We start from the raw sequence: 223,775 nt of genomic DNA, 5'->3' as shown, positions 1-223,775 counted from the left end.
GACGAGTACCGCGACATCGGGGAGTTTTCAATCTCGTTTCTCGACAGTGGGCGAGAGGTCCTGATTCGACGATTCGGCCTCGACCACCCGGTCTACCGGATGGTTCAGTACCTCTACCGGTACGCAAGCGACCCGATTCGCAGATTCTGGAGCGGCACGTCGGAGGTGGATGTGGCGCTCGAAGCGCTCGATTCGGCTGTGAGTGACCAGTTCACCTGGGTGCACATACTGACGCCGCACGCTCCTTACACCCCGCCAGCGCGTCACCGGGCCGCCGTTTCGATGCCCGCATTCTCCGGGTCGGCGACGACGCTCGTCACGCGCGCTCAGCACGACCCAGAGCGCCTCACCGAACGCGAACGAGCAGTCGTCCGTGGACTCTACGCCGCTTCGGTTCGCCACGCGGACGAGCAGGTGGGCCGCCTGCTCGAACGCGTCCCTGACGACACGCTCGTCATCGTGACTGCAGACCACGGCGAGGCGCTGTTCGACCATGGTCAACTCGGGCACGAACCGGCGTTGTACGACGAACTCATCCGCGTTCCATTGCTCGTTCGACCACCTGGTGGCCGCGCGGGGAGCGTCGACACACAGGTCAGACACATCGATATCGCCCCCACGATACTCGACTACGCCGGTATCGAGTCGCCCGCGTCGTTCATCGGTCGGTCGTTGCGTCCGGCAATCGAGGGCGCGGTGGACGTCGACCAGATCTCAATCGCCGAGGTGGCATCGACGGCGCAAACGCCCGGTCGAATCGACGCTGACGCGCTCCAAGTGTCTGTGCGGCTACCCCACCGAAAATTGCTGTACAGAAACGGGACGACGGTCGGGTTTGATCTCACGACCGACGCGACAGAACAGCACCCCATCTCGGACCGTACGGGCGTCGAGTGGGACCCGCTCAAAACGGCGCTCGCAGATCGGTTGGCTTCGCTCGACGTTCGGAGCGGCGCACGGATCGACTACGACCCGCGAACAGAGGAACGACTGCGAGACCTCGGCTATCTCGACTGACTATTCGACTGGCGGGTCTTTTTTGAGGACGGTTCACCTTGTGGACAGTGGACCAGTTTCACCGGATGAATGTAGTGTCCACAGGGCCTGAACACGCCGTTGTCGGGCCCACTGATGATTGTTCCAGTGACTGGCCTGTCGCAAACGGGACAGGAGCGAAGGTACGTGAGTTTGGGTGTGTTTCTCTCCCGCATACACTCTCAATCAACGTGATAATATACTAATATATCGGATTGCTAGAGATTGTCACCCACTATTCCAGAATCGCTCGATTTGCGAGTCGAGGAACATCGGCGTCATACGAACCTGCTCGGTGCGTTCTTCGGCGGAGAGACACGCCCTGACGCCGTCTCTGCGTGCGGTGTCGCAGTATCGCTGGTCGAGCAACGCGCGAACGCCCCGCTCCTCTGGGCCACGGATGACGCGCCCGAGTGCCTGCCGCGTTCGGCGCACGGCGGGCACGGTGAGCGCGTATTCGAACGCATTCTCGGGGCCGAACGCGTCCGCGTAGGCGTTGCGGACGGCTCGCACGCGGGGTGAGCGCGTGTTCACGAGGGGGACGCCGACGACGGCGCAGGTGCCGAGTTTGTCGCCGTCGTAATCGACGCCCTCGGTGAGCGTGCCGCGGGTGCTGGTCACGAGCACTTTCTCCTCGCCGTCGAAGAATGCCTGTTTGAGCGCCTCCGTCTCCTCGTTCGACGAACTCTCGTCTACGAGCACTGGTTTGTCGATTTCTGCGCGGAGTCGTTCCGCGGCCCACGTCGCTTCCCGATAGTTCGGCATACAGATGAGCACGTTTCCGGGACTGCGGGCAAGTTCCCGCAGGGCGTAAGCGTACTCCTCGCGAACGGCATTGTCGTCCCCTGCGGTCGGTGACCCTCTGTTCCGCGCGGTAAACGGAGTGAGGTCCACGCCCCACGTCGCCCGGTTCTCGCGAGGGAAGCGCAGGTCGAACGTGTGGGTATCCACAGGACGGTCTGCGTCGAACTCGTCGAGGCCGACCACCTCCTGAAACACCGAGAGCGGTTCGAGCGTCGCACTCATCAGGACGCCGCCACCGACGGTTTCGAACACGTCACGACACTCGGCCGCGGGCAGGCAGTTGTACATCACGAGCGCCGGGGTGAACGCACGCTCCCAGACGTTTGCCGTCTCGCCGAGGTCTTTCGGCGAGTATTCGAGGACGAGTTCTCGGAAGTAGGTCGCCCGGCTCTGTGTCCACCAGCGAGTCAGAAGCGTGCCGACGGCCCCACAGAAGGTGCTTCGATTCGGGTCGATTTCTTCGAGCACGGCCCCTGCCGCCACGCCGAGCGGACCCATCGATTGCCAGAGATTCTCGCTGTATCCCTCTCCCTCCGCCCACGCGGAGAGGGCGTCTACCTCCTCGGTTTCGGGCGGTCTGAGGGGGATTTCGATGTCCTCCTCGGGCAGGTCGCCGTACTGGATGGCTCGTTGCCAGTCGTCAAACTCCGCGTCCAGGTGGGCGGTGATGCGTTCGTCTAGCCAGTCGGCGATGGCGTCGTAGAACTCGATGGCCCGCCGGACGTGGTCGAGCGAGACTTCGTACGTCGCGAGGGCTTCTTCGACCTCCGTTTTGTGTTCGCGGGTCTTGTTCGCGTGCTGGACGAGCATGCGAAGGTCACCACGCGCCCGCCGCAGCGAGTGGAGACCGATGCGGTCTGAGAGGATGTCTCGGACGCGCTCTTCGACGCGGTGGGCCTCGTCGACGATGACGAACGTGTTCTCGTCCAGAATTGCGTCGGTGAGCACGCGCGTCTGGCGGTCGAACAGGTGCATGTAGTTTCCAATGACAACCTCCGCGTTCTGGAGGAGCACCTGCATCACGCGGTGGGGACAGGTGCCGTGCTCGACCGACTGCGGGAGGAGTTCGTCGATGGTCACGACGCCGCTTTCTGCGTCAGCAAAGCCCACGGGCGACCCCTTGTCGCGGGCGTACCAGTCGGCCTCGAACGGGCAGTAGAGCGGGTTGTTGCCGTTCGAGGAGTCGAGTGCGTCGTCGGGCGCGGTGGGCTGATGAGTCGGATACGGTGACTTCGCGCCGGCGGTTTCGAGCGTGGCGGTGTTCAGCGACTGCCAGGATTCTGCGTCCTGTCTGGCCGCGGCAGCGATTTTTTCGGCGCGTGCCGGGTCCCACCACTTCTCTGCGTCCTCGCGTATGCCGGGGACCGCGCTCTCCTTTGGCAGGCCCCCTTTCTCGCCGTCGTCGAGTTTGACGAGCGAACTCGTCTGGTCGCGGAGGTCCTCACATCGGTCGTGGACGCTCGCGTCCTCGGGAAAGATGCCTTCTCGTTCGTAGGGACAGAGGTCGCCCTTGCTGTCGAGGGCGACGGTGGAGAGTGGCTCTTCGCGTCCGGCGTTGAGCGCGCGCATGTCGGCGACGAACTGGGCGAGTTGCTGTTTGACCGGCGTCACGACGACGACGCGGTCGTACAGGTCGGTCTCGCGGACGAGGTAGGAGGCGGCGGTGAGCGCGGCCATCGTCTTGCCCGTCCCGCAGGGGCCTTCGAAGAGGAAGTAGCCCTTGCCCCTCGCGGTGCGGATGGTGCGCTCGATGACCTTCGCTTGCTGGTCGTAGGGGGCGTCGAATCCGAAGTAGTCGCGCCAGTCTGCGTCTGTGGACGCGGTCGCCCCCGGCTGGTCACTCATTCGAATACGGACTAGTTCGCCATCGCCTAAGAGTGATTGGGTTCGTACGGTTCCCACCCGGTGCGGTAGCCGTCCAGCCCGATGACGCGAACTTCGATGCCGTCGTCGCGCTCGCGGAGTTCGACCATGCCGTCGAACACCTGCTTTATCGTGTTGACCGCCTGCTCGTCGTGGACGCCCGTATCGAGGGTGAACACGCCGAGGTAGCCGACCGATTCGAGGCGGGCGGTGAGGACGTGACAGAACTTGAACACCGTCCTGACATCGACGTACGAGAGCAGCGTCGAGACGGAGTCGAGGGCGAACCGCGTCTGGCGGATGCCGTTCTTGTTGAACCGCTGCATGAACTCGGATACCCCGATGCCGATGCCCGTGAGGTCGGCGGGAGACGTGACGGAGTGGACGAACGACTCCTGCATCGTCGGTCCCGATTCCGTCGTTTCGACGATGCCGAGGGCAGCTTGATTCGGCGCGGCCACCAGCGTTTGATAGTCAGCGAGCGTCGCCTCCGCGCCGTGGTCGGTGGAGACGAAGATGTTGCCTTCTTCTGCGTTCGCTCCCTGTGCGAGAATCGAGAGGGCAAGCTCGCGCTTTCCGCTCATTGGCGGTCCGGCGACGAGCAGGTTCGTGCCCGGTGAAACGTGAATCGTTTCCGTGGGAAGCACCGCGTCGAGTTCGTATCGCATTTGTGGGTCGTCGTTGTTGTCAGTTCGATTGCGCTCCATCCATCCCCCCGATGTCCCGGAGTGCGCTGATGAAATCAGCCTCGTCTGTGAACCCTCCGAGCGTTTCGTTCAACTGCGTCCGGACGGCATCGAGTTCGGCTTCGAGTGCCTGGTACTCCTCGTTGCCTTCGAGTTCCTCCCGGCGCTTGCCGGTCGTGAGCGCCGCCTTGGTCTCTGCGAGCGAGTAGTACTCCTGTAGCAAGGTGGAGTACTCCGCCCGTTCGAGGAGCAACTCGACCGTCTCGTGTAACTGTGCCTTGCTCACCGGTTTGCTGAGATAAGCGTCGAACCCCATCCGGATGATGTCGAAGTCGGGTTCGACGGCGGTCACCATGGCGACCCGACAGTCCAGTTCGCGTTCTCGGATCGTCTCCAGCACCTGGTCGCCCGTGAGCCCCGGCATCATGCGGTCCAGGAGCACGACGGCCACGTCGTCGGTGATGGCGTCGAGTGCATCGCGCCCGTTCGGTGCGACGATGACCTCGTAGTCATCACTGAGCCAGATTTCGTACGTTTCTGCCACGTCAGCTTCGTCCTCGACAACGAGAATGACTGGCCTGTCTCCGTCACCCATCAGTTCTACTCCACGTTTCAGTTCAATCGTGAAAGCATTACTGTTTTTTTCACTGTCATTTGCGCGCGCCTGAACTCGAATCGAGGCCGAAGCGGTCAGGTCAGCGACGGTTCGACCTGTTCGAGCGCCCGGGCGAAGTGGGCCGCCGTAATCACGAGTTCGTCCGCGCGGGCGTTCGCCTCCGCTGGGCCGATGTCCGCCGCCAGGTCACGGATGGCGAACATCGCGGCCTGGCGGACGAGCGACCGCAAGTCGGCCCCTGAGTACCCGCGGGTGTCGGTTGCCAACTGCGCCTGGTCTACGTCGTCTGCGAGCGGTTTCCCCGCCAAGTGGACCGCGAGAATCGCCTTCCGGGCCGGTTCGTCGGGCGCTGGCACCTCGATGTGGGTTTCGAGGCGGCCCGCCCGCACCAGCGCGGGGTCAAGCACCTCCCGGCGGTTCGTCGCGGCGAGCACCATCAGGTTCGGGTTGTCCACGACGCCGTCCATCTCGGTGAGCAACTGGGAGACGACGCGCTCTGTGACCTCGTGGCTGTCGTCGCGACGCGCCGCGATGGCGTCGATTTCGTCGAAGAAGACGATTGCGGGGGCGGCCTGTCGCGCCCGGTCGAACACCTTCCGGACGGCCTTCTCCGACTCGCCGACGTAGCGGTCGAGCAACTCTGGCCCCGCGACGTGGATGAAGTTCACTTCGCTCTCCCCGGCGAGAGCGCGCGCGAGGAGGGTCTTACCCGTCCCAGGAGGCCCGTAGAGCAGCACACCGGAAGGCGGGTCCGTGTCTGCGGCGTCGAACAGCGCCCCGTATTCGAGCGGCCAGATGACCGCCTCTTCGAGGGTCTGTTTCGCCTCGTCGAGGCCGCCGACGGCGCTGAAGTTCACGCTCGGCGTCTCCGCGACGTACTCGCGCATGGCGGAGGGGTCGACCGCCGCCATCGCCGCGTCGAAATCCGCCCGGGTCACGGTGAGCGGTTTTCCTTCTTCCCGGCCGCGAAGCGCGTGCATCGCCGCCTCCGTGACGAGCGTCTTCAGGTCCGCGCCGACGAACCCGTGGGTTCGCTTCGCGATGCGTTCTACGTCCACGTCGTCGGCGAGGGGCATCCCGCGGGTGTGAACGTCGAGAATTTCTCGACGCCCCTCGATTCCGGGGACGCCGATTTCGATTTCGCGGTCGAACCGGCCGCCGCGGCGGAGGGCGGGGTCGATGGCATCCACGCGGTTGGTCGCGCCGATGACGACGACCTGTCCGCGTTCGTTCAGGCCGTCGAGCAGGGTCAGCAACTGGGCGACGACGCGTGTTTCCATGTCTGCGTCGTCGTCGCGGGTGCCGGCGATGGAGTCGATCTCGTCGATGAAGATGATGGCCGGCGCGTTCGCCGTCGCCGTCTCGAAGGCTTCACGCAGCTTTTCCTCTGACTCGCCTTTGTACTTCGAGACGATTTCGGGGCCGGAAATCACCGAGAAGTGGGCGTTCACCTCGTTGGCGACGGCTTTGGCGATGAGCGTCTTGCCCGTCCCGGGCGGCCCGTAGAGCAGGACGCCCTTCGGCGGGTCGATGCCCAACTGGGTGAACAGGTCGGGTTCCGAGAGCGGGAGTTCTATCATCTCCCGAACCTGCTCTAGCTCGTCGTCCAGGCCGCCGATGTCCTCGTAGTTCACCCCAGAGGGGCGAGTCGGCGCGGTGCTACTCACGGCCGGTTTCTGTGGGGAGTCAGGTTCGAGTAACGTGATACGCGTCGTCTGGGTCACCCGGACGATGCCGTCTGGCCGGGTCCGCGATACCGTGAGCGGGCCGTTGCCGAGTCGCTGGACGTGAATCTGTTCGCCAGCGGTGAGCGGGCGGTCCATGAGTGCCTCGCGGATGGCCCGCGTCGCCTCATCGTCGTCCGCGAAGTCGCTTTCCGGCTTGACCTCGATGCTCGTCGCGTCTGCCACCTCGACCGGTCTGACGGTGACTTCGTCACCGATGTTGACCCCGGCGTTGGCGCGGGTGTCAGCGTCGATGCGGACGGCCTTCTTCGACAGTCCGGCCCCGGCGGGCCACACTTTCGCGACGGTCGCGGCCGCCCCCTCGATGATGACGGTGTCGCCGCTCAACACGCCGAGTTGTCTGCGGGCGGCCTCCGGCAGACGTGCGACACCCCGCCCGGCATCGCGTTTCTCTGCACTCTGGACGGTGAGTGTAAGTCCCTCGTCTCTGACACCCGAACTCATAGCAGACCGTTGACGCCCCGCACTCTTTACGGTTCGCTCGGAGAAACGAATTTACCGCCCCACGCCAGTTGTTACCTATGGTCTCTACGACTGAACGCGATGGCATGACCTGGTATCAGTGTGATAGCTGCGGGCTCATGTTCGACGTCGAAGAAGACGCGCGTCAGCACGAGAAAAACTGCGAGGGTGAGGACGCAGACTACATCATGTAGCTACGCGTCGGCGGGTGGAGAGACGATTTCGAACGAGCGTTCGCCCATATCGTCCTCTTCGAAGACGAACACGCGGCCACGGACCGTCTCCGGGTCCGCCTCGACTTCGACGCGATAGCCACCCGCATCGCGAATCGTCACGCCGGGGAAGATAGACGTTTCCTCGTTTTCGTCGAGCAGGACGCGGCCGACGCCCGTCGATTCGAGAATTTCGTCCGCCGTGTTGCGGTCGTTGACGTAGACGATGACGCCCTCCGTCTCGGTGGGGTCGGTGACGAGAATGTGGACGTCTTTCGCGGGAGCGGTCTTGACCGTCCCTTCGACCTTCGCGGGAACCCCGTTGTAGAACACCTCTCTGCCGTCCGTGTAGTGGACCACGACGCCGCCCTCGGTGAGTTCGATGCCGAGCGTCTCGGGCGAGATGTCGTTTCGCAGGCTCATACCCAGTGTTCGCCCGTCGCCGGGAAAAACCCGGCGTTGTCCGTCGGCTAAATCCGCACCAACCGCCACGTGTAAGTAGGCCCGTCGGGGAGGAGAACCTGTACCATGGAGGGCACGGCACAGGCACCCGCCGCAGGAACCATCCTCAACGCGCTCGCCACCGGCACGGGCGCGGCGTTCGCCATCGACCGCTACACCACCGCGCACGTTACGCTGAGCGACGACCCCGGCGTGACCGGCGAGATCGCGAACGCGCCGGACGCGGACACTCGCCTCGTCGAACGTTGCGTCGAACTCGTCACCGAACGCTTCGGCGACGGGCAGGGCGGGCATGTCCGCACCGAAAGCGATGTGCCGATGGCCTCCGGCCTGAAGAGTTCGAGCGCCGCGGCCAACGCCACGGTGCTCGCAACCCTCTCCGCCCTCGACGCAGAACTCGACCGTGAGGACGCCGCACGTATCGGCGTCACCGCCGCCCGCGAGACCGGCGTCGCCGTCACCGGCGCGTTCGACGACGCGAGCGCGAGCATGCTCGGCGGCGCGACGGTCACGGACAACACGGCTGACGAACTCCTCCACCGCGAGGAAGTCGACTGGGACGTGCTGGTCTGGACGCCCGACGAGCAATCGTTCAGCGCGGACGCGGACGTGGCTCGCTGCAAGCAAGTCGCCCCGATGGCCGACCTCGTCGCCGACCTCGCGCTCGCTGGGGATTACGAACGGGCGATGACGGTAAACGGCCTCGCCTTCTGTGCGGCCCTCGACTTTCCCACCGACCCGCTCGTCGAGGCGATGCCCCTCTCGAAGGGCGTCTCACTCTCGGGAACGGGGCCGAGTTTTACGGCGGTCGGCGACCGAGACGCACTGGAACAACTCGAAGACATCTGGAGCACTAACGACGGACACACATGGCTAACGACGACACAGAATCACGGCGCGCGACTGAAGTGACGCTCGACGAACACCGCGAGGAGATACAGGAAATCGACCGCGAACTGGTCGAACTCATCGCCCGGCGGACCTACGTCGCGGACACGATTGCGCAGGTCAAGGAGGAACTCGACCTGCCGACGACCGACGAGGAACAGGAGGACAAGGTGATGGAACGCGCCGGGAAGAACGCAGAGCGATTCGAGGTGGACGCGAACCTCGTGAAGGCCATCTTCCGGTTGCTCATCGAGTTGAACAAGGTCCACCAGCGCGAGAATCGGTAGCCGAAACGGCGTCGCCAGTGTCATTTTGCCGTAGTACGAGAAAAAAGAAGCATGGGTGTAACAGTCCTGGCGGCGGAACGACGACACGTCGATGGTATCTGCCGCGTCTGCGCCGACGGCTGGCGTGCGACGTACACTGGTATCCTTCCCGAGAGGGAAATCGAGGCGACTATCGAGGAGTTCTACACTCCCGAGCGCGTCGCACGAGAGGTCCGCTCGCCAGAGGACTGGGACGGATGGCTCGTCGCACTCGAAGATGGGGGCGGTCGTCGGCGCGGGTGGCGGTGGTCTCACTGCCCCGACCGTCGGTGAAGTGTTCGTATTGTACGTTGACCCGGCGAAGAAGCGGCAGGGAATCGGTTCTCGATTGCTGGAAACGATGACGAGACAGCAACGCGAACGAGGTGCGACTGAGCAATGGGTGTCTACGGTCCCCGACAACGAGATTGGGATTTCGTTCTATCAGAAACACGGCTTCGAGGTCGTGGGTGCGCGAAATTCCTACGGCGAGGCGAGTGACCGCACGTCGCTTCGACTCAAACGACCTCTCTGAACGACGTTGTGGTTTGAGATGACGACGTGAATACCATCTGCAATGCCAGTGGGAGCGCGAACACGGTACCTCGGCGCGAGACGCGGGAACGCGCATTTGCTCGCACGGAACGTTATCATCACTCCACGCGAAGGCTTCGACGATGCCCGACTGGTCCCACGTAGAGCGTGACCTGGCTGCCGTCGACTACGAGGACTTTGAATTCGATTCCGGCAAAACCGCTGTTCCTGGGCTTTCAGGGGAGTGGTTGGTTGGTAAAATCGACCGGCAGGGGCCTCTCAAGCGAGAGAACTTGTCACTCCGATTGCGACTCTGGGATGCCCTTCCCGGCGTCGCATCGATTCCAACCGAACCCGAATACGCGCCAGCAAACATCCGCGAGATTGCAGCGCGACACGAGCTTGATGTCGTTCTGATTAGCGCCGGGCGCGATTGGGTGCGGGTGGCGCTCGTCGCGCCGGAGTCAGCTTCGACTTCGTAGCGAACCACCCAGTCATACTTCGATCCACGACGAGACGGTCGCGGTCGCGTTCTTAGTCCCGGCCGGGCACACGACGTAGCCAAGCCGCCTGTCGTCGGCGGGGACGTTCTCGAAGGTGAGTTCCGGCGGCGGGGTGTCACACTCGACGGCGACCGTCACCGACGAGAGGCCGACGTTCTGCTGATTTTCGAGTATTACGGCCACCCGGAGGTCGCCGTTCGGGAGGGGCGTCACGTTGCCTACCGCGGCGGTCGGTGCGGCGAACGTCGGCGTCGCCACTCCCTGCCAGACGACGAAGACGAACAGCGCGATGGTGAACGCCGTACTCACCACGATGAGCACCCGTTCGGGCAGGGAATCGAGGTCGCCCTCACGCTCGCTCATCCGAGTACCACCCGCGCCCCGCTCGCGCCAATCGTCGCCGGGAAGCCGAGTACGATGGCCAACTGAACCCAGACCGCGAGCGGGGCCGCCCTGAACTGTCCGAAGGCAGCGAGTAGCGCGACGGCGACGACGACACCGACTGTGTAGGAGACGAACGCGTGACCCACCTGGTCTGCGAGCGTCTTTTCGAACGACCGGGTGCGCTGGCCGCGGAATTCGAGTTCGTAGAGAACGAGGTAGGCGACGACGAGGCTCAGGACGAGGACGAGTGCCAGTCGCGTCCAGTTCGCGTGGGCGGCCATGAGCGCCATTTCGTCGGTCGGCGCGAGGGTCAGCCCAACGAACAGTGCGCCGACGGCGAACACGCCGAGGTGTCGGTAGAACGGGCGGTCGGGGGATGGCTCGGTTTCTGCTTCGTACAGCAACTCGTCTGCGAGTGCCGCGCCGAAGCCGAGGGGGACGACGAAAAAGAGCCCGAGCCGGGCGATGAGAACCGGCGGGTCGCTCAGTTCGATGATGCCGAACAACAACAGGACCGCGTAGGCAGTGAGAAAGCTCTGGAGCAACAGTTCGGTGAAGTCGGTCACGACGGTGGCGACGGTCAGCGGGGTCTCGTCTCCCTTCCGCGACCCGATGGACTCCCGGATGGCGATGACGACGGCGAGCCCGACGACGGCGTACACGAGCAACCACGCGGTCGGGAGGTGCGACCCCTGGACCCACATCTCCGTCGTGAACAGCAACTCCACGCTGACGATGAGGGCACCAACGACGCCGCGAATCTGTCTTCTGAGAACTGTGCCGACACCCTGTGCCATGGGATATCAATCGATGGGTTGACAGATAAAGTGGCAGGAGAGACCACCCGTCGCTTTCGAGTCGTTCAGTACTCCCAGACGCGGGCGACCCACTCGCCGAGTTCTGGATGTTCCTCACGAAGGCCTTCTGCGCTGCGGTTCCCGTTCACGTTGACGACGTACACCTTGCCTCGCGGCCCTCCGTACACGTCCATGAAGTCGTAGACGACGCCGATAACGTCTACGTCGTCGGGAATGTCGCCGCTCTCTTTTAAGAACTCGACCTGCCAATCGACGTTGTACTCGACGAGCCGATTGATGGCTCCGTTTCGGTCTACGTCGTCCGGGAGCAGGTCCAGGGCCGGTTCGAGGTGCGGTTTCAGGAGGTCGATACAGTGTTCGATTCCCGGCGGCTCAGAGAGGCCGTCGGTGAGTTCGTCGTAGGTGGCTGTAACTGCTCCACAGCCAGAGTGACCAATGACGACGATTGTCTTCGTCCCGGTGTGTTCGACGGGGTAGAGCACGTCGCCGGAGACTTCCTCGCCCACGGCGGTTTGCTGAACCACTCGGTTGCCGATGTTCCCGACGGTGAAGATTTGGCCTGGCTCGTCGTTCCCCCAGATGTGGTCTTGCAGGACGCGGGAGTCCGAACAGCAGACGGTGACGACGCCCGGGTGTTGGCTGTCCTGAACGTCGTCGAACCGGGATTTGAAGGTCTCTACGTGCTTTTCGTTGCTCTCCAGTAGTTCCACGACCGTCTCGCACATATGTGACCAGATTCGCGACTGGGTAGTTAGGTTTCGTGGTTCAGGTTCGATTCGCCTCAGCGGTCCCATCACGCTGCGCTCTCGTCACCGGAACAATCCGATTACGGCCGCAATCTCAAATCCTCGTCTTCGAGCGTAAAGCCGGTCGATTCGAGCGAGTGCTTCGAGACGGTGACGATGCGGAGCATGTAGGAACTGAGCAGGACGTACGGCGACAGCGCGACGACGAAGGCGATGGCGATGTAGAGAAAACGACGCTCGATGCTGAGGACGGTAAATCGCGGGAATAGGCCCGCATCGATGGCGAGGAGCACGTAGGCAGTGAAGACGATGACTGGTAGCGCGAGGATGAGGAGGTCGTTCGACAGGTTTCGCAGTTCGCGCTTGAAATAGAGCGTCGTGAAGTATTCGCGCCCGGAGGCGAACAGCACGAGCACCTCAGAGAGGTTGTTGAGCGATTTGAGCTTTCGCTCGGGGAGGGCGCTGCTCAACTCGGCCTGGAGGCGTCGCGCGGCGTTGATGTGGCTCGCGTAGTCGTAATCGAGTCCCGCGAGCAGGACGGTGGACAGGCGTCGATTGTCAGCCCGGAGGCGATTTTCGATTTTCGAGAGCTCTGCCTCCACGTTTTCGACGAGCGAGAGCAACGAGTCGCGCTGGTCTGCGTCCGAAACGTCGGTCGCGCCGCGTTTGAGTTGGTCGGTTTCGCGCCGAAGCGCCCGCAGGATGAATGCGAAAAACGGGCCGATACCGGCCGGACTGACCCCCAGTTGGGCGATTTCTTCGAGTTCCATCTGAAACTCGATTGAATCGACGATTTGGGCCTGCTTGACCTGGAGTGTGCCGAACTCCTGTGAGAGCGCGGCCGTGTTGATGGAGAGCACCACCGAGACGAACAGAATCACGCCGCCGAGCAGCGTGTTGAACAGCGCCTGGACGGCTCTGGTTTCTGTGACCAGTCGCTCCATTTCAAATTCAAAAATCGTTCCGATGACGAGGAGCAAGAGGAGAATCATCGCGGAGATGAAAAACGCAATCCACCGCCGATTTCCATACAGCAACACCCACTGTCGGAACGTCGGGTCTACCGCGTTCGACGACGATGTCTGGGACGTGGCTGGCGCAGACTGCGTGGAGAACAACTGTCGAAACGGGCGCATCGGGGTCTCCGTACTGTTGGAGAGCTAACAGCATAACCCTTCGCGGAGGCGACGTGCTGTCCGACTACCGATTCGTCTCGAACCACTCGACGGCGAAGTCAACGAGCGCCGGCTGGTCGACGAGTTTTACTGTCGCTGCGCCGACCGTGCCTTCTGTGATTCCGTGTTCGCGCTCGAATGCTGCGCCGACCTCCTCGAAGTCGTCGGTGTCGGTTTCGATGTCCTCGAATTCGACGAACACGCGCTCGCCGTCGCGTTCCACAGGGACGCGCTCGGTGAGCACCTCCTGGTCAAGGTCGGCGCGGTACTCGGCGAGGTGTATCGACGTGTTGTTCGCGTGACCGACGCCGAGCAGCAGTACCTTCGCGTCCCTGTCGTAGAGTTTGGCGAGCGGCGACCCTTCGCCGAGGCCGTAGGCGAGTTCGTGGTCCGCGACGAGGTCCGCAGCGCCAGTACCCCACGCAGCGAATGAAGTTATCGGGTGCTGGCTTCGGACGACCCCCGCGTAGTTCCGGAAGCACTCCCCTATCGCGCCCATGCCCCGAGTCGGGGTACTCTCCGGTCTGTAGGCCGGTCGCAGGTCTTTGATAACCTCGACCCAGTCGTCGGGAACCGGCGGTTGCGACCAGAACTCGGGATTCGAGTATTGGGAGGTGAAACTCGGCATCACGAGCGTTCCCGTCTCCGTGAGAACGTCCATCAGGGCGTCGACGACGGCGGGGGCGTCACCACAGACCCAGCCGAGCGAGCTTAGCGACGAGTGGACGATGACGGTGTCGCCGGCGGAGAGACCGAGGTCGCGAAAATCGGCAGCGAGAGACGAGACGGTGGCAGGAGCATCCACCTGCTCGATTGCATCCTGTTCGGTCATGTTTGTCGCATCACGACAGGCTGGTATCAGCTTTCTCCTCTCGGTTCGCTCGCCGGGCCGTCCACGTTGATTGCAGGGGGGCCGGACCCGACGAAGCAGATGACAGCGACCCAGTCTTCTCGCGTCCCGTTTACCACCCGTCGAATCGTCTGCGGGGGAACGTAGACGAAGTCACCGGCCGCCATTTCGACCGATTCGTGTCCGCCTGGGCCGTATTCGAGCGTCGCCGTCCCCGAGACGACGTAAGCGTAGACGTGTCTATCGCCGTTGTGGTGCCACCCGGTTGCCGCGCCGGCGGCGACCCGTGACTGCACCATGAGCGTGTCCGCAGCGTCGAACGTGCTGGCTCTGAAGACACCTGGTGTGCTCTCTGTTTCTGCGATGTCCTCCTGTCTTCTGACGGTAATCCGGTCCATCTACATGCACCATCCGTAGAGACGACGCGCCAGTGCAAAGCCTCTCGTGGCCCAGTGCGCCCCGCTAACCGGTGTCCCGGGCGACTGCATAGCTCAAGTCGAATTTTGTCCTTACGACTCGTTTATGGTTTCTTCCAACCCTTCTTGACTATGAACATTCGTATCGGTCGTGAACTGCTGCTGTGCGCTAGTGGCGGCCTCCTGCTCCTCGTCGGCGCGAACCTGCCGTGGGCGCAGGTGAACCCGCACCTCCCCGCATCGGCCGAACTGCCCTTCCTCGTTAGCAACGGGCTGGCGATCGGGTTCGACGCGGTGGACCTCTACATCCTGCTCCCGGCCGGCGTGGTGCTCTGCTTGCTCTTGTTCGATGCCCACCCCACTGTCCGGTCCATACTCGCGATTCACTCGGGGGTACTGACGCTGTTTCTCGCGCTCAGGTACCTCCTCGGCAACTCCCTGTTGGCTGCTAATGCCACGCTCGTCCCCGCGGTCGGACTGTATCTCACGCTACTCGGCGGGGCGGTGCTGTTGATTGCGGGCTGGACAGGCTCCGAATCTGCCGCCCCTGTCCCGAGTCCCACCGCCCGATAGCCGGGCCTGCTGGGGGAAGGGGCCACGTAGATTTATCAATCTTCACGACTGATTTTCTGTATGAACAGACGGCGAGTACTCACGCTCTCCTCCAGTCTGTTGTTCCTCGCCGGGTGTGTCGGAACCACGGACGCCGCGAAACTCGCCCGCATCGAACTCGCAAACGAGAGGTCCTCTCGCGTCTCGATTTCCCTCTCGGTCGTCGATGCGGGTTCGTCGGTGTACTCGAACGAGTTCGCCGTCCCGGCGAAAACGGGCGACGAACAGCCGCCGCAGGTCGTCGTGAGCGACGCGCTCCCCGCCTCGCCCGGAGAGTACGTCGTTCGCTACACGGTCAACGAGTTCCCGACGGAGACGTTCGACGTGGCTTCGAACGTGCTGACCGACTGCACCAAGCTTCGACTCACGATTCGAGAGGAGTTCACCGAACTCACCTACTCGAACGGGTGTTAACCGGCTGCCGGAGCGAACAGTCCTGAATCACGGTGTGTTGCTCAACGATAATCTAAGCTGCCGTCGAAGTAGTCGCTACCACTCGCGCTCAGTGAGTAGCGGGGGGTAGGTGGCAAAATGGCGACGACAGACGTTCATGCGGCGAACAAACGGTTGGTCCAGCGCGAGGTGCGCGAAGTGTGGGCGGAGGTAAACGACGAGAGCATCGCGGCGTTGTTCGCACCTGACGTCGTCATCGGAACTCGTCGGATGGGTGACGAAGAAACACTCGCCTCGCGTGACGACATTAGGGAACACCACCGTGAGTGGATGGATGGATTCCCCGATGCAACGTTCGAGATACACGAACTTCTCGCCGAGGGAGACGCCGTCATGTTTTACTGGACGATGGAGGCAACGCATACGGGGCAGTTTCGTGGCTATGCACCCACCGGAAACGCCGTCTCGATAGATGGCTTTGGCTTCCGTCGTATTCAGGACGGGAAAATCACCGTATCAACTGACTCAGCAAGCATGGTCACGCTCCTCGACCAGATTGGTGTGACGATTCCGTCGAGTTAGGTGAGCGGTCCGAGTGGAGAGTGGAAATGCTCGTCCGGGTGACAGTCACCACACCGAGCGTGTTGCTCAACAGTCTTCTTCCGTCCCAACGAAGGAAGTGGTGACGGTCGCTCGTACGACGGGCGGTGGTGAAACCATGGCAACAGCAGACGTATCCAACGCGAACAAGGACCTCGTGAACCGCGAGGTCAGGGAGGTGTGGACTGAAGACAACCTGGAGGTCATCGACGACCTCTACGCGCCAGACGTGAAAATCGGCACGCGCCGGATGGGCGAGCCACAGAAGCTCGCGACCCGAGAGGACATTAAAGCGATACACCGCGAGTGGGACGAGGGGTTCCCCAACGCAACGTTCACGACGAACGCGATGGCAGCCGAGGACGACGTGGTGTTCCTCTGGTGGACGATGCGGGCGACGCACACCGGGCAGTTCCGGGGATTCAAACCGACTGAAAATCCGGTCGAGGTAGATGGCTTTTCATTCCGTAGAATCGAGGACGGGAAAGTCGTCGAGGCCAAAGACAGCGCGAGCATGACCACGCTCCTCCGCCAAATTGGCGTCGAACTGCCGACCGAGTAGCCGGCTCCCTTTTTTGGACAGTCCTGCCAGTTAGTTTATCCGCCGTGGGTGAGCCATGCAGAACGATATGTTGCCCAACCGAGACCCACACCAAGACGACGAGCGCCGGGCCGTGACACGGCGCACGCTCCTTCGCGGCCTCGCGGCGAGCGCCGCAATTGGGGCGAGTGCGACGAGCGTCACGGCGACCGAGACGACCGAGAGCGACGCCTTCACCCGCACCCAGCGCGTCGACATCGAATCGTTCGACGGTACGACCATCGCGGCGAGCCTGTACGAACCAACAGCCGAGGGACCACACCCGGCCATCCTCATCACTCACGGCTGGGGCGCGGATAGAAACGCCGCCTACGTCCGTCGCTGGGCGGAGAACTACGCGAGCAATGGCTACGTGGTCCTGACCTACGACTCGCGGGGCTTCGGCGAATCGGGCGGCGAAGTGGGCGTCGACGGCCCGAAGGAGGTCGAGGACGCATCGACGCTCGTCTCGTGGCTGGCCGCCCACGACGCGGTCCAGACTGTCGAAGGTGAGCCGGACAACCCGCGAGTCGGCATGGACGGCCTCTCCTACGGTGGCGGCATCCAGCTCAACGTCGCGGCCGCGGACGACCGTCTCGACGCCATCGTTCCGCGATGGGCGTGGCACGACCTGCGCTACGCGCTCGAACCCAACGAGGTCGTCAAAGTCGGCTGGGCAGCACTGCTCTACGCTGCTGGCGTGGGTGGGTCGCGCGGTCTCACCTCCGGCGATGGCCTTCCCGACGAGGACGACGCGGAGTACGGCCTCCCGCCGAAACTCCACGAAATCAACACGAAAGCGGCGGCGACCAACGAAATCGACGAATCCGGAGAGGCCTACCTCGGTGTTCGCTCGCCCGCAGTTAAACTCGACCAACTCGACACACCGGCGCTATTCCTCCAGGGATGGCCCGACACGCTGTTCGTCCCGAACGCAGCCCTCTGGACGGCCCAGGCGCTCGAATCGAACGATGTGCCGACGCGACTCGTCTTCTTCGAGGGTGGCCACACCGCCACGGACGCCGCCGGGGAGGACCAACAGCAGCGACTCGACGCGATGGCGCTGTCGTGGCTCGACGCCTTCCTGAAAGCCCCGGCACAGGCCGACCAGACGGCACGCGCGGCGGACGCGAAGCTCGCTCCCGTGACGTACTACGAGGTCCAGACAGGCGAGTGGCGCGAGGCCGAAGACGTGCCGAAACCCGACGCAGAAACCCAGACGCGCCGATTCCGAGACACGAGCGACGGCGATTCGACGGTCGTTCTGAACAGCGTCATTCCGACCGCGACGAGCCACTTCGTCCCCGAGAACGAGGACACGGCTGGCACGGCGGTCGATTTCGATTTCCCTATCGAGCAGGCACAGGAGATTTTCGGCGCGCCGACAGCACGGCTCACCATCGAGCCACTTGGCCCCGAGACACGCCTCTTCGTTCGAGTGAAACACGTCCGCGACGGCGAAGAAACGCTCATTAACAATCAGGTGACGCCGGTTCGCGTCGAGGGACTGGAACCGACAGAAATCGACCTCGAACTCGTCGCCTTCCAGCGGACCTTCGAACCCGGCGACACCCTGCGGATGACGATTGCCACGACGGACGCAGGTTTCTTCGCGTCTCGTGAATCGGCGGGGGCGCGAATTCACCACACGGCGGAGCGCCCATCCACTGTCGAGTTCCCGACGGTCTACTGGTAAGTTTCGGCGAGTGCCGTCAGCGCCTCGTGGTGTTCTGTCGTATGCGGGGCGGTGAGCGGCGAGACGCTGATGCGCCCCTCGACGACGGCACGGCGGTCGCTTCCCCGCGGGTCGGGGATGTCGCCTGCGGCCATCTTGTCCCAGATGCGGTCGTGGAGGGTGACGGTTTTGCCGTTCTGTTCTGCGTCCATCTGGTAGACGTGAGAGGGCCGGGTGATTTCCATTTCGGCGGGGTCGTCACCGGGCATCGGCGCGTTCACGTTGAGATAATCGGCTTGCTCGAACACGCCGGCGTTGATGGCGTGGTCTGCGAGGTATTCGGTCGCGCGGACGGCCTCGCGGTAGGCGTCGGCCGACTCGCGGTGTTTCTTGAACTCCTCCCAGCCACCGGGAATGTACAGCGAGACGGCGATGGCGGGAATGCCGAAGAAGGCGGCTTCGACGGCGGCACTCACGGTTCCAGAACGTCCGAGAACGTACTCCCCGAGGTTCGCTCCGCGATTGATGCCCGCGACGACGAGGTCGGGGTCAGGGCCGAGCGACTGGACGCCCGCCACGACGCAGTCGGCCGGCGTTCCCTCGATGGCGTACCCCAGTTCGTGTTCGTGGACGCGGACCTCTCGGGACATCTTTCGCCCGACCGCACTCTGGTCTTCCTTCGGAGCGACGGCCGTCACGTTCCCGACCGTCGAGAGCGCATCGTACAGCACGCGAAACCCCGTGCTGTCGATGCCGTCGTCGTTCGTCAGCAGAATCTCCATGCTCATATCTCTCATGCGGACGCCGGGGCAAAAACACCTCGCCTACGCTGGCATCGAATCGACCGTCGTCTTGCCGTCCACGACGAGATTGTACGCCTCTTCGTCGTCGTTCCAGAGGACGAGCACATTCTCGAAGATGAGCAGATCGCCGTAGTCGGCGTCGGCGAGCGGCGCGTTTAGCGACGTTTCTTTCGTCCGAACGGCGTAGTGGTCGATTCGCTCCGACCCGTCGCCGATTCTGAACAGTTGGTGGGAGTCACCGTCGGAGAGCGAGTGACTCAACTTCACCGCGAGCAGGTCGATGCGCTTCGTGACGTGCTTTTCCATCTCGTTCATCCGGGCGTACAGGTTGATGTTCGGGTCGATGTCGAGGCGCTGTTTGTCGTCCGTCCGGAGAACGGTCCAGGAGTACTGGACATCGACGTTTTCGAACTCACCGTAACCGCCGCCAGCCCGGTCGAGTTGCGCCTGAAACGGCGGCACTTCGAGGTCGGGTTTGACGTCGAACGACCAGCCCTCGTCTTCGGGTTTGAATCCTGGCCAGATACGCACCGCTGGTCCCCAGACCGAGAGGCCGTCTTCGACGGTTCGCTCGACCTGCCGAAGACCGATGCTCGTGTTCCGGTCTGCGGGGGCGATGGCGACGATAGAGCCGTCGTCTGCGAGGTGCTTTTCGTATTTCCTGACGACGGAAACGGGGTCTTCGAGTTCGCTCAGGACGTTCGAGAACAGCACGACGTCGTAGGTTTCGCTCGGCTGGAAGTCCTCTGCTGTCTCGCGATGGACAGTCGTCCGGAAGGTGTCGCGCGTCTCCGCGAGCATGTGCTCGAAGATGTCTGCGCTCTCGCTCGGTTCGAGCGCGTGGTAATCGACGAGCGCGTCCTCGGGGAACAGGTCGTGAATGCCGAGCGCCGGGCCACCCGTTCCTGCGCCCACGTCGAGGATTCTGGTGTGTTCACTCACGAGGCCGTGGCGAAGCATGTCCGCGAACACGTACTGGGTGCTCGCGTAGTAGTCGGGCAGGTGGTAGACGGCGTAGGCGAGCGCGGCCACCTCGTCGTACTCGACCGGGTTCTGGGCGAAGTAGTCCTCTTTCAGCTTGCGGATGGTGTGGCGGAGAACGTCGCCGCCCTCACCGTTGGGCCACCCCGGTCCGTACTGACCCACGATGCGGTCTTCGAGGCGTTCTGCGTACGCGGCGGGAAACGCCTTCACCCCGTGGAATGTGGTCGATATCGGGTCGTCAGAGGCCGGAACGAAAGTTCCGTCGCCCGCCTCGACGATACCGAGTTCGACGGCGTGTTCACGGAGCACCTGTCTGACGACGGCCGGGTGGGGTTGCCCGTCTACGTATTCGAAAATCTCGTCCGGGTCGATGGGTCTCACCGAGCGGAGGTACTTGGCGTTCGAAACGACCTGCGTGCGTTGTTTCTGTTTCATCGTCGTGATTCGCGATAGAGGGCTTCTACGCCCGCTGCATCTGATTCGGCGATTCTGCGTGCGGCTTCGGCGACGTCGGCTGCGCCCTCGAACGTCTCTTGAATCTCGGCATAGACACGCGGCGTCCCAGCGGTGACCTGTGAAACCAAGTCGAACAGTCCCGCCGAGATGGGCGTGTGAAACTCCGCTGGCACCTCTTCTGCGGCGAGTGCAAAGGCGAGAATGGCGGCGTGGGCCTTCGCCTGGACCGTCTCCATCGCCTCGTCGTGTTCGCGGGCCGTCGTCTCGAAAATCGTGTTCCCGGCGGCTTCGAGCAGTTGGATGAGGGTTTCGGTGACCGGCCCGCCGGTCTGGGAGACGGCCGCAATCGTCCCGGGTGCGTTGTCCGGGCCGAAGAGGGGGTGGAGGCTCACTCGCTCTGCATCGGGGGCGTGTTCTGCCATCACCGCAAGTGGCGTCTCCATGACGCCGCTCAAATCGAGGAGCGCGGCGGTCGCCTTCTGGGCGTGGGCTTCAATGGCCCGTCCGACGACGGACATGGGGACGGCCACGCAAACGACGTCGAACTGGTCGTCTGCCGCGAGTGAGACGGTGTCGCCGCCGACGGATTCTGCGGCGGCGGTTGCGGCCGCTGGGTCGGTGTCGGCAAACGTAATCTCCCATTCGTCTGCGACGCTCTGGGCGAACCAGCGGCCCATCGCGCCCGCGCCGACGACCAGCAGTTCCATGTCTGCGACCTACCGGGGCGGAAGCAAAAAGGGGTTCGTTTCCCTGAATGCGGAGTAAGCTATATCCCACATGTCTGAATAGTTGAATTATGTATTCTCGAATGATTTTTTCGTCTCTATGCTGTCTCTCCCTCGTCCTCGCTGGATGCTCTGGCGGCCCGTTCTCGTCGCTTACCGACGGGAATGACGTTCCGTTTGGTGGCTCACCGACACTTGATACGGTCGAGTATCCTCCCGGGGCGTCGAAAGCTGGGTTCACCGACCCCTCACGCATCGTGAATAATTCGAGTGTGGCACTCGCCGAGCGCAGTTACACCATGAGGGCTGTGATCAGTTCCACCGACGGCCAGCGGACGTGGAACCGAATCCAGTACTTCGAGAGCAACCCGACTGAACCCGCCGCGTACACGCTGCAAAAATTTCCAGGGGATACGCACGAAGAGTACGTCAATCGGTCGGGTCGGTACTTCAGGTGCTGTGACGAGGACCCGTCGTACGGTTACGACACACCGGAACAGTGGTCGCCACACGACGTTCATCAAGCCGGTATCGATACCAGCACGCGCTATCTGGAAGTCGCCCTCGAGATTGGCGAGTACACGGCCACGGACGTGATTCAACGGGAGGGAACGACACTCATCGTGTACAATTTGACCGAGCCCGCAGAGACGTACGACAATCGCTCAATCACGGCGGCGAAAGGGCACCTTCTCGTCGACCAACAGGGGGTCGTTCACGGAATCAATTTGTACGTCGCAGGAAGTCGACTCGACGAGCCACGAAGCTATACCCGCACGAAACTCACATACCGCGTGACGCTTACAGAGTCCGTAACCGTCGAAAAGCCGGCGTGGGTCGAGAACGTAACCACGAAGACTGCCTAGGGGAGGACGAATTCTTTGGGGTAATCGGTCAGATTCTCGTAGCCGTCCTCGGTGACGACGACGATGTCCTCGATGCGGACGCCACCCACTTCGGGGTCGTAGAGCCCCGGTTCGACCGTGATGATGTGGCCCTCTTCCAGTTCGTAGCCTTGCGGGGCGAGCGCCGGCCACTCGTGGATGTCGAGACCGACGCCGTGGCCCGTCGAGTGGATGAACCCGACTTCGGTCGTCTCGTCGGACCGGAGCGTCGGGTAGCCTGCCTCTTCGTAGATGTCACAGACGACGTTGTGAATTTCCTCGCCGGTCACGCCGGGTTTCACTGCGTCGAGTGCGGCTTCGAGCGCCTCGTCGGTGATGTCGTACCACGCCTGGAGTTCGTCGCTCGGCGTCCCCTTGACGAAGGTGCGGGTCATGTCGGCGAAGTACTTGCTCTCCTTGTCGCGGGGGAAGATGTCCACGATGATGGACTCGTTTGCGAGCAGTGGGCCACTGCCCCGGTCGTGGGGGTCTGCGGCGTCAGCGCCACAGGCGACGATGGTCTCGTCGAGGGCACACCCGTGGCGCAGCAGCGTCAGTTCGATTTCCTGGCGCACGCGCTCTGAAGTGAGCGGCTCGCCCTCGTAGTGGAGGACGCCGTCTTCGACCGTCGCCTCGCGGATGAGCATCTCGGCGGTGTGCATCGCCTGCTCGTTTGCCTTCTGTGCCGCCCGGACGTGGGCGATCTCCTGGGGCAATTTGACCGCGCGGATGTCTTTGAGGATGTCGTCTTCGTCTGCGGTCACCGCGATGCCCTGCTCGCGGAGGCCGTCTGCCTTTCCGACGGGGAAGTCCATCGGGACGAGGACGGATTCGACGTCGTGGGATTCGAGGAACCGTGCGTGGACGCGGTGGGAAGCCCCGATTCGCCCGTGCTCTTCGACGAGTTCGCGGTAGCCGAAGTCGCTCGGCCGCGAGAGCGAGGCCGCGCCGCTCTCTTTTTTCGCTCGTCCATATTCGAGCGGCGAGACGTGGAGGTGAACCGCGCCGTCGTAGAGGGCCATGAAGGGGTCGGGAGCGTCGAACCCGGAGAGGTAGCGCTGGTTCGAATCGTCGCTCGACGCGTAGATGAGAAAGCCGTCTGCACCTGCGTCGTCGAGGGCGTCGTCGAGTTTAGAGAAGTCCGGTTGCATATTCAGGGATGTGTGAGGGAGGGCTAAAACCCTACCGGGGCGACGCATTTTGACGTGGCAGACCTGTCCGTGTCCGGTATCCTGATACCGGGTCGTCCCATTGGTAGCGCCATGGACGTTGACATCTCTCACTCGACCGTGTCGGGGAGCGCGAAGGCCCCACCGTCGAAAAGCTACTCTCACCGGGCGATTCTCGCCGCCGGCTACGCCGACGGCGCACTCGTCTACGACCCCCTCATCAGTGCTGACACGAAGGCGACTATCCGGGCCGTGGAAGCCTTCGGCGGCAACGTCGAGGAAGTCGACGAGGGCCTCGATATCTCCGGCTTTGGCGGAAAACCAGGGACGCCCGCCGACATCATCGACTGTGCGAACAGCGGGACGACGATGCGCCTCGTGACGGCCACCGCCGCGCTCGCAGACGGCATCACCGTACTCACCGGCGACCGCTCGCTTCGCTCTCGGCCACAGGGACCACTGCTCACCGCGCTCACCGAACTCGGCGTCAGAGCCGAGAGCACCCGCGACAATGGGCAGGCCCCGCTCGTGATTCGCGGCGCGCTCTCCGGCGGCGAAGTCTCGATTCCGGGCGACGTGTCCTCCCAGTACATCACTGCCCTGCTCATGGCTGGGGCGACCACAGCGGACGGCATCGGCATCCACCTCGAAACCGAACTCAAATCGGCCCCCTACGTCGATATCACGCTCGAAGTGCTCGCCGACTTCGGCATCAAAGCTGAACCCACCCAGGACGGCTTTGCGGTCGCCGGCGGCCAGACCTACGAACCCGAAGACGGCGAGTACCACGTCCCCGGGGACTTCTCTTCGATGTCCTACCTGCTCGCGGCGGGCGCCATCGCCGCCGAGGACGAACTCACCGTCACCGGCGCGTACCCGAGCGCACAGGGCGACAGCGCCATCGTGGACGTACTCCTCGAAATGGGCGCGAATATCGACTGGGACGACGATGACGGTGTTATCACCGTCCGAAAATCCGACCTTTCTGGCATCGAGTTCGACGTGGGCGACACGCCCGACCTGCTCCCGACCATCGCCACGCTCGGTGCGGTGGCGGACGGGGAAACCAGAATTACGAACTGCGAACACGTCCGATTCAAGGAGACAGACCGCGTGAGCGCGATGGCCGAGGAACTCACGACGATGGGCGCGTCGGTCACCGAACGACAGGACGAACTCATCGTCAGGGGCGGCGAATCTGACCTGTCTGGGGCGACGGTCGATGGCTGGGCCGACCACCGCATCATCATGGCGCTGGCCGTGGCGGGACTGGTCGCAGAAGGGACGACGAAGGTGAAGGGCGCAGAACACGTAGACGTCTCGTTCCCGAACTTCTTCGACCTGCTCTACGACCTCGGCGCGCAGGTGGACCAGCGCGTGGGGTGACCTGCCAGACCGCAATCCTCTTTTTCTCGCTCCGTCCACGTCGTATCAATGCGACAAGACGACGTTGCCGCTTCCCTCCGCGACCGTCTCGTAGAAGACGGCTTTCTCTTTCCCGACTACGATGGCTTCTGCTTCGCCAACGTTCCCGACACGGTACTCTCCCTCTTCGATGCGCCGACCCGACGCACCCTCCCGGACAAGGCGTTCGCAGGCGTCGAAACCGACGCAGACCACGTCGTCGTGCTCCTGCTCGACGGCTTTGGCTACGAGCAGTGGACGCGCGACCAGCACAAGCATTCGCACCTCGAAGCGCTCGCCGAGCAGGGTACGGTGACGCCGCTCACTTCGACGTATCCCTCAGAAACGTCGGCAGCTATCACCACCATCTCGACGGGCACCCAGCCGGTCGAACACGGCCTGCTCGGCTGGTTCCAGTACTACGAGGAACTCAACGAAGTGCTCACGACGCTGCCGTTCTCGACGCTCGACGGCGACTACGCCCCGAAGAAGTTCGACGGCGTGGATGGCACGCTCCTCCTCTCGCCACCCGAGCAGACGGTATACGAACGCGCTCGCCACGCCACACGTCGTCATGCCAGAGCGAATCGCGACGTCCGAACACTCGAATCTCGCCATGGCCGGGGCGGACGTGACCGGATACGGCGACCTCGCGCACATGGGCCGACTCGTTCGCAAGACGCTCGAAGCCGCGGAAGGGCCGACCTACACCTACGCATACGTCCCGCACATCGACGCCGTCTCCCACCAGCACGGGACCGAATCGCCCCAGTACGATGAGATGGTGGCGACAGTGCTGGGGCACGTTGAGCGCGAACTCATCGGGCGACTGGACGCAAATGTGGCCGAGAACACCCTCCTCGTCGCCACAGCGGACCACGGCCACCTCAACACCGACCCAGAGACGAACGTCGACCTGAACACGATTGCGGGCCTTCACGACCACCTGCAACGCCGTCCACACGGTGAGCCAATCCCGGCAGTTGGATGCGGGCGAAACCTCCAGTTCCACGTTCGCGAGGGGCACGTCGAACCGCTCCGCGACCTGCTCTCTGCCGAGTTGGACGTTCTCACGTTCGACCGCGAGGAGTACACGTCGCGTGGATTGTTCGGTGACCGCACTCCTTCCGCGCACTTCGAGGCGCACGCGCCTGACCTCGTGGCCGTTCACCGCGACAAATTCGTCTGGTACGACGACGGCGAACTGAACCAGGTTGGCTCCCACGGCAGCCTGAGTCCCGACGAGATGTTGTGTCCATTCGCGGTCTGTCGGCTTTCCGACCTCCAGTAAGCGGCAACTTTGCGCCACGTCCTGTAAACACTAAATGTGCGGCCACCCGAGTGGCCTGCAATGAACGGTAACGAATTTGGCCGCCTCTTCCGGGTCACCACCTATGGGGAGAGCCACGGCGACGCGATGGGGGTCACCGTCTCCGGGTGTCCCGCCGGGCTGGAACTCACAGAAGACGACATCCAGGGCGACCTGGACCGACGCAAACCGGGCCAGTCGATGATAACCACGAGTCGCGGCGAACCCGACGAAGTGAAGATTCACAGCGGGGTACAAGACGGCTACACCACGGGCACGCCAATCGGGATGACCATCCAGAACAAGGACGCTCGCTCGGGGAAGTACGAACCCTTCATCACCGCCCCACGTCCGAGCCACGGCGATTTCACCTACTCTGCGAAGTTCGGCACGCGCAACTGGGGCGGAGGCGGTCGCTCCTCGGCCCGGGAGACGGTCAACTGGGTCGCCGCCGGGGCAATCGCGAAGAAGATTCTCGCCACGCAAGATATCAAAATCAAGGCCCACGTCAACCAGATTGGCGACATCGTCGCGCCCGACGTGACGTTCGAGGAGATTCTCGAACATTCTGAGGAAAACGAGGTGCGGTGTGCGCATCCCGAGACGGCAGACGAGATGCGTGAGCGCATCAACGAGTATCAGGAGCAGGGCGACTCTATCGGCGGGAGCATCTACTTCGAGGCACAGGGCGTCCCTCGCGGCCTCGGCGCACCCCGTTTCGACTCGTTCTCCGCGCGCCTCGGACAGGCGATGATGGCCGTGCCCGCCGCTTCCGCGTTCGAGTTCGGTCTCGGCCGCGAGGCGCGAACCTACACCGGCTACGAGCGAAACGAAGACTGGACCTTCGACGAGAGTGGCGACCCGACGCCCGTCGGCAACGACCACGGCGGCATTCAGGGTGGCATCACGACGGGGCAGCCAATCTACGGCGAGGTGACGCTGCACGCGCCGACCTCGATTCCGAAGACCCAGACGACGGTCGACTGGGAGACGGGCGAGGAGAAGGAGGAGAAGGTCATCGGTCGCCACGACCCAGTCCTGCCCCCGCGCGGCGTCCCAGTGGTCGAGGCGATGTTCGCGCTCACCATCTTGGACTTCATGCTGCTCGCCGGGCGTATCAACCCGGACCGTCTCGACGGCAAGGTCGGCGAGTACCGAACCGATTATCACCCACGGAACCCCGAAAACGTCGAGTGATGGCGGCGAATCCCGACAACCTCAAGAATCCGTTCAACATGGACGAGGCGTGCGAGAACTGCGAGGAACTCTGCGAGACGCGCACGAACGTCGTCCACGGCTACGGCGACGTGAGCGCCGAGTTCGTCTTCGTCGGCGGCCAGCCGAGCGCGGGTCCAGACGAGACGGGAATTCCCTTCACCGGCAACGAAGGAGGTAAACGCCTCCAGCAGTTGCTCGGACGGGTCGGTTTCAGTTCGTCAGACCCGGACGCCGCCGAACCAGACCTGGAAAACGTCTTTCTCACCTACACCACGCGGTGTCGCCACCCCGAACGCGGGCCGACCGACGCGGAACTCATGGCCTGCGACGGCTATCTGACGGCCGAACTCCGGATGATAAACCCACAGATTATCGTACCGGTCGGCCAGCAGGCGCTCTCGGCGCTCGCGTTCGAATACACCACGCGTGACCCGGACGCCCTCGACATCGACGAGTGTCACGCGACGACGCTTCGCGGACGGGGTTTCGAGTTGATTCCGCTGCTCGACCCGGCAGACATGGACGACGACGAGTACGAACAGTTCGTCAAGCACCTCTCTGCCGAGATGGGACGCGACTACCGCCAGACGAAGGGCCGACGCGGGCGGTAGCTTACCAGTACGGGTTGGCGAGCCATTCTGCCGATTTTCTCGCGGTCCAGATAGCGCCGCCGAGCGCCACGAGAATGAGCGCAATCGTCACGAGCGACGCCGGGTTCGCGAGTTCGCCGGTCACCACGAGGTTCACCAGCGCCCCGGCGAAGGTGAGACCGGTGAGAAGGAGCACGAGTCGTACGAGCCACTGTTGCCACGTCATGTGCGAGTGCGCGTGCGGGGAACACATAAATATAGTCACCCGACGCGCTGGTCGTGCCCCGATGTCTCAGATTCTGCACAATTGGCAACATGACTATAGTGGTAATTCGCAAAGGGGGTTCTATGGCGACGCAGTTACGGACGCATCTCGTCGCTCTGGGACGCGAGTTACAGGGGACGTCGGGGTATCGACACCAGCAACGCGAGGCGGTCACGCTTTCGAGTCGCCGGAGTCTGGCGCAGTCGGAGGGGCTCGACTCGCGATGACGTTCGAGGCGCCGCCGTCGTGGCACGGCGATTCGACCGACCCGAACGACGAACAGTTCGGCGACGTGATTTCTCACGTCTCGCTCGACTCCGCCGACGAGTACGACGCGGTCATCGTCGGTGAACCGTACGACGGCGCGGTCATCGGGCGTCCCGGTGCCCACGGTGGGCCCTCTGCCCTGCGGGCGGAGCTGGCGACGACGAAGACCTACCACTTCTCGGGTCGCGAAATTCAGTCGGTCGCCGACCTCGGAGACGTTGCCCTGCCGGAGGGGACGGTGAGCCAGGTCCAACACGCCGCCTACGACGCGACGAGCGCGGTGTACGATACGGGCGTAGTCCCGGTGTTTCTCGGCGGTGACAACTCGCTCACCGTGCCGAACGTGAGTCCGCTCGTCGACCGCGGGTCGGTCGGCGTCATCAGTTTTGACGCGCACCTCGACTGCCGAGAGGTTGGAGACGAACCGACGAGCGGGACGCCCTACCGCCAGTTGTTCGAATCCGGCCTCGCCGAGTTTGCGGTGGTTGGCGCGCGTCACTTCGAGACGGCGGGACCCTACGCCGAATTCGTCGAAGAGAAGGGCGGCACCATCGTCACCGCCTCCGAGGTGGGAACCGAGGGCGTGACGGTCATCGACCGCATCCTCGACGACATGGCACACGTCGATTCGGTCTACCTGAGCGTGGATCTGGACGTCCTCGACACGACTGCGGCCCCCGGCGTGAGTGCGCCGACGCCGGGCGGACTCACCACGCGCGAACTGTTCGAACTCGTCCACCGCGCGGCCGAGGACCACCGCGTGGCCGGGTTCGAGGTGGTCGAATACTCACCGCCCCTCGACATCGACAAGCGAACCGCCCACGCCGGGGCGCGCGTCGTCGCCCACTTCCTCGCGGGACTCCACGGCGAGGTTCGCTATGTGTGACGGCCCGCTCGAAACCGACTTCACGCAATCCGACAAATTTGCAGGTATGCTCGCTGCAAACGCTCTGTCGGGTGGTCACCGATGACCGAGTCGGTCGTCCTGGACGGCGAATCGCTGACGCCGGAAGCCGTGGCTCGCGTCGCCCGCGAAGACGCGCCCGTGGTCGTCGCCGAGGAGGCCAAACGTGCCGTCCGCGATGCCCGCGCTCGCGTCGAAGACGTCGTCGAGTCCGGAGAGGCGGTCTACGGGGTCAACACGGGATTCGGCCAACTCGTGAACGAACGCATCCCTCGCGAGGATATCGAACGACTCCAGACGAACCTGCTCCGCAGTCACGCGGCAGGCGCGGGACGTGAACTCGACCGCGAAGCGGTCCGGGCGATGCTCGTCACCCGGGTCAACGCGCTCGCGAAGGGCTACTCCGGGGTCCGACCTGTCGTCCTCGACCACCTCGTGACGTTCCTCAACGAAGGCGTCCACCCGGTCGTGAAATCTCGCGGGAGTCTCGGCGCAAGCGGCGACCTCGCCCCGCTCGCCCACATGGCGCTCGTACTCCTCGGTGAGGGAGAAGCGGTCGTAGACGGCGACCGCCTCTCGGGCGCTGACGCCCTCGCTCGCGTCGGTCTCGAACCGCTCACGCTCGCCTCGAAGGAGGGGCTCGCGCTCATCAACGGCACGCAGTTGACCGTCGGCCTCGCCGCGTTGCTCGTCGTGGACGCAGACTCACTCCTCCGGGCCGCCGACACGGCCGGCTCACTTACCACTGAGGTGACGATGGGGACGATAGCGTCCTGTGACCCTGCACTCTCGTCGATCCGCCCCCATCCCGGGCAGGCGGCTACCGCACGGAACGTAAAGCGACTCACCGCGGAATCAGAAGTCGTCGAATCCCACCGCAATTGTGACCGCGTGCAGGACGCCTACTCGATTCGGTGTCTGCCACAGGTCCATGGCTCGGTTCGAGAAGCCGTCTCCCACCTCCGCGATGCCGTCGAAATCGAACTCAACAGCGCGACCGACAACCCGCTCATTTTCCCCGGCGGACAGGTCGATTCGCGGGCGAGCGGCACCGACTCAGCAGCGGTGCTGTCCGGAGGCAACTTCCACGGCGAGGTGCTCGCCCTGCGCCTCGACTACGTCGCGAGCGCCCTCACCGAACTCGCCGCCATCAGCGAGCGGCGAACCGACCGCATGGTGAACCCGAACATCCAGGAAGCCCATCTGCCGCCGTTCCTGACCGAACACAGCGGCCTTCGGTCGGGACTGATGATCGCGCAGTACACGGCCGCCTCGCTGGTCAACGAGTGTCGATCCTTCGGACGAGCCTCCACGGACAACACGCCCGTCAGCGGCAATCAGGAGGACCACGTCAGCATGAGCGCACAGGCCGCCCACAACGCGCGACAGACGTTCGAAAACGCCCGTATGGTCGTCGCCGTCGAACTCCTCTGTGGCGCACAGGCCGCAGAATTCGTCGATGACGACCTCTCCCACGGCGTCGGGACGGCCGCGGCCTACGACGTGATTCGGGAGGTCGTCCCGCCACTCACCGACGACCGAGAGCTCCACATCGACATGGCCGCCGTGGACGACCTGCTCACCGCAGGCGTGCTGGACGACGCGCTCGCGGCGGCACTTCCAGAATCGCTCGAGTGAACCGCAAACGGCGGGTTCAAGGGCCCGCCGAACGGACCTGTTTTCATGACCATGGTGGCCGTACTCGCAGACCCGCCACGACCCGGACTCGTACTCCCCGAGTTGGCCGCGTCCACGCCACTCTCGGAAGACGAATGCGCTGACCTCTACGCCGCGATGCTGAAGGACGTGCTCCGCGCCGTCGAGAACAGCGGCGGCGACCTCCTCGTGAACTACCGGGCGGATGAAGACCTACCCGAAGAACACCAGTCGATTCAGGCCGTCGAGTCCGAACTGCGCGACCTGGCCGAGGACTGCCTCGACGCACCCGAGGACGCCCGCTTCGAGGTGCAGGTCGGCCAGACGTTCTCGGGCCGAGTTGGCAACACGCTCACCCATCTGCTCGACCGCGAGGAGGTCAAGACCGCCGCTGCCGTCGAACCGACCGCGATGTTCCTCACGCGCAAGGAAATCGACAACGCGGCGATGAAACTCCGCCGCCACCCGGTGATTCTCGGCCCCTCGACAGACGGGCGCGTCTACTACGCGGGGTTCGACGACCCCATCAACTTCGAGGGGGCATACACCTCCCCGGCAGTCGAGACGCTCACCGACCGCGGCCTCGACGCCGGGTTCGAGGTGGATTTCCTCCCGAACCTCCCCGTCGTCGAGACGGTGTCCGACCTCGTCACCGCCATCACCCTCATCAACGCCCGACAGGCGGCCGGTCGGATTTATCCGCGTCACTCCGCAGCGGTTATCGAAGCCCTCGGTCTCCGCGTCGAGAAGTCGGCCGACGGACTGGCCCTCATGCGCGACTGAAAAGCGACAGGCCTTAATCGGATGCCGAGGTATGTCGGGGTGTTGGTGAGATGGCAGAGTGGCCAAATGCGCCAGTCTTGAAAACTGGTAGCCGCAAGGCTTCATGGGTTCAAATCCCATTCTCACCGCTTCTTCAGGAACAACTCAGTGAGCGCCGCGGAGCGTACACTCCCCAACTCTGTTTTCAACTCGCCACCTGTTTGCAGATTAATTCAAGTGTCGGCAGGTGCTAGCAGAAGATATGACTATGCCCGGCCACCTCCGTATTGGCGTTTTGAGTCTCCACTCCTCGAAAGAGACGAAGGCGATTCTCAACGCCATCGACGCGCTGGGGCACGACCCGGAATGGCTCCGGCGAGACAACACGGAAATCCGGATTCAGGACGGGACGGCCACGCTGTCGCCCGACGTGGACATCGTGATAAATCGGCTGTTGCTCTCGAAGGCAGATTACACCATCGAGGCGCTCTGCCTCGCGGATAGCATCAAGGGGTTGAAGCCGGTGCTCAACGACCCGGCGAAGGTCCTCACGTCGATGCACAAGTACTCGACGGCGGTGCGCCTCTCGGAGGCGGGCCTGCCGGTTCCCGACCAACTACTCGCGCTCAATCCGGGTCGATTGAACGAACTGCGGTCTGCGTTCGACGACGAGGCGGTGTACAAGACCGCCATCGGAACCCACGGCGGGTGGACGTGGAAGGTCACGCCCGACGAGGTGCTCTCTCCGCAGGTTGGTAATCGGTGGGCCTTCTTACAGGAGTTCATCGAGGTGGACCCGGACCGCCATCGTGACCTTCGGGTGTACGTGGTCGGCGACGAAGTCGTCGCCGCGATGACGCGCCACGCGCCGGAGGGCGACTGGCGGACGAACGTGGCCCTCGGCGGCGAAATCGAAGATGCCACCGACGAACTCACAGCCGAGGTTCGAGACATCGCGCTCCGGGCGACGAACGTGGTTGGCGTCGATTACGCGGGTATCGACCTCGTGGAGGGAACAGACGGCTGGTACGTCCTCGAAGTCAACCCGACCGCCGGGTTCAAGGGGCTGTTTCGGGCGACCGGAATCAACCCGGCCCCGTACATCGCAGCCCTCGCCATCGAGCGGGCAGGCGGGTCGGTGGACCGAGCGCTCGTCGCCGACCTCGCGGCCGAATTTGACGACTCGACCCCCTCATTCGTCGTCGAACAGGCGGCGGATTCACGCTCGGAGGAGCGACAGATTATCGGCTACACGAACGAGGTGACGGTGTACGGCACGTCCGGCGCGAAGACGGTCACGGCGAAGTCGGACACGGGAGCGACCCGAACCAGCATCGACATCTCGCTCGCGGCGGAAATCGGGGCGGGCCCCATCACTGACCGCACGCGCATCGTCTCCGGGAGCAACAAGAAAGGGAAGACGCGACCCGTCGTGGACGTCACCATCGAAATTGGTGGGCGGACGCACACCCTCATGGCGAGCGTCGAAGACCGCAGCCACATGACCTACCCGGTCATCATCGGACGGGACATCCTGAAGGACTATCAGGTGAACGTCGGCGCGTGACGGGCGATTAGCCGAGGAGGCCGGAAACGACGTGGGATTCCGCTTTCCTGAGATGTTCGTCTACGGTGCTCGGCGCACAGTCTAGATTCTTCGCGAGGTCCTTGTGTGTGGTCCGACGCGGCACTTCGTAGTAGCCTCGCTGGACGGCGGTCTTGAACACTTCCAGTTGTCGCTCGGTGAGCGGCGAGAGGAGTTCGCCGCGACCCGGTGTGTACTCGCCCGCTTGCTCGACGGAGATGTGGAGTTCGTCTGGAATCGAACAGAGCGCCTCCCTGAGCCTGTCGTGAGTGCCGACGAGCGTGACCCGAAGGCCGTCTTCCGTGTATTCGAGTGGCGTGTCGATAATGAGGGCGTTCTCGTGGACCAGCGAGATGAGTTCGCCACCGACTTCGTCTGCGTCCACCTGAATGTAGATGTGGAAGGCGTCATCGTCCATGTCCACGAGTTCGTATGCCCGCACGTCGGGGTGGGCGGTGAGCGACCGTCCCAGTGCTCCCGGATCGCCTCGCAACCGGTACAGCAAGACGCCAGCGCCGTCCGGAAGGGAATCGACGTGTAAGAGCGCCTCGTGCGTGACTTCCGGATGGTACTCGATTGTCTCATCGATTGGGTGGAGTGCTCGCGTGGTTGGTGAGATGACGAACTTGAGGTATTTCATGGTCGTTCATGCCTGCCCCCGGCACTGGCAGAAAGTCACCCAGAATCGGGGTTTAACATTGTGACAAACCCATCCAAACGTCCGGCCACCGCCGGAACATAAACCCTTTTGAGAGTTCGGGACTGTCAAAACGCATGGACTGGCCCCACGACCCAGACGGTGAGGAAGGCAGCGAGGGCATGCGTAAATACGGCCACGCCATCCTCGCGAAGAAGATAAACGAAGAAGCGGACTTCCCGCTCGCGAAGGCGGACTACGTCGAGCAGTACGGGGACCACCCGATTCGCATCAACTACCAGCGCGTCGTGAGCGTCGCTGACATCTTCGAACACGTTCCAGAGGAGTCCTTCGCGGACTTCGTCGAGTTCCACAAGGCCGTCGGTCGCGGAATGCGCCGCGGTGGCTTCTGGGACTACGACACGAACGTCGAGAACCCAGACCGGCAAAAAGCGTAAGTTACTCAGGTCGCCCGGGACTCGACGCCTCTCGTAATTCCGTCGCGGTGCCGTTGATTTCTGCCTGTACCTTGTCCGCGAGCAGGTTTACCGCCACCCGATTCGCTCCTTCTGGGATGATGAGGTCTGCGTGTTTCTTCGTCGGTTCGACGAACTGTTCGTGCATCGGTTTGACTGTGTTCAGATACTGCTGGATGACGCCGTCCAGGTCACGACCCCGGTCGATGACGTCGCGGCGGATGCGCCGGAGGATACGCACGTCGGCGTCGGTTTCGACGTACACCCGGAGGTCCATCATGTCGTTCAGCGCATCGTCGTAGAGCGAGAAGATGCCTTCGAGGACGATGACGTCCGTTGGCGCGACGGTGATGCGTTCGTCCCGGCGGTTGTGGATAGTAAAGTCGTACTGGGGCATCTCGATGCGCTGGCCCTCCATGAGCGCGCGCATGTGCTCGCGGACGAGTTCCCACTCGAAGGCGTTCGGGTGGTCGTAGTTGACCTCGGCGCGTTCTTCCATGTCGAGGTGTGAGAGGTCCTTGTAGTAGTTGTCGAGCGGGATGCGGGTGACCGAATCGCCTGCGCCCTCGGTGAGTTCGCGGGCGACGGTCGTCTTCCCGGCACCGGTACCGCCCGCGATGCCGATGACGAACGAGGGAATCATCGTTTCCCGACTCCGTGGGCCGGCAGTTTTAATCTGCGGATTTCGATTGTTCTGGGTGCTACCGAGGGGCAGTCTTTCCTCTGGAAGTGCTCTCAGAACGGCAACATATATGCCTCCGAGATGAGATGTCAGGGTATGTTATCAGTGGGGAGTCACGCGCCGTCGTTTTCTTTGGCGGGCGTGCAAAATGGGGGACGTGAATAGTACGACCTAACAACGCACACGTCGGCCGGGAATGCAGTGTTGGTGCTGTTCTACCCGTTCGATTTTAGCCCGGCGTGTACGCAGGAACTGTGCAGTGTTCGGGACGCAGAGTGGTTTACGCTTGTTGACGACCTGCACGTGTGGGGCATCTCGACCGATTCGACGTACGCCCACGAGCAGTTCGCGGCGGCATACCAGTTTCAATTCCCCCTGCTGTCAGACACAGACGGCAGCGTGGCGTCGGCGTTCGGCGTCCTGTACGACGAGTGGGAGGAACACAAGCACGTCCCGAAGCGAGCGGTGTTTCTCGTCGATAGCGACCAGACGATTCGGTACGCCTGGGCCACCGACGACGCTTACGACGAACCGGAACTGTCCGCCATCAAACGAGCACTCGACGAATTGGGTTCGTTCCGAGCAGACTTCACGCAGTCGGACGGGGTGTTCGACTCGTAGACGAAATCACATCGAAAAGAAAGATACGCGCGGACTTCGTAGGGCCGACCAACCGTGACGAACACGCAGATAACGCTGATCCAAATCGACAACTACGGGCCCTGGACGGTCACGCCGGAACCACGCCGCGAAGTCGACCTCCAGACCCTCCAGTCGCGATTGTACGCCGACCTCTCACAACTGTTCGGGAACCGCGATGGCTACATCTTCTTCAGTCGCTTCGACAACATGATTGCCGTGAGCAATGGGCTCTCGATTGCGGACCACGCCCGGATTCAGGAGTCCGTGCGCAACCGCTACCCGGTGACTGTGAGCCTGAGCGTCGCGACGGGAACGACGCCGATTCAGGCGCTCGAAGACGCCACAAGTCAGTTACAGGAGGCGGGCAGCGCACAGGACAAGACGCGGACGGAAATCCTCCGGGGGCGCACCATCGACGAGGAGTTCCGAACGACTGAGGACGTGCAACTCGCTCACTTCGACGTAAACGACGCGACGGGCCAGTACACGGACCGACTGAACGAATTTGACACGTTCATCAACATCGAGCAGGGCTACGCCGAACTGATGCGCTACATGCGCGAGGAAAACGGGGCGCTCTCGTTTTTCGTCGGTGGGGACAACATCATCGCCGTCTGTCCTGACATGGACGAGGCAGCGTACCAGGGCGCAATCGACCACGTCCGCGAGGCCGTGAACGTCGAACTCAAGGTCGGTGTCGGCCGGGCGCGCTCTCCACAGGACGCTGGTATGGCGGCAAAACACGCCCTCGAGATGTGCCGGGCCGTCGGGACGTCCGTCGAATTCGACTTCGAAACGGCGTAATTACTCACATACGGCGGGCGTATGCTTAAACGTGATGGGGGTAGCTTTTAGCCATAGTGTGCCAACTATTCTCATATGGAAGATACCGTCACGATTCGGGATGTGATGACGCGCGAATTTATCGGGGTGAGTGAGTCCGATTCGGCCGTGAACACGGCACACCTCCTACGCGAAGAAGGGCAGGGCTGTGCCGTGGTACTCCGCGGACAAGAGGCAGTTGGGCTCGTTACCGAAGGCGACATGCTGGCGCTCTTTTTGAACGGCGCGAACCCGGAAAAGGCGACGGTCTCTGACGTGATGCATCCGGGCATCGTGACCGTCGGCGACGATATGTCCCTCGAAGAAGCAGCCGGAATGCTCACTCGTGGCGATGCCGGCCGACTGGTGGTCTTAGAAAACGAGAAACCTGTCGGAATTGTCACTGAAAAAGACCTCGTCACGGCATCAATCCTCGGGCATCTCGGACTCTCCGAAGAAACTGAGATCGAACCGAACATATCAGAGGTTGACCAGCTCGATACGGAATACTCGAATCAGAGCATCTGTGAGGTCTGTGGGTCGCTTACGCGCGATTTGGTAAACGTGAATGGCCAACTCGTTTGCACCGATTGTCGTGACATTTGAACGGCGCTTTTATTTCGACAATTAATCAAAACCACGCCAGGGAGTCACATATTCAAGGGTAGTTTTATAAACTTCACGACCAATAGAGCGAGTTGTATGGCACCAAATAACGAACGCCGTAAATTCCTCAAGGGACTCGGCGCAGCAGGGATTGCTGGATTGGCCGGCTGTATCGGCAGCCCAGGCGACGACGGAACGACGACGACGGGTGATGGCGGTGGAAACGGAACCGGTACCACAGATGGTGGCGGTGGCAACGGTGGCGGCGATGGTGGCCCCGACATCATCACGGTCATTGGCTATCCCGAATCCGGTATCCAACTGTTTCGTGACTACTACAACCTGAGCGATGGAAGTGAACAGATCCTCGTTCCCGACGGATTGCAATCGACCACGCTTCCGGACCAGGTCGGTAACGACATGGCGAACGTAACCGGGACGGCTCCCGCGGCGGGCGGTCCGAACCAGGAAGCGTTCAGCCAACTATTCCAGGACGAGTTCAACGCGGCACCGTCCGTGTTCACCTCTCAGTCGTACGACTCGGTCGCACTCCTCATTCTCGCGAACGTCGCTGCCGGCGAGAACAACGGCACGTCGATTCGCGACCAGATGCGCCGTGTTGCAAATCCGGAAGGTGAAGAGTTCGGTCCAGCGAACCTCTCGGAGGCAGTCGAGGCCGTTGCCGCAGGCGACGACATCAACTACCAGGGTGCATCCTCTGCGACGAACTTCAACGAGCTGGGTGACCCAGCGTCCGCAGCCTACTCCATCTGGGAGTTCGACCGCGCGAACCAGACCACGCCCACGCTCGAAACGCAGAGCTTCGAGGGTGACAACCCAGAAGGCTCCGGCGCGATGGCCGACTCGGCCCCCGGCGGCACGGACCGCGAAGTAAAAGTCGGAATCCTCCTGCCCGAGACCGGTGACCTCGCGGCAGTCGGGCGACCGATGATCAGCGCAGCACGCCTCCCGGCACTGCAAATCAACGACGCGAACCCGGCTGGTATCTCCGTCGATGCACAGGTCGAAGACACGCAGACGTCGCCCGACTCCGGTGTCGCAGCGGCACAGTCGCTCGTCAACGCCGGCTACCCGGCCGTCTGTGGGTCCGCCTCGTCCGGTGTGAACGTCCCTGTCTCACAGCAGGTGTTCATCCCGAACCAGGTCGTCGGTTGCTCACCGTCCTCGACGGCGCTGTCCGTCTCGAACCTGGACGACGACGACTACATCTTCCGGACGGCACCGTCCGACTTCCTGCAGGGCCGTGTCATGGCACAGGTCGCCTCCGAACGCCTCGGGGGAGCCTCCGCTGCGACGCTGTTCGTCAACAACGACTACGGCCAGCAGCTGTCCGACCGCTTCGCGGACGTCTTCGAGAGCCAGTTCGGCGGCACCATCACGAACAAGGTGGCGTTCAACATCGGCGAGTCCTCGTACACGTCGGTCATCGAGCAAGTCCTCGGTCAGTAAATCGACCACTTTTCTTTCGACGCGAGACGACGAGCCGCAGGGTTCTCGCTACGATTGATACGGCTTCACCGTCGTCGTCGCCTTCTCATCCCCGTCGCGCCAGAGCATGGTGTAGTGCATCTTCCTCCCTTCCGCAGACGACCCGAGCGACGGCGTGTACGGGTAGGACCACGTCGTTGTCGCCCCCGCTTTCACATCCAATGCCACCTTCTGCACCGGCGTGTAGGCGACTTGCGGTCCGATTCGGTTGAGTGCGCCGACGAACGTGCCGTCCGTCGTGCCCGTATTTTCGACGATGAGAGTGAGCGTCACGTTCTCACCTGCTCGTACTGACTCGGGTGTCGTAAATTCGCGGACGGCGAAGTTCGTCGGGTCGGTGGCGAGTTGTGCAGTCGTTTCTTCGGAGAGCGGATGCACCTCGTCTCGCCACCGAATCGAAATTTCTTGTGACGCTACCGGTTTCGGCACTTGGAAAACCAGATACCCACCCGTGGACTGCTCGTACCTAGTGGACCGATACTCCCAGAGGGTCCCGACGTCCGACCCATAGCTGGTATCGAGCGCGCCAAACTCGTTTTCCGCTATTCTGAGGTTGAACTTACCACGTTCCAGCGGGTCGTCGGTTTCCGTTCGCACTCGGGCGATGACGAACTGTTGGTCTCGCTCGCCGACGACGCCGATGGAGTCGGGGGAATTCAGGCTCACCACTTCGGGAGTAACGTGAACGTCGGTGACGGTTACGCTGGGCGCGTCCGGTGTTTGCTGGGTCGTCCCGCTTGTCGTAGATTCGGGGCTTTCCGACCCGCTCGGTTGCGCGCTCGTGCAACCGGCGACGAACGCGAGGCCGAGGCCGCCGATTCGCAGCAGGTCGCGTCGCGTGGGGGAGGACATCATGTAGCATTGCTATGGTAATTTGCCATAAGCTTTCGGTGGACGCACCGACTAAAAAATGAAACTCCGCGACCGAACTTAACCGCCGAGGAACTCCTGGCGCACTTCCTGGTCGCCGAGGAGCGCCTCGCCCGTGTCCATGAAGCGGTTGCGGCCGTTCGCGAGCACGTAGCCGCGGTCACACCGCCGGAGGGCTTCTTTCGCGTTCTGTTCAACCATCATGATGGCCGTGCCAGCGTCGTTGATTTCGTCGATTTTGTCGAACATCTCCATTACGAGGTCCGGGGCGAGGCCCGCGGACGGCTCGTCGAGCAAGAGGAGTTCGGGTTCGAGCATGAGCGCCCGACCCATTGCGAGCATCTGGCGCTGACCACCGGACATCGTCCCCGCCTTCTGGTTCTTTCGCTCCTTGAGGATGGGAAAGCGTTCGTACACCGCGTTGAGGGCGTCCTGTGGGACCTCCTCTAAGATGTACGCGCCCATCTCCAGGTTCTCCTGAACCGTGAGCGTCGGGAAGATGTTCTCGTTCTGTGGGACGTAGCCGATGCCCTTGTGGATAATCTCCTCCGGTCGCAGTCCCGAAATCTCCTCGTCTTTGAACTCGACGCTCCCGCCCATGTGGGTGGTGAGCCCGAACACCGACTTCATCACCGTCGATTTGCCCGCGCCGTTCGGGCCGACGATGGTCACGTATTCGCTATTGCCGACTTCCATCTCCACGTCGTGGAGAATCTGGAGGTCCTTGCCGTAGCCGGCGTCCAAGTCGCGGACTTCGAGCAGGCTCATACGGTTCCTCCGAGGTAGGCTTCGATGACGTCCTCGTTCGCCTTTACCTCCTCCGGTGGGCCTTCAGTGAGCACCTTCCCCTGGTGCATCACGATGACGTGGGAGGTGTTGTTCATGATGAGGTCGATGTCGTGTTCGACGATGAGGAAGGTGTAGCCCTGCTCACGCAGTTCGTGAATGTGCTTGAGCAGGCGCTTTTCGAGCGACGGGTTGACCCCGGCGAACGGTTCGTCGAGCAGGAGCATGTCCGGGTCGGTGAGCAGCGCCCGCGCCATTTCGAGCAGTTTTCGCTGGCCACCAGAGAGGTTTCCAGCGTACTCCTCTGCGAGGTGGTCGATTTCGAAGAATTCGAGCATGCCCCACGCGCGGTCGAGTAATTCTTCTTCCTGCTCGATGACCTCGTTTCGCGCGAACGGTAGCACAGAGCGCCAGAGCGCTTCGCCCTTCTGGTACTTTGGGGCGAGCATCATGTTCTCTAAGACGGTCATGTCCGCGAGCTCGCGGGCAATCTGGAAGGTGCGCACGAGGCCGCTGTTCGCGATTTCGTGGGCCGGATGACCCGTGATGTCGCGTCCGTTGAAATGGACGGTGCCAGCGTCCGGCTTGTGCGTCCCCATGATGAGGTTGAACGTGGTGGACTTGCCAGCCCCGTTCGGCCCGATGAGGCCGGTCATCGTGCCGCGTTCGATTTTGAACGTGGCACCGTTTACTGCCTGAATACCGCCGAAGGACTTATACAGACCTTCGACTTCGAGGGGGTATTCGGTGAGGTCTGGGCCGTCTACTACCGGTTGTGCAACTTGTTCTGTGTCGCTCATTGGTCGTCGCCTCCGTCGGTCACCGTCGGCTTCTTGGTCGTCTCAGGTCGCCCGAGGTCGATGCTCGCCGCAATCTCCTTGCGGTGGCCGAGCATTCCCTCGGGGCGGTTGTGCATCAGCCAGATGAGCACGAGGCCCATGAACACGAGCTGTAGCGTGTTGATGCTGTTCAGCGTGTAGATGATGAACGGCATCGGGTCGAAGTTCGAGAACAGCGGCCCGATGGCCTGCCCGAAGTTCGGCGGCCCGCGCTGTGGGATGTCGAGTGCCGTCTGCAGCAAGTTCTTCGCGTAGAGTGGTCCCTGGAACAGGAGCGCGGCGAACACCGCGCCGCCGAGGACGCTGCCGGTGTTCGACCCGGCACCGCCGATGATGAGCGCAATCCACACGTAGAACGTGATGCGCGGTAGGAAGAAGTTCGGCGTCACCGACCCCGACCCCATCAGCCAGAGGATGCCGCCGAGGCCGATGAGCGCACACCCGAGCATGAAGGACTTAATCTTGAACCGATTGGTGTTCTTCCCGAGTGCGTTTGCTGCGTCTTCGTCCTCGCGAATCGCCTTGAGGACACGCCCGAACGGTGACTCACCAGTCCGCTTCATGAGCCAGTAGAACATGCCCACGAACAGGAGCAACATCAGGCCGTAGGCGAAGTTGTCCACGACCGGTTTCGGATTGTCGGGGATGATCGTGCCGAACACAGAGACGATTCCGAGGTAGATGTCCCAGAGGAACACCGTCTCGAGAAACGCCTGAAGCGGGTCGGTGAAGTTGAGGATGAGGCCGCTGCCGCCACCCGTCCCCGTGGTCAGTCCAAACAGGGTGAACTTCTGGAAGGTTCCAGAGAGGTAGGCAAAGCGGATGATTTCTGAGAACGCAATCGTCACGATTGCAAAGTAGTCAGCACGGAGTTTCAGCGCCGGCAACGCGACGACGAAGCCGAAGATGGCCGCCGCCGCCATGCCTGCGAGGATGCCGACCCAGATGGGAAGCCCCAGTCCGGGGGTAAGCGACGACCCCGCCTGCACGGTCGCCGGTTTCGAGACCATCGCCATCGTGTAAATCGCGATGGCCATGAAGCCCGCGATGCCGATGTTGAACAGTCCGGTGTACCCCCAGTGGAGGTTGAGCGCGAGCGCCAGCAGCGCGAAGACGCCGATGTAGAACGTTAGGTTGGCGATGGCGTTAATCTGCCCGCGAACCGGATTTCCGAGCAATATCCCGCTGATGATGTAGGCGAGATAGATGAGCCCGAAGACTGCCGCGACCTTGACGATGTCGCGCTCCCAGAGCTCTGCGAGTGCTGCCTTCTCGTTGTCGATGATGTCTTTTCCGCTCATGCCGTTGCCCTCCCGCTGAACAGGCCGCTTGGCTTGAACAGCAAGACCAGGATCATCACGATGAACGCGGCCGCCCGGGCGAACTCGGACGGAATCCAGATGACGGAGACGGACGCCGCGAGGCCGATGACGAGGCCACCGGCGATTGCGCCGTACACCGAACCGATGCCGCCGAGGATGACTGCGGCGAAGATGAGCAGCAACAGCAGCCACCCGTCGTTGAAGCTAATAGTCCCCTTCCAGAGGATGAAGACGTAGCCAGCGACGCCGGTGAGGCCGCCGCCGATAATCCAGGTCGCCCGAATGACTTCCTCTGTCGGGATTCCCGTAATCCGTGCGAGGTCTTTATTGTCAGCCATCGCACGCATTGCCTTGCCCAGCTTCGTTCGCTGGAGCAGCAAGTGGACGCCGAGCATCAGTCCGACGCTCGCGACGACCAGTGTGACGTCGTGCGCGGTGATTTTGACCGCCCCGTCGACGAAGTACGGGGCAAATTCCGGCACGTTGCCGGCGTCAGTCGTTCCGCGCACGTCCGAGGTGAACACGAACAGTATGAGGTAGCGAATCGCGAAGGCCACCCCGATGCTCGTGATGAGCAAGGCGATGCCTTCTTCTGCTCGCATTGGCCGGTAGACGAAACGGTCGATTAATAGGGCGAGCGCTACCGAAAAGACGCCCGCGACGACCATCCCGATGATGATGGCGAGCGGTGTCGCCGTGATGCCGATGCCGAGCGCCCCGCCGAACACGGAGCCACCCGCACCGACGAGGACGAGCGAGCCAATGTCTCTCGTGCCGAATCCGGCGATGACGTACGTCGTCGCCCAGCCGGCAAACGCGCCGCTCGTGATGTAATCACCGTGTGCGAAGTTTGCGAAGTTCAAAATGCTGTACGTCATCGAGAGGCCGATACCGGCGAGCCCGATGACGAGACCCTGCATGAGGCCGTCCCATACGAGGGTCCCAACCCGTGAAAATTGGATTCGACCCGTCGCCAGTCCATCGAGGAGGTCGATGATCATGAGGACGAAAACGAATCCGACCAGTAGCGCGAACGGTTGCTCTATGACAAACCGCCGTCCACGCGTGTAAGTTTCTGCTATACCCATTGAGAACGCTCCACATGGATACCGGGTCTTGATACATCAATAAACCTTTCTTACTTCGGCCGGTTTTTCTGACAGATTTATGGTCACTTAATCAGACAGGTGACCATGAAAGGGCCGGGATTCATATACCCGCCCAGTCTTAGTTTTTTGCCCTTCCTCCATTTACTTTCGTGATAGAGGCGCGCGACCACGACACAGGGGGCGCGCGTCGGAGCAGAAAGGAATTTGTGACGGCGCAACGCAGTCGTGGCTAATGATTCAGACCCTCGACGACCTCTCCGTGGACGGAACCACGATTGGGGTGCGCGTCGACGTCAACAGTCCGCTCTCAGACGATGGCTCTCTCGCAGACGACGCGCGCATCCGGGCGCACGTGGACACTCTCTCTGAACTTCTCTCTCGCGGTGGGCGCGTCGTCATTCTCGCCCATCAGGGCAGACCGGGCGGTGAGGACTTCTCCGGGCTCGAACCACACGCAGAACGCTTGAACGAACTCCTCGACTTTCCCATCTCCTACTGTGACGGCAACTTTTCGGAGAACGCGCGCGACGCAATCCGGGCACTCGAAAACGGCGAGGGCGTCCTCCTCGAAAACACGCGCTTCTACAGCGAGGAGTACATGGAGTTCGACCCCGAGGTTGCCGGGCAGACCCACCTCGTCGACCGACTCGTCCCCGTCCTCGACGCGTTCGTGAACGACGCCTTCGCGGCCGCCCACCGCTCGCAACCCTCGCTCGTCGGATTCGCGACGCGCCTGCCCGCCTATGCGGGCCGCGTCATGGAGCGCGAAATCGACGTGCTCGGCGACATCGAGAGCGCCCCCACACCCCGAGTGTACGCCGTCGGCGGCGCGAAGGTGAACGACTCCATCGACGTCGCAGAGAGCGTCCTCGAACGCGACCTCGCCGACACGGTGCTCACCACGGGCGTCGTCGGGAACGTCTTCCTCATCGCAAACGGCATCGAACTCGGCAAGGCGAGTTCCGAGTTCATCTTAGACGAAGGGTACTGGGACGAAGTCGACCGCGCCGGCCGATTGCTCGATACCTACGGGCACAAAATCGTCCTCCCACGGGACGTGGCCGTTGAACGCGACGGCGAACGGGTCGAGATTCCACTCGCGGACCTCCCGGCAGGAGACGACGAACCAGCCCTCGACATCGGGACGCGCACGGTTGACCTCTACAGCGACATCATGGCGAACGCTGGAACGGTGATTCTGAACGGGCCGGCGGGCGTCTTCGAGATGGAGCAGTTCGCCGTTGGGACGAAGGGAATCTACAACGCGGCGACCGAAGCCGAAAACAGCATCGTCGGCGGCGGTGACACGGCAGCGGCCCTCAGACGACTCGGTATCGAGGGCTTCACCCACGTGAGCACCGGGGGCGGCGCGGCGCTCAAGATGTTGACCGGCGAACCACTGCCCGCCATCGAGGCGCTCGAACGCTGATGGAACTCGCGGTGCCGGACACGGAAGCGGTGGAGGTGCTCACCGACCTCTGGATAGCTCTCGCCACGGACCAGCGGTCGTTCGGGTCCCACCTGTTGCCAGAAGCCAACCGACCGACGATTCGGGCGGCAATCACCCGGTTCGTCGTCGCGGACACCATCGTCGTCGCCCGAGACGACGACGCGATTCTCGGATTCGTCATGTTCGACCTGGAAACCGGGATTTACCAGCAGGACGTGACCCGCGGCGTCGTCATGAACATCTTCGTCCGCCCGGAACACCGCGGGCAGGGCGTCGGGTCCGCACTCCTCGCGGAGGCGGAATCACGACTCGAAGCGGCGGGCGCGGACACGGTCACCCTCGACGTGATGGCCGCGAACGACCGAGCCATTCAGTTCTACGAACGCCACGGCTACGCCGCCCATCGAATCCAGTTGGAGAAGCACATCGAAAACGATAATCACTCAAAGGAGCAGGATTAAGCACGAAGTGCGCCAGGGGAGCATGGGTGGTTCATGCACTCGACTTGTAATCGAGACTCCTCGGGTTCGAATCCCGACCCTGGCTTCTTCTTGCGCTCACAAACCCGTGAGCGCGTTGAATACTATATACGGAATTCGAACTCCGCTGAGCAAAGCCCAGCGTGGTCACACTCGCGTTCGCTCGCGTGACCCCCGGTTCTGGCTTGATTGCGAGCGCCAATTCGGCGCGACTGCTTTGTTCGGGCCAATCGTAGGGTACTGCATGATACAGCGGGTGGCCTATCACTGCCTCAAATGTGGGCGGTTCTACCAGCAGCTGGTCTCGGACCCCCCGGTCACGGTGTGTACCTGGTGTGGGGCGGAAAATCGGATGGAACGAATCGATCACGCGCCGACGGCGACCTAAACCGCGCCGCGACCGACGGTGTCGTCTACCCGCTCTTCTTCGACCAGTTCTACCTCGATGTCCGGGGCCATGATGCGTCCCACGAGGTACCGCCCCGCGAGGAACGCGAGGCCGAGGACGACGATCGAGACGAGCATCAGGACGAATCCAGTGGTGACTACCATACTATAACTATCACGTTCTTTAATAAAGAATCTAGCTTCGCGGGCAGGTCACTTCGACCCGAACCGATGTCGCAACCAATCGGTAATCGTCGCCGAATCGAGTTGACACTCGGTACAGATGAGCGACCCCGGCGTCGGTCCAATTCCGGGGACGTGCGCGCCGTCTTCGCAGGCGGCCTCGAGTGACGGCGTCACTTCGCCCACTGGCGATTTCCACACTCGATGCACTCGTACAGCGGATACGCAGCGGTCCCCCGTCCGACGGATTCCCACGAGGTTTCGGTTCCGAGCCAATCGCCAACCGTCTCACAGTTATCGCACTTCATTTCTTGTCACCCCATTGTGCAAAGTATATTTCCATAATGTTAATTGTTACCATCCATCAAGACAATTGAATGTTTACGGGATAGCCTAATATTCTGTCTGACCAATCTCAGGTTGGTAAAACGTGGCCTCGGTCATATTAGGCACATTGTTGTCATTTTCCGGATTGTCTGACGCTACAGTTAATACTGCTTACGTGTTTGCTACAGATGCGAAGACAGAGTAGGCAACGAGCGAGTCGGCGCACAGTCCCTTCCCCCATACTCCCCTGACTGTGAACCGACTGGGAACTATTTCCCACCCCCCTAACACACTTTTCGTGTCTGGATTCGTCCGAACCGTTTTCTTTATGCACTACCTGAATACGGTATGACCTATTCGAAGCAGCGGGCCCGCCCGCTGCCGACTGTGGCGATCGCCCTGGTCGTCGCGGCCATTGGCCTCGTGGCTGGTGTCGCGCTCTCTCTCGGCGCAATCGTGGTGCTCTCTGCGCTCGGTTTCTCGCTGGCTGCGACCCAGTTGCTCGTCATCTCGCTCGTGATGACCCAGGGCCTCGCCTTCGGCGGTGTCGCCCTGCTATATCTCCGATTTCGCGGCCTTCCGAGCTCGTTCATCGGTGCCCGCATCCCAACCCTCGGCGACCTCGGCTGGGTCGTCGGTGGTTACATCGCGGCCATCCTCACCGCGCTGCTCGGCGGCGTCCTCATCGTCCTGACGGGAGTCCAGGCCGCCTCGAACCAGGCGGCCGAATTCGGTATCGAGAACCCGGAAGCCCTCCTCCTGTTGATTCCGGCGTCCTTCCTCCTCATCGGGCCGGGCGAGGAACTCCTCTTTCGGGGGGTCGTGCAGGGGACGATTCGTAAAGCACTCGGGCCGGTTCCCGGCGTCGTCCTCGCGAGTGCGGTCTTCGCCGCGATTCACTTTTTCGCCCTCACGGGTGGCGCCAGTGCCCGGTTCGTGAGCATCGGGATTCTGTTCCTCCCGGCGCTGGTGTTCGGGTTCGCCTACGAGCGCACCGGAAACATCGTCGTCCCCTCGTTGATTCACGGGACGTACAACGCCACCTTGTTCTCGTTGCTCTACCTCTCGCTTCAGTTCGGCTGACCGGAGCCGCTGGACCCTTACCCTTACGGGGGTCGCTCACGGATACTCACTCGACATGGATACCGTCGTGGTCAGTCTTGCCCTCGCAACCGGATTCGCCGCTGGTGCGCTGTTCGCCTTCCTGCAGATTCCGATTCCCGCCCCGCCGAACCTCGCGGGCCTCATGGGCATCGTCGGCATCTACCTCGGATTCAAACTCGTAGAGCGCTTCGACGTGGGGTTCGACCTCCTCTCTGCGCTCGGCCTCTGAAAGAGCAAAGCCCTCACCCGCCGTGAGGGACGTGTGAACACCGTATTCCATCTCTCTGACGGGAGTGACGACGCACACGGTCACGCACTCAGCAACGTCGAGAATCTGCTCGCAGACGACTCCATCGCCGTCGAATCGGTCGTGTTGCTCACGAACGGCGACGGCGTCTCCCTCAGTCGAACGGACGGACCGCGTGCCGAACGAATCGACCGCCTCATCAGGCAGGGGGCGTTGATTCGCGTCTGTTTGAACTCGCTTCGCACTCGTGACATGGACGCCTCGATGCTCCATCCAGGAGTGACGGTCGTTCCCTCTGGGGTGGGCGAACTCACGCGGTTGCAGTCGGCGGGCTACGCCTATATAAAAACACCATGAGTGGTTGTCACGTCATTAGCAATGTGCATAGGTCAGCTTAGACGGCCCATAATAATGGGGATACGAGGCTGATAGCCGATATGCCCATGAATGACCTGACTGGTTTTCAGCGCGACCTGCTGTACGTAATCAGCGGGCACGACAAACCACACGGCCTCGCTATCAAAGAAGAAGTTGAGGAGTACTACGAGAAGGAGATTCACCACGGGCGACTCTACCCGAACCTCGACACGCTCGTCGACAAGGGATTCGTGGAGAAAGGTGAACTGGATCGCCGAACCAACTACTACGACCTGAGCGAGAAGGGCCGAGCCGCGTTTGAAGAACGCGAAGAGTGGAAGGCCCAGTACGTCGACGCTGAATAACCCTTTTACAACCCCTCATGGACCGCCGACATTTCGTGACAGCGGCAGGACTGCTGTTCGCCGCAGGCTGTACTGGCGCAGGCGAGACGCAATCGACTGAGTCGTCTACGACGCAGTCTGCACAGACGAGCGACCAACCAGACCAAACCACGACCGGGACGGACGAACAGACCACCGAAGAACCAGCAGAACCCCCAGAAATGAGTACCGTTTTCCACCTCCAGACCTACGGCGCAGAGCACGAACGAAAGGCCCTCAACAACGTCGAGAACCTGCGAAACGACGAGACAGTCCCTGTAGAGGACGTCGTTCTCGTCGCCAATAGCAAGGCCGTCAACTCGCTCACGAGTGAGGGTGCGGAGTACCCAGACCGGATAAAACAGCTTCAGACTGAGATGGACGTTACGTTCTGTGCGTGTCAAAACTCGATGGAGGCGGTCGGTATCGCGGAAGGAGAGCTCCTCGATGACGTCAAAATCGTTCCGTCCGGTGTCGGGGAGTTTACCCGTCTCCAGACGAAGGGGTACGCCTACATCAAGGTCGCCTGATTACCGCGAAAAATCCCGAATGAAGCGTTCTGGCACCCGCTCTAGATACCGCGTCGGCACCCGCGGGATGAGGCGCTCTGCCAGATACACGATGGGTTTTCGGACGAGCGCGTAGGCGAGTGACACCGCGAGCGCGACGAGGACGACCTGTTCGAGCACCCCGTCGTAGAGCCACAACGCTGGCAGGCCCATCGCCCCTGCGAGAAGCATGTCCTCCGGTGCGCCGTCGTACCGAATCCATCGACGTGGTGGAAGCCACTCGCCGCGGAAGTGGTCGTAGACGGCCCGGTCTGAGATGCCCTGCCACGGCTTGAGTTCGAGGCCGCCACCGAAGATATCCATCACCGAGTGGGCGGCCGCCGCGAGCAGGAAGAACGCGAGCGCAATCGTCCAGACCGAGGGGTACACGAGTGCACCAATCGCCGCGCCGAACGAGGCGATAGAGAAGTACACTGGGTAGTGAAGCGTCTGCCGGTGCCCCCAGTAGAGGTCGAAATCCGGAAAGACGCCGCCAAGGAGGCCTGCTGTAACTGCAACTGGCGTGTACTCAGGGGCGAGAAACAGCGTGACAGCGGCCAACATCGCTCCCACGAGCGCGTGGGTCGTTGCCATCATTTGCACCGCTTTTAGGCGTGGGGAGTATAAATCTGTGCGCCCAGTCGTATCAGCGATCCTGTAAATGGCGAGACCTTTGCTCTCACCGCTCGTATCTACGCTTCATGGAATTGGCGCAGTTGCAGGTTTCGACCCGCCACCAGCGACAGGTCGGACAGGTGATGCAACTCGCCATCGTCGCCGTCTTCGTCGTCGGCGCACTGAACAGAAACGTTAGCATCGTCGTCAACGCGCTCATCGCCCTCTCGATTACGTTCCTCCCGGCGATTCTCGAACGCGACTACCGAATTCCGTTGAACCCGGCCCTCTCACTCTGGATTACGCTCGCGGTTCTCCTTCACGCGGTGGGGATGCTCGGTCTCTACACGACCGTCTGGTGGTGGGACCACGTCACCCACACCCTCTCTGCGACCATCGTGGCGGGGGTGGGCTACACGACGGCCCGCGTCCTCGACAAACACCGCGCCGGCCTGTCGTTCCCACAGCCGTTTCTATTCGTCTTCGTCCTCACGTTCACGCTCGCGTTCGGCGTCTTCTGGGAGGTCATCGAGTTCGCTGTCCACGGCCTCGCAGAGGCCTATGGCTTCGGACCGGTGCTCATCCAGTACAGCCTGGAGGATACCATCGAAGACCTCCTATTCGACCTCGTCGGGGCGGTTCTCGTGGCGGTTTTCGGAACCAGAACGCTCGCGGACTTCGCGGACAGGGTGGCGATGGCCCGCGCTCGCGTCCGCGACGTGCGCCGCCGATGACGCGATTCGCCACATTCTTGCGCTCGAACCGGCGAGAATAGCACATGGACCGCCTTCGGCGAGTGTCGCTCGCCGCCCTCACTCTCTGCCTCACGTCCGGCGTCGCCAGCGCCCACGAAGTCGGCGGGTCACGCTTCGAGGCACCACTCCCGCTCGGCTTGCTGTTCGCAGGTGCGGGCCTGACTGTCGCCATTACCGCCGTCTGGGTCGGCTTTTCTGCCACCCGGTCCGAACGAGCGACAACCACGCCCATCGGAACCTTCTCAGCAACCCCGGCCCGGCTCGCCTCGCGCGTCGCGAGCATCGCGTTTCTCACGCTCGTCGTGGCCGCCGTCGCGTGGGGACTGTTCGGCAAACAGGTCGGCGCGGAAAACCCCGCGACGTTCTTTACCTGGTGGGTCTGGCTCAAGGGCCTCGCCGTCGTGTCCCTTCTCGTCGGAAGTCCGTGGCGAATACTCTCTCCGTGGCGCACCATCTACCGAGGCCTCTCGGCCCTCGAAGGACGTGCCCTCCGGTATCGCGACTATCCGAGTCCCCTCGCTCACTGGCCTGCCGTCGCTGGCTTCTTGCTCGTCGTTGGTGTGTTCGAGAATCTGACTGCCGTGCCACGTGACCCGCAGGCGACGGCGACGTTCGTCGCCACCTACGCGCTCGTCATGATACTGGGTGGCATCGTCTACGGCGAGGCGTGGTTCGAGCGAGCCGACTTCTTCGCCGTCCTCTACCGCCTGTTCGGACGCGTCGCGCCGTTCACGTTCACGCGAGCCGATTCTGGCGCGGTGCGTCTCTTGGTGCGCCGCCCGTGGACCGGCTGTCTCGACCCAGCACCGAACCTGAGCCTCGTCGCGTTCATCGTCGGGACGGTGTACGTCGTCAGTTTCGACGGCTTCACGAGCACCCCCGAGTTCCAGACGCTCACGACGGGGCTTCGCTCTATTCTCGGCATTGGAGCAGTCGCTGACCTTGCGCTGATCCTCGTCGGCTTTGGGCTGTTTCTGACGAGTTACGCGCTCGTCGCCCTGCTGGTCAGTCGTGCAGGGGGCCGGACGACGTGGGCCGGGGCGACACTCGCATTCGCGCCGAGCATCCTTCCCATCGCCGTCGCCTACGACCTCGCGCACATCTATCCGTTCGTCCTCGACAACACCGGACAGTTCGTCGCACTCACCGTCGCCAGTCTCACGGCGCTGCCAGCTCCGACCGTAACGCTCACCGACTGGCTCTCGCTGCCGGTGTTCTGGGGGTCGCAGGTGCTGCTCATTATTGTTGGCCACGTCGTCGCCGTCGTCGCCGCCCACGGCGTGGCGATTCGACGCTACGCGACACCCTCGCTTGCCCGCCGGTCGCACGTCCCGCTCGTCGCCCTCATGGTCGGGTACACCGTCCTCTCGTTATGGATTATCTCCCGACCGGTCGTCACGGGCTAAGCAGAACACATTTTCCTGCGCGCCCCTAACTCAACGCCGATGGACCCACGCACCAACCGAGGTCTTTCACGCCGGGCATTCGTGAAGAGCGCGGTTGCAATCGGCGGTGCCACAGCCCTCTCCGCCTGTCTGGATCGTGAGGAGAACCCGGACGTGCCGTCCGGGCCTTCTGACCTCTCTTCGTACCCTGCGCGCCAGCACGCCTGGAACGACGCCCTCACGAGGAGCGAGGCGGGGAACGTTCTCATGCCGAAACACCACCTCCTCCTGCCGCTCAGGTACACGGGTGACGGGCCGACAGACGAGGAGCGCGAAACCGTCGAGGCCGCCCTCCAGAGCCTCGAACACGCCTACGCACGCGGCAACGACGGGTTGCTGTTCACCGTTGGCTACTCGCCCGCCTACTTCGACCGGTTCGACGACTCACTCCCGGAATCGGTATACCTCCCCATGCCGAAAGCCCTCTCCTCGTTCGAGGAACCCGAACTCGAGGATTACGACGCAATCGTCCACCTCGCGAGCGACTACGGCCACGTCGTCCTCGCCGCGGAGGAGGCGCTCACGGGCCGCCAATCCACGCTCAACGGCTACGAGATGGACGCCTCGTTCGATGGCATCTTCGAGGTCCAAGAGCGCCGCACCGGTTTCATCGGCCGTGGCTTGCCGGCAGAGAATCAGGACGTAGACGGGGTTCCAGAAGGCGACCCCGTGCCCGAAGATTCGCCGCTCTACATGGGATTCGTCTCTGGATTCGAGGAGAATCAGGCGACAGAAGACCGGGTGACGATTGCCGAGGGCCCCTTCGCCGAGGGTAGCACCCAGCACGTCTCGCGCATCCGTCTTCGCCTCGACGACTGGTACGATGAACAGAACCGCGAGGAGCGCGTCGCGGAGATGTTCTGTCCGTTCCACGCAAAAGAGGGACTCGTCGAAGGCGCAGGCCACAACCTCGGAACCAGTTCGCAGGTAGACGACAAGTGCGCAGAAACACTCGACGAAGACGCCCGAACCTACGGACGGGTCGGTCACTCACAGAAGATGGTAAGCGTCCGCGAAGACGGCCGTCCCATCATCCTTCGACGGGATTTCGACTCGACCGACGGCGGTGAGGCAGGCGTTCACTTCGTCTCTCTCCACCGAGGAATCGGTGACTTCGAGAAGACCCGCGAGGCGATGAACGGCGAAAAACAGGTTCAGGCGAGTCCCGCAATCCGCCAGCGGGTGAACAACGGCATCCTCGAATACATGTTCGTCAAACACCGCGCGAACTACTTACTTCCCCCACGCGCCCACCGCGCGCTTCCTACCCCGAACCCCTGAGTCGGCTCAGTTCTCGGGGTCCCACTGCTCGCGACAGCCTTCGTTACAGAAGTGTCGCGACTGGACGGCGTTGTCTTCGATCCACGTGAGCACGCGGTGGTTGGGATCGTTTACGATACTTGACCCGCAGGTCGCACAGCGGGGGGCGTTTTCCTCGGTCACGTCTTCGCCGAGGTCTGATGTTGGGTCAACCATGGTGAGTGAGTCAATGTAGCACGACTACTTAGAAGCACCCGTTACGGCAGTGCTGTCTGTCGATTCGGTGATTATTTTCCGTGACTATTGGCCGTAGTCGGGGTCGAAAAACTGTGCCGAGAGCGGCGGTGGCGACGCCCCCTCGACCACACTGTACGGCGAAAAGTCCGTGACCCCCGCCTCCCGAAGCACCTCCTCGTCGTAGAAGGCGTTGCCCGTACATTCGTCGGGGTCGCGGCTGAGAATCTCCTTGACCGCATCCGCGACGATTTGTGGGCTACGCCAGTCTGCCTCCGTTCCGAGGCCGAAGTGCCGGGTCGCCTGCGAGTCGATGGCCGTCACGGGCCAGATGGAGTTGACGCCGACGCCCTCACCGCGCATCTCTTCTGCGAGTGACTTCGCGATGAACGTCATGCCCACCTTCGAGAGCGCGTAGGCGGCTTTTCCGGGCGCACTGTCTGCTTTGATTGGCGGCGAGGACATGAGGATGTGGCCGTAGCCACGTTCGAGCATGTGGGGCAGGACAGCGTGCGAGCACGTGTACGCCCCGCGTGCGTTCACGTCCATGAGCAGGTCGAATCGCTCGGGCGGCGTTTCTGTGACTGGGTGCATGTCGATGGCCCCGGCGTTGTTGATGAGGAAGTCAATCTGCCCGAACTCCGCGATGACCTCGCCGACGGCCTCCTGGACGGCCGTCTCGTCGCGAATGTCGAGTTTGATGGCCATCGCGTTCGCTCCTCGTTCGCGCACCTCGTCTGCGGTCCGATAGATGGTGCCGGGGAGGTCGTCTTTTGGCGCACTCGTCTTGCCGGTCGAGATGATGGTGCAACCCTCGTCTGCGAGCGAGAGGGCGAGTTCTTTCCCGATACCGCGGGTGGTGCCGGTGATGAACGCGACCCGACCGTCGAGTGACTCCATGATGAGACCCGCTTCTCAGGTCAGGGTAATAAACGAACCTCGCTCCGCAAAATTCGCACCGGGACGGGCACTCAGCGGTCGCGCAGGACGGATTCGCCGGGTTTCGTCGTCGCGCCCGGCGAGAGCACGACACCGGCGTTCAGGCTGGTGTTGATGGCCGTCTTCGCGCCGTCGCCGACGACGATGCCGAACTTGCGCCGTCCCGTGGAGACGCGCTCGCCTTTCACCGTCATCTTCACGTCCGCGTCGTCGTGGCGGAGGTTCGCCACCTTGGTTCCCGCCCCGAGATTCACGTCCGGCGCGAGGAGACTGTCGCCGAGGTAGTTCAGGTGCGGGACGTTCGTGTCGTGCATCACGACGCTGTTTTTGATTTCGACGCTCTGGCCGACGTGGCAGTTCTCGCCGATGAGCGTCGCCCCGCGAATGTAGGCGTTCGGCCCGACGTGCGCCCCGGACTTGATGAGGACGGGACCTTCGACGACGACGCCGGGTTCGACGACGGCACCCTCTTCGACCACGACCGTACCTCGCAGTTCCGCGTCGCCGAGCACCTCGCCCTGAATATCGCGCTCTAACTCGCCGAGTTTCCACTCGTTGGCTTCGAGCAGTTCCCAAGGACGACCCACGTCCATCCAGCGGGTGACCTCGACCGGCGTCACGTCGTACTTGTCGATGACGCGGGCGACGACGTCCGTGATTTCGTACTCGCCACGCTCTGAGAGTTCGACCTCGTCCAGCCAGTCGCGAGCCTCGGCTGGGAAGGCGTACGAACCGGCGTTCGCGAGGTTCGTCGGTGGGTTCTCGGGTTTTTCGACGATTTCGGTCACCCGGCCGTCTTCTGTCGAGAGGACGCCGTAGTTCGACGGTTCTGGCACCCGGAAGGCGGCGATGGCAGGGGCTTCGGAGAAGAGTTTCTTGACGCCCTCCTTGTCGTAGAGATTGTCGCCGTTGAGGACGGTGAAGTCGCCGTCGATGTGCTCTTTGGCGGCCCGGACGGCGTCTGCGGTACCGTTCTGTTCTTCCTGAACCGCAAAACTGACTGGCACGCCGCGGTACTCGTCACCGTAGTACTCACGGACGGCTGCAGATTCGTATCCGACGACGAAGATGAGTTCGTCTGCGCCCGCCTCGACGGCGGCGTCCGCGGTGTGCGCAGAGAGCGGTCGGTCCGCGACGGGGAGCATCGGTTTCGGCGTGGAGGTGGTGAGCGGTCGCATCCGCGTGCCCTCTCCAGCGGCGAGGATGACTGCTTGCATTGACTGAGAGTTCGAATACTGCACAAAAGAACTATCGGCCACCGTGGGGCAGTTTCACAGGCCGTTGGGAGTGTTTAGCTGGTTGAGAGTTACGTGCGAGAAGGTGGTTCAGGGCCGTGGTTTGTCGGTGGTGAAATCGGATTACTGGTAGCCGCGTGGTCGCACGATTGCCGACGGCAATGGACCGCACTGCGACCGCACGTGACCGCACCGCACGTGGACTGAGTCGCGAGCGCGTCGCCACTCGCTGGTCTGTGAAAACGGAAAGGAAGAATTCGCTCAGTAGGAGCGCTCTTTCGGCTCGTAGGTCTTCTCCTCGCCTTCGAGGATGACCGGTTTGTAGTAGAGCTCCGGCTTGCCGTCGTTCCAGGCCATGAGCGTGTGCTTGATCCACTCTTCGTCCTTGCGCACCTGGTGTTCTGCACGCCAGTGTGCGCCACGGAACTCGGTGCGAGCGAGCGCACCGGCCGTGATGGTTTCTGCGATGTCGATGAGGTTCTGGGTCTCGATGGTGTGGATGAGGTCCGTGTTGAACGTCCGACTCGGATCGGCGACGTAAACGTCCTCGTAGGCCTCACGGGCCTCGCGAATATCTCGCAGGGCCTGCTTGAGGCCATCCTCCGTCCGGAAGACGTTGACGTTGCGGGTCATCGCCTTCTGGAGTTTGTGGCGGATTTCCGCGTGCTGGACGCCCTCATCTTTCGTCATGAGGCGCTCGATGCGGGTGTTCTCGGCCTCTACGGCCTTCGACAGGACCGTATCCACGTCGACGGCCGCGCCGTCTGCGGCGACGTCGCCCTCCGGTGCATCCACCGCGCCGAGTGGGACGGGACTGTCGATGTGGCCGTCCTCGGACTTCGCGGAGTAGCCGGTCTGAATCTGTGGCTCGCCGAGGTCCGTTCCGGCCGCGTGACGGCCCGCGCGGGCCCCGTAGACGATGAGTTCTGGCAGCGCGTTCCCGCCAAGGCGGTTCGCGCCGTGGACGCTCACACAGGCACATTCGCCAGCGGCGTACAGCCCGGAGATGCAGGTCTGCCCGTTCTCGTCGGTCTCGATGCCGCCCATGGCGTAGTGCTGGCCGGGTTTGACCGGCATCGGCTGGGTGAGCCCGTCGACGCCCTCGAAGTCCTCCGCGAGGTGGAGGATGTTTTCGAGGCGGTCGATGATGCGCTCTTCACCGAGGTGGCGCATGTCGAGGTGGACGTACTCGTCCTCGATACCGCGGCCCTCGTTGACTTCCGTCAACTCGGCGCGTGACACAACGTCGCGGCTGGCGAGCTCGCCAGCGTTGTTCGCGTAGCCGTACTCGAACATGAGGCGTTCACCGTTCGCGTTGTAGAGGATGCCACCTTCCCCACGGACACCCTCGGAGATGAGGACGCCCGTCGAAGGGAGGGTGGTCGGGTGGAACTGGATGAACTCCATATCTTCGAGTGGGACGCCAGCGCGGTAGGCCATCGCCGGGCCGTCACCGGTACAGGAGACGGCGTTGGTCGTGTGGTCGAAGGCCTGACCGGGGCCACCGGTCGCGATGATGACGCCCTGTCTGGCTTTGAACCCCTCGACGCGACCGGTCTGAATGTCGATTGCGACGACACCGTGGCAGGTCCGGTCTTCCGGGTTCTCGTGGTCGGTCACCGCGAGACGGGAGACGTACCACTCGTCGTAGACGGTGATGCCGCGTTTGACGACCTGCTCATACATCGTGTGGAGCAGGTGGTGGCCGGTTTCTGCACCGGCGTAGGTCGTCCGCGGGAACGAGAGGCCACCGAACGGGCGCTGGGAGACGCGGCCGTCTTCTTCGCGGGAGAACGGCATCCCCCAGTGTTCGAGCTGGATGACCTCGTCCGGGGAAGTCTTACAGAGCGTTTCGATGGCGGGGGCGTCGCCGAGGAAGTCAGACCCCTTCATCGTGTCGTAGGCGTGACTTTCCCAGGAGTCACCCTCTCGGAGGGCGGCGTTGATGCCACCTTCTGCGGCACCCGTGTGGCTTCGCACCGGGTGGAGCTTCGTGACCATTGCCACGTCCGCACCTTCTTCGTGGGCCGCCACGGCCGCGCGGAGTCCCGCGCCGCCTGCGCCGACCACAATTACGTCGTGTTCGTGCATGTTACCAGAATTTCAGGTTGTTCTTGACCGCTTCACGCTTGAGTTCCTGAATGTGCTCGGTGAGCGGGATGTCCTTCGGACAGACGTTCGTACAGGAGAACTGGGTCTGACAGCGCCAGACGCCGTGTTCCTGCTCGATAATCTGGAGGCGGTGTTGTTTCATGTCCTCGCCCTCGCGCTCGTCCATCGCGAAACGGTAGGCCTTGTTGAGCGCGGCCGGGCCGAGGTACTCGTTGTCGCCGGCGGCGATGTTACACGAGGACATACACGCCCCACACCAGATACACCGGGTGGACATCTTGACCTTCTCTCGGTTCTCGCGCGTCTGACGCTGTTCTTCGCCCTCGGGCAGGTCGTTCGTTTGGAAGTACGGTTCGACCGCTTCCATCTGGTCGTAGAAGTGCTCCATGTCCACGACGAGGTCTTTGACGACCTCCTGGTGGGGGAGCGGTTCGACGCGAACCGGTTCCGAGAGTTCGGAAATCTGGGTCTTACAGCAGAGACGCTGTCGCCCGTTTACGAACATCGCGTCGGAGCCACAGATGGCCTGTCGACACGAGTGGCGGAACGTAAGACTCGAATCGAACAGGTCACGCGCCTGCATGAGCGCGTCGAGAACCGTCATCCCCTGCTTGAATGGGACGTGGAAATCGTCGAAGCGCGGCTCCTTTTTCCCCTCGACCTCGGGGTCGTAGCGGAATACCTTGAGGTGAATCGTCTCCTCGTCGGCTGCGGCGTCGGCTTTCGCCTCCGCCTCACGTTCTGCCTGTCGCTCTCGTTTTTCCGCGAGCCGGCGCTGTTGGTGCTCCGGCTTCGAGGATTGTTCTAGCTCCTGTTCTTGCTCGGGTTCGGATTCGGTTTCGGGAACTTGCGTACTCATTTTAGAGACTCACCCCGGTCATTGCAATCGCCACGCGAATGCCCTGCGCCGTGAGCGCGAGGCCGGCGATGATGAGGACGTACTTCACGACGTTCTTCTGGGTCCCCTGGAGACCCTGGTTGACCAGCGCGTTGTAGACGCCGTTTACGCCGTGGAAGGTCGCTGTGGTGAGGAACAGGACCATCGTGACGAAGTAGCCCGGTTGTTGCATCCGCTGCAGCGTCTGGGCAAACGTGATCTCAGAGGGAAGATTCGCAAAGTGCAGAAGCATGAAGTGGAAGGCCAGAACGACGACCAAGAACGCGGCCGTCAGGCGCTGGAGCAACCAGCGCGTGCCCCCGTACTCGAACGAGGAGTAGCGCTCTGCCATCTTAGAACACCCCGTGCATGAACGTCGGCACACTCGCGACGACGATGGCACCGGTCAGGATGAGCGATGCGTAGAAACTCTTGTCCTCGGCTCCGAGACCGACGCCGAGGTCAACGAACAGCAGTCTGAGGCCGTTGAGGATGTGGAACACAGCCACAGCCAGCAAGCCGACTTCGAGGAATCGAACGAGCATCAGGCTCTCGAGCCCCTGAATGGTGTTGGTGTAGACTGCGGGGTCGCTGGCGGTTGCGGTGCTCAACACGGCGATGTGCGTGAAGAGATAGCCGATAAGAACCCAGCCGGTGAATTTGTGGAAGATCCAAGCCCACATCCCGGCGGAGAACTCCCGCCAGCGGCCGAAGTCCTCGATTAGGCCACGATTGTAAGACTGACTCATGGGTACCTACTGGAAGCGTGGCACTACGGGTGTATAGAAGTTACTAACCCGGCGGAGTGAGCAGTGTGCAAAAGTTGACGATTTATGCCTGTTCGTTCTCGTGGACGGCTTTCATCGCCGCCGTCTGCTCGCGTTCGAGCGCACGTTGGGTCGTTTCGTCGAGTTTCACGAGGTGGCAAATCGGATTGCCTGGGTAGACGAGGGGGTTTTCGAGCACCCCGACGAGCAGGCCCGTAAAGGGCGCTTCGATGGTCGAGGTGTCCGTTTTGAACGGATTCGTGATTTTACAGATACGGTCGCCCTCGTAGACGAGCGCCCCCCGTTCGTAGTGCATATCGACGAGGCCGCCGGCGTCTGCCCGGAGCCACGTCTTCTCGCTCGTGTCCTCGATGATGGTGCGCCAGCCGGGCCACATGACCGACTTCGTCGGTCGCATGCCGAACTCGGCGAAGACGCTCTCTACGCCTTCGAGCGCCCTGTCGATGAGTTCGCGCTGGAAGCGGTGGGCCTCGCCCATCTCGATAGTGATACACGGGACGCCGTAGCGCGTGGCTTCGCCGCGCAGCGACCCGTCGGGGGCCTCTCCCGAGAGGATGACGTTCGACGCGAACGCTTTCGCGAGGCGGGCGACCTTCGCATTCGCCATGTCGCCCCGAACGTGGAGCATGTTCGTCCGGCCGCGCGTCGAGGTATGAAAGTCCAGTGCGAAGTCGCAGGGTTCGATGAAGTTCTTGAAAATTCGGTTGGCCATCCGTTTCGCGCTCGTTCCGTAATCGTTGCCCGGGAACGAGCGATTGAGGTCACGGTCGTAAATCGGGAGATAGCGCTGTTGTGCGATGAACGCGGGGACGTTCATCACGGGAATACAGACGATGGTACCGTGGAGTTCCGAGTGGTCCCATTCGTGGGCGACTTCGCGGACGACTTCGATGCCGTTCAGTTCGTCGCCGTGGGCGGCCGCGCCGATGAACGCCGTCGGACCGGGGTGGTCGCCATTTACGATGGTCACTGGAATCCGAACCGGGTCACCGAGGTACGTCTCGCTCACGGTGTACCGAAAGTTCCGCGTCTCGCCGGGGTCGACCCGCCCGCCGTCGAAGGTGAACGGCGGTGCCGCGTTAGACATACCTGTTCTCTGGGCGGGTAGTATAAAAAGGGTTCACCGTGCGTCTAACACCGTCAATTCTTTTGAAGGGGCCCGAGTAGAGGTGGCCATGACCGATGACATTACTGTAGGTGTGCTGAGCACACACAACAGCAAGGAGACGAAGGCGATCCTCAATGCTGTTGACGACCTTGGTTACGAAACTGAGTGGCTGCGAGACGAGAACACGGTAGTGGACATCGAACACGGTGAAATCTCGTTCGAACCAGACGTGGACATCATCGCGAACCGCCTCCTGCTCTCGAACGTCGAGCAACCGGCGGAACGACTGGGCCTTGCGATGACCTTCGAGAAACTCCGCCCGATGCTCAACACGCCGATGGCGACGATGACGGCGATGCACAAGTTCGCCGCCGCCTCCGCACTCTCCGCAAACGGCATCTCCGTCCCCGACGCACTCCTCGCACTGTCGAGTGACAACCTGAACGCCGGTCGGAACCGCTTCGGCGAGGAAGCCGTGTACAAAACCGCAATCGGCACCCACGGTGGAGGGACCTGGCGGGTCAATCTCGACGACCCAGTCAACCCGAAAGTCGGCACCCGACAGGCGTTCTTGCAGGAACTCATCGAGCGCGACGGCGAGCGCCACCGCGACCTGCGCGTCTACGTCGTCGGTGACAAAATCGTCGGCGCGATGAACCGCTACGCCCCGGAGGACGACTGGCGGACGAACGTCGCCCTCGGCGGCGACGTCGAAGACGCGAGCCAACGGCTTCCGGACGAAGTCCGCGAGATGGCCCTCAAATCCAAGGAAATTATCGGTCTCGACTACGCTGGCGTGGACATCGTCGAAGGCGAAGACGGCTGGTACGTCCTCGAAGTTAACCCGACCGCTGGGTTCAAGGGCCTCTACGAGGCGACTGGCCGCAGTGCCGCGCCGTATATCGCGCAACTGGCTATCGAGGCGGCGGGCGGCGAGGTAGACGGAGAGCGCGTCCGCGAACTCTCTGCCACCCTCGACGACTCCGTGCCGGCGTGTAAGCCACGCCGCGCACAGAAAGCTCCCTCCGAGCCAATCATCGTCGGCTACACGGAGGAAGTTCACGTCTCAGGTACCCGCGGCAGTCGCACCATCCTCGCGAAATCCGACACGGGCGCAAAGCGCACCTCTATCGACGCGCAACTCGCCGCCGAAATCGGAACGGGCCCCATCAAGAACATCGTCCGGGTCAAATCCGGCAGCCTGAAATCCGGTCGCTCGCGCCCCGTCGTCGACCTCGTCGTCGGTATCGGCGGCACCCAGCACACGGTGACGGCGAGCATCGAGGACCGCAGCCACATGGACTACCAGCTCCTGCTCGGCCGCGACATTCTGAAGCACTACCACGTCGACGTGCGCCGCCTCGCAGAGGAGGATTTCTCCGAGGACGAGGAAGAAGAGCAGGATATCGAAGAGTAACTACCGCGTATCGCCCAGATAGACGGGCGTTTTTTCGTTTTCTTCTGCCGTCAGCAGCGACGCGAGTTTTCGCGGGTAAAACGCCTCGCGCTCTAAGTCAGTCACTCTGAGCCACTGACAGCCGACCTGATGTGGGTCGTCGGTATTGGCCGACTGGACTTCCCCCTTGATGCGCTCACAGCGAAAGAGGAAATTCGTCTGCTGGCGACCCTCGTGGCCGTGGTTCTCGGGGATGAACTCCTGGACGGCGAGCAGCGGCCCGACCGAGATATCGATACCAACCTCTTCGCTCACTTCGCGCCGAAGCGTCTCGTGGAGGGTCTCGCCGGGGTACTGGCCGCCACCGGGGGTCAGGTACCAGCGGTCGCCGTTTCGCTCGTTTTCGGTCGTGAGGAGACGGCCGTCTTCGACGATGACTGCACGGGCGGCAGTGCGGATGGACATGCACATTCTCAGAAACCGGGCGATAAAACGGTTTGCTCACGCCGACCGTCGGCGCGGAACGACGACGATTGGCGACTTCGGTCGCGTGGTAATCGACGGTTTGAGGTTGAGGTCGCGTTCAGAGATGAGGTCGAAGCGGAACCGTTGGTACATCGTGGCGAGCACCAACACCGCCTCCAGCATGGCAAATCGTTCCCCGATGCACTTGCGCGGGCCGCCGCCGAAGGGGAAGTAGGCGAACCGTGGTAATCGGGCGGCGAAAGCTTCGGTCCAACGGTCGGGGTCGAACTCGTCCGGGCTTTCGAAGTAGCGTGGATCGCGGTGGACGACCAGCTGGTTCATTGCGACGACCGCACCGGCAGGAATTCGGTAGCCACCGATTTCGTCGGGTTCGATGGCTTCACGAATGATGCCGAAGACGGGGGGATAGAGTCTGAGCGCCTCTTTCACGATATTCTCCGTGTAGGTGAGCGAGCACACGTCTGCAAACGTCGGAGTTCTCCCACCGAGAACGGTATCCAGTTCCGCTTCGAATTTCGCCGTTACTTCGGGGTGGGTTGCAATGGAGTGAACGGCAAACGTGAGCGCGACCGCCGTCGTTTCGTGCCCGGCGAACAACAGGGTGAGCAGTTCGTCTTTGAGCTGTTCGTCGGTCTTTGGCGTTCCTGAGTCCGCTTCAGCCCGCAGTAGCATCGAAATTACGTCGTCACCGGCAGCCCCCGCTGTTCTGCGCTCGACGATGAGTTCAGTGAGTATTCCGTCTAGCGTATCGAGTGCTCGTCGGTATCGTCGATTGCTCGGCGTCGGTACCCACATCGGCGGCGTGAGAGGCGAACTGGTCCGTCGCATGAGATGGGCGAGCACGACGTTGACGGCTTCGGTAATCGCTCGTTCGTCCTCGCGAATATCAACGTCGAACAGAGCGTGGGCGACGATTTCGAGCGTCAACTGACTCATCTGGGGCTGGAGGTCCTGTGGGACGTCGCCTTGCCACGTATCGAGTAGCCGCGTTGTGAACGCCGTCATGGTATCTGCGAAGCGTGCGATGCGGGTGGGATGAAACGCCGGTTGGACGAGTTGGCGTTGCTGACGCCATAGGGCACCGTCGCTCAGCAACAGTCCCTCGCCGATGAAATCGTCGAATTGCGCCGTGAGAAACGACCCCTTCTGGTAGTTCTTCTGGTTGTGAATGAGGACGTGTTCGATGTGTGCCGGGTGATTGAGCTGGTAGAACTGACGCCCGAGAACGGTAAAGTTCACCACGTCGCCGTAGCGTGCGGCGCACTCACGGAGAAACGAAAAGGCGTCGCGACCAAACTGGAGCGTGTTGCCGAGTAACGGAACCCCTGCGGGACCTGGTGCTTGGTCGTCCACCGGCATCGGGGCTGCCAACTGTTGTGACACATACTATACACGATGGGTGAGGACAAAAGCGTGAACCCTGCGAATCGAACGTGTTCGTTCAATCAATCGCCCGCCAGATGTAGCGACTCGCGTAACTGCGATACGGTCGCCAGTCTTCTGCCTTCTCGACCATCGCCGGTTCCGCCTCCAAGGCGTAGAGTTTAGCCATCCCATTGCGGATTCCCAAATCTTCGACGGGAAACACGTCTTCGCGTGCGAGGACACTCATCAGGAACATCTTCGCCGTCCAGACGCCGACGCCCGTGATTTCGGTCAGGTCGTCGATGACCTCCTCGTCGGTCATCTCGGCGAAGTAGTCGTGTGAGATGCCGTCGTCGAAGTGGTCGGCGATACTCCTGACGTAGCGAATCTTCTGTCCCGAGAGGCCCACGTCTCGCAGTCCGTCTTCGTCGGCGGCGCGGATACCGTCGGGCGTGATTTCGTAGCGGTCGAACAGGCGTCCTCGGATGGCCGCTGCGGACTGCACGGAGAGTTGCTGGTTGATAATCGCCGTCACGAGGCGGGCGAAGGGGTCCTCCGCGCGTTCGAGCGGAATCTCGCCGTGTTCGTCGATGAGTCTGGAGAGCGTCTCGTCTGTTCGGAGGTGGGCGTACACGTCAGTCACACCGAAATGGAGAACCCAGATGCAAAAAGCGGTTTGCCTACTCGACGGCTTTTGCGGGCACGCCAATCATCGTCGCGCCGGGGGCTACGTCCTCGATGACGACGGCTCCGGCCCCGATTTGTGCGTCGTCCCCAACCGTAATCGGGCCGAGCAGCGTCGCGTGTGCGCCGAGCAGTACTCCGTCGCCGAGCGTCGGGTGTCGCTTTTTCGGGTCTTCTGACGTACCGCCAAGCGTGATCCCGTGGAACATCACCACGTCGTCGCCAATGACGGCGGTTTCCCCGATGACGACGCCCATCCCGTGGTCGATGAACAGGCGGCGGCCGATTTTCGCCCCCGGGTGAATCTCGATGCCGGTGAGAAAGCGCGCGAATTGCGAGATGATTCTGGCGATGAGACGAAAGCCGCGGGTGTGGAATCGGTGGGCGAGCCGGTGAAAGAGGAGTGCGTGAACGCCCGGGTAGGTGAGGGCTTCGGCCGTGGATTTCGCGGCGGGGTCGTTTTCGATTACGGTTCGAACGTCTTCGCGGAGTCGGCTGAACATTGGATGTGAGATGGCTGAGTGGTCGTCGGACGGGACACAGACGTGAGCAGGAAAATCAGCAACAACAGCCAGCCGCGAGCGTGCGCTGGTGAGCGAGCGAATCCGCAGTCGAGTCACGGGCTGTGACGACCATCGATATGCGTGCTAAGAGAGGGTGTCCTAAGAGCGTTTCCCGTCGGCGTGGCGAAATTGCGAGAATGAAGAAACGAGGTCGGTGCGGATGCGGTGCGGAAGGGAGGATTAGCAGCCGAGCGAGCGCGGACGCGCTCGCACCGCTTTTTGATGAACCTTTTTCGCGGCGCGCTTTCATGTGCGCCGCCCAAAAAGTTGCGTTAGAAGCCTTTCCCTAACAGCTCACGGGCGATGATGTTCTTCTGAATCTCGGTGGTACCCTCGTAAATCTGGGTAATCTTCGCGTCGCGGTAGAAGCGCTCGACGTCGAAGTCGTTGACGTAACCAGCGCCACCGTGGATTTGGACGGCTTCGTCTGCAACGTCCACAGCGACGCGCGAGGAGAATTCTTTGGCCATGGAGGCGAGTTTCGTCAGCAGGCCGTCCTCGTTGTCGACAGACCACGCGGACTTGTAGGTGAGGTTGCGGGCGGCCTCGGTGCGGGTGTACATGTCTGCGAGTTTGTGCTGGATGGCCTGGAAGTCGCCGATTGGGCGGCCGAACTGCTCGCGTTCTTTGGCGTAGTCGAGGGCACGCTCAGAGGCTCCTCGGGCGATACCGACGCCCTGTGCGGCGACGCCGGTGCGGGTTTCGTCGAAGAACTGCATCTGCTGCAGGAAGCCCATGCCGCGAGTGCCGATGAGGTTCTCTTCTGGCACGCGGACGTTGTCGAAGATGAGTTCGGCCGTGTCGCTCGCTCGGATGCCGAGTTTGCCGGTGATTTTGTCGGCTTCGAAGCCGTCGCGGTCGGATTCGACGATAATCTGGGAGAAGCCGTTGTAGCGGCCGTCGGCGTCGGGGTCGGTCTGACAGAGAACGACGAAGAAGTCACCGACCGAACCGTTCGTAATCCACATCTTGTTGCCGTTTACGACCCACTCGTCGCCGTCTTTCTCGGCCTTCGTGGAGACGGAGGAGACGTCAGAACCGGTGTCGGGTTCGGAGATGGCAGCACCCATGATGGAATCGCCGCTCGCGATGCCGGGGAGGTACTCCTCTTTCTGTTCGTCGGTGCCGAATTCCATGATGGCTTCCCCGCCGAAGCCGGTGGAGGTCAGACAGAGACCGATGCCGGGGTCTGCGGCGAACAGTTCTTCGATGATGATGGCGAGTTCGAGCGTCGAGTAGCCAGCGCCCCCGTACTCGATTGGGATGTTTGCACCGAGCAGGCCCATGTCGGCGGCTTTGTCGATGATGTCGTGGGGGTACTTTTCTTCGACGTCGTACTCCGTCGCGACAGGTTTAATCTCGTTTTCTGCGAACCGGCTAATCTCTTCACGAATCTGCCGTTGTTCGTCCGTTAGGCCAAACTCCATGGCGGTGTGAATGAGGATAGCATACTTAATTCCTTGTAACCAGCTGTAAACTAAATTCGGGTTTTTCCACCCCGTAGATAAACTACTCGTGAGTTTTGAAAATCACCCAAGGAAAACGTTGAAACCCCTGTGACGTGGACATACGACCAGACGTATCATGGAACTTGATGACATCAACACTATTGCGGTTCTCGGAGCCGGGAACATGGGCCACGGTATCGCCGAAATTGCGGCCCTCGCCGGTTACAACGTAACCCTCCGCGACATCAAAGACGAGTTCGTCCAGAACGGCTACGACAACATCGAGTGGTCGCTACAGAAACTCGCAGAGAAGGACCAGATCTCAGAAGAGGAGGCAGACGCCGCCCTCGAACGGATTACTCCACTTGTGGACCTGGCAGAGGCCGTCTCGAACGCCGACTTCATCATCGAAGTCGTCCCCGAGAAGATGGACATCAAGAAGGAAGTCTACGCTGAAGTCGAGGAGCACGCTCCCGACCACGCCATCTTCGCGACCAACACCTCTTCGCTCTCCATCACGGAACTCTCCGAGGTCACCGACCGCCCAGAGCACTTCTGTGGGATGCACTTTTTCAACCCGCCCGTCCGCATGGCGCTGGTCGAGGTCATCACTGGCGCGTACACGAACGAGGACACCCTGAAACTGACCGAGGAACTCGCCGAGTCCTTCGGGAAGACGCCAGTCCGCGTGCGCAAGGATAGTCCCGGTTTCATCGTCAACCGCGTGCTCGTCCCGCTCATGAACGAGGCCTGCTGGATCGTCGAAGACGGCACGGCGACCATGGAGGAAGTCGATTCCACCGTCAAGTTCGACATCGGCCTTCCGATGGGCGCGTTCGAGCTCGGTGACCAGGTCGGCAACGACGTCACCTACCACGTCCTCGAATACATGCACGAAGTGCTCGGCGACGCCTACGAGCCTTGCCCACTGCTCGAGGAAACCGTCGAGAACGAACACTACGGCAAGAAGGTCGGCAAGGGCTTCTACGACTACGAGGACGGCGACGGCGCGAACATTCCGACCGACAAGGGCCGCGAGGACGTGAAACACCGTCTCCTCGGTATCATGGCGAACGAAGTCGGCAACCTCGTCGGGAACGATGTCGCACCCGCGAAGGACGTAGACGAGGCAGTCATGCTCGGCGCAGGCTTCCCGAAGGGGCCAGCCAAGATGGCTGACGAAGTCGGCCTCTCGGTGCTCGTCGAAGCCCTCGACGACCTCCACGAGGAGACCGATGCAGCACGCTACGAGGTCGCAGACGCCCTCCGGGAGCACGCAGAAGAAGGCGGCTTCTACGCCGGCGAGGACGAATCGGTCGAGTTCTCGACCATCGAACTCGAGTACCCTGGCGACATGATTGGCCACATCATCCTCTCGCGCGAGGCCCGCATGAACACGGTCAACGAGGAGATGCTGGACGACCTCTCGAACGCCATCGACCTGCTCGAAGCCGACGACGAGGTCCGCGCCATCCTCATCACCGGCAAGGGCGGTCGCGCATTCTCCGCCGGTGCAGACGTCTCCTCGATGGCCGGCAGCGCGGACCCACTCGACGCCATCGACCTCTCGAAGAAGGGCCAGGAGACCTTCGGCAAACTCGAATCCTGCTCGATGCCCGTGCTCGCAGCCATCGACGGCTTCGCGCTCGGTGGCGGGTTCGAACTCTCGATGTGTGCGGACCTCCGCATCGCCTCCGAACGCTCCGAGATTGGGCTCCCAGAACACAGCCTCGGCCTCCTGCCGGGCTGGGGCGGCACCCAGCGTCTCCAGCGCCTCGTCGGCATGAGCCGCGCGAAGGAGATTATCTTCACCGCAGAGCGCTTCGACGCGGAGACGATGTACGACTACGACGTCATCAACGAAGTCGTCTCGAACGACGACTTCGAGGAGCGCGCTCACGAACTGGCCGCGAAGCTGGCCGGTGGGCCGCCAATCTCCCAGAAGCTCACGAAGCGCGCGATGCTCCGTGGCTGGGAGAACGTCGACGCTGGTCTCGAACTCGAAGCAAGCGCCTTCGGTCACCTCATGGGGACCGACGACCTCATGGAGGGCGTAACCGCCTTCATGAGCAAGCGCGACCCAGAGTTTGAGGGCAAATAACACAGCGCCGACGGAACGGAACGTTTAAACTTTTCTCCGCAAAACGCAGTAATGTACCCTGACGAAGCAGGGGAATCGGTCGACAGCAGGTGGATGAGCTCCACTGTCTGACCGAGCGAAAGCAATCCGTGGTCACACGGAACGAAGTAAGCTCCGTTGGTGTAGTCCGGCCAATCATTTCGGCCTTTCGAGCCGATGACCAGGGTTCAAATCCCTGACGGAGCATTTCTCTCGAAGCAACGTACCGAGCGACAGCGAGGGATGTTTGGATTTCGTAATGCAGAGGAAGGGATTTGAGCAGACGAGTCGCAGCGCGTGAACAAAGCGAACGCAGTCGTCTCGTCGAGTTCGTATCCCTGACGGAGCACTTTTCCAAATTCAACGTTCACAAGCGACGCGTTTTATCGCGTCTTCGGTTTGATTCGACGCCATTCACCCCGAGTCGATGATTTCGACGCGTCCATCCGCAGTCGTCAATCTAACGTAGAAGTTCGCGGCGAAGTAGTTCGATTTCTCGAAGCGAACGGTGAGTGTCTCGATGACCTGTGAGCTGTCGCCGTTGCCAGATTGCTCGGTGAGTTTCGCGTGGACTGTTCCATTGGCGTTGAGGAGTTCAGTGAGCTGCAGCGAGTACCCGCCACTGGGGAGGACTGCCTGAAAGATGAACAGGCTAAAGCGGTCGAAGTCTGTCTCCTTGACGAACGTGAGCAACTTCATACTTCCCTCGAATTGGCTGAGGTAGTCGGTGTTGAACCGGGCGGTTTCTGGAGCCTCGTTCAGGAGGGTTACGAATCGCCGTTCGGGATTCGCGCCGGTCAGGCCGCCCTCGATGATGCGGCGGTTCTCGTCGTAGGTCTGTTGTCTGAGTGTGATGCGTGGGTGGGTAGGTTGTTCACTGGTCGATGAGGACGAATTCGCGGGGCCGAGTGTGGAACAGCCAGCGAGGAGACTCCCGCCTGCTGCGAGCGATTTGAGTGCCGCGCGACGGCGCATATGCTCTCAAAAGAAGATGCCTCGGAAAAAATGTGTTGTCCCCCACCCCGCGTGGTAGAATTAGTCGACGTAGTGGCTCCAGACCATCTCTTCTAGGTACTCGCGCTGGTCCTCTTCTCCCCCATCAGCCTTGATGTCCGTTGGTTTCTCGACGAGCGGGACGATTGGCGCACCGGTGTTTTCACCGTCGGTGTACTGACGTGCAGTCATCACTGCCAAAGTCTACGCATCAGTAGATAAACTTAATTATTGTTAATTAGAGATTCAGTAAAGTGGACAGAACAGTTCGGATTTAAAGTACATTATTTTCTGACGTTTCGCGTGTGTATCCGCCATCTATCACCGCTCTACACCTTCTCGTGGTGAACGACGAGCCGGCAGCAGAACTGGGGCGTATCTGAGGACTGGAGAGCGGTTCCCGCTGCCGATTATTGCTTATAAATACCCGTGTATGCGCCGGACAAAAGACATGGGACCGTGCTAGGAATCAACAGCCGAAGACAGCAATCGACGTGACAGGTCGCTTCTCGGATCGCTCCGGCAGCACGGCGACTCATTCCACAGACACTCGATGGTCGCACGCACCACTCTCGAGGCGACCACCGTGGCTCGTGTCGCATTCGCGGCCGGCCTGTCCGCTGATTGCACACGATTTCGCTTCTCGGCGGAGTCGTTTTCATCTCTCACCCACCATGTCAGAAATCGAATCACGGTCCACAGGTCACCGCACGAACGCACACCAGACCCCGACGTATCGCCGGTTATGGGCACGCCGCCCGCTCTTCGGAAGCAGTCTCCTTCTCATCGCCGGGGCCCTCATCGCAATCGCGCCGTTCGAACTCCCGCGCTACGCGAACATGCCGGGGGCGTTTACGTCCGCGGGCTTGCTGTTCGCGTTCCTCGTCGTCCTCTGTGGCGCCGCCGCGTACGTCCAGCCGAGTCTGTCCACGTTTTTCGGCGTCGGGGGCATCCTCTTCTCCATCGCCTCGCTCATGGGGGCGTTCAGCGTATACTCCATCGGGACCGTCTTCGGCGTCGTCGGAGGGGTTCTCTGTGCCGTCTGGGAGCCGGCTGTCGAATCGGAAGGGGAAGCAGTTACATCCGGTGAAGCCGTTGGAAAAAATATGACTGCGGCCGACTGTCGAACGGCGGAAACCGACTACAGCGACGAGGTCATCGCCGACGACACGATTCCACGAATGTTCGAGGCGAGCGCGAACCGCAATGCACGGCGCGACGCCCAGATGTACAAGGCCGGCATCTACGACCGGTCGCTGGTTCCAGACGTAGTGAAGGAACCGACCGACGGGCAGTTCGGGTGTATCAGCTACGCGAAGATGCAGGACATCGTCCACAACTTCGCTGCGGGCTTCCGTGAACTCGGCGTCGAAGACGGCATGCGAGTCGGGATGTTCGCGAACACTCGCATGGAGTGGGCCCAGTGTGACTTCGCACTGCTCGCCGCGGGCGGGGTCGTGACGACGGTGTACACCGAGTCCTCGCCCACGCAGGTCGAGTACCTCCTCTCTGACCCCGGCGCTCGGGGCGTGGTCGTCGAGAACGAAACCCTCCTCGAACGCGTCCTCGAAGTCGAAGATAATCTCGACCTCGAGTTCATCGTCGTGATGGACGAACTCTCAGAAGCGTACGGTGGCGACAACGCGTTCACGCTCAGCGACGACGAGAACGGCGACGTCGCCGCGTCAGATGGTATCCGCGACGACATCTACACGCTCGCGGAGGTTCACGAACTCGGCGCGTCTGCCTTCGACGAGGACGCCTACGAACAGTGGCTCGTAGACCGGTCGCTCTCCGACCTCGCGAGTCTCATCTACACTTCCGGCACGACCGGTCGCCCGAAGGGAGTGCGGCTCACCCACGCAAACTTCCGGGCGAACGTGAACCAGATTCGCCGGCGGTTCGCCCCGCGACCCGACCGCGACCCCGACGTGCCGTCGCTCGACGCGGATGCGACGACGCTCTCGTTCCTACCGCTCGCACACGTCTTCGAGCGGACCGCTGGTCACTTCGTGATGTTCGCCTCCGGGGGGACAGTGGCCTACGCAGAGAGTGCGGACACCGTGAGCGAAGACATCGTTCGCGTGCGCCCCACGACGGCGACGAGCGTCCCGCGCGTCTACGAACGCATCTTCGACTCGATGCGCGAGCAGGCGAGCGAATCCGACGTGAAAGAGCGCATCTTCAATTGGGCCGTCGGCGTCGGTCGGGAGTACTATCGCGTGGCTGACCCCGGGCCAGTCTTGAAGGCGAAATACTTCGTCGCGAACCAGCTCGTCTTCTCACAGGTCAAAGAGCAGATGGGCGGCAACATCGAGTTCTTCATCTCCGGTGGCGGGAGCCTCTCGAAGGAACTCGCGGAACTGTTCCAGGGAATGGACCTCACCATTCTCGAAGGCTACGGTCTCACCGAAACTGCACCCGTGCTGACCGTCAACCCGCCCGAGGACCCGCGTCCCGGCACGCTCGGCGTCCCGCTCGTGGACGTGGAGACGAAGTTCGACGAAACCGTCGTCTCCGACGACCAGCGCGAGAAAGCCTCGGGCCCCATCGGCGAACTGCTCGTGAAGGGGCCGAACGTGACCGAGGGCTACTGGATGAACTCGGAAGCGACTGCGAATGCGTTCACGAAAGACGGCTGGTTCCGCACCGGGGACATCGTCGAGGAGGCCGACGACGGCTACCTCGTCTACCACGACCGCCTGAAGCAACTGCTCGTCCTCTCGACCGGTAAGAACGTCGCCCCCGGCCCCATCGAGGACGCCTTCGCGACCAGCCCACGGGTCGAGCAAATCATGGTCCTCGGCGACGACGAGAAGTTCGTTTCTGCGCTCATCGTCCCGAACTTCGAGAACCTGCGCGACTGGGCCGACCGCGAGGGCATCGACCTGCCCGCAGACGAGGCGGCGATGTGTGACGACCCACGAGTCGAACAATGGATTCGCGCGGAAGTTACCGAGAAGAACAAGCAGTTCAGCAAGTCCGAGAAGATAAAGAAGTTCGAACTGGTCCCCGTCGAGTGGACCCCCGAGAACGACCTGCTCACGCCGTCGATGAAGATGAAGCGCCGCAACATCCTCTCACGGTTCGATGACGCCGTGGACAGCATCTACGGTGAGGCAGAGGCGGAAAAGGCGGCGACGTCGTCGTAATCAACGAACGAGCGACGTCAGCACACGCGATTCGGCTTTTCTCAGGTGCTCGTCGACCGTGCTCGGCGCACACCCCAGTTCTGCTGCGATGTCTTTGTGGGTTGCCCGTCGCGGAATCTCGTAGTACCCCTGTTCGACCGCCGTCTGGAACACTTCGAGTTGGCGGTCGGTGAGCGAGGAGAGCAGATTTCTACCGTCGGGACTGTAGCGGCCCACCTGCTCGACCGAGATGCGAATCGAGTTCGGAATCTCTTCGAGGGCCTGTCTGAGCATGTCGTGCGTGCCGACGACGGTGGTCCTGATGCCGCCGGTTCCCGTGAACTTGAGCGGCGTGTCGATGATGAGCGCGTACTTCTGGGCGAGTTTCATCAACGTTCCCGCCGGTTCGCCGGGAACGACGTGGAAATAGATGTGAAACACGTCGTCGTTCACGTCGAGCAGGTCGTAGTTCAACACGGCGTCCTCCGCGCAGAGTTCGTCGATGAGCGGTTCGGGGTCGCCGCTGAGTCTGTAGAGCAAGACGCCGGTGCCGTCACCGAGCGAATTTACGTGCATCAGCGATTCACGGGTGACACCGGGAAAGTCGGCGATGGCTTTGTCGACCGGGTGAATCGCGCCGTCTTCGGGTGTCAGGGTGAAATCGAAATACCTCATATCGTCACTGGGGTGGAGCGGGGGTGATTCATCACTACAAATTCTCGTTTTTGGTTTATGGCTTGTGGCTCCTCGCGGCCCGCACTGTGGATACCGTGTTCGCAACTATCCTAATTATTCGTTTGCAATCGTGCAAGCGACGGACAGGACACTGTTTCGCCACCCGACGACGTCGTCGCTGCATCGAATCTGTGGGTTACAGGCGGTCTCCAAGGGATTCGTCTCGCGTAAGCAGCTGGTAGCCGGCGGCAACGCAGATACACACGAACCAGGTGGCCGACCAGACCTCCACTGCAACCTGCGAAACGTAGGGCACGTCCGTCACGGTTGCTCCGACAGTCACGAGGCCGAGTGCGGCGACGCCGAAGTAGTACTCCGTCCAGGTCAGTCCGTACTCCGGTTCGATCGCCATGTACGCCTCCACCTCGCCGACGCGGTTCGCGAGGCGCACGACTTTGTGCTCCTCGTCGTACTCGACGATGTCGAGGTCCGCGAGTTTCGGCAGGTGGGTCTGGTGGAGCGAGACGTAGACGCTCTGGCGGATGTTCTTCGGCGGCGGTGACTGCGACGTCTCGTGTTCTGCGACGAGTTCGGACAGCGTTCGCACGCTCAGTTCTCCTCCCGCATCGCGGAGGGCGTTCAGTGCAAGTCGTCGGCGGTCGTTTCGGAGGACATCGTGAATCTCTCCCGTATCTAGTTCCCCGGTAATCATGGAAACCCCATCGGCCAGTCTCGTCAACTAGCCAAGTAGTCACGCAGGCTGAAAAATGTGAGCGACCTATATCAGAATATCGCCTGTCAGGCCAGCCACTCTTTTGGCTTCGTGTCGTAGTCTATGTCGTCTGCGGCGATGTGTTCGACCTCTTCCCAGGGGAGGTCCTCTACCGTGATGGATTCGCCGTCGTAGCGGAGGAGTTTCCCGCGCTCTTCGGGTTCCGGTTCGCGGTCGCGACGGCGAGCGACCTCGATGGCGTGGTCGTCTACCTCCTTTACGATGGTCTTGAGACACACCGGACGTCCCCAGAGGTCGAAGACGCGCTCTATCACCTGTTTTGCTTGCTGGAGGTCGAGCATGACGCCATTGTAGCGGTGGCCGAGCAACAGTTCGTTACGGTTGTTATAGTTGCCATCCAGCACTAGAACGGTCGGTCGCCCGAAGTTCGTAAACTGGAGCATGAGTTTCTTCTTTACGTCCCGGTGGTCCACGCTCGTCACGCGGAAGTCGCGGGTCGTCTGGACGTACTCGTAGGTGAAGTAGTGGTTCTCGTCGACGAACTCCTGGGTGAGGAACTCGTCTAAGAACGTCACGTCGTTGTGGCTCTCTCGAATCTCGAACATCCGGTCCCAGCCAGCGGTGAAGTCCACGTCCGCGAGCGCCTCGCCGACGTCGGCGTACTGGCTGTCGTCGAACATGTACCGGGAGAATCGTTCGAGTTCCTCCTGCGTGATGCGCTTTACGAACCCCTGGTTCTGCTGTTTGACCAGCGAGAAGTGGCGTTCTGCGAGTCCCTCAAAGGTGAGCACCTTCCACGGGTACTTCTCGACGTCGAACTCGCCCGCTTTCGCCTGTTCGAGTGCCTCCGCGTCGATTCGCGGGTCCTCGGGGTCCAGATTCGACAGCGTCTCGGGGCGAATGGCATCAACCATGCCGTCCGGCTGGAGCGATTCCATCACGGCGTCGAAGTCGATGACGTCGTGGAAGTTGCGCCAGGTAACGCCGTCGATGCGGAGCAGGCGCTCTGCGACCATCGCCCGGTTGGTCGTGTTCTCTACGTACTCCCAGAGTTCCTTGCCGAGTTTGTACGGGTTGAGCCCCGGCGACCCGAGCACCTTCGCCTGGTGGTCGGCGTAGCTGATGAACTCGTCCGCCCCGGCGAAGTGCTCCTCGCCCATCATCACGGACTCCCAGTACGCCGCCCAGCCCTCGTTCATGACCTTCGTCATCTTCTGGGGGGCGAAGTAGTAGGATTCGCGGCGAAGGATTTCGAGCACGTCGCGCTGCCACTCCTCCATGTCGCGGGCCTTCCTCGACTTCTCGTCGAACTGCTTGCCGAAACTCCAGAGGAACGCGAGCAGGTCCTTCTCGGGTTCCGGCGGGAACGTGGGCGTCTCGTCGCCCTTCCGGCGGGCTTCGAGCCACTCTTCGTCGAACACCTCGCGCAGCACCTCTTCTGAGATGTTGAGACTCTTCAGGCGCTCGTCGATGTCTTCCTCGTCGGGCAATCGAGACGCGCGGTAGGACGCAGACCGGAACGGTCGGTGCTGGTCGATGTTGTCCTCCAGACAGAGGATGGAGTCAATCCAGGCTTCGATTTCGGAGCGGTCGATGTCCGGGTCGGCCATGTACTCACCGATGGTTTCGGCGTGGCGTGCGAGCATCGCGGCGGCGTTCGGCTGGGTTTCTGCGAACAGCCGGAACCAGCGGTTGTTGCGGAAGAAGTCCGCGTGGGCTTCGACGTGCGTGATGACCGCCTTCTGGTCGGCCAGCGAGTTCGACACCTGCAGGAAGGCGTTCGAGGGGTTGTCGTTGTTGACGATTTCGAACGCTTTCCCGCCGAGGAACTGCGTCTGCTTTTTCTGCTGTTCGTACTTCATCCCCCAGCGCCAGTGGGGGTAGCGCGTCTGGAACCCGTCGTAGGCGATGAGGGCGTTCATCTCGTCGTAATCGACGATCCAGTAGTTGACCTGGTACGGCTCGAGGCCGAGTTTTCGCGCGAGCGCGTTCGCTTCGCGCACCGGCTCTTCGAGTTTCGCCGCGACTTTTCTGGTTTCGTATTGGTCTCCGGTCATGCTTCCTCCGTGCTCAGGATGGTGTATATCGCGTCGAGGACGTCCTCGGGGCTCGTGACGTAGGCCACGGCCACATTGTCACGCTCCGTGAAGTGGCGCTCGACTTCCTCTGCGTGGGTCGCGTTGATGGCGTTGCCCGAGGGCTGGGTCTCCACGTAGGCGTGGAGGTTCGCGTCGATGCTCTCCATCAACGGGATGACGCGCTCTTCGGTATCGTTCGAGGAGTTCTCGCTGTCCCCGGCGGCGAACACGTAGCGGTTCCACTCGGCCCACGGGTACTCCTCGTCTAGGATGACCTTCGCGAGTTCGTACGCCGAGGAAATCTTCGTCCCGCCACCGGAGCGGATGCCGAAGAACTCCGGTCGTTCGACCTGCCAGGCCTCCGCGTCGTGGGCGATGTAGACGAACTCAGCGTTGTCGTACTTGCCCTGCAGATACCAGTCGAGCGGCGTGAACACACGTTCGACGAGTTCGCGCTTCGTCTCGCGCATCGACCCCGACACGTCGCGGATGTTCACCACGACGACGTTCTTCTCGCGAGTCTCGATGATTTCCGGGTAGCGGTAGCGTTCGTCTTCACGGCGGAACGGCAGGTGCTTGATGCCGTCTCGGCGGATGCGCTCGATGGAAGTCGTCTTCTCTACGTTCTCCTCCATTTCCTCTATCGAGGACCAGGTGGTTCGTTCGTCGGCTGGAATCTCCTCGTAGCGCTTTTCGAGCCACGCCCGCGAGACGGGCATGTGCTGGCCTCGCGCCCACTCGAAGACGGCTTTCGGGCCCCAGCCATCGACTTTCAGCGCCTCAGTGACGTAGTCGCGGTCGAAGTCGAAGGCAAGTTTTCGTTTCAAGCCTTCCTTGAACATCCGCTCGAAGTCGAGCGTACTCGAGGGGCCGGTTCGGGTGATGTCCGTGTACTCACCCTCGATTTCCTCGACGATTTCCTTGCCTTTCGGCTCTAAGTCGAGGCCGAGGGTTTCGTCCAGTTCCTGAGCGAACTCCTCGGGGTCCATCTCGTAGTACTCGTGTTCGCCACCGTCCTTGCCGGGTTTCCCTTCGTCGCCGTCGCCGGGTTGTGGCTGTGGCTGACCGACTGGCGAGCCAACGTCGGGGGTGCCACCCTGGCCCTGGCCGACGCCGCCGCGGTCCCGGCGGTCGTACTCGAAGCCGGGTAAATCGACGATTTTGATGGGAATTTTCACCTGGTGGGGGAGGCTCCGCCCGAGGTCGCCGTACTGGATGAACTCGGCCAGGTCCTGGCGTCGTTCTTCCCCGACTTCACGGTACCGTTCGACGTCGTCTCTCAGTCCCATTTGTACATCACCTGGCTCATGACGTGGCGGCTCGTGAGCTCCGCCGAGGCCTCGGAGTAGTCGAACAGTTCGACCATGTTCTTGATTGTCCGGTCTTTGATACCGGCCGTCTCCGTCCCGCGCGCTGGGTCGTCCCACTGGCGCGGATTGAAGTCGGGATAGATGCGCATCACGTCGTCCCAGTCGTGCAGTTCGAGGACGGTCTTGATGATGGGAATCTCCTTTAAGTTCACGTCCTGGACGTGGAAGTCCTCGTCGCGGTTCTGCCACGCGTGGCGGTTGAGCGCCGTGATAATCTTCTCGCGGCGGAAGTCCTCGACCGGCGCAGTCGGGCGGTTGCCGTTGTAATCTTCGCCGTCGAATCGCCCGAGGTGCTCGGTCTCGAAGATTTTCATCTTGAGCGGGTCCGGGTCGACGGACTCACCGCGGGCGTTCACGATCTGTTCCTCGTTCGCCCACGCGTAGACGTGTTCGACGTACTCCTCGACGGTCGCCTCGTCGACGCGCTTTTCGCGCATTATCGCCTGGAGGACGTCCTGTTCTTGCTGGTGGAAGATGTGGTTTTTCACGGTCACGACGCGGTTTTCGAACTCGGCGCGTTCGCCCGAGGAGAACACCGGCGCTTCGGCCAGTCCCTTCGACATGGCGTTGAGCAGGTCCCGGGGCATGATGACGTGCTGGACCGGCAGGGTCGCGTGGTAGCGTTCCTGCTCGCGGTTCAGCAGGTCCGCGATGATGTCGCGAGTGAAGGTGACAGGAATCCCTCGTTCGCCATCGCGGCTGTCCGGGTCGAACTCGAAGTCGTCGATGTCTCTGCGTTCGTCACCCTCCTGGAGGTAGCCCTGGTCGAACAGGAGCGCCTTGTCCACGAGGTTGAGTCCTGCGGGCAGGTCCTCGTTGTCGAGGCGGGTGACGACGCTGTAGAGCGCCGCCGCCTCGACGGCGTGGGGTGCGAGTTCCTTTTCGACGACCGTGTTTCGGTCGCCGCCGCGCACCTGCAGGCGCACGGGTTGGCGAATCAGGTCGTGAACCTCGTTGTAGTCGTCTTTCTTCCACACCTGCCGTTCGTTGGTCACCTCGCGGCGGACGAGTTCGGCCTCCAGACTCAGATTGGTCAGGTAGCCGAATTCGTGTTTGTCGAGGCGACGCTTGAGCGCCTTCAGTGGGTCCTGGTCGTTGCGCTCTGCGTGCTGGTTGAGTCTGGCTTCTAAGTCCGGGTTCGAGATGATGACCAACTGGGTGTCGATGTCCATTCCGATTCCCTTGTCGAGTTTTACCTGTGACTCGTCGGGTACGTTGAGCAGGCGCTGGAGCAAGTCTGCGTGCTGGGCCGCGTCCTCGACGACGGTGAGGACGCCGTTACCCTGCGAGAGCACGCCGTCGTAACTGAACGCTTGCGGGTTCTTTCGTCCGCGCGAATCGAGTTCGCGGAGCATGCCGGCCATCCACGACCCGACGAGGCGCTCTTTGGGCGTGCCGTCGTCCTCCGAGTGAAGGACGCCGACGCCCTGACCCACGTCCACGACGAAGTTCTTCACGCGCAGGTGTTTTGGGTCCGTGATTGCGCTGAAGAGGTCGTGTTTGCCCTCGCGGCGGTACTTCTCCTCTAAGAAGTTGTACGCCTCGCGGCAGAACGGGTCGAGGCGGCCCTCGACGACCACGTCGATATGGTCGCCGGAGCGCTCGTTGAGTTCGCGGAGTAGTTCGGCGCGAACCTCGCGGGGGAAGACGGTGAGCGGGTGTACCTGCACCGGGCTCTCGTACCAGTCGTCCTCCGTCGTTTCGATTTCGTCACCGTAGGTGAAGCCACTGCCACCGCTGGCCGAGGCGATGTTCCACTCGACGGTGTAGCGACGGCCCTCTTCGGTCATTGAGTAGGCTTGCAGGCCGTTTACGAGACAGCGTTTCAACTCCGACTTGCCGGTGGCGGTCGGGCCGTGGAGCCAGATTATCTTCTCGTCTTTCCCGCGGCGGGCCGCGATAGACCGGAGGTCGTCGACGAAGGCGTTCAGCGTCTCGGTGTTGCCGAGAATCGCGTGTTCGCCGTCGTGTGACGGGTCGTCGAAGAAGCAGTAGCGCTGCTTCTCCTCGCCGTTCTCGATGACGGTGCGCGTGCCGGCCGCCTCGATGGCTTCGAGGAGGTACTTCGTCGCGTGGCTCGCCAGCCGCGGGTTGTCGAGGATGACGTCTACGTACTCCGACAGCGACATCGGCTGTTCGTACGCCTCCCGGAGGGCCTCGTTCGCCGCGGCGATGAAGTCGGTGCCTCTGCTCACGGCATCATCACTCCTCCATCTCCGCCTTCGCGACCTCCGCGCCGGCGAATTCGAGGACTTCTCTGGCCCCTTCGACCGAGTAGCCCTGGTCGACGAGTGCCTCGATCCAGGCGTTGCGCTCGTCGTCGTCGAGTTCTCCGGCCGAGACCAGCGCAGAGAAGTTGATGTTGTGCTTCTTGTCCTCCCACAGCTTGCGCTCTAAGGCGCGGCGGAGGCGTTCGTTGTCCTGCGGGCTGAAACTCGTCCCTTCGCGCGCTCTGCGCGAGACCCAGTTCGACACTTCCTGGCGGAAGTCGTCTTTGCGGTCTTCGGGGATGTCGAGTTTCTCCTCCACGGAGCGGAGGAACTTCTCGTCTGGGCCGGACTCGCGGCCCGTAATCTCGTCTTCCACGGTGTCGTCGTCGATGTACGCCATGACGTGGTCCATGTACTTCTCGCCCTGTCGCTGGATTTCGTCCAGGTCGTAGGCGAGGGCGTGGCGAACGTCTTCGATGGCGCGTTCTTTGTACTCTTCTCTGACTAGCTCGAGGTAGCGGTGGTACCGCTCTAAGTTGTCCTCTGGAATCGAGCCGTGATTCTCCAGGTTCTCCTCTAAGTGGTTGAACATCGTGAGCGGCGCGAGGAACTTCCGGCCGCGGTGCATCGAGTCCATGATGGTCTCTGCGATTTCGTCGCCGATGAACCGCGGCGAGATGCCGTCCATGCCTTCACCGATGTCGGCGGACTCTGCGGCCTCGTCCTGTAACTTTTTCACGTCGACGTCGTCGATGTCGTCGGTCTCGCCGTTGTACGCCTTGGCCTTCTGGAGCAGGTCAACCTGCTCGCTCGACGGCTGTTCGATGCGCGTGAGGACGGCGAACAGGCCAGCCATCTCGAGGGTGTGTGGCTCGACGTGGATGTCGGGCACGTCCGCGTTGCGCAGCATCTTCCCGTAGATTTTCGCCTCCTCTTCGTACTGGAGGACGTACGGGAAGTCGATGCGCTTCGTGCGGTCGTTGAACGCTTCCATCTTCTCGTCGCCTTTCTTTTCGCGGTACTCGGGCATGTTCGTCCGGCCAACGATGACCTGGTCGATGTCCATCCGCGGGTTGTTCTTCGGCTTGATCGTCTGCTCCTGCGTGGCGTGCAGGAAGTCGTAGAGGAACTCGCGCTGTAACTTGAGCAACTCCTCACCGGAGAAGATGCCGCGGTTTGCGTTACAGAACGCTCCCGAGTAGTCGAACGCACGCGGGTCAGATTCGCCGTAGATGGCGATCTTCGAGTAGTTTACGTCGCCGGTGAGCTCGGTCTCGTCCTGATTTTTCTTGTCCTTTGGTTCGAACGTCTCGATGCACTGGCGCTTGTTCTCGTTCGCGACCAGACGCACGATTTCGACGTGGTTCTCCAGGACTTTCTGGAGGTCGTCACCGTAGTTTTCGAGCAGGCGGTCCATGTAGAACTCGCTGGCTGGGTCCAGCGACTGTTCGTTGCGGATGGTGTACGGCGCGTCCAAATTCTCGTTTATCTGTTCCAGAATCTGGTCGCGCTGTGCCTGTGGCAGGAGCACGAGCGGGTCCTGGTTCATCGGCGAGCGGACGTGGTCGTCAGCAGGGTCCTGGTCGTCGATGATGTCACAGAGGTTCGTCCACTGGAAGGTGTACATTCGGCCTTCGTCGCGCATCGTGTAGTCTTCGAAGTACCGCCGGACCTGTCGGTCGAAGTCGGATTTACCCGAGCCGACGGGGCCGAGCAGCAGTTTGATGCGTTTCTCGGGGCCGAGGCCACGCGCACCACTCTTTACCTTGTTGACGAATTCGTGGATGGCTTCGTGGATGACCCGGCCGAAGAAGGTGTTCTCACCCTCGTGGAGGGGGTCTTCGGTCGCCAGTTTGTACTCGACGATACCGGCATCCTCGTTGTACTCGGTGCCGTAGAAGTCGAACATATCGGCGACTCGCTGGTGTGCATTGCGGGCGATTCGAGGGTTCGCTAACACCTCGTTTAAGTACCACGTGAACGTCCGCGTCTCGCGGAAGTCGTCCGGAATGGACGCTCGGTACTCCTCGCTCAGTATTTCTAACGTATCGATGTCACCTGTCATTGTATCACGGACCATTGTCGCCCCGACCGGTTCGGGGACGGGGACCGACCCCACTGGCACGCTGGCTCCTGCGGGCGGACGGGCTGGGCGAAGTGGCTCCATGGCGAAAGCACCACCGTGTGGCCCGGCGTGTCCGTTCCGTACGGTGAATTCGCCGCCGCGCTGAATCCACAGGAATCAGTCGTCCAGAGGGTATCGTATGCCATGTGTGAACTATTACCATCCAGCAGACGCAACGAGTTCCGTTACGGGTGGCGAATCACAACACGAATCGGCGCACGTCTGTCAGACAGCAGTCAGTACGGTGAGCGGACCCACCTATACTATTTATTCTTTGAGTGCTACATCCATATAACTATTATCTCACTACCTAGATTTGTCGGGATTCCCGCCGGTTAAATAACGCTAGAAAAGCACCGACACGACAATTATGTTGTGTCTTAACCGACTTGAATGGGTTATCACATTTAAATACTTTATATTTGACGACTCCGCGCGCAACGCCTCCAGACCGCCCGACTCTTTGCCGGGGACGGCGTAGCCGTGGCAATGAGTTCGTTCGATTCCCTCCACGACGCGTGGGAGGTCTGGTCAGACGAAGAAGACGGGCGTACCGTACTCGCGTTCAGGCCGGACGTGTTCAACACGCAGGACTTTCCTCCGGTCTGTCTCCCGACGCTCTATCTAACTCAGGGACGGCGAAATCGACGCCCCGGTATCGAACACCAGTTGCGCCCTGACGACCCCTGGTTCATCACGCTCTACCTCGAACCGGACGTGAGCCGGAAGGCAGAACCGTTCGACACGCGCGCGGCGGCCGTAGACGCCGCGCTCTCGCTGACGACGCGCTTTGCGACGGGCGATTACGACTACCGGAGCCTGTATCAGGTGCCCCGGGAGGACTACCTGGACAAACTTGACGAACTGACAGGGCGCGAGGCTTAACAACCCCGCCGGCGTAGCCAGGTTCATGCCGAAGGTCTCGCTCATCGGGTCGCGACTCGCCGAGGTGGGCACGGAGTTCGTCTATCAGGGTGAATCGAGCGCCTGCGAAGGCTGTCCCTACCGCAACCAGTGTCTCAATCTCACGGAAGGGACCCGCTACCAGGTAACTGGCATCCGCCAGAACGCCCAGACGCTCGAATGCGCCGTCCACGACGCGGGCGTGAAAGCAGTCGAGGTCGAACCCGTCTCCGTCTACGCGAACGTCGCCGCGCGAGGTGCCTACGCCGGGAGTAAGGCCACCCTACCGGGGCCGTGTCCGTACACGGAGTGCCCGAGCCACGAATACTGCGTTCCGATGGGCGCGAATTTCGACGAGGAGTATCAGATAGAAGAAGTCGTCGGTAAACCACCCCACGACTACTGCATGTTAGACCGCGACCTGACGCTCGTCAAACTCGCTCCGGACGGCGAGTGAGTCAGTCGCGCTCGAACGTTTTCTTCCCGACGAAGCGCGGGACTTCGTTCGTATACTTTCTGTAGGGCTCTCCGAACTGCTGTTCGAGCCACGGCTCTTCGACGAACGGGAGCAGGAGGAGCCAGCAGATGTGAATTGCGAGGAGGATGGTGAGAAACAGCGAGTTCACCACGAGGATGAAGCCGGCCAGTCCCACGAGCATGCCGACGTACTGCGGGTTCCGTGACCGGGCGTACGCGCCGGTCGTGTGGAGGTCGCCTTCGAGGCCCGTCGTCTCGTCTGTATCGAACTCACCCTCGCTTCGCACGTACACCCAGATACCCACGAGTGCGACCGGAACACCGACGACGAGACTCGCCGGGCGGGGCAACACCCCCGAGTTCCAGTCGAGAACGGCGACACCGATGGCGGTGACGTTGAACACCGCGATGAGTCCCCAGTGGAGGAAGTATTTCCAGGATTTCTCCCCCGGCGGCCAGAACCGCCAGCCGGGAATCACCAGCGTGGAGGCGTAGAGACCGATAATCGAGACGGCAGCAGCCAGTCCGATGCTAAACACAATGGTTAGCATATTGACGACTACTCGCAACGAGGACTAAATTGTTCGGAAAAGCGCAGTCGGTCAGTCGCTTCCCGACCCAGTTCTGACGCCGTCACCCCAGACGCCAGCGCCGAGGTCGATGGCGTCGTTCCACTTTGCAACCAGCGTCGTCACCGCGAGGTCACCGGTCACGTTGTTCATGGTCCGCAGGCGGTCGAGAATTGGGTCTACGCCGACGACCATCCCCGCGACTTCGAGCGGGAGACCGAGTTGCGTGAGGACGAGCGTGAGCATGATGACTCCACTGCCCGGGACTCCGGCGGTTCCAAAACTCGCGAGCAGCGCCACCAGCACCACGGTCCTCTGCTGGGCCAGCGTGAGGGTTTCACCGACGAGATTCGCCGCGAAGATGGCCGCGATTCCCTGATACATGGCGGTGCCGTCCATGTTGATGGTCGCGCCGAGGGGCAGCGAGAAACTGTACACCTCCTCGTCTATCTTGAGGTTCTCCTCTGCGTCGCTCATCGTCACGGGAAGCGTCCCGCTCGACGAACGAATCGAGAGTGCCGTAATCATCGCGTCCTTCGCGCCGACGAGGAACGAGGCGGGAGACCCGCGGACGAACCCGGCGATGATGACGAGCAGGTAGATGAGGACGATGTGGACGCCCACGGCGAGCGCCATCGCGCCGATGAGTTTGAGGAAGGGAAGGATGGCGTCGTAGCCAGCCTTTCCGAACACTGCGGCCATGAGCGCGAACACGCCGATGACACCGTACTCCATCACGCCCCAGACGATTTTGAACATGGCCTCTGCACCCGCTTCGACCACGTCGAAGATGGTCTCGACACCCCGACCGACCGGACTCTCGGCGTCGAACTCCTCCTGTAAGAGCGCGAGGGCGAGGCCGAAGACGACGGCGAAGAAGATGACGCCGAGGACGTTTCCGTCGGCCATCGCGCCCACAGGGTTCGTCGGCACGATGTTCAGGAACACGTCGGTGAGCGACGGGGCCTCCGCCGGTTCGACCGTCGCACTCTCCAGTTCGAGACCGATGCCGGGGTTCACGAGGTTACCCACGCCGAGACCGATGACAATGGCGATGGCCGTCGTCACCAGATAGAGGACGAGCACCTGCCCGCCAATCGCTCCGAGACTCGACGGCGTGAGCCGACGAGCCCCGAGCACGAGGGTGAAAAAGACGATGGGGATGATGAGCATCTTGAGCAACCGGACGAACAGGTCGCCAAGCGGCCGGAGCGCCGTCGCCGGTTGCCCGAGCGCGAGTCCGAGAATCGACCCGAGCAGGAACGCCGTCGCGATGCGATAGATGATGGGAATCGACCGATACTGTTGCCACAGAGACGCGTTAGGAGTTGACATACGTTGACACGACTCTGCTAACTAAATCTGCCTGTAAAAGTATTAAGATTAACAATAGAATTTTTGGAAAATAGTTTCGTCTCAGTGGTCGAGCGCCGCCGCGTAGGTGAAATCCTCCTCGCGGGCCGTCGGCAGTTCGTCGTCGAGTCGAATCTGCCAGCCGTGGATGGCCGTCGGGTCCGAAAGTGCGTTGGTGAGGACGGTGCGCACGTCGAGGACATCGACGCCGTAGAAGTCGTGGGGAACTCCCTGGAGATACTCGAGGGCGGTGGTGAACAGCGACCGCATGCCGGCGTTGTCTTCGAAGTCGAAGTGCTTGTACGCGCCAGCGGCGACCTGCACCATTCCGTGGAGGAACTTGCTCTCTGTCTTCCCCGCCCCGTAGTTGTACCACTCGTCTTCGAAGCAGTCGTGGCTCTCGTGGAACTCCCCCGAGTTGTAGAGGCGCACCCCGTGGACGACGGCCCGTCGCAGCGTCGCGTGTTCCCACTGCCCGTCCGCGCGCCACCCGGTTGGATTGCCGACAGGCGGTTCGACGGTTGGGTCGCGGGTGTGGTCGTCCATTACGATTCACACTACCTGGGTGAAACGGGTGAATCCATCGGTCCATCCTCTCGGAAACGAGAGCGTCCAAATTTCTGTCGCAGAAGGCTATTTTCTGACTCGTCGAACGTACTGTATGGTAAACGTGGAGAGCACAGCAGGGGGCGCATCGAAGGTGGACCTTTCTGACGAAGTGATTCGATTTTTCGCGACGAGGTTCGCCGGGCCGCTCATCAGGCCGGGCGACCCCGAATACGAGGACGTACGGGCGCTCTGGAACGGCGTCATCGACAAACGCCCGGCGCTCATCGCGCAGTGTACCGGCACGGCAGACGTGGTTCAGGCGGTGACGTTCGCCCGCCAGCACAACCTTCCGGTGGCGGTTCGCGGCGGCGGACACAACGTCGCGGGATACGCGAGTGTCGACGACGGACTGGTTATCGATCTCTCACTCATGACGGGGGTGTACGTCGACCCAGAGGCACAAACGGTGCGGGCACAGGGTGGCGCGACGCTCGGGCACATCGACCGCGAGACGCAGGTATTCGGCCTCGCGACGCCACTCGGCGTCGTCTCCGAGACGGGCGCGGCGGGCCTGACGCTGAACGGTGGCCTCGGCCATCTCCGCCGGAAGTACGGCCTCTCGTGTGACAATCTCGTCTCCGCGGAAGTCGTCACCGCGGACGGGGAGGTCCGGACAGCGAACGTGGACCACCACGAGGACCTGTTCTGGGCGATTCGCGGCGGTGGCGGCAACTTCGGCGTCGTCACGTCGCTCGAATACCGCCTCCACGAAGTCGGCCCGATGATGCCGACGCTCTTCGTCTGGTATCACGGTGACGACGCGAACGCCGTCCTCGAAGCCTACCGCGCCTACACGGAGACCGCTCCCATCGATTCGAGCACGCTCGCGTTCACCACGTTCGTCCCCTCGATAGAGGAGTTCCCGGAGACGACGTGGGGGTCGCCCGCCGTCGTCCTCCTCGGCTGTTTCGACGGCCCACAGGAGGCCGCAGACGAGGAGTTCGGGCCCCTGCGCAACATCTCCACGCCGATTGCCGACCTGAGCGGGCGCGAGTCGTACGTGGATTTACAGCGACTGCTCGACGAGGATTTCCCGGATGGCCTTCGCTACTACTGGAAATCGGTGTACGTAAACGAACTGACCGACCGAATCGTAGACCAGGTCGTGAAGACAGGACTGGACGCGCCCTCCGCGCTCTCGACCGTCGACATCTGGCACCTCGGTGGCGCAATCGCCGACCGTGCGTCGAACGAAACCGCCTTCGCCCACCGTACTGCGCCCTACATGATTACGTACGAGGCGAACTGGGAGGACCCGGCGGACGACGACGCGAACATCGCTTGGGGGCGGGCGGGCATCCGCGAACTGCGACAGTTCGACGTGGTTTCAGGAGCGTACGGCAATTTCCCCGGCTTCGACGAAGCCCCGGCGAAGACCGTGTTCGGCGAGAACTACGAACGACTCGTGGAGGTGAAAACGGTGTACGACCCAACGAACCTGTTCAAACTGAACCAGAACATCGCTCCGCGAATCGAACCGGGAGACGAGTGATTAGATGTCGAAACTGAGCTCGCCGAGGTAATCTGCGGTGTATCCGAACACATTTCTGTACCCCGTCGCCGAGAGTAACACGGGGTAGAACGGCTCTTCTGCCACTTCGGTTTTTCCGTCGGCCGCGGCGAACGCTTTGCCTTTCTCGACTGGCTTGAAGTTCTCGACGAACACCTCGTACTGGTCTGCCGGCCCCTTCGGAATCTTGTCCTGTAATCGGAAATGGGGGACGGGCTTCTCCGGCGCGTCACCCGGGAGGACGCCCGTCGCGGTGAGGAACGCCCGCGTGAGGCGGTCTGCGTTCTCCGCCGCGTCGCGGGTACCCTGCAGTCCACACTCCACCTCGATGGTGTCGATGCTCGTGAACAGGCGTCCCTCGACGTAGTCGCCCGTCTCGACGACGGCGGCGATGGGGAGCCGTGGCATGATGTCGCGGACGTACTCGGTCATGTCGTCGAAGATGGCGAACGGCTCTGCGTGCGATTTCGTCGAGTGAAGCGCGAGCGTAAGACAGGAATCGAGTTCTTCGATGAGTTCCGCGGCGAGTCGCGACTCGTGGGTGTCGCCATCGGGGTCGCCCGGGAAGGTGCGGTTCAGGTCCTCATCGAGAAAGCGGACGCCCTCTGCGAGGGCTTCCTCGTTCGCGACGATGAGTTTGACCGGTCTGCGAACCTGCGGGCGCTCTTCGAGCAATCGCTCGACGGCGCGGACGCCACAGGGTTCGTCGCCGTGGATGGCGGCGACGACGGCGATGGCCGGGTCGCCCTCGCCTATCTGTTCGACTCTCATTGCCGAAACAATCGGGTATCTACCTAAAAGCGATACGGTTCGAAGGCCGTGATGGACCGCGAGAACTCGTCACGAACTCACGACGTGGCGGGGACGAGCAGGACCGTAGCCAGTCCGAGTAGCGCGAGCACGGCAGCAAATCCGAACCCCATCGTCCAGGAATACTGGGTTATCATCCAGCCTCCGAGGACAGGGGAAACGAGATTTCCGACTTGCGAGAACGTGAGCAGTACGGAGAGGCTCGTCCCGTGCGTCGATGCTCCGGTAAATTGGTTCACGTAGACGAGATAGAGACCGACCGAGAGATTCACCGATGCGCCGGTCAACGCCAGCAACACTGCGAACACGCGAGGCGTTGGCGCGCTGCTCAACGCGAGCAGCAGTGGAACCGTCAGGATAAACGAGGTGGCGATGACCGGGCGCAACCGACCACCGAGCGCCTCGGAGAGCCAGCCGCCACTGGGGCGGGCCAGAATGCCCGCGAGCGGCACGAGGGCTGCCGCCGCACCGGCCGCAGCCAGATTGATGCCGAGCACGTCCGTCCCGTAACTCGGCATCCACGTCACGAGAAAGTTCCACACCGCGTAGGTACACAGACTCGCCGTCGAGACGAGTAAGACGGCCGGGTTGCTGAGCGTTTTGAGGAACTGTCGGAGCGTAACCTGCCCGCCCGTTTCCAGCGGGTCTCTGAGGAACACGAGGACGATGAGAAATCCACCGAAAGCGAGGGCGGTGTACGCAAGCATCGCGGACTGCCAGCCAAACCGGAGGGCGATCTGTGGTCCCGCGAACTGGGCGAGGGCGATGCCGAGGGGTGGACTCGCAATAAAGAGACTCAATCCGAGTGCTCGACGGGCGTCAGGGAGGGTGCGACCGAGGATGTTCACGCTTCCGACGAACATGAGGACGGCGCACGCACCACTGACCAGACGCGTCGCCAGGAAGGCAGCATACGAGGCGGTGAATACGCCGGCGGTGGCCGCGACGAGGAATAGCATAGTGGCGGCGAGCACCAATCGTCGATTGTCGTACCGGTCGAGGACGTAGCCGCCGGGAATCTGCAACAGCGCCCACGTCAGGAACACGGCGCTAATCGATACACTCGCGGCTGGGCGGTCGATACCGAACGACGCCATAAACAACGGTAGGACACTCGCTGGTGCGACGGCGTACGCGATGAAACCAGCCGAAAGCAAAAACAGCCCGCTGAGCACGCCGATTCGTTGCCGCCTCGAAACCGCCATAACTGAATTTACGATGTCAGTTCAGATAGCTTCGCCCGTCGTCTCGCCGACCCACCGTGCTCGATACGACGAGTGGTCAGAAGTCGTCCTCGTTCGGAACCGTAGAGAGACGACCGAGTTTCTCCGCCGCGAAGCCGATGAGGTGGTCGTACCCGTCGGTGGACATCAGGACGGGGTAGAACGCTTCGTCGGCCACCTTCTCGGGTTCGCCGAGTTTCGTCGCGAACACCTCGCCTGCTTTGACTTCGACGAAGTTCTCGCCGAGGAACTCGTAGCCAGCGCCCGGAACGACGGTGGTCACGCGGTACACGTCCGGGTCGCTGAGTGCGTACTCGTGGTCGATGATGCCGTTTGCGGCGAGGTAGTTGACGAGCAGTTCGGACGCGTTCTCCGTGGCCTCGTCGCTGCCTTTCAGTCCGCATTCGACGGCGATGCCATCGACGTGGTTGATGAGGCCACCGCCGACGTGGCTGATGTTCACGACTTTTTCGAGGCCCGTCGCCCGGAGCATGTGGCGCGTCGTCTCGGTCAGACGGTGGTAGAAGACGAACGGCTCTGGATACGAGACTGTCGAGTGCAAGTCGAGGACGCGAAGGCCCTCCAGTTCCGCGAGCACCTTCGCGGCGAGGGCGTCTTCGTGGGAGGTGGAATTCTCGTGGCCCGGGAACGCTCGATTAAGATCCTCGTCGATGAATCGCTCGCCTGTTTCGATGGCTTCCTCGTTCGCGATGACGAATTTCACCGGTTTCTCGACCGGAATTTCCGCGTCGAGAAACCGCTCGATTGCTCTCTTTCCGCACAGTTCGTCGCCGTGAAGGCACGCGACAACCGCGAACGCCGGGTCGCCCGAACCGAGTGTATGAACGCGCATAGTTCGTTTTCGTACCCTTCCTATCGAGGCAAAAGATATAACGCGTGCTACTTACGTTTATCTCAACCCAATTCGACTCTCGTAATAAGGTTTCATGTCGCCAACCCCGTAAAACTGTCGGAAGACTGTCAGTGTGCTTTATTAGCACCTGTATATAAACTTAGGTCTATGCCATCGAATACCGTAGATCGGCGTACGTTCCTGAAACTTTCCGGCGGTGCAGCAGCGACGATGGCGCTCGCTGGGTGTACTGGCGGTGATACTGGCGGAACGACGACCACGACCGATTCTGGTGGGACGGGAACCACGACCGATACGACGACCACTGCTGGTGGCGGCCAGCAGGATTTCGACCTCACGATTACGCAGGGATCGCTGCCCGCGGGCCTCGACCCACACGACCACCGTGAGACGCCCACCGAAGTCGTGATGCTCCACGTCTACGAGGGCGTCCTTACGCGCGATGCAGACGGGAAGATTCTCGAATCGCTCGCCACCGAGTGGGAGCGTGTCGAAGGCGAAAACGCCATCACGTTCCAGCTTCGAGACGGCGTGACGTTCCACAACGGCGACGAACTCACGCCGGAGGACGTCGCCTACAGCATCAACCGTATCGTCGACGACGAAGTCGGCTTCGCGAGCCCACAGTCTGACCAGCTCGCCGGCGTCACCGGCGCAGAGGCGATGGACGGCGCGGTCAGGGTGATGAACGATGGCCTCAATCCAATCGTCTTCTCCGAGTTCGCGACCTACTGTGACATCATGCAACAGTCGTGGGTCGAGGACCGCTCGCAGGCGGAAATCGCAGGCGACATGAACGGAACCGGCCCGTTCCAACTCGAATCTTACACGGAAGACGAAGAAGTCGTCCTCATTCGCTACGACGACTACTGGCAGGAACCCGCTGCCGCAGCGTCCGTCACGTTCCGCGGTGCCGCAGAGTCGAGTACCCGGGTGAACCAGTTACTCGCAGGCGAGACGGACATCGTCGTCAACGTTCCGCCACAGGAGGTCCAGCGCGTAAACGACAGCGACAACGCGACCATCGCGGCCGCACCGAGTACGCGCCTGCTGTTCAACGCGCTTCGCTACGACGTCGAACCGTTCTCGAGCAAGGAGTTCCGGCAGGCGCTCAACTACGCCGTCGACCTCAACAGTATCATCCAGAACGTCCTCGGTGGATTCGGTGGTCCAACGAGCCAGCCAACCCTGCCCAACTTCGTTGGCTACAACCCGGACCTGAGTCCCTACGAATACGACCCAGAACGCGCCGCAGAACTCGTCGAACAGTCCGGCCACGCGGGCGTCGAAATCGAGATGCACACGCCAGTCGGGCGGTACCTGAAAGACTTGGAAATCGCAGAAGCTGTCGCCGGGTTCATCAACGACCTGCCGAACGTCACGGCGACGGTGCGTCAACGTGACTTCGGGTCGCTCGTCGACGAACTGCTCACGGGCAACATCGAGGACAAACCGCCGTGGTACCTTATCGGCTGGGGTGAAGCGACCTTCGACGGCGGCCTCGTGATGACTGCCCTGCTCAAGAGTGACGGTGCGCTCACCACGTTCAGCAACGAGGAACTCGACCAGTTGCTCACCCGTGCCGGCAACGAGGAGGGCGACACCCGCGCCCAGACGCTCATGGATGCAAACGCGCTCTGTCACGAGGAGGCTCCGTGGATTTTCCTGAACCAGCAGTACAGTGTCTACGGCGTAAACAGCGCGCTCAACTGGGAAGCGCGGGCCGACGAACGCATCGATGCGTACGCAATCACGAAAAACTAGTCCAACATGGGCATTGGACGTTTTCTCGTAAAGCGGCTCTTGCAAGGGGTGCTGGTTATCTGGGGAGTGATTACTGTCGTGTTCGGTCTCCGCCTCATCTCCCCTGGCGACCCGGCGAACGTGTTGTTACCGCCGGACGTGGACCCCGCGACCCGGGCACGGGTCATCGCCGACCTCGGCCTCGATAAACCGCTTCACATCCAGTACCTCGAATTCCTGGCTGGCGTCCCCTTCGGCGACTTCGGCACGTCGCTCGTGTCGAACACGCCCGTGTTCGGTCGGGTGCTCGCGCGGCTGCCAGCCACGCTCGAACTCGCCATCGCGGCGACCATCGTCGCCGTCATCATCGCGATTCCCCTCGGCGTCGTCAGCGCGACGCGTCGTCACGAACCGGCGGACTATGGCGCGACGATTTTCTCACTCGTGGGCATCAGCACGCCGAACTTCTGGCTCGGCGTGATGCTCATCATCGCGTTCGCCGTCCAGATTAACTTCTTCCCGACGAGCAGGCGACCCATCGGCCTCGGGACGGTGGCGACACTGTTCGCGACCGGGCAACTCGGCGCGGCGGGTGACGCCTTCGTCAACTGGCTGAGTCACATCACGCTCCCGGCGATTACCCTCGGGACGTACTTCACGGCGCTCATCACCCGACTCGCGCGCAGCGGGATGTTAGACCAACTGGGCAAGACCTACGTTCGCGCCTCGCGAGCGAAGGGACTCCCCGAAACGCTCGTGCGCTACAAGCACGTGCTTCGCAACACGCTCATCCCCGTCATCACGGTCATCGGCCTCCAGTTGGGGACGCTCATCGGCGGCGCGGTCATCACGGAAGCCGTGTTCAACTGGCCGGGCCTCGGCACGCTCATCATCGACAGCATCAGCCGTCGTGACTGGCCCGTGATTCAGGGGTCGCTCATCGTCGTCGGTGTCGGCTTCGTCGTCGTAAACATCGTCGTCGACACACTCTACGCGTACATCAATCCGAAGGTGGGATTCGACTAACATGATCTCTCCACGCACGCTTCGAAATCTCAAACGCGAACTGAACCGTAACTTCCTCGCGAAGGTGGGCATCGCCATCGTGGTGTTCGTACTCCTCATGGCGATTTTCGCGCCGCTCATCTCGCCGTACAACCCGGGCAAACAGACGCTTTCAGACGCGCGCTTACCGCCGCTTGGCTTCTCGACGGCCGAGGAGCGCGAAGTGACCAAGACCGAAAACGGCAGCGTCGTCATCGAAAACGGGCAGGTAGTGACCGAGACGCGAATCGTCTACGAGAACGCCACGCTCGCCCACCCGTTGGGGACGGACGGCAACGGCCGTGACATCCTCTCACGAGTCATCTACGGGGCTCGAACTTCGATTCTCGTCGGCATCTTCGGGACGGCGCTCGCGACGCTCATCGGCGTCATCGTCGGCCTCTCTGCTGGCTACTACCGGGGGGTAGTGGACGACGCGCTGATGCGGAGTGCGGACATCATGCTCGCATTCCCGTCGCTCGTCCTCGCCATCGCGCTCGTCGGCGTCGCCGGGCAGGCACAGTTGATTCTGCCCGACCCACTCGTCGTGTCGGGACTCGCGGACGCCTTCCGCGGGCTCGTCGGCCTCTCGACCGAACCGATGCCGAGAAGCGTCGTCTTGCCGGGGACGATTATCGTCGTCGTCGCGCTCGTGAACTGGGTCTGGTTCGCCCGCGTATCACGGGGTGAAGCCCTCGGCCTGCGTGAGGAGTCCTACGTCAAAGCCGCCCGGTCGATGGGCGGGAAGGACTCCTACATCCTGCTTCGTCACATCCTGCCGAACGCGGCGACGCCGATTCTCGTCCTCGCGACGATTCAGGTGGCCGCCATCATCCTGCTCGAAAGCGCCCTGTCGTTCCTCGGGTTCTCGGGGGCGAACGTCTCGTGGGGCTTCGACATCGCCAACGGTCGCCAGTACCAGACGACCGCGTGGTGGATTGCAGCGATTCCAGGCGTCGCCATCGTGATAACCGTCGTCGGTCTGAACCTCGTCGGCGACTGGCTGAGAGATGCCCTTGACCCCGGCATCGAAGGGGAGGGTGGCGTATGAAAGGCGCAGACTTCATGCGACACGACGTCCTCCGCGTCGAGGACCTCTCGACCCGATTCTTCACCGAGGAGGGACAGGTGAACGCCGTCGAAAAAGTCTCGTTCGACGTGAAGGAAAACGAGATTTTCGGCATCGTCGGCGAATCCGGTTCCGGGAAGTCCGTGACCGCCCTCTCGGTCATCGACCTCGTCGATTCGCCGGGCCGCGTCACTGGGGGCCACGTCTGGTTCCGCTACCCGAAACTCGCAGACGAGTTCCGCGAGAAAAAACCGGATGCGGTCGACGGCGACTACGTGGACCTCAGGCAACTGCCGAAGGGCGTCCGTCAGTCGCTTCGCGGACCGAAGTTCAGCATGATCTTCCAGGACCCGATGAGCAGTTTCAATCCCTCGCTCACCGTTGGCGAACAGATTGCAGAAGCCGTCGAGGTCCAGCGACGAGCGCAGGCGAACCCGCGCCGGACGCGCTCGCGGACGCAGGGCTACGGCCTCGGCAACCTCCTCCTCGACAGCGTACTCCCGAGTCGGGATTACACGAGTGCGGAGAGCCACGAACGGGCCGTCGAACTGCTCAGACAGGTCGGCATTCCCGACCCCGTAGAGCGGGCAGACGAGTACCCACACGAGTTCTCGGGTGGGATGCTCCAGCGGGCGATGGTCGCCCAGGCGCTCGCCGGCGAACCGGACGTGCTCATCGCGGACGAACCGACGACGGCGCTCGACGTGACGATTCAGGCGCAGATTCTGAACCTGCTCCGGGACATCCAGGAGGAACGAGGCATGAGCATCGTTCTCATCACCCACGACCTCGGCGTCGTGGCCCGGATGTGCGACCGCGTCGGCGTGATGTACGCCGGCGAAATCGTCGAACGCGGGTCGCTCGACGACGTGTTCGACGACCCGACTCACCCCTACACACAAGGGTTGCTGGGGTCGATTCCGGACCTCGAAGACCCCGCGCCGCGACTCCAGCCAATCGACGGCAACGTGCCGAGCCTGCTCGACCAGGAGATGGCAGACCGGTGTTACTTCGCCGACCGCTGTCCCTACGCGATGCACGACTGCCTCACTCGCCAGCCGATGCGGTCGGTTCCCGGCAATGAGGCCCACGAAGCCCGCTGCGTGCTCGCAGACCAGCCGTACGACGAGGACGAAGCCCTTCCGGCAGACTACTTCGGCGACGGAGGTGACCAATGAGCGACGCAATTCTCGAAGTCACAGATTTAGAGAAGTACTACTACGAACAGGACACCATCGTCGACCGCATGCTCGGGCGCAAACCCCGCAGCGTGAAGGCGGTCGATGGCATCTCGTTCGAGGTTCGAAAGGGCGAGACGCTCGGCCTCGTCGGTGAGTCTGGCTGTGGGAAATCCACTACTAGCGAAACGCTGTTACGACTCCGCGAGGCGACCGGCGGCACAGTCACGTTCGACGGGCAGAACATCTTCGAGATGGAGGCAGACGAACTCCGCGAGTTCAGAAAACGCGCCCAAATCGTGTTCCAGGACCCGTTTTCGAGCCTCGACCCGCGGATGACCGCAGGCGAAATCATCACCGAACCGCTGGTCATCCACGACCTCGCAAACCGCGAGGAACGCCGCGAGAAGGCCCGTGATCTGCTCGAACGCGTCGGGCTCTCGGCGGACCAGATAGACCGGTATCCCCACGAGTTCTCGGGCGGGCAGCGCCAGCGCATCGGCATCGCCCGCGCGCTCGCGCTCGAACCGGAACTCATCGTCCTCGACGAACCAGTGTCGGCACTCGACGTGTCCGTGCAAGCGCAGGTGCTGAATTTGCTCGAAGACTTACAGGAGGAGTTCGGGTTGACCTACCTGTTCGTCGCCCACGACCTCTCGGTGGTCCGGCACATCTCCGACCGCGTCGCGGTGATGTATCTCGGAAAAATCGTCGAAACGGGACCGGTTGACGACATCTTCGAGAACCCACAGCACCCCTACACGGAGGCGCTGCTTCAGAGCGTTCCCCGGGCGAAGACCAGCGAGTACGGCCGCCGGGTGGACGCGCTGCCGGGCGACGTTCCCTCGCCGCGCAATCCGCCTTCCGGGTGCCGGTTCCACACCCGTTGTCCATACGCCAGAGAGGCGTGTACGAACTCGCCGCCGGCTGACTATCCCGCGGGTCCAGACCACACCGCCGCGTGCGTCAGACTCGACGACCACCACGCGTATTGGGATTCAGAACCACTCCCGCACACGGATGCATACGAGCAACAGGCAGAAGACCAGCCGGTCGAAGCAGGTGACGATTGATGGCTGAGGACGAACCGGAGACTGAGCGCCCGGACGCCAACCCTGTGATGCAAGCGGAGGCACTCGACGCCGTCGCGGCCCACTGGGAGGACCTCATCGACGACATGGAGGCGACCGCCGCGGAGTACAGAGAACGCGGCTGGGAGGTCGTTACGGTCTACCCGGCGCAGGTGTTCCCCGATATGAAACTGCCCGGTTTCGACATCCTCATCGCGGACAACGATTACGCGGCGGCCGTAGAGTTCACCGAGGAAAACGAGGTCGAGGAGTACGACGTATACCGTGCCGAGACCGACGCCATCTTCTTCCTCGCCGTCATGCGTGACGAATCGAACGGACGAGCGTTGCTCGTGCCGGGCTACTACAGCATGGAGAAGGGCTCCGAACTCAGAGGCCGCATCGACGACTCGCTCACCATCGCCCTCAACCGACTGAAACGCGACGTGGCGGTTTCGATTTCGCTCGAACAGCCTGCGGCGTTCTTCCCCGAAGCACTCTGGGGCGAGTAGACTGGACACGAGGTTTACGTCTGCTTCCCGCGTACCTCAGAGATATGGCACTCTTCGAAGCAATTTTCATCTTCGTCGTCGGTTTCGTGAGCGGGACGGTGACCCGATGGTTCGCCGGGTTCGCCGCCGTCGTCGCGCTCCTGCTCGCCATCCTCGGATTCGCCGCGCCACAGTCGTTTTTCGACCTCATCGAACCCGTTCTCCGGGTCTATTCGGGCAACGAACTCCTGTTTCTCTCCGGGTTCCTGTTCGCGATTAGTCGGCCAAAGCGCACGAACGAGTGACCGGAAGTATTCGGAACCTTTTACCTGTCCGGCAGTGGAATTCAGGGTGCGTGCGAGGGTAGCCAAGCCTGGCCAACGGCGGCGGATTCAAGCTCCGCTCTCGTAGGAGTTCACGGGTTCAAATCCTGTCCCTCGCACTCACGAGTCGTCGCAAAATGGCGACGAAAGCAGTGCGAACAGAAGGATATGAACAAAGGAGCAACTTTGTTGCGACTGGCGTTCAAATCCTGTCCCTCGCACTCGATAGGCGCTGCAAACACGCAGCGCCGTGCGAGCAGAACGGACAGGTTCAAACCCTGTCCCGTCACTGGGTCACACCAGAAACGCTCGCACACGCTCGGCATGGCCACCGAGCAACACACTGAGTGCGGCAAGATGAGAGCATCTTGCCCTCGCAACATTCTCCAGAAACCGCGTTGCTAAGTCCCTACTCGAGCGGTTCGGCCTTCGTCACCGTGCCGGCGTGTTCCCACCCGCCGTCGACTTCGCGGCCGGCGATGAGCGATTCGTTGTTCGGCCCGTCGGTGACGAGGCGGTAGGCGGTGTCGTCGGCAATCGACGTGGCCTCGCCCTGGAAGTCGTCCTGGAAGAACTCGGCGCTTCGCATGGCGAGGTCCACCGTGGTTCCGTCCTCGAAGGTGAGGCGGACGGGGTCGGGGGCGATGTTGTAGATGCGCTTTGCGATGGGGTTCATGCACCCACAGAGTCACCCCGGTGGATTAAGGGTTGACACTTCGGTCGAAAAACCGCTGGGAGTGCCCGTGGTGATTCGTGCGTCCCAATCGCACACGACCGGAACTGTAAAACCTTCGGCCCGCGGTCTATCGCCCATGGAAACGTTCACTGAGCGATTCGACCTCGTGCGTGCCTGGTGGGGCGCGGTCATCGCCATCACCGTCGCGCTCGTGGGCGGGTCGCTCGCCTTCCCGCGTCTCGTCTGGGACGGGTTCCTCTGGCACTACTTCTGGGGACCGGTCGTCGCAGACGGCAACGGCGCGTTCTGTGCGGTTCGGTCCGGTGGCGAAACGACCCTGCTCGATAGCGCCTCGGCCTGTCAAGCGGCGAGCGGATACGTCGCGTATCCCGGCTACACCGCCGTCTCGGAGGTTGGATACGCCGTCACGCTCCTGCTCATGCTGGTGGGGCTCATCTTCCTGCTTCGAACCCTCGGCATCGGGAAGGACCGCGAGTTGTTCTTCGCGCTGTTCCCGTTCATGCTGTTCGGCGGGGCGCTGCGCGTCGTCGAGGACGCCGGCATCGCCGCCATGCGAAACGGCGTAGAGCCAGCGATTCCGTTCCCGTGGAGCGCGTTAATCATCAGCCCGTTTATCTACTTCACCGTCTTCTTCATCACGCTCGCGGCGATCGTCGTGAGCGTCGGACTGGAGCGACGCGACTCGGTTTCCACTTACCGCAACCCACTGTTCGTCATCGGCGGACTGCTCCTCGTCGGGACGGTTGGCTACCTCACGGTGCTCGCGTTCACGCGGACCTACGTGGATTTCTTCCCACAGATGACCATCCTCACCATCGCGCTCGCGTCGGTCATCGCCTACGGGACGTGGAAGCTCATCGGGATGTACGCCCCCGACATCAACAAGGGGACCCGGACCATCGGCCTCGTCGTCATCTGGGGCCACGCCGTTGACGGGGTGGCGAACGTCCTCGCTGCAGACTGGGCGGTCGAAATCGGTCTGCCGTTCTACTACAGCGCGAAACACCCGGTCAATCGGTTCATCATCAACTTCACCGACGGCATCCTTCCCGAGTCGATTGCCGCCATCACGGGCACGTCGTGGCCGTTCCTCGTGGTGAAGATCATCGCCGCCGTCGCCGTGGTGTGGGTGTTCGACGAGAGCATCTTCGAGGAGAGTCCGCGCTACGCGATTCTCCTCCTCATCGCGATTCTCGCGGTGGGGCTTGGGCCGGGGACGCGCGACATGCTCCGCGCCACGTTCGGCATCTAAACGGGCGCTTTTTTACGGATACGGATGCGGTTCGCGGTCGAGTTGCGGCTCGAATCCGAGTTCTTCCGGAACCGTCTCCGCCCGCGTTCCGAAGTACGGTTCGTCCATGAACAGCGGTTGGGCCTGCGGAATCAACACGCGGGTGGCCTCGAACCCGAGTGCTTCTACGTCGCGAGTCGTGAGGCGCGTCGCGTAGACTTCCATGCCCGCCGATTCAGCGGCCTGCACTGCCGTCGGCAGTTCGTTTTCAGGAGCGACGTCAACCGAAACAGCATCCGCTGAAACTGACGCGTCTACGTCCACGAACGCCTGTGCAGCGTTCGGGAACGAGGCGTAGTGGCCAATCCACGCGCCCGCTTGCATCGCGGCGTTCTCGCCCATCGACCCGAGTTCAGTCCAGTTCTGGAGGGCTTCTGCGAGCGCAGACGTGGCCGCCGCCGTCGCGTCCGAATCCGCCCCGGACCCCATGGCGAAGCGCGGCCAGTCACCGTCTCGGTGGACGGCAACCGCAACCACCGGAATGTCCACGTCCTGCGTCACGAGCAGTGGGGTGACTTCGAGGTCTTCAGACCGGGCGCGGCGGACGAGCGTGTCGAACGTCTCGTCTTCGATGTCCAGCCGGAGAGATTCGAACGAGGAGTACCACGCGAGCATCGTCGCGTCGCGTTCGACTACCTCGTACAATCCAGAGAGCAATGCTTCCGGCAGGGAGTTCCCGAGTCCGAGGCCCGTCGTAATCGCGGGCTTGTGCTGCTGGGTCGGCGGCGGGAAGTGAACGAACTCGGCGGGCAGAAACGCTGGGTTACTGGAAACGAGGCGTTCGCCTTCGACCCACGGAAGCTGCGCGTCGTCGTCGGCCTTCCACGGCAGGACGAACTCGCTCGGTTTGACGGCGTTTGGCAGTCCCAACGGCTGGCCCTGCGTGAACTCGCTGGTTCGGTAGATGCCCGCACAATAGCGTTCGAGCGCCTCGCCTGCAGCTTTCATCAGTGCCTCGTTCCAGTCGATGGCGACGCCTGCGGCCTGCTGGGCGGCGCTCGCGTCGCTGAATCCCGAGGTGTCGCCGCCGCGGGCGATGTAGTAGGGCACCGGGAACGAGGCGGCTTCGCCGACTTCGTGGATGATGCCCACGCGCTCGTCGATGGCGCGTTCGGCGCGGGCGAGCGAGTCGTCCAGGTCGCGGGCGACGAACTCGTTCGAGACTCGCTTTTTCGCGTTCGGTTCACAGCGACAGTTCGGCACGGGGAGAAACTGGCGACTCGCGTGGGGACGTTCGAGGACGCCGCCGAGGAGCGCCGAATCCTCGCCAGAGACGAGTTTCGCGAGTTCGCGCCCAGCGAGTGCTCCGGCGACGCGCATGGTCGTCGGGTCCGGGTCCGCCGCCGTGTGTTCAGCCTCGTGATTCGCAGCCACCCGCGCCCCTAAGCATTCAAAACAGCCCGTCGACGGCGCGAATCCCGAGATGCCGACGTCAATATCGAGTTCGTGGCCGCCGAGGCCGCCGCGTTCGATTGCGAGCCAAGTCGTGTCTGCCGAGAGTGCGGCATCGTTCGCGGTTTGGAAGGCAGCGTCGCCCGCGTCACCGACGACGACGGCGAACGCGACGGTGTCGAGGTCGCTCGGTAAAATAGATTCAGCAGTGGCGTCGATGTCTGTCAGTGCGGCCCGGAGCGCTTCGACAGCAGGTCCGTCACCGACGAGTCCGATAGTCATCACTCTGGAGTTAGGAATAACGTAGATAAAAGACTGGGTCTCGCGACTCAGTTAAGGATAGACTGGGCGACGGAGGCCAGCTGGTCTGGCTTCGCACCGCGCAGGCGCTCGTCACCGAGCATGAGGCGGAGGCGTGGGCGACCCACGTCGATGGGCACCTTCTCGGTGGTGATGAGGCCCATGTCTTCGAGTTTTGTCTTGGTGCGCGAGAACGTCGCCTTCGAGGCGATGCCCACGTCTTCGCCCCACTTGCTGATGTCGTAGAGGAGCGCCTCGTTCTTCGCTGCGACGAGCAGGCTGATGGTCACTTCGTCGAGACCATCGCCGTCACCGCGAGCGGTTTCGAGCGAGGAGAGCACGCCATCGAAGTCGGCGCTGACGGTCGCCCCGAGGTCGTCGGAGAGCGACGTGCGTACTCGCGAGATGGGCGGCGTTCGGAGGGTAAAGGAGTCGGTCTCCTCCCAGAGGTCTGCGTACATCTCGTTCGCGCTCTGGATGAACTCCTCGTCGTCGGTCGAGAGGCCAGCGACACGGTCGCCAGCGGAGACGATTGCGACGACGCTGTCGTTCGTGATGAGCAGGGAGTTCTCCGGTGCGTTCGCGAGCGTGTGAAGCGCGAGCGTTTCTGCGTCGATCAAGTCGGCGGCGGTGGAGGCGACGATGAAGTCAGCCATGACGTCCTTGAGGACGCCATCGTCAGCGAGGACTCGAACCGCAGGCGCGTCTTCGAGTGTTGCGAGGACGGAGACGAGCTCCTCTACGGTCTCGTCTGCCGGATTGACGACGAGAACATCGTCCGACGTGTTCTCGAGCGTTGCCCGAAGGATACCTTCAATGTCCGGTTCCAGTAAATTTGAACTCATGACTGTACCTGTATAAAACATCCTCGTAGTATTTAATTTTACCGTTACTTTCGAATTGAAATCAGCCATTTAACATAAAACGCCGGACGGAAGGGGTGAAATATTTAAATAGAAAACCGTTATCTCAGTGGAATGCGTGACTGCCGGAAATAATTGTCAGTGTTTCTCACTTACATTTTTTCACAAATGTTCGTAGACCAGCTAAAATCTCCGTCGAAGATGACGGGCATCGCGTGGGTCGAGAGGAACGACCGTAATTCCTCGCGGGACAGGTCGTACGCTGTTTTTGCCCCGTAAAGGCCGGTTGTGGACTGGTCGCGCGGGTCTGGATACGTATCGCCGTGTCTCCAGGCGGCGTTCGCCTCGTAGGTCAGGTCGAAGCGTTCGCCACGTTTTTCGACCCAGGCGACGGCGGGCGTTCTGTCGGTGGACGCAGCGAGCGTGTAGGTTCCATCCCCGACGACGGCGTAGTCTTTCCCCATCATGATGCGCCGACGGGCTAGTTGCATCGCCCGCTCGAACTCGAAGCCGTTGATGAGCAGGCGTGCGAACGCCGCACCTACGGTGGCCGCCTGGTCGTTCAGCACTTTGGTAAGTGTCACCGCTCCCGAGACGCTTCCCTTCTCTACGAGCGAGATACCCTCGTGATAGGAGCCACAGGCATTGAGGAAGAACGTTCTTGCGTTCACCTCCCCGATGTCCGCGATTGCGAGGTTGCCGTTGGGACAGCGAAGGCCATCTACGTCGCAGTGGCCGATGTAGTGGACGAAATCCGTCTTCGCTTCGAAGACCGCCGCTAACTCCTTTCGCTTGAGCGATTTGTGGACGGTCACGTCAATGGGAAGGTCGGCAGCGCGTTCGCGATAAATGGCCGCTACCTCCTCGTGTTCAGCGTCCATCTCGCCGTCGTTCAACACGACGTCGACGCTGAGCGACTGGGTGGTCTGTCTCCCGTATTTGAGCCGGTTCACGTAGGCGGAATGGGTGACTTTGAATACGTCGATGGGGGTCCCCGCTGCGAGCCAGCCGTGCAGCGACCCCGACTGCAGTGTCGGCATCAGAACGTCGACGGAGGCTGCCTGCGGTCCGACGCGGTAGAAGTCGTCGAGCGAGCGGCGAATCAGTTCCTTCCCGTCGAACGCAGACGCCTCTGGCAGGTAGATGAGGCTCATGTTGTCGAGCAAGAAGGGGAGCGACCGGACGTGTGCCGGGTCGGGGTCTACGTACGTCGCGAGATACCACTCGGGCAGGTGGGGCATGATGTCCGTCTCGGGAATCTCACGCATCGCCGCGAATCGCTCCGCGACGCTCGCTGCGCCGAGCGTGTCCGGACAGAGACCCCACTCTGAGAGCAATGCCGTCTGTCGGGGCGGCGTCTCGTGGGCGACGTCTCTGAGGAGACAATCGGCGAAGAACTGCCGACGCAAGAGACTCGCCACCTCGTGCTGGAAGGCAGGCAGGTTGCTGAACGAATGTTCGAATCCCTGTTCGTGAGCGACGAGGAGCGGGGCGTCTAAGTCTTCGACGGTGACCGTCGCACCGAGATAGTAGGCGAGCGGCGCGGCGACGTACAGCGCCTCCGTGCTCGGTGGCAGTTTGAATTCGAGTTCCGTCTGGGGAGTTCGCTCTCGAATGGCGTCTGGAACGTCGATTTCGTCACCGAGTTCGACGAGGGGTGGATGGTGTCGCCAGGCCGGATGCGAACATTGCGCGCCCGTCGTCAGGTGCCCCGCAGACAGGTGGGAGAGTGCAGTGGCGATTCCCTCGGGCGTTTCGGTGACGGTAATCGGCGCGGCTGGAATCGTGTGCTCGTGGGGGATTCCGACGGTGAGTGCGGTTCGCTCGTCGAAGCTAATGCCCAGGTCGGACCCGAGTGGTCGTACCTGCGCCGGGCCGTCGAAGGCGATGGTCACGCCGAGTGCGGTATCCGCGGCCCGCGACACCTGTGCGGTCCCGGAGCCGTCGGTGAGGACGCGCTGTAATTGCCCGTCGGTGGAGAGTGAGAGGTAGTGCGTCCCTGTGGCGAGCGACACGCCGGTGGCGTAGGGGACGGGGGATCCGTCACTCGACCGGAGTTCGACGTTCGTGGCGGGAACCTGCAACTGAGAGACGGTCCCTGCGGCGACGGCGTTCGTCCCACGCGGCAGCCTGTGAGCGATGTTCGTCGGTTGCCAGTCGGGTGCGGTGAGTCGAATCGTGGTAGAAGCGTGGCTGAGGCGAAGTCCAGAATCTGTCAGGCCCCAGCGCAACATTGGCGATTTAGTTCACTCCTTAGAAGTATATGTGTGTTGGCCTGACGGGGAGAGAGGTACACTTATTGAGTGAGGGAAATCAGGGTTTCACACGATGGATTACGACCAGGTTCGCGAAGTCGACCCGGAGGTGGCAGCCGCCCTCGAAAACGAAGTCGAGCGCCAGCGTTCGACCCTCGAGATGATTGCCTCGGAGAATCACGTCTCGGAGGCCGTCCTCGAAGCCCAGGGAAGCGCCCTCACGAACAAGTACGCAGAGGGGTATCCCGGTGCGCGCTACTACGCCGGCTGTGAGTACGCAGACGTCGTCGAACAGCTCGCAATCGACCGTGCGAAAGAACTCTGGGGCGCAGAACACGTGAACGTCCAGCCACACAGCGGGACGCAGGCGAACATGGGCGTCTACCTCGCGATGCTCGAACCTGGCGACAAAATCCTCTCTCTCGAACTCTCCCACGGCGGCCACCTGAGTCACGGCCATCCGGCGAACTTCACGGGTAAGCTCTACGAAGTCGAACAGTACGAAGTCGACGAGGAATCCGGTTACCTCGATTACGATGGCATCGTGGAGAAAGCAAAGGAGTTCGACCCCGACATCATCGTCTCCGGCTACTCCGCCTACCCTCGCGTCGTCGAATGGGAGAAGATTCAGGAAGCCGCAGACGAGGTGGACGCCTACCACCTCGCCGACATCGCCCACATCACGGGTCTCGTCGCCGCTGGCGAACACCCTTCGCCCGTCGGCATCGCGGACTTCGTCACGGGTTCGACCCACAAGACCATCCGCGCGGGTCGCGGTGGCATCATCATGTGCGGAGAAGAGCACAAGAAAGCCATCAACTCGGCCGTCTTCCCTGGCAGTCAGGGCGGCCCACTGATGCACAACATCGCGGGCAAAGCCGTCGGCTTCAAGGAAGCCCTCCAGCCTGAATTCAACGAGTACGCAGCTCAGACGGTGAAGAACGCGAAAGTGCTCGGCGAGACGCTCAAAGACCACGGCTTCTCGCTCGTCTCCGGCGGCACGGACAACCACCTTATCCTCATCGACCTGCGCCCGTCGCACCCCGACACGACTGGCGGCGACGCAGAGGAGGCCTTAGAAGAGGTCGGCATCGTCCTGAACAAGAACACGGTGCCGGGCGAGACTCGTTCGCCGTTCAACCCGAGTGGCATCCGCGCAGGTACGCCGCTTCTCACGACCCGTGGCTTCGACGAAGAAGCGACCCGGAAAGTGGGCGACATCATCGCGAACGTTATCGACAACTACGACGACGATAGCGTGAAAGCGGAAGCCGCAGGCGAAGTCGCAGACCTCTGTGCGGAATTCCCGCTCTACGAATAACCTCGCTAGCTGGCTGATTTTCTGTTCGTGTGACCCGTACAGTGACAATCTCCGCGGCCCTACGATCCCCTGTGAACCGTCCCGATTCGAATGTCTCCCGCAGACGTGTGCTCACTGGAATTGCGGGGGCCATGGCGTTCCTCGCTGGGTGTACCAGCGACGGAACGGAGTCCGGCGCGACGACTGCCGGGAGCACCACGGCGGCGAATACGTCCGCGACGGAAGCGGAGACCACACAACGCATGATCCAAACCGACGAACTCGACCTTCGCGAGGCGAACGTGATGGCCGTCGCCTTCGAGAAGACCGGTGAGACGACGTACCGATTCGACGTGACCCTCCTCCACGACGACGACGGCGAGGACGGCTACGCGAACTGGTGGCAAGTCGAGACGCTCTCTGGCGAACAGTTGGGCCGGCGAGAACTCCTTCATGCTCACGGGACCCAGGAATTTACGCGGGCTGCGAGCGTCGAGATTCCCGCTGACGTGACCCGTGTCGTCGTCCGCGGCCACGACCAGACCCACGGGTACGGTGGCCAGGCGATGGTCGTCGATTTGGACACGGGCGAGATTGAATCGATAGACCAGGGGTCTGAGCCAAGAGACTTCAGTGACGACTGACGTATACATATGGGTGCATACATCTGGCGGAATAAATCCACTTTTGGGCACAAACCCGAGCATTAATGAGGGTCGGAACCCGCAATTTCGATAATGACCACGATCATCGACGGGAAAGCCGTCGCCGCGGAAATCCGCGCAGACCTCGCCGCGAGTATCGAGACACTCGCAGACGCCGGCGTCACGCCCGGCCTCGCCACGGTTCTCATGAGCGACGATGGCGCGAGCGAAACCTACGTCTCGATGAAACAGCGCGCCTGCGAGGAGGTCGGTATCGACGGCATCCACGTCGAAATCGACCCCGAAGCCCCCGCCGAGGAACTGTACCAGACCATCGACGACCTGAACGCAGACCCGGAGGTTCACGGCATCCTCGTCCAGTTGCCGGTTCCAGACCACGTGGACAAACGTGAGGTCATCCGCCGCATCGACCCCGCCAAGGACGTAGACGGTTTCCACCCCGAGAACGTCGGCCGACTCGTCGCTGGCGACCCGCTGTTCAAACCCTGCACGCCCCACGGCGTCCAGAAACTGCTCGAAGCCACGGACGTGGACTCGGAGGGCAAGGACGTTGTCATCGTCGGACGCTCGGACATTGTCGGCAAACCGCTCGCGAACCTCCTCATTCAGAAAGCTGCTGGCGGCAACGCCACGGTCACCGTCTGTCACTCGCGGACGAAGGACCTCGCGGCGAAGACCAAGCAGGCGGACATCGTCATCGCCGCGGTTGGCGTCCCAGAACTCATCGATGGGTCGATGCTCAAGGAGGGCGTCACCGTCATCGACGTCGGCGTGAACAGGGTGGATGCCGACACGGAGAAGGGTTACAAACTAGTCGGCGACGTCGAGTTCGAGAGCGCGAAGGAGAAGGCGGCAGCCATCACCCCCGTCCCAGGCGGCGTCGGACCGATGACGATTGCGATGTTGCTCTACAACACGGTCAAGAGTGCTGGACTCACACACGACGTGACGTTCGACCTGCCGTAGCCGTTTCAGTCGATATTTTCGAGGCGATTTTGCGCCGCGGCGAGCGCCACCTCGTCGCCGTCCGTGAGGTACGCATGCAGTTCGTTTGCGACGGCGACGAGACGCTCTGCGTCGTCGGGGTCGATGTCTCCTTCGAGCGCACGAACCCGCTTGACGTGTTCTGTGAGCGTCGAGAGAACCTGTTGAGCCGCCGGGTCGGGGTGGTCGTCCAGATAGGTACCGAGGTCTCGGCGGTAGGCCTTTACGGCCTCTGCGTAGGCGAGGCCACGAGCCTCGGTGAGCGTCTTTGGAACGTCGGACGCTGCGGGGCGCTCGCCGATGTCAGCGCCCTTGAGCAGCGACAGAAAGTAGAATTCCGCTTCGTCAGCGACGTCCATTGAGCGTCCCACGATGTCGGAGACGTGGAGGAGCTCCGTGGCAGCGAGATACGTGTCCGAGAGCGAGAGCAAGTCGCCACCGTTGATGAACCCGTGGCGATGGACGTACTTCCGACAGACCTCCTTCGCGGTGCGCGTGGCAGCGCGGAGGTCGTCTCGGGAGGCGAGGTCTCTCGCCTCCGTGAGGTCGAGGTTCGCCGTGCTCGCCGTGTGTCGCTTCGCATCTGCGACGCCGACGCTCTCGAGACTGCCACACGACGGACACTCGATGCCCCCCGTCTCGTAGTACGACCACTGGGTGCCACACCGTTTGCACTCGCGCTCGCCGCGTACTTTCATACCCGTAGATTGGCGCCATGGCCCAAAACTTCCGTGGAAGGCGTGGTTTTCTTGAACGGCAGCCGTGAGTACCCCGAGCAACAGCGCTATTCAGGCCTACAGCCGACGCCGAAGCGTCACGAGTATGGCGAGAAGAGCCGCGCCCACGCCGAGCGTTACCGCGAGTGGGTCGCCGCCGGAGTCGAAACGCCAGCCGTAGACGAGAAAACCGACGAGTGCGACGACGAACGCGAGCAAGCCGAGTACGCGAAACCTGCCGTCCCCTGGTCCCATGGCGAACCGTTCGTCCGCCGAAAGGTAAAACGTGGTGGCAGGGAGAGACGTTTTATTCTGGCGTGACGACCAGTTTTCCGACCGCATTCCGATTCTGCATCGCGGCGAACGCTGCGCCGGTTTCTGCAAGTGGATAGGTGTCGTCGATTTCCGGTTCTAGTTCGCCAGCGGCCACGAGCGAAACGAGTCGTTCGAGGTCTCCCTGCGTCCCCATCGTGCTCCCGATGACGCGCTTGTGTCCGAGAAAGAGGTCAGGGATGTCGATGTCGGAGGTGTTCCCCGCCGTTCGCCCACAAACGACCATCCGGCCGCCCCGGCGGAGCACGGAGAGGCCGAGGTCGGTGTAGGGGCCGCCGAGGTGGTTCAACACGGCATCGGGCGTGCCGATGGCCGAGACGGCCGATTCGAGTGCTTCGGGGTCGGTTCCCCGAATCGCGTGGTCGAGTCCGAGTTCGTCCAACTGGTCGAGTTTCTCCTGTGAGGAGGAGGTGCCGATAGACTGTGCGCCGAAGATTGCGGCGAGTTGCACGCCTGCGACGCCGACGCCGCCGGTCGCACCGGGGATGAACACGAGGTCTCCGGGGCCGACTTCGGCGCGTTTGAGCATGTGGAAAGCAGTCATGTAGGCGGTCGGAATCGCGGCGGCCGTCGCCGTCTCCACGTTGTCCGGCAGTTCGACGAGTCGGTCAGCCTCGACGAGCGCCTGTTCCGCCAGGCCACCGTGGTACAGCGAATACTGTTCACAGAGGTTTTCCGGTCCCTCGCGGCAGAACTGGCACGTCCCACAGGTTTCGTTCGGGCAGAGGACGACGCGGTCGCCGGGGTCGACGCTCGTTATGCCCTCGCCAACCTTACTGACGACACCGGCTACGTCGAGGCCGCTTACGAATGGGAGGTCGTCGGCGTCGACCATCGCGGAGTCACCTTCGAGAATCCATAGGTCGTGGCGGTTGATGGCGCACGCTTCGACGTCGATGAGCGCTTCGCCCGGTCCTGGGACTGGAGACGGTCGTTCGACGATGCCCACGCCGTCCGACCCGACGAGTTCATTGAATGCTGCAACGCGCATGCACTGAGCATACCGCTTCGCCCCCTTAGCCGTACGGGAGGAGACAATTTCTGGGCGTGGTCCGGTCGTGAGTTACTCGTGCATCTACCCGTGTCAGCTATCTGTATGGGCCCGTAACAGCCCCTACCGAACACCGCATCCATGTACGCACTTCAGCTCGCAGCAGACCTCGGCTCCCTCTTCCCGAGAGGCATCGTCCCCTACGCCCTCGGTGGCATCCTCATCGGTGTGGGCGTCGCCACCATCTACCTCGCGACCGGCATCCACGCCGGCGCGAGCACGTTCCTCGAATCGTCGCTGTCGTACGTCTCCGACCTGCAACCGTTCAACCGATTCGACTACGTCCAGTCGCGCGACTGGCGGGTCGTCTTCACGGTCGGAATCGTCCTCGGTGCGGCGGTCTATGCGCTGCTGTTTCAAGACGGCATCTGGGTCACGGGCGTCCAATGGTGGCGACTCCTCTTTGGCGGCGTGCTCATCGGCATCGGCACGCGCCTCGGCAAGGGCTGTACCTCCGGCCACGGCGTCTGCGGCGTCGGGTCGCGCTCACGGACCTCCATTACGAACGTCACCATCTTCCTGCTCGTGGCCATCGCCATCGCCCACCTCGTGCAGGCCGTGGGGGTGAGTCCGCCATGAGCGACGAGCGTCACCCGCTGTTCATTCCCGTCATCTTCGTCGGCGGCCTCGTCTTCGGCTTCGGCCTCGCGCTCTCGAACATGGCGAAGCCCGAAGTCGTCCTCGACTTTCTCCTGCTCGACGACTTCGGCCTCCTGTTCGTGATGGGCGGGGCCGCCATCGTCTCCGGGCTAACCGTCGTTCTCGCCGTCCAGTTCCTGGGGAATGCCCCGCTCACCGGTCGAGCGTACACTCGCCGGGTGAAGGACATGGACCGCGACGTAGTCGTCGGTGGCACCGTCTTCGGCGTCGGCTGGGGCCTTTCTGGTATCTGCCCCGGCGCTGGCTACGCGAGTCTCGGTATCGGGAACTATCCCATCCTGCTGGCGTTCATCGGGATGTTCGTCGGCGCGTATCTCCAGGGCTACTGGAAGACGATTCGGAGCAGTGAGCAACCAGCGGGCGGGTAGGCAGTCGAGAACTGTCCGACCGGCAGGATTTATACGGGGTCCTCGCCTACGGGGGAATACAATTTCGAGTGAATCACTCACCTACGACGTTCCAGAGGATACTCGAAGTCGCCGTGAGGCGGCTGGTCGAGAAATTCTCCCGCGATGAAACTGTTTCTGTGACGAGCACGCCGGAAGGCGCCGTCCTGCACGTAAATAATGAACCGACTGTTCTAGACCGAGCGACAGCCAGCCGGCTGCGCGACGCGCTCCAGGAGGCGCTCACGGAGACCCGCGAGTACGTCTACACCTCGGGGACCTACCGCGAGGATGGGTCGTACGTCGTCGCCCGGCGGGGCGCGAATTCGACCGGCCACAGTAAGGTGTTCGACACCTATCGCGAACTGGAACGACTCTACGACCGACTCCCGGCGGAGTTCACCGCCGAAGACCTGAACCGGTCGGGGCTCACCGGCGGACGACGGCACATGCTCCTGCGACACTTCGTGGAGCATCCCAACTTCGACTGCACGCTGGTCTCCCGACAGCCACTCACGGCGCGAAAACAGGGCTGACGGCGAACGCTTTTGCGCCTGCCAGCCGTGGGGTGACACCATGACACAACCACGGCCGTCCACCTTCTCTATCGTCGCGCGCGACCCGGACACGAACGCGGTCGGGGTCGCCGTCCACTCGAAGTTCATCAGCGTCGGCTCCGTCGTCCCGTTCGTCAGCGCGGATGCTGGAGCGATCGCCACGCAGAGCTTTGCGAACGTCGCCTATGGACCCGAGGGCCTCGATTTGCTGCGTGAGGGGCAGCCAGCAGAAGCCGTCGTCGAGCAACTGACCGCGACCGACGACGAGGCTGAATCCCGGCAGGTGGGCGTCGTCGGACAGGACGGTACCGTGGCGGCGTTCACGGGCGGCGAGTGCTTCGACTACGCGGGCGATTTGCAGGGGGAGAACTACTCGGTGCAGGGGAACATTCTCGTGAGCGAGGAGACGCTGACCGCGATGGCCACGGTGTTCGAGGAGACGGGGGGTGGCCTCCCGGAGAAACTGCTCGCCGCGCTGCACGCCGGGAACGACGCGGGCGGCGACAAGCGCGGCGAGCAGAGCGCCGCGCTGTACATCGCGAAGCCGGAAGGCGGCTACGACGGCAAGAACGACCGTTGGGTAGACGTGCGGGTGGACGACCACGAGACGCCAATCGACGAACTGGAGCGCATCTTCCGCCTGTACGACATCACGCTCCTCGCGCGGGAAGCGCCCGAAGAGACAGAGACACTGTCGGGCGAGACGGCCCGCGCCGTCGCCGAAACGCTTGCAGACCTCGACCTCTACGACGGAACGCCGAGCGAGACGTTCGGCGAACCCGAGCGCAAGGCACTCGAACGCTTCCGCGGCATGAACAACTTCGAGAATCACGACCTCGTCGTCATCGAAGACGCACTCGCTCGCGGCTGGGACAAGGCGGGCGGCGAAGGCGAGACGCGACTCGTGGACGCCCTCTGGCACGGGCTCTCTCGACTCGACCGCGTGTAGGCAGCAGTTTCTTTTGTGGGCCTGTGCTACGAAGCGATATGCGCTCTGAAGCGGAGATTCGCGAGCAGTACGAATTTCTCAAAGAAGAACTCGACGACGAGGATATGAACCACCAGGGGGTCAAACAGATGTTCACCTACTACAAGCGAGCACTCGGCTGGGTGCTCGAAGAGGAGTATATATAGGCTGTTCGGACCGGTTCCGGTATCTTTAAGTAATATTGCACGATTTATCCAGTTGACGCTTCGATTGGAGGGCCGAAGCGTCAGCGGGGACCAATTCAGGGCGGCAAGCATACCCGGGGGCTGCTCCCTCGGGTGTTGCTTACCTTTTGAAAAATACTACGAGATCGAGAGTGACGAGTCTTCGTCAGTCGCGCCTTCGTCCCACTCGAGTTCGAATTCGATACTGAGTTCGCCCTGCTTCGCGCCGCGAGACGTCTCACGCTCTGCTTTCACCTCGAACGTGACCCGCGCGGGCGGGTTCATCGTAACCGACTCGCCACCGGCGCTGAGCGAAAACTCTTCACCGGCATCGAGTTTGTCGGCCACCGTTCGCAGGTAGGCCGCGATTTCTTCTCGGGTCTGCTTCTGTTCTGACTTAAACAGCACTTCTTCTGGCATCGAGGGGCTATACGTGCGGCGAGTCGATAAGTCCCGCGGATAGGATGGATTTCTGTCTTGATTCGTACACGACACTGACATTCTGCTGAACTCCCCATATATCCTGTCCGAACCTTTTCACCCACGCATCAGGAATCAAATAATTTCTCGAATCGTTCCAAAACGCAAGAAGAAGAGCCGTATGTTCCGGGCATTCTCCACCCGATATGTTTATCCTGTTCGGCTCAATATGTCTGAATGAAAGTACCGATGCACGATTTGACAGGATTCCAGCGAGACCTCCTCTACGTGATTGCAGGCAGCGAAGACCCCCACGGTCTCGCCATCAAAGAAGAGTTAGAAGAGTACTACGAAAAGGAGATTCACCACGGGCGCCTCTACCCGAACCTCGACACGCTCGTCGACAAGGGCCTCGTCGAGAAAGGGCAGCGCGACCGTCGAACCAACTTCTACACGCTGACCCGGCGCGGCCGCCGCGAAATCGACGCGCGTGCCGACTGGGAACAGCGCTACGTCGAAGAATAACGCAGTTCGGTCCCCCTATATCTCGCTGTTTTTCACCCGTCGTGCTCAGTCAGTTGACTGGCCAGACGTCGTCCCGCCGTCCGTGGATGCGTCCGCTTTTGTGGTTGGTTGCTTCGACTTGCGGGCGTCGGTGAGGTAGGTCGGGTCCACCGCGTAGGGTTTGATTTCAGTCCCGGAGATGAGTTCCGGGAGGATGATTCGCGCAAAGTGGACGACGAGCACGAGCAAGATGGGGCCGAGGAAGATGCCGTACCAGCTGAACAGCAGCGGCCCGAAGATGTAGGCGAACATCACGGCTCCGACGTGGAGGTTGCGCCCGGAAACGTAGGGCCGCAGGACGAAATCTGGAAGCGTGTCCACGATGACGAACGACACTGCGGCGAACACGACGACGAACCAGAACTGCGGTTCCTCAGAGACGGCGGTCATGACCGCGAGATAGGCCGTCACCGGGAAGTAGACGAGCTTCATGCCCACGACGGGGATGAGACTCGCCACGCCCGCGAGCAGGCCGATGAGCGCGGCGTAGGGGATGGCAAGGCCCGGCGGGCTGATGAAGTCGAGGACAGAGTAGGAGAGGACGGCGATGATGGCGGTCAACACGGCGTTAAGGATGTTCCCGAAGAAGATGCTGTGGAAGTCTTGGTCCACGTTCTTGAGGTAGGAGTCGAGGACGCCACGTTCGTCCCCGAACCGAGATTGGCACCAGCGCGTGAGTTTGTGGCCGTCTCGGAGCAGGTAGAAGGCAAGCGCAATCATGACGAACAGATGGAGAAGCAGGTTCCCGATGAATCCAGTGTAGTCGAGTGCCTGGTCCATGATGCCTCGCAGCGTTTCGATGCCAGTGTCGCTCTCGATGTAGCTGACGGGGTCGTCGACCACGCTCGAAACGTCCAGGTAGGGTTCGACGGCCGTAGATAGCGGGCCGAGTTCCACCGAATCCTGAATGGCGTTCACCTCCTGAAGACCGATGGCGACAGAATACGCGAGCAACAGCAACGCCGGCAACGCGAGGGTGAACAGCGCGACGAATGCCGCGAGCGACCGGGGATAGATGCGAGTTTTGAGGCGGTCGTAGATGGGGCGGGTCGCGTAGTAGATGAAGATGCCAAAGACGAACGTCCCGATGAACGAGTAGAGGACGAACAGCAACGCGGCCCCGAGGATGGCACCGACGGCCCACCAGGCGGCCCGCGAACGAGAGACAGACGAGGCGACCATGGCTCCCCGTTTGCGGGCCTGGTGAATAAACGTTCGTGGGGCAGGCCGGAGAATTTTAGGCACGTGGGGCGAAACCTCACGCAGTGACCGATTTCGTCGCGCAGATTGGAGCTGCTCCACTCGACAGCACGGTGGTACGCATCGCGCTCGCCGGGGCGCTCGGCATGTTTCTCGGGTTGGAACGCGAGTGGTCTCAGAAGTCTGCCGGTATTCGCACGTTCTCACTGATTAGTTTGCTCGCTGCGGTGTTCACGATTCTCGACCGGGAACTCCTGCTCGTGGTCGGTGGCCTGCTCATCATCGTCCAGGGGGTCTTACTCGCGGTCCAGGGCCTACGGGACGAGGACAAGGGGCTTTCGCTCACCACCTCGACGTCGATGCTCGTCGCCTACGGCGTCGGGTCGCTCGTCGCGAGTGGCTTCATCATCGAAGGGGTGACGGTGGCCGTCCTCTCGTCGCTGTTGCTCGTGTTGAAGCGCGAACTCCACAGTTTCGCGTGGGGACTCTCCCGCGAAGAGGTTCGGTCCACTTCCGAGTTCGCCATCCTCGCGTTCGTCATCTTCCCGCTATTACCGAGCGACCCCATCGGCTTCGACCTCAACGGAACCCGCATCGCCGCGGAACCGCAAGTCGTCTGGCTGATGGTCGTCACCGTGGCCGGCATCGGCATTGCAAACTACGCCATCGTCAAGAGCTACGGCGGCCGTGGCATCGCAGTGACCGGATTTTTCGGCGGTCTCGCCTCCTCTACGGCCGTCGTCGGGACGATGATGGACCACGTACGCCAGCGCCCCGACGCCGCCTCCTACGCAGTGGCGGCCATCCTCCTCGCCGACGCCGCGATGGCGCTCAGGAATCTCGTCATTGCGATTGGCTTTACGCTCTCAGCGGACCGCGTCCTCGTGGGTGCGGCTGTGCCGCTTGGCGCGGTCATCCTCGGGAGTGTGCTCGTCGCCGCCTACACCGCAGACTGGTCGCAGAAAGTCGAAATGAAACTCGACAACCCGTTTTCCCTTCGCAACGCGCTCGGATTCGGCGCGATGTTCCTCGTCATCATCGTCGCCGGCGGCCTCGCCGAAGCACAGTTCGGCACCATCGGATTCTACGTCACGGCCATCCTCTCTGGGCTCGTCTCCAGTGCGGGTGTCACGACGTCGACGGTGGTGCTGTACCGGACCGGCGGCCTCGACTACAATACCGCGATTATCGCGATTCTGCTCGCGACGGCGTCGAGTATCGTCGTGAAGGCCGGACTCGTCGCCTTCGGGCCGAGTCGAAAGTTCGCGATGCGCGTCGGCTTCTGGAGTGGCGTCCTACTCGTCGCGGCGACGCTCATGACCGCGCTCGTGACGTTCTAAATTTCGCCGCAAACGTAACCATCTTTTTAACGGGGGATTGCGCAGTAAACTCATGGACCGAGAGACTGCTCGACCACAGGTCCGCGATTTGCCCGGGAAACGCGCCCAGCAATGGGTTAAATACCACCAGCAAACGGCGGCGCCGAGTACGTACGTCTACGATTTTGTCTGGGATATCACTGCGGAGGCAGAAGGGCCCTTCTGTACCGACGTCGACGGCAACGTTCTCATGGACTTCACGAGTCACGTCGGGGCCGCCCCGCTCGGGTACAACAACCCGAAGATTATGGACAAACTCGAGCGATTCGACCTGGTAGACCCGATGAAAATCGCCGGGCAAGACTTCTACGTCGCCGGGAGCGGAACGCCCGACGACCCACAGATTCCCGGGCCAGCGGTGCTCATGGACAAGTTGACCGAATTGACCGCCCACTACGACATGGACACCGTGTTCCTCTCGAACAGCGGGGCGGAGGCCGTCGAAAACGCCATCAAAATCTGCTACGACAACAGCGGCGGCGCGAAATACGGGCTCACCTTCCAGGGAGCGTTCCACGGGCGCACCCTCGGCGCACTCTCGCTCAACCGGTCGAAGGAGGTCTATCGCCGCCACTACCCAGAGGTTGCGGGCATCCACGACGCACCGTTCTGTTCTGACCGCAGTTGCACGGCGGACACCTGCGATTGTGGCTTCTTCACCGACGACACCTCCTCGCTGCGTCGTCGCCTCCACCCCAAGAAAGGGCACATCAACCCCGAAGAGGTTGCCTACCTGATTATGGAACCCGTCCAGGGTGAGGGTGGCTACAACATCCCGAGCGAGGCGTTCATGCAGGAAATCGCAGACGTCTGTGCGGAGTACGACATCACGCTCATCGCAGACGAAATCCAGTCAGGGATTGGCCGCACCGGGAAACTGTGGGCGTCTGACCACTATCCCATCACGCCCGACGTCATCACCTGCGCGAAGGGGCTTCGCGTCGGTGCCACCGTCTCGCGCTCCGACGTGTTCCCGGCGGAGAAAGGTCGCATTTCATCGACCTGGGGAGCGGGCGACATTCTCGGCTCGATGCAGGGCGCACTCACACTCGACGCCATCGAGCAGTACGACCTGCTCGACAACGCCACCGCGCGCGGCGAACAGTTGAAAGAACACTTCGCCGACGCGGCCAACGAGAAGGTGGTTGACGTGCGCGGACTCGGCCTGATGCTCGCCGTCGAACTCGATACCCGGGACCGCCGCGACGCCGTGATTAAGGAGGCGTTGAAACGCGGCCTGCTCATCCTCGGCTGTGGGTACAAGACCATCCGTCTGCTCCCGCCACTCGACGTGACCGAGCGCGAGATGGCGCTCGCCGCGGACCTCCTGCTCGAGGCAATCGACGCGGCCTAACGACGCGTCACAAAACGCGACTGTCACCGACCCGTGAAAATATTAATTTCCTTTATATATGTGTTTTGGAACAATAGGTGTACGTGCCATACAGAGTACCTGTCTCTCGAAACTAGGGTGTGTTAGGTTCAGACATACTGTGTCGGATTACAGAACGGAGTTTCTATTACCTCTCGCACGTATGCCTAACTCATGGTTCACACGTGCCGAAATTGCAAGCGGACGTTCACCAGCAAACTGGACCTGCAGCTCCACCAGGACAACTGCTCTGACGCGCAGTTGTTCTGTTCCCAGTGCGGTGAGCGCTTCGCCGAGCGACGTGCAACAAAAGATGGATGGTACTATCGATGCCCGACAGAGGACTGTGAGGGTGAGGAGATCGGCGAAGATCTCCACTACGTATCCGACATGATGGTCGTACGATAATCGAGAACAACTTTCGCGGTGCGGCACGTGTTTTTTGCGAGGGGTGGAACGGTTTCCTGTAGCAAAGCTACATTGTCTTCCCGTCCGTACAGTCCAGTTGAATGATACGGGTCCGTGACCTCAGGAAAGAATACGCCGGATTCGTTGCTGTCGAGGGAAGCGACTTTTCGGTCGAACCAGGAGAGGTGTTCGGCATCATCGGCCCGAACGGTGCAGGGAAGACCACGACGCTCAAGATGCTCGCCGGGCTGCTCGAACCGACCAGCGGCAGCGCCACCGTCGCGGGAATGCAGGCGAACGACCCGGCGATGCGGCGTCGACTCGGCTACCTGCCTGAGGAGTCGCCGCTCTACGAGGAGATGACGCCGAACTCCTATCTTCGATTCTTCGCGGACCTCTACGACGTGCCCCGCGACGTGGCGAACGAGCGCATCGCCGAGACGCTCGACGCCCTCGACTTGAACTACCGCGACCGCCGACTCGGCGATATGTCGAAGGGGATGCGCCGGAAGGTAGCCATCGCCCGCTCGCTCGTGAACGACCCGGACGTGCTCATCTACGACGAACCGGCGAGCGGGCTCGACCCGCTCACGACGAACTACGTCCTCGAATTCACCCGCGACCTGAGCGAACAGGGGAAGACGGTCGTCTTCAGCGCGCACAACCTCTATCACGTCGAAAGCATCTGCGACCACCTCGTCATCATGAACAAGGGGCGCATCGTGGCGCGAGGGTCTGTCGCGGAGATTCGCGAGCAACACGGCAAGACCGCGTATCACGTCTACACCTCCGTCCCGGTCCCCGACTCGGAACCAGATGGAAACCGTCACCTGACCGTCGTGGACAGCATGGCCGCAGTCGACGAGATTCGACAGGAAGCACAGGCCCAAGGCGGCGAGATACTCGACCTGCGAACCGAGGAACCGAGCCTCGAAGACATCTTCCTCACGCTGGCAAAGCGGGAGCCACCGTCGTGAACCCGCGCAAACTCCTGCGCATCGCGCGCTGGGAAGTGACAAAGGGGGCGGGCGGCATCGACCGGCGAACCGCCATCGCTGGCGTCGTCGCCATCGTCCTGCTCGTGGTCGTCTCCATGGCCGCCGTCAGCCACGGCGTGACCCTCGACCGGGGCATCTACCGCGTCGGCGTGGACGAATCGAGTCCCTACTACGGGCCGGTCGCCGCAGACCCGACGTTCGCCATCCACGACCCGGCGAGTGGCGAAGAGTTCGACCTGCTCATCCAAGACGGCCGCGTCGGCTACCGTGACACACAGAAGGGCCGGGCTGCACTCGCGGAACTCAGGCGGGCGGTCGAAGGATACAACGACCGCCTCATGGCGACCGAGGGGAACCGCTCCGCGGCCTTCCCCGTCGCCGTGAACATCACCTACGTGAATCGCGCCGGGGGCGAAGTGGTCGTGCCCGGTTCTGGCGGACAGGGCCAGCAGACGGCCGACGAACCAACCCAAAACCAGCAGTCGCCCGGCGGCGCAACGGAGACGCCAGCCGCCGGCGGTGGTGGCGGTGACGGGGGCAACACGCCACTGCCTGGCGACCAGCCACCGCTAGCAGACGGCCTGCTCGGAGGTGGGTCAGGCGACACGCCGAGCGACATCGCGCCGCCGTTCCCCTTCGAGTCGCTCGCCCTCGCGTTCCTGTTCGTCCTGCCGATGAACTTCGTCATTCAGGCCTACGGCAGTTCGATACTCAAAGAGCGCGTGAACCGTCGTGGGGTCCTGTTGCTCGTCTCGCCGGTGTCGCGCTACGACATCGTCGCAGGCAAGACGCTCCCGTACTTCCTCGCCTCGCTCGCGATAACGACGGTCATCGCGCTCGCCATCGGCGGCGGCCCGATTTCGATAACGGCGGTCATCCCGCTCGCGCTCGTGTTCCTCGCGGCGACGTTCCTCGCCGGAATGTTCGCCCGGTCGTTCAAGGAACTCACCTTCGTCACGGTGGCCATCAGCGTGTTTCTCACCACGTACGCGTTCGTTCCGGCCATCTTCACCGACCTGAACGCCATCGCGCTCATTTCGCCGCTCACGCTCGTCGTCCGGGACCTGCAATCGCAAGCAATTACGGCCGGTGAGTACGCCTTTGCGACGCTCCCGCTCTATCTCACCGCGTTCGTCTTGTTCACGCTCGGCGTGGGCATCTACCGCGAAGAAGACATGTTCACGCAGCGACCCGTCCACCTGAAGGCGCTCGACGCGATTTCGAGTCGTATCTCGGGGCGGCGCTCTATCGCCGTCCTCTCGATTCTGTTCATCCCGTTCGTGTTCGTCGCCGAGCTGTTGGCCGTCGCCACGCTGTTCGCGCTCCCGGTTTCGTTCTCGATTCCAGTGTTGCTCGTGGCCATTGCGCTCGTCGAGGAGATTGCGAAGAGCATCCACGTGTTCGCCGGGTTCGAGAGCGCGAAATTCGACCGCCGCCTGAAACTCTCGCTCATCCTCGGGACGCTCTCTGGGGTCGGTTTCTTCCTCGCCGAGAAACTCACGCTCGTCAGCCAAATCGTCGGCCTTCCCGAACTCCGACTGGGGAACGTGGCGTTCGCGGGAGGCGTGGAGACGAGCGGACTGGTCTTGCTCGGCTTCCTGCTGGCTCCCCTCGTACTCCACGTCGTCACCGCGACGATTTCCGCCATCGGGGCGGCGCGAGGGGCGCGTTCGTACGCCGTCGCGCTCGGCGTGGCCATCTTCGTCCACACGGTGTACAACCTCACGGTGGTGATGCAACTTGGCTGACCCACGCCTCGCCATCACCCGGCGCGAACTGGGTGCCATCAAGAGCGAGAAGACCATCGTCCTCGCGTTGCTCATTCAGTTGTTCATCGCCGCCTTCTCGTCGTTCCTCGTCGTGGGCCTCGTCTCGCTGTACGCCCCCGGCAGCGTCTCCGACGGGCAGGTCGTCACCTTTGGCGTGGCCGGCGACGCGAGCGACCGCGTGGAGGGTGCAATTCGAGAGGTGGACGGGAGTCGATTCCGTCACTACGACTCGCGCGAGCGGGCCGAAAGCGACTTCGAAATCGGTCGCCTCGATGGCATCCTCTTGGCACATTACGGCGACGACGGGCGAATCGTGGTCGAAACCGTCGTCCCGCGGGGGAGTTTGCGGAGCACGTTAATCGTCACACAGGTACGCGAGACGCTCGAAACGCTCGAACGAACGGAGCGGGTCGCGCGCCAGCAGAGCCTCGAAAACCGGCCGATTTCGCTTCCGCGTGAGGTGTCCGCGAGTCCGTACTTCGGGTTCACGTACACGATTCTGTTGCCCCTCCTCTGTTTCCTCCCCGTCTTCATCAGCGGGTCGCTCGTGGTCGATTCGATAACCGAGGAGAACGAGCGCGGAACCCTCGAACTGCTTCGGGTCGCGCCGCTCACCATCGTCGACATCGTGGACGGAAAACTGCTCGCTGCGGCGGTTCTCGCCCCGGCACAGGTGCTCCTGTGGCTCGCCCTGCTCACGTTCAACGGCATCGCCATCGCACACGTTCCGCTGTTGCTCGCGTTCGTGGCCGCCCTCACCTTGCTCGTCGTGAGCGGTGGGGCCGCGATATCGATTCTCATCGGTGACCGACAGCGGTCGCAACTCGCCTACTCGACGGCACTGCTGTTGTTCTTCGGGAGCCTCGTGTTCCTGCCCGAACACCCCTCGACGACGGTGGCCCGGCTCGCCATCGACAGTGCCGCGCCGATTACCTTCGCCTCCGTGGGCGGGGCCGTCATCTGCTGTGTCCTCGTCCTCGGCGGAATCCGGGCGGGCGTCGCGGCGGTTGGGACAGACCGACTGTAGTTTTTTGGTGCTCGTCTGTGAGGGTTTCACATGGAGTATACGACACTCGGTTCGACCGGGATGGAAGTCAGTCGATTGTGTCTCGGGTGCATGAGTTTCGGCACCCCGGAGTGGCGCGATTGGGTGCTCACGGAGGAGGAGAGCCTCCCGATTATCGACCGGGCAATCGACCTCGGCATCAACTTCTTCGACACGGCAAACATGTACTCGGTCGGCGAATCAGAACGAATTCTGGGCACGGCACTGGAGGGCCGACGCGAGGAGAACGTCGTCGCGACGAAGGTCTTCCACGAGATGGACGAGTCGAACCCTCACTCGTCGGGCCTGTCGCGAAAGGCCATCGAACAGGAACTGGAGGCGAGTCTCGACCGTCTCGGAATGGAGACGATAGACCTGTACCAGACCCACCGATGGGACGACGATACGCCCATCGACGTGACCCTCGCGACGCTCTCTGACGCAGTTCGCCGCGGGAAGGTGCGCTACATCGGGACGAGTTCCATGTGGGCCCACCAGTTTGCCGAAGCGCTCCACGCGAGCGACGGCCTCGGACTCGATCGGTTCGTCACGATGCAGAATCACTACAACCTGCTCTACCGTGAGGAAGAACGCGAGATGCTCCCGCTCTGTGAGAAGGAGGACATCGGCGTCATCCCGTGGAGCCCGCTCGCCCGCGGTTATCTCACCCGGCCGCACGTCGAGTTCGACGCCACCACGCGCGGGCAGTCGGACCAGCACGCCCGTCGCCACCCGTATCTCGAAGGTGGCGGCAAGGAGGTCAACGAACGGGTGGAGGAACTGGCGGCGGAGAAAGACGTGACTATGGCGCAGATTTCGCTCTCGTGGCTGCTGCACAAAGACTGGGTCGATGCGCCAATCGTCGGGACGACGAGCGTCGAACACCTGGAGCAAGCGGTCGAAGCCCTCGACATCTCACTTTCTGCCAGCGAGATGGAATACTTAGAGGAGCCGTACCAACCAGTTCGGGTGTCTGGTCACCAATAAGAACACAACGGAGAACGACGAGGAACGGCGTGGGTCTCCGAGAGAAGCCCCGAAGACCCCCGGACAGCGTCCCCTTTTCCCTAGCAGTCGGGTTCAACGCTACCCCACGCGCGGTGGCTGGTTGCCACCATCACACCCGACATGTGAGGGTTGGCGGGGATGGACTTGCTAGCGTTGCTTGTTATTTCAGGCAGTTTATTAGCTACGTTCTTCGAGCACGGATGAGAGTACGCTTTTCACCCCACGACGGACTCGTTCCGAGGCCGCCTGTTGGGAAATTCCGAGGGTGTTCGCAATCTCTGAGAGCGTCGCCGCGCGCGGCACGTCGAAATATCCGTGTTCGAGTGCGAGCAGCAGGGTCTCTCGCTGGTCTGCGGTCAGTCCGTGCGGTCGCTCCTGGCCACCGTCGGCGAGGGTGTACACCCGGGACAGGTCTATCGAAATGTCGTGTTCGAGACAGTACTCGTGGAACTGCGAGAGGTGTGCGTGGTCGCCAAACCGCAGGTGGAACAGCCACTCTCTGTTTCCGTTCGCTTTGAGAATCGTCGCTTCTGACTCGGCGATTCCGTGGACGAGGCTCTCGATTGGCTCTGTCCACTCGACGCGGTAGAGCGCTGAGCCACTCACGGCATCCAGACGAGAAAGGTTCGCGACGACCGGACTCTCCCTGACTTCGTTCTCGAACGCCTCCAGATTGCCACCCGACGCCCAGAAAAACGGCATCACCTTTTCAGACGTCGGGACGATGCGTTCTAAGTCGATGTGAATCTCCGAATCCGTGTGCAAGACCGTGCCGAGATTGAACTCGGAGTATGGGATAGTAAACTCGGCGATGACACTCATCCGTTGTATATCGGCCGGATAGAAAAAATACGTTACTCAGGCGGCGGGCTGGTCGAGACGGGGTCGTCCTCGTCCATTCGGAGCAACAGGAACACGGTGACGAACGCGACCACGATGTGCAACACCCCGAGGACGGCCACTCCGGCCATCGTCGCATCCGCTAACTGCTGTGCGAGCCACAGCGGGGCGGTAGAAAGGATGAGGACCGCGAGGGCGACGACGACGAAATTTCGCCTGGGGCGGTCGGTGTACCGGTCGAGGATGGCGTAGACGAACACGCCGCCGGCGGACCCGAGTACGGCGACGCCGATGACCTGTGACCACGCGAGCGGCGCGAACGTCGGCGGGACGAGTCCGAACGCACCGGCGATACCTCTCACGATGGTCGTCGCCACGATGACGGCGCCCACGACGAAGACACCGAGTCGAAAGAGGTAGTCTAGCCGCGCGAAATCGCTGGTGGGCGCGGCAGAATCGTCTCGCATTGCCATATGCTATCTACAGGCATCCGAAAGAATTAAGTCTACCTCTCGAATTTGCGGGATAGACGGGACGAAGAACCACAATTCACCACTTTTTTGGAGAGTCAGCAGATGGAGATTGTCTGGCGGAAGCCGACCAGACCACGGCGAGGACAGTCCGCCGTACGTTTATAAGCGATGCCGGCGCAACACCAACCAATGGACGGTGACACGACGGTCACACTGCGCAGCCTTCATCCGCGGGTGCAGGTGGTGTGGATCGCAGAGTCGGTGGTCGGCGCACTCGTGTTCGCCGCACTCGCCGGTGTCGTTTCCGCTTTCTTCGCCGGTCTCACTACCCGGACAGGCCTCGTCGCCGCGGGAGTGTTCGTGGTGCTGACTGTCGTCGGAAGCGTGCTCGCTGTCGCTCGGTATCGGCGGTGGCGGTACGCCCTCTACGACGACCACCTGTACTTAGAACGCGGTGTCTTCACCCGGGTCAAGACCGTCGTCCCGTTCGTCCGCGTCCAGCACGTAGACGCTCGTCGCGGCCCGGTCGAGCGACTCGCGGGACTCGCAACCTCGGTGGTGTACACGGCCGGGTCACGTGGCGCGGACGTGACTATTCCCGGCCTCACACCGACCGGAGCCGACGACCTGCAAGACCAGCTTAAGCGACTGGCCATCGACGCGGAACCCGAGGACGCCGTATGAAACTCAGTCCGCTTTCGATTCCCTACCGGCTTCTGCGGGTCGCGAGCGGGTTCGTCTGGGTTCTCATCTTCGCCGGATTCGGGTCCGTCTCGATGTTCGGGATGAGCGTCGGCACCGCAGTTCTGGCGGGACTGTTCGGCCTCGGCTTCCTCGTCCTCGTCGGGTATCAAGTTCGCTACTATCAGCGCTTCGAGTATCGACTCACCGCGGACTCACTCGACATCACCTCGGGGGTCCTCTCCAGGACGAACCGGGAGATTCCGCTCCGGCGCATCCAGAACGTCGATATTCACCGCAACCTGATTCAACGCGCCCTCGACATCGCCGAAGTTCGGGTCGAAACCGCAGGCGGGAGTTCGACCGAAGCGCACCTGCGCTACGTGAGCACCGACGCGGCACGACGTCTCGTTGACGAGGTCGGTCGGTTGAAACGCGGCGCTGTGGACGACACAGAAGAAGCCCCTGCCTCGACGCTCCTCTACGAAATTTCGTCGCGAGAACTCGCCCTCCTCGGTCTCGTCTCGCTCGATTTACGATTCGTGCCCATTCTCACCGTAGCCGTGCCGGTCGTCGTCCCCTCCCTTTCGCGATTCATCGTGACCGACCCTGTCACCGGGTTCATCCTCGCCGCTCCGCTCGGCATCATCGCCCTCATCGTGCTCTCGGTCGTCACCAGCGGGGCCGCGGCCATCGCGAACTACTACGGTTTCCGCCTGTCGCGGGCGAACGGCGACCTGCGGTACGAACGAGGCCTGCTCCAGCGCTACGACGGGACGATTCCCCTCGACAAGGTGCAGACGCTCACGATTCGAGAGAATCTGGTTCAGCGACTCGTCGACCACGCCACGCTCGGTGTCGAGACGGCCGGGTACGCACCGGGACAGGGAACGACTCTCGGGTCTGAGGCGGCCGTCCCGCTCGCACCGAAAGACCGCGTCGTATCGCTCGCCCAGACAATCGAACCCTTTGGTGACCCGACGTTCGAGCGACCGCCGAAACGCGCCCGACAGCGGTACGCCGTGCGGTACACGCTCGCGTTGCTGGCGTTGACCGGCGTGCTGTTTGCCGTCATTCGATTTTCTGGATTTGAAATCGGATGGTGGGTGCCGTTGCTCGGCATTCCGCTTACGCCAGTCGCAGCCCACTACCAGTGGAAGAACCGGGGTTACGCGCTCACAGACGACTACGTCCTCACGCAGGCTGGGTTCTGGGTTCGAACGACGAAAATCGTCCCCTACTATCGCGTTCAGACGGTGGCGACGAGCGCGTCCATCTTCCAGCGCTATCGCGACCTAGCCACGCTCACGGTGGACACCGCGGGCGCTCGGAGCATCATCGGCAGCAACGCCCGTGCCCTCGACATCGACGCGGCGACGGCTGCGACGCTCAGAGACGTGGTCGCAGACCGACTCCAGGCCTCGCTGCGAGCGCGACGAGTTCGCGGGTAGCGTCACCCGAGGCCGAGGATGCGCAGACCATCGAATTCGAACAGGAACAGGTAAATTTGCAGGAGGCCGGCGAGCACCAGCAGGACGCCCGCTGCGCGGGTGACTCCGCGAACGTTACGCGAGAGACGGCGAAGTAATGTCTCGCGTCCGAGAGCGGAGAGCGCGGTCACGAGAATCATGAGCACGCTCATCCCGGCGGCGTAGGCGGCGAGGGTCACGACGGCAGTGGAGGGTCCAGCAGCCAGCGCGGACAGCGAGACGGCGATGAACAGTGGGGCTGTGCATCCGGCGGCGGCCCCCGCGTACACGACGCCGAACAGGACGAACCCGGTCGAAGACCGCGTTCGCGCTGGCAGTTGTATCGTCAGGTGGAGGCGAGTTGGCGTCTTTCCGAGGGCCATCGCTCCGCCGAGAAATACGAGCAAACTCCCGACGACGAGTTCGAGGAGAGAGATGTTGGTGAACGCCTGCGTCCCGACGGCGACCACGAGGCCGACGAGCGCGGCGTAGACGAGAAAGAAGCCGGCACTCACGAGTGACCCGACGAGCACCGCTTGCTGGAGCCGTCGTCCAGTCGACTGCGGAGCGTCGTCTCCACTGCCGAGATAGTAGGCGACGTAGCCGGGGAGCAGCGGGTACGAACACGGGGCGAAGAAGGTGAGCACGCCCGCGGTGAAGGCGAAACCGAGTCGCAGGTCTTCGAGAACCATCACGCGACTCCGGCGCGGCGGACGGCGTCGTCGATAGCTTGCAGACTGGCGAGGCCGACGTGTCGCCAGACTTCTTCGCCATCGGCAGTGAACACGAGGAGCGTCGGGAGGTTACTGACCCCGTAGTGCTCACCGGTTTGCACGTCCGGGTCGAGCGCCGTCGGCCACGTGCCGCCGTACTCTTCCCAGAAGGCTCGAACGACCTCCGCGTCGCGTTCCCACGTTATCGACAGCATGTGGAGGCGGTCTGGGCCGTAGCGACTGCGTATCTCGGCTAAGTCACTCATCTGGGGCTTACACGGCGCACACCAGGTTGCGAAGAAATCGAGCAACACCGGCCGGTCCGTCGGCTGGACGCGGAGCGGGCCACCGTCGAGTGACCCGACCGCGAGCGTATCGAGCGTCAGGGCAGCCTCTCGCGACCCACCGGTACAGCCTGCGAGCGCACCCGCTGTGGCGAGCCCGGCGGTCGCGAGAAATCGTCGCCGGGTTGTGTCCATGCCTGAGTATTGGTGGGTGCTGGAAAAGGGGTATTCCGTTTGTGAGCGTGGCTCACACAACCCCGCCGGGGATTAGACGGGTGCGTGCCAATCCATGACATGAACCGACGGCGATACCTCACGGCAGTGTCCGCCGCGGCGGCATTCGGCCTCGCCGGATGCACGGGCGGCACGGGCGGCAGTCCTGACAGAACGCCCCCAGTTTCGACGCCGAATGGATTTACGCTCCCCGTTCCATCGGACCAGTTGCGACGTGGTGCGCCGAAGGACGCGATTCCTGCCATCACGGACCCAGTCTTTGGGGAAAGTTGGGAGGGCATCGAGATGCGCGTTCGGAGCAACTTCATCGGCGAGTACACCGCCCGCCCACGACTCGAACCGACGGACAGGGTCATCGGCGTCGAACGCGGTGGAGAGACGCGTGCCTACCCGCTCAAGATTCTGAACTGGCACAAAATCGTGAACGACGACTTCGACGGCCCACTGCTGGTGACGTTTTGCCCGCTCTGTGGCAGCGGTCTCACTGCGGAGCGAACCGTCGACGGCGCGGCGACGAACTTCGGGGTGTCGGGACTGCTCTGGAACTCGGACCTCGTGATGTACGATTTTAAGACCGAGAGCCTCTGGAGTCAGCTTCTCGCAACGGCGATTTCAGGCGAGCGAACCGGCGAGACGCTCACGCTGACGCCATCCACGCTGACGACGTGGGGGGAGTGGACTACCACCTACCCAGACACCGTCGTCCTCCTCCCGCCGCCGAAGTCGGGGACGATAAACGGGCCGACGACGCGCGATTACGGCATCGACCCCTACTCGTCGTACGCGAGTTCTGACCAGATTGGTATCGGCTTCAACGACTTCGACGACGACCGCCTGCACCCGAAAACGCTCGTCATCGGCATCACCGACGGCGCGATGGCGCGCGCCTATCCGTTCGAAGTCGTCGACGCGAGCGGGGTTGTAAACGACACCGTCGGGTCACGTGCCGTGGTCGTCGCCACCCTCGCGGACGGAACGCTCGTGGCCTACGACCGCACGGTTGGGGACGAAACGTTGACCTTCGAGGTGGGTGCGCCAGGCGAGATGCGCGGCGGCGGGTCGCGCTGGCGACTCGGAACCGGCGTCGCCCTCGACGGCCCCCACGAGAGCACGCGCCTCACGCGAGCGAACGACGCGTCGCCGATGTTCTGGTTCGCGTGGGCAGATTTCAACCCCGCCACGGACATCTTCGAAGGCTGACAACACTACCTTTTTTGCCGGTGGGTCGGAACCTTCTTCAATGAATACCCACCGCGCCGGAGCCCTTTCCGGCATCCTCGCACCCGGTATCACGCTCGGTGCAATCCTCCTGGCCACGCTCCTCTCGCCGACCTTCACGTGGACCGGAAGCGCGCTCTCCAACCTCGGCGGCGCGGGCGAACGGACGGCGTGGCTGTTCAACGGCGGCCTCATGGTTGGCAGCCTCGTCGCCCTGTTCTCCGTCGGTGTCTTCCCTATCGGGACGGCGTATCACTTCCCCGCCGCACTCTCGTTTTACCTGTTGCTCACCCTCGCCCTCTGGGTCCACGGAACCGGGTCTGTGATTGCCGCAGACGTTTCCTTTGGTCTCGCGAGCATCTGGCTCGGCATCGCGAACATCATGACGTGGATCTGGGTTTCGACGGGCGACCTCACGCGCAGTGGCCTCGCGATTCCAGAAATCATCGGCGCGCTCATCTTCGGCGGGTGGATGGCCTTCGCTGCACGGCGACTGTTCGCCCGGCCGCGAACTGCGGTCAGCCAGCCACTTTCGAAAACTGATTGATGTCCTCGTCGAGACCGGTCACGATGAGTTCGTCGTCGCGCTGGATGACGAAATCCGGGCCGACGTCCGTGATGACCGACCCGTTTCGCCGGACGGCGATGACCGTACAGCCGGTTCGCTGGCGGACGTCCGCCCCCGCGAGGGTCTGTCCCGCGAGATTCGGTGCGGCTATCCGCACCACCTCTATCTGCTTGTCGAAGGTGATGACTTCCTCGTCGAGAATCGTCGAGGCGAGCATTCGACCGCTCACCGTTGCGAGCGCGAGGACGTAGTCCGCACCGGCGCGGTACATCTTTCGGACGCTGTCTGTCTCCTCTGCGCGGGCGAGAATCTCGATATCTGGGTAGTGTTCGCGCAGGATGAGCAGGCAGAACACCGACACGGTGTCGTCGGGAAGCGCGAGAATCACCGCGCTCGCCTCGTCGAGTCTCGCCTCGCGCAGCGTCTCGTCGTCCGTCGCGTCCCCGACGACGTCCACGCCCGGTTTGTCCTCGATATCCACGACGGTGAAGGGGTGGCCGGACTCGTCGAGAGCGCGGGCGACTTCCGCCCCGACTTCACCGTACCCGATAATGACAACCGGGCCGGGACTGTGACGCCGGGTGGCAGAGAGGGTGAGCGATTTGACCTGCTCTAATTGCCCCTCGTCGCCGGCGACGAGCAACATCGTGTGCTCGTCGATGACGGTCTCCGGGCCCGGCGGACTCACGAATTCCCCCGAGAGCCACGCTCCGATGATGTTCGCGCCGGTTTCCTCTGTGATTCGACTGTCTTCGATAGTGACGCCGTCGAGCGGGCTGCCGTCCTGAATGGAGAACTCGACGATTTCGAAATTCTCACCGATTTCGACCGAGTCCATGAGTTCGTGACTGAGCGTCGTCGTCACCTTGTTCGCGAGACTCTCACCGACGAGGTGACGCGGCGAGAAGACGAAATCTGCACCAGCGTACCGGTGATAGCGGGCCGCGTCGTCCGTCTCGACGAAGGTGATAACCTGCGTATCGCAGATGTCCTTGGCCGTGAGAGCGATGCTCGCGTTCGTCTCGTCGTCCTCGTCCGCGACGACCGCTCGCGCGTCGGCGATGTTCGCCGATTCGAGTGTTTCGTTCGTCTCGGGGTCGCCGAAGATGACCGGCACGCCGTTTTCGTAGAGCGCGTTCGCCTGCTCCCGATTCGACGCGATGACGACGGACGGAATCTCACGGTCGTCGAGTTCGTCGATGAGCGTCTCGCCGCGGGGCGTGTAGCCACAGATGATGACGTGGTCTGTGAGGTCCTCGACCGCGTTCGGCGCGCTCATCGAGAGGCGAGTTTCGATCCACGGGACGACGAACAGCGGCAGCGCGAGGAAGACGAAGAAGATGCCCGTAAACTGCATCGTCACGACGAGAAATTTCATCGGGAGCGTCGCCCACGGCGCGTCCTCGCCGTACCCCGTCGTGGTGAACGTTTCGACGACCACGACGAGCGAATCGGAGAGCGACTGCGGGTCGTTTTCGAGGAGTCGCATCCCCGTGTTGTAGGCGAAGGTAAACGCGACGACGACGCCCACGAAGGTGAGCAGATACGTAATGAATAGATTGCGGCGGCTTTCCCTGCCGACCAGTCGCTGCAAGGAACTACCGGGCGAAGCCATACGTGTCCATTTGGCGCTGTGCGGCGTAAAACGATTCGGGTCGGGCGACTCAGCGTTCGGGTGGGCCGACAGTATAGTTATGTTCAGGGCGGTTCATGTCGGCAGTAATGCCCGCCATCGAAACAACTTCTCTCACAAAGGAGTACGACGGCTTTGCGGCACTCACAGACCTCTCGCTTTCGGTCGACCACGGCTCGCTGTACGGCCTCCTCGGGCCGAACGGGTCCGGAAAAACCACCACTCTCTCCATCCTGACCGGCCAGCTTGTCCCGACGGCCGGGTCTGCTCGCGTCCTCGACGTTGACCCCGTCGAAGACCCCGTGGAAGTCAGAAAAAAGGTCGGCATCCTCCCCGAACGCGAGGACCCGCCGAGTTTCATGACGCCACGCGAGTACCTCACCTTCGTTTCCGAGGTGCGAGACCTCGACGACCCGGAGTACCAAATCGCCCGGTGGGCCGACCGCCTCGGCTTCGAGGACCGGCTCGACACGCTCGCGACGGACCTCTCCGAGGGCGAACGCCAGCGCGTCATGCTCGCACAGGCGTTCGTCCACGACCCGCAGGTCGTATTCATCGACGAACCGCTCGTCAACTTAGACCCAATCATGCAAGAGCGGGTCAAACGATTGTTCGTCGATTACTGTGACGTGGGCAACACGCTGTTTCTCTCGACGCACTTCATCAGCGTCGCGGAGGAAATCTGTACGAACGTCGGCATCCTCTCGAACGGCCGGCTCATCGCCGAACGCGACCCGCGAACGCTCGAAGACGGCGAGGGCCTCCTCGAGTACTTCCTCTCGGAGGTGGACGCAGCGAAGACGGCCGGGGAGGCCACGGTCGTCCAATGAGCCTCTTCGTTCGGATGGTCAAAGAGGAGTGGCGACTCCACAGCCGACTGTTCGGTTCGAAACGCTTCGCCCTCTTCCCGCTGTTCATCGCCCTCGTCTGCGGCGTAAGCTACTGGTTTCTGACTCTGACGGGGACCACGCTCGACGGCATCGCGCTCGGCCTCCACGCCGTCGTGTTCTTCCTCGGCTTGCAAGTAGGAACCATCGGGTTCGTCGGGCGCGACGCGCTCAAGAATCTGCTCGGCGACCTCACGCTACTCGTCTTTTCCGCGCGAACGCTCCCGCTCTCACAGCGCCGATTGCTCGCGACGTTCCTCGTCAAAGACCTCGTCTACTACGCCTTCCTCTACCTCGCGCCGGTCGTCCTCGCCTACGCACCCTTTGCCCTCCAGGTGGGTCACTCACCCCTCCGCGTGCTCCTTCTCTGGGTCACCGTGGCCGAAGTGTTCGGCATCGGCGTGGCGCTGTCGTTCGCCGCCGCCGCAGTGGCCACCCGCGGGCGGGCCGCACTCGGGCTGTTCTTGCTCACGGTCGGTGCCCTCGTCGTCTACGCGCAGGCCCCACTCCAGACCATTTTCAGTCTCGGCCTCAGTGAACGAGCGACACTCCTCGGGGCTGGAATTGGCGTCGTCGTCCTCATCGCCCTTTCGGCGTTCGGCCTCGTGCTGTTCAAACCACGGGCGGGGTCCACCCACCGAACACCCTCGACTCGCCTCGCTGGCCTGAAAAATCGCATCCCCGGACGGGACCCACACCTCGTCGCGCGGGCCGTGACGGACGTCGGTCGCTCCAGTGGGTCGTTCTGGAAAGTGGTCATCTCCGCGGCGGTCATCTTCGGGACAACGGCGTTCCTGCTCGACAAAGTGGCCGAGGCGACGGCCATCCGACCCGGCGCGGGTATCGCCCTCGGGACGCTGCTCGGCCTTGGGTCGTTCACCACCTACGCCTGGGTGACGCAGTTCGACGACGCCCGCGAGTACCTCCACTACCCCATCACGCTCACCCGGGTGTTCCGGGCGAAGTTCTACGCGTATCTCCTGCTCACGATTCCCGTCTCGCTTTGTTTCCTGCTGATTGCGGAACTCGGGTTCAACGTGACGAGCGTCCTCTCGGGGTTCGTCATCTTCCCGCTCGTCTCCGTCTACGTCTTCGGCGTGACGGCGTGGCTCACCGGACTCGCGCCGAACGACCTCCTGTTCGACACGCCACGGTTCGTCCTGTTCGGCGTGGCTATCGCGCTCGTGGCCGTGCCGCTGCTGGTCGCATCGCTCGCTCACAGCGTCTCGCCGCTTCTCACGACGGGAATTGCAGTGGTCCTTGCCGCGCTGGCCGCGGTGCTCGGGTGGGTGTTGTTGAACCGAGCGGGCCCCCGGTGGGACGTCCGCCTGCGACAGGACGCTTAGGCCCGTGCGCGGACGAGCAGTTTCGGCGTCGTGAACGACGCCACACCGTCTTCTGCGTACCAGATGTCGAAGTACCGTCGCGCCGCATTCGGGGCTTTGTCGAACTCCGCCTGGAGTTCGTCCAGCCGGGCTTGCGGGACGCCGATTCGTTCGACCCAGCTATCGAATTCGAGGGTCCGCCGGACCCAGGCCGTCTCCTCGACGACGAAGCCGGCGTCGTCGAGCCAGTCGCGCCAGCGCTGTTCTGAATAACTCTCGACGTGCGTCGGGTCACGGAGGCGTTCGACGCGGTTCAGAAACTCCGCGAGCACCTCGTCGTCCGGCGCGACGTTGTCTTCTAAGACGAAGACGCCACCGGGGTCGAGAACGCGAGCGACTTCGGCGACGAAGGTTGCGGGGTCCGGAAAGTGGTGGGCGGCGATACGACACGAGACGGCGTCGAACGTGTCGTCAGGGAACGGCAGGCCCTCTGCATCGCCGACGACGCCGCGCAGGAGGGGGAACGACGATTGGGCGAGTGCGACCATTTCGGGGGTGAGGTCGACGACGATGACCTCGTCGACGCCGGCGCGCATGAGGGCGTTGCCGGTGTGGCCCGAGCCGGTCGCGACGTCGAGGGCGAGGGTCGCTTCGTTCGCCCACTCGCTCAACAGCTGTAAATCGCGTCCGCCGCGGTGGACGGGGCTATCGCGGTAACCCGTGCTTGCTCGACCAAACGACGTTGCCACATCCCGTTTCGAGTTTGCCCCGCGCATACGTACAGTTCGGAGGCTGTGAGTATCTAGATTTGGGCTTGCGCGAAACCGACTTTCCCCTCGAGCGACAACCATCGGTGTGAACCTCGCGACAGATACCGGGCGGGAAACGGTGATTTTCGGCCACGAAATCGACTGGACCGTCGCCGGCCCGGACGTGAAATTCGAGGGCCTCTCGCCCAGTGCAGCACGAACCTTGCTCACGGAGGGCTACATGGACCCCGACGCCCGCAGCGGTCGGTCGCCGACGATGGCGACGATGGTCGAATTCATGGAACGCTTCGCCGACGCTGACCCGGAGCGAAACGGCACGATGTCGGCCCACGGCCGGGTCATCGCGCCAAGCGAACCGGACGCGCAGGTGCTCCTCGAAGGTGTCATCTACTCGGGGCCAACTTCGTCTGCGTTCGTCAGGGCGTACGCTGACCTGTTCTACGAGGCGTCGTCGTTCATGCTCGAAAAGGACCTCCACGCGCGATGCTGGTTCGAGTAGTGCCACGACCCGCGGAGTTAATCGGTCGCCGTCCCTATCACCGGTAATGACCTACCGCGGAGCAGTCGTGGACCTGGACGGAACGGTGTATCGAGGCGAATCGCTCATTCCTGGCGCGGACGCCGGTATCGACTTTTTGCGATCGTCGGGACTCGACCTCCTGTTTTTCTCGAACAACCCGACGAAATCACCCGCGGCCTACAGCGAGCGACTGGCAAGCCACGGCCTCGACGTGCCTATCGAGGAGATCGCCTCCTCTGCGACCGTCACCGCAGCGTACCTGCAGGACCACCACGCGGACGACAACGTGTTCGTCATCGGCGACCCCGGATTGGTCGAACAACTCGAAGCCGCAGACCTGACGCTCACCGACGAACCGACAGCGACCGACGTGCTGGTCGGATCGTGGGACCGCGAGTTCAGTTACCGGAAACTCACGAGCGCGCTCTGGGCGATTCAGGCCGGCGCGGCGTTCATCGGCACCGACCCGGACCGCCGCGTCCCCATCGGCGACGGCCGACTCATCCCCGGGTCCGGTGCCATCATCCACGCCATCGAGGGGGTTGCAGACCGCCCTGCGGATCACGTTCTCGGGAAACCCTCCGAGGAAGCCGCCGAACTCGCACTGTCGCGACTCGGCGTGAGCGCGGACGAATGTCTCGTCATCGGCGACAGCCTCCAGACCGACATCTCGATGGGCGAGCGCGTCGGCATGACGACGGTTCTCGTGCGCTCTGGCATCACCACGCCAGAGAACATCGACGCCGGGCGGGTGCGCCCCGATTACGTCGTCGATTCACTCGGCGAGATTGGTGAAATTTTCTGAGGCGGGCACGTTTATTGGTACGTCACCACACACCTACACTGTGCATCGAGGGGTGCACGGTGGAACCATGAAAATTCTCGAACTCACCGGCGATTTCGTCGAAGACTACGAAGTGATGGTCCCGTTCCAGGCCCTGGAGATGGTGGGCCACGATGTCCACACCGTCTGCCCGGACAAGGAAGCAGGCGAGTCCGTAAAGACCGCCATCCACGACTTCGAAGGCGACCAGACTTACACCGAAAAGCCCGGCCACAACTTCGAACTGAACGCGACGTTTGTCGACATCGACCCGGCCGACTACGACGCGCTCGTCGTTCCCGGTGGCCGTGCACCGGAGTACTTGCGGACGAACGAGGACATCCTCGAAATCGTTCGCCACTTCACGACCGCGAACAAGCCAATCGCGGCGCTCTGTCACGGCCCGCAGATTCTCGCCGCCGCAGACGTCATCTCCGGCAAACACTGCACCGCCTACCCGGCGCTCGAACCGGAAGTCCGCTCTGCGGGGGGCGAGTGGGAAGACGGCGTGTCGACGGACGGCAACCTCGTCGCGGGGCAGGCGTGGCCGGACCACCCCGAGTGGCTCGCGTAGTTCTTAGACGTACTCGGGACGGAAGTCGAACACGCGAAACCTGCCGCGGCGGACGATTGAGCGGTCAATTTTCTCGTTTTTTACCGATGAGACGAGTCTCACGGCTCCGTTCACACCCAGGTTATCGGAGAAAAATGAGACAGCGTCGCAACAAACGCTATACACTCGGCGGTAGAATGTTAGGGGTATGACAGGGATTGAGTACGCAGACTTCCTGGATCTCGACTACGAACCCGTCGCAACCGACCTCGTCTGTACGTTCACGCTCCGTCCCGGGGAGGGGATGAGCATGGAGGACGCCGCCGGCCGCGTCGCCTCCGAGAGTTCGAACGGCACGTGGGCCGAATTACAGGTCGAAGAAGGCGTCACCGAACTCAGTGCAACTGCCTTCGACATCGACGGAAACACGATTCGCGTCGCCTACCCCGAGGCACTGTTCGAGGCGGGCAACATGGCCCAGATTCTCTCCTGTATCGCGGGGAACATCATGGGGATGAAGGCGGTCGATTCCATCCGCCTCGAAGACTGCGAGTGGCCGGAAGCCCTCGTCGACGGCTTCCCTGGTCCGCAGTTCGGGTCGTCGGTGGCGACGGAACTGCTCTCCGCCCACGGTCGCCCGGTCACCGCGACGGTGCCAAAGCCGAAAGTCGGCCTCCATACCGAATCGCACGCGCAAATCGGCTACGACGCTTGGATGGGCGGGGTCGACCTGCTCAAGGACGACGAGAACCTCACCGACCAGTCGTTCAACCCGTTCGAAGCGCGCGTCGCACGGTCGCTCGAACTGCGCGACAAGGCACAGGAGGAGACCGGCGAACGCAAGGACTACCTCGTGAACATCACCGCAGAGACCGACGAGATGCTCCGACGCGCGGAGTTCGTCGCGGACCACGGCGGCAAGTTCGTCATGGTGGACGTCGTCACCGCGGGCTGGTCGAGCGTCCAGACCGTGCGCCGGCGCTGTGAGGACCTCGGCCTCGCAATCCACGCCCACCGCGCGATGCACGCCGCCTTCGACCGCCACCCTGACCAGGGCGTCTCGATGCGCGTCATCGCGCAAATCGCCCGACTGGTCGGCGTCGACCACATCCACACCGGCACGGCAGGCCTCGGGAAACTCGAAAACGAGGACACTGCGGGTATCAACGACTGGCTCACCTCGGACCTCTACGGTATGAAGGACGTCCTTCCGGTGGCCTCTGGCGGCCTGCATCCGGGTATCATCGACGAACTCATCAACCGCCTGGGGCCGAACCTCATCATCCAGGCCGGTGGTGGCATCCACGGCCACCCAGACGGAACCGCAGCGGGTGCGAAGGCGTTCCGACAGTCAATCGACGCCTCAGTCGAGGGAATCTCTCTGCGCGAATACGCGGAGACCCACCCCGAACTGAAGGTTGCCCTCGAAAAGTGGGGCACACAGACGCCACGCTGACGCGTCTCCAGCCACTGACACACACCCCCGCCTGCCGCCAACCGCTCTTTGATTAGGCGAGCCTCCGAGGTGTGGATACGAATGGCACAGTCGGCCTCCACACGACGCTCGTCGCTGCTCCTCGCGCTCGGCAGCGTCGCCTACCTCGCGCTGATGTTCGTCTGGTTCTCCCTGCCCGCGTTCTTGCTCCCGATTACCGCAGACCTCTCCCTGACAACGGCGCAGGCTGGTTTCCTGACGGGTGCGATTCCGCTCTCGTACATTCCCCTCTCGGTGGCGAGTGGCGTCATCGTCGACCGCATCGGTCCTCGGCGGAGCGTCGGCATCGCCCTGCTCATCTTCGGCGTCGCGCAGATTGCACGGGGCTACGCGACTGATTTCTGGTCGATGTTGCTCCCGACGCTCCTGCTCGGCGTCGGCGGGACGGGCATCACGTTCGGTCTGCCGAAGCTCATCTCCGCGATATATCCGGCCGAACGGGTCGGGTCCGCCTCTTCGGTCTACATGATTGGGTCGTACCTCGGCGTGGCCACCGCCTTCTCGCTCGGGCGTGGCGTGCTCGGCCCAGTGCTCGGTGGCTGGCGACCTGTGTTTCTGTGGGGTGGCGTCGCCGCATTCGCGTTCGGCGGCTGCTGGTTCCTCGTGACTCTCCGGGTGGCTGGCGACGGCCTCGATGCGCCGCCCGAATCCGAGCGAACCGCCGCGGGAACGAACGTCCGCGCCGTGCTCACGACGCCCGGCATGGTGAGCGTCATCGTCATCGGAACGATGTACCTGCTCATCCTCCACGGGATTCAGGGGTGGCTCGCGACGGTTCTCGAAAGCCGAGGCGTCGCGCCCGCGATGGCCGCCACCATCACGAGCGGTATGGTCGGTGCGCAGATACTCGGCGCCCTCGCCATCCCGCTGGTCGTCTCGCGGACGAGTTATCGGGCAATCGTCCTCGGCTGTGGGGTGCTCGCGACGGCCGGCACGCTCGGTCTCTGGCTGCCAGGTCTCGGCGGTTCGGTTGCCGTCGTCGGGTCGGTGGTCGTCGGCATCGCCGTCGGCGCGCTCTCGCCGCTCGTTCGGGCGATTCCGGTCGAACTGGACGGCGTCGGACCGGAGCTGACTGGGACGGCCGTTGGACTGGTGTTCACCGTGGGTGAAATTGGCGGCTTCCTCGGCCCGTTCCTCATCGGGTCGCTCGAAACTGCGACCGGGTCGTTCGCGCACGGCCTCGCGCTGCTCACGGTGGGCAGCCTCGTCATCCTCGGAGCCGGGGCGACGCTCTCCACTTAGTCGTCTGCGGGCGCGGCGTCTACGAGCGCCGTCGGTTCGACGGCTCCGTACCTGACGATGGCGTCGAAGTGCTCGATGGCGAATTTGCTTCCCGAGGTGATGCCGCGGGCGGGTCGGGTGTCGAAGCGCGTCTCGACGAATCGCTCCGCGACGAGCGCCTTTCTCGCGTTGCCTTCCTCGTCGAGTTGCCACTGGGCTTCCGAGAGGAGGAGCGCGGCGGTCACCACGTCGAAGATGTAGTCGGCGAGGCGCTTTGCCTGGAGTTGGGCGTAGTCCTCGTCTTCTGTCGCGAGCGTGCCGAGCGCCGCCTGTAGGCGCTCAAATTCGGATTCGACGGTCGCTTTGAGGCCTTCGAGGTGGGTGTGGTCCACGTCGTCGAGCCACCCCTGAACCAGTTCGATGACGCCCTCGTGGGACTGCTCGCGGGCCATTCCGCGGAGCACGTCGAGCGAGAGGATGTTCGAGGTGCCCTCCCAGATGGGGAGCACCTGCGCGTCCCGGAGAAGCCGCGGGGTGACGAACTCCTCGACGTAGCCGTTGCCACCGAGCACCTCGCAGGCGTAGGAGGCGGTGTCGACCGCCATGCGCCCCGTCTTGTACTTTGCAATCGGAGTCAGCACGCGCAGGGCTTTGAACGCGGCTTCTGCTTTTTCCCCGTCGCTTCGTTCGCGAATGTCGAGTTGCCGGGCGGCCTCGAAGGCGAACGCGGCGGCCGCCTCGTGGTCTACGGCCATGTCCACGAGGTCCCGGCGCATGAGGGGGTACTCGTCGATGGTGGACCCGAACGCCTCGCGGTTCGCGGCGTGAATTTTGCTTTCGAGCAGGCACCGCCCCATCACGCCCACGGAGGCGAAGGCGTTCGAGAGGCGTTCTAAATTGAGCATCTCGGTCATGTAGCGAAAGCCCGATTCCGGCTTCCCGATGAGGTAGCCAGTCGCTCCGTGGAACTCGACTTCGCCCGTCGGCACGCTTATCGTCCCGAGTTTGTCCTTCAACCGGCGGTAGACTGCGTCGTTGAGTTCGCCGTCGTCGAGGCGGTGGGGGACGAGAAACAGCGAGAGTCCCTTCGTTCCCTCTGGTGCGTCCGGGCGGCGGGCCAGCACGAGCGTGGCCTGTGCGTCGATGTTCGAACAGAACCACTTCTCGCCCGTGAGTCGGTAGGTTCCGTCCTCCGCTTCCTCCGCGATGGTGGCGTTCGCGCCCACGTCGCTCCCACCCTGCTTTTCGGTGAGGAACATTGCACCCTCCAGCAGTTTCTCGGGGTCTTTGCTCGTCAGGCCTTCGTAGAACTGTTCTGTGTCGCCGTCGCCGAACTTCTGGAGGACGAGTGCGACCCCCGCAGTCATCGCCACGGGGCAGGTAAAGCCGGGGTCTGCGTACGACAGAAGGAGGTCCATCGTCAGGTTGTGGGTGAGGCCGAGCGCCGAGGTGCGTTCGTCTGGAGCCTCGAAGGAGTCGGCCACGATGCCTGCGCCGTAGGCGAGACGTTCGTTTTCCGCCTGTTCTGGGTGGTACTCGACGTCGTTTACGACCTCGCCGTGTTTCGAGAAGGTGTGGAGTTCCGGGCCGTGTTTGTCGATGACGTCTGCGTTGTCGGCGATCGTGTTCCCGACGACAGCGCCGAAGTCGGCGAGGCGAGGTTCGGCCCACTCGAAATCGGCGTCGGGATACGTCCGGCGGGCCTCGAACTGGACGGTTCGGTCCAGCTCCCAGTAATTCACGTGGCGACCCTCCTCGAGTTTCGAATAGTCGATGGGGGATTCGGGCATACGATATGCTACCGGGTGTGTTACCAAAAATCATGGTAAACGACTGTCGAGTTGTTGGAAATTCTGAAGATTCTCACGGGCGCTCTCGGAAGTGCGACGAGGGCTCGAAACAACTCGAATGAACGGGCAAAAGTGGGGTACTCGAATGTTTTTTCATGCGGGAGTGCCTCTGTGAAATTGCTATGGCTGACCGAGCAGAACTCAGACAGCAGATGATCGATGCGTTCGAAGGTGCAGACTACCCAATCTCCAGCCCGATGGAACTCGTCCCAGCGCTGCCAAACGGCCCAGCGACGAAGTTCGAATCCGGCGACTTCTCCATGACCGCCATGGAGCTCAACACGAAGATTAGCGGCGGGGACTTCCCGTACGAGAGTCCGGAAGCCTTCGTCGACGACGTCCTCGACAAACTCGAAGAACAGGACTACATCTGAACGCACCCGGGATTTCACGGCGTTCTCTCGATTTTACGACCACGAGCGGCCGTGCTCTCCGCCACCCGGTTACTGCAAGTAAAGCACCGAGACAGCCGTCACGAACACGCCGAGGCCCAACAGCAGGTAGTTCGCGACTGGATTCTTCGCCGTCGTCAGGTCGAGTGAGTACCTTCGCCGCGAGAACGGCCAGAACGGTTTGATTCCCATCGGCGTAATCCAGTCGGCGAGGAGGTGGGACGCGATGGAGAGGACGCCGACCCCGAAGGCGAATCCGGCGAGTATCGGCGTGGTGAGTCTGAGGGCGACCCAGCCGAGTCCCGCACCGACCAGCAGCGCGAACAGGATAGTGTGGGTCGGTCCCCGGTGGGGGATGAGCGGCGTCTTGATGTCGATGTCTGGCAGCGTCGAGAAGGCGAGCATGAGGCCGCCGCCGACCACTGCGAGTTCGAACTGACCAGAGAGCGTGAGGGCGACGCCGACGGGGGCGTACACCAACAACGCAGCACCATAGTGGCCAGTCGCGTACATACTCGCCGAGTAGTGCGTCACGAAGATAAATTTCCGGGCTGACTTTCACGCTGCAACCCAAAGCAGACGTATGGCTGGCATCATCGAAACCATTCTCTCCACGTTCGGCCCCTTCGCGATTGCCGCCGCCCTCTTCGCCGGTGGCCTCCTCGTCTACGGGCTGTTGCTCGCTGTGAACCGATTCCGGGGCAAGGGCTAAGCCGCGCGCAGTTGGCAGTACGTGTATGCCACAGGAACCCATGACTCGGTTTCCGGTCCCGGACGAAACCGACCTGCCAGAAGACCTCCGCGAACGCATCGACGAAGAAACCGAGAAGGCGGGATTCACGCCGAACGTGTTCATGGCGTACGCCTACCAGCCAGCCCAGTGGCGGGCGTTCTTCGAGTACTACGACGCGCTGACGCAGGATACGGACCTCACCCGCGAGGAGATAGAGATGATAATCGTCGCCGTGAGCGGCGCGAACGACTGCTATTACTGTATCGTAGCCCACGGCGCGCTCTTGCGGTTGTTCAGCGAACAACCGCTGCTCGCAGACCAGGTCGCCTCGAACTATCGCAACGCCGATATTTCTGCCAAACACATGGCCATGCTCGACGTCGCCGTGAAACTCACCGAACGACAGGCCGAAATCGACGAGGCCGACTTCGAGAAACTGCGCGAGGCTGGATTTTCCGAGAAGGCCATCTGGGATATCGGCAGCGTCACGGCGTTTTTCAACCTCTCGAATCGCATGGCTCACTTCGCCGACATGCGCCCGAACGACGAGTTCCACACGATGGGGCGCTAACGCGGCCCGCTTCGCTCTTCTCGGGCATTCTCTCGGTCGTTTACCGAACTGTGGGAGAATGAACCACCGACACATATATTATTTAGGTCCGTCTAATTTCTCGTATGTTGAGTGCCAAGATGGAGGATTATCTCAAGGTCATCTACCAGCTCCAGCGGGAGTCTGATGGCCCCATCTCCACCTCCGCTATCGCCGATGTGCTGGGCGTGAAACCGCCCACTGTCACGAGCATGGCGAAGAAACTCGAAAAACGTGAACTCGTCGAACGCGAAGAGTACAAGGGCGTCCGCCTGACCCCCGAGGGGGAGACGGTGGCGCTCGAAGTACTCCGCCACCATCGCCTGCTCGAAACCTACCTGACCGAACACCTCGGCTACGACTGGGCGGCGGTTCACGACGAAGCCGACCGGCTGGAACATCACATCAGTGAGGAGTTCGAGCGACGCGTCGCCGAGATGCTCGACAACCCGACGGTGGACCCTCACGGTGCGCCGATTCCGAACGCGAATCTGGACCCAATCGAGGATGCGATGGGGACCGCACTCTCGGCGTGTGAGGCTGGCGACGAGGTCGTCATCCGGCGAGTTCGGGACGGCAACGCTGCCGAACTCGAATACCTCGCGGACGCGGGGATTCTCCCCGGGACGCCGGTCACCATCGTGGAAGTCGCGCCCATCGGCCTCGTGACGGTTCGGCTTCCCGACGGCGACGAGGTCGCTCTCTCAGAGCGCATCGCGGACGTTATCCGCGTCACTGAAGTCGATTCGATGACAGAAAACGCGACGGAGATGGCCTGAGATGCCGTCCCACGACTACAGGACGGCTGGCGCGATGACGAAGACGCTCGAAGAACGCCTCGTCGCCGCGCTCAAGGGTGAATCGATAGATAGACGGTCGGTTCTCGGCGGTCTCGGCCTCGCCGGTGCGGCGGGCATCGCTGGCTTCAGCGGCGGTGCAGTAGCTGACGGAGACCACGATGAGGACAAGTCCCACCACGGCACCTTCGGTGCTGTTGGCGAGTACTCCTCTTCGCTGTTCGACCCACACGAGTATCTCTACGAGTTCAACACCGGCGAGGTCTACATGGAGGGCGACCAGCGGATTCGTCGCTTCGAGATGAACGCGGTGGATACTGAAATCGAGATTGCGCCGGGCATCACGTTCACCGCGTGGGCCTACGACGGGCAGGTGCCCGGCCCGACGCTCCGCGTGACGGAAGGCGACATCATCGAAGTCGAGTTCACGAATCGAGGTCGTCACGCCCACACCATCCACCCGCACGTGAAGAACATCGACCCGGCGATGGACGGCGTTCCGACCAACGGCCCGGGCGTTCTCGATACGGGCGAGTCCTACACGTATCGGTGGAAGGCCCAGCCGTGTGGCGTGCAGTTCTATCACTGCCACTCCCTGCCGCTCAAAGAACACATTCACCGCGGCCTCTACGGCATGATTATCGTGGACCCCGACCCGGAACGGGTTCGGGAGAACCCCCGGAAGTACATCAACTACGACGGCCCGATGACCGACGAACTGGTGGACCAGCTCGTCGCCAAGGCGGAGAGCCGGAACATCGAGTACGCCGCAAACGACGAGGTAAACGAGATGGTGATGCTGATGAACGCCTTCGACACCAACTTCGACGGCGAGAACGAGGTGTACGCCGTCAACACCCGGGCGTTCTGCTACGGCGTCGGCGACACCGACGGGAAGGGCAACTGGGAGGCCGGCGAAACCAAGCGGCCGATTCAAATCGATGGCGAACAACTCCAGCGCGTCTACCTCGTGAACGCCATCGAGTTCGACGCCATCAACTCGTTCCACACGCACTCGAACTTCTTCGACTACTACGACCACGGCACGACCCTCACGCCCACCCTCAAGACGGTGGACACGGTCATGCAATGTCAAGCACAGCGCGGGATTCTGGAAATCGACTACTCGGACCACGAACCCGGACTGTACATGTTCCACGCCCACCAGTCTGAGTTCGCCGAACTTGGCTGGATGAGCTTCTTCGAGGTGGTCTAGATGGCAAAAACTGACGGCGGAACGGGCACGGTGAACCAACCATTCGGCCTACCGCGCTGGGTCGCCGCAATTCTCCCGATTGCGCTCCTCGCGCTCGTCATCGCCGGCTTCTTCGTGATGACGCCGTTTGCGGGGCTCGAAGGCTCCGGTGCGCCGCTTCCGGACGTGACCGTCACTCACCACACGATTCCGAACGACAACACCCTCGTGCTCCACGTCGTGAACAACGGCCCTGAAACAGTCACCATCTCGCAAGTACTGGTCGGCGACGCGTACTGGAACCACCAGGTGATGCAAGGCGGGGTCGAAGACCCAACAATCGGGCCGCGAGAGTCGGCCCGCGTCGTGATTCCGTACCACTGGAATCCCGGCTGGGACCTGGAAACGGCGCTCGTCTTGAACGACGGGACGACCATCCACCACACCATCGTCGCCCCCGAACAGAGTCCAGGCGTGAGCGGTGACGTCCTCTGGACGCTCGCCATCATCGGCCTGTTCGTCGGGGTCATCCCCGTCGCGCTCGGGATGCTCTGGTTCCCGTTCATGCAGTCGATGAGCGACCGGGCACTGCACGCCATTCTCGCCTTCTCGGTGGGGATTCTCGTCTTCCTCGCGTTCGACGCCGGGTTCGAAGCGTTCGAACTCGCGGAGGCAGTTCCGGGGGCCTTCGAGGGGCAACTGCTCGTCATCATGGGCATCCTCGGCGCGCTCTTGCTCGTCCAGGCCGTCACGAAGTGGCGGTCCGCTGGTACGGGCACGCCCTCTGGCCTCTGGATTGCCTACATGGTCGCCCTCGGTATCGGGCTTCACAACCTTGCGGAGGGCCTCGCCATCGGGAGCGCGTTTGCCCTCGGCCGGGTTTCGCTCGGCGCGTTCCTCGTCATCGGATTCATGCTTCACAACGTGACCGAAGGGCCGGCCGTCGTGGCTCCCGTTACCCGCGGCGCTCGCCCGTCGCTTGGGCACTTCATGGCCATGGGCGCGCTCGCCGGTATCCCTGTCATCTTCGGCGGCTGGATCGGCAGTTTCGCCTTCTCGCCGACGCTCGGGGCGTTGTTCCTCGCCATCGGCGTGGGTGCAATCTTGCAGGTCGTCTGGGAAATCGGCGGTCTCATCTCGCGCAACGGGCAGGTGGGCAGTTCGTATAACTTGCTCGCGTTCTTAGCCGGTCTCGTCATCATGTATGCGACCGACTTGCTGGTGGTGCTCTAATCGATGCGACGGCGCGACTTCCTGTGCAGCGGTGGGGCCGCACTGGCCCTTGCGCTCGCTGGCTGTTCCGCGACTGGTGGTAACGGCGGCGACGGCGACACCGTCGGGATGCAGAACTTCAAGTTCAATCCGAAGACGCTCACCGTGGACGCGGGCACGACGGTCACCTTCGACAACGACAGCGAAACGGACCACACCGTCACCGCCTACGAGCAGAAGATTCCCGCTGACGCAGCGTACTTTGCGAGTGGCGGATTCGAGACCGAACGGGCCGCCCGCCAGAATCTCACTCAAGGGCTCATCAAACCCGGCGAGACCTACGAACACACCTTCGAGGTCGCCGGGCGACACGAGTACTTCTGCATCCCGCACGAGGGGACGGGGATGAAAGGCACCATCGTGGTCGAATAACCCGCCGAAACTGGTTTTTTCGTCGTCCGCCTCTGTTGGCACATGGCTTCACTGGACGACATCGACCGAACGATTCTGCGCCTGCTGGTCGAGGACGCTCGTCGCCCGTTCAGCGAAATCGCAGAGCAGGTAGACCGCTCGCCGCCGACGGTCGCAGACCGCGTCGAACGACTACAGGACCTCGGCCTCATCACTCGGTTCACCGTTGCACTCGACCGCTCGCGCCTGAGCGACGGCCTCCCGATGCTCGTGGACCTCGCAGTCAAACCAGGAGCCACCGAGCGAGTGCGTACCGGCGTCCTCGACCTCGACGGGGTCGAACACATCTTCACCACGGCCGAAGGCCACGTCGTCTTTCAGGGACACCTCGGCGACAGAAACGTCGAATCGCTGCTCTCCGGCGTCGTCTCGCTCGAGGACATCCACTCGTACGACGTAGACCTGCTCTCTGACGTATCGTGGCAACCTGCCGTCGGCGAGGCGGCGTTCGCCCCGGAGTGTGCGGAGTGCGGGAACACCGTCACCGCCGAGGGTACCTCTGTCGTCCTCGATGACGACCGCTACCACTTCTGCTGTTCGTCCTGTGAAGTGCGGTTCACCGAAACGTACGAAGAGCTAAAACAAGGCGCCTGAGTTACGCGGAGGCGTCGTAGCCCGCATTTTCGACCGCCGAGACGAGTGTTTCCACGTCGGCGTCGCCCTCGATTGTCGCCGTATCTGTCTCCCGGTCTGCCGTCGCGTTCGTCACGCCAGCAACACCTTTCAGTGCCTCCTCGACAGTTGCCTCACAGCCGCCACAGCTCATCCCGGAAACGGTCAATTTCGTCGTCATACTCGTATTTAGGTGGGCAGCGTTTTGTCGGTTGCCCCTTCGAATCGAAGGCGCGCTACCCCTTTCGCGCCGTGATGGTGGTCACCTCGACGTGCTGGGTGAACGTCTCGCGGTCGAAGTGTGCGAGTTGCTCGCGGATGGCCCGCTCCAACTCTGTGGCCGCGTCCCCGAGCACCGCCGGTGAGCAGTACGAGAGGGAGAACACGTAGCCGACGATGCCGTCCGGCGTCCACTCGTGATCGAATTCGAGGTGTTCGATTTCGAGGCTTTCAAAGGCCGACTCCGCGAGCACGTCCTGGTGTAACCGGGCCGGGTCGTCGGTTCCGTCGGTGGAGTCGGGTACGGCTCGGAATTCTGCGGCGAAACTGGCGACCGAGCGTTGCCACTCGGCCTCGGGCAACGCCATCCAGTCGCCGTCGGTGAGCACCGCCACGCCGCCGCCGGGATTCGTCAGATCGGAGAGCGTGGTGAGCGTCCGGTCGCGGTCCATCCAGTGAAAGGACCGCCCCATCACGGTGAGGTCGAATGTGCCGAGCGATGCGTCTATCGTCGCGTCCGACCCGACGACCCAGTGGACGTTGTCCGCGCCAGCTTCGTCTGCCAGTCGTCGCGCCTCGCAGAGCATCTCCTCGTTCGGGTCCATGCCGACCACCTCTCCGGCGTGGGCGGCGAGTGGAATCGCGAGATGACCCGGCCCGCACCCGAGGTCGAGCACCCGCGACGGCTCGTCGAGGTCGAAGTTCGTGACCAACTGCTCGATGGCCCGCTCGTCGTACCGTGGACGATGACGTGCGTAGTACCGCGCCGTGCTCTCGAACAGTTCGGACGCATCTCGCGGTGGCATACCGGCCCGTTGTGTGCACTACGTTATGTCGATGTTGCCTTGCTTTCGGTACGACACTCCTCGTCCCGCCTTGGAATATAAACTCTTGGCCTCGATAATCGTCGGATTCCGAGGGACAAACCGCTTCAATCTCTAGTGCGTACTGTAGGACAATGGCTACCCGACGGGTTCAGTTCGCGATTTCCGGGATGAGTTGTGCGAACTGTTCGAAGACGATAGACACTGCCGTCAGGAACATAGACGGCGTCACCGAGGCGAGTATCAACTACGCCACGGACGAGGGCACGGTCGAATATGACCCCGAGCGCGCGTCACTCGCCGACATCTACGACGCAATCGAGGATGCGGGTTACGAGGCGGCCCGCGAGTCGGTCACTATCGGCATCACCGACATGACGTGTGCAAATTGCGCCGCGACGAACGAGCATGCCCTCGAACGGGTCCCCGGCGTCATCCGCGCGAAGGCGAACTACGCCACCGACGAGGCGCGCGTCGAGTACAATCCGGCAGAGGTCTCCCTCGCCCAACTCTACGACGCCATCGCGGAGGCTGGGTACACGCCGGTCCGCGACGAGGACGGCGAGGGTGAGTCGGAACGTGACCGGCGCGACGCGGCCCAGCACGCGGAAATCGACCGCCAGCGACGACTCACGCTGTTCGGTGGGGCACTCTCCGCGCCGCTGTTCGGCATGATGCTCGCCCACCTGTTCGCGCCGGGTCTCTTGCCGGAAACCGTCGCGGGCGTCCCGTTCGGCTGGGTCGCGTTCGCGTTTGCGACCCCCGTCCAGTACTTCTTGGGCAAGGAGTTTTACGAGAACTCGTACACGGCGCTCGTGAAAAATCGCACGGCGAACATGGACGTCCTCATCGCGCTTGGCTCTTCGACGGCGTACTTCTACTCCGTCGCCGTGCTGCTCGGCCTCATCGGTGGGGCGCTCTACTTCGACACCGCCGCGTTCATCCTCGTGTTCATCACGCTCGGGAACTACCTCGAAGCGCGTTCGAAGGGGCAGGCGGGCGACGCCCTTCGCGAACTACTCGAACTTGAAGCCGACACCGCGACGCTCGTAGACGAGGACGGCACCGAGCGCGAGGTTCCCCTCGAAGACGTGTCCGTCGGGGACCGGATGAAGGTCCGCCCCGGCGAGAAGATTCCAACCGATGGTGTGGTCGTCTCCGGGGAGAGCGCCGTGGACGAATCGATGGTCACCGGCGAGTCCGTGCCCGTAGAAAAGGCAGAAGGGGACGAGGTTGTTGGTTCGACCATCAACCAGAACGGCGTGCTCGTCGTGGAAGCGACGAAGGTCGGCGAGGAGACGGCGATTCAACAAATCGTCGCCCTCGTCTCCGACGCCCAGAGCCGCCAGCCGGAGATTCAGAACCTCGCAGACCGCATCAGCGCCTACTTCGTGCCCGCTGTCATCACGAACGCGCTCGTCTGGGGTCTCGTCTGGTTCTTCTTCCCCGAGGCGCTCGCCGGGTTCGTCCAGGGCCTTCCGCTCTGGGGGCTGGTCGCGGGTGGCCCACAGGTAGCCGGCGGTAGCGTCTCCGTCTTCGAGTTCGCTGTCATCGTCTTCGCCTCGGCCGTGCTCATCGCCTGTCCCTGTGCGCTGGGTCTCGCGACGCCCGCGGCCACCATGGTCGGGACGACCATCGGCGCGCGAAACGGGGTGCTGTTCAAGGGTGGTGACATCCTCGAACGGGTCCGCGACGTGGACACCGTCGTCTTCGACAAGACGGGCACGCTCACGGAAGGTGAAATGCTCCTCACCGACGTGGTCGCGCTCTCGGCGACCGACGGCGGCCAGGTACAGCGGGAAGCGAGCGACGAGGAGTTCGTCCTCTCTGTCGCTGCGAGCGCCGAGTCGGGGAGCGAACACCCCCTCGCCGAGGCCATCGTCGACGGTGCAAAAGAGCGCGACCTCGACGTCTCGACTCCCGAATCGTTCGAAAACGTTCCCGGCCACGGCGTGCGGGCGACCGTAGACCGCGGCGAGGTGCTCATCGGGAACCGGAAACTCCTCGCAGACGAGGGTATCGACACCGACCCCGCAGCGGAGACGATGGAGCAACTGGAACGCGAGGGGAAAATCGCGATGCTCGTCGCCCTCGACGGCCGCTTGCTCGGGGTCATCGCTACTGCAGACACGGTGAAACCGGGCGCGAAAGATGCCGTCTCGCAACTCCACGAGCGCGGCCTCGACGTGTGGCTCATCACGGGCGACAACGAACTGACCGCGCGCGCCGTGGCCGAAGAAGTCGGCATCGACCCGAACCACGTTCGCGCCGAGGTGTTGCCCGAGGACAAAGCAGAAGCCGTCGAGTCCATCCAGGCGGATGGCCGAACGGCGATGATGGTCGGCGACGGCGTCAACGACGCGCCAGCACTGGCCGCCGCGTTCGTCGGAACCGCCCTCGGCAGCGGGACCGACGTGGCGATTCAGGCGGCGGACGTGACGCTGATGCGCGACGACCCAGTGGACGTGGTGAAGGCCATTCGCATCTCGGAGGGGACGCTTCAGAAGATAAAACAGAACCTGTTCTGGGCGCTCGGCTACAACACGGCGATGATTCCTCTCGCCTCCCTCGGCCTGTTGCAACCGGTGCTCGCCGCGGGCGCGATGGCGTTTTCGAGCGTCTCGGTGCTCGCAAACAGCCTCGCCTTCCGACGCTACACGCCCGACCACGACTACGAACTACTGGGTCGGTTCCGGTAACCGCCGAGAGTGCACATCGCTGTGCACTGGCCGACAGTTTTCCCCTGAATTCAACGAGTCCACTCGTCGCACTCCTGTCTGTTTTCGAGACGTTTTGACGATTCTGTCACAAGCTTTTGGTAACGAAGTAGTGTGGCTGGAGATAGCATGGCATATTCTAACTCCTTCGGCGAAGCGACACGACGGACGGTACTCAAGGCGACTGCGGGTGCACTCGGCGTCGCGGCGGTTTCGGGGACGGCAGCGGCGAGCGACGGCGAGTACGACCCGTATCAGCCGGAAACGATCGGCAAGTCGAGCGACAACGTCTCGAACGCCGGCTATCACAGCATGGGAGCCATCGGCTCTGAGAGCACGGCTGGCAGGCCCGAGAACCCCCACTACGGCGGCATCACGGAGGTTCGCGTCCACGGCGACTACGCCTTCGTGGGGCTGTTTTCCTCGCGCGACGAAACTGACGGCCGCGGCGTCGCCATCGTCGATATCAGCGACTACAACCGCGCAGAGACGGAGGCCGACTTGGACCAGGCCGAGATGACGGTCCTCTCGTTCTTCGGCAACCAGAATCCGGGGACGGCCATCATGGACGTGAAGGTCTCCGCGGACGGGAACTATCTGTTCCTCGGCACACAGCCGATTACGGCCCTGTTCGGCGAACTCACCACGAGTACGGACTCGGATGCAGACAGCACGTCCGGGACGAACACCGGCGGCGTCGTCGCCGTGGACGTAACCGACAAGGGCAATCCCACCATCGCGGGGACGTTCGACGCCTTCACGACGGGAATTCATAATCTGTTTCACCACCGCATTGGCGGAAACGACTACGTCTTCGCGTGCAAGGACATCGAGTACGCGGGCGATGCCGGGATGTACGTCTTCGAGTTCCACCGAGACACCGGCCTGCTCGAACTCGTGAATCGCTGGACGGTGCCGGAAGAACCAAACACGGACGCCGCGCCGTTCCCGTTCTTCTACTGTCACGACGTGGAAGTGCAAGACGACCCGAAGACGGGGACGCCAACGGCGTATCTCTCGTACTGGGACGCCGGCCTCCAAGTGCTGGACGTGAGTGACCCGACCAGCATCACGCGCATCGGCCGCTTCGAGATGCGCCAGGCACACTTCGCGACGCCAGCGCCAGACCTCGTGGACGGAAAGCGCGTCTGCATCGCCAGTCACGAGGAACCGTCGGGTGACTACGACGACGGCATGGAGGAGAAATCGAATCCAAAGTCCACTGGGACGGTATTCCTGGTGGACGCAGACGGCATCTACGAGGACCCCTCCGTCACGACGGACCTCCCGCTCCTCGACGACTGGACGTGGCAGAACGCCACGACTATCGAGGGCGTAGACGACATCGAATTTACCGACTTCGCGCTCAGTCCGCACAACTCCACCGTCGAGAAGCACGTGGACCCGAGGTCCGGCGCGGTCGAATTCTACGTCCACCAGGCTCACTACCACGGCGGCCTGCGCTACCTCAACATCGACACGGGTGACTGGTCGCTCGTCGAGACCGGGTGGTCGCGCCCACAGTACGACGTTCCAGAAGCCTCGATGATGGAAGGGTTGAACGCGACGACGCCGAACATCTGGGGGGCCGATGTGAGCAACGGCGTCACCTTCGCCGCGGACATCAACCAGGGCATTCACGCCATCTACAACACAGATCTCCCGATTAGCGGCGCGACGCCGGTCGTGGCGCTCGAACGGTCCGACGACGGCTCCGTGTTCACAGGTGGCCAGACCGACCACGTGACGCTCAAGCTGCAGTACGCAGAGAGCGACGTGCTCATCCGCGACCGCCTGCCCGAATCGTGGACGGTCGCAGACGGCGACGACCACACGACGTACCTCGAAGGCGGCGGGCGCATGGTCGAGTTCACGAACCCCGTGAGCGAGGCCGACCCAGAGCGCAACTACTTCGCCGAAGTGCCGTCCGGCGCGGAGACGACCGGCGACTACACCTTCGGCCCAGTCGAGTTCAGCCACGACGGCGGCGACACCTGGCACGAAATCGAGGCGACGACGGAGGTCAACACCGTCTCCGGCACGTCCACGAACACGAACTCGCTGACGCTCGGCACCATCGGCGGCGCGGCCGGTGTGTTCTACCACCAACGCGAAAAAGTTCTGAACACGGTTCGCGGTGTGTTCGGCGACGAGTAGGGTTCAGTACCCTTCGAGCACCGCGTTTCTGCGCTGAATCCGGTCCTGTTCTGATTCGATAACTTCGCGCGTGCGGTCGTCCACTTCGACGAGATGACAGAGCGGGTGGCCCGGCGCTGCGACCGGGTTCTGGAGCAAGCCAACGAGGAGTCCGGTGAACGGCGCTTCTACGTCGTGGACCTCGTCTTTGAAGTGGTCGGTGATGGTCACGATGACTTCACCTTCGTAGACGAGTTCTCGCCGCCCGTGGTGCATCTCCACGAGGCCGCCGACGTCCGCGCGCAGCCAGGTTTTGTCGCTGTCGCTCCCGATGACCTTCGTCCAGCCGGGCCAGTGGATGGCCGCGTCGGGAAGCATCTCGTACTCTGCGAGGATGCTTTCGACGCCTTGCAGGCCACGTTTGATGAGGCGACGCTGGAACCGGTGGGCTTGCCCCATCTCGATGGTGATGGTCGGCACGCCAGCACTCGTCGCCGCCCCGCGCAGCGACCCGCCATCGCCCCCACCGCCGAGGATGACGTTCGCACCGAACGACCGGGCGAGGCGTTCGACTTCGGGGTCGCTCATGTCGGCGCGGACGTGAAACATCGTCGTCCGATTGCGCGTCGAGGTGTGGAAATCGAGGCCGAGGTCACATTGCTTGATGAAGGTCGAAAAGAGGTTGTTCGCCATGCGCTCTGCGGTGTTCGACCGCTCTTTCCCCGGGAACGATCGGTTCAGGTCGAGGTCGTAAATCGGGATGTAGCGTTGCTGGGCGAGGTACCCCGGAATGTTGACGACGTGGATACAAACGAGCGTCCCGTGCAGGTTGCCCGGCTTGTACGTCGAGGCGGCTTCCTGGACGACTTTCACCCCGTTCAGTTCGTCGCCGTGGATGGCGGCGGTCAGGAAAACCGACGGCCCGGGCTGGCGGCCGTTGATGATGGTGACTGGAATCTCGACGGGGTCGCCGAGGTAGGTTTCGCTGATTTCGTGTCGGAGCGTCCGAACCTCCCCTGGTTCGACCGTTTCCCCGTTGTAGTGAAAGGCGTTCGAAAATTCGGCCATATCGGAGTGTCTCAGGGTGACGCAAAGTAGCTTCCCCCGGCCGTGAGAAATCGTGTAAAACCGAGAGAGGAGGCCTCTGTGGACCGTTGGCGTTTTATCGGAGAACCGTCTATCGGGGTGCGTGCAGAATATTACCGACCGGACGCGCAACCCCTTCGGCATGCGCACGCCACCGGAATACGCCGAGACGGCCGCCCAGACGGTGTTCGGCTACGGGGACGCGAACGCCGACTTCCACCTCATCGGCGACCACCCGGGCGTCCACGGCGGTCGGAAGACGGGCGTCCCCTTCACGGAGGGAGTCGCCGGCAAGCGCCTCCAGCCGATTCTCCACGAACTCGGGTTCCTCGCGGACGCCTACGACGACGAGCCACGCCCGACGAACCTCTACTGTTCGTACATCCACATGTGCACCGTCGACGACGGCGAGACACCGACGCGAGCGCAGTACGACGCACTCGAACGCTACTTCGACGCCGAGTTGCGAGCCATCAACGGACACATCTTGATGCCCGTCGGTGAGCAGGCGATCCGGCACGTCGTTCGCGAGTACACCACCCAGGAGCGCCACCTCGATTTCGACATGGCTGCGCTTCACGGAAACGACGTGCGCGGCGGTGGCTTTCTCGTGTTTCCGATTCGTGACCCGACCGAGTGGGAGGACGGCGACGCCGAGTATCTCGAAACGAAACTCCGCGCCCTGCTGAACTCCGACTACCGCCAGACGAAAGGCGTGGCGACGATGATCGGGTGACGTTGCTTCTCGCTGACTGAATTACCTTCCCGTTACCGGCGTATTATGAGGCTCTGGCGACTACGCAGTTCCATGAATGAGACGCCCGAGTACGACGTGACCGTTGTCGGCGGTGGTCCCGCCGGTCTGACTGCTGCGCTCTACACGACCCGTCTGTCGCACGACACGGCGGTCATCAACCGCGGCGGCGGCCGCGCGGCGATGATGATGGACACCCACAACGTCCTCGGCATCACCGAAGACGTATCCGGAAACGAGTTTCTCCAGACCGCAGTCGAACAGTTGGAGGGCTACGGCACAGACTACTTCCGCGATACGGTGACGGCCATTACGGCAACCGAGGACGGCCCGCGACGCTTCCTCGTCGAGGCAGGCGACGTCTCCGTCTACACCGACTACGTGGTCGTGGCAACCGGGTTCACCGACAAGCGCCCGGAGCCACCGCTTCCCCGCACCGGTCGTGGCCTCCACTACTGTCTGCACTGTGACGCCTACATGTTCGTGGACGAACCGGTGTACGTGATGGGGCACTCGAACAGCGCGGCCCACGTCGCGATGATTATGCTGAACTTCACCGACCGCGTGGACATCCTGCTCCGGGGTGCAGAGCCAACGTGGTCCGAGAAAACGGACACACTCGTTCGCGCCCACCCGGTAAACATCATCGAGGCGGACATCGAATCGAAGTTCCCGGACGAAGACGACCCCTCCTGGCTCGGCGGCTTCGAGTTCGAAGACGGCACCCGCCGCGAGTACAAGGGCGGATTCGCGATGTACGGCTCCGAGTACAACACCGCCCTCGCCGAATCGCTCGGCGTGGACCTCAACGACGACGGAACCATCGCGGTGGACGACCACGGGAAGACGAACGTCGAAGGCGTCTACGCCGTCGGCGACGTGACGCCCGGGCACAACCAGATTCCCGTCGCGCTCGGCGAAGGGGCAAAAGCCGGCATCTCCATCCACTACAGCGCTCGGACGTTCCCGATGTCGCTCGACGAAATCGAGGAGCTGGGCGGCGAAATCGACGCGGCGCACGCGCCCGCCATCTCCGAAAAACTCCGCGACGCGGCAGTCAAACACGAAGCCGGCGAAGTCGTCGCCGACGACGACTGAACATTGCCCACCGGTCGGTTCACACGCGAATTTTTCACTCCGGGTCGCCAATGTGCGAGCATGCCCGTTACCCTGGACCTCGCTTCGAACTACGCCGACGCCGTCGGTAACGACCACCTGACCGAACCGCTCGCAGAGGAGACGACGGTGTACGCCCTTCTGAACGAAATCGCCGAGGCACATCCCCCCGTCCACGCCCTCTGGTTCCGGGCGAACGGCCAGTTGCGCGGCCACGTCGAGATAAACGTCGATGGCACGGACATCCACGACCTGCAAGGTCCCGAGACGGTCGTCACCGACGGCGCGAGGATTACAGTGCAGCCGGCGATGGGGTGCTGAGAAACCAGAAACAGTGATGTGTCCGCCCACTCGACTGTGCGTGTGAAGCAGATTCAACTCGAGTGTACGGTGTTCGAGGGGGAAAACAGCGTGTACCTGCTCGGGACCGACGACCCCGAGGCTCCCGTCACGCTCGTGGACACGGGCGTCGCGGTGGACGAGGTGCGCGAGCAATTGCACGACGCCCTCGCCGCCGAGGGACTCGCGTTCGCGGACGTAGACGAAGTGCTCCTGACCCATTGGCACGAGGACCACAGCGGCCTCGCCGGGTTCGTCCAGGAGCGAAGTGGTGCGACGGTTCGCGCCCACCACGCTGACGCCGACCTCATCGAACGCGACCCGGCGGCCTGGGACGACCTGTTCGACAGTCAGCGGTCGAAACTCGACGAGTGGGGGATGCCAGAAGACAAGCAGGCAGAACTCCTGCCCATCATCGAACGCGACGAGGCGATGGCCGAGGGCGCACCCGAAGTCACGCGCTTCGAGGCGGGCGACCGCTTCGAGATTGGCGACCTCACGCTCGAAGTCGTCCATCTCCCCGGACACACCGAAGGTCAGTGCGGGTTCGTGTTCGAAGGCGAGGAGGGGGCGGAACTGTTCTCCGGCGACGCGCTGTTGCCCAAGTACACGCCGAACGTCGGCGGAGCGGACGTGCGCGTTGACGAGCCACTCGCCAAGTACCTCGACACGCTCACCAACATCGTAGACGCAGACTATTCGGTCACGTGGCCGGGCCACCGCCAGCGTATCGACGACCCGGCGGCGCGGGCGAAGTACATCGTCGACCACCACCGCGAGCGCACCGAGAAGGTCCTCGCGGTTCTGCGCGAACACGGCCCTGCGGACGCGTGGACCGTGAGTGCCCACCTGTTCGGGGAACTGCGCTCGATTCACATCCTGCATGGACCGGGCGAGGCGTCCGCTCACCTCTCGCACCTTGAAGCGGACGGCGTGGTCGAACAGACCGAAGAAGGGTACGCGATTGTGGAAGCTACGCCGGAGTTAGACGACCTGTTCCCGGCCGTCGAACTGGCGTAGATTCACTTCGTGGAGAGTTGGCTCTGATTTTCCGCGTCAACGAGGTTGCGCAGGCGGTTCCTGCACGTCGTAGAGAAGGTTCGCTGGGCCTGTTGCCAGGCTGGCCGGGTCGGTTCTGTCGTGGTTTCTGGTGTCGGTTCGGTGGGCGAAGCCCACTTGTCGCCGGGGAAGGTGTAGGTCTCCTGGTTCGTGCTCATGTCGATGGTGGATTGCAATTTGTTCGATAGCGAAACGCGGACGTGCTGGCTTTGCGTGCGAGACCTACGGGAAGGTGATGAAGTGTCATCACTCCTTCCTGCGACCCAGACTATCATAAACGTTCATGTTGAACGCAACTGTTGCCTGCGCGCTCGTATGCTACCTTATCTCGTGAGAACTCGTAGCTCTATTTGGGGTGAAACCCATGGCAGCAACAAGTGGCCTCACCACTGACCAGAACAAGGAACGGGCACGACAGTACCTGAAAGCAATTGAAGACCACACTGACGGCCGTATCGAGACGTTGACCGACCTCGTTGCGACGGACGTCGTGAACCACGCGCCGGTATCGAGTGACGAACTCAGCACGGGGGAAATGCGGGGCATCGACGCCTTCCGCGAACACGCAGAATCCGTCACGCACGCCTTCCCAGACGTGCGATTCGATATTCACGACATGCTCGCAGAGGACGACCGCGTGATGGTGCGGTTCGACCTCGTTGGTACACACGACGGTCCCTTCATGGGGGTCGACGCAACGGGCAAGAAGATAACCGTATCTGGCATCGTCGTCTACCGGTTCGAAGATGGAAAGATAGTCGAACGATGGAGCGAAGCCGACCTCGTCGGCCTGCTCCGGCAAGTCGGCGCGTTACCCGAATCGCTCGCGTAATTTCGCGCCCTCATTTTTGACAGCGTAAAACCGATGGCTCATCGGAAAGAAAGATATAAAACGTAGATTCGAGGGCGCTCAGTCGTCCTGGGTCTTGATGTCCGCAGAGAGGCCCTGAGCCATCTGGATGTCCTTCGAGTTGTTGAGCGTCCACGCGGTGCGCTCGGTGACGGCTTCGATGATTTCGCGGGCCGAAGGATAGCCGTTGCCCGACTTCTTGACGCCGCCGAACGGGAGGTGGACCTCTGCGCCGATGCACGGGAGGTTCCCGTAGGCGAGGCCGACTTCTGCGTGGTCGCGGAAGTAGTTGATTTCGCGGTAGTCCTCGGAGATGATTGCGCCGGCGAGGCCGTACTCGGTGTCGTTCTGAATCTCGACGCCTTCCTCGATGTCACCGGAGTACTTGAGGAGCGCAACGTGCGGGCCAAACACTTCCTCGTGGGTGCAGCGAAGTGGCTCGTAGGGGTCTGCTTCGTAGACGAACGGGCCGACCCAGTGACCGTCTTCGTGGCCGTCTGGAATCTCGCTTTCGTCGAGTTCGGTGCGGTCTACGAGCACGTTCACGTCCTCTTTGCGGGCGAGGTCCGCGTAGGAGAGGACCTTTTCCTTGTGGCCTTCCTCGATGAGCGGGCCCATGAAGGTGTTCTCGTCGAGTGGGTCACCGACGGAGACCTGCTCTGCGAGTTCGACGAATCGCTCTTTGAACTCGTCGTAGACTTCCTCGTGGACGACGAGACGCTCTGAGGAGACACAGCGCTGGCCGGTCGTCTTGAACGAGGACATCAGCGCGGAGTGGACGGCGATGTCTAGGTCCGCCTTCTCCGTGACGACGATGTTGTTCTTGCCGCCCATCTCTGCGGCGACGAGTTTGCCCGGTTCGCCACCGACTTTGGAGGCGATTTCGTGGCCGACTTCGGCGGAGCCGGTGAACAGGACCGTGTCGATTTCGGGGTTGTCGACGATGGCCGCACCGGCGTCGCCGAAGCCCTGAATCATGTTGAACACGCCGTCTGGAATGCCCGCGTCCTCGAACATCTCCGCGATAATCTGCGCACACCACGGGGTCTGCTCTGCCGGCTTCCACACGACGGTGTTGCCTTCGACGAGCGCGACGGCCATGTGCCAGAACGGAATCGCGACCGGGAAGTTCCACGGCGTGATGCAGCCGATGACGCCGCGGGGCTTGCGGCGCATGTAGGCGTCCTTGCTCGGAATCTCCGAGGGAATCACGTCCCCTTTCGGGTGGCGGGCGTCGCCTGCGGCCCACTCCACCATGTGGTAGGCTTCGATGACGTCTGCGCGACCTTCGGAAATCTCCTTGCCGCACTCTTTGGTGACGATTTCGGCGAGTTCCTCGGTGCGTTCTCGCATCTCGTGGTAGATGTCCCAGAGGTACTCTGCACGGTCGATGTGCGAGAGGTTGCGCCACTCCTCGAAGGAGTCTTCTGCGATGTCGATTGCCGATTCTACGTCCGCTTCGGTTCCGCGGCGGAACTCGCCGAGAACCTCTCCCGTTGCCGGGTTCTTGCTTTCGAAGGTGTCGTCACCTTCGCCGTCTGTCCACTCACCGTTGATGTAATGCTGAAAGACGCTCGTCTCCTGAGCCATATTTACAATCTATCGAAGATTACGGTATAACCCAACCCGCCCATGGAAGGGTACAAGTGGATACTCCCCTAGACACCGATAATGAGCCAGACCAGACAGCACACGGGCACGCGGCTGACGCTCACCCTCTGGCACCCCGACTGCTGGGCAATCGAATCGACGGAAAAGACCGGTGGCGGCGTCCTTGGGCACGCGGTGTACAGTTCGCCAAAAACCACGGACACCGAGATAAACGGGCTGTTCACCGCCTACGGCGAGAGTACGGCGCAGGTCGAAGCCTTACTCGAAACCATCAAGGAGTCACCGCACGCCGGGCAGGTTCACGAATTGCAGGAGCGATTCGGGAAACAGAGTTCGACCAGCGTCCCCGGAAACGTCGCCCGCGAGTTCTTCGTGGAGTACAACCCGCAGGATATGGTGTGCCCCACGCTCCTCAAGTACGGGTTCGTCCACAGTGCCCCGGTTCGCATCGAGGACGGCCGCGAATACTGGCAGGTCGTCTTCGCCGGTGAACGGAGCGAAATCGAGTCCCAGCTCGATGGCGTCCGCGACGAAGCGGGAGCCGAGGTCACCGTCTCGCGCATCTCCACCTCGCCGCCGGCAGAACCAGAACGCAAGCGTCGCGTCGAGACGCTCACGTCGAGCCAACGAGAGGTGTTCGACCTCGCGCGCAAACGCGGTTACTACCAGTGGCCACGGGGCGTTTCGACCCGTGAACTCGCCGCCGAACTCGACGTCTCGAAGACGACGCTCCTCGAACACTTGCGCAAGGCCGAGGCGAAACTCTTAGACCCCTAAACGGGCGTCAGTTCGGACGCGCGCCCTGCTATTTTGGTTTACTTTCGAACAAGTACGGGGTAAATTCGGTTCGGGCGGGAAGATAATTGGTGCCACCGAGACGGGAACTTTACCGAGTACCGACCATGGGCGGTGATAGATATAACCAATGGTAGTAGTAAGCAGAGAACAGTTCACATGATACCAAATGACGGGCGTGAACCGCTCACTCGCAGAGATCTTCTGAAAGTATCGGGGGCCGGTGGCCTCGCACTCATCGCGGCGACAGCAGGTTGCCTCGAATCGGGCAACGACGGCGGCGACGGTGGTAATGGCGGAGACGGTGGCGGCAACGACGGCGGTAACGACGGCGGCGGTAGCGGAACCGGCGGCAGCGACACGCTGACTATCGGGATGGTCGACTCCATCACCGGGTCGCTCGCACCCTACGGCGAGCGCAACGAACGCGGACGGACGCTCGCGCTCGACGCCGTAAACGCGGCGGGTATCGGCGAGAACGGTGCGAAACTCGAAATTACCGTCGAGGACGACGAGAGCAAAAGTGCGCCGGGGGTCAACGCCGCGCGCAAACTCGTCAATCAGGACGGCGTCCCGTTGCTCATCGGCTCTGTCGGGTCGGGCGTCTCCATCGCCATGCACGATTCCGTCATCTCGGGGACGGACGTGGTCCACATCAGTCAGAACTCCACGAGTCCGAAACTCACCGACAAGCCGGACCTCCTGCGGATGAGTCCGAGCGGTGCAGCGAAGGGCAAGGCGCTCGCCGAACTCATCGGCCGCGACCACGACAACGTGGCAGTCACGTGGATTAACAACGACTACGGGACGGGACTCTCTGAGGTGTTCGAAGCCGAGTTCGCGGGCACCGTTTCCTACAACTCGCCGCACGACCAGGGGCAGGCATCCTACCGCGGCGTGCTCACCGAGATGGCCGACACTGACGCCAGCGCGTGGCTGTTCATCACCTACGCGAACGAGTACACCAACATGGTCAACGAGGCGTACGACCAGGGCTACCACGAGCAAGTGGACTACTACGGTGCGGAGAGTACCATCGCCGACTCCATCATCGAAAACACGGAACCGGGTAGCCAGAACGGCATGACCGGCATCACCGAGAGCGCACCGAGCGACCAGGAGAGCTACAAGCAGTTCAAGAGCGACTTCGAGGCAGAGTTCGACACCTCACCGACCGTCTGGGCCGCCTACGCCTACGACGCAGTGACCGTCGCCGCAATCGCCATCGAGGCTGCAGACGACTTCTCGGGGGCGGCAATCTCCGAAGTCGTCCGCGACGTCACGCGTCCAGAAGGCACGAAGGTGTACTCCTTCGAGGAGGCGAAACAGGCGCTCGCAGACGGCAGCTCCGCCGCCGACATCAACTACGAAGGCGTCAGTGGCCCAGTCGACTTAGACGAGAACGGTGACCCACCTGGCTTCTACCAGATTTACCGGGTCACGGACCACGAGTACGAGTTCGGCGACTTCATCACGGGCTAATCTATGCCCGTATTCTTTCAGCGTGGAGGTGTGAGCAATGGCTAACGTCGCCCAGGTGCTCGCTGATGGCCTCGTCTTCAGTTGCATCATCATCCTCGGGGCGATTGGCCTCTCGCTCATCTACTCCATCGCCGACTTCGCGAACTTCGCCCACGGCGACCTGATGACGGTCGGCGCGTTCGGCGCACTCGTCGGCGCGACGGAACTCGCCAAAGTGCTCCCCGGCGAGAGCATCGTCTTCTTCGAGTTGCCACTCTCGCTCTACGGCGGTCTGGTCATTGGCATGGCAGTCGCCGCCGCCGTTGCGCTCATCACCGAACGCCTCATCTACCGGCCGCTCAGCGATGCCGGCTCTATCGAGTTGCTCATCACGAGTATCGGGATTGCACTCGCCTACCGGGCAATCATCCAACTGGGCTTCGGTGCCGACCAGGAGCGGTACGACTTTTCCTCGCAGGGCCCCATCGACTGGCTCCTCGAGTTGACGCAAGGAATCGGCGGCGTCGCACTCACGCAACGCGACGTCATCATCCTCGTGTTCACGATACTGCTCGTCGCCGGCCTCCACGCGCTGTTGCAGTACACGACCCTCGGCCGGAAGATGCGAGCGACCGCGGACAATCCGAATCTCGCTCGCGTGAGCGGCATCCGCACCCGTGAGGTCGTTCTCGCGATGTGGATTATCGGTGGCGCACTCGCCGCTGCGGGCGGGATCTTCCTCGGTATCGACACCCTCGTCCGCCCACGCATGGGCTTCGACCTGCTCTTGGTCGTCTTCGCCGCGGTCATCCTCGGCGGCATTGGCTCCGTCTACGGCGCGATGCTTGGCGGGCTCGTCATCGGGATGGCCCACGAGATGACGATTCTGGTTCCGTTCGTGCCAGTCGAGTACGCACCTGCCGTCGCGTTCGCGCTGATGATTATCATCCTACTCGTCCGTCCGCAGGGCATCATGGGGGAGGCCGTATGAGCGACGATTCGTCTCCGATGGACGCCGTATCGGCGCGCTTTGACCGAACAGAGATTGGCGTGATTATCGGCGTCCTCCTCGCGATGGGTGCTGCGCTTCTCATCTTCGAGTTGAGCTTCGTGCTCCCGACGCTCGCGGTAGCGGGAATGTGGATTCTCCTCGCACTCGGTCTCAACGTCCAATGGGGCTACGCGGGCCTCATCAACTTCAGCGTCGCCGCGTTTTGGGGCATCGGAATGTACTCCGTCGCGCTACTCTCGGCTCCCGGGTCGCCACTCGGCTTCGAATTCGGCCCGGGGGTGGCGCTCCTCGGGGCCATCGTCGTGAGCGCGCTGACCGCGCTCATCATCGGGATTCCGACGCTCCGCCTGCGTGCTGACTACCTCGCGATTGCGAGTATCGGGTTCGCAGAGATTATCCGAGAAGTCGTGAGCAACGAGCGGTGGCTTACAGCAGGAACGCAGGGTGTAAGCATTCCAGCCCTCCTGCCCGAACTGGCCACGACGCTCGACGCGCTGTTCGCTCCAGACGCACCGGCGTTCCCGTACCGGGGACTCGTCGACCTGCTGCTGGTGGCGATTGTAGTGTTCGCCGTCTACTTGCTCCTCCGACGGGTGCACCTCTCGCCGTGGGGGCGCGTTCTTCGGACGATTCGCTCGGACGAGGACCTCGCAAAGGCGCTCGGTAAGGACACCTACTGGCTGAAGATGCAGGCGTTCGTCCTCGGGAGCATCCTGATGGCAGTCGCTGGATTCTTCTACGCCTACCAGTTCCGCTTCGTGCTGCCGGAGACGCTCGAACCCATCAACACGTTCTACGTGTGGGTCGCCGTCATTCTCGGCGGAACGGGGAGCAATCGAGGCGCGATACTCGGTGGCCTGACCATCGTGGCGATTCGGGTACTCCCGAGTTTCTTCATCGACTTCCTCTCGCTCGATGTGAACGTCGGTGCCGTTCGCCTGCTCATCGTTGGGCTACTCATCATCGGCATCATCCGCTTCCGCTCGCAGGGCATCTTGCCCCCGCGTTCGGAACTCATCTGGCCGGCTGCGCGGGACAGAGGTGAGAAACAATGACCGAGATGATTTACGAAGGTGCGAATCTCGACAAGCAGGACCCGGTACTCCGGACGGAAGGGCTCAAAAAATCGTTCGGGGGCCTGACCGCGACCAACGACGTCACCATCCAAGTCGAGCGCGGTTCGATTACGGGGATGATTGGCCCGAACGGCGCGGGCAAGTCCACGCTGTTCAACCTCATCTCCGGATTCTACGACCTCGACGCAGGCCGCGTCTGGGTTAACAACGAGGAAGTCACGGACGCAGAGCCACACGAGACGGCTCGTACTGGCCTCATCCGGACGTTCCAGACGCCACGCCGCCTCGAAGGCATGACCGTTCGAGAGGCGATGCTGGTAGGGCCAGGCCCACAGGTGGGCGAGTCCATCATCCCGCTGTTCCTACGACCGGGGACGGTCAAGAAGCAGGAGCGGGCGAACATCGAAGAGGCCGAGCGACTGCTCGAACGGTTCGAAATCGACCACCTCATCGACCAGCCATCGACCGACCTCTCTGGTGGACAGCTCAAGCTGGTGGAACTCGCTCGGGCCATTATGACTGAGCCGGACATCCTCCTGCTGGACGAACCGGTCGCTGGCGTCAATCCGACGCTCGCAAACGATATCAAGCGGTTCATCAGGGAACTGAATGAGGAGGGACAGACCTTCCTCATCATCGAACACGATATGCCGTTCATCATGGACCTCGCAGACCCGATTATCGTCTTAGACCAGGGCCGCGTTCTCATGGAGGGGACGCCGGAGGAAGTCAGAAACGACCAGCGCGTCATCGACGCGTACCTCGGAGGTGCCGAATGAGCGACCGCGCGCTCACCGTCGACTCCGTCGATTCGGGATACGGCGAGGCGCAGGTTCTCGACGACCTCTCGCTCTACTTAGAACAGGACGAAATCGTCTGCATCATCGGACCGAACGGGGCCGGGAAGTCCACCGTCCTCAAGACGGTATTTGGTCTGCTCGAACCGTGGGAGGGGGCCATCCACTTAGACGGCGAGGACATTACGGGGACGCCGCCGGAGGACCTCGTCCGTGAGGGCGTCGGCTACGTCCCGCAGGTGGACAACGTGTTCGGGTCGATGACCATCGAGGAGAACCTCCGCATGGGCGGCGTCGCCCGTGACGGCGGCTTGGACGAGATCATCGCGGAACTCTACGACCGATTCCCCGTCCTCGACGAGAAGCGGGAGGCCAAAGCCCGGACCCTCTCGGGCGGACAGCGACAGGTGCTCGCGTTCGCCCGGGCGCTGGTGATGGAACCCCACGTCCTGCTCATCGACGAACCGTCTGCGGGTCTCGCGCCCAACATCGTCCAGGACGTGTTCAGGGACGTTCAGAAGGTGAACGACCTCGGGACGGCCATTCTCATGGTCGAACAGAACGCCCGCGAAGGCCTCGCCATCTCGGACAGGGGCTACGTGCTGGACCAGGGGGCGGTGGCCTACACCGACGAGGCAGACGCGCTGCTCGACAATCCGGAAGTGTCTCGGCTGTACCTCGGCGGATAGCACGGCACAGGTCTCATTTTTTAGTCACGACTGCGGTACGCAAGACTGATTCGCGACGACCGTCCGCGAACGAGGCTTCTCGCTGTCTGCCTGCGCCGAGTGTTCTAACTGGACGACCGACACGGTTTGCAGCGTCGTGTCGTGGTTAGCGTTCCAGCGATGGCAGAGATACGTCGCCAGATTTCCGGGGTCGCTGACCTCGCGGTTCTCTACGTGTTCGAGGTACTTTCGCCAACGCGCGCTCGGGTACGCGCCCGAGACCTCCACGGGTCGAGTCCACGAAACTGCCCCCTCCTGAAAGGCGTCCACTTGTCCACCGGATTCGAGTCTCCCGGGAGCGACGAACCAGCTATCTTCGTTCGGTGGTGTGGGCGCGAACATCCGCCATGGGGTCGAATCCGGTGCGACGGCTTCGCCGCGCTCTGTCGGGATGGCGACGACGCCTAACGCCGTTGCGTTTACCAGCAACATCACGACGATGACCAGTGTCGCGAGAATCGTCACGGCCCGAGTTCGCAGTGGGTGGGCCGTGGTTTCCGGTTCGTCGTGGCTTGAGAGGTCGGAGCGGCTCCCGCGACTGCGCGACACCATCGTCGCTGTCGTCCGTTCGACCTGGTTCCAGACGCCAGCGGGAAAGAACACCAACAGACTCGCAATCGAGACGAGCGGGAACAGGCCGATTCTGAGCGTCAGGGCCATTCCAACGTGCATGCCGACGAACAACAGTGCGAGGGCGGTTCTGGCCCGCCCGCGGAGCACAACGAGCAGCGGCGCACAAATGACCAATACGAGCCAGAGCGTGCCGAGAACCGAGAGCAGAGTGGGAAACTGTGCGAGTTCGTCGCCGAGGAAAACCGTGAGATAATCGACCTGAAACACGGACTGAATCGCCGTGCCCGCGGTCCATGCGTCCCCGCGGAGTTTCAGAACCGCGTTCACCGAATAGACGACGATGGTCTGGACCAGCAGACCAACGGTAGCCATTGAGACGACCCGACTCGCCTGCGGCGCGGTGAGTTCGCGAGAATCGACCGACCACCGCGCACCGAGCGGGAGGAACAGGCTCCAGAACAGCAGTCGGCGCAGGAGTACGTCGCCCGCACTCAAGACGAGTGGATTGCGAATGTGCAGCGAGACGAGCAGGAGCAACAAACAGAGCGTCGCCACTCGGGTTCGATACCCGACGAGCAACGCGAGCGCGGCCACTCCGGCCACAAAAAACAGGACGCCCTGCATCCAGGCGCTTCCGGAGAGAGCGTGCAGCGAGAGGTGCGAGAGACGCGGATACATCGTCTGGAGGGCGCTGCGCGGGAGGACGCCGGCGTCGGTGTAGAAGGCAACGAGATGCCGGGAGCGCAGGCTCAAATCGGCGAGCAAGAGTACCCCGAGCGAGATGCGGAGGGCGGCGAGCGCGCGCACGTCGATGCCGACGTGCTCGGCGAGGCGTCGCCACCCGACAGAACGGCGTGAAGCGCGGAAGAATGGGGGAGTCACACATCACCGCAATCATGTCAATGATAAATGTCTTGTGTAGATAGTTTTCGGTGACGGCAACAGCCGAACGCTGGCACACGCTTTTACGTTTCTACCCGGTACGAACGCGCATGAAGAAAGTCGCCATCGACGAGGTCAACGTCGTCACCAACCCGATGAACGTCCACAGCATCCGTCGCCCCGTCTCCCGCGCCCTCGGGACCGAGGAGTTCGCGATGAACTACTTCGAACTCGAAACCGGCGAGTCGTTCTCCGGCGGCCTGCACACCCACTACGACCAAGAGGAGGTGTTCTACGTCCAGTCCGGAACCGCGACGTTCGAGACGAAAATCGATGGCGAGCGCGACACCGTCACCGTGGACGCGGGCGAGGCCATTCGCTTTGCCCCCGGTGAGTTCCAGCAGGGACTCAACGGCGAGGACGAACCGGTCGTCGGCTTCGCCTTCGGCGCACCCGGCGCGACCCACGACTGGGACGAAATCGAGTCCATCACCTACTGCCGAGACTGCGAAGAAGAGACACCCCACGGCCTCGACCTGACCGAGAAGGGTGGTTTCAAGATGGATTGCAAGGAGTGTGACATGACGTTCACGATTGAACGGTCTGACTAGTCCACGAGCGCGGACGATTCTGAGAACGATAGTTTTTGAAGATGATGGGCGTGACGGGAGTGAGCAAACGCTTCGCGTTTGCGAACGCCGTCGCGCCCGCGAATGAAATGAGCGGGCGTGACGGGATTTGAACCCGCGATCGAGAGGTTAGGAACCCCTCGCCCTATCCACTAGGCCACACGCCCTCACGGGAGACACCGACGTGTCTACGTACAGGTGGAGGGCGCGAGAGAAAAACGGTTACTCTTTACTTCTCTTTCTCGGTTTCGACGTCGTCTTCGTCGTCGGCACCGATTTTGGGTTCCGATTCGGACTCCTCGGCCGCGGCCGTCGCCTCTGCCTTGTCGGCGTCGGCGTCGGTGGTGTCCGTCTCGGACTTCGTTGCGCCTTCTTTGCTCTTCTTGCGCATCTCTTCGAGTTCGCCTTCGACTTCTTCGCGGCCTTTCTGGAACTCACCCATCGCTTGCCCGGTCGAACGGGCGAGTTTTGGAATCTTGTTTGCGCCAAACAGGAGGATGGCGATGAACAGGATGACGAGCAGTTCCGGCCCGCCCGGGATTCCCGGGAACAGCGGAGTGATTGTATCGAGCATCTCTACCCCATGCTTGCCTACTGTTTAATATAGGCTTTTTGCTCAACCGATAAGACCCTCTCAAAACCGGAAGACTCGGGGATGGCGGGTCCGTTAGCCGATAGCGCAAACGTCTTTTGGGTGTCTCCGTAAGCCACAGACGCAATGGTCAACACTGGCGACGACGCACCAGACTTCAGCGCACCGGTAGCAAACGGCGATATCGAGCAGTTCGACCTCGGCGAGCGCCTCGACGATGCGCCCATCGTCCTCGCGTTCTTCCCAGGCGCGTTCACGAGCGTTTGCACGGACGAGATGTGCACGTTCCGCGACAACCTGAGCGACTTCGAAGAGGTCGGCGCAGAAGTGTACGGCGTCAGCCGCGACTCGCCGTTCACGCTCAACGAGTTCCGCGCCCAGAATGACCTCAACTTCGGCCTCATCTCCGATTTCAACAAAGAGGTCATCGACGCCTTCGACGTCGAGATGGACTTCGCGGACCTCGGCGTCTACGGCGTCGCAAAGCGCTCCGTGTTCGTCGTCGACGGCGACGGCGATGTCACCTACTCGTGGGTCAGCGACGACCCCGGCGTCGAACCCGACTACGCCGAAGTCGCGGACGCCGCAGCAGAGGCGTAAGTCGATACGGGCCCGAGGTTTTTTTCTCGCTGCGCCGCATTCACGTAGGTATGAGTGACGTTTCAGATGTCGATAGCGAGAGCCTTTCTTACGACCCCAGCGCCGACCACGCCTTTCCTGACGAAAAACTGAACCGGGTTCTCGATTTTATCGAACGAGACGAGGAGATTCAGGCACTCCTCGAAGCCCAGAACGTGAACCCCGTGGCGCGAAAGCGGTACAACGACCACGGGGCAAAACACATCGAAATCGTCCGCGACCGCGCACTCACCCTCTACGACCTCTTGAAACGTGGGGGTATCCCGTTCAACGGCGCACGCGACCAGGGCTTAGAAGAAGAAGACGAGGCCGTCATCATCGCGTTCGCGGCCACCCTCCACGACATCGGCCACATCGTCCACCGCGACGACCACGTCTACTACTCGATTCCGCTCGCCTCTGACGTTCTCGACCGCGTGCTGCCCGAGTTCTACGACACCATCGCCGAGTGCGTGCAAGTGAAGGCAGAAGTGCTTCACGCGATTCTCTGTCACCACACTGTCGAAGACCCCCTTTCGCTCGAAGCAGGCGTCATCCGCGTCGCGGACGCCCTCGACATGGAACACGGCCGTTCGCGCATCCCGTACGAGAGTGGCGGGCGCGGCATCAACACAGTCTCCAGTCAGGCGATTCGGAAGGTAACGCTCCAGGAGGGCGAGGAGGCCCCCGTCACCGTCGAAATCGAGATGACAAACGCCGCCGGTGTCTACCAGGTAGACAATCTGCTCAAGGCGAAACTCCGTGGTTCGGGCCTCGAAGACTTCGTCCGCATCGTCGCGCTCAACACCCACATCGACGGCGACCAGATCGTAGAGCGCATCGAACTTTGAACCGGCAGTTCTGTCGCAAGTAGTACCGTTTATCCGCGCCCGACCGTTTCCTGCTGGTAGATGGTTCTCGCGATAGAAACGACGGATCTCAGAAAGTCCTACGGCGACGTGGAGGCGTTGCAGGGCCTCGACCTCGCCGTCGAGGAGGGGGAGTTCTTCGGCCTCCTCGGCCCGAACGGGGCTGGCAAGACGACGTTCATCTCGATTCTCACCGGTCTCGTGCGTAAATCCGGCGGCGATGCCAGTGTGTTCGGCTACGACGTGGAGACAGACTACCAGCAAGCACGCGACGCGATAGGCGTTGCGCCCCAGGAGTTTAACGTAGACCGCTTTTTCCCCATCAAGGAAGTGCTGATGCACAAAGCCGGCTATCACGGTATCGGGAAAGAGGAAGCCTCTCGACGCGCGGATGCGGCGCTCAAGAAAGTCGGCATCTACGACAAGCGCGACACCCGCTTCGACTGGCTCTCCGGCGGGATGAAACGCCGCCTCCTGCTCGCCCGGGCCATCGTCACGGAACCGGACCTCCTCATTCTGGACGAACCCACAGCAGGCGTGGACGTGCAACTCCGTCGCGACCTCTGGAACATCATTACCGAGATGAACGAGGAGGGGACGACGATTCTGCTCACCACTCACTACATCGAGGAAGCAGAACGTCTCTGTGACCGGGTCGCCATCATGAACGAGGGGCAGAAGGTGACCGTCGCGAGTCCGGAGGACCTGATGGACGAGGGCGTGGACAACATCACGATTACGCTTCGCGACACACCGGAGACGGTCCCTGACCTCCGTATCGACGCGGTCCAATCGGCAGAGTTGAAGACGGGCAAACTCGTGATTCGCGCCCAGCGTGCCGGGAGCGTTGCGCCCGAAATCCTGCTCGCGCTCGACGACGCCGGCCACGAAGTCGTCGACCTCGACATCTCTCGGACGTCGCTCGAAGAGGTGTTCGTCTCGCTCACGAACGGGAGCGAATCGACCAACGGGGACAAACCACGAGTTGCCCCACAGGAGGGACAGTAACGATGAGTAGCTACGTCCAACTCAAATCGCTGATTCAACGAGAGATACTTCGCTACGTCAGACGCCCGTACAACACGTTCCTGCCCCCGATAATTACGAATTCCCTCTATTTCGCGGTGTTCGGGGTGATTCTCGGTAGCCGAATTGGGTCGATTGCCGGCGTGAGCTACATCCAGTTCGTCTTGCCGGGGCTGGTCGTGCTTGGCGCAATCTCAGACGCGTTCGAGAACGCCTCGTTCTCCATCTTCCACGGCCGGTGGAACGAGTACATCGACGAGGTAATCACCTCCCCGATGTCGAATCGAGATATCGTCGCCTCCTACGTGACGGCAAGCGCAATCAGAGGCATTCTCACCGCGCTTCTCATCGTCGGTGTCGGCCTCGTCTTTACGTCGGTCAGCCTGTCGCATCCGTTCTATCTGGTCAGTTTCCTGCTCGTCATCACCGCGCTGTTCGGCGGCCTCGGCATCATGGGCGGACTCTGGGCGACGGATTTCGACTATTTGACCGTCCTCAACCAGTTCATTCTGCGCCCGCTCGTGTTCTTCGGTGCGGTGTTCTACTCGCTCGACGTCCTTCCCCCACTCTGGCGGACGGTTTCGCTGTTCAACCCGATGGTCTACATGGTCAACGGTGTCAGATACGGGATGATCGGTGTCACAGAAGTCGACCCAAACCTCTCGCTCGCCATTCTGTCCGCCGCAACCGCGGTCGTCCTCACAATCGATTATCTATTGTTCAAACGCGGGTACGGTATCGCCGACTGAGGCGAACCCCTATGCGGGTGGTTCGCGTACTAGTTTCTAATGAACACTCGCTGTTACGCCTGCGACAGTGTGTACGACGCCTCGCGCGTCCGCTGTGACTGTGGCGAACCCGTCTGGTTCGACGTAGACGCCACCGCGTTCGCGTGGCCGATGGGCGACACGCGCGGGGTCTGGCGCTACGCTGACCTCCTCCCTGTGGACCCGGCGAACGGGCTTGGCTGGGCGGCCGGCGGCACGCCCCTCCTTCGGCTGGACCGACTCGACGAATACGCCGGGTGTCGCGTCTGGGTGAAAGACGAGACGGCCAACCCAACCGGGACGTTCAAAGACCGCGGCAGCGCCGTCGCCGTGGCCGCCGTCGCAGAACGTGGGGGTCGCCACATCGGGACCGTCTCGCATGGGAACATGGCGATGAGCACGGCGGCCCACGCCGCGGCCTGCGGCCTCGAGTGCGTTGTACTCGTTCCCAAGGACATCTCCGAGAAGCGACTCGCCGCCATCGGCCAGTACCGGCCAACCATCGTTCGCGTCGATGGGGACTACGGGCAACTCTACTACGACAGCCTCGACATCGGCCGGGAGTTCAGCATCGAATTCGTCAACTCTGACGTCCCGCTTCGAGTGGCCGGTCAGAAGACTGTCGCCCTCGAAATCGTCGAGCGATTCGACGGCGTCCCGGACGCTATCTGTCTCCCGGTGAGCAGCGGCGGCCAGGCGAGCGGCGTCTGGAAGGCCCTCCGCGAACTCGAAACGGCGGGTCTCATCGAGTCGGTCCCCCGCCTCTACTTCGTGCAGGCGGCCAACTGCGACCCGATTGCACAGGCGTACGAGGCGGGGCACGACGTCGAGCGAATCGAGCCAAAATCCACGGCCGCCTACTCCATCGCGAACGCGAACCCACCGAGCGGAAACCGCGTCCTTGCGGCCGCCGCAGAGACCGACGGGGCGGTCCTCTCGGTGAGTGAGGATGCGATTTCGGAGGCGACCCGTCGGTTTGCCGAGCTGGCAGGGTTGTGCGTCGAACCCTCCTCCGCCGTCGCGCTCGCGGGTTTGCACGACCTCACCGCGGCCGGTGAACTAGACGAAGACGAATCCGTCGCGCTCATCCTCACGGGAACCGGATTCAAGGAATTGAGCCGTGACTTCGCTGACTCGCCCATCGTCCCGCTCTCCGGCCTCCACGAGTATTTCGAGTCGGCCCTCGGTGCCCACTTATGACGATTATCGACCTCACCTACCCGCTCGAAGACGAAATGTCCGTGTACCCGGGCGACCCGTTGGTCTCGATTCGCGACCACGACGTGTACGAACTCGACGGCTACCGCGTGACCGGCCTGTCACTTGGCACGCACTCGGGAACCCACATCGACGCGCCGAGTCACACCGAGGCGGACGGGAAGTCCCTCGACGAATTTCCGATTACGACCTTCATCTTCGAAGCAGAGCGGGTCGATTGTCGCCACCGTGGTGCCCGTGAGCGGATTCGGCTGGAGGACTTGCCGGAGACCGTAGACGGCGACCTCCTCGTGTTTCAAACCGGGTGGGACACCCACTGGGGAACCGACGCCTACCTCGACCACCCCTACCTCGACGTCGGCGTCGCGAAGTGGTGTGCAGAGCGGGGCATCCACGTCGCCCTCGACGCCTTCGGTCCGGACCCGACGCCGAGCGACAACGCACGACCGAGGGAACCGACCGACAGCCCTGCTCACCACGCGCTGCTCAGTAACGACTGCCTCATCATCGAGAACCTCCGCGGGGTGGACCGCGTTCCCGACCGATTCGTGCTGGAGGCCTTCCCGCTCGCCATCGCTGGAGCAGATGGGGCTCCGGTTCGGGCCATCGCCCGATTCGCCTGACGGCGGCAAAGGACGACGGCGACCACCGCGTTTATGTGGGTAAATCATGATGGTACAGCCAATGGAAAACGCACTCCTCGCTTCCGACACGGCCGAGACCATCGTCACGACGTGCCGAACCGCAATGGGCGACAGTCTCCGGTCGGTTACCTACTTCACGCGCGACGACTTCGACCAGCTCTACCTCCGCGACGATTTAGAACAGGACGCAGACCTCACGGGCTTTATCGGCAACGAGTGGCGCAGTTTCAAGACGACACGGGAGGCCTATCGCGGGTCTGAACTCGGCGACTACAAGTACACCATCCGCACCTTCGAAAACGGCTTCTTGCTCCGAGTGACTACCGACCGCGAGGGTGTGTTCGCCACGACGGACGGCCTGACGATTCAGGCGTTCGACAACGTCGCGACGGCGATTCGAAAAGTCCTCGGCGAGGCTTAAACGACGTACAGCGGGTCCAGTTCCTGTTCTTCGAAGAACTCGCGCAGTTTCTTGACTCGAGGAGCGATTTCTTCGGGACGGTGTGAGTCCGACCCGACGGTGAACCGAACCTCATGTTCCAGAAGCACGTCGAGGAATCGCGGGACAGGGTGGAACTTTCCGTAATCAGTGAGCACGCGCCCGGCGTTGATTTCCGGAACCGTCCGCGACCGCTTGAACGCTCGGGCGGCGGCGTGGTAGTGGTCGTCGGTCGCCAGGTCACGGAAGGCGGGATTGCGTTCGAGCAGGTCCACGTGCGCCGCGATGTCGAACAGTTCTGACTGGGCGAGGGAGACGAGTTTCTCGAAGTATTCGTCCACGAGTTTGCGGCGTTCTGCCTCCGACTTCTTCGCGAAGTAACTCTCGATGTGGACGTTCACTTCTTCCAAGTGGTGGACGCTCCCGATGGTGTAGTCGAAGTCAGTCTGATTGAAGAAATTTCGAATCGCGCCGTGGTCGTCCGGGTCGTAGTCCATCTCGACTGCGTTGTAAATCTCGATATCGAACTGGCGAGAGAGGCTCCGTATCGCCCGCAGTCGGCGGTCGTACGTCTGGTCGAGATTGAATCCAAGGAGGTGTTTCAGGTCCTGCATTCGCTCGCGATCTGAGACGTTGCAGTGGTCTGCGAAACCGACGCCCTTCAGCCCAGCCTGCTCTGCGGATTGCAGCATCTGGAAGAGGAATCGCCCGTCCGAGTAGTTCGAGTGGACGTGGTAGTCGTGGAGCATTCGTTAGTGCAGTGTAGTGAGTCATTCGGGATAACTGTGTGGCCGCCCGCCCGCAGTGCACGAGTGATAGCCCCGTGTCACCGACGCGATTCAGAAACCGGCGAATATCCTACCTATCAAAATAGGTAACTGTCTCGTCTCCTCGTACCCAGGTGCGAGTGGAGGATGGCGGGCACGCACACGTCCGTCCCACGGATGGAGCCCAGGCTGCATCCCAGACGGGTTCCCGGGCATCTGATCAGAGGTGCCACCGTGTCCGCGTTTTTCACTCGCATTCATCCAACGCACCTGCGAGTACGCGAGAGGTCGCTACTCACCGCACAGAGGGCCAGAGGAACGTACCGCTGCATACGACACGCTCACGAAGAATTGTGAAGTGCGGGGTGCGGGAATTGAACCCGCGTCGAAAGCTTGGAAGGCTTTAGTCATACCACTAGACCAACCCCGCGTGTTACGGTTTTGGCGCTCACACGACACGAAAGCGCGTAGTCGAGCCAAAGCCCGAGTACGCGAACGATATGATCCACGCCGTGTCCGACCCGCCCAGGTCGGACGCGGTAATCGTGTGTCGCAGATAGGTCTAAACCGTGCCCCGTTAAGGGTGTTTCTTTTTTCGCACGAACGTTTTGTACGTGGCAATCGTCTACTGAGGTATGCGAATCCTGGTCGCCATCGACAGTTCCGAGTGCAGTTTCACCGCGCTTTCGTACGCACTGGACCTCTACGAGATGGGCGGGGTCGAACTCGACGTGGTCCACGTCACGGATTTCAAGACCGACGCGACCGAGGCGCTCGTCGCGAAGGCACGCGAGATGCTCGCCGACGCCGGGATCGATACTGAACCGGAGGTCGTCACCAATCTCGGACTCGATACGCCGAAGGCCTCTGTTCGCGTGGGGCAGCGAATCGTCGAACTCGCGACCGAGCGCGGCGCAGACCAGATTGTCGTCGGGCGGCACGGCGAAACCGGTATGTTAGAGAAGATAATTCTCGGCAGCACGTCAGAGACCGTCGTCAAAGGGGCGGAAATCCCGGTGACGGTCATTCCGGCGTGACGACTGTGTAGCAGTTGCCACTAGAGAGTTCGTTCGACACTACGCGAAGGTCGCTCGCCGCGAAGTCGGCATCGAATTCGGCCGGCGCGTAGATGTGGTAGAATCGCGGGACAGTCTCGCCACCGGGCAGCGTCCAATCGACCAGGGTATCGAAGCCTTCCGGGCCGTCGTGGTCGAAGGCGTCGTGGGCAGTCGACCAGACGCTCACGAGCGCCCGGGCCTCCGGTTCGAGGACGCGAGCGAGTTCGTCGAGACTCGCCCGGCGCAGCGAGCGTTCTGGGAGGTGGTGCAGGGTCGCAACGTAGAGTGCGAGGTCAATGCTATTTGCGGCGAACGGGAGGCTGGCGGCGTCGCCGGCGACGAACGCGGCGTCGAACCCGCGGTCTGTGGCCCGTGCTCGCGCCTCGCCGAGCAGGCCGATACTCGCGTCGAGACCGATGGCTCGCGTCGCCTTCTCCGCGAGCAGTTCCGTGTGTCGGCCGTTTCCACAGCCGATGTCGAGGGCCGTCTCGGCGGGTGGCTGGGCGTCGAGAAACGACGCCACCTCCGGCCAGGCGTACTCGCGAGTTTTCGAGAAATGGGCCGCGATGCGGTCGTAGGTGTCTTTGACCGCCTTGCGTGACCGGTCCATGAGCAAACCAACTTCTGGACAGCCTTCCGTGTTGCCTTCTCAGAGGACGAGAAACATCCCGTAGGCGATGAGCAGCATGATGGTGGCGTGTTTCGCACCGGCCCTGACCGTCCCCTCGCTCATTTGGCCAGCGACGAGTCCCGAGAAGAACCCCTGTAACAGCGCAGCGTGGAAGAAAATCATCTCGTACTGCAGTTTCTCTGCGTCGGTGATGCCGGCGGCCTGACCGGCCAGTCCCACCGAGTTGACGAGGTCGCCCGACGGGATGCTCGGGATGAACACGCTCACCATCACGTAGACGATGGTGAGGAAGACGAGAAACGAGATGTACGTGATGATGAGGTAAACCATCATCTCCTGTTCGCGTTTTTCTTCTAACTGCTGAATCGACCGCGCCTCGTCCGCGGCGATTCTGAGCACGGGCGCGATGTCACCGCTCGCGCGAATGGCGTTCGAGATGAGCGTCACCGCTCTGGTCACGCTCGGTGCGCGCACCCGGTATTCGAAGCGATGGAGGGCCGTCTCCACGTCCGCGCCGTAGTTGATGTCGTGCCAGATGCGCGTCATCTCTGTGTCAAGCGCACCAAGGTCGTTCTGGCGGATTTTTTCGATCCCACCGACGACCGAGATGCCCGCCTCGTTGAGGCTGGCGAGGCGTTCGAACAGTTCGGGGATGGCGTTCTCGATGGCGGCCCGCCGACGGGCGTGAACCTCCCAGACGATTGCAAACGTCGCGATTACGAACAATACGCCCTGTATCAACACGTCGTCGAGGCCGGCTACGGCCACCGTGCCGCCGAGCACTGCGGGCCAGATAATAATCATCACCCAGAGCGCTGCGAGCGGCATCGTCGCGTAGAGGAGGACGAACGGCCGCTCGAACACGGTCTGTACCGGACGTTCGAGGGTCCGGGCGACGGTCCGGAACCGTTCGTACAGTTCGAGTTGCGCGAGGAGTTCTCGGTCGCGCGGCGAGTGCGCGTAGCCACCGTCGGTCAGTGGCCGGGCCGCGTCGGGTGAGCGGGTCGTTCGAACGCCGGTGACGGCGAGCGGCTGGGTGGTCGAATCGTGGGAGATGCGTGGACCGCCCGTGGCGGTGGTAAACCGGTCGAGGTAGAGGATGAACGCTATCGTCGCCAGTGGGACGAGGACGTAGACGACCACCTGCAAAGCGAGCAGCGTGCCGCCACTCACGAGACCGATGATGAGCAACACGGTAATTAGGAACAGCGGTCCGACGACCAGCACCGACACGTACCCCTCCGCGAACGCGGCGAGCAGTTCGAGGAACGACGACTGTCGCGACTCCGCTTCCTGCTTTCGCCGTTCGTACTCTTCACGGAGGAAGTCGGGAACGTGCTGACCGCTCTGCAGGACGCTCGAAACGTTCTCCAGAAACGTCTTCAACTCCGTGCTCGGCGTCCGGCGAGACACCCGCTGAATCGCAGTGAGAATGTCCGCGCCAAGCAGGTCCATGTCGCGGGTCGCGACGGCCAGCTCCTCCGCCGATTCGCCGTACACCGAACTGTTGTCTCTGAGCGCGCGCAGAATCTTCGGAAACGCCATCCCACCCCGAGAGAGGGCGTACATGAACGCGACGGTCCGAGCGATGCTCTCGTCGATTCTGCGCTCGCGACCGTCCGCGTGGGCGGCGGGAACACCCCAGCGAAGGCGGTAGGTGACGAATCCACCGAGAAGCGCGGCGGTGGCGCTGAGGGCGAACAGGACGACGAACCGCCGAATCTCGGGAATCTGCACGCCGGGAATACGGCTGAGCATCCCCAGTGCAGGGACCTGTTCGACGATGAGGCCACTCGACACGGAGATGACGAAGAGCACGAAAACGGCGACGTAAATCCCGAGAATCGCAGACACGACGGCGATAGTGCCACTGTAGAGCAGCGTCTTCGAAGCGAACACCCGGTAGGGGATGTCGATTTGCGCCCGCTGGAGGGTTCGGCGTCGTGCCAGCCGATTGCCGACGTTCTGGACGTAGTTCCCGAAGGTAGCGAGCGCGAGCCGCGTGAACAAGCGGTCGAGCCAGTTACTGTAGGGCGTCGCCACGAGCATCGCGAGGAGGGCGACGCTGCCGACCAGCGGCGCGACGGAGAGCAGAGTCTTGAGCATCATTCTGCCGAGGGGGCGGGTGCCTTCTCGGCGTCGATTCTCGCCAGAACCGCTGCCTTGTCGGCGTAGTACTCGTTGACCTCCGCGGTGAACTGCCGGTAGTCGGACACCCCCTGTTCGCGCAGGTGTTCGAGGAAGCGCCGCCGATTCCTGAGCTCCGAGAGCAACTGCGCCTGTGACCACCCGCGCTCGTCGCGTATCTCGTCGAGCACAGTGCTCGTCCCCTCGGTGACGGTGTCGGTGCTCGGATTCCAGGTGTACGCCGTCGAGTAGTCGAGTTCGCCGGTTCGCTGGTTAATTCCCTCTATCTCTGCGATGGTCCGGTTACGTCTCGAGCGCTCGCCGTCGATTCTGACGAGCGACTGGATACAGAGGATGTCGAGCGACTGGACCATCTGCCGGGGGACGTTGATGGGTTCGTTTTCGAGACGGTTGATGACCGTCTGGACGCTGTCTGCGTGCATCGTCGAGTAGGTGGTGTGGCCGGTGTTCATCGCCTGAAACAGCGTCATCGCCTCCTCGCCGCGCACCTCGCCGACGATGATGTACTCGGGGCGGTGGCGCAGCGCAGAGCGCAACAGGTCGAACATCGTGATGTCGGCTCCCGCGTCCAGTCGGTCGCGGGTGACCGAGGAGAGCCAGTTTTCGTGGTACAGCGCGAGTTCGTGAGTGTCCTCGATGGTGAGCACCTTCGCTCGCGGCGGGATGAACATCGAGACGGCGTTCATCGAGGTGGTCTTCCCGGAGGCCGTCCCGCCAGCGAAGATGAGCGATTTGCCGCTCTCGATACCGAGCCACAGATAGGCCATCTGGCGGAGCGTGAACGTCCCGTAGTTGATGAGGTCGATGGGCGTGAGCGGGTCTTCGGCGTAGCGCCGAATCGTGAACGCAGAACCGCGCGGCGTCACCTCCTGGCCAATGACGAGTTCGGCACGACTGCCGTCGGGGAGCGTGGTACCCACCACCGGCGACCCGATAGAGATGTGCTGGCCCGAGCGCTGGGCGAGTTGGATAACGAAGTTGTCGAGTTCGTCGCGCTGGAAGCTGATGCTCGTCTCGATGTTGTCCTGTTGGTCGTGGTAAATGAACAGCGGGATGTCGTACCCGTCACACGAGATGTCCTCTACGTGCGGGTCGTGCATGACCGGGTCGAGCTTTCCGTAGCCCAGAAACGAGCGATAGAGGTAGTAAAAGAGGCGGTAGAACGTCGTCATCTCGACGGAGACGCCGTACTCCTCCAAGCGTTTTCGCAGTTCGTCTTTCAGCACGTCTTCGGGCGAGTGTTCGCCGGTCTTCCGGTACAGCAGCGGGTCACGGATGTCGTCGACGAGCGTTTCGAGCAGGCGCGCTTCGACTGGCGAGAGGTCGGGTTCGACGACGTGATAGCGGTGGTCGTTCGCCGCCGGGTTGAACAGAATCGTGACGAACGCGAACGGAGCGTTCACCCAGTAGCGGTCGATTTCTTCCCAGCCATCCAGGCCGTCGTAGGTGACGAGCGGGCCATCCTCGTTCGGGTCGTAGTTTTCGAGTTCGAGCGACGACCCGGAAAGCATCTTCGAAGCGCGTGACAGCCAGTTTTGAAACTGGCTCAGGGCACTCGATTCGGGTTCGTAGGCGTCGTGTGTGTCCGTGTCTGTCGGTCGTTGTCCTGCCATGAAATCCCCACTGACGCCCCGCACGGGCGGTCGGTTACTGTCATGACTGTGCGGCGGAAACTACATAAATCCGACCCAAAATCAGGCCCGCTCGACCCGCAGCAGTGTCGCCCCGAAGACGAGGAAAAACAGCGCCCCGAGGGGGACGGCGATGCCGATGAACGACTGAAAGAGGAGTGCCGTCGCCACGGTGAGCACGAGGCCCGTAACGAGCAACAGGCCGCCGATGGCGCGAACGGGGTCCACTGGTCCCGCTTCGACAGTGTCCTCAGCGAGGTAGAGCGCGATACTCACGACGAGCGCGAGGAAGAACACGAACGCACCGACGAGCCAGATTTGCTGGGCGAGGATGGTCTGTGCGTTCTCGTAAAAGGACTGCAGTTCGAGAACGGTAAACAGAATCTGTTCCTGTTCGCCAAAGGAGATGCCGAAGATGTACTGTACGTGGAAGAATAGGAACCGAATGACGACGACGGTCCCGATGTCGAGGGAGGCGACCGAGAACGACCACGGCATCAGCGCCGACAGCCACGTCGCCAGCACCGCGAGTTCGTTCGCGTAGTCCTCATTTACCCAGGCCATTACACAAATCGGCACTGTCCATCGGGTAAAAACTACCGCAAGACGGGCGTCTGACGGAGGCGGTACGTACTTAGGGTGTGCGTCCATATAGCACACGAAGATGAGGCGTGACTATTTCGGGGCGTCATTTTCGAACCTCGATGGTGGGTCCCCAGACGACCAACCAACGCTCTCGATTTCCTTCACCGGACCCCGGGAGAAGTTCGACGACCGGCTCTCTGGCCGCGACGACGCGCCGTTCGACCAGGACAGCATCGACGTATCGTTCCGACTCAGAAATCCACTCGAAGCCGACGACACAGCGGGCGTGCTCGCCGTGTCGAACCGAACGACAGGCGAGTTCCTTCTCGAAGTGAACGTCGCGACGGAAGGGGTCCTCCGGTTCATCCGTGCGGCCCGTCGATACGGCAACCTGAGCGACGGTGACAGCAATTATACCCTCGTCGTGGACGTCGGGGACGACCGCATCGAGATGGACAAATCGACGTTCCTCGTTTACGGCCACGCGGGTGACCTCCTCCACCAGCACAGCCTCATTCCGAGCGGTGTCGAACTCTGAGGGCGACGGAAACTGCGTGGAAATAAATAGCCACCGCGGGAATTCGAGGTATGGAACTATTCGGAACGGCGGGGATTCGCGGAAGTGCCCGCGACCGAGTAACGCCGTCGCTGGCGCTCGCAGTCGGCCGCGCCGCCGGTGACGAACACGACGAATTCGTCGTTGCGCGTGACGGCCGAGAGACGGGTCCCGCGCTCGCCGCCGCCATCGAGGCGGGTCTCGAAAGCGCGGGTGCGACCGTCTACCGGGCCGGACAACTCCCGACTCCGGCACTCGCGTTCGCCTCACAGGGCCGTCACGGCGTGATGATTACAGCGAGCCACAATCCGCCCCAGGACAACGGCATCAAACTCTTTCGTGACGGCGTCGAGTACGACCGTGACGCAGAGCGGCGCATCGAAGAGCGCGTCGAAGCGGGCCAGTCGCCGGTCGAGTGGGACGAGTGGGGCACCGCGAGCGCCATCGAACCCCTGTCGGCCTACTGTGACGCCGTCGTCGAATACGCGAAGGCGATGGGCGAGCCGCTCGACGGGCTCAAGGTCGCCGTCGATTGTGGCAACGGAATGTCCGCCCTCGCGACGCCGCAGGTGCTCCGCGAACTCGGTGCGCACGTCGTCACCCTGAACGGAAACGTGGACGGGCGCTTCCCGGGTCGCGAGAGCAAGCCAACGCCGGAGACGCTAGCCGACCTGCGGGCGTTCCTCGCTGACGGCGACTTCGCCTTCGGCATCGGGCACGACGGCGACGCCGACCGCGCCGTGTTTCTGGACGGCGACGGAGATATCGTCCACGAGGACACTGTCGTCGCCATCCTCGCAGAGCACTATGTCCGTGCGAGCGACGTCGCCGACCCAGTGGTCGTGACCACGCCGAACGCCTCCGCGCGCATCGACGAGCGTGTCCGCGAGGCCGGAGGCCGCGTCGAACGGGTTCGACTCGGCGCACTCCACGAGGGCATCGCGAGCGCACTCGACGCCGGCGAGGACGGGACGAGCGTCGTCTTCGCCGCAGAACCGTGGAAACACATCCACACGCAGTTCGGCGGCTGGATAGACGGCCCAGCGAGTGCGGCGGTGTTCGCCCGTCTCGTGGCGGCACACGGCCTCGACGCACTTCGCAAACCGGTCACAGAACGGCCGTACCGCAAGGTCAGCACTGAGTGCCCGGACGACCGGAAAGCTGCGACGATGGGCCAGCTGGCAAAGACGCTACCCGCGGCATTCCCCGAAGCGACGGTGGATACAGAATACGGCGTCCGCCTCGAACGAGAAGACGGGTCGTGGGTGCTCGTGCGCCCGAGCGGGACCGAGCCGTATGTCAGAGTGTACGCAGAAAGCGACGACGTAGACACCCTTGTTTCCGAGGTTATCGAAATCGTAAAAACGGCGGTTGCAGGGCGCTAATCTGCGACAGCGCGCACATTCAAAACGAACGATTTATACAGTTCTTGCCTGCTTTTGTGAGATATGCCTGTCGACCGACGACGATTCCTCAAAGCAACGGGTGCACTCGGGGCAGTGGGCCTCGCTGGGTGTACGACAAATCCGAACAACGACGCGGGTGACAACAATAACAACAACACGGGCAACGGAGACGGCGACGGCGGCGAAGACCCCGTCAACGTTGGGATGGTCTACGCCACGGGCGGCCTCGGTGACAAGTCGTTCAACGACATGGCCCACCAGGGCGTCCAGCAGGCGGCAAAGGAATACAACGTCGAGTACCAGAACGCAGAGCCAGAAGAGGCCTCGCAGGTCGGGAGCCTCCAGAAGCGCTTCGCACAGGAAGGAACCTTCGACCTCATCACGGGCGTTGGCTTCGTCCAGAAAGACGGCATGGTCACGAACGCCCAGGAGTTCCCCGACCAGAACTGGATTCTCATCGACGAGACCGCTCAGACCGAGGACGGAAAACTCTTGGAGAACGTCGCAAACTACCGCTTCAAGGAACACCAGGGCTCGTTCCAGATTGGCTACCTCTCTGCACTGCTCTCCACCCAGGAGTTCAGCGCCGGTGAGAGTTCGACGAAACCAGACCAGAAGTCCGTCGGCTTCGTCGGCGGGTTCGAGATTCCGCTCATCAAGAAGTTCCTCGCTGGCTTCCAGGCTGGCGTCGCTCACTACGACGACAGCATCGAAGTCCAGTCCGCCTACGCGGGTGCGTTCAACGACCCTGCGACGGGGAAAGAGATCGCGCTCTCGATGTACGACAACGGTGCGGACATCGTCTACCACGCGGCCGGTGGCACGGGCCTCGGCGTCTTCCAGGCGGCCCGTCAGGTTGGTGGCTTCGCGATGGGCGTCGACGCAGACCAGTCGAAATCCAACGCGGAGTACAAGGACGTCATCCTCGCGAGCATGGTCAAGCACGTCGACCTCGCCGTCTACGAGTCGGTCGAGGCCGTCGTCAACGGTAACTTCAAAGGCGGCGTCGAGAACCGCCTCGGGCTCAAGGAAGAAGGTGTCGAGGCCGTCTACGGGCAGGAACTCGGCAGCGCCATCCCAGAGGACGTAAAGAGCAAGCTCGAAGAGAGCAAACAGCAGATCATCGACGGTGAGATTACGGTTCCGTCAGAGCTGTAATCGGAAACCGTACAATACTTGCCCGAACCTTTCGAACCCTCGGGCAAAGCTGCGCAACCTATTTCAATGAGTGAGACACCAGCAGTACGACTAGCCGGGATTACGAAGCGGTTTCCGGGCGTAGTTGCCAACGACAATGTCGACCTGACCGTCGAGCAGGGGAGCGTTCACGCGCTTCTCGGTGAGAACGGGGCCGGAAAGACGACCCTGATGAACGTTCTCTACGGGCTGTATCGACCGAATGAGGGGGCCGTCAGCATAAACGGCACGCCCCGCGAGTTCTCCTCCCCACGCGATGCCATCGACGCCGGCATCGGAATGATTCACCAGCACTTCATGCTGGTCGACCCGATGCCCGTCGCCGACAACGTCGTCCTCGGAAACGAGCCCAGAAAGTGGTTCGGGCTCTCGATGGACCGACAGCAGGCAGTCGCAGAGGTCACCGAACTCGCAGACAGATACGGCTTCGACGTAGACCCCACCGCGACGCTCGAGAACGTGAGCGTCGGAGAACAACAGCGCGTCGAGATTCTGAAGGCTCTCTACCGCGGCGCGGACATCCTCATTCTAGACGAACCGACGGCCGTCCTCACGCCACAGGAGGTAGAGGAACTGTTCACCGTGTTCGACGAACTGACCGCCCAGGGCAAGACGATTATCTTCATCTCGCACAAACTCGGCGAGGCAATGGAGGCCGCAGACGACATCACCGTCCTCCGCGACGGGAAGAACGTCGGCAGCGTGGACGCGAACGCGACCAGCCGCGAGGAACTCGCGGAACTGATGGTCGGCCGTGAGGTCATGCTCGAAGTCGACAAGACTGCTGCCGACCCGGGTGAGCAGATTCTCGGCGTCGACGACGTGCACGTTCGCGACGACCGCGGCGTCCCGAAACTCTCCGCCCTCGACTTCGAGGTGCGGGCGGGCGAGGTGTTCGGCATCGCCGGCGTGGACGGCAACGGTCAGTCGGAACTCATCAACGCCGTCACCGGGCTCTCGTCGGTCGACGAAGGAACCATCGTCTATCAGGGTGCGGACATCACCGACATGCCACGGCGCGAGCGCATCGCGCAGGGCATGTCCTACATCCCGGAGGACCGCCAGGAGAGCGGTGTCGTCATGGACTACGATCTCGTTCAGAACGCGGTCCTCGGCAACCAGCACACAGAACCGTTCTCGCGCGGCGGGCGAATCGACTGGTCGTACACGGCGCAACACGCAGGTGACATCATCGACAAGTACGACGTGCGACCGCCAGACAAGCGGGCGACCGCCGAGTCGCTCTCCGGTGGGAACCAGCAGAAGTTCATCGTCGGGCGCGAGTTCGAGCGCAACCCCGACTTCGTGGTCGCGGCCCACCCGACACGCGGCGTGGACGTCGGTTCCATCGAGTTCATCCACGACCGGCTCATCGACCTGCGAGACGACGGAACGGCGGTGTTGCTCGTCTCCTCGAAACTCGAAGAGGTCACGCAACTTTCTGACCGACTCGCGGTGATGCACGACGGTGAATTCATGGCAATCGTAGACCCAGACGACGTGACCGAAGAGGACCTCGGCTTGCTCATGGCAGGGGAGTACCCCGCCGGATTCGACGGAGGTGACCAGCCGTGAAACAGCAGTTCGAGGCCGCCGTCGCACGCATGACGACCGCCTCGAATCTCGAACGCATCGCCATCAGCATCGCCGCACTCGTCGCGTCGATTCTCGTCGGTGGCGTCGTCGTACTCGTCGCCGGGTTCGTCGCGCAGTGTTCTCAGCCGGTTCTGTTCTTCCCCGGCGTGGGCTATTCCTGTTACAACCCGGTCTCGGTGTACGTCGAACTCTTCCTCGGCCCGTTCTCTGGACCGGGCGTGTTCGGTGAAACGCTCCAGCAGACGACCATCCTCCTGCTCACGGGGCTGTCCGTGGCCATCGCGTTCCGCGCTGGCCTGTTCAACATCGGGACGCAGGGACAGTTCGTGATGGGGTCGATGGCGACGGCCATCGTCGTCCCACTGCTCGCGCCGGCTGTCCCAGCGAATGCCGTGGGTGCGCTCATCCTGATTCCGCTTGGTCTGCTCGCAGGCGCGCTCGTCGGCGGCCTGTACGGCGCGATTCCCGGCGCACTCAAGGCCTACGCAGAGGCAAACGAGGTCATCACGACCATCATGCTGAACTTCATCGCGACGTTCCTCGCCCTGCTCATCGTCTCGACGTGGTTCAAGGACCCGAACAGCACGAACAACACGCAGACGGCGAAGGTGCCGGACTTCGCGATGCTCGACTCCTCTGTGTTGCCGGGGGACTTCTCGTTCATCGCCCTCGCACTGGCGCTGACGCTTGTCGCCACGATTAGCTGGCTGCTCGTGAAGACCGCGTTCGGCTACGACCTGCGAATAAGCGGCATCCAGGAGGGAGCGGCCGCCTACAGCGGTGTCAACGCGAAGAAGATGACCGTGCTGTCGATGGCCCTCTCGGGGGCGCTCGGTGGCATCGCCGGAGCCGTCTACATTCTGATGGTGACCGGCCGCTGGCTGCCAACCGCGCCCGCGTTCGGCTTCGACGGCATCACCGTCTCCATCCTCGCAGGCAACAACCCCGTCGGGGCCATCTTCGCGGCGTTCCTCTTTGGCATCCTCAAGGTAGGTCGCATCGCAATCGACTTCAACCTCGACGTTCCCTCGCAGTTGGTGGGCGTCCTCCGGGGGCTCATCATCCTGTTCGTCGCCATGCCGGAGTTCTTCCGCATGTTCGGCACCCGCTTCAACGTCGGTTCTGACATGGCCGTCACGACCGACGGAGGTGAAGACACATGAACCGACTGAACCATCTCGACACTCGCAGCAAAGTCGGGCTCGGCGCACTGGCACTGTTCTTGCTTGCGGTCGCCGTGCTCGCGATTACCGCCCCGGAGACCGCAGGCGACGTGTTCGGACTCATCGACGGCAATCTCGCTTCGGCCGCGCTCCGGACGGCGGTTCCAATCGCCTTCGCCGCTCTCGGTGGCCTGTTCGCTGAGAAGTCCGGCGTCATCAACATCGGACTGGAGGGCCTGCTCATCGTCTCGGCGTTCGCTGGGGCGGCGAGCATCGCCCTACTGACCGGCGACCCCGGATCCGCCTCCCAGAGCATGGTGTGGGTCGGTTTCCTCATCGGCGTGCTCGCGAGTGTCCTGCTCTCGCTGTTGTTCGCCGTGGTCACAATCGACTTAGAAGCCGACCAGATTATCGCCGGCCTCGCCGTCTGGCTCATCGCCCTCGGACTCGGCCCGTTCGCCGCACAGGTGTTGTTCAGCCAGTTCGACTCGCCGTCCGTCTCGACGCTGAACACGGTAGCGATTCCGGGGCTCTCGCAACTTCCGGTCGTTGGGCCGATTCTGTTCGACGCGAATCCGACGGTGTACATGCTGCTCGTCGCCGTGCCCGCTTCGTGGTACTTCCTGTATCACACCGCGTTCGGGCAGTGGATTCGCGCGAGCGGCGAGAACCCGAAGGCTCTCGACACCGCCGGCATCGACGTGCGCCGAGTGCGCTACGGCAGCGTCCTGCTCTCGGGTGCGCTCACGGGTATCGGCGGGGCGGCGCTCTCGCTCGTTCTCGTCGGGAAGTTCACCGGTGGCGGCGCGACCATCGTCAACGGTCGCGGCTTCATCGCGATTACCGCCTACCTGTTCGGGAACTACAACCCGGTCGGCGCGTTCGGGGCATCGCTGCTGTTCGCGACGCTCGAAGCCCTGCAGTTCCGCCTGCAGATTCTCGGCATCGGGATTCCGAAGTCGCTCATCCAGATGATTCCGTTCGTCCTCGTCATCGTCGTGCTCGCTCTCGTCGGACGCACGCGCCTGCCAGCGGCGGCCGGCGAGCACTACGATTCCGGCGAAGACTGAAAAAATCAGGTTTTCCGGTCGTTCAGATGGACATGAGCCCACCATCGACCGGGAGTGGGTGTGCCGTGATGAACGACGCGTCGTCGCTGCAGAGGTAGACGACGGCGCTCGCAATCTCTTCGGGTTCTGCCATCCTTCCGAGCGGTTGCATGGCGACGAATTGTTCGATCTGCTCCGGGGTTTCTTCACCCGCACGCTGGACCATGGGCGTGTCCACGACGCCGGGACAGACTGCGTTCACCCGAATTCCCTGTTTCGCGTACTCGACGGCGGCGACCCGGGTGAGGCCGATGACGCCGTGTTTGCTCGCGACGTACGGTGCGCCGCCCGCGGCCATGAGTCCGGCGACGGACGATGTGTTCACGATGCTCCCACCGCCGCGGTCTACCATCACCGGGATTTCGTGTTTCATACAGCGCCAGACCCCGCCCAGGTTCACGTCGATGACGCGACTCCAATCGTCGTCCGCAGTGTCGGCGAGCGGAGCCATCTCTCCCTCGATGCCGGCGTTGTTGTGCGCGAAGTCGAGTCCGCCGTAGGTGTCGAGCGCCGTCTCGACCATGGTTTTCACGTCCTCGTCGCTGGTCACGTCTACGCGGACGAACGTGGCGTCGCCGCCCGCATCGGTGATGCGTTCGATCGTCTCACGACCCCCGTCTTCGACAACGTCCGCGACTATGACTTTGGCCCCTTCGGCCGCAAAGCGTTCTGCGGTCGCCCGACCGATTCCCGAACTCGCGCCGGTGACTATTGCTACCTTCCCCTCGATTCCGTTCATTTCGTGGCTACCTCCACGTTAACAATGGACATGTATGCCTATGAGTATTCGCAGGGATTCGATTCCGCAAATCGGGCCTCCGTCTGACGTTCGAGAAGTTTCGATAACGGCAACATCTGACTGAAAATTTACTATTTCATGCCTTATCGAGAGACTACTGGGGCACTCTCTAGAGAATATTACTTCGGTGGATCGAATGCACAGAATAGGGCATATGTCGCTATTCGAGGTGTCTCAGTCGATTGGTTTTCGTTCGACTTTGTGGCTCGACTCCCGCAATCACCAGCCAATTAACCGTACGGTAGGTTTATATTATCAGTCAGCGTTTGGGACAGTCGGGAAAGGGGGAACATATGGTTCGCATTAACGTCCTTGGGGGAGGATTGAGCCTCGCGGCTATCGCGAGTAGAATTACGAAGTACGTACCCACGAGTGTGCGTATCGATTTTGACGACAGAGCGATATCGCCGATTATCGGTATCGTGCTCGTGTTTGGGATGACCATCGCCGGGTCTGCAGCGGTCCTGTACGTGGGGTCGCCTGCGTTAGAAAATATGCAGGGCGAAGCCGACGTCAGCAAGGTAGAGATTGGGATGGTTCAGATTGCGAGTCGCGTCGAAACCGTCGGCATGAGTGACGAACGCATGAGCGTTGCGCTCGCGCAAAGCAAGGGTCAGTACTACGTCGATGAAACGGCGGGTCACATCACGATTCGCCACCTCGACTACGATGGAGAAGGGGGAGACGCAGACATCTATACGTCCGATCTTGGGGCCATCATTTACGTCACTGACGAAACAGAGATTGCCTATCAGGGCGGCGGTGTCTGGCGGTTCGACAAGAGCGGAAGCTCAATGATGATCTCTGCTCCTGACATTGGCTACCAGTACCAGACGCTTAAATCCGACTCCGGTTCTGAGGAAGACGAGTATACACTCATCGTTCCAGTGACGAAAATCGAGGGTACTGCAGCTGTTTCGGGTGCAACGACGGCAGCGGTGACGAAAACAACGCGCTCGCAGGCAATCTATCCAAATAAGATGGCAGTCTACCCGAACGGTCAGGAGTTCCGAAATCCAGCATTCAACGGCACGCTAGAAATCGAAATCCAGAGTGAGTACTACGAGGCGTGGGGCCGCTACCTCTCTGCAGAACTCGGTCAATCTGCTGAGTACAACCACGACACGAAAACTGTCCGCGTCTCACTCACACCGTACGACCGTACCGCAGTGGCAGTAGGCGGAAGCGACCCGCGCATCAATGTGATCACGGCCGCGCTGTACTCCGACACGATGTTACAAACAACGCACCTCAACTCGCATTCAACGATTGATAGTTACGATTCGCGGGTCGGTGGCTACGATTCGTCGAATATGACGAGCGGGGCAGACGTCGTTATCGGTGGACCGTTGAAATTAAACAATCCTGCAGGTGTGTATGGAAACGTCACTGCGGCTGTTGTGGAGAATAACAATCCTGGTGACATTACCGGTGCCATTGACACTGAGTTCACCTCCGGACTGCCGACGCTCGAACCAATCGATGCGATGATTGTGGGGCACATCACTCGCATTAAAGAGGACAATGATAATGACAATGCTAGCAGTATTACGGTCGATGCCAACGATATAGAACTTGATTGCACGAACGACTGTGAACTCTCTGCAGGGAGTTACTACGTCAATCAGACCGTGAACGTGAAAAAGACGATGACGCTCGACACGACGAAGGGGGACATCGAACTCGCAATCGATGACGGCATGAAATTCGAGGCAGACAAAGGAACGATACAGATCATCGGTGACGGAAAAGTGTTCATCTACATGGCCGGCGGCGATATCGGCATCAAACAAAGCACCGTCGAAATACCGAACGACAATGCAATCCAGTTCTGGATGTTCAACCTCGATTCAGCTGCTGTGACCTTTGAAGGAGGTTCAGAATTTACGGGCATCGTCTATGCTCCTGGGGCGACCATCATCATCAAGTCTGACACGCACGTCTACGGTGCAGTGGTGGGTTATCTTGCGGACCTCCAGTCAAACGCCGGTATCCACTTTGACCGGGCACTCCTTGGTGGAACTGCCTACAAGGCACCGACCTACGAATGGGATTACGTCAAACCGAACACGACGCTCCCGCCGGTAAAATTCCTGCTTGGCACGGAACGCACCGTCACGGTCGAACTCGAATAAGCGACCACGCGCACCAGTTTCACCAAACTTCACGAGGTCGCCACAGGAACCAATCCAGTGGCGACGCTCGACATTCGCACGAGACGTCTCGGGAGTCAATCAGCTCTACGAGACGGCCATAAAATCCCTTTCGGGAACGACGCTCCGGGAGCGAAACCTCCACGGGGCGGCCATTGATTTCTCTCCGGCACGCCGCCGGGTGGGTTCACCCGGTCGGCGGCCACTGGTGCGCTCAGCGCACCGATTTGCGACTCCATTACAGAGGCTATTTTTACCGCCTCACCCAACGTCAGTTCATGAACGCCCTCATCGAAGCGGCCCGCGATATTCAGGCGGCCGCGCACGTGCCGTACTCCGACTACCGCGTGGGTGCGGCTCTCGAAACCGCGGACGGGATCGTGTTCACCGGCTGTAATCTCGAAAATGCGAACTACTCGAACTCCCTGCACGCAGAGGAGGTCGCCATTGCCGAGGCCGTGAAGAACGGCCACCGCGAGTTCGCTCGCATCGCAGTCAGTTCCGGGCGACGCGACGGCGTCACGCCGTGTGGCATGTGCCGCCAGACGCTCTCTGAGTTCTGTGACAAGGACCTCGTCGTGCTCTGTGACGAGGGCGACAGCGTGACCGAGTACACGCTCGGCGAACTCCTTCCGAACACCATCACCGAAGGGCATCTGAAATAATGGACGCAGAAGACCCCAACGACGACGTCCAGTACCACATCGGCGTCGGTTCCGACGACGTGGCGAACGCCGTGCTCCTCCCCGGCGACCCGGACCGACTGGAGAAAATCACGACGTTCTGGGACGACGCGGAGATTCGCGGCGCACACCGCGAGTACCGCACCGCGACGGGCACCTACGACGGCGCACCGATTAGCGTGACCTCCACGGGCATCGGCGGCCCCTCTGCCGCCATCGCCGTCGAGGAACTCGCCCGCATCGGCGTGGACACCTTCATTCGCGTCGGTTCCTGTGGCGCAATCCAGCCCGAGATGGACGTCGGCGACCTCGTGATTACCACGGGCGGCGTCCGACAGGAAGGCACGAGCAAGGAGTACGTCCGCGAGGACTACCCCGCCGTCGCAGACCAGCAGGTCGTTATGGCGCTGATTGCCGCCGCAGAACGCCTCGGCTATGACTACCACACCGGCATCACGATGTCCGCGGACAGTTTCTACGCCGGACAGGGTCGGCCCGGGTTCGAGGGCTTCGAGGCTCGCGGTGCCGAGGAGATGATTCAGGAACTGAAGGACGCGAACGTCAAGAACATCGAGATGGAGGCCGCCGCCATCATGACCATCGCGAACATCTACGGCCTGCGTTCGGGGGCGGTCTGTACGGTGTATGCCAACCGGACGACCGGCGAGTTCCGGACCGAGGGTGAGGGACGCGCCGCGGAGACTGCTTCACTCGCCGTGAAACTGCTCGCGAAGATGGACGAAGCCGCAAACGAGGCCGGTGCCGCCCAGTGGCACCCGGGTCTCGCGCTCGACTGAGCGTCTGGGTTACCCAGTCATCGGGCGTCCGGGCACGCCGACATCGAGTTTTGCCAATCCTGGCTTCTGATTCTCCGGCGTGAGGAACGCGAAGTTCGTGATGAACAGCGATTTCTGGTCACCACCGGTCGTCCCGAAGGCCACGTCAGAGGGCCCGTCGAGCCCGTTCTCGGCAGTCGCCAGCGTATCGACGCTCCGGTCACGATTCACCCGGACGACGGTATTCTGACCGATTACTGCGACGTAGAAGTTGCCCCGATTGTCGAGGGTAATTCCGTCGCCGCCAACCAGCTGTGGGTCTTGGGCGTACACCTCGGGCGTCCCCGCGCTGCCGTCCCGGTTGACCGGAATTCTGGCGAGGTAATCTCGCTCCGTGACGACGACGTAGATAGCGCTATCCCGGCAACTGACGAGGCCGTTGGCTCCGAGCGGGAACCCGAAGTCGAAATCGCCCGTACCCGTGAGGAGGTCTGAGACGACCCATGGGGTGGCATTCCCCTCCGTGACGTACCAGATTGCCCCAGCAGTGGTGTCGGAGACGAGGAACCCGTCTCTGAACGGCGTCAGGTCGTTCGGGAACGTGTCGGTTGGAAGCGCGGCATAGAGCGACTTCGTCCCGTCGCGTTCCACCTGCCAGATGCCGTGCGTGTCGGCTGAGTCGTCACCCTCGCCGACGCCGGTCAACAGACACAGGTGGACGGTTCCCCGAGCGTTCACGTTCACCCCGAGGATACCGAACTGGTCGCCGACCTCGAACGAGGCGAGTACCTCAGGTGTGTCGCTTCCTCGTGCAATTTTCCAGAGCTGGCCAATGGTCGCGATGCCGAGATAGATGGTTCCTCGTGGGTCGATTGCGAGGTTCTCCGGGAACTGCCCCTGCGCGGGGTCGAACTCGAAGAGAATCTTGACGTGTTCTGCCGCCTTCGCACTCCCTATCGCCAGGATGAATCCACCCGCGCCAATCGTTTTGAGAACGGTTCTCCGCGTTGTAGCTGCTGTCATTGTATCCCTCACCTCGTGGCCCCAGCGGCCGCACCAATGCTCACCTGCCCGGCGCGATTCTGGCACCTATGCTAGATGTCGGCACTAGACAGTATTGTTATGACAGGAGCACGCGAGAAACAGGCCGTTAATCGCGAGTGACCGGTTTTTCCGACGATTGCGAGTTGTCGGTCAGAAACGGTGAGAACCGTTCTGAAAGCCGTCTAATATCGAGCCAGTCCTCTATCTTGGAATGGCACTCACGAGTGGAAATAGAACCGGAAAACGTCACTTACCGAACGTTACATGTCGCCCCAGGCGGACATCGCGCGTCCGACCGAGGTGATGTCTGCAATCCAGCGCGTCGCGATGGACTTCTTCAAAACGCGGGCGGCCGGGCCGCCGAACGTGCCGATTGGGACCATCATGACGTTGTGGGCGACGGCGTCGTCGCCGACGGAGACGACCGTCCCCTTGTCTTTGTAGCTCCAGGAGTTGAGGGCCTGCCCGCGCATCGCACGGGCAACGTTCTCGCCGACGACGCCGCCGGCCTGCCAGGCGGCCTGTGCCGTCGGTGGGGCGGGGCGCTCTGAGTTGAGTTGCTCGACGATAGCCGAGTCACCGAGCGCGAACACGCGCTCGTCGGAGGTCTGGAAGGTCGCGTCTGCGTTGACGCGGTTGTGGTTCTTCTCGACGTTTGCCACTTCGAGGGCGTCCTGACCCGTGATGCCGCCAGTCCAGACGAACACGTCGAATTCGAGGGGTTCGCCTTCGTCGAAGTAGATGGTGTCCTCCGCGGCTTCCGTGATTGGGTCGTTCGTGAGGATGTTGATGTCGGCATCGAGGAGGCGCTTGCGGAGTGCGCCCTGGACCTCTGGGTCCTGCCCGGGGAAGATTTCCTCCATCGCCTCGACGAGGTAAATCTCGATTGGAGCGCGGTGCATGTCGCGGAACTCCGCGATTTCGCCCGCGGTCTGGATGCCCGACAGGCCTGCGCCGCCGATGACGATTTTCGCGGGGTCGTTGCGGGAGGCTTCGCGGGCGGCCTCCTTGACCTGGTTGTGGATTTCGAGGGCGTCGTCTAAGCCTTTCAGCGTGAGGGAGTTCTCTTCTAAGCCTGGGATGCCGTAGTAGGCCGTCTTCGACCCGAGGGCGACGACGAGGTAGTCGTATTCGACGGTGGAGTCGTCGTCCAGCGTAATCTCTCGGTCGTCTGTGTCTACGGACTCGACTTCAGCCTTGATGAATCGCGTGCGTGGCGATTTGATGTCCGCGACGGGGAGCGAAATCTTGTCTCGGACGCTCGGGTCGCGGATGCAGCGGTGGACCTCGTGGAGGACGAGGTGGTAGTCCTCCTTCGAAATCCACGTGATATCGGCGTTGTCAACCTCGGCTTCCAGGCTCTGAATCGCGGCAGCACCGGCGTATCCTGCGCCGATGACCACGATGTTCTCGGTCATGGTGGCATCTCGGAAGTCCTGCGATACAAAGGCTTTGGAATCGACACGCCGTTGTAGCCGGGTTTCTGCGAATATTGCCACCATGAACCAGGGTGTCACTACTCACTGGTTGGCGAGAAAGCAAGGAGAGAGAGAGAGAGGGTTACTTCTTCGGTTCGCCGACGGGCGCTTTCATGTCGTCGATGGTCAGGATGAGGACGTTGTCCGTGTCGTCCTTTCCGTCCACGACGCCCTCAATGACGAGTTTCGACAGCGGCGTTGGGCCGACGACGACTTCGTCGCCTTCGTGGAACTCGCGGATGGAGCCACGAAGCGAAATCTCCGCGCGGCAGAGTTCGGGGTGGTGGACGCTCGAGAGGTTAATCTGCGTGACGTTCGCGCCCTCTACGGCCTCACCGTTGTGGAACAGGGGGACCTCTGCTGGCTGGTCCATGTCCTGAATTTCGAGTGCCTCGTAGGCGTTGGCCGTCGGCTTGTAGCCGCCCTTCGGGCCAGGGACGCCCTCTACCAGTTGGAGGGCCTTCAGACTCTGCATCTGGTTACGGATAGTGCCCGGATTGCGGTCGACTTCCGCCGCGATGTCTTCGCCTTTTACAGCATCTTCCGTCTCCCGGTGGAGATTGATCAGGGCAGAAAGGATTCGTTTCTGGCTTGGGGTCAGCTCTATCGATGACATAGACGCCTTTCGTGATAGATTTCCTTAAATGCGGCGGATACTCCGTGATAAATCGGCGATTCACGGGTTGGTTTCTCGACAAGAATTGCCTGCAGGCGATGGGATACCAGTCGAGTAACATGCCGTACCGGTACTTCTTTGAGGACACACATATCTAACTTGTATAATGAACGGCAAGCGCGTTCTCGTCACGGGTGGGGCGGGATTTATCGGTTCGAACCTCGCGAATCATCTCGCGAAACACAACGACGTCGTCGCCATCGACGACCTCTATCTCGGTACGCCCGACAATCTGGATGACGCGGTCGAGTTCGTCGAAGCGAGCGCCGTAGACGACGACCTCCCGACCGACGTGGACGTGGTGTTCCACCTCGCCGCACTCTCCTCGTACGCGATGCACGAGGAGGATCCCGTCAAGGGTGCTCGGGTCAACGTCGAAGGCTTCGTGAACACAGTCGACCAGGCGCGAAACGACGGGTGTGACACCGTCGTCTACGCCTCTACGTCCTCCATCTACGGGAACCGAACGGAACCGTCGCCGGAGTCGATGGACGTCACCGCGCGAACCGGCTACGAGGCGTCGAAACTCGCCCGCGAACGCTACGCCGAGTACTTCGATTACCACTACGACATGCACATGGCCGGGATGCGATTTTTCTCGGTCTACCAGGGCTACGGCGGCGCTGAGGAGCACAAAGGCGAGTACGCGAACCTCATCGCCCAGTTCGCAGACGAACTCGCCCACGGAAACGCGCCGGTCATCTACGGCGACGGCACCCAGACGCGAGATTTCACCCACGTAGACGACATCGTCCGCGGTCTCGAACTCGCCGCAGACCACCAGCTCACCGGCATTTACAACCTTGGCACGGGTGAGAGCTACACCATCAATACCCTCGTCTCGAAACTAAACGAGATTCTCGGTACGGACATCGAGCCCGAGTACATCGAGAATCCCATCGGCGAGGACGTGTACGTCCACGACACGATGGCGGACCCATCGAAGATGCGCGAGGCGACGGACTGGGAACCGGCCATCTCCTTCGAAGACGGCCTCCGACTCGTCTGCGAGCAATATCAGTAATCGCGTCCCTTTTTGCACCCGTCCAGAGTAGTTGTCAGTATGCAGCGTACTGCACGACTTATCGGCGTTCCGATGGACCTCGGTGCGGACCGACGCGGGGTTGACATGGGCCCCTCGGCGATTCGCTACGCGGGGCTCGTCTCACGACTCGCAGACATCGACGTCACCTGCACAGACGCCGGTGACATCCTCGTCCCCCACGCACACGTCAGCGACCCGGAAGCGGGCGAACCGCAAAACAGGAAGGCGAAGTATCTAAACGAAACCGCGACGGTCTGTTCACGACTGGCAGAGGAGGTGGCAGAAACCCTTGAAAACGACGAGTTCCCGCTCGTCCTCGGCGGCGACCACTCTATCGCCATCGGGACGATGTCGGGTGCGGCCCGCGAGGCCGAGATCGGCGTCATCTGGTTCGACGCACACGGCGACTTCAACACGCCGTCTACCTCTCCGAGCGGGAACGTCCACGGGATGCCCCTCGCCGCGGTACTCGGGAACGACGAATTCGAAGGGGCAGACTGGGCGCACACGCCGGCGGTCAGCGAGGAGAACATCGTCATTGTCGGTCTTCGGAGCGTAGACGATATGGAGCGAGAAGCCATCCGCGACAGCGAGATTACGGCGTTCACCATGTCCGATATCGACGAACGTGGCGTCTCCTCGGTGGTCGAAGAGGCCCTCGAAATTGCCAGTGACGGCGTCGACGGCGTCCACGTAAGTCTCGACATGGACTGGCTCGACCCGAAGGAAGCACCCGGCGTCGGCACGCCCGTTCGTGGCGGCGTAAACTACCGTGAAGCGCACGCTGCCCTCGAGATGGTCGCCGCCCACGACAGGAAAACCGGGTTCATGCGGTCGCTCGAAATCGTCGAAGTGAATCCGATTTTAGACGAACACAACGAGACAGCAGAACTCGCGACGGAACTCGCCGCGAGTGCCCTCGGAAAAACGACGCTGTAACGTTAGCTTCGTTTTGCACCCCACTCCTGGCGCGTTTGTGCCTCGTCGGCGTAGCGCTGCAGTGGGTGTTTTGCCGCATCTGGGACGTATTCGGGGAGGAATACGACCTTCTCATTTCCAACCTGGATTCGGTTGATGTTCGACTGGTCTTCCATCTTCGTGAGGAGTCGGCTAACCGACGCTTCAGACCAGCCCGTCGCATCGACAATCTGTTGCTGGCGCATTCGGCCATCGTACTCGCCGAGGAGTTCGATGAGAAGTTCCATCGGCGTCAACCCGGTTTCGAGGACGATGTCAGCTTTGGACTTCGATTCGGCCGATTGCAACTGGTCCAGGGGCGATTCGTCGGCGCGGGGACCTGATTCGGTGGGTTCGTCACGACCACTCGCGTCGTCACTGCCCGAATCATCCTCACCGACGGGCATTTCGATGAAATCCTCTAGAACGTTGTTAAGGTCTCCCCAGAGGTCCTTAAACCGGTCCTTGTCCAGTGGCATTTTCATTACGTAGGTACGATTGCCAGAGACCGTACACCGGCGTCGGTCAGGGACTGGCGCATACTGGCGGTACCTTGAACAGTTCGTCGCAGTCCTACTACAAAAATCAAATGGGTTGCACCTTATCTGACCAACGAATGCGCCGCTGTCTGCCGTATTTCAGCAAATTGGTTAAAAACTATCTCGCAAGTAAACTAACTAGTTAGGGAGCGTGGTCGGTCACTCGCCGAGGTCCAGTAACGACGCGGCCTGCTCCATATCCTTGTCACCGCGTCCACTCAGGTTGACGACGATGGTGTCGTGGTTCTGTGCAACCTGTTTTGCGAGCGCGATGGCGTGACTGCTCTCCAATGCGGGGATGATCCCTTCTGTCTCACTCAGCGTGCGGAACGCGTCGATGGCCTCGTCGTCGGTGATGGCGCGGTACTCACACCGCCCGACCGCGCGGAACATCGCGTGCTCCGGGCCGACGCCGGGGTAATCCAGCCCCGCGGAGACGGAGTGGACCTCCACGTCATCGTCGATGACGCGGGTCGCCATTCCGTGGATGACGCCGTCTTTCCCCGACGCGAGTGGCGCGGCGTGGCGTTTCGAGTCGCCGCCCTCACCGCCACCCTCGCCGCCGTAGAATTTCACGTCATCGTCACGGAACGCGTGGAACAACCCAATCGCGTTTGACCCGCCGCCGACGCAGGCGACCGCGGCGTCCGGGAGGCCGCCGGTCTGCTCCTGAATCTGCTCGCGGGCCTCTTCGCCGATGACTGACTGAAACTCCCGCACCATCCGCGGGAAGGGGTCGGGACCGACCGCAGAGCCAACGAGGTAGTGGGTGTCGTCCATGTTGCCCGCGAAGTCTTCGAGCGCGGCGTCCACCGCGTCGGCGAGGCCTTTCCCACCTCTGGTGACCTCGTTCACCGTCGCGCCCATCAACCGCATCCGGAAGACGTTCATCTTCTGGCGCTCGACGTCTTTTTTCCCCATGTAAATCTCCGTGTCGAGGCCGAACAGCGCCCCGACCATCGCCGTCGCGGTGCCGTGCTGGCCCGCGCCCGTCTCCGCGATGAGTCGCGTCTTGCCGGCCTTCTTCGCGAGGAGCGCCTGCCCGAGGGCGTTGTTTATCTTGTGAGCACCCCCGTGGAGCAGGTCCTCACGCTTCAGGTAGATGTCCGCACCGTATTCTGCAGAGAGATTTTCCGCGTAGTAGAGCGGCGTTTCGCGGCCCGCGTACTTCGTCAACAGGTCGCGGAATTCGGCGCGGAACTCCGGGGACTTCGCAATCTCGTCGAATGCCTCCCCGAGTTGTGCGAGTGGCTCTTCGAGCGGTTCCGGGACGTGACGCCCGCCGAACGCGCCGAACGCTCCCTCGTCGTCGCCAGACTGCTGTGACATAGTAGCCTACCGATGTACAACGATGAACAAAAGTGTATTGCAACACCCAGTGGTTTCCGAGTGCTTACTCGGCGTCGTCGGCTGCGTCGTCGTCCTCTTCTGCCGGTCCCTCGCGTGCCTCAGCAGGTGGAATCACGTCCACGCTCACCACTTTGTCGCCCGCCGTGAGGCGCATCACGATGACGCCCATCGTGTTGCGGCCGACTTCGGAGATGTCGGCGACGCGGGTACGCATAATCTGGCCGTCGTCGCTCATCACGACCACGTCGTCGTCGGCGGTGACGGCCTTCACGGCCGTGACCTTCCCGTTTCGCTCGTTGGTCTTGATGTCGATGAGCCCCTTGCCGTAGCGCGACTGGGTGCGGTACTTGCTGATTGGCGTGCGCTTGCCGTAGCCATTTTCGGTAACGGTGAGCAGGTCGGCCGACTCGTCTGCGGCGATGAGTCCAGCGACGGTGTCGCCGTCAGCGAGTTTGATGCCGTTGACACCGCGAGCGGTTCGGCCCATCGCCCGGGCATCGGTCTCCTTGAACCGGATGGACATCCCGCCAGCCGTCGCGATGAGGAGGTCCTGCTTGCCGTCGGTAATCTCCACGTCCACGAGTTCGTCGCCGTCTTCCAAGCGGATGGCGCGAATGCCCGTAGAGAGGATGTTCGTGAAGTTGTTCGCACCCGTCCGTTTGACGTAGCCGTGTTTCGTCGCGAAGGTGAGGAACTCGTCTTCGCTGAAGTCGTCGGTGTTGACGACGGCGGTAATCTCTTCACCGGCGTCGAGTTTGAGCAGGTTGACGGCGGACTTCCCGCGTGCGGTCCGACTGACCTCGGGAATCTCGTAGGTCTTGAGCTGGTAGACCTGCCCGTGGTTCGTAAAGGCGAGTAGGTAGTCGTGGGTGTTCGCCATGAACACCTTGGAGACGCGGTCGCCTTCCTTGAGATTCGTCCCGATGATGCCCTTCCCGCCGCGACCCTGGGCGTCGAAGCGGTCGACGGGCATCCGTTTGACGTAGTCGTCTTCGGTGATGACGACGAGCACGTCCTCCTGTGGGATGAGGTCCTCGTGGGTGACCGTCCCGTAGTCCTCGACGATGGAGGTGCGACGGTCGTCGTCGTACTTGTCCTTGATGTCGAGCAGCTCTCCCTTGATGACCGCGAGGAGTTCGTCCTCGTCTCCGAGAATCGTCTCTAAGCGCTCGATGGTTTCGAGAACGTCCTCGTATTCCGTCTCTATTTCCTGGGCTTCGAGGGAGGTGAGGCTCCCGAGTTGCATCCGGACGATGTGCTCTGATTGTTTCTCAGAGAGGTCGAAGTTCTCCTGCAGGGCGGTTTTCGCCTTGTCCCGGTCCTCGGAGTTGCGGATGGTCTCGACGACTTCTTCGACGTTTTCGAGCGCGATAAGGCGGCCTTCTAAGATGTGGGCGCGTTCCTCTGCTTCGTTCAACTCGAACTCAGAGCGCCGACGCACCACGTCGCGGCGGTGGTCGAGGTAGTGTTCGAGCATCTCCTTCAGCGTCAGGATGCGGGGTTGGCCGTCCACCAGCGCGAGGTTGATGACGCCGAAGGTGGATTCTAGGTGGTGTTCTAACAACTGGTTGCGAACGATGTCCGTGTTCGCGTTGTGCTTCAGTTCGATGACGACGCGGATGCCTTCGCGGTCTGACTCGTCGCGGAGGTCAGAAATCCCGTCGATGGTGCCGTCGTTTACGTTGTCCGCGATGCGCTCGATGAGCCGCGACTTGTTCTCCTGATACGGAATCTCCGTGATGATGATGCGGTCGCGGCTCTTCTCGTTCTCCTCGACTTCGAACTCGGCGCGGACGCGAAGGCGACCCCGGCCCGTCGTGTAGGCGTTGTAGATGCCCTGTCGGCCGACGATGTTCGCTCCCGTCGGGAAGTCGGGCCCCTGGACGTGGTCCATGAGGTCCTCGATTTCCGCGTCGGGATTCTCGATGAGTTCGACTGTTGCGTCTATCACTTCGCCGAGGTTGTGCGGCGGAATGTTCGTGGACATCCCGACGGCGATTCCCGACGACCCGTTGAGCAGGAGGTTCGGAATCGCTGCGGGCAGCACGTCCGGTTCCTGCAAGCGGTCGTCGTAGTTGCCCGAGAAATCGACGGTGTCCTTCTCGATGTCGGCGAGCAGTTCCTCCGCGATGGAACTCATCCGCGCTTCCGTATAGCGCATCGCGGCCGGCGGGTCGCCGTCGATGGAACCGAAGTTACCCTGTCCGTCGATGAGCGGGTAGCGAAGCGAGAAGTCCTGGGCCATGCGCGCGAGGGCGTCGTAGATTGCCGAGTCGCCGTGCGGATGGTAGTTACCCATCGTCTGCCCGACGATGGAGGAGGACTTGCGGTGACTGGAGCCACTCGACAGGCCCATCTCGTGCATCGCGTAGAGGATGCGGCGGTGGACCGGCTTCAGGCCGTCCTCGACGGCGGGAAGCGCCCGACCCACGATGACGCTCATCGCGTAGTCGATGTAGGACTGCTCCATCTCGTCCTCGATGAGGACGGTGGAGTGAATCTCTGCAGGCTCGTCAGAAGGTGCTTCAGAACTCATTTAGATGTCCACCCATTCTGCGTTCTTCGCATGGTCCTGGATGAATTTCTTGCGCGGACCGACGGAGTCGCCCATCAGGACGGAGAACATGCGGTCTGCGGCGGCGGCGTCTTCGATAGTGATGCGTTTGAGAATCCGATGCTCCGGGTTCATCGTCGTCTGCCAGAGTTGTTCGGGGTTCATCTCGCCGAGGCCCTTGAACCGCTGGACGTTCTCGGCTTTCCCGTCACACTTCTCTTCTACGACCCGTTCGCGCTCTTCTTCGGTCATCACGTCGTACGTGTTGCCCTTGTACCGGATGCGGTAGAGCGGTGGTTGTGCGGCGTAGACGTAGCCCGCCTCGATGAGCGGCTTCATGTGCCGGTAGAGGAACGTGAGCAGGAGCGTCCGAATGTGCGCCCCGTCCACGTCCGCGTCGGTCATCATGATGATTTTGTGGTAGCGAGCCTTGTCGAGGTCGAACTCGTCACCGATGCCCGTCCCGATGGCGGTAATCAGCGCACGAATCTCGTTGTTCTCTAAGATGCGGTCGAGGCGGTGTTTCTCGACGTTGATAATCTTCCCGCGCAGCGGGAGGATGGCCTGGAACTCTGGGTTGCGGCCCTGCTTCGCCGAGCCACCTGCGGAGTCACCCTCCACCACGAACAGTTCTGACTTCTTCGGGTCGCGCGATTGGCAGTCGGCGAGTTTGCCCGGCAGCGACCCGGAGCCGAGTGCGTTCTTGCGGCGGGTGAGCTCTTCTGCCTTCTTCGCGGCCATCCGGGCTTTCGCGGCTTCGACGGCCTTCATCACGATAGCCTGTGCCGTGTCCGGATTTTCCTCGAAGAACGTCGAGAGTTTCTCGTGGGTGATGGACTCGACGATACCGCGGACCTCACTGTTGCCGAGTTTCGTCTTCGTTTGCCCCTCGAACTGCGGGTCGGGGTGTTTGACGCTGATGACGGCGGTGATACCCTCGCGGATGTCGCTGCCCTTCAGATTGTTATCGAGGTCGGAGATGAGGTTGTTCTTGGTCGCGTAGTCGTTCACGACGCGCGTGAGCGCCGTCTTGAACCCGGTGAGGTGGGTTCCGCCCTCGCGCGTGTTGATGTTGTTGGCGAACGCGTGAATGGACTCCTGGAGTTCCTCTGTACCCTGAACGGCAATCTCGACGTGAATGCCGTTCTGTTCGTCCTGATAGTAGATGACGTCGTTGTGGAGGTTGGTTTTCGTCTCGTTTAAGTACTCGACGAATTCGCGGATGCCACCCTCGAACATGAACGTCTCCGTACGTCCATCCTCGCGCTGGTCGACGAGCGTGATTTTGACGCCGGAGTTCAGGAATGCGAGTTCTCGGAGGCGATTTTCGAGCGTCGAGTAGTTGTACTCGTTCGTCTCGAAAATCTCGGAGTCCGGCCAGAACTGGATGGTGGTCCCCGTCTCCTCGTCCGGTTCCATGTCGCGGACGCGTTCGAGTTCCTCGACGGGCGCACCTCGCTCGTAACGCTGGCTCCAGACCGCTCCGTCGCGTTTAACTTCGACTTCGAGCGCCTCTGAAAGCGCGTTCACCACGCTCACACCGACGCCGTGCAGGCCGCCGGACACCTGGTAGGACTTGTTGTCGAACTTGCCACCAGCGTGAAGCACCGTCATGATGACTTCCAGTGCTGGACGGTCGTACTCTGCATGCGTATCGACGGGGATACCGCGTCCGTCGTCAGAGACGCTTACGGAGTTGTCTTCGTGGATGGTTACTTCGATGGTGTCACAGTACCCGGCCAGTGCTTCGTCGATAGAGTTGTCGACGACTTCGTAGACCAGGTGGTGTAACCCACGAGCATCTGTCGAACCGATGTACATCGCCGGCCGTTTTTGAACGGCTTCGAGGCCCTCGAGGACCTGAATTTGGCCGGCGCCGTACTCGCCTTCATCGGACATTAGAATCTGTTTCTCGATTGGGATGGAGGGGACATAAACCCCACGCACGCGCGCAGGCGTGAAAGTAAGTTTCGTCGGTCGGTTTTGCACCTAATCTGTCACGAAATTAATCGACCTGTTAGGGGGGCAACACCTGTTCACTTTCACTCTACTATCGCGGGCGTTTTAATGCCCCCACGTCAATCTACCAGTCAATGACCTCGTTCCAATCGACGCTCGGCGAGGGCGAGGGGATCGCAGAGGAGCTGGCCCAGAGTCAGCGCGAGATCTCCATCGCCGAGTTCTTCGAGAAGAACAAGCATATGCTCGGGTTCGACAGCGGTGCCCGCGGTCTGGTCACTGCTGTCAAGGAGGCTGTCGACAACGCCCTCGACGCCACCGAGGAGGCCGGAATCCTTCCCGACATCTACGTAGAGATTGCAGAAGTCGGCGACTACTATCGCCTCATCATCGAGGACAACGGGCCCGGCATCACGGGCGAGCAGATTCCGAAAGTGTTCGGGAAACTGCTCTATGGCTCTCGCTTCCACAAACGCGAGCAATCGCTGACACCGAGTCAACGAATCCTCGTCAACCGAGACGGGACTATCGAGTTCATCCCCATCGGAGTGCTATGTGATGCCTACCTCCCACAGGAAGGAGCAGAGACTGTCCCAGTCTCAGACGACATCACGGTGCCATCGTTCACTCGTGATGATCACACCCTGTCGTGGCAGCCGATAACCCATGTGATTCGACACGAAACTACCGAACAAACCTACAAAATCACGACCGAGAAGGGGCGGACTGTCGAGGTCACGGGGAACCACAGCGTGTTTAGTGTGACTAAGGACGGTAACACGAAGGAGGTGAAAGCCAGCGAACTTGACGCGAGCGACACCATTCTCGCTCCCCGAAAGCTCCCCCGGTTCGGCGAAACTGTCGAGGAAGTGAATCTCCTTGAACACATCACCCGAGAACAGCTCACGGGCCGGAATCTCTACGTCTATGGATTCGACGAAGAGACCTTACAGGAGCTTCAGACTGGGGATACCGTTCGGCGCAAACCGTCCTCTGACAGTTCTCGAAAGCGGTACTACTACCAGTACAACGGCGTCGAAATTCTCAAAGACAGTCTGGACCAAAACTACATCAGAAAGGGCTATCTGCCAGCTGAAAAAGTGCTTGAGTTAGGGTGGGAACACCGAGCTAGCGACTGTGAACTCAAAACGTACAAAGTCGGTGGGAAAGAGACAACCATTCCGGTGACGATTTCTGTTGACGACGCGTTCGTTGAGTTACTCGCGTACTACATCTCCGAGGGACACGTCGGCCCACGGCAGGTCGGGTTCACGTTCGGTTCGCACGAATCGGAACTGATTCAGCGTACGGAACGAGCAGTTGCAGGACTCACTGGTTCTGCTACGACAGTCGAACGAGAACGAAATTCCACGCGCGTGAAGGCGTTTGGCTCCCCACTCTCGATGTTCTTGCAGGCTGTCTGTGGAGACTCCTCCGCAAGTAAGCGCATCCCTGATTTCGTTTTCCACCTGTCTCCAGAACTTCAACAGCGGTTCATCGCCGCGCTATACGAAGGAGATGGCTCTGACTCCCACCCGACAGATGAACTCTCACACACGACGACGAGTGAGACACTTGCGCGCCAGCTCTCGGTCCTTTGGAACATGCAAGGGGTACTTGCGAGTTCTGAAACTGTCGAAAACCACCATGGGTACGCCGATGAACCGGCCACGGTGTATCGAACGAAAGTCTACGGAGGGGATGTGAATCTCTCTTCCGTGTTTTCGGAAAAGAAACGAACGGGCGAACAACAATACAAGCGGCTTCCTGTTTCGCTCTTAGCTGACCTTCAGGTCGGACCCGTCACTTCACAAACCGTTCCGGATACCATTCCTGGACTCCTGATGGGTGCAGGTGTGGGCTCAAGCATCGAACACGCAGAAGTGTATCAGGCACTCATCGAAAAGGCGCGTTCGGGCGAATATGTGGATAAGCCACGGTACGTCCACAATCTGAAACAAAAAGGACTGCTCGACGAGGAACATAACCCGACTGCACAGCTAGAAGCGCTCTGGGGGACGATTCAGAACCTCCACGGATTCACTGAGACAGATATGTGTCTGCTCCCGGTGAAATCGGTCGAAAAAACAGAGCCACCAGCGTATGTATACGACATCTCGGTCCCTGGAGTAAGTGGCCACGACGAGAACTTCGTCGTCGCAAACGATGGTGCATTGAGCGTGAAGAACAGTCGCGGGCAGCAGGGTATCGGTATCTCCGCGGCCGTCCTCTACTCGCAACTGACCTCCGGGAAACCCGCGAAAATCACGAGTCGGACGAAGGGGAGTGCCGAGGCGAAGTACTTCGAACTCATCATCGACACCGACACGAACGAACCGGAGATTCAGACCGAACGCACCACGACGTGGGACCGGCCACACGGGACGCGCATCGAACTCGAGATGGAGGCGAACATGCGAGCGCGGGCCAACCTCCACAGCTACATCAAGCACACGGCGGTCGTGAACCCCCACGCCCGCATCGAGATGCGCGAACCCGAGGAGTCGTTCAAGTTCGAACGTGCCACTGACCAGTTGCCCGCAGAGACCGAAGAGATTCGACCCCACCCACACGGCGTGGAACTCGGGACGCTGCTCAAGATGCTCGACAACACCGCTTCTCACTCCGTCTCCGGGTTCCTCCAGGAGGAGTTCACCCGTGTCGGGAAAAAGACCACAGAGAGCATTCTCGCGAATTTCAGCGACCGCCATTTCGGCCGCGAGATGGCGTGGACGCCGCCACAGGCCCACGAACAGGAAACTCTTCACACTGCCATCGAGGAGGCCGTCGTCAACAAAGGCGAAACACCGACCGACTCGTTCGCCACAGAGGTGACGAAGCGAATCTGCGCGATGGACCGCGTCTCCTACTCGAATCTCGTGCGAGTCGTCGGCGACGTGGCCGACGAGACGGAGAACACCTTCGACCCCACATTCGGCAAAACGGTTCGCAAGAACGCCGTCGCCGCGGCGTGGGACGTTCTCACCGAGAATCGCGCTGCAGACCTCTACGGCCTCGTCGACGAGGCGACGACCAGTCGCAAGGACGACGCCGTCGTGCAGGCACTCGCAGAGCGCATCGCGGCCAAGTTCGAAGCCGACGACAACGAACGGGACCGCGCGACGTTGAAAACGCTCAAATCCTACGTCGACCGGGCGGCGGACATGACCAAAGAGCGCGAAGACGCGACCGTCGGCGAGACGGCCCGCACCAACATCGTCGAGTCACTCTGGCGGGTGATGAAGCCGGTTCAGGACGACTTACCGAGCGTCAAAGAAGTCGCCGGCAACCGCGATTTCGCCAGTGAACTGCTCGAAGGGATGCGCGAAGCAGACATCATGTCCCCACCGACGACGTGTCTCTCGCCCATCACCGACGATCTGGTGCTTGCCGGACTCAAAAAGGAGTTCGAGGCCGACTTCTACTCTGCGGCGACCCGTGACGCGGATGTCCACGGCGGCGACCCGTTCATCGTCGAGGCCGGTATCGCCTACGGCGGGAACCTGCCCGCCGAGGGAACCGTCGAACTGCTTCGGTTCGCCAACCGCGTCCCGCTGGTCTACCAGCAGGGAGCGTGTACGATTACGGAAGTGACGAAATCCATTGGCTGGCGCAACTACGGCTTGGACCAGCCGGGCGGCAGCGGCCTGCCGAAAGGCCCCGCCGTCATCATGGTGCACGTCGCCTCCACGAACGTGCCGTTCACGAGCGAGTCGAAGGACGCACTCGCGAACGTGCCCGAGATTCACGACGAAATCGAACTCGCCATCCGCGAGGCGGCCCGCGAACTCAAATCCTACCTCAAAAAGCGTCGGTCGCTCCAGAAGCGCCAGCGCAAGCAGGACGTTCTCGCCAGCATCCTCCCGAAGATGGCGACGAAACTCTCCGACGTGACGGGACGCCCGCAACTGGTCATCGACGATTCGATGGCCCGCATCATGAACAACGTCCTCGTCGAGCGGTCGGTCGAAGACGGGACGGTCGAAGTGGTCGTCGAGAACCACTCGAACGTGAACGCGAACCTGGAGATAACGGACATCGTGAACGCAGAACCCACGAACGTCTCGAAAGGCGCGACCGTCATCGAGATGGACGGCGAGTGGTTCGTAAAGTGGGCCCCGGAGGTGAGCGCCGGCGACGACGCCGTGCTCAAATACACGGTGGCCGACGAAGACGCATCGTTCGACCTCAACGTGACCGGGGTCGAGAATGAACGACTAACTGTAAACGCATGAGCCCGAGCAAAAACGACGACGTGGCCCGCGAGCAACTCATCGACCTCGCTGCATCGTTCTACGACCAGTTCGCCGGGGGCGACATCCCGAAGATGAAGATCCCGACGCGGACCAAGAGCAACATCATCTACGACGAGGAGATGGGCGTCTGGGTGTACGGCGACCGAACCAGCACCCGAAGCGCCAACAGCGTCCGCGGCGCGCGCAAACTCCTCAAGGCGGTCTACACCATCGACTTCCTCGCAAAACAGCTCGAAGAAGACCGTTCTTCGACCCTTCGTGAGTTGTACTACCTCTCTGAATCGTGGAACGAGGAGGAAGCCCAGTTCTCGAATCAGGACGAATCGAACCAACTCATTGAGGACTTAGAAATCGTCTCGAACGTCACCCGCGAGGACTTCCACATGCGCCCGGAAGAGTCGGGTGCGACCCTCATGGGACCGCTGTTCCTCCGCGAACAAACCCGCCGCGGCGAACGCGACATCCACTGTCAGGAGGACGTGGGCGAAGGTGGCTACCAGATTCCGAACAACCCGGACACCATCGAGTTCCTCGACCACGACGCCGACTTCATCCTCTGCGTGGAGACCGGTGGTATGCGCGACCGGCTCGTCGAGAACGGCTTCGACGAGAAGTACAACGTCATCGTCGTCCACCTGAAGGGCCAGCCCGCCCGGGCGACCCGGCGCATCACCAAACGCCTGCACAACGAACTGGACCTGCCCGTCGTGGTCTTCACAGACGGCGACCCATGGTCGTACCGCATCTTTGGCTCCGTCGCGTACGGGTCCATCAAGAGCGCCCATCTCTCTAAGTATCTGGCAACGCCGGACGCACAGTTCATCGGCATCCAGCCAGAGGACATCGTGAAGTACGACCTGCCGACCGACCCGCTCAGCGACTCCGACCGCAACGCCCTCGAAAGCGAACTGGACGACCCGCGATTCCAGTCTGAGTACTGGACCGAGCAAATCGAACTCCAGCTCGATATCGACAAGAAGGCAGAACAGCAGGCACTCGCGGCCCGTGGTCTCGACTTCGTGACCGACACCTACCTGCCAGAACGCCTCGAAGCGATGGGCATCATCTAAGGTCGGTCGCGTTTTCCGTCCGCATTCACCGTCGTCGCGTAGAGTGGCAACGCCGGAATCACCGTCCGAACCGGGCCGGTGTTGAACGACGCGAAGAGGTCCTGTACGTCCTCGATTGTCGCGTTCGAGAATCCCACATCGCTCAACACCGACGCGCTGAGTTGAGGTTGGTAGGCCACTCGCTCGACGAATTCTGTCTTCAGTCGCTCGCTCGAAGAAACAGCGGCCTTGAATTCGGCACTCTCGAACACCGGTTCGAGGTCACGCCACACCGTATCCAGATACGACGGCCACTGGCCGAGACACCGATAGATGCTCGGCAGACCGCCGCTGAAGCCGTGAAACTCGGTCAGGCCGTCGATGGCCGACTGGGCGTCGTCGGGGACGTATCCTTGGGGGAGCATCGTCGGAGCCAGCCCCCTGTCGCGGTCGAGGGCGTCGGGAAACGGAGCACAGGCCGCCTCCTGCTTGTCGGAATTCGTCCCCACGTCACCGCCGTTTAGCCCCCGGTCCACGAGTTCAAATAGGATGGCGAGACGAGGTGCGACTATGTCGAACGTTGCGACCTGCCCCTGCAACTCCCGAAACTCGGCGGGCGTAAGCCCCACATCTGCCGGCCCGTACCCGGGGAGTTCGTGCCCAGATTCGACTTCCGAGAGGACGGTGTCTCGGTACGCGACGGTGAATTCGGCGAACGCTTCCGTCTCGAAAACGGGCTTCACCTGCCCCCAGGCGTACCGTAAAAATTCGGGTTCGTTCGCCATCGTCGTCCGAAAAATCCAGTTGACGAGCGGCGCGCGGAAGGTGGTCCTGATGTCTTGATACAGCCCTCGTTGCCACCCCGTCGCATCCGCCTCGTACACCTGCGCAGTGGTGTCCATACCTGAGACACGTCCCAGACTGGGATAGTCGTTCCCGCCTCAGCGTTCGTCTAGCACGACCGGAACGCTCCGGGAGGCAACGTCCGCGGCGAAGGCCTGCCCATCCGCCTCGAGTGCCTCGAAGGTGTTGTAGTGAATCGGGCAGACGAGGTCCGGGTCCATGGCTTCTGCGAGGTCTGCGGCTTCGTGGCGGTCCATCGTGTAACTCCCGCCAATTGGGGGCATGAACAGTGACACGTCGAGTTGCTCGTGGCCCTCCAGTACGTCCGTGTCGCCCGGCCAGAACACGTTCACGCCGTTGAGGGTGACGAGGTAGCCGACGCCGGTTCCCTCCTTGTGGAACGGTTCGCCACTCGACTTCGTGTGCGGGCCGTCCGGTTCGTTGTACGCGGCGAACGAGCGGATGATGACGTCACCGACGGCGATGTCGACCTCGTCGTCCACCTTCCGGACCTCGTAGGGCAGGCGATTTACGTCCAGCACATCTCGGTCGATGAACCGGTGGTTCACGTTCTCGAAGATGACGACGGTGGCGTCCTCCTTCGCCACGCGCTCGATGCCGTCAGAATCGTAGTGGTGGTTGTGGGTGACGCAAACCACGTCGCCGTCGCGGGCGTTGTAGTCGTCCAGCACGCCGTAGCGACCGGGGTCGAAGTAGACGACGGTGCCGTCCTGAGCTTCGAGCCGGACGGTCGCGTAGCCGAGCCAATCGACGAGTAGGCCATCGTGGCGGAAGGTCATAGCAGAGGGTACGAAAGCGATGACAAAGAAGGTGGCTTAATCAAAAACCCAACAATTGATAGCAGATTAAATTAAATATGAATTATATATAATGTTTCTCGAAGATTTCTTTTTAAAATGAGTGCCGTTGGCAGCAGTAGTCTCCTTGCTGGGTGCTCATCGATTCTATCGACTGAATTCCCCCTGACCATCGATGTTTACAATTCTGACTCCAGTGCTCACCGGCTCGACATTGAAATTTGGAAAGAAGAAGAAAACGCGCTCGTGAGTACTCCTGTGGTCGATATCGAATCTGGGGCTGTGGGAGATTCAACCCACCAGCAAATTGAAGAAACGATTGAACGAACGCCACATCTGATTCGCGTGAGCCTGAATAATGGTCCCACAGAGCATTTTCACTTCGTCCCTTCGTGTGGTGATTCAGACCGCACACAAGATGGAATACGAATCGGAATCGAACCGCATGATGGTCGTCCAACCCTCTTTTTCGACCAGAGCACCTGTACCGGCTATTGAGATCCCGCAAGCCGCTCCACGCGCTCCAACGAATCCGCATCGTTCACCGTCTTGTCCTCCCGCACGGAGAGGAATCGCGGGAATCTAAGCGCGTACCCGGACGAATAGGTCGGCGAGGTCTGAATCTCCTCGTAGCCCACCTCGAAGACGACCTTCGGCTGGAGGGTTACCTTCTGGCCCTGCTGGGTCTCGATTAGCGGTTCGAGCAGTTCGCTCAATTCGGCCAATTGCTCGTCCGTAATGCCAGTTGCCACCTTCCCAATGGTCTCGAACCCGTCGTCGGTTCGGGCAGAGAGCAGAAACGTGCCGAGGAACTTCGCCCGGCGACCTTCGCCCCACTCTGCGCCGGTTACCACGAGGTCGAGCGTTTCAACGTCCGGCTTGCGCTTGAGCCAGTTCTTCCCGCGACGGCCGGGAGAGTACGTCGAATCAGGGTTCTTGAGCATGATTCCTTCGTGGCCGTCTTCGAGCGCATCTGCTTCGATTTCTGCGATTTCGTCTGCGTCGCCGGTGACCCACAGTTCCGAGACGCCCTCGTCGAGCAGGTCGATGAGCCGCGAGTGGCGTTCGGTGAGTGGCGATTCCAGTAGGTCATCACCGTCTGCGTGGAGGCAATCGAAGGCGTAGAGCGAAAGTTCGACTTCTTCCCGGGCGCGGGCCACGTCGTGCTTGCGTCGGAAGCGTTTGAGGACTTCCTGGAAGGGAAGCGGCCGGCCGTCGTCGCCAATCGCCACGACTTCGCCGTCGAGGATGGCGGGGGCGTCGAGGTGCTCGCGGACGAACTCGACAGTTTCGGGGAGCGGGTCGGTCACGTCCTCCATGTTTCGCGAGAAGATGCTGACGTCCTCGCCGTCTGAGTGAATCTGGACGCGCGCCCCGTCGAACTTGACCTCGACTGCGGCTTCGTCCCACGAGTCGAGGGCGTCTGCGACGGTTCCGGCCTGCGCGAGCATCGCCTGTACGGGCCGCCCGATTTCGAGGGTCATCTCTGCGAGTCCGTCCGCGCCCTCGTCGCGGGCAGTGACGGCGACCAGTCCGTAATCGTTCGAAACTTGCAGGGCGCGTTCGACGGCTTCGGTTTCCAAGTCGAACGCCTGGGCGATGGCGTCCCTGACTGACCCCTCGCCGACGCCAATGCGCATCTCCGAGAGGACGAGACGGGCGAGGTAGCGCGCTTCTTCCGGGTCGGTTCGATTGAATAGACCAAAGAGGATGTCCAGTTTTCGGTCCTGGCTGCCCGACCCGTCCGCGGCGGCGACCCGCCTGAGTTCTTCGTCCACCTCGGCGACGGTGAGCGCTTGCGTGCCGCCGGTTCCGAACGCGGCGAGGCCTTGCTGGCCGCCGAAATTGTAGCTTGCGGCGACCGCGCCGATTTCCCCGAGGTCGGCGAGGCGGTCTTCGACGTCCCCGGCGGAGACGTTCTGCCCCGCCGCACGGGCGATTGCCTCGTAAAGCAGGCGTGGACCGATGTCCAGCGTGGTCGAGTCGTGTGCCGGAAACACTCGCCCCTGGACGAACCGGGCGATGGTGTCGAGGTCTGTGTCGGCGTCGCGAAACAACTCGGTGACGAGGTCAACGATCGCCAGGTCTGCGGGCTCGGCTTCGATGGCGGCGGCGCGGGCGGCGAACGCGGCGAACTCCATTACCTGAGCGTTGTCGCCGTGAGGAATAAACACCCCGAACGAGTGTCGGGGTAATGGTGATATCATATCCGTGTGAATGACTGACTATGGCAATTCCGCCCCCGTCCACTGGTGTGCTCGTGGTGTTCGCGCTCATCGTCGTCACGGTGGTGCTGTTCATTACCGAGCGCCTCCCCGCGGACATCACGGCCATCGCCCTACTGGTCACGATGGTCGTCCTCCAGCCGTGGACGCAAATCTCCGCACAGGAAGCGATCTCTGGGTTCTCGAACGCGGCGACCATCACCATCGTCGCGATGTACATCCTCAGTGCGGGTATCGAAGAGACTGGCCTCGTCCAGCAACTGGGAAGTCGGGTCGGCGAGTACACCGCCGGCAGTCAAACGAAACTCCTCGCGGCGACCATCGGCCTCACTGGCCCAGTTGCGGGCTTCATCAACAACACGCCGGTCGTGGCCGTGTTCATCCCGATGGTGACCGACCTCGCAGACCAGAGTCGCATCTCGCCGTCGAAACTCCTGATTCCGCTCTCCTACGCCGCGATGCTCGGGGGCACGCTCACGCTCATCGGCACGGCGACCAACATCCTCGCCTCCGACATCTCCGCGGACCTCATCGGCCACCCCTTCTCGATGTTCGAGTTCACGCCCCTCGGCATCCTCGTCCTCCTCGTCGGCGCACTCTACCTGATGACCGTCGGTCAGTACCTCCTGCCAGAGCGCATCCTCGCGGCGGACCTCACCGACGAGTTCGAACTGGAAGACTACCTGGTGAAGGTGACCGTCAGCCAGAACTCCCCGCTCGTCGGCCAGACAATCAGTGACGCGCTTTCAGAGCGCGTCTACGACGTGGACGTCATCCAGATTGTCCGCGGCGAGCGCCTCTACCTCGCCGAAGACACCGACCAGGAAATCGAGGTCAGAGACGTACTCACGGTTCGCGGTGACGAGAATGCCATTAGCGCCTTCGCCGCGGGAGAGTCGCTGCGCATCCTTCGCAAGGCCCCGGTGACGGAACTCGAACTCGCGCCGATGGACGGGCCGGGCACGCTCGTCGAAACCATCATCCCAGCTGAATCCTCGCTCATCGGGCAGAATCTCGCGACGGCCCGACTCCGCGAACGCTACGCGGTGACCGTGCTCGCCATCCGTCGCGGTGAAGAAATCTTCCACGACCACCTCTCGGGGCCGACGCTGCAGGAGGGTGACGGCTTCCTGCTCCACGCGACCGACGAGGCTGTCGAAATCCTCGAAGAACGCGGCGAACTGCTCATCACGGAACTCGCCCACTCCAGTCGCCTCACCGAACCGGAACCGCTTGACCGCAGACAGGTCGGCCTCGCCCTCGGCATCATCGCGGCCGTCGTGGCCGTGGCGGCGTTGAATCTACTCCCCATCGTCATCGCGGCGCTCGGCGGTGTCGTGGCGATGGTCGTGACCGACGTGATTCGCCCCTCGGAGGCGTACGACGCCGTCAACTGGGAGGTCATCTTCCTGCTCGCGGGCATCATCCCGCTCGGACTCGCGATGCAGGAGACGGGCGGGGCGACGTTCCTCGGGAGCATCATCGTCGAGTACGGCGGCGTGTTGCCCGCAATCGTCGTGCTCGCGCTGTTCTACCTCCTGACTGGGCTGCTCGCAGACGTCATCACGCCCGTCGCGAGCGTGGTCCTGACTATGCCAATCGCCGTGGACGCAGCGCTTAGAATTGGCGCGGAACCGTTCGCGTTCGTCCTCGCGGTGACGTTCGCCGCCTCGACGGCGTTCATGACGCCCGTTGGCTACCAGACCAACCTGATGGTGTACTCGCCGGGTGGCTACCGGTTTATTGACTACGTGAAAATCGGCGCTCCCCTGCAGTTGTTGCTCACGGTCGTGACGACGCTCGGAATCGCGGCCCTGTGGGGCGTTTGACAACGCGTACCGAATCGGAACTGTGGCCAAGAGATTTTATAGTATCGACCGCTGAGCCTCGGGCATGGACCTAGACCTTGCTGCGCAGGTCGACGACGTCCTCTCGGTTGACGCGGAAGCGTTCCAGAACCAGGTGGAGGAAGACGCTTCGGTCATCAAGGAGGAAGTCGCAGCAGGCACGTTCGACAATCCGCAAGCCATCATCGGCTTCGAGTACGAGTTCTACGCCGTCGCCGACGAACACGGTCGACACGACGATGGCGGGGGTGGGGGCGCACTCATGCGGGTCCCCCGTCGACTCCTCGAATTCATCGGCTTCGAGAAGGAACTCGGCCTCCACAACGCCGAGATGTCGACGAGCCCACAGCCACTCAACGAGTATGGCCTCGCCGCACAGGAGGCGGAAGTCCGCGCCCGCCTCCAGACCGCCCAGGAGTGCGTCGGCTCCGAAGGGATGCGCCTCGTGAGTGACGGGATGTGGACCATTCCGCCGGAGGGAGAAACGGCCACTGAGTACCTCACGAACAGCATCACCGACGAGAGCATCACCATCGCGACCAACATGTCCGACTCCGTGCGGTATCACGCCATGGCCAACCGCACCGATGGCCTCAATGCAGGAATGCGACTCGACGTGCCACACGTCTCCCTCGAGACGGACACGGTGATGCCGGAGAGCCTCATCACCTCGATTCAGCCCCACTACCAGGTCGCCCAGGCGCGTGACTTGCCCCGCCACTTCCGGTACGCGCTGCGCTTTGCCGGCCCGCTGCTCGCCCTCGGCGTGAACGCTCCATTCTTCCCGGCTGACCTCTACGACGACGACGCGTCGCCAGAGGACATCCTCACCGACGCCTGGATGGAGAACCGAATTAGCGTCTTCGAGACGGCGCTCAACCCGGCCACCGGCGAGAAGGGGAAGGTACGCTTCCCGCGTGACGTAGAGAGCGTAGAGGAGGCTATCGACAACATCGCGGAGGACGCGACGCTCGTCCCGATGCCGGTTTCGGCGTCCGACCGCTTCGACGACAAGTTCGCTCACTTCCGAATGAAACACGGCACGTACTGGCGATGGGTTCGACCGGTCTTCGGCGGCCCAACGCGCTCTGCGGCGAACGCTCGCATCGAATTCCGTCCGATTCCCGCTCAGCCAACCGTCCGCGACTCCATCGCGTTCCAGGCGATGTTCGCCGGCCTGATGGAAAGCCTTCCGCGCCGCGAACACCCGGTCGCCGACTTAGACTGGCAGTTTGCAGAGGAGAACTTCTACGCCGCCGTCCGCGACGGCCTCGACGCCGACCTGCGGTGGATAACGAACGACGGTCGCGAAACCACCCGCACCGACGACATCTACGAGGACATCTTCGCCCACGCCAAAGACGGCCTGAAACTCCGCGGACTCTCCGACGAGGAGGCTGCGAAGTATCTCTGGCCGCTTCGCATGCGAGCACGTCACCGATACACGCCAGCCCAGTGGAAAATCGACGACGTTAGCGAGCGCCTCGACGCTGGCGACTCGTTCGAGGACGCCCTCGCCGGGATGCAACGAAAATACATCCGCAAGCAGTCCGACACGCTCATCGAGGGCACCTTCGCGAAGTGGAGCGAAGGCGAGTAAGGTCAGACCCGGTCTTCTTCGCGTTCCCGCTCGACGAACAGCGCCGCCACGTCCCAGAGCGACGTAATCGGTTGGCGTCGTCGCCGGTCGGTCACCCAGTCGGGACGCCACTCGCCCGCAGCAGTTAGCCGAATTGGGACTGACTTGCCAATGATGTCGCCGACGTCCGCCGGGCTCGCGTCGAGGTACGACAGGAAGCGTTCGAACGACGAGGTTCCGTCGAGCGCGGCAGGCGTCCTGAACCAGAGGTTCGTGACCGTCTCGGTGGGTGTCGGGATGGCGATGACGACCTGAATGCCGGGTATCGGCGGCCCGTGAACGAGCCACTTCTTCGGTCGGCGGGCAGCCTCGAACACGTCGACAATCGTCCCCGAACGGATGTGCCGGGCGCTTTCGAGGAGGTCGAGGCGGTCCTGGAGCCGACTCAGTCGGTCACGCTCTCGCTCGCGCTGGGCGACCGAATGTGTGTGGAGCGCGTAGGCGACGTACGCGACGCTCCCGAAGATTACCGCGAGCGGTATCAGAAATGCCAGTGCGACCAATGCGACTTCGAGACTTACCATGTACTTCTCCCACGCGCCCCGTCTGCGTGAGAGACGTTTGCACCCAACCCAGATAATGATTCGCGGCGCAGTCTGCTGATTTTCTGGATAGTCTCGCGGGGAGGAATACAATTACGCAGCCAGAAACGCAGTTCTCCCGAAGATTCCGTTGTGTTCTCGCGGTGCTGTGTTTAGCTGCCCGTAGGCCACGGGCCGCCCGTGCTGTCCGCGGTGCCCGCGCTGCCCCGTTCAGGCGCACCGCGCCTGAACGGCCTTTTTCATGCAAGTTTTTCAAGGAGCGGTGCGCTTCGCGCACCCGACGCAGAAAAAGTTGCGTTTAGAGGACCTCGTCGAAGTCCTTGTGCCCGTGGATGTCGACGCCCTCCTGGGTAATCTCGGCGATGTAGACGCCGTTGCCGGAGCCGGTGTCGCGTTCGACGGCAGCTTTCACACCTGCTGCGGCGACGCCGATTGCTTCTTCGTTCGAGAGTCCCGGTTCGTAGAGGCGTTCGAGGGTCCCGTAGGCGACGGTCAGACCGGAGCCGGTGACCGTGTAGTCGTCTTTCATGACGCCGCCGGCTGGGTCGATGCTGTAGACGTGGTGGCCTTCGTCGTCGACGCCGCCGAGGATTGGCGTCGTCGGGAGGCCGCGGCACATGTGACCGGCGAGTGTGGAGAGTGCCTGCATCGACATTTCCTCGCCGCGACGCGACTGGTAGAGATTCGCCTCTGCGCGAAGTGCCCGGATGAGCGCCTGCGCACCGCCGACAGAGCCGACGAGCGTGAGTGCCGCCCGTGGGTGAATCTGCTCTACCTTCTGGACGTCTTTGTTGGAGACGAACCGGCCGCCAAGGGAGGCGCGCATGTCGGTTGCAATGATGACGCCGTCTGCCGTCGTGAGGCCGATGGTCGTCGTCCCGGTGCTGTTGACCATGTCGTTGTCGATTTTACTGGCATCGAAATCGGGAACCGGACCGAAGGAGGACGCGTATGGGTTCGTGTCCTGGGGGGCAAAGCGGTCCAGGTTCCGAGAGAACTCCGAGCCAAACATTGGGTCTCGCATTGGTGCTCCGTAGTTGCCGAGTACTGATAAAACCACCTCTTCAGGGTGAAATCACCCGGTGGCTTCCGGTTTAGCGGCGGCGCTCACCGTGAGGGCTATTAAAAAGACGTCCGGGTCCTTACTCGTCGCTCGTGCTGTCGTAGGCCGCTCCCAGCCGGTCGATGACGCGGTGGATGGGAAGCGGGATGCCCACGCGGCGCGCGGCGAGGGCGAGTGGCAGGAGGAGGATGCCGGTGAAGATACTCAGGTTGTACAGGGCCAACAGACTTGCGCGATACAGGCGGTTCATTTCGTCTTCGGTCGATGGTGCCGATATGGGTGTATATAAACTTTCTCCACGGATTGGAACTGCTTTGTGGGGTGTGTGCACGGGCCACTGGAACGCCTGCATGCGATTCAATCTAACTTGATTTCGAACCAACAAAATTGGGTCACACGACCGAGATTTCTATCGCGGAGTCGTGAGCAATCTCGGCCCTATCCATAAGTTATGAGAATTATCTCGGTAGCGTGCGCGGGCCGCGAGGAAATCATAACCCTTCAAACCCCTCGGGACGGAGTACGGGTATGAGCGATTATTTGGTCGCGATGGAAGCAGCCTGGTTGGTCAGAGACGTCCAGCAGATCGACGACGCCATCGGCGTCGCGGTCAGCGAAGCCGGTAAGCGACTGAACCAGAAGAACATGGACTACGTCGAGGTCGAGGTCGGCGTGACCGGGTGTCCGGCCTGTGACGAGCCGTTCGATTCGGCGTTCGTCGCCGCGAACACGGCACTCGTCGGACTCCTCCTCGAGATGAAGGTGTTCAACGCGGACAGCGTCGAACACGCCCAGCGCATCGCCAAAAGCGAAGTCGGCGGTGCCCTCCGCGACGTTCCACTCAACGTCATCGAGACGTTCGAACTGGATACCGAAGACGAACAGTAATCCCTTCTCAGCGCAGTTTTCACCCCTGTTGATAACCGAAGGTTTTTCTCATAACCCATAGTAATTTCTCGTATGGAACTGCCGACCCCAGCGGACCTCCGGGAACGACGCACCGGACTGGGCCTCACGCAAAGCGAACTCGCGAACCGGGCCGGGGTGTCACAGCCACTCATCGCGCGCATCGAAGGCGGGGACGTAGACCCTCGCCTCTCGACCCTGCGTCGCATCGTCAACGCCCTGCAGGAAGCAGAGGGTGGCATCCTCCGTGCGGCGGACCTGATGCACGAGGACGTCATCAGCATCGGCCCCGACGACAGCGTCCGCAACGCGATCGAACGCATGATCGAAGCCGGCTTCTCACAGCTGCCCGTCATTCGCGACGGCTACCCGGTTGGCCTCATCAGCAACTCCGACATCCGCAAGTTCGGCGACACCGATAATGCCGCAGACCTCCCCGTCTCCGAGGTCATGCGCGAGTCCATCACCACCGTGACGCCGGACGCGACGCTCGACGAAATCGACAACCACCTCAACCACCACGACGCCGTCATCGTCATCGACTCCGGGCAGATGGTCGGCATCGTCACCGAAGCCGACATCGCCGCTCACCTGAGCTAAGCGCGCTCTTTTCCCAGGTGGGCGAGCAGCGCCTCGTTTACACCTGCAGGGTCGTCCCAGTGGACCCAGTGGCTCCCCGACGGGAACCGCCGCAGGTCGCCATCGACGCAGTACTGGAGGCTTTCTGTCGCTAATTCCGGGTCCAGCGCGATGTCCTGCTCACCCCAGCAAAGAAGGGTCGGCGGCCGAATCGACGCCTGTGAAGGAAGACCGCCCTCTAGAGGCATCGCCCGATACCAGTTCAACATCGCCGTGAGCGCCCGTGGTCTACTCCACGCCTCGTGATAGTGGTCGAGGGCGTCTGGATGGACGGATTCGGGATTCGCACTGCTGATGAGAATGCGTCCGAGGTTCTCCTGGCCGCGACGCACCAGCGCATGCTCCGGGAGGCCCGGGAGGAGGAAGGCGAAGATGTACCAACTTCGGGCCAACTGGCGCGGGTTCGTGAGCCACGACATCGCGAACACCCGTGGATGGGGCGCGTTGATAATCGAGAGGGTCTCTACGGACTCTGGATGGCGGGCGGCGAGTTCCCAGGCGACGCCACCGCCCCAGTCGTGGCCGACGACGTGGGCCGCGTCCGCGCCCGCAGAGCGAACAAGCGCCATCGCGTCGGCGACGAGTTCGGAGACGACGTACTGGCGGGACCCGCGGGGTTTTTCGCTCAAATTGTACCCGCGCTGGTCGGGAACGAGGACGCGGTAGCCGGCATCGACGAGCGCAGGAATCTGTTCGCGCCACCCGTACCAGAAGTCGGGAAAGCCGTGGAGGAGGAGAACGTGCGGGCCGTCTTCCGGTCCGGCGGTGACGATGTGCAACTGGACGCCGTTTACGTCGCGGAACTCGGAGGAGAGGGAGGGAACCGATGGGAGCAGCGAGGCATCTGTAGCCATCGTGAGAACAAACGCGACGTTGGCGGAAGAACCTAGTCGAGCGTCAGTCCGCGAATCGAGACGGTTCCCTCACCCGCTTCGACGTGGCCGATGATGCGGCCGTCCTCGGTGGCTTCGACGAGGGTTTCTGCGTCTTCCTCGGCGAGCGCGACGACGAATCCAGTCCCCATGTTGAACGTCTTGTACATTTCTTCGTCTGCGACCTTGCCCTCCTTCTGGATGAATTCGAACACCGGCTGTGGGTCGAAATCGTCCGTGATTTCGTAGTGGTGGTCACCCATCCGCGTCAGGTTCGTCCACCCGCCACCGGTGACGTGGGCCGCGGCGTGGGTGTGGTTCTCGCGAAGTGCGGGGAGGATGTCGGCGTAGATGCGCGTCGGCGTGAGCAGAACCTCGCCCACGGACTTCGATTCGTCGCCGGGGAAGGGGTCCGCGTAGTCGTGGCGGCGGGTCGCCGCCGTCCGGGCGAGGGTGAGTCCGTTCGAGTGGACGCCCGAGGAGGGGAAGCCGACGAGCGCGTCGCCGACTTCGGCTTCGCCGGGGAACATCGCGTCTTTCGGCGCGAGGCCGGCGCAGGTTCCGGCGAGGTCCAGGCCCTTGATGACGTCGGGCATCACGGCGGTTTCGCCGCCGACGAGCGCCACGCCCGCCTGTTTCGCGCCTTCGGCGAGGCCGCGTCCGATCTGTTCTGCAATCTCGTCGTCGGGCACGTCGATGGCGAGATAATCGACGAATGCGACGGGTTCGATGCCCGCGGCCACGAGGTCGTTCGCGTTCATGGCCATGCAGTCGATGCCGATGGTGGAGTAATCGCCGAGCACCTCCGCGACGAGGAGTTTCGTCCCTACGCCGTCGGTGGCGAGGCCGAGATAGCGGTCGCCGATGTCGACGACGCCGGCGTAGTCGCCGGCCATGTCCCCCACTGCGCCGATGAGGGCCGCTGTCGCCTGTTCGCTCGCGTCGATGTCCACGCCCGCCTTCGAGTACGTGAGTTGGTCGTCGTCCTCGTCGGTCATGCCTGAGAGCGGGTTAGATGGAAGGAAAAGGACTCCGGTTCTTCTGCCCGGTCAGGTCAGGCCAAAGCGGAACAGCGCGAGGAGCGCGAGCGCCGCACTCGGCAGGAAGAACACGATGAAGACGATTTTGCTCCAGCGAAAGACGCTCTTGCCGTCGAGTGGACCGAAGGGCAGCATGTTGAACCCCGCAAGCAGGAGGTTGATGGTCAGGCCGAGTTGGCCGACGTAGCCGAGCGCGCCCGAGAGACCGAAGGCGAGCGGGGCGAACACTGCCGCGAGCAGGAGGTTCGTCACCGGCCCGGCGAGCGCGATGAGGCCGTTTTCGCGTTTCGTGATGTTTCGCCCGCCGTGATACACCGCACCCGGCGCGGCGAACAGGAAGCCCGCGAGGCCCGCGCCCACCGCGAGCAAGAGCATCCCGTAATCGGCACGGAACTCGGCGACCTGCCCGAACCGAATGGCCGTCACCTTGTGGGCGAGTTCGTGGAGCAGGAAGCCGATGCCCACGGTCAGCATGCTCACCCCAATGACGACCAGCAGTTGTGGCGACTGGACGATTCCCGGCCCTGCGAGGAAGAACGTAAACGCCACGCCGAGGGCGATCCATGCGACGACGAGGTCCTGGACTTCTTTCGTGCTGAATTTCATGTAAACTGTCTCACGATGAGGTCTGCGCTGTTCTGTGCGCCCTGTACCATCAACTGCACGACGCCGTCGATGCCGCCCACGTCAGCCGCCATGTACGGCAGGATGACGAAGGCGAACAGTCCGCTCGCAATCATGCTCCCGATGTTCGTCATCGCCACGATGAGGATGAGCCTGAAGAGCGGGACGGCCCGCATCCGGTCCCAGAGGTCGCCGAGTGGACTCTCCTCGTCTGCGAGAATCTCGTTCAATTTGCCGATGTCGCTGATGTTGACTGAAGTGTAGCGCAGTTCGACGTAGCCGGCGAACCACCCAGGAGCGAGCAGCGGGTTGATGCTCGTCATCCACGCGACCGCGCCGCCGACGGTCGCGCTCGACCAGTGTGCGCCCGCGATCTTCGCGAGGGCGAACGAGAAGATGCCGTTCACGAGGAAGAATGCGACGAACAGTTCGAGCAGGAAGTCGTTTCGCACCCCGGCCATCGCGAGCAGGAGGAAGAACACGAGGAAGCCGAGGGTGAACAGGTAGCCGAACAGCTTGTAGACCGAGAATCGCTTCTTCTGGGTTCCGACGAGGCTCTCCATCGGTGGAAGCGTTCCCGGATTTTCGAGGTAGCCGAGGATGCCTTCGCGGTGGCCCGCGCCGACGATTGCGACCACGTCGAAGCCCTGCTGGCGAAGGGCCACGAGGCGGTGAGCGATGAAGGCGTCGCGCTCGTCGATGAGCGCCTCGGCCCCGCCCGGCGAGAACCGGCGGAACTCGGCCATCATCGCGGAGACGACGTCCGCGTTCGTCAGGTCGTTCATGTCGATGTCGTCCGCTTCCTCGCCGAAGCCGGCGAGCCCGATAGTCAACTGCCAGAGCATCTTTAGTTTCTCGAAGAAGGTCATCCGCGCCCAGAAGCGCTGGATGGTGACCTGGATGTCGCGGTCGACGAGCGCGACGTTGATGCCCAGCGACTCCGCCGTCTCGACTGCGGCCATCATGTCCGCGCCGGGCTTGATGTCGAAGCGTTCGCCCATCCGGGTCTGAATGTACGAAAGGAGCCAGTAGGCGAGAAATTGAAACACCGTGTTGCCGTGCAGGAGGTCGCTCGCGTCCAGGTCGTCGGGCGTCTCGCCCTTGAGCTGGCGATAGCGTCCCTCGTCGAGTTCGACGGCGACCACGTCGGGTCGCTCCTCGTCGATGACCTCCCGTACTTCGTCTACGCTGTCGGCGGAGACGTGGGCGGTCCCCACGACGCGCACGCTGCCCTCCGTGGGTGCCGACTCCGCGGTCTCACTCATCACCGCAGATACAGGGGCGTAGCTTTTACCGTTGTCGGACTTTTCGACGCAGCAGCAGAGAAAACAGGGCGACGTCGGTCGCCACAGCGAGTCGAGGTGTTCACTTGGGTGTTTCTGTCATCAGTACTTTGGTCAGTCCCTCCTCTATCTCGATGGAGAACGGGAGGTTGACGCTGCTCCGTTCGACGAACCGTGTCATGAACCAACGGAGCTGTTCGGATGGGTAGACGACGTGGTAGGTGTTCTCTTCGCTGCGACGTACCGTGAGAAATCCACAGAGCGACAGCCATTCGAGCAGTTCGCCGAGGTCGTCGAACTTTCCCACGTATTCGTGGGCGTGGTAATCTGAGACCCTGTCTGCGTCTGCGAGAAACTCTGGGTCGGGTTCTCCGTTTTCTTCCTCGACGTAGTCGAGAAAGCAGTGCAGGAAGTCGATGTCGAGCAGCGCGTGTTCACCACCAGCGAGCATCTTGTGATAATCCTGTAGGTTCGCACTCGTGTCCATCGTCGCGACCTGAAAATTCGCCGCGTAGAAGGTAAGCGCCCGTCGAACAACCTCACTCTGTCCCACACCGGTGCGACTGGTCAAGTCCTCTAACGCCGCCCGGGCGTCGGTGTCCAGCGAAACTGTCACCCTGTCATGTGACATACACACACACTCGCGGCGGAGTGCGGTAAAGGTCACGGCTCGTGTCAATACCCTGAATTCACGCCGTGTGCCCAGACAGCAGACTCTTTTTCCTGCCCCAGAAACTGGCGACTATGCCCACGTTGATGGAAACCTACATCGAGAATCGCGAACTCATCCTCCCGAACCACACCAACAACTACGAAATCGCCCACGGGGGGAACGTCATGAAGTGGATGGACGAAGTCGGCGCGATGTCCGCGATGCGCTTCGCCGGCGAAACGTGCGTTACCGCCCGCATGGACCAGGTGAACTTCCACCGGCCGATTCCCCTCGGCGAAACCGCGCTCATCCGCGCCTACGTTTACAAGGCCGGGCGAACCAGCGTCCGGGTCCGCCTTCGGGCCTACCGGGAAGACCCCCTCACCGGCGAGACGGAACTCACCACAGAGTCGTTCTTCGTCTACGTCGCCATCGACGACCACCATACGCCGACGGAAGTGCCGAAACTGGAGGTAGCGACCACGGATGGCGAACGCCTGCTCGAAGAGGCGCTCAACGCCGAAGCCGAGATGAACGCGAGCACCTAGGAGGCCTGCGGTTTTATCGGTCTCTCTGCCATATCTCTCCCTATGAGTCTCGACATCGACGCCCCACCCGCTCCCCGCATCGTCTCGAACACTGACGTCGAGAGTTACGAAGACGTCGAAGTGTTCGGGTCACAGGACTACCGCCGCGAGGAGTTACAGGAGTTCTTAGACGAAGGCGCGTGGGAACGGTCGTTCAACGAATGGGCCGAGCACACGGATGTCAGCAGCAAACAATTCGGCATCGTCGAGGACTTAGACCTCATCGCTGATTTCGATTTCTTCTGGGACGATTTTGCCAACAGAGTCGGCTACCACGCACCCGGCCTGCCGGAGAACTGGAAGGAACGAAAGCTCCACCCCAACCTTACCTCGTGGGGTGACGTGTCTGCGATAAACGCGGGACTCACCGAACTCGGGCAAATCGTGAGCGACGTACTCAAAGACGAGTACGTAGATTGGGAGGCAGAATACGAAGCGCCCGAAGACCTCCCCGACTTCAGCTAGTTCTTCTTTTTCTTCGTCGCGACGAACACGAACGTCTCGATTCGCTCACTCGCGAACGGGAGGTCGAATCCGGCGGCTTCGAGGTGTTCCTTCGCGTCGGCGAGCGAGTAGCGCTCGCCGACCGGCGGGCCGTCTGTGCCCTCCCCGCTCGCGCTCCAGTCTGCGACGACGAACTTCCCGTCGGGGCGGAGCACGCGGTGAACTTCCGCGAGCGCCGCGTCGTCTGCGAACTCGTGGTAGGTCATCGTCGAGAACGCCACGTCGAGCAGTTCGTCGTCGAACGGCAGGTCCGCGATTTCAGCCGT

230 protein-coding genes, 6 tRNA genes and 2 pseudogenes (2 of these 238 cut by a window edge) are annotated in these 223,775 nt (G+C 62.1%); 133 read left to right on the top strand and 105 right to left on the bottom strand.

Translation table 11 applies throughout. From position 1 onward, the window contains the following. Positions 1–1,017, top strand: the 3' portion of a protein-coding gene (locus tag P0648_RS11585; protein WP_277504056.1) for a sulfatase. The gene continues 327 nt to the left of window position 1, outside the view; 1,017 of the gene's 1,344 nt are visible here — the last part of the coding sequence; the start codon falls outside the window, past its left edge; it ends in the stop codon at positions 1,015–1,017. 246 nt (positions 1,018–1,263) lie between these two features. Here the strand turns inward: P0648_RS11585 and P0648_RS11580 are convergent, their stop codons facing one another. The 4 genes from P0648_RS11580 to P0648_RS11565 form a co-directional block, all read right to left on the bottom strand. Beyond that, positions 1,264–3,684: an ATP-dependent DNA helicase gene (locus P0648_RS11580; RefSeq protein ID WP_277504055.1), complete on the bottom strand. Its 2,421-nt coding sequence runs from the start codon at positions 3,682–3,684 to the stop codon at positions 1,264–1,266. Between the two features lie 26 nt (positions 3,685–3,710). Then, positions 3,711–4,409, bottom strand: coding sequence for an ATPase domain-containing protein (locus P0648_RS11575; protein WP_277504054.1), 699 nt, complete (start codon positions 4,407–4,409; stop codon positions 3,711–3,713). Continuing rightward, complete coding sequence (locus P0648_RS11570; RefSeq protein WP_276247098.1) at positions 4,390–4,983, bottom strand: response regulator transcription factor; 594 nt, start codon at positions 4,981–4,983, stop codon at positions 4,390–4,392. Before P0648_RS11570 ends, P0648_RS11575 begins: the two co-directional genes overlap by 20 nt. Before the next feature lie 95 nt (positions 4,984–5,078). After that, positions 5,079–7,193 (bottom strand): CDC48 family AAA ATPase, encoded by a 2,115-nt coding sequence (locus P0648_RS11565; protein ID WP_276274857.1) that lies wholly within the window; start codon positions 7,191–7,193, stop codon positions 5,079–5,081. Positions 7,194–7,270: 77 nt separating this feature from the next. Between P0648_RS11565 and P0648_RS11560 the strand changes: the two genes are divergently transcribed. After that, positions 7,271–7,405, top strand: coding sequence for a hypothetical protein (locus P0648_RS11560; protein WP_276247100.1), 135 nt, complete (start codon positions 7,271–7,273; stop codon positions 7,403–7,405). Here the strand turns inward: P0648_RS11560 and P0648_RS11555 are convergent, their stop codons facing one another. Beyond that, positions 7,406–7,846 (bottom strand): DUF5796 family protein, encoded by a 441-nt coding sequence (locus P0648_RS11555; protein WP_276247101.1) that lies wholly within the window; start codon positions 7,844–7,846, stop codon positions 7,406–7,408. It abuts the gene before it with no gap. A 105-nt stretch (positions 7,847–7,951) separates the two neighbouring features. On the opposite strand from P0648_RS11555, the gene P0648_RS11550 reads away from it, so the two are divergent. The 5 genes from P0648_RS11550 (at position 7,952) to P0648_RS11530 (ending at position 10,094) form a co-directional block, all read left to right on the top strand. Continuing rightward, complete coding sequence (locus P0648_RS11550; RefSeq protein WP_276247102.1) at positions 7,952–8,797, top strand: shikimate kinase; 846 nt, start codon at positions 7,952–7,954, stop codon at positions 8,795–8,797. Continuing rightward, entirely contained in the window at positions 8,755–9,060 is a 306-nt protein-coding gene (locus P0648_RS11545) for a chorismate mutase (RefSeq protein WP_276247103.1), read from the top strand. The genes P0648_RS11550 and P0648_RS11545 overlap by 43 nt, the downstream gene beginning before the upstream one ends. A gap of 51 nt (positions 9,061–9,111) precedes the next feature. After that, positions 9,112–9,372 (top strand): hypothetical protein, encoded by a 261-nt coding sequence (locus P0648_RS11540; RefSeq protein ID WP_276247104.1) that lies wholly within the window; start codon positions 9,112–9,114, stop codon positions 9,370–9,372. Continuing rightward, entirely contained in the window at positions 9,317–9,613 is a 297-nt protein-coding gene (locus P0648_RS11535) for an N-acetyltransferase (protein ID WP_276247105.1), read from the top strand. Before P0648_RS11540 ends, P0648_RS11535 begins: the two co-directional genes overlap by 56 nt. A gap of 142 nt (positions 9,614–9,755) precedes the next feature. After that, a complete protein-coding gene (locus P0648_RS11530; RefSeq protein ID WP_276247106.1) occupies positions 9,756–10,094 on the top strand; it encodes a hypothetical protein in 339 nt (112 codons plus the stop codon). Positions 10,095–10,106: 12 nt separating this feature from the next. Here P0648_RS11530 and P0648_RS11525 read toward each other — a convergent pair whose 3' ends face one another. From P0648_RS11525 to P0648_RS11500, 6 genes are all read right to left on the bottom strand, one after another. Beyond that, the gene (locus P0648_RS11525) at positions 10,107–10,478 is read right to left on the bottom strand and encodes a hypothetical protein (RefSeq protein WP_276247107.1); all 372 of its coding nucleotides are present in this window, start codon (positions 10,476–10,478) and stop codon (positions 10,107–10,109) included. Beyond that, a complete protein-coding gene (locus tag P0648_RS11520) occupies positions 10,475–11,296 on the bottom strand; it encodes a DUF2391 family protein (RefSeq protein ID WP_276247108.1) in 822 nt (273 codons plus the stop codon). The genes P0648_RS11525 and P0648_RS11520 overlap by 4 nt, the downstream gene beginning before the upstream one ends. Before the next feature lie 65 nt (positions 11,297–11,361). Beyond that, positions 11,362–12,042 carry a carbonic anhydrase gene (locus tag P0648_RS11515; protein WP_277504052.1) on the bottom strand — a complete coding sequence of 227 codons (681 nt, stop codon included), beginning with the start codon at positions 12,040–12,042 and terminating at the stop codon, positions 11,362–11,364. A 101-nt stretch (positions 12,043–12,143) separates the two neighbouring features. After that, positions 12,144–13,199, bottom strand: a complete 1,056-nt coding sequence (locus P0648_RS11510; protein ID WP_276247110.1) for a hypothetical protein — start codon at positions 13,197–13,199, stop codon at positions 12,144–12,146. 64 nt (positions 13,200–13,263) lie between these two features. Beyond that, on the bottom strand, positions 13,264–14,070 hold the full coding sequence (locus tag P0648_RS11505; protein ID WP_276247111.1) for an aminoglycoside N(3)-acetyltransferase: 807 nt from the start codon (positions 14,068–14,070) through the stop codon (positions 13,264–13,266). A gap of 26 nt (positions 14,071–14,096) precedes the next feature. Further along, entirely contained in the window at positions 14,097–14,486 is a 390-nt protein-coding gene (locus P0648_RS11500; protein WP_276247112.1) for a cupin domain-containing protein, read from the bottom strand. A gap of 150 nt (positions 14,487–14,636) precedes the next feature. Between P0648_RS11500 and P0648_RS11495 the strand changes: the two genes are divergently transcribed. From P0648_RS11495 to P0648_RS11475, 5 genes are all read left to right on the top strand, one after another. Further along, positions 14,637–15,077 carry a hypothetical protein gene (locus tag P0648_RS11495; protein ID WP_276247113.1) on the top strand — a complete coding sequence of 147 codons (441 nt, stop codon included), beginning with the start codon at positions 14,637–14,639 and terminating at the stop codon, positions 15,075–15,077. Positions 15,078–15,137: 60 nt separating this feature from the next. Further along, positions 15,138–15,530: a hypothetical protein gene (locus tag P0648_RS11490; RefSeq protein WP_277504051.1), complete on the top strand. Its 393-nt coding sequence runs from the start codon at positions 15,138–15,140 to the stop codon at positions 15,528–15,530. A gap of 117 nt (positions 15,531–15,647) precedes the next feature. Then, positions 15,648–16,091 (top strand): ester cyclase, encoded by a 444-nt coding sequence (locus P0648_RS11485; protein ID WP_277504050.1) that lies wholly within the window; start codon positions 15,648–15,650, stop codon positions 16,089–16,091. 136 nt (positions 16,092–16,227) lie between these two features. Continuing rightward, on the top strand, positions 16,228–16,671 hold the full coding sequence (locus P0648_RS11480) for an ester cyclase (RefSeq protein WP_276247116.1): 444 nt from the start codon (positions 16,228–16,230) through the stop codon (positions 16,669–16,671). Positions 16,672–16,738: 67 nt separating this feature from the next. Next, the gene (locus P0648_RS11475; protein WP_276247117.1) at positions 16,739–18,385 is read left to right on the top strand and encodes a CocE/NonD family hydrolase; all 1,647 of its coding nucleotides are present in this window, start codon (positions 16,739–16,741) and stop codon (positions 18,383–18,385) included. Here the strand turns inward: P0648_RS11475 and surE are convergent. The 3 genes from surE to P0648_RS11460 are packed head-to-tail and all read right to left on the bottom strand — an operon-like array spanning position 18,376 to position 21,314. Next, entirely contained in the window at positions 18,376–19,146 is a 771-nt protein-coding gene (gene surE, locus P0648_RS11470; protein WP_276248471.1) for a 5'/3'-nucleotidase SurE, read from the bottom strand. The two genes, P0648_RS11475 and surE, sit on opposite strands and share 10 nt — an antisense overlap. A 42-nt stretch (positions 19,147–19,188) precedes the next feature. After that, positions 19,189–20,586: a small ribosomal subunit Rsm22 family protein gene (locus tag P0648_RS11465; RefSeq protein ID WP_276274858.1), complete on the bottom strand. Its 1,398-nt coding sequence runs from the start codon at positions 20,584–20,586 to the stop codon at positions 19,189–19,191. Next, on the bottom strand, positions 20,583–21,314 hold the full coding sequence (locus P0648_RS11460) for a prephenate dehydrogenase/arogenate dehydrogenase family protein (RefSeq protein ID WP_276247119.1): 732 nt from the start codon (positions 21,312–21,314) through the stop codon (positions 20,583–20,585). Before P0648_RS11460 ends, P0648_RS11465 begins: the two co-directional genes overlap by 4 nt. A 317-nt stretch (positions 21,315–21,631) precedes the next feature. On the opposite strand from P0648_RS11460, the gene P0648_RS11455 reads away from it, so the two are divergent. Continuing rightward, positions 21,632–22,198, top strand: a complete 567-nt coding sequence (locus P0648_RS11455; protein WP_276247120.1) for a hypothetical protein — start codon at positions 21,632–21,634, stop codon at positions 22,196–22,198. Here P0648_RS11455 and P0648_RS11450 read toward each other — a convergent pair. Further along, positions 22,195–23,367, bottom strand: coding sequence for a Xaa-Pro peptidase family protein (locus tag P0648_RS11450; RefSeq protein ID WP_276274859.1), 1,173 nt, complete (start codon positions 23,365–23,367; stop codon positions 22,195–22,197). The genes P0648_RS11455 and P0648_RS11450 overlap by 4 nt on opposite strands. Positions 23,368–23,478: 111 nt before the next feature. Between P0648_RS11450 and aroA the strand changes: the two genes are divergently transcribed. The 5 genes and pseudogenes from aroA (at position 23,479) to P0648_RS11425 (ending at position 27,927) form a co-directional block, all read left to right on the top strand. Continuing rightward, positions 23,479–24,771, top strand: a complete 1,293-nt coding sequence (gene aroA, locus P0648_RS11445; RefSeq protein ID WP_276247122.1) for a 3-phosphoshikimate 1-carboxyvinyltransferase — start codon at positions 23,479–23,481, stop codon at positions 24,769–24,771. 48 nt (positions 24,772–24,819) lie between these two features. Beyond that, positions 24,820–25,218, top strand: a pseudogene (locus P0648_RS20565) (alkaline phosphatase family protein); the annotation flags it as partial. Positions 25,219–25,294: 76 nt separating this feature from the next. Beyond that, positions 25,295–26,080, top strand: coding sequence for an alkaline phosphatase family protein (locus P0648_RS11435; protein WP_369685658.1), 786 nt, complete (start codon positions 25,295–25,297; stop codon positions 26,078–26,080). A 60-nt stretch (positions 26,081–26,140) separates the two neighbouring features. After that, positions 26,141–27,295, top strand: coding sequence for a chorismate synthase (aroC, locus tag P0648_RS11430; RefSeq protein WP_276247124.1), 1,155 nt, complete (start codon positions 26,141–26,143; stop codon positions 27,293–27,295). Then, positions 27,295–27,927 carry a uracil-DNA glycosylase family protein gene (locus P0648_RS11425; protein WP_277504048.1) on the top strand — a complete coding sequence of 211 codons (633 nt, stop codon included), beginning with the start codon at positions 27,295–27,297 and terminating at the stop codon, positions 27,925–27,927. The genes aroC and P0648_RS11425 overlap by 1 nt, the downstream gene beginning before the upstream one ends. Before the next feature lies 1 nt (position 27,928). On the opposite strand, the gene P0648_RS11420 is transcribed toward P0648_RS11425, so the two are convergent. Beyond that, positions 27,929–28,132 (bottom strand): hypothetical protein, encoded by a 204-nt coding sequence (locus tag P0648_RS11420; RefSeq protein WP_276247126.1) that lies wholly within the window; start codon positions 28,130–28,132, stop codon positions 27,929–27,931. 122 nt (positions 28,133–28,254) lie between these two features. Between P0648_RS11420 and P0648_RS11415 the strand changes: the two genes are divergently transcribed. The 6 genes from P0648_RS11415 to P0648_RS11390 all read left to right on the top strand — a co-directional run bounded on the left by P0648_RS11415 (position 28,255) and on the right by P0648_RS11390 (position 33,327). Further along, on the top strand, positions 28,255–28,398 hold the full coding sequence (locus P0648_RS11415; protein ID WP_276247127.1) for a hypothetical protein: 144 nt from the start codon (positions 28,255–28,257) through the stop codon (positions 28,396–28,398). Beyond that, a complete protein-coding gene (hutG, locus tag P0648_RS11410) occupies positions 28,395–29,324 on the top strand; it encodes a formimidoylglutamase (RefSeq protein WP_277504047.1) in 930 nt (309 codons plus the stop codon). The genes P0648_RS11415 and hutG overlap by 4 nt, the downstream gene beginning before the upstream one ends. An 81-nt stretch (positions 29,325–29,405) precedes the next feature. Then, entirely contained in the window at positions 29,406–30,980 is a 1,575-nt protein-coding gene (hutH, locus tag P0648_RS11405; RefSeq protein ID WP_277504046.1) for a histidine ammonia-lyase, read from the top strand. 45 nt (positions 30,981–31,025) lie between these two features. Beyond that, entirely contained in the window at positions 31,026–31,781 is a 756-nt protein-coding gene (locus tag P0648_RS11400; RefSeq protein WP_276247130.1) for a hypothetical protein, read from the top strand. A gap of 44 nt (positions 31,782–31,825) precedes the next feature. Next, positions 31,826–31,909 (top strand) — tRNA-Ser (locus tag P0648_RS11395). Between the two features lie 113 nt (positions 31,910–32,022). Then, the gene (locus P0648_RS11390) at positions 32,023–33,327 is read left to right on the top strand and encodes a RimK family alpha-L-glutamate ligase (protein ID WP_277504045.1); all 1,305 of its coding nucleotides are present in this window, start codon (positions 32,023–32,025) and stop codon (positions 33,325–33,327) included. Between the two features lie 7 nt (positions 33,328–33,334). On the opposite strand, the gene P0648_RS11385 is transcribed toward P0648_RS11390, so the two are convergent. Then, positions 33,335–33,985, bottom strand: coding sequence for a helix-turn-helix domain-containing protein (locus P0648_RS11385; protein WP_276274864.1), 651 nt, complete (start codon positions 33,983–33,985; stop codon positions 33,335–33,337). Between the two features lie 134 nt (positions 33,986–34,119). Here P0648_RS11385 and P0648_RS11380 point away from each other — a divergent pair, with 134 nt between their 5' ends. Beyond that, entirely contained in the window at positions 34,120–34,440 is a 321-nt protein-coding gene (locus P0648_RS11380; protein ID WP_276274865.1) for a DUF5785 family protein, read from the top strand. 1 nt (position 34,441) lies between these two features. Here P0648_RS11380 and udk read toward each other — a convergent pair whose 3' ends face one another. After that, positions 34,442–35,101 (bottom strand): uridine kinase, encoded by a 660-nt coding sequence (gene udk, locus P0648_RS11375; RefSeq protein ID WP_277504044.1) that lies wholly within the window; start codon positions 35,099–35,101, stop codon positions 34,442–34,444. A 225-nt stretch (positions 35,102–35,326) separates the two neighbouring features. Between udk and P0648_RS11370 the strand changes: the two are divergent. From P0648_RS11370 to P0648_RS11355, 4 genes and pseudogenes are all read left to right on the top strand, one after another. Then, positions 35,327–35,761 (top strand): annotated as a pseudogene (locus P0648_RS11370) (redoxin domain-containing protein); the annotation flags it as partial. Between the two features lie 54 nt (positions 35,762–35,815). Then, on the top strand, positions 35,816–36,586 hold the full coding sequence (locus tag P0648_RS11365) for a GTP cyclohydrolase III (RefSeq protein WP_277504043.1): 771 nt from the start codon (positions 35,816–35,818) through the stop codon (positions 36,584–36,586). A 75-nt stretch (positions 36,587–36,661) separates the two neighbouring features. Then, positions 36,662–37,210, top strand: coding sequence for a cyclic nucleotide-binding/CBS domain-containing protein (locus tag P0648_RS11360; RefSeq protein ID WP_276247137.1), 549 nt, complete (start codon positions 36,662–36,664; stop codon positions 37,208–37,210). A gap of 96 nt (positions 37,211–37,306) precedes the next feature. Beyond that, positions 37,307–38,680: an ABC transporter substrate-binding protein gene (locus P0648_RS11355; RefSeq protein WP_276247138.1), complete on the top strand. Its 1,374-nt coding sequence runs from the start codon at positions 37,307–37,309 to the stop codon at positions 38,678–38,680. Positions 38,681–38,728: 48 nt separating this feature from the next. Here P0648_RS11355 and P0648_RS11350 read toward each other — a convergent pair whose 3' ends face one another. The 5 genes from P0648_RS11350 to P0648_RS11330 all read right to left on the bottom strand — a co-directional run bounded on the left by P0648_RS11350 (position 38,729) and on the right by P0648_RS11330 (position 43,624). Further along, a complete protein-coding gene (locus P0648_RS11350; RefSeq protein WP_276247139.1) occupies positions 38,729–39,574 on the bottom strand; it encodes a hypothetical protein in 846 nt (281 codons plus the stop codon). A gap of 75 nt (positions 39,575–39,649) precedes the next feature. Beyond that, on the bottom strand, positions 39,650–40,357 hold the full coding sequence (locus P0648_RS11345; protein ID WP_276247140.1) for an ABC transporter ATP-binding protein: 708 nt from the start codon (positions 40,355–40,357) through the stop codon (positions 39,650–39,652). Further along, positions 40,354–41,175 carry an ABC transporter ATP-binding protein gene (locus P0648_RS11340; protein ID WP_276247141.1) on the bottom strand — a complete coding sequence of 274 codons (822 nt, stop codon included), beginning with the start codon at positions 41,173–41,175 and terminating at the stop codon, positions 40,354–40,356. The genes P0648_RS11345 and P0648_RS11340 overlap by 4 nt, the downstream gene beginning before the upstream one ends. Continuing rightward, the gene (locus tag P0648_RS11335; protein ID WP_276247142.1) at positions 41,172–42,515 is read right to left on the bottom strand and encodes a branched-chain amino acid ABC transporter permease; all 1,344 of its coding nucleotides are present in this window, start codon (positions 42,513–42,515) and stop codon (positions 41,172–41,174) included. Before P0648_RS11335 ends, P0648_RS11340 begins: the two co-directional genes overlap by 4 nt. Further along, a complete protein-coding gene (locus P0648_RS11330) occupies positions 42,512–43,624 on the bottom strand; it encodes a branched-chain amino acid ABC transporter permease (RefSeq protein ID WP_276247143.1) in 1,113 nt (370 codons plus the stop codon). The genes P0648_RS11335 and P0648_RS11330 overlap by 4 nt, the downstream gene beginning before the upstream one ends. A 253-nt stretch (positions 43,625–43,877) precedes the next feature. Here P0648_RS11330 and pgk point away from each other — a divergent pair, with 253 nt between their 5' ends. The 3 genes from pgk to P0648_RS11315 all read left to right on the top strand — a co-directional run bounded on the left by pgk (position 43,878) and on the right by P0648_RS11315 (position 45,641). Continuing rightward, complete coding sequence (gene pgk, locus P0648_RS11325; protein ID WP_276247144.1) at positions 43,878–45,074, top strand: phosphoglycerate kinase; 1,197 nt, start codon at positions 43,878–43,880, stop codon at positions 45,072–45,074. Further along, complete coding sequence (locus P0648_RS11320; protein ID WP_276247145.1) at positions 45,074–45,556, top strand: N-acetyltransferase; 483 nt, start codon at positions 45,074–45,076, stop codon at positions 45,554–45,556. The genes pgk and P0648_RS11320 overlap by 1 nt, the downstream gene beginning before the upstream one ends. An 11-nt stretch (positions 45,557–45,567) precedes the next feature. Next, a tRNA-Thr gene (locus P0648_RS11315) sits at positions 45,568–45,641 on the top strand. Between the two features lie 317 nt (positions 45,642–45,958). Here the strand turns inward: P0648_RS11315 and P0648_RS11310 are convergent. The 3 genes from P0648_RS11310 to P0648_RS11300 are packed head-to-tail and all read right to left on the bottom strand — an operon-like array spanning position 45,959 to position 46,452. Next, complete coding sequence (locus P0648_RS11310) at positions 45,959–46,126, bottom strand: hypothetical protein (protein ID WP_276247146.1); 168 nt, start codon at positions 46,124–46,126, stop codon at positions 45,959–45,961. Between the two features lie 48 nt (positions 46,127–46,174). Continuing rightward, positions 46,175–46,321: a hypothetical protein gene (locus tag P0648_RS11305; RefSeq protein WP_276247147.1), complete on the bottom strand. Its 147-nt coding sequence runs from the start codon at positions 46,319–46,321 to the stop codon at positions 46,175–46,177. Further along, on the bottom strand, positions 46,318–46,452 hold the full coding sequence (locus P0648_RS11300; RefSeq protein ID WP_276247148.1) for a hypothetical protein: 135 nt from the start codon (positions 46,450–46,452) through the stop codon (positions 46,318–46,320). Before P0648_RS11300 ends, P0648_RS11305 begins: the two co-directional genes overlap by 4 nt. Positions 46,453–46,819: 367 nt before the next feature. Between P0648_RS11300 and P0648_RS11295 the strand changes: the two genes are divergently transcribed. The 5 genes from P0648_RS11295 to P0648_RS11275 all read left to right on the top strand — a co-directional run bounded on the left by P0648_RS11295 (position 46,820) and on the right by P0648_RS11275 (position 49,092). Beyond that, a complete protein-coding gene (locus tag P0648_RS11295) occupies positions 46,820–47,554 on the top strand; it encodes a CPBP family intramembrane glutamic endopeptidase (RefSeq protein WP_277504037.1) in 735 nt (244 codons plus the stop codon). 55 nt (positions 47,555–47,609) lie between these two features. Further along, positions 47,610–47,804 (top strand): XapX domain-containing protein, encoded by a 195-nt coding sequence (locus P0648_RS11290; RefSeq protein ID WP_276247150.1) that lies wholly within the window; start codon positions 47,610–47,612, stop codon positions 47,802–47,804. A 33-nt stretch (positions 47,805–47,837) separates the two neighbouring features. Further along, positions 47,838–48,179 carry a DsrE family protein gene (locus tag P0648_RS11285; protein ID WP_276247151.1) on the top strand — a complete coding sequence of 114 codons (342 nt, stop codon included), beginning with the start codon at positions 47,838–47,840 and terminating at the stop codon, positions 48,177–48,179. An 86-nt stretch (positions 48,180–48,265) separates the two neighbouring features. Beyond that, positions 48,266–48,544: a PadR family transcriptional regulator gene (locus P0648_RS11280; RefSeq protein WP_276248472.1), complete on the top strand. Its 279-nt coding sequence runs from the start codon at positions 48,266–48,268 to the stop codon at positions 48,542–48,544. Between the two features lie 35 nt (positions 48,545–48,579). After that, positions 48,580–49,092 carry a DsrE family protein gene (locus P0648_RS11275; RefSeq protein WP_277504035.1) on the top strand — a complete coding sequence of 171 codons (513 nt, stop codon included), beginning with the start codon at positions 48,580–48,582 and terminating at the stop codon, positions 49,090–49,092. On the opposite strand, the gene P0648_RS11270 is transcribed toward P0648_RS11275, so the two are convergent. Continuing rightward, positions 49,093–49,707 (bottom strand): metal-dependent hydrolase, encoded by a 615-nt coding sequence (locus tag P0648_RS11270; protein WP_276247153.1) that lies wholly within the window; start codon positions 49,705–49,707, stop codon positions 49,093–49,095. 104 nt (positions 49,708–49,811) lie between these two features. Between P0648_RS11270 and P0648_RS11265 the strand changes: the two genes are divergently transcribed. From P0648_RS11265 to P0648_RS11255, 3 genes are read left to right on the top strand one after another with little or no spacing between them, the layout of a single operon-like run. Further along, positions 49,812–50,459, top strand: coding sequence for a hypothetical protein (locus P0648_RS11265; RefSeq protein WP_276247154.1), 648 nt, complete (start codon positions 49,812–49,814; stop codon positions 50,457–50,459). A 44-nt stretch (positions 50,460–50,503) separates the two neighbouring features. After that, positions 50,504–51,886 carry a hypothetical protein gene (locus tag P0648_RS11260; RefSeq protein WP_277504033.1) on the top strand — a complete coding sequence of 461 codons (1,383 nt, stop codon included), beginning with the start codon at positions 50,504–50,506 and terminating at the stop codon, positions 51,884–51,886. Positions 51,887–51,925: 39 nt separating this feature from the next. Beyond that, positions 51,926–53,206 carry a Tat pathway signal protein gene (locus tag P0648_RS11255; RefSeq protein ID WP_276274866.1) on the top strand — a complete coding sequence of 427 codons (1,281 nt, stop codon included), beginning with the start codon at positions 51,926–51,928 and terminating at the stop codon, positions 53,204–53,206. Between the two features lie 6 nt (positions 53,207–53,212). On the opposite strand, the gene P0648_RS11250 is transcribed toward P0648_RS11255, so the two are convergent. The 8 genes from P0648_RS11250 to P0648_RS11215 all read right to left on the bottom strand — a co-directional run bounded on the left by P0648_RS11250 (position 53,213) and on the right by P0648_RS11215 (position 60,457). Then, on the bottom strand, positions 53,213–53,401 hold the full coding sequence (locus tag P0648_RS11250; RefSeq protein WP_276247157.1) for a hypothetical protein: 189 nt from the start codon (positions 53,399–53,401) through the stop codon (positions 53,213–53,215). An 84-nt stretch (positions 53,402–53,485) separates the two neighbouring features. Further along, positions 53,486–54,319: an SDR family oxidoreductase gene (locus tag P0648_RS11245; protein WP_276247158.1), complete on the bottom strand. Its 834-nt coding sequence runs from the start codon at positions 54,317–54,319 to the stop codon at positions 53,486–53,488. A gap of 71 nt (positions 54,320–54,390) precedes the next feature. Next, positions 54,391–55,575 carry a bifunctional sugar-1-phosphate nucleotidylyltransferase/acetyltransferase gene (glmU, locus tag P0648_RS11240; RefSeq protein WP_276247159.1) on the bottom strand — a complete coding sequence of 395 codons (1,185 nt, stop codon included), beginning with the start codon at positions 55,573–55,575 and terminating at the stop codon, positions 54,391–54,393. A gap of 279 nt (positions 55,576–55,854) precedes the next feature. Continuing rightward, positions 55,855–57,684, bottom strand: coding sequence for an FAD-binding protein (locus P0648_RS11235; RefSeq protein ID WP_276247160.1), 1,830 nt, complete (start codon positions 57,682–57,684; stop codon positions 55,855–55,857). A 1-nt stretch (position 57,685) separates the two neighbouring features. Next, complete coding sequence (locus P0648_RS11230; RefSeq protein ID WP_276247161.1) at positions 57,686–58,564, bottom strand: succinate dehydrogenase/fumarate reductase iron-sulfur subunit; 879 nt, start codon at positions 58,562–58,564, stop codon at positions 57,686–57,688. Position 58,565: 1 nt separating this feature from the next. Next, positions 58,566–58,934, bottom strand: a complete 369-nt coding sequence (locus P0648_RS11225; protein WP_276247162.1) for a succinate dehydrogenase hydrophobic membrane anchor subunit — start codon at positions 58,932–58,934, stop codon at positions 58,566–58,568. A gap of 1 nt (position 58,935) precedes the next feature. Next, on the bottom strand, positions 58,936–59,331 hold the full coding sequence (sdhC, locus tag P0648_RS11220; RefSeq protein ID WP_276247163.1) for a succinate dehydrogenase, cytochrome b556 subunit: 396 nt from the start codon (positions 59,329–59,331) through the stop codon (positions 58,936–58,938). Between the two features lie 82 nt (positions 59,332–59,413). Continuing rightward, on the bottom strand, positions 59,414–60,457 hold the full coding sequence (locus P0648_RS11215) for a succinylglutamate desuccinylase/aspartoacylase family protein (protein ID WP_276247164.1): 1,044 nt from the start codon (positions 60,455–60,457) through the stop codon (positions 59,414–59,416). A gap of 88 nt (positions 60,458–60,545) precedes the next feature. Here P0648_RS11215 and P0648_RS11210 point away from each other — a divergent pair, with 88 nt between their 5' ends. Then, positions 60,546–61,895: a RimK family alpha-L-glutamate ligase gene (locus P0648_RS11210; protein ID WP_276247165.1), complete on the top strand. Its 1,350-nt coding sequence runs from the start codon at positions 60,546–60,548 to the stop codon at positions 61,893–61,895. Here P0648_RS11210 and P0648_RS11205 read toward each other — a convergent pair whose 3' ends face one another. The 5 genes from P0648_RS11205 to P0648_RS11185 form a co-directional block, all read right to left on the bottom strand. Continuing rightward, a complete protein-coding gene (locus P0648_RS11205; protein WP_276274867.1) occupies positions 61,896–62,339 on the bottom strand; it encodes an NUDIX domain-containing protein in 444 nt (147 codons plus the stop codon). 36 nt (positions 62,340–62,375) lie between these two features. After that, the gene (locus tag P0648_RS11200) at positions 62,376–63,743 is read right to left on the bottom strand and encodes a cytochrome P450 (protein ID WP_277504025.1); all 1,368 of its coding nucleotides are present in this window, start codon (positions 63,741–63,743) and stop codon (positions 62,376–62,378) included. 58 nt (positions 63,744–63,801) lie between these two features. After that, positions 63,802–64,368, bottom strand: a complete 567-nt coding sequence (locus P0648_RS11195) for a DNA-3-methyladenine glycosylase (RefSeq protein ID WP_276247167.1) — start codon at positions 64,366–64,368, stop codon at positions 63,802–63,804. A gap of 37 nt (positions 64,369–64,405) precedes the next feature. Continuing rightward, complete coding sequence (gene cysE / locus P0648_RS11190) at positions 64,406–64,912, bottom strand: serine O-acetyltransferase (protein WP_277505874.1); 507 nt, start codon at positions 64,910–64,912, stop codon at positions 64,406–64,408. 332 nt (positions 64,913–65,244) lie between these two features. Then, positions 65,245–66,399, bottom strand: a complete 1,155-nt coding sequence (locus tag P0648_RS11185) for an acyl-CoA dehydrogenase family protein (RefSeq protein WP_276247168.1) — start codon at positions 66,397–66,399, stop codon at positions 65,245–65,247. 157 nt (positions 66,400–66,556) lie between these two features. Between P0648_RS11185 and P0648_RS11180 the strand changes: the two genes are divergently transcribed. Both P0648_RS11180 and P0648_RS11175 read left to right on the top strand, forming a co-directional pair. Beyond that, positions 66,557–68,521: a 3-hydroxyacyl-CoA dehydrogenase/enoyl-CoA hydratase family protein gene (locus P0648_RS11180; RefSeq protein ID WP_277504022.1), complete on the top strand. Its 1,965-nt coding sequence runs from the start codon at positions 66,557–66,559 to the stop codon at positions 68,519–68,521. A gap of 150 nt (positions 68,522–68,671) precedes the next feature. Continuing rightward, positions 68,672–68,746 (top strand) — tRNA-Glu (locus tag P0648_RS11175). A gap of 207 nt (positions 68,747–68,953) precedes the next feature. Here the strand turns inward: P0648_RS11175 and P0648_RS11170 are convergent. Both P0648_RS11170 and P0648_RS11165 read right to left on the bottom strand, forming a co-directional pair. Then, a complete protein-coding gene (locus P0648_RS11170; protein WP_277504021.1) occupies positions 68,954–69,514 on the bottom strand; it encodes a hypothetical protein in 561 nt (186 codons plus the stop codon). Between the two features lie 60 nt (positions 69,515–69,574). Beyond that, on the bottom strand, positions 69,575–69,724 hold the full coding sequence (locus P0648_RS11165) for a hypothetical protein (RefSeq protein ID WP_276247171.1): 150 nt from the start codon (positions 69,722–69,724) through the stop codon (positions 69,575–69,577). A 482-nt stretch (positions 69,725–70,206) separates the two neighbouring features. Here P0648_RS11165 and P0648_RS11160 point away from each other — a divergent pair, with 482 nt between their 5' ends. Further along, entirely contained in the window at positions 70,207–72,684 is a 2,478-nt protein-coding gene (locus P0648_RS11160) for a long-chain fatty acid--CoA ligase (protein ID WP_276247172.1), read from the top strand. Here the strand turns inward: P0648_RS11160 and P0648_RS11155 are convergent, their stop codons facing one another. The 6 genes from P0648_RS11155 to P0648_RS11130 all read right to left on the bottom strand — a co-directional run bounded on the left by P0648_RS11155 (position 72,685) and on the right by P0648_RS11130 (position 81,794). Continuing rightward, the gene (locus P0648_RS11155) at positions 72,685–73,338 is read right to left on the bottom strand and encodes a helix-turn-helix domain-containing protein (RefSeq protein ID WP_276247173.1); all 654 of its coding nucleotides are present in this window, start codon (positions 73,336–73,338) and stop codon (positions 72,685–72,687) included. It lies immediately after the preceding gene. Positions 73,339–73,534: 196 nt separating this feature from the next. Then, entirely contained in the window at positions 73,535–74,077 is a 543-nt protein-coding gene (locus tag P0648_RS11150) for a hypothetical protein (RefSeq protein ID WP_277504017.1), read from the bottom strand. 59 nt (positions 74,078–74,136) lie between these two features. Beyond that, positions 74,137–76,128: a SpoVR family protein gene (locus tag P0648_RS11145; RefSeq protein ID WP_277504015.1), complete on the bottom strand. Its 1,992-nt coding sequence runs from the start codon at positions 76,126–76,128 to the stop codon at positions 74,137–74,139. Continuing rightward, positions 76,125–77,438, bottom strand: coding sequence for a YeaH/YhbH family protein (locus P0648_RS11140; protein ID WP_277504013.1), 1,314 nt, complete (start codon positions 77,436–77,438; stop codon positions 76,125–76,127). The genes P0648_RS11145 and P0648_RS11140 overlap by 4 nt, the downstream gene beginning before the upstream one ends. Next, on the bottom strand, positions 77,429–79,714 hold the full coding sequence (locus P0648_RS11135) for a PrkA family serine protein kinase (RefSeq protein WP_277504011.1): 2,286 nt from the start codon (positions 79,712–79,714) through the stop codon (positions 77,429–77,431). Before P0648_RS11135 ends, P0648_RS11140 begins: the two co-directional genes overlap by 10 nt. A gap of 7 nt (positions 79,715–79,721) precedes the next feature. Further along, on the bottom strand, positions 79,722–81,794 hold the full coding sequence (locus P0648_RS11130) for a PrkA family serine protein kinase (protein ID WP_276248474.1): 2,073 nt from the start codon (positions 81,792–81,794) through the stop codon (positions 79,722–79,724). A gap of 549 nt (positions 81,795–82,343) precedes the next feature. Between P0648_RS11130 and P0648_RS11125 the strand changes: the two genes are divergently transcribed. Together P0648_RS11125 and P0648_RS11120 are read left to right on the top strand one after the other, a co-directional pair. Then, a complete protein-coding gene (locus P0648_RS11125; protein ID WP_276274869.1) occupies positions 82,344–82,739 on the top strand; it encodes a DUF5820 family protein in 396 nt (131 codons plus the stop codon). A 25-nt stretch (positions 82,740–82,764) separates the two neighbouring features. Continuing rightward, positions 82,765–83,214 (top strand): UPF0179 family protein, encoded by a 450-nt coding sequence (locus P0648_RS11120; protein ID WP_277504008.1) that lies wholly within the window; start codon positions 82,765–82,767, stop codon positions 83,212–83,214. Position 83,215: 1 nt separating this feature from the next. Here P0648_RS11120 and P0648_RS11115 read toward each other — a convergent pair whose 3' ends face one another. The 3 genes from P0648_RS11115 to P0648_RS11105 form a co-directional block, all read right to left on the bottom strand. Further along, positions 83,216–83,785 (bottom strand): isoprenylcysteine carboxylmethyltransferase family protein, encoded by a 570-nt coding sequence (locus tag P0648_RS11115; RefSeq protein WP_276247180.1) that lies wholly within the window; start codon positions 83,783–83,785, stop codon positions 83,216–83,218. Between the two features lie 51 nt (positions 83,786–83,836). Further along, positions 83,837–85,138 (bottom strand): dicarboxylate/amino acid:cation symporter, encoded by a 1,302-nt coding sequence (locus P0648_RS11110; protein ID WP_277504005.1) that lies wholly within the window; start codon positions 85,136–85,138, stop codon positions 83,837–83,839. Positions 85,139–85,219: 81 nt separating this feature from the next. Beyond that, positions 85,220–85,702, bottom strand: coding sequence for a DUF309 domain-containing protein (locus tag P0648_RS11105; RefSeq protein ID WP_277504003.1), 483 nt, complete (start codon positions 85,700–85,702; stop codon positions 85,220–85,222). Between the two features lie 115 nt (positions 85,703–85,817). Between P0648_RS11105 and P0648_RS11100 the strand changes: the two genes are divergently transcribed. Continuing rightward, positions 85,818–87,257, top strand: a complete 1,440-nt coding sequence (locus P0648_RS11100) for an FAD-binding oxidoreductase (protein ID WP_277504002.1) — start codon at positions 85,818–85,820, stop codon at positions 87,255–87,257. On the opposite strand, the gene P0648_RS11095 is transcribed toward P0648_RS11100, so the two are convergent. From P0648_RS11095 to P0648_RS11085, 3 genes are all read right to left on the bottom strand, one after another. Continuing rightward, the gene (locus P0648_RS11095; protein WP_276247184.1) at positions 87,258–88,046 is read right to left on the bottom strand and encodes a succinylglutamate desuccinylase/aspartoacylase family protein; all 789 of its coding nucleotides are present in this window, start codon (positions 88,044–88,046) and stop codon (positions 87,258–87,260) included. Positions 88,047–88,123: 77 nt separating this feature from the next. Then, entirely contained in the window at positions 88,124–89,290 is a 1,167-nt protein-coding gene (locus tag P0648_RS11090) for an MFS transporter (RefSeq protein WP_277504001.1), read from the bottom strand. A gap of 76 nt (positions 89,291–89,366) precedes the next feature. Further along, on the bottom strand, positions 89,367–90,161 hold the full coding sequence (locus P0648_RS11085; RefSeq protein ID WP_276247186.1) for a succinylglutamate desuccinylase/aspartoacylase family protein: 795 nt from the start codon (positions 90,159–90,161) through the stop codon (positions 89,367–89,369). 168 nt (positions 90,162–90,329) lie between these two features. Between P0648_RS11085 and P0648_RS11080 the strand changes: the two genes are divergently transcribed. The 8 genes from P0648_RS11080 to P0648_RS11045 all read left to right on the top strand — a co-directional run bounded on the left by P0648_RS11080 (position 90,330) and on the right by P0648_RS11045 (position 97,219). Continuing rightward, entirely contained in the window at positions 90,330–91,946 is a 1,617-nt protein-coding gene (locus tag P0648_RS11080; RefSeq protein ID WP_276247187.1) for an ABC transporter substrate-binding protein, read from the top strand. A 6-nt stretch (positions 91,947–91,952) separates the two neighbouring features. Next, on the top strand, positions 91,953–92,951 hold the full coding sequence (locus P0648_RS11075; protein WP_277503997.1) for an ABC transporter permease: 999 nt from the start codon (positions 91,953–91,955) through the stop codon (positions 92,949–92,951). A gap of 1 nt (position 92,952) precedes the next feature. After that, positions 92,953–94,020, top strand: a complete 1,068-nt coding sequence (locus tag P0648_RS11070; protein ID WP_276247189.1) for an ABC transporter permease — start codon at positions 92,953–92,955, stop codon at positions 94,018–94,020. A 14-nt stretch (positions 94,021–94,034) separates the two neighbouring features. Next, positions 94,035–95,216: an ABC transporter ATP-binding protein gene (locus P0648_RS11065; RefSeq protein WP_369685683.1), complete on the top strand. Its 1,182-nt coding sequence runs from the start codon at positions 94,035–94,037 to the stop codon at positions 95,214–95,216. Continuing rightward, the gene (locus P0648_RS11060) at positions 95,213–96,289 is read left to right on the top strand and encodes an ABC transporter ATP-binding protein (RefSeq protein ID WP_277503995.1); all 1,077 of its coding nucleotides are present in this window, start codon (positions 95,213–95,215) and stop codon (positions 96,287–96,289) included. Before P0648_RS11065 ends, P0648_RS11060 begins: the two co-directional genes overlap by 4 nt. Next, entirely contained in the window at positions 96,289–96,798 is a 510-nt protein-coding gene (locus P0648_RS11055; RefSeq protein WP_277503994.1) for a hypothetical protein, read from the top strand. The genes P0648_RS11060 and P0648_RS11055 overlap by 1 nt, the downstream gene beginning before the upstream one ends. 44 nt (positions 96,799–96,842) lie before the next feature. Next, positions 96,843–97,082, top strand: a complete 240-nt coding sequence (locus P0648_RS11050) for a hypothetical protein (protein ID WP_276247193.1) — start codon at positions 96,843–96,845, stop codon at positions 97,080–97,082. Between the two features lie 52 nt (positions 97,083–97,134). Further along, positions 97,135–97,219 (top strand) — tRNA-Leu (locus P0648_RS11045). A 290-nt stretch (positions 97,220–97,509) separates the two neighbouring features. Here the strand turns inward: P0648_RS11045 and P0648_RS11040 are convergent. Further along, entirely contained in the window at positions 97,510–97,776 is a 267-nt protein-coding gene (locus P0648_RS11040) for a hypothetical protein (protein ID WP_276247194.1), read from the bottom strand. A gap of 136 nt (positions 97,777–97,912) precedes the next feature. Between P0648_RS11040 and P0648_RS11035 the strand changes: the two genes are divergently transcribed. Beyond that, positions 97,913–99,049 carry a DUF63 family protein gene (locus P0648_RS11035; RefSeq protein ID WP_276247195.1) on the top strand — a complete coding sequence of 379 codons (1,137 nt, stop codon included), beginning with the start codon at positions 97,913–97,915 and terminating at the stop codon, positions 99,047–99,049. Between the two features lie 12 nt (positions 99,050–99,061). Here the strand turns inward: P0648_RS11035 and P0648_RS11030 are convergent, their stop codons facing one another. The 3 genes from P0648_RS11030 to P0648_RS11020 form a co-directional block, all read right to left on the bottom strand. Continuing rightward, complete coding sequence (locus tag P0648_RS11030; protein ID WP_277503991.1) at positions 99,062–100,762, bottom strand: YcaO-like family protein; 1,701 nt, start codon at positions 100,760–100,762, stop codon at positions 99,062–99,064. A gap of 47 nt (positions 100,763–100,809) precedes the next feature. Then, positions 100,810–101,625 (bottom strand): transcriptional regulator TbsP, encoded by an 816-nt coding sequence (locus P0648_RS11025; RefSeq protein WP_276247197.1) that lies wholly within the window; start codon positions 101,623–101,625, stop codon positions 100,810–100,812. A gap of 170 nt (positions 101,626–101,795) precedes the next feature. Continuing rightward, a complete protein-coding gene (locus tag P0648_RS11020) occupies positions 101,796–103,877 on the bottom strand; it encodes a hypothetical protein (RefSeq protein WP_277503989.1) in 2,082 nt (693 codons plus the stop codon). A gap of 94 nt (positions 103,878–103,971) precedes the next feature. Between P0648_RS11020 and glyA the strand changes: the two genes are divergently transcribed. From glyA to folD, 3 genes are all read left to right on the top strand, one after another. Further along, positions 103,972–105,219 carry a serine hydroxymethyltransferase gene (gene glyA, locus P0648_RS11015; RefSeq protein ID WP_276247199.1) on the top strand — a complete coding sequence of 416 codons (1,248 nt, stop codon included), beginning with the start codon at positions 103,972–103,974 and terminating at the stop codon, positions 105,217–105,219. A 131-nt stretch (positions 105,220–105,350) separates the two neighbouring features. Beyond that, entirely contained in the window at positions 105,351–105,842 is a 492-nt protein-coding gene (locus P0648_RS11010; RefSeq protein ID WP_276274871.1) for a hypothetical protein, read from the top strand. A 93-nt stretch (positions 105,843–105,935) separates the two neighbouring features. Next, complete coding sequence (gene folD, locus P0648_RS11005) at positions 105,936–106,829, top strand: bifunctional methylenetetrahydrofolate dehydrogenase/methenyltetrahydrofolate cyclohydrolase FolD (RefSeq protein ID WP_276247201.1); 894 nt, start codon at positions 105,936–105,938, stop codon at positions 106,827–106,829. A 5-nt stretch (positions 106,830–106,834) separates the two neighbouring features. On the opposite strand, the gene P0648_RS11000 is transcribed toward folD, so the two are convergent. The 3 genes from P0648_RS11000 to P0648_RS10990 form a co-directional block, all read right to left on the bottom strand. Beyond that, entirely contained in the window at positions 106,835–107,545 is a 711-nt protein-coding gene (locus P0648_RS11000; RefSeq protein ID WP_276247202.1) for a TFIIB-type zinc ribbon-containing protein, read from the bottom strand. Between the two features lie 96 nt (positions 107,546–107,641). Continuing rightward, positions 107,642–107,818, bottom strand: a complete 177-nt coding sequence (locus tag P0648_RS10995; RefSeq protein WP_276247203.1) for a hypothetical protein — start codon at positions 107,816–107,818, stop codon at positions 107,642–107,644. Positions 107,819–107,870: 52 nt separating this feature from the next. Then, a complete protein-coding gene (locus P0648_RS10990) occupies positions 107,871–108,887 on the bottom strand; it encodes a zinc-binding dehydrogenase (RefSeq protein ID WP_277503983.1) in 1,017 nt (338 codons plus the stop codon). 141 nt (positions 108,888–109,028) lie between these two features. On the opposite strand from P0648_RS10990, the gene P0648_RS10985 reads away from it, so the two are divergent. From P0648_RS10985 to P0648_RS10965, 5 genes are all read left to right on the top strand, one after another. Next, on the top strand, positions 109,029–109,526 hold the full coding sequence (locus P0648_RS10985; RefSeq protein WP_276247205.1) for a YeeE/YedE family protein: 498 nt from the start codon (positions 109,029–109,031) through the stop codon (positions 109,524–109,526). Further along, positions 109,523–109,975 (top strand): DUF6691 family protein, encoded by a 453-nt coding sequence (locus P0648_RS10980; protein WP_276247206.1) that lies wholly within the window; start codon positions 109,523–109,525, stop codon positions 109,973–109,975. Before P0648_RS10985 ends, P0648_RS10980 begins: the two co-directional genes overlap by 4 nt. A 185-nt stretch (positions 109,976–110,160) precedes the next feature. Then, complete coding sequence (locus P0648_RS10975; RefSeq protein WP_369685118.1) at positions 110,161–110,529, top strand: hypothetical protein; 369 nt, start codon at positions 110,161–110,163, stop codon at positions 110,527–110,529. A 40-nt stretch (positions 110,530–110,569) separates the two neighbouring features. Continuing rightward, a complete protein-coding gene (locus P0648_RS10970; protein WP_276247208.1) occupies positions 110,570–111,499 on the top strand; it encodes a DUF1028 domain-containing protein in 930 nt (309 codons plus the stop codon). 38 nt (positions 111,500–111,537) lie between these two features. Continuing rightward, positions 111,538–111,684, top strand: a complete 147-nt coding sequence (locus tag P0648_RS10965; protein WP_276247209.1) for a hypothetical protein — start codon at positions 111,538–111,540, stop codon at positions 111,682–111,684. A gap of 156 nt (positions 111,685–111,840) precedes the next feature. On the opposite strand, the gene P0648_RS10960 is transcribed toward P0648_RS10965, so the two are convergent. Then, positions 111,841–112,122: an amphi-Trp domain-containing protein gene (locus tag P0648_RS10960; protein WP_276247210.1), complete on the bottom strand. Its 282-nt coding sequence runs from the start codon at positions 112,120–112,122 to the stop codon at positions 111,841–111,843. A 249-nt stretch (positions 112,123–112,371) separates the two neighbouring features. On the opposite strand from P0648_RS10960, the gene P0648_RS10955 reads away from it, so the two are divergent. Then, positions 112,372–112,647, top strand: a complete 276-nt coding sequence (locus P0648_RS10955) for a PadR family transcriptional regulator (protein ID WP_276248475.1) — start codon at positions 112,372–112,374, stop codon at positions 112,645–112,647. A gap of 45 nt (positions 112,648–112,692) precedes the next feature. On the opposite strand, the gene P0648_RS10950 is transcribed toward P0648_RS10955, so the two are convergent. Continuing rightward, the gene (locus tag P0648_RS10950) at positions 112,693–113,868 is read right to left on the bottom strand and encodes an AI-2E family transporter (RefSeq protein WP_276247211.1); all 1,176 of its coding nucleotides are present in this window, start codon (positions 113,866–113,868) and stop codon (positions 112,693–112,695) included. Positions 113,869–113,951: 83 nt separating this feature from the next. Here P0648_RS10950 and P0648_RS10945 point away from each other — a divergent pair, with 83 nt between their 5' ends. The 7 genes from P0648_RS10945 (at position 113,952) to P0648_RS10915 (ending at position 121,844) form a co-directional block, all read left to right on the top strand. Continuing rightward, the gene (locus P0648_RS10945) at positions 113,952–115,226 is read left to right on the top strand and encodes an MgtC/SapB family protein (protein ID WP_276247212.1); all 1,275 of its coding nucleotides are present in this window, start codon (positions 113,952–113,954) and stop codon (positions 115,224–115,226) included. A gap of 52 nt (positions 115,227–115,278) precedes the next feature. Beyond that, the gene (locus tag P0648_RS10940) at positions 115,279–116,619 is read left to right on the top strand and encodes an aspartate aminotransferase family protein (protein ID WP_276247213.1); all 1,341 of its coding nucleotides are present in this window, start codon (positions 115,279–115,281) and stop codon (positions 116,617–116,619) included. A 192-nt stretch (positions 116,620–116,811) separates the two neighbouring features. After that, positions 116,812–117,045, top strand: a complete 234-nt coding sequence (locus tag P0648_RS10935; protein ID WP_276247214.1) for a transcriptional regulator — start codon at positions 116,812–116,814, stop codon at positions 117,043–117,045. A 101-nt stretch (positions 117,046–117,146) separates the two neighbouring features. After that, positions 117,147–118,022 carry an ABC transporter ATP-binding protein gene (locus P0648_RS10930; protein ID WP_276247215.1) on the top strand — a complete coding sequence of 292 codons (876 nt, stop codon included), beginning with the start codon at positions 117,147–117,149 and terminating at the stop codon, positions 118,020–118,022. Then, positions 118,019–119,791 (top strand): PrsW family intramembrane metalloprotease, encoded by a 1,773-nt coding sequence (locus tag P0648_RS10925; protein ID WP_277503971.1) that lies wholly within the window; start codon positions 118,019–118,021, stop codon positions 119,789–119,791. Before P0648_RS10930 ends, P0648_RS10925 begins: the two co-directional genes overlap by 4 nt. Next, entirely contained in the window at positions 119,784–120,839 is a 1,056-nt protein-coding gene (locus tag P0648_RS10920; protein ID WP_277503969.1) for an ABC transporter permease, read from the top strand. The genes P0648_RS10925 and P0648_RS10920 overlap by 8 nt, the downstream gene beginning before the upstream one ends. A gap of 30 nt (positions 120,840–120,869) precedes the next feature. Then, complete coding sequence (locus tag P0648_RS10915) at positions 120,870–121,844, top strand: aldo/keto reductase (RefSeq protein WP_276247218.1); 975 nt, start codon at positions 120,870–120,872, stop codon at positions 121,842–121,844. A gap of 198 nt (positions 121,845–122,042) precedes the next feature. Here P0648_RS10915 and P0648_RS10910 read toward each other — a convergent pair whose 3' ends face one another. Both P0648_RS10910 and P0648_RS10905 read right to left on the bottom strand, forming a co-directional pair. Continuing rightward, on the bottom strand, positions 122,043–122,687 hold the full coding sequence (locus P0648_RS10910) for a helix-turn-helix domain-containing protein (RefSeq protein WP_277503968.1): 645 nt from the start codon (positions 122,685–122,687) through the stop codon (positions 122,043–122,045). Positions 122,688–122,719: 32 nt separating this feature from the next. Then, positions 122,720–123,178 carry a DUF6069 family protein gene (locus P0648_RS10905; protein WP_276247220.1) on the bottom strand — a complete coding sequence of 153 codons (459 nt, stop codon included), beginning with the start codon at positions 123,176–123,178 and terminating at the stop codon, positions 122,720–122,722. Positions 123,179–123,367: 189 nt separating this feature from the next. Here P0648_RS10905 and P0648_RS10900 point away from each other — a divergent pair, with 189 nt between their 5' ends. Continuing rightward, a complete protein-coding gene (locus P0648_RS10900) occupies positions 123,368–123,862 on the top strand; it encodes a PH domain-containing protein (RefSeq protein ID WP_276247221.1) in 495 nt (164 codons plus the stop codon). Next, entirely contained in the window at positions 123,859–125,310 is a 1,452-nt protein-coding gene (locus P0648_RS10895; RefSeq protein WP_277503963.1) for a PH domain-containing protein, read from the top strand. The genes P0648_RS10900 and P0648_RS10895 overlap by 4 nt, the downstream gene beginning before the upstream one ends. 2 nt (positions 125,311–125,312) lie before the next feature. On the opposite strand, the gene P0648_RS10890 is transcribed toward P0648_RS10895, so the two are convergent. Both P0648_RS10890 and P0648_RS10885 read right to left on the bottom strand, forming a co-directional pair. Further along, positions 125,313–126,020, bottom strand: a complete 708-nt coding sequence (locus P0648_RS10890) for a cytochrome c biogenesis CcdA family protein (RefSeq protein ID WP_276247223.1) — start codon at positions 126,018–126,020, stop codon at positions 125,313–125,315. Next, positions 126,020–126,520 (bottom strand): TlpA disulfide reductase family protein, encoded by a 501-nt coding sequence (locus P0648_RS10885; protein WP_277503961.1) that lies wholly within the window; start codon positions 126,518–126,520, stop codon positions 126,020–126,022. Before P0648_RS10885 ends, P0648_RS10890 begins: the two co-directional genes overlap by 1 nt. A gap of 99 nt (positions 126,521–126,619) precedes the next feature. Between P0648_RS10885 and P0648_RS10880 the strand changes: the two genes are divergently transcribed. Further along, positions 126,620–127,759: a DUF3179 domain-containing protein gene (locus P0648_RS10880; RefSeq protein ID WP_277503958.1), complete on the top strand. Its 1,140-nt coding sequence runs from the start codon at positions 126,620–126,622 to the stop codon at positions 127,757–127,759. Positions 127,760–127,799: 40 nt separating this feature from the next. Next, positions 127,800–128,324: a hypothetical protein gene (locus tag P0648_RS10875; RefSeq protein ID WP_277503956.1), complete on the top strand. Its 525-nt coding sequence runs from the start codon at positions 127,800–127,802 to the stop codon at positions 128,322–128,324. Here the strand turns inward: P0648_RS10875 and P0648_RS10870 are convergent. Next, positions 128,296–129,960, bottom strand: a complete 1,665-nt coding sequence (locus P0648_RS10870) for a TrkA family potassium uptake protein (protein ID WP_276247227.1) — start codon at positions 129,958–129,960, stop codon at positions 128,296–128,298. The two genes, P0648_RS10875 and P0648_RS10870, sit on opposite strands and share 29 nt — an antisense overlap. Positions 129,961–130,067: 107 nt before the next feature. Between P0648_RS10870 and P0648_RS10865 the strand changes: the two genes are divergently transcribed. Together P0648_RS10865 and P0648_RS10860 are read left to right on the top strand one after the other, a co-directional pair. Further along, positions 130,068–130,808 (top strand): ABC transporter ATP-binding protein, encoded by a 741-nt coding sequence (locus P0648_RS10865; RefSeq protein WP_276247228.1) that lies wholly within the window; start codon positions 130,068–130,070, stop codon positions 130,806–130,808. Continuing rightward, on the top strand, positions 130,805–132,211 hold the full coding sequence (locus P0648_RS10860) for a hypothetical protein (protein ID WP_276247229.1): 1,407 nt from the start codon (positions 130,805–130,807) through the stop codon (positions 132,209–132,211). Before P0648_RS10865 ends, P0648_RS10860 begins: the two co-directional genes overlap by 4 nt. Here the strand turns inward: P0648_RS10860 and P0648_RS10855 are convergent. Then, positions 132,208–132,966, bottom strand: coding sequence for a class I SAM-dependent methyltransferase (locus P0648_RS10855; RefSeq protein ID WP_369685657.1), 759 nt, complete (start codon positions 132,964–132,966; stop codon positions 132,208–132,210). The two genes, P0648_RS10860 and P0648_RS10855, sit on opposite strands and share 4 nt — an antisense overlap. Before the next feature lie 79 nt (positions 132,967–133,045). Between P0648_RS10855 and P0648_RS10850 the strand changes: the two genes are divergently transcribed. From P0648_RS10850 to P0648_RS10830, 5 genes are all read left to right on the top strand, one after another. Beyond that, on the top strand, positions 133,046–133,459 hold the full coding sequence (locus P0648_RS10850; protein WP_276247231.1) for a hypothetical protein: 414 nt from the start codon (positions 133,046–133,048) through the stop codon (positions 133,457–133,459). A 46-nt stretch (positions 133,460–133,505) separates the two neighbouring features. Then, positions 133,506–134,285: an HAD-IIA family hydrolase gene (locus P0648_RS10845; protein ID WP_277503951.1), complete on the top strand. Its 780-nt coding sequence runs from the start codon at positions 133,506–133,508 to the stop codon at positions 134,283–134,285. Between the two features lie 67 nt (positions 134,286–134,352). After that, complete coding sequence (locus P0648_RS10840; protein WP_277503949.1) at positions 134,353–134,877, top strand: DJ-1/PfpI family protein; 525 nt, start codon at positions 134,353–134,355, stop codon at positions 134,875–134,877. 187 nt (positions 134,878–135,064) lie between these two features. Further along, positions 135,065–136,312 carry a type III ribulose-bisphosphate carboxylase gene (gene rbcL / locus P0648_RS10835; protein ID WP_277503948.1) on the top strand — a complete coding sequence of 416 codons (1,248 nt, stop codon included), beginning with the start codon at positions 135,065–135,067 and terminating at the stop codon, positions 136,310–136,312. Positions 136,313–136,393: 81 nt separating this feature from the next. After that, entirely contained in the window at positions 136,394–137,593 is a 1,200-nt protein-coding gene (locus P0648_RS10830) for a CynX/NimT family MFS transporter (RefSeq protein ID WP_277503945.1), read from the top strand. Here the strand turns inward: P0648_RS10830 and P0648_RS10825 are convergent. Then, entirely contained in the window at positions 137,590–139,362 is a 1,773-nt protein-coding gene (locus P0648_RS10825) for an acyl-CoA dehydrogenase family protein (RefSeq protein WP_277503942.1), read from the bottom strand. The two genes, P0648_RS10830 and P0648_RS10825, sit on opposite strands and share 4 nt — an antisense overlap. A gap of 182 nt (positions 139,363–139,544) precedes the next feature. On the opposite strand from P0648_RS10825, the gene P0648_RS10820 reads away from it, so the two are divergent. Further along, positions 139,545–139,796 carry an MTH865 family protein gene (locus P0648_RS10820; protein WP_276247237.1) on the top strand — a complete coding sequence of 84 codons (252 nt, stop codon included), beginning with the start codon at positions 139,545–139,547 and terminating at the stop codon, positions 139,794–139,796. A 69-nt stretch (positions 139,797–139,865) separates the two neighbouring features. Here P0648_RS10820 and P0648_RS10815 read toward each other — a convergent pair whose 3' ends face one another. After that, positions 139,866–140,327, bottom strand: a complete 462-nt coding sequence (locus P0648_RS10815; protein ID WP_276247238.1) for a metal-dependent hydrolase — start codon at positions 140,325–140,327, stop codon at positions 139,866–139,868. A gap of 70 nt (positions 140,328–140,397) precedes the next feature. On the opposite strand from P0648_RS10815, the gene P0648_RS10810 reads away from it, so the two are divergent. The 7 genes from P0648_RS10810 to P0648_RS10780 all read left to right on the top strand — a co-directional run bounded on the left by P0648_RS10810 (position 140,398) and on the right by P0648_RS10780 (position 145,405). Beyond that, a complete protein-coding gene (locus tag P0648_RS10810; protein ID WP_276247239.1) occupies positions 140,398–140,526 on the top strand; it encodes a hypothetical protein in 129 nt (42 codons plus the stop codon). 25 nt (positions 140,527–140,551) lie between these two features. Next, positions 140,552–141,118 (top strand): peroxidase-related enzyme, encoded by a 567-nt coding sequence (locus tag P0648_RS10805; RefSeq protein WP_276247240.1) that lies wholly within the window; start codon positions 140,552–140,554, stop codon positions 141,116–141,118. A 104-nt stretch (positions 141,119–141,222) separates the two neighbouring features. Next, positions 141,223–141,915 (top strand): metal-dependent transcriptional regulator, encoded by a 693-nt coding sequence (locus tag P0648_RS10800; RefSeq protein WP_276247241.1) that lies wholly within the window; start codon positions 141,223–141,225, stop codon positions 141,913–141,915. Between the two features lies 1 nt (position 141,916). Next, positions 141,917–143,149, top strand: coding sequence for a multicopper oxidase domain-containing protein (locus P0648_RS10795; RefSeq protein WP_277503937.1), 1,233 nt, complete (start codon positions 141,917–141,919; stop codon positions 143,147–143,149). Continuing rightward, positions 143,150–144,361 carry a ZIP family metal transporter gene (locus tag P0648_RS10790; RefSeq protein WP_276247243.1) on the top strand — a complete coding sequence of 404 codons (1,212 nt, stop codon included), beginning with the start codon at positions 143,150–143,152 and terminating at the stop codon, positions 144,359–144,361. Positions 144,362–144,364: 3 nt separating this feature from the next. Beyond that, positions 144,365–144,772 carry a plastocyanin/azurin family copper-binding protein gene (locus tag P0648_RS10785; RefSeq protein WP_276247244.1) on the top strand — a complete coding sequence of 136 codons (408 nt, stop codon included), beginning with the start codon at positions 144,365–144,367 and terminating at the stop codon, positions 144,770–144,772. 42 nt (positions 144,773–144,814) lie between these two features. Then, on the top strand, positions 144,815–145,405 hold the full coding sequence (locus P0648_RS10780; protein ID WP_276247245.1) for an AsnC family transcriptional regulator: 591 nt from the start codon (positions 144,815–144,817) through the stop codon (positions 145,403–145,405). A gap of 1 nt (position 145,406) precedes the next feature. Here the strand turns inward: P0648_RS10780 and P0648_RS10775 are convergent, their stop codons facing one another. Both P0648_RS10775 and P0648_RS10770 read right to left on the bottom strand, forming a co-directional pair. Beyond that, entirely contained in the window at positions 145,407–145,604 is a 198-nt protein-coding gene (locus P0648_RS10775; RefSeq protein WP_276247246.1) for a heavy-metal-associated domain-containing protein, read from the bottom strand. A gap of 55 nt (positions 145,605–145,659) precedes the next feature. Next, positions 145,660–146,448: a class I SAM-dependent methyltransferase gene (locus P0648_RS10770; protein ID WP_277503933.1), complete on the bottom strand. Its 789-nt coding sequence runs from the start codon at positions 146,446–146,448 to the stop codon at positions 145,660–145,662. 152 nt (positions 146,449–146,600) lie between these two features. On the opposite strand from P0648_RS10770, the gene P0648_RS10765 reads away from it, so the two are divergent. Together P0648_RS10765 and P0648_RS10760 are read left to right on the top strand one after the other, a co-directional pair. Further along, positions 146,601–149,165, top strand: coding sequence for a heavy metal translocating P-type ATPase (locus P0648_RS10765; protein ID WP_277503931.1), 2,565 nt, complete (start codon positions 146,601–146,603; stop codon positions 149,163–149,165). Between the two features lie 147 nt (positions 149,166–149,312). Beyond that, complete coding sequence (locus tag P0648_RS10760) at positions 149,313–151,340, top strand: LVIVD repeat-containing protein (RefSeq protein ID WP_277503929.1); 2,028 nt, start codon at positions 149,313–149,315, stop codon at positions 151,338–151,340. A 3-nt stretch (positions 151,341–151,343) separates the two neighbouring features. Here P0648_RS10760 and P0648_RS10755 read toward each other — a convergent pair whose 3' ends face one another. Then, positions 151,344–152,387 carry a succinylglutamate desuccinylase/aspartoacylase family protein gene (locus tag P0648_RS10755; RefSeq protein ID WP_277503927.1) on the bottom strand — a complete coding sequence of 348 codons (1,044 nt, stop codon included), beginning with the start codon at positions 152,385–152,387 and terminating at the stop codon, positions 151,344–151,346. Positions 152,388–152,508: 121 nt separating this feature from the next. Here P0648_RS10755 and P0648_RS10750 point away from each other — a divergent pair, with 121 nt between their 5' ends. The 4 genes from P0648_RS10750 to P0648_RS10735 all read left to right on the top strand — a co-directional run bounded on the left by P0648_RS10750 (position 152,509) and on the right by P0648_RS10735 (position 155,634). Then, positions 152,509–153,141, top strand: coding sequence for a uracil-DNA glycosylase family protein (locus tag P0648_RS10750; protein ID WP_277503926.1), 633 nt, complete (start codon positions 152,509–152,511; stop codon positions 153,139–153,141). 72 nt (positions 153,142–153,213) lie between these two features. Then, positions 153,214–154,257, top strand: a complete 1,044-nt coding sequence (locus tag P0648_RS10745) for an NAD(P)/FAD-dependent oxidoreductase (protein WP_276247252.1) — start codon at positions 153,214–153,216, stop codon at positions 154,255–154,257. 60 nt (positions 154,258–154,317) lie between these two features. Next, complete coding sequence (locus P0648_RS10740; RefSeq protein WP_276247253.1) at positions 154,318–154,596, top strand: MoaD/ThiS family protein; 279 nt, start codon at positions 154,318–154,320, stop codon at positions 154,594–154,596. A gap of 42 nt (positions 154,597–154,638) precedes the next feature. Next, complete coding sequence (locus P0648_RS10735; RefSeq protein ID WP_276247254.1) at positions 154,639–155,634, top strand: MBL fold metallo-hydrolase; 996 nt, start codon at positions 154,639–154,641, stop codon at positions 155,632–155,634. Between the two features lie 2 nt (positions 155,635–155,636). Here P0648_RS10735 and P0648_RS10730 read toward each other — a convergent pair whose 3' ends face one another. Continuing rightward, positions 155,637–155,831, bottom strand: a complete 195-nt coding sequence (locus P0648_RS10730) for a hypothetical protein (protein ID WP_276247255.1) — start codon at positions 155,829–155,831, stop codon at positions 155,637–155,639. A 206-nt stretch (positions 155,832–156,037) separates the two neighbouring features. On the opposite strand from P0648_RS10730, the gene P0648_RS10725 reads away from it, so the two are divergent. Then, on the top strand, positions 156,038–156,505 hold the full coding sequence (locus P0648_RS10725; RefSeq protein WP_277503922.1) for an ester cyclase: 468 nt from the start codon (positions 156,038–156,040) through the stop codon (positions 156,503–156,505). Between the two features lie 78 nt (positions 156,506–156,583). On the opposite strand, the gene P0648_RS10720 is transcribed toward P0648_RS10725, so the two are convergent. Further along, positions 156,584–158,113, bottom strand: coding sequence for an aldehyde dehydrogenase family protein (locus P0648_RS10720; RefSeq protein ID WP_277503919.1), 1,530 nt, complete (start codon positions 158,111–158,113; stop codon positions 156,584–156,586). An 81-nt stretch (positions 158,114–158,194) separates the two neighbouring features. Here P0648_RS10720 and P0648_RS10715 point away from each other — a divergent pair, with 81 nt between their 5' ends. From P0648_RS10715 to P0648_RS10690, 6 genes are all read left to right on the top strand, one after another. Next, positions 158,195–158,911 (top strand): helix-turn-helix domain-containing protein, encoded by a 717-nt coding sequence (locus P0648_RS10715; RefSeq protein ID WP_277503917.1) that lies wholly within the window; start codon positions 158,195–158,197, stop codon positions 158,909–158,911. 177 nt (positions 158,912–159,088) lie between these two features. Then, complete coding sequence (locus P0648_RS10710) at positions 159,089–160,411, top strand: ABC transporter substrate-binding protein (protein WP_277503916.1); 1,323 nt, start codon at positions 159,089–159,091, stop codon at positions 160,409–160,411. Positions 160,412–160,448: 37 nt separating this feature from the next. Then, positions 160,449–161,381 (top strand): branched-chain amino acid ABC transporter permease, encoded by a 933-nt coding sequence (locus P0648_RS10705; protein WP_276247260.1) that lies wholly within the window; start codon positions 160,449–160,451, stop codon positions 161,379–161,381. A 17-nt stretch (positions 161,382–161,398) separates the two neighbouring features. Beyond that, the gene (locus P0648_RS10700; protein ID WP_369685119.1) at positions 161,399–162,457 is read left to right on the top strand and encodes a branched-chain amino acid ABC transporter permease; all 1,059 of its coding nucleotides are present in this window, start codon (positions 161,399–161,401) and stop codon (positions 162,455–162,457) included. Further along, on the top strand, positions 162,454–163,257 hold the full coding sequence (locus tag P0648_RS10695; RefSeq protein WP_276274876.1) for an ABC transporter ATP-binding protein: 804 nt from the start codon (positions 162,454–162,456) through the stop codon (positions 163,255–163,257). Before P0648_RS10700 ends, P0648_RS10695 begins: the two co-directional genes overlap by 4 nt. Further along, positions 163,254–163,964: an ABC transporter ATP-binding protein gene (locus tag P0648_RS10690; RefSeq protein WP_276247263.1), complete on the top strand. Its 711-nt coding sequence runs from the start codon at positions 163,254–163,256 to the stop codon at positions 163,962–163,964. Before P0648_RS10695 ends, P0648_RS10690 begins: the two co-directional genes overlap by 4 nt. 24 nt (positions 163,965–163,988) lie before the next feature. On the opposite strand, the gene P0648_RS10685 is transcribed toward P0648_RS10690, so the two are convergent. After that, positions 163,989–165,458 carry an HTTM domain-containing protein gene (locus tag P0648_RS10685; protein WP_276274877.1) on the bottom strand — a complete coding sequence of 490 codons (1,470 nt, stop codon included), beginning with the start codon at positions 165,456–165,458 and terminating at the stop codon, positions 163,989–163,991. A gap of 110 nt (positions 165,459–165,568) precedes the next feature. Here P0648_RS10685 and P0648_RS10680 point away from each other — a divergent pair, with 110 nt between their 5' ends. Further along, positions 165,569–166,069, top strand: coding sequence for a cupin domain-containing protein (locus tag P0648_RS10680; RefSeq protein WP_276247265.1), 501 nt, complete (start codon positions 165,569–165,571; stop codon positions 166,067–166,069). Positions 166,070–166,181: 112 nt separating this feature from the next. On the opposite strand, the gene P0648_RS10675 is transcribed toward P0648_RS10680, so the two are convergent. Together P0648_RS10675 and P0648_RS10670 are read right to left on the bottom strand one after the other, a co-directional pair. Beyond that, positions 166,182–166,254 (bottom strand) — tRNA-Arg (locus P0648_RS10675). 62 nt (positions 166,255–166,316) lie between these two features. Next, positions 166,317–166,661 (bottom strand): twin-arginine translocase TatA/TatE family subunit, encoded by a 345-nt coding sequence (locus tag P0648_RS10670; RefSeq protein ID WP_369685088.1) that lies wholly within the window; start codon positions 166,659–166,661, stop codon positions 166,317–166,319. 144 nt (positions 166,662–166,805) lie between these two features. Here P0648_RS10670 and P0648_RS10665 point away from each other — a divergent pair, with 144 nt between their 5' ends. The 7 genes from P0648_RS10665 (at position 166,806) to P0648_RS10635 (ending at position 172,242) form a co-directional block, all read left to right on the top strand. Further along, on the top strand, positions 166,806–167,279 hold the full coding sequence (locus P0648_RS10665) for a redoxin domain-containing protein (RefSeq protein WP_276247266.1): 474 nt from the start codon (positions 166,806–166,808) through the stop codon (positions 167,277–167,279). A gap of 50 nt (positions 167,280–167,329) precedes the next feature. Beyond that, entirely contained in the window at positions 167,330–168,148 is an 819-nt protein-coding gene (locus P0648_RS10660; RefSeq protein ID WP_276247267.1) for an HD domain-containing protein, read from the top strand. Between the two features lie 60 nt (positions 168,149–168,208). After that, entirely contained in the window at positions 168,209–169,174 is a 966-nt protein-coding gene (locus tag P0648_RS10655; protein ID WP_277503913.1) for an ABC transporter ATP-binding protein, read from the top strand. A 2-nt stretch (positions 169,175–169,176) separates the two neighbouring features. Then, positions 169,177–169,941 (top strand): ABC transporter permease, encoded by a 765-nt coding sequence (locus P0648_RS10650; protein ID WP_276247269.1) that lies wholly within the window; start codon positions 169,177–169,179, stop codon positions 169,939–169,941. Between the two features lie 39 nt (positions 169,942–169,980). Further along, positions 169,981–171,159, top strand: a complete 1,179-nt coding sequence (gene thrC, locus P0648_RS10645; protein ID WP_276247270.1) for a threonine synthase — start codon at positions 169,981–169,983, stop codon at positions 171,157–171,159. Next, positions 171,156–171,800: a cyclase family protein gene (locus P0648_RS10640; RefSeq protein WP_276247271.1), complete on the top strand. Its 645-nt coding sequence runs from the start codon at positions 171,156–171,158 to the stop codon at positions 171,798–171,800. The genes thrC and P0648_RS10640 overlap by 4 nt, the downstream gene beginning before the upstream one ends. A gap of 61 nt (positions 171,801–171,861) precedes the next feature. After that, complete coding sequence (locus tag P0648_RS10635) at positions 171,862–172,242, top strand: hypothetical protein (protein ID WP_276247272.1); 381 nt, start codon at positions 171,862–171,864, stop codon at positions 172,240–172,242. Here the strand turns inward: P0648_RS10635 and P0648_RS10630 are convergent. Together P0648_RS10630 and P0648_RS10625 are read right to left on the bottom strand one after the other, a co-directional pair. Then, entirely contained in the window at positions 172,239–173,009 is a 771-nt protein-coding gene (locus tag P0648_RS10630) for a PHP domain-containing protein (protein WP_276247273.1), read from the bottom strand. The two genes, P0648_RS10635 and P0648_RS10630, sit on opposite strands and share 4 nt — an antisense overlap. A 377-nt stretch (positions 173,010–173,386) precedes the next feature. Continuing rightward, positions 173,387–173,457: transfer RNA gene (locus tag P0648_RS10625), tRNA-Gly, on the bottom strand. Positions 173,458–173,662: 205 nt separating this feature from the next. Between P0648_RS10625 and P0648_RS10620 the strand changes: the two genes are divergently transcribed. After that, complete coding sequence (locus P0648_RS10620) at positions 173,663–174,064, top strand: universal stress protein (RefSeq protein WP_276247274.1); 402 nt, start codon at positions 173,663–173,665, stop codon at positions 174,062–174,064. On the opposite strand, the gene P0648_RS10615 is transcribed toward P0648_RS10620, so the two are convergent. The 4 genes from P0648_RS10615 to P0648_RS10600 all read right to left on the bottom strand — a co-directional run bounded on the left by P0648_RS10615 (position 174,051) and on the right by P0648_RS10600 (position 179,059). Next, positions 174,051–174,695 carry a class I SAM-dependent methyltransferase gene (locus P0648_RS10615; protein ID WP_276274881.1) on the bottom strand — a complete coding sequence of 215 codons (645 nt, stop codon included), beginning with the start codon at positions 174,693–174,695 and terminating at the stop codon, positions 174,051–174,053. The genes P0648_RS10620 and P0648_RS10615 overlap by 14 nt on opposite strands. A gap of 39 nt (positions 174,696–174,734) precedes the next feature. Then, positions 174,735–176,825, bottom strand: a complete 2,091-nt coding sequence (locus tag P0648_RS10610) for a type II secretion system F family protein (RefSeq protein WP_276247276.1) — start codon at positions 176,823–176,825, stop codon at positions 174,735–174,737. Beyond that, entirely contained in the window at positions 176,822–178,477 is a 1,656-nt protein-coding gene (locus tag P0648_RS10605) for a type II/IV secretion system ATPase subunit (protein ID WP_277503909.1), read from the bottom strand. Before P0648_RS10605 ends, P0648_RS10610 begins: the two co-directional genes overlap by 4 nt. 81 nt (positions 178,478–178,558) lie before the next feature. Further along, positions 178,559–179,059 carry a hypothetical protein gene (locus P0648_RS10600; protein WP_276247278.1) on the bottom strand — a complete coding sequence of 167 codons (501 nt, stop codon included), beginning with the start codon at positions 179,057–179,059 and terminating at the stop codon, positions 178,559–178,561. 100 nt (positions 179,060–179,159) lie between these two features. Between P0648_RS10600 and P0648_RS10595 the strand changes: the two genes are divergently transcribed. The 6 genes from P0648_RS10595 (at position 179,160) to P0648_RS10570 (ending at position 186,068) form a co-directional block, all read left to right on the top strand. Then, on the top strand, positions 179,160–179,618 hold the full coding sequence (locus P0648_RS10595) for a DUF5793 family protein (RefSeq protein WP_276247279.1): 459 nt from the start codon (positions 179,160–179,162) through the stop codon (positions 179,616–179,618). Between the two features lie 50 nt (positions 179,619–179,668). Next, positions 179,669–181,021 (top strand): phosphopentomutase/phosphoglucosamine mutase, encoded by a 1,353-nt coding sequence (locus P0648_RS10590; protein WP_277503907.1) that lies wholly within the window; start codon positions 179,669–179,671, stop codon positions 181,019–181,021. Between the two features lie 63 nt (positions 181,022–181,084). Further along, on the top strand, positions 181,085–182,200 hold the full coding sequence (locus P0648_RS10585) for a BMP family ABC transporter substrate-binding protein (RefSeq protein ID WP_276247281.1): 1,116 nt from the start codon (positions 181,085–181,087) through the stop codon (positions 182,198–182,200). A gap of 66 nt (positions 182,201–182,266) precedes the next feature. After that, positions 182,267–183,814, top strand: a complete 1,548-nt coding sequence (locus P0648_RS10580) for an ABC transporter ATP-binding protein (RefSeq protein WP_276247282.1) — start codon at positions 182,267–182,269, stop codon at positions 183,812–183,814. 29 nt (positions 183,815–183,843) lie between these two features. Further along, complete coding sequence (locus P0648_RS10575) at positions 183,844–184,998, top strand: ABC transporter permease (RefSeq protein WP_369685682.1); 1,155 nt, start codon at positions 183,844–183,846, stop codon at positions 184,996–184,998. Next, positions 184,995–186,068, top strand: coding sequence for an ABC transporter permease (locus tag P0648_RS10570; RefSeq protein ID WP_276247284.1), 1,074 nt, complete (start codon positions 184,995–184,997; stop codon positions 186,066–186,068). Before P0648_RS10575 ends, P0648_RS10570 begins: the two co-directional genes overlap by 4 nt. 22 nt (positions 186,069–186,090) lie before the next feature. Here the strand turns inward: P0648_RS10570 and P0648_RS10565 are convergent, their stop codons facing one another. Then, positions 186,091–186,846, bottom strand: coding sequence for an SDR family oxidoreductase (locus P0648_RS10565; RefSeq protein WP_276247285.1), 756 nt, complete (start codon positions 186,844–186,846; stop codon positions 186,091–186,093). A gap of 629 nt (positions 186,847–187,475) precedes the next feature. On the opposite strand from P0648_RS10565, the gene P0648_RS10560 reads away from it, so the two are divergent. The 3 genes from P0648_RS10560 to P0648_RS10550 all read left to right on the top strand — a co-directional run bounded on the left by P0648_RS10560 (position 187,476) and on the right by P0648_RS10550 (position 190,539). Beyond that, on the top strand, positions 187,476–189,041 hold the full coding sequence (locus tag P0648_RS10560; RefSeq protein WP_277503903.1) for a collagen-binding domain-containing protein: 1,566 nt from the start codon (positions 187,476–187,478) through the stop codon (positions 189,039–189,041). A gap of 296 nt (positions 189,042–189,337) precedes the next feature. Continuing rightward, a complete protein-coding gene (gene cdd / locus P0648_RS10555; RefSeq protein ID WP_276247287.1) occupies positions 189,338–189,724 on the top strand; it encodes a cytidine deaminase in 387 nt (128 codons plus the stop codon). Then, positions 189,721–190,539: a nucleoside phosphorylase gene (locus P0648_RS10550; protein ID WP_369685318.1), complete on the top strand. Its 819-nt coding sequence runs from the start codon at positions 189,721–189,723 to the stop codon at positions 190,537–190,539. Before cdd ends, P0648_RS10550 begins: the two co-directional genes overlap by 4 nt. A gap of 9 nt (positions 190,540–190,548) precedes the next feature. Here P0648_RS10550 and P0648_RS10545 read toward each other — a convergent pair whose 3' ends face one another. The 3 genes from P0648_RS10545 to P0648_RS10535 all read right to left on the bottom strand — a co-directional run bounded on the left by P0648_RS10545 (position 190,549) and on the right by P0648_RS10535 (position 193,656). Then, entirely contained in the window at positions 190,549–191,541 is a 993-nt protein-coding gene (locus tag P0648_RS10545; RefSeq protein WP_277503898.1) for an SMP-30/gluconolactonase/LRE family protein, read from the bottom strand. A gap of 281 nt (positions 191,542–191,822) precedes the next feature. After that, positions 191,823–192,980, bottom strand: coding sequence for an NAD(P)/FAD-dependent oxidoreductase (locus P0648_RS10540; RefSeq protein WP_276247290.1), 1,158 nt, complete (start codon positions 192,978–192,980; stop codon positions 191,823–191,825). 142 nt (positions 192,981–193,122) lie between these two features. After that, on the bottom strand, positions 193,123–193,656 hold the full coding sequence (locus P0648_RS10535) for an Rrf2 family transcriptional regulator (protein WP_276247291.1): 534 nt from the start codon (positions 193,654–193,656) through the stop codon (positions 193,123–193,125). 166 nt (positions 193,657–193,822) lie between these two features. Here P0648_RS10535 and P0648_RS10530 point away from each other — a divergent pair, with 166 nt between their 5' ends. Beyond that, the gene (locus P0648_RS10530; protein ID WP_276247292.1) at positions 193,823–194,740 is read left to right on the top strand and encodes an NAD-dependent epimerase/dehydratase family protein; all 918 of its coding nucleotides are present in this window, start codon (positions 193,823–193,825) and stop codon (positions 194,738–194,740) included. Positions 194,741–194,779: 39 nt separating this feature from the next. Next, on the top strand, positions 194,780–195,700 hold the full coding sequence (gene rocF, locus P0648_RS10525) for an arginase (RefSeq protein WP_276247293.1): 921 nt from the start codon (positions 194,780–194,782) through the stop codon (positions 195,698–195,700). 2 nt (positions 195,701–195,702) lie between these two features. Here rocF and P0648_RS10520 read toward each other — a convergent pair whose 3' ends face one another. The 4 genes from P0648_RS10520 to gyrB form a co-directional block, all read right to left on the bottom strand. Continuing rightward, positions 195,703–196,197 carry a helix-turn-helix domain-containing protein gene (locus P0648_RS10520; protein WP_276247294.1) on the bottom strand — a complete coding sequence of 165 codons (495 nt, stop codon included), beginning with the start codon at positions 196,195–196,197 and terminating at the stop codon, positions 195,703–195,705. A gap of 219 nt (positions 196,198–196,416) precedes the next feature. Beyond that, the gene (trpB, locus tag P0648_RS10515) at positions 196,417–197,586 is read right to left on the bottom strand and encodes a tryptophan synthase subunit beta (RefSeq protein ID WP_276247295.1); all 1,170 of its coding nucleotides are present in this window, start codon (positions 197,584–197,586) and stop codon (positions 196,417–196,419) included. Positions 197,587–197,650: 64 nt separating this feature from the next. Continuing rightward, positions 197,651–200,143, bottom strand: coding sequence for a DNA gyrase subunit A (gyrA, locus tag P0648_RS10510; RefSeq protein WP_276247296.1), 2,493 nt, complete (start codon positions 200,141–200,143; stop codon positions 197,651–197,653). After that, the gene (gyrB, locus tag P0648_RS10505) at positions 200,144–202,060 is read right to left on the bottom strand and encodes a DNA topoisomerase (ATP-hydrolyzing) subunit B (protein WP_276247297.1); all 1,917 of its coding nucleotides are present in this window, start codon (positions 202,058–202,060) and stop codon (positions 200,144–200,146) included. A gap of 194 nt (positions 202,061–202,254) precedes the next feature. On the opposite strand from gyrB, the gene P0648_RS10500 reads away from it, so the two are divergent. Both P0648_RS10500 and P0648_RS10495 read left to right on the top strand, forming a co-directional pair. Continuing rightward, positions 202,255–206,355, top strand: coding sequence for an ATP-binding protein (locus P0648_RS10500; protein WP_277503895.1), 4,101 nt, complete (start codon positions 202,255–202,257; stop codon positions 206,353–206,355). Then, positions 206,352–207,446, top strand: coding sequence for a DNA topoisomerase IV subunit A (locus tag P0648_RS10495; protein WP_276247299.1), 1,095 nt, complete (start codon positions 206,352–206,354; stop codon positions 207,444–207,446). Before P0648_RS10500 ends, P0648_RS10495 begins: the two co-directional genes overlap by 4 nt. Here P0648_RS10495 and P0648_RS10490 read toward each other — a convergent pair. Next, positions 207,443–208,327 carry a halocarboxylic acid dehydrogenase DehI family protein gene (locus P0648_RS10490; RefSeq protein WP_277503892.1) on the bottom strand — a complete coding sequence of 295 codons (885 nt, stop codon included), beginning with the start codon at positions 208,325–208,327 and terminating at the stop codon, positions 207,443–207,445. The genes P0648_RS10495 and P0648_RS10490 overlap by 4 nt on opposite strands. A gap of 39 nt (positions 208,328–208,366) precedes the next feature. Then, on the bottom strand, positions 208,367–209,068 hold the full coding sequence (locus tag P0648_RS10485) for an MBL fold metallo-hydrolase (protein ID WP_276247301.1): 702 nt from the start codon (positions 209,066–209,068) through the stop codon (positions 208,367–208,369). A 117-nt stretch (positions 209,069–209,185) separates the two neighbouring features. Here P0648_RS10485 and P0648_RS10480 point away from each other — a divergent pair, with 117 nt between their 5' ends. Beyond that, a complete protein-coding gene (locus tag P0648_RS10480) occupies positions 209,186–209,584 on the top strand; it encodes a hypothetical protein (RefSeq protein WP_276247302.1) in 399 nt (132 codons plus the stop codon). Here P0648_RS10480 and ligA read toward each other — a convergent pair. After that, positions 209,578–211,227: an ATP-dependent DNA ligase LigA gene (gene ligA, locus P0648_RS10475; protein WP_276247303.1), complete on the bottom strand. Its 1,650-nt coding sequence runs from the start codon at positions 211,225–211,227 to the stop codon at positions 209,578–209,580. The genes P0648_RS10480 and ligA overlap by 7 nt on opposite strands. 86 nt (positions 211,228–211,313) lie before the next feature. On the opposite strand from ligA, the gene P0648_RS10470 reads away from it, so the two are divergent. Together P0648_RS10470 and P0648_RS10465 are read left to right on the top strand one after the other, a co-directional pair. Further along, the gene (locus tag P0648_RS10470; RefSeq protein ID WP_276247304.1) at positions 211,314–213,140 is read left to right on the top strand and encodes an SLC13 family permease; all 1,827 of its coding nucleotides are present in this window, start codon (positions 211,314–211,316) and stop codon (positions 213,138–213,140) included. Positions 213,141–213,204: 64 nt separating this feature from the next. Then, positions 213,205–214,758 (top strand): hypothetical protein, encoded by a 1,554-nt coding sequence (locus tag P0648_RS10465; RefSeq protein ID WP_276247305.1) that lies wholly within the window; start codon positions 213,205–213,207, stop codon positions 214,756–214,758. A gap of 2 nt (positions 214,759–214,760) precedes the next feature. Here the strand turns inward: P0648_RS10465 and P0648_RS10460 are convergent, their stop codons facing one another. The 3 genes from P0648_RS10460 to P0648_RS10450 all read right to left on the bottom strand — a co-directional run bounded on the left by P0648_RS10460 (position 214,761) and on the right by P0648_RS10450 (position 216,652). Continuing rightward, positions 214,761–215,321: a hypothetical protein gene (locus tag P0648_RS10460; RefSeq protein ID WP_276274890.1), complete on the bottom strand. Its 561-nt coding sequence runs from the start codon at positions 215,319–215,321 to the stop codon at positions 214,761–214,763. A 316-nt stretch (positions 215,322–215,637) separates the two neighbouring features. Next, a complete protein-coding gene (locus P0648_RS10455; RefSeq protein ID WP_369685656.1) occupies positions 215,638–216,363 on the bottom strand; it encodes a proteasome subunit beta in 726 nt (241 codons plus the stop codon). 118 nt (positions 216,364–216,481) lie between these two features. Continuing rightward, on the bottom strand, positions 216,482–216,652 hold the full coding sequence (locus P0648_RS10450; protein WP_276247307.1) for a hypothetical protein: 171 nt from the start codon (positions 216,650–216,652) through the stop codon (positions 216,482–216,484). Positions 216,653–216,930: 278 nt separating this feature from the next. On the opposite strand from P0648_RS10450, the gene P0648_RS10445 reads away from it, so the two are divergent. Further along, positions 216,931–217,290, top strand: a complete 360-nt coding sequence (locus P0648_RS10445; RefSeq protein WP_276247308.1) for a DUF555 domain-containing protein — start codon at positions 216,931–216,933, stop codon at positions 217,288–217,290. 72 nt (positions 217,291–217,362) lie between these two features. After that, positions 217,363–217,908 carry a CBS domain-containing protein gene (locus P0648_RS10440; protein ID WP_276247309.1) on the top strand — a complete coding sequence of 182 codons (546 nt, stop codon included), beginning with the start codon at positions 217,363–217,365 and terminating at the stop codon, positions 217,906–217,908. Here the strand turns inward: P0648_RS10440 and P0648_RS10435 are convergent. The 5 genes from P0648_RS10435 to P0648_RS10415 all read right to left on the bottom strand — a co-directional run bounded on the left by P0648_RS10435 (position 217,905) and on the right by P0648_RS10415 (position 222,397). Further along, complete coding sequence (locus tag P0648_RS10435) at positions 217,905–218,801, bottom strand: alpha/beta fold hydrolase (protein ID WP_276247310.1); 897 nt, start codon at positions 218,799–218,801, stop codon at positions 217,905–217,907. The genes P0648_RS10440 and P0648_RS10435 overlap by 4 nt on opposite strands. Before the next feature lie 32 nt (positions 218,802–218,833). Continuing rightward, positions 218,834–219,817 (bottom strand): phosphoribosylformylglycinamidine cyclo-ligase, encoded by a 984-nt coding sequence (gene purM / locus P0648_RS10430; protein WP_277503887.1) that lies wholly within the window; start codon positions 219,815–219,817, stop codon positions 218,834–218,836. Positions 219,818–219,868: 51 nt separating this feature from the next. Next, complete coding sequence (locus tag P0648_RS10425) at positions 219,869–220,465, bottom strand: metalloprotease (protein ID WP_276247312.1); 597 nt, start codon at positions 220,463–220,465, stop codon at positions 219,869–219,871. Next, positions 220,462–221,748 (bottom strand): TraB/GumN family protein, encoded by a 1,287-nt coding sequence (locus tag P0648_RS10420; protein WP_276247313.1) that lies wholly within the window; start codon positions 221,746–221,748, stop codon positions 220,462–220,464. Before P0648_RS10420 ends, P0648_RS10425 begins: the two co-directional genes overlap by 4 nt. Before the next feature lie 100 nt (positions 221,749–221,848). Continuing rightward, entirely contained in the window at positions 221,849–222,397 is a 549-nt protein-coding gene (locus P0648_RS10415) for a ribbon-helix-helix protein, CopG family (protein ID WP_276247314.1), read from the bottom strand. A 113-nt stretch (positions 222,398–222,510) separates the two neighbouring features. Here P0648_RS10415 and P0648_RS10410 point away from each other — a divergent pair, with 113 nt between their 5' ends. After that, on the top strand, positions 222,511–222,966 hold the full coding sequence (locus tag P0648_RS10410) for an acyl-CoA thioesterase (protein ID WP_276247315.1): 456 nt from the start codon (positions 222,511–222,513) through the stop codon (positions 222,964–222,966). Between the two features lie 42 nt (positions 222,967–223,008). Continuing rightward, the gene (locus P0648_RS10405) at positions 223,009–223,470 is read left to right on the top strand and encodes a hypothetical protein (RefSeq protein WP_276247316.1); all 462 of its coding nucleotides are present in this window, start codon (positions 223,009–223,011) and stop codon (positions 223,468–223,470) included. Here the strand turns inward: P0648_RS10405 and P0648_RS10400 are convergent. Continuing rightward, positions 223,467–223,775 carry the 3' portion of a class I SAM-dependent methyltransferase gene (locus P0648_RS10400; protein WP_276247317.1) on the bottom strand. Its footprint extends 258 nt past the window's final position, so the window shows 309 of its 567 coding nt (coding positions 259–567); its start codon lies beyond the right edge, outside the window — the gene reads right to left on this strand; it ends in the stop codon at positions 223,467–223,469. The two genes, P0648_RS10405 and P0648_RS10400, sit on opposite strands and share 4 nt — an antisense overlap.

It is taken from the genome of Haladaptatus sp. DYSN1 (assembly GCF_029489995.1).
Classification (GTDB): domain Archaea; phylum Halobacteriota; class Halobacteria; order Halobacteriales; family Halococcaceae; genus QDMS2.
Note: the sequence above shows the minus strand (reverse complement) of the source record. Positions and strands in the feature narration are given on the sequence as shown.

Coding starts and splice junctions, on each gene's coding strand:
- P0648_RS11580 (WP_277504055.1), bottom strand. CDS start 3,684: ATGAGTGACCAGCCGGGGGCGACCGCGTCCACAGACGCAGACTGGCGC.
- P0648_RS11575 (WP_277504054.1), bottom strand. CDS start 4,409: ATGGAGCGCAATCGAACTGACAACAACGACGACCCACAAATGCGATAC.
- P0648_RS11570 (WP_276247098.1), bottom strand. CDS start 4,983: ATGGGTGACGGAGACAGGCCAGTCATTCTCGTTGTCGAGGACGAAGCT.
- P0648_RS11565 (WP_276274857.1), bottom strand. CDS start 7,193: ATGAGTTCGGGTGTCAGAGACGAGGGACTTACACTCACCGTCCAGAGT.
- P0648_RS11560 (WP_276247100.1), top strand. CDS start 7,271: ATGGTCTCTACGACTGAACGCGATGGCATGACCTGGTATCAGTGTGAT.
- P0648_RS11555 (WP_276247101.1), bottom strand. CDS start 7,846: ATGAGCCTGCGAAACGACATCTCGCCCGAGACGCTCGGCATCGAACTC.
- P0648_RS11550 (WP_276247102.1), top strand. CDS start 7,952: ATGGAGGGCACGGCACAGGCACCCGCCGCAGGAACCATCCTCAACGCG.
- P0648_RS11545 (WP_276247103.1), top strand. CDS start 8,755: ATGGCTAACGACGACACAGAATCACGGCGCGCGACTGAAGTGACGCTC.
- P0648_RS11540 (WP_276247104.1), top strand. CDS start 9,112: ATGGGTGTAACAGTCCTGGCGGCGGAACGACGACACGTCGATGGTATC.
- P0648_RS11535 (WP_276247105.1), top strand. CDS start 9,317: ATGGGGGCGGTCGTCGGCGCGGGTGGCGGTGGTCTCACTGCCCCGACC.
- P0648_RS11530 (WP_276247106.1), top strand. CDS start 9,756: ATGCCCGACTGGTCCCACGTAGAGCGTGACCTGGCTGCCGTCGACTAC.
- P0648_RS11525 (WP_276247107.1), bottom strand. CDS start 10,478: ATGAGCGAGCGTGAGGGCGACCTCGATTCCCTGCCCGAACGGGTGCTC.
- P0648_RS11520 (WP_276247108.1), bottom strand. CDS start 11,296: ATGGCACAGGGTGTCGGCACAGTTCTCAGAAGACAGATTCGCGGCGTC.
- P0648_RS11515 (WP_277504052.1), bottom strand. CDS start 12,042: ATGTGCGAGACGGTCGTGGAACTACTGGAGAGCAACGAAAAGCACGTA.
- P0648_RS11510 (WP_276247110.1), bottom strand. CDS start 13,199: ATGCGCCCGTTTCGACAGTTGTTCTCCACGCAGTCTGCGCCAGCCACG.
- P0648_RS11505 (WP_276247111.1), bottom strand. CDS start 14,070: ATGACCGAACAGGATGCAATCGAGCAGGTGGATGCTCCTGCCACCGTC.
- P0648_RS11500 (WP_276247112.1), bottom strand. CDS start 14,486: ATGGACCGGATTACCGTCAGAAGACAGGAGGACATCGCAGAAACAGAG.
- P0648_RS11495 (WP_276247113.1), top strand. CDS start 14,637: ATGAACATTCGTATCGGTCGTGAACTGCTGCTGTGCGCTAGTGGCGGC.
- P0648_RS11490 (WP_277504051.1), top strand. CDS start 15,138: ATGAACAGACGGCGAGTACTCACGCTCTCCTCCAGTCTGTTGTTCCTC.
- P0648_RS11485 (WP_277504050.1), top strand. CDS start 15,648: ATGGCGACGACAGACGTTCATGCGGCGAACAAACGGTTGGTCCAGCGC.
- P0648_RS11480 (WP_276247116.1), top strand. CDS start 16,228: ATGGCAACAGCAGACGTATCCAACGCGAACAAGGACCTCGTGAACCGC.
- P0648_RS11475 (WP_276247117.1), top strand. CDS start 16,739: ATGTTGCCCAACCGAGACCCACACCAAGACGACGAGCGCCGGGCCGTG.
- surE (WP_276248471.1), bottom strand. CDS start 19,146: ATGGAGATTCTGCTGACGAACGACGACGGCATCGACAGCACGGGGTTT.
- P0648_RS11465 (WP_276274858.1), bottom strand. CDS start 20,586: ATGAAACAGAAACAACGCACGCAGGTCGTTTCGAACGCCAAGTACCTC.
- P0648_RS11460 (WP_276247119.1), bottom strand. CDS start 21,314: ATGGAACTGCTGGTCGTCGGCGCGGGCGCGATGGGCCGCTGGTTCGCC.
- P0648_RS11455 (WP_276247120.1), top strand. CDS start 21,632: ATGAGGGCTGTGATCAGTTCCACCGACGGCCAGCGGACGTGGAACCGA.
- P0648_RS11450 (WP_276274859.1), bottom strand. CDS start 23,367: ATGCAACCGGACTTCTCTAAACTCGACGACGCCCTCGACGACGCAGGT.
- aroA (WP_276247122.1), top strand. CDS start 23,479: ATGGACGTTGACATCTCTCACTCGACCGTGTCGGGGAGCGCGAAGGCC.
- P0648_RS11435 (WP_369685658.1), top strand. CDS start 25,295: ATGGCACGCTCCTCCTCTCGCCACCCGAGCAGACGGTATACGAACGCG.
- aroC (WP_276247124.1), top strand. CDS start 26,141: ATGAACGGTAACGAATTTGGCCGCCTCTTCCGGGTCACCACCTATGGG.
- P0648_RS11425 (WP_277504048.1), top strand. CDS start 27,295: ATGGCGGCGAATCCCGACAACCTCAAGAATCCGTTCAACATGGACGAG.
- P0648_RS11420 (WP_276247126.1), bottom strand. CDS start 28,132: ATGACGTGGCAACAGTGGCTCGTACGACTCGTGCTCCTTCTCACCGGT.
- P0648_RS11415 (WP_276247127.1), top strand. CDS start 28,255: ATGGCGACGCAGTTACGGACGCATCTCGTCGCTCTGGGACGCGAGTTA.
- hutG (WP_277504047.1), top strand. CDS start 28,395: ATGACGTTCGAGGCGCCGCCGTCGTGGCACGGCGATTCGACCGACCCG.
- hutH (WP_277504046.1), top strand. CDS start 29,406: ATGACCGAGTCGGTCGTCCTGGACGGCGAATCGCTGACGCCGGAAGCC.
- P0648_RS11400 (WP_276247130.1), top strand. CDS start 31,026: ATGACCATGGTGGCCGTACTCGCAGACCCGCCACGACCCGGACTCGTA.
- P0648_RS11390 (WP_277504045.1), top strand. CDS start 32,023: ATGACTATGCCCGGCCACCTCCGTATTGGCGTTTTGAGTCTCCACTCC.
- P0648_RS11385 (WP_276274864.1), bottom strand. CDS start 33,985: ATGAAATACCTCAAGTTCGTCATCTCACCAACCACGCGAGCACTCCAC.
- P0648_RS11380 (WP_276274865.1), top strand. CDS start 34,120: ATGGACTGGCCCCACGACCCAGACGGTGAGGAAGGCAGCGAGGGCATG.
- udk (WP_277504044.1), bottom strand. CDS start 35,101: ATGATTCCCTCGTTCGTCATCGGCATCGCGGGCGGTACCGGTGCCGGG.
- P0648_RS11360 (WP_276247137.1), top strand. CDS start 36,662: ATGGAAGATACCGTCACGATTCGGGATGTGATGACGCGCGAATTTATC.
- P0648_RS11355 (WP_276247138.1), top strand. CDS start 37,307: ATGGCACCAAATAACGAACGCCGTAAATTCCTCAAGGGACTCGGCGCA.
- P0648_RS11350 (WP_276247139.1), bottom strand. CDS start 39,574: ATGATGTCCTCCCCCACGCGACGCGACCTGCTGCGAATCGGCGGCCTC.
- P0648_RS11345 (WP_276247140.1), bottom strand. CDS start 40,357: ATGAGCCTGCTCGAAGTCCGCGACTTGGACGCCGGCTACGGCAAGGAC.
- P0648_RS11340 (WP_276247141.1), bottom strand. CDS start 41,175: ATGAGCGACACAGAACAAGTTGCACAACCGGTAGTAGACGGCCCAGAC.
- P0648_RS11335 (WP_276247142.1), bottom strand. CDS start 42,515: ATGAGCGGAAAAGACATCATCGACAACGAGAAGGCAGCACTCGCAGAG.
- P0648_RS11330 (WP_276247143.1), bottom strand. CDS start 43,624: ATGGGTATAGCAGAAACTTACACGCGTGGACGGCGGTTTGTCATAGAG.
- pgk (WP_276247144.1), top strand. CDS start 43,878: ATGATTCAGACCCTCGACGACCTCTCCGTGGACGGAACCACGATTGGG.
- P0648_RS11320 (WP_276247145.1), top strand. CDS start 45,074: ATGGAACTCGCGGTGCCGGACACGGAAGCGGTGGAGGTGCTCACCGAC.
- P0648_RS11310 (WP_276247146.1), bottom strand. CDS start 46,126: ATGGTAGTCACCACTGGATTCGTCCTGATGCTCGTCTCGATCGTCGTC.
- P0648_RS11300 (WP_276247148.1), bottom strand. CDS start 46,452: ATGAAGTGCGATAACTGTGAGACGGTTGGCGATTGGCTCGGAACCGAA.
- P0648_RS11295 (WP_277504037.1), top strand. CDS start 46,820: ATGACCTATTCGAAGCAGCGGGCCCGCCCGCTGCCGACTGTGGCGATC.
- P0648_RS11290 (WP_276247150.1), top strand. CDS start 47,610: ATGGATACCGTCGTGGTCAGTCTTGCCCTCGCAACCGGATTCGCCGCT.
- P0648_RS11280 (WP_276248472.1), top strand. CDS start 48,266: ATGAATGACCTGACTGGTTTTCAGCGCGACCTGCTGTACGTAATCAGC.
- P0648_RS11270 (WP_276247153.1), bottom strand. CDS start 49,707: ATGATGGCAACGACCCACGCGCTCGTGGGAGCGATGTTGGCCGCTGTC.
- P0648_RS11265 (WP_276247154.1), top strand. CDS start 49,812: ATGGAATTGGCGCAGTTGCAGGTTTCGACCCGCCACCAGCGACAGGTC.
- P0648_RS11260 (WP_277504033.1), top strand. CDS start 50,504: ATGGACCGCCTTCGGCGAGTGTCGCTCGCCGCCCTCACTCTCTGCCTC.
- P0648_RS11255 (WP_276274866.1), top strand. CDS start 51,926: ATGGACCCACGCACCAACCGAGGTCTTTCACGCCGGGCATTCGTGAAG.
- P0648_RS11250 (WP_276247157.1), bottom strand. CDS start 53,401: ATGGTTGACCCAACATCAGACCTCGGCGAAGACGTGACCGAGGAAAAC.
- P0648_RS11245 (WP_276247158.1), bottom strand. CDS start 54,319: ATGGAGTCACTCGACGGTCGGGTCGCGTTCATCACCGGCACCACCCGC.
- glmU (WP_276247159.1), bottom strand. CDS start 55,575: ATGCAAGCAGTCATCCTCGCCGCTGGAGAGGGCACGCGGATGCGACCG.
- P0648_RS11235 (WP_276247160.1), bottom strand. CDS start 57,684: ATGCACGAACACGACGTAATTGTGGTCGGCGCAGGCGGCGCGGGACTC.
- P0648_RS11230 (WP_276247161.1), bottom strand. CDS start 58,564: ATGAGTACGCAAGTTCCCGAAACCGAATCCGAACCCGAGCAAGAACAG.
- P0648_RS11225 (WP_276247162.1), bottom strand. CDS start 58,934: ATGGCAGAGCGCTACTCCTCGTTCGAGTACGGGGGCACGCGCTGGTTG.
- sdhC (WP_276247163.1), bottom strand. CDS start 59,331: ATGAGTCAGTCTTACAATCGTGGCCTAATCGAGGACTTCGGCCGCTGG.
- P0648_RS11215 (WP_276247164.1), bottom strand. CDS start 60,457: ATGTCTAACGCGGCACCGCCGTTCACCTTCGACGGCGGGCGGGTCGAC.
- P0648_RS11210 (WP_276247165.1), top strand. CDS start 60,546: ATGACCGATGACATTACTGTAGGTGTGCTGAGCACACACAACAGCAAG.
- P0648_RS11205 (WP_276274867.1), bottom strand. CDS start 62,339: ATGTCCATCCGCACTGCCGCCCGTGCAGTCATCGTCGAAGACGGCCGT.
- cysE (WP_277505874.1), bottom strand. CDS start 64,912: ATGTTCAGCCGACTCCGCGAAGACGTTCGAACCGTAATCGAAAACGAC.
- P0648_RS11185 (WP_276247168.1), bottom strand. CDS start 66,399: ATGGAGTTTGGCCTAACGGACGAACAACGGCAGATTCGTGAAGAGATT.
- P0648_RS11180 (WP_277504022.1), top strand. CDS start 66,557: ATGGAACTTGATGACATCAACACTATTGCGGTTCTCGGAGCCGGGAAC.
- P0648_RS11170 (WP_277504021.1), bottom strand. CDS start 69,514: ATGCGCCGTCGCGCGGCACTCAAATCGCTCGCAGCAGGCGGGAGTCTC.
- P0648_RS11165 (WP_276247171.1), bottom strand. CDS start 69,724: ATGACTGCACGTCAGTACACCGACGGTGAAAACACCGGTGCGCCAATC.
- P0648_RS11160 (WP_276247172.1), top strand. CDS start 70,207: ATGTCAGAAATCGAATCACGGTCCACAGGTCACCGCACGAACGCACAC.
- P0648_RS11155 (WP_276247173.1), bottom strand. CDS start 73,338: ATGAGGTATTTCGATTTCACCCTGACACCCGAAGACGGCGCGATTCAC.
- P0648_RS11145 (WP_277504015.1), bottom strand. CDS start 76,128: ATGACCGGAGACCAATACGAAACCAGAAAAGTCGCGGCGAAACTCGAA.
- P0648_RS11140 (WP_277504013.1), bottom strand. CDS start 77,438: ATGGGACTGAGAGACGACGTCGAACGGTACCGTGAAGTCGGGGAAGAA.
- P0648_RS11130 (WP_276248474.1), bottom strand. CDS start 81,794: ATGACAGGTGACATCGATACGTTAGAAATACTGAGCGAGGAGTACCGA.
- P0648_RS11125 (WP_276274869.1), top strand. CDS start 82,344: ATGAGTTCGTTCGATTCCCTCCACGACGCGTGGGAGGTCTGGTCAGAC.
- P0648_RS11120 (WP_277504008.1), top strand. CDS start 82,765: ATGCCGAAGGTCTCGCTCATCGGGTCGCGACTCGCCGAGGTGGGCACG.
- P0648_RS11115 (WP_276247180.1), bottom strand. CDS start 83,785: ATGCTAACCATTGTGTTTAGCATCGGACTGGCTGCTGCCGTCTCGATT.
- P0648_RS11110 (WP_277504005.1), bottom strand. CDS start 85,138: ATGTCAACTCCTAACGCGTCTCTGTGGCAACAGTATCGGTCGATTCCC.
- P0648_RS11105 (WP_277504003.1), bottom strand. CDS start 85,702: ATGGACGACCACACCCGCGACCCAACCGTCGAACCGCCTGTCGGCAAT.
- P0648_RS11100 (WP_277504002.1), top strand. CDS start 85,818: ATGGTAAACGTGGAGAGCACAGCAGGGGGCGCATCGAAGGTGGACCTT.
- P0648_RS11095 (WP_276247184.1), bottom strand. CDS start 88,046: ATGAGAGTCGAACAGATAGGCGAGGGCGACCCGGCCATCGCCGTCGTC.
- P0648_RS11090 (WP_277504001.1), bottom strand. CDS start 89,290: ATGGCGGTTTCGAGGCGGCAACGAATCGGCGTGCTCAGCGGGCTGTTT.
- P0648_RS11085 (WP_276247186.1), bottom strand. CDS start 90,161: ATGCGCGTTCATACACTCGGTTCGGGCGACCCGGCGTTCGCGGTTGTC.
- P0648_RS11080 (WP_276247187.1), top strand. CDS start 90,330: ATGCCATCGAATACCGTAGATCGGCGTACGTTCCTGAAACTTTCCGGC.
- P0648_RS11075 (WP_277503997.1), top strand. CDS start 91,953: ATGGGCATTGGACGTTTTCTCGTAAAGCGGCTCTTGCAAGGGGTGCTG.
- P0648_RS11070 (WP_276247189.1), top strand. CDS start 92,953: ATGATCTCTCCACGCACGCTTCGAAATCTCAAACGCGAACTGAACCGT.
- P0648_RS11065 (WP_369685683.1), top strand. CDS start 94,035: ATGCGACACGACGTCCTCCGCGTCGAGGACCTCTCGACCCGATTCTTC.
- P0648_RS11060 (WP_277503995.1), top strand. CDS start 95,213: ATGAGCGACGCAATTCTCGAAGTCACAGATTTAGAGAAGTACTACTAC.
- P0648_RS11055 (WP_277503994.1), top strand. CDS start 96,289: ATGGCTGAGGACGAACCGGAGACTGAGCGCCCGGACGCCAACCCTGTG.
- P0648_RS11050 (WP_276247193.1), top strand. CDS start 96,843: ATGGCACTCTTCGAAGCAATTTTCATCTTCGTCGTCGGTTTCGTGAGC.
- P0648_RS11040 (WP_276247194.1), bottom strand. CDS start 97,776: ATGAACCCCATCGCAAAGCGCATCTACAACATCGCCCCCGACCCCGTC.
- P0648_RS11035 (WP_276247195.1), top strand. CDS start 97,913: ATGGAAACGTTCACTGAGCGATTCGACCTCGTGCGTGCCTGGTGGGGC.
- P0648_RS11030 (WP_277503991.1), bottom strand. CDS start 100,762: ATGACTATCGGACTCGTCGGTGACGGACCTGCTGTCGAAGCGCTCCGG.
- P0648_RS11025 (WP_276247197.1), bottom strand. CDS start 101,625: ATGAGTTCAAATTTACTGGAACCGGACATTGAAGGTATCCTTCGGGCA.
- P0648_RS11020 (WP_277503989.1), bottom strand. CDS start 103,877: ATGTTGCGCTGGGGCCTGACAGATTCTGGACTTCGCCTCAGCCACGCT.
- glyA (WP_276247199.1), top strand. CDS start 103,972: ATGGATTACGACCAGGTTCGCGAAGTCGACCCGGAGGTGGCAGCCGCC.
- P0648_RS11010 (WP_276274871.1), top strand. CDS start 105,351: ATGGCGTTCCTCGCTGGGTGTACCAGCGACGGAACGGAGTCCGGCGCG.
- folD (WP_276247201.1), top strand. CDS start 105,936: ATGACCACGATCATCGACGGGAAAGCCGTCGCCGCGGAAATCCGCGCA.
- P0648_RS11000 (WP_276247202.1), bottom strand. CDS start 107,545: ATGAAAGTACGCGGCGAGCGCGAGTGCAAACGGTGTGGCACCCAGTGG.
- P0648_RS10995 (WP_276247203.1), bottom strand. CDS start 107,818: ATGGGACCAGGGGACGGCAGGTTTCGCGTACTCGGCTTGCTCGCGTTC.
- P0648_RS10990 (WP_277503983.1), bottom strand. CDS start 108,887: ATGCGCGTTGCAGCATTCAATGAACTCGTCGGGTCGGACGGCGTGGGC.
- P0648_RS10985 (WP_276247205.1), top strand. CDS start 109,029: ATGTACGCACTTCAGCTCGCAGCAGACCTCGGCTCCCTCTTCCCGAGA.
- P0648_RS10980 (WP_276247206.1), top strand. CDS start 109,523: ATGAGCGACGAGCGTCACCCGCTGTTCATTCCCGTCATCTTCGTCGGC.
- P0648_RS10970 (WP_276247208.1), top strand. CDS start 110,570: ATGACACAACCACGGCCGTCCACCTTCTCTATCGTCGCGCGCGACCCG.
- P0648_RS10965 (WP_276247209.1), top strand. CDS start 111,538: ATGCGCTCTGAAGCGGAGATTCGCGAGCAGTACGAATTTCTCAAAGAA.
- P0648_RS10960 (WP_276247210.1), bottom strand. CDS start 112,122: ATGCCAGAAGAAGTGCTGTTTAAGTCAGAACAGAAGCAGACCCGAGAA.
- P0648_RS10955 (WP_276248475.1), top strand. CDS start 112,372: ATGCACGATTTGACAGGATTCCAGCGAGACCTCCTCTACGTGATTGCA.
- P0648_RS10950 (WP_276247211.1), bottom strand. CDS start 113,868: ATGGTCGCCTCGTCTGTCTCTCGTTCGCGGGCCGCCTGGTGGGCCGTC.
- P0648_RS10940 (WP_276247213.1), top strand. CDS start 115,279: ATGGACCGAGAGACTGCTCGACCACAGGTCCGCGATTTGCCCGGGAAA.
- P0648_RS10935 (WP_276247214.1), top strand. CDS start 116,812: ATGGTTCACACGTGCCGAAATTGCAAGCGGACGTTCACCAGCAAACTG.
- P0648_RS10930 (WP_276247215.1), top strand. CDS start 117,147: ATGATACGGGTCCGTGACCTCAGGAAAGAATACGCCGGATTCGTTGCT.
- P0648_RS10915 (WP_276247218.1), top strand. CDS start 120,870: ATGGAGTATACGACACTCGGTTCGACCGGGATGGAAGTCAGTCGATTG.
- P0648_RS10910 (WP_277503968.1), bottom strand. CDS start 122,687: ATGAGTGTCATCGCCGAGTTTACTATCCCATACTCCGAGTTCAATCTC.
- P0648_RS10905 (WP_276247220.1), bottom strand. CDS start 123,178: ATGGCAATGCGAGACGATTCTGCCGCGCCCACCAGCGATTTCGCGCGG.
- P0648_RS10900 (WP_276247221.1), top strand. CDS start 123,368: ATGGACGGTGACACGACGGTCACACTGCGCAGCCTTCATCCGCGGGTG.
- P0648_RS10895 (WP_277503963.1), top strand. CDS start 123,859: ATGAAACTCAGTCCGCTTTCGATTCCCTACCGGCTTCTGCGGGTCGCG.
- P0648_RS10890 (WP_276247223.1), bottom strand. CDS start 126,020: ATGGTTCTCGAAGACCTGCGACTCGGTTTCGCCTTCACCGCGGGCGTG.
- P0648_RS10885 (WP_277503961.1), bottom strand. CDS start 126,520: ATGGACACAACCCGGCGACGATTTCTCGCGACCGCCGGGCTCGCCACA.
- P0648_RS10880 (WP_277503958.1), top strand. CDS start 126,620: ATGAACCGACGGCGATACCTCACGGCAGTGTCCGCCGCGGCGGCATTC.
- P0648_RS10875 (WP_277503956.1), top strand. CDS start 127,800: ATGAATACCCACCGCGCCGGAGCCCTTTCCGGCATCCTCGCACCCGGT.
- P0648_RS10870 (WP_276247227.1), bottom strand. CDS start 129,960: ATGGCTTCGCCCGGTAGTTCCTTGCAGCGACTGGTCGGCAGGGAAAGC.
- P0648_RS10865 (WP_276247228.1), top strand. CDS start 130,068: ATGCCCGCCATCGAAACAACTTCTCTCACAAAGGAGTACGACGGCTTT.
- P0648_RS10860 (WP_276247229.1), top strand. CDS start 130,805: ATGAGCCTCTTCGTTCGGATGGTCAAAGAGGAGTGGCGACTCCACAGC.
- P0648_RS10855 (WP_369685657.1), bottom strand. CDS start 132,966: ATGCGCGGGGCAAACTCGAAACGGGATGTGGCAACGTCGTTTGGTCGA.
- P0648_RS10845 (WP_277503951.1), top strand. CDS start 133,506: ATGACCTACCGCGGAGCAGTCGTGGACCTGGACGGAACGGTGTATCGA.
- P0648_RS10840 (WP_277503949.1), top strand. CDS start 134,353: ATGAAAATTCTCGAACTCACCGGCGATTTCGTCGAAGACTACGAAGTG.
- rbcL (WP_277503948.1), top strand. CDS start 135,065: ATGACAGGGATTGAGTACGCAGACTTCCTGGATCTCGACTACGAACCC.
- P0648_RS10830 (WP_277503945.1), top strand. CDS start 136,394: ATGGCACAGTCGGCCTCCACACGACGCTCGTCGCTGCTCCTCGCGCTC.
- P0648_RS10825 (WP_277503942.1), bottom strand. CDS start 139,362: ATGCCCGAATCCCCCATCGACTATTCGAAACTCGAGGAGGGTCGCCAC.
- P0648_RS10820 (WP_276247237.1), top strand. CDS start 139,545: ATGGCTGACCGAGCAGAACTCAGACAGCAGATGATCGATGCGTTCGAA.
- P0648_RS10815 (WP_276247238.1), bottom strand. CDS start 140,327: ATGTACGCGACTGGCCACTATGGTGCTGCGTTGTTGGTGTACGCCCCC.
- P0648_RS10810 (WP_276247239.1), top strand. CDS start 140,398: ATGGCTGGCATCATCGAAACCATTCTCTCCACGTTCGGCCCCTTCGCG.
- P0648_RS10805 (WP_276247240.1), top strand. CDS start 140,552: ATGCCACAGGAACCCATGACTCGGTTTCCGGTCCCGGACGAAACCGAC.
- P0648_RS10800 (WP_276247241.1), top strand. CDS start 141,223: ATGTTGAGTGCCAAGATGGAGGATTATCTCAAGGTCATCTACCAGCTC.
- P0648_RS10795 (WP_277503937.1), top strand. CDS start 141,917: ATGCCGTCCCACGACTACAGGACGGCTGGCGCGATGACGAAGACGCTC.
- P0648_RS10790 (WP_276247243.1), top strand. CDS start 143,150: ATGGCAAAAACTGACGGCGGAACGGGCACGGTGAACCAACCATTCGGC.
- P0648_RS10785 (WP_276247244.1), top strand. CDS start 144,365: ATGCGACGGCGCGACTTCCTGTGCAGCGGTGGGGCCGCACTGGCCCTT.
- P0648_RS10780 (WP_276247245.1), top strand. CDS start 144,815: ATGGCTTCACTGGACGACATCGACCGAACGATTCTGCGCCTGCTGGTC.
- P0648_RS10775 (WP_276247246.1), bottom strand. CDS start 145,604: ATGACGACGAAATTGACCGTTTCCGGGATGAGCTGTGGCGGCTGTGAG.
- P0648_RS10770 (WP_277503933.1), bottom strand. CDS start 146,448: ATGCCACCGCGAGATGCGTCCGAACTGTTCGAGAGCACGGCGCGGTAC.
- P0648_RS10765 (WP_277503931.1), top strand. CDS start 146,601: ATGGCTACCCGACGGGTTCAGTTCGCGATTTCCGGGATGAGTTGTGCG.
- P0648_RS10760 (WP_277503929.1), top strand. CDS start 149,313: ATGGCATATTCTAACTCCTTCGGCGAAGCGACACGACGGACGGTACTC.
- P0648_RS10755 (WP_277503927.1), bottom strand. CDS start 152,387: ATGGCCGAATTTTCGAACGCCTTTCACTACAACGGGGAAACGGTCGAA.
- P0648_RS10745 (WP_276247252.1), top strand. CDS start 153,214: ATGAATGAGACGCCCGAGTACGACGTGACCGTTGTCGGCGGTGGTCCC.
- P0648_RS10740 (WP_276247253.1), top strand. CDS start 154,318: ATGCCCGTTACCCTGGACCTCGCTTCGAACTACGCCGACGCCGTCGGT.
- P0648_RS10730 (WP_276247255.1), bottom strand. CDS start 155,831: ATGAGCACGAACCAGGAGACCTACACCTTCCCCGGCGACAAGTGGGCT.
- P0648_RS10725 (WP_277503922.1), top strand. CDS start 156,038: ATGGCAGCAACAAGTGGCCTCACCACTGACCAGAACAAGGAACGGGCA.
- P0648_RS10720 (WP_277503919.1), bottom strand. CDS start 158,113: ATGGCTCAGGAGACGAGCGTCTTTCAGCATTACATCAACGGTGAGTGG.
- P0648_RS10715 (WP_277503917.1), top strand. CDS start 158,195: ATGAGCCAGACCAGACAGCACACGGGCACGCGGCTGACGCTCACCCTC.
- P0648_RS10710 (WP_277503916.1), top strand. CDS start 159,089: ATGATACCAAATGACGGGCGTGAACCGCTCACTCGCAGAGATCTTCTG.
- P0648_RS10705 (WP_276247260.1), top strand. CDS start 160,449: ATGGCTAACGTCGCCCAGGTGCTCGCTGATGGCCTCGTCTTCAGTTGC.
- P0648_RS10700 (WP_369685119.1), top strand. CDS start 161,399: ATGGACGCCGTATCGGCGCGCTTTGACCGAACAGAGATTGGCGTGATT.
- P0648_RS10695 (WP_276274876.1), top strand. CDS start 162,454: ATGACCGAGATGATTTACGAAGGTGCGAATCTCGACAAGCAGGACCCG.
- P0648_RS10690 (WP_276247263.1), top strand. CDS start 163,254: ATGAGCGACCGCGCGCTCACCGTCGACTCCGTCGATTCGGGATACGGC.
- P0648_RS10680 (WP_276247265.1), top strand. CDS start 165,569: ATGAAGAAAGTCGCCATCGACGAGGTCAACGTCGTCACCAACCCGATG.
- P0648_RS10670 (WP_369685088.1), bottom strand. CDS start 166,661: ATGCTCGATACAATCACTCCGCTGTTCCCGGGAATCCCGGGCGGGCCG.
- P0648_RS10665 (WP_276247266.1), top strand. CDS start 166,806: ATGGTCAACACTGGCGACGACGCACCAGACTTCAGCGCACCGGTAGCA.
- P0648_RS10660 (WP_276247267.1), top strand. CDS start 167,330: ATGAGTGACGTTTCAGATGTCGATAGCGAGAGCCTTTCTTACGACCCC.
- P0648_RS10655 (WP_277503913.1), top strand. CDS start 168,209: ATGGTTCTCGCGATAGAAACGACGGATCTCAGAAAGTCCTACGGCGAC.
- P0648_RS10650 (WP_276247269.1), top strand. CDS start 169,177: ATGAGTAGCTACGTCCAACTCAAATCGCTGATTCAACGAGAGATACTT.
- thrC (WP_276247270.1), top strand. CDS start 169,981: ATGAACACTCGCTGTTACGCCTGCGACAGTGTGTACGACGCCTCGCGC.
- P0648_RS10640 (WP_276247271.1), top strand. CDS start 171,156: ATGACGATTATCGACCTCACCTACCCGCTCGAAGACGAAATGTCCGTG.
- P0648_RS10635 (WP_276247272.1), top strand. CDS start 171,862: ATGGAAAACGCACTCCTCGCTTCCGACACGGCCGAGACCATCGTCACG.
- P0648_RS10630 (WP_276247273.1), bottom strand. CDS start 173,009: ATGCTCCACGACTACCACGTCCACTCGAACTACTCGGACGGGCGATTC.
- P0648_RS10620 (WP_276247274.1), top strand. CDS start 173,663: ATGCGAATCCTGGTCGCCATCGACAGTTCCGAGTGCAGTTTCACCGCG.
- P0648_RS10615 (WP_276274881.1), bottom strand. CDS start 174,695: ATGGACCGGTCACGCAAGGCGGTCAAAGACACCTACGACCGCATCGCG.
- P0648_RS10610 (WP_276247276.1), bottom strand. CDS start 176,825: ATGATGCTCAAGACTCTGCTCTCCGTCGCGCCGCTGGTCGGCAGCGTC.
- P0648_RS10605 (WP_277503909.1), bottom strand. CDS start 178,477: ATGGCAGGACAACGACCGACAGACACGGACACACACGACGCCTACGAA.
- P0648_RS10600 (WP_276247278.1), bottom strand. CDS start 179,059: ATGGCCTGGGTAAATGAGGACTACGCGAACGAACTCGCGGTGCTGGCG.
- P0648_RS10595 (WP_276247279.1), top strand. CDS start 179,160: ATGAGGCGTGACTATTTCGGGGCGTCATTTTCGAACCTCGATGGTGGG.
- P0648_RS10590 (WP_277503907.1), top strand. CDS start 179,669: ATGGAACTATTCGGAACGGCGGGGATTCGCGGAAGTGCCCGCGACCGA.
- P0648_RS10585 (WP_276247281.1), top strand. CDS start 181,085: ATGCCTGTCGACCGACGACGATTCCTCAAAGCAACGGGTGCACTCGGG.
- P0648_RS10580 (WP_276247282.1), top strand. CDS start 182,267: ATGAGTGAGACACCAGCAGTACGACTAGCCGGGATTACGAAGCGGTTT.
- P0648_RS10575 (WP_369685682.1), top strand. CDS start 183,844: ATGACGACCGCCTCGAATCTCGAACGCATCGCCATCAGCATCGCCGCA.
- P0648_RS10570 (WP_276247284.1), top strand. CDS start 184,995: ATGAACCGACTGAACCATCTCGACACTCGCAGCAAAGTCGGGCTCGGC.
- P0648_RS10565 (WP_276247285.1), bottom strand. CDS start 186,846: ATGAACGGAATCGAGGGGAAGGTAGCAATAGTCACCGGCGCGAGTTCG.
- P0648_RS10560 (WP_277503903.1), top strand. CDS start 187,476: ATGAGTGACGAACGCATGAGCGTTGCGCTCGCGCAAAGCAAGGGTCAG.
- cdd (WP_276247287.1), top strand. CDS start 189,338: ATGAACGCCCTCATCGAAGCGGCCCGCGATATTCAGGCGGCCGCGCAC.
- P0648_RS10545 (WP_277503898.1), bottom strand. CDS start 191,541: ATGACAGCAGCTACAACGCGGAGAACCGTTCTCAAAACGATTGGCGCG.
- P0648_RS10540 (WP_276247290.1), bottom strand. CDS start 192,980: ATGACCGAGAACATCGTGGTCATCGGCGCAGGATACGCCGGTGCTGCC.
- P0648_RS10535 (WP_276247291.1), bottom strand. CDS start 193,656: ATGTCATCGATAGAGCTGACCCCAAGCCAGAAACGAATCCTTTCTGCC.
- P0648_RS10530 (WP_276247292.1), top strand. CDS start 193,823: ATGAACGGCAAGCGCGTTCTCGTCACGGGTGGGGCGGGATTTATCGGT.
- rocF (WP_276247293.1), top strand. CDS start 194,780: ATGCAGCGTACTGCACGACTTATCGGCGTTCCGATGGACCTCGGTGCG.
- P0648_RS10520 (WP_276247294.1), bottom strand. CDS start 196,197: ATGCCACTGGACAAGGACCGGTTTAAGGACCTCTGGGGAGACCTTAAC.
- trpB (WP_276247295.1), bottom strand. CDS start 197,586: ATGTCACAGCAGTCTGGCGACGACGAGGGAGCGTTCGGCGCGTTCGGC.
- gyrA (WP_276247296.1), bottom strand. CDS start 200,143: ATGAGTTCTGAAGCACCTTCTGACGAGCCTGCAGAGATTCACTCCACC.
- gyrB (WP_276247297.1), bottom strand. CDS start 202,060: ATGTCCGATGAAGGCGAGTACGGCGCCGGCCAAATTCAGGTCCTCGAG.
- P0648_RS10500 (WP_277503895.1), top strand. CDS start 202,255: ATGACCTCGTTCCAATCGACGCTCGGCGAGGGCGAGGGGATCGCAGAG.
- P0648_RS10495 (WP_276247299.1), top strand. CDS start 206,352: ATGAGCCCGAGCAAAAACGACGACGTGGCCCGCGAGCAACTCATCGAC.
- P0648_RS10490 (WP_277503892.1), bottom strand. CDS start 208,327: ATGGACACCACTGCGCAGGTGTACGAGGCGGATGCGACGGGGTGGCAA.
- P0648_RS10485 (WP_276247301.1), bottom strand. CDS start 209,068: ATGACCTTCCGCCACGATGGCCTACTCGTCGATTGGCTCGGCTACGCG.
- P0648_RS10480 (WP_276247302.1), top strand. CDS start 209,186: ATGAGTGCCGTTGGCAGCAGTAGTCTCCTTGCTGGGTGCTCATCGATT.
- ligA (WP_276247303.1), bottom strand. CDS start 211,227: ATGGAGTTCGCCGCGTTCGCCGCCCGCGCCGCCGCCATCGAAGCCGAG.
- P0648_RS10470 (WP_276247304.1), top strand. CDS start 211,314: ATGGCAATTCCGCCCCCGTCCACTGGTGTGCTCGTGGTGTTCGCGCTC.
- P0648_RS10465 (WP_276247305.1), top strand. CDS start 213,205: ATGGACCTAGACCTTGCTGCGCAGGTCGACGACGTCCTCTCGGTTGAC.
- P0648_RS10460 (WP_276274890.1), bottom strand. CDS start 215,321: ATGGTAAGTCTCGAAGTCGCATTGGTCGCACTGGCATTTCTGATACCG.
- P0648_RS10455 (WP_369685656.1), bottom strand. CDS start 216,363: ATGCGAGACCCAATGTTTGGCTCGGAGTTCTCTCGGAACCTGGACCGC.
- P0648_RS10450 (WP_276247307.1), bottom strand. CDS start 216,652: ATGAACCGCCTGTATCGCGCAAGTCTGTTGGCCCTGTACAACCTGAGT.
- P0648_RS10445 (WP_276247308.1), top strand. CDS start 216,931: ATGAGCGATTATTTGGTCGCGATGGAAGCAGCCTGGTTGGTCAGAGAC.
- P0648_RS10440 (WP_276247309.1), top strand. CDS start 217,363: ATGGAACTGCCGACCCCAGCGGACCTCCGGGAACGACGCACCGGACTG.
- P0648_RS10435 (WP_276247310.1), bottom strand. CDS start 218,801: ATGGCTACAGATGCCTCGCTGCTCCCATCGGTTCCCTCCCTCTCCTCC.
- purM (WP_277503887.1), bottom strand. CDS start 219,817: ATGACCGACGAGGACGACGACCAACTCACGTACTCGAAGGCGGGCGTG.
- P0648_RS10425 (WP_276247312.1), bottom strand. CDS start 220,465: ATGAAATTCAGCACGAAAGAAGTCCAGGACCTCGTCGTCGCATGGATC.
- P0648_RS10420 (WP_276247313.1), bottom strand. CDS start 221,748: ATGAGTGAGACCGCGGAGTCGGCACCCACGGAGGGCAGCGTGCGCGTC.
- P0648_RS10415 (WP_276247314.1), bottom strand. CDS start 222,397: ATGTCACATGACAGGGTGACAGTTTCGCTGGACACCGACGCCCGGGCG.
- P0648_RS10410 (WP_276247315.1), top strand. CDS start 222,511: ATGCCCACGTTGATGGAAACCTACATCGAGAATCGCGAACTCATCCTC.
- P0648_RS10405 (WP_276247316.1), top strand. CDS start 223,009: ATGAGTCTCGACATCGACGCCCCACCCGCTCCCCGCATCGTCTCGAAC.